The organism is Arthrobacter sp. TMP15, assembly GCF_039529835.1.
Taxonomy (GTDB): domain Bacteria; phylum Actinomycetota; class Actinomycetes; order Actinomycetales; family Micrococcaceae; genus Specibacter.
Genome location: NZ_CP154262.1, coordinates 1149916 through 1380601, shown reverse-complemented (window position 1 = coordinate 1380601; position 230686 = coordinate 1149916). Strand labels below are relative to the sequence as shown.

202 protein-coding genes, 3 tRNA genes, 3 rRNA genes, 1 pseudogene and 1 riboswitch (1 of these 210 cut by a window edge) are annotated in these 230686 nt (G+C 57.6%); of the genes and pseudogenes, 63 read left to right on the top strand and 146 right to left on the bottom strand.

The features are described 5' to 3' along the window. Positions 1-10: 10 nt before the first annotated feature. From cmk to AAFM46_RS06010, 6 genes are read right to left on the bottom strand one after another with little or no spacing between them, the layout of a single operon-like run. On the bottom strand, positions 11-751 hold the full coding sequence (gene cmk, locus AAFM46_RS06035) for a (d)CMP kinase (protein ID WP_343320046.1): 741 nt from the start codon (positions 749-751) through the stop codon (positions 11-13). Beyond that, positions 748-1851, bottom strand: a complete 1104-nt coding sequence (locus AAFM46_RS06030; protein ID WP_343320045.1) for a prephenate dehydrogenase — start codon at positions 1849-1851, stop codon at positions 748-750. Before AAFM46_RS06030 ends, cmk begins: the two co-directional genes overlap by 4 nt. 7 nt (positions 1852-1858) lie before the next feature. After that, entirely contained in the window at positions 1859-3007 is a 1149-nt protein-coding gene (locus AAFM46_RS06025; RefSeq protein ID WP_283531609.1) for a pseudouridine synthase, read from the bottom strand. A gap of 36 nt (positions 3008-3043) precedes the next feature. Further along, positions 3044-3676 (bottom strand): SMC-Scp complex subunit ScpB, encoded by a 633-nt coding sequence (gene scpB, locus AAFM46_RS06020; RefSeq protein ID WP_283531610.1) that lies wholly within the window; start codon positions 3674-3676, stop codon positions 3044-3046. Beyond that, on the bottom strand, positions 3660-4583 hold the full coding sequence (locus AAFM46_RS06015; RefSeq protein WP_283531611.1) for a ScpA family protein: 924 nt from the start codon (positions 4581-4583) through the stop codon (positions 3660-3662). Before AAFM46_RS06015 ends, scpB begins: the two co-directional genes overlap by 17 nt. Positions 4584-4632: 49 nt before the next feature. Beyond that, positions 4633-5514: an AAA family ATPase gene (locus AAFM46_RS06010; protein WP_283531612.1), complete on the bottom strand. Its 882-nt coding sequence runs from the start codon at positions 5512-5514 to the stop codon at positions 4633-4635. Positions 5515-5793: 279 nt separating this feature from the next. Between AAFM46_RS06010 and AAFM46_RS06005 the strand changes: the two genes are divergently transcribed. After that, positions 5794-6588, top strand: a complete 795-nt coding sequence (locus AAFM46_RS06005; RefSeq protein ID WP_283531613.1) for an ABC transporter ATP-binding protein — start codon at positions 5794-5796, stop codon at positions 6586-6588. Positions 6589-6592: 4 nt separating this feature from the next. Continuing rightward, positions 6593-8269 (top strand): DUF6297 family protein, encoded by a 1677-nt coding sequence (locus tag AAFM46_RS06000; protein ID WP_343320044.1) that lies wholly within the window; start codon positions 6593-6595, stop codon positions 8267-8269. Positions 8270-8433: 164 nt separating this feature from the next. On the opposite strand, the gene AAFM46_RS05995 is transcribed toward AAFM46_RS06000, so the two are convergent. Continuing rightward, a complete protein-coding gene (locus tag AAFM46_RS05995) occupies positions 8434-9828 on the bottom strand; it encodes a cation:dicarboxylase symporter family transporter (protein ID WP_283531616.1) in 1395 nt (464 codons plus the stop codon). 126 nt (positions 9829-9954) lie between these two features. Between AAFM46_RS05995 and AAFM46_RS05990 the strand changes: the two genes are divergently transcribed. The 3 genes from AAFM46_RS05990 (at position 9955) to AAFM46_RS05980 (ending at position 13535) form a co-directional block, all read left to right on the top strand. Then, positions 9955-11775: an ATP-binding protein gene (locus AAFM46_RS05990; protein ID WP_343320043.1), complete on the top strand. Its 1821-nt coding sequence runs from the start codon at positions 9955-9957 to the stop codon at positions 11773-11775. Then, positions 11772-12473 (top strand): response regulator, encoded by a 702-nt coding sequence (locus AAFM46_RS05985; protein ID WP_343320042.1) that lies wholly within the window; start codon positions 11772-11774, stop codon positions 12471-12473. The genes AAFM46_RS05990 and AAFM46_RS05985 overlap by 4 nt, the downstream gene beginning before the upstream one ends. 492 nt (positions 12474-12965) lie before the next feature. Then, positions 12966-13535: a DUF559 domain-containing protein gene (locus tag AAFM46_RS05980; RefSeq protein WP_343320041.1), complete on the top strand. Its 570-nt coding sequence runs from the start codon at positions 12966-12968 to the stop codon at positions 13533-13535. Positions 13536-13586: 51 nt separating this feature from the next. Here AAFM46_RS05980 and AAFM46_RS05975 read toward each other — a convergent pair whose 3' ends face one another. After that, positions 13587-15497 (bottom strand): AMP-binding protein, encoded by a 1911-nt coding sequence (locus AAFM46_RS05975; protein ID WP_343320040.1) that lies wholly within the window; start codon positions 15495-15497, stop codon positions 13587-13589. Between the two features lie 206 nt (positions 15498-15703). Here AAFM46_RS05975 and AAFM46_RS05970 point away from each other — a divergent pair, with 206 nt between their 5' ends. From AAFM46_RS05970 to AAFM46_RS05950, 5 genes are all read left to right on the top strand, one after another. Further along, complete coding sequence (locus tag AAFM46_RS05970) at positions 15704-16339, top strand: GntR family transcriptional regulator (protein ID WP_283531621.1); 636 nt, start codon at positions 15704-15706, stop codon at positions 16337-16339. Positions 16340-16378: 39 nt separating this feature from the next. Next, a complete protein-coding gene (locus tag AAFM46_RS05965; protein ID WP_343320039.1) occupies positions 16379-17899 on the top strand; it encodes an MmgE/PrpD family protein in 1521 nt (506 codons plus the stop codon). 1 nt (position 17900) lies between these two features. Continuing rightward, positions 17901-18830 (top strand): methylisocitrate lyase, encoded by a 930-nt coding sequence (gene prpB / locus AAFM46_RS05960; protein ID WP_343320037.1) that lies wholly within the window; start codon positions 17901-17903, stop codon positions 18828-18830. Positions 18831-18865: 35 nt separating this feature from the next. After that, positions 18866-20005 carry a bifunctional 2-methylcitrate synthase/citrate synthase gene (locus AAFM46_RS05955; protein ID WP_343320036.1) on the top strand — a complete coding sequence of 380 codons (1140 nt, stop codon included), beginning with the start codon at positions 18866-18868 and terminating at the stop codon, positions 20003-20005. Between the two features lie 146 nt (positions 20006-20151). Continuing rightward, entirely contained in the window at positions 20152-20481 is a 330-nt protein-coding gene (locus AAFM46_RS05950) for a cupin domain-containing protein (protein WP_283531625.1), read from the top strand. 24 nt (positions 20482-20505) lie between these two features. Here the strand turns inward: AAFM46_RS05950 and AAFM46_RS05945 are convergent, their stop codons facing one another. From AAFM46_RS05945 to AAFM46_RS05860, 18 genes are all read right to left on the bottom strand, one after another. Further along, positions 20506-21018: an NUDIX domain-containing protein gene (locus AAFM46_RS05945; RefSeq protein ID WP_283531626.1), complete on the bottom strand. Its 513-nt coding sequence runs from the start codon at positions 21016-21018 to the stop codon at positions 20506-20508. A gap of 137 nt (positions 21019-21155) precedes the next feature. Next, on the bottom strand, positions 21156-22124 hold the full coding sequence (gene xerD, locus AAFM46_RS05940) for a site-specific tyrosine recombinase XerD (protein ID WP_343320035.1): 969 nt from the start codon (positions 22122-22124) through the stop codon (positions 21156-21158). A gap of 95 nt (positions 22125-22219) precedes the next feature. After that, on the bottom strand, positions 22220-22903 hold the full coding sequence (locus AAFM46_RS05935) for an NUDIX hydrolase (RefSeq protein WP_343320034.1): 684 nt from the start codon (positions 22901-22903) through the stop codon (positions 22220-22222). Positions 22904-22908: 5 nt separating this feature from the next. Next, positions 22909-24615 carry a CTP synthase gene (locus tag AAFM46_RS05930; protein WP_283531643.1) on the bottom strand — a complete coding sequence of 569 codons (1707 nt, stop codon included), beginning with the start codon at positions 24613-24615 and terminating at the stop codon, positions 22909-22911. A 69-nt stretch (positions 24616-24684) separates the two neighbouring features. Then, positions 24685-26412 (bottom strand): DNA repair protein RecN, encoded by a 1728-nt coding sequence (gene recN, locus AAFM46_RS05925; protein ID WP_343320033.1) that lies wholly within the window; start codon positions 26410-26412, stop codon positions 24685-24687. Beyond that, a complete protein-coding gene (locus AAFM46_RS05920) occupies positions 26409-27485 on the bottom strand; it encodes an NAD kinase (RefSeq protein ID WP_283531645.1) in 1077 nt (358 codons plus the stop codon). The genes recN and AAFM46_RS05920 overlap by 4 nt, the downstream gene beginning before the upstream one ends. 119 nt (positions 27486-27604) lie before the next feature. Further along, entirely contained in the window at positions 27605-28420 is an 816-nt protein-coding gene (locus AAFM46_RS05915; RefSeq protein ID WP_283531646.1) for a TlyA family RNA methyltransferase, read from the bottom strand. Then, on the bottom strand, positions 28417-28632 hold the full coding sequence (locus AAFM46_RS05910; protein WP_343320032.1) for a hypothetical protein: 216 nt from the start codon (positions 28630-28632) through the stop codon (positions 28417-28419). Before AAFM46_RS05910 ends, AAFM46_RS05915 begins: the two co-directional genes overlap by 4 nt. A 2-nt stretch (positions 28633-28634) precedes the next feature. Then, positions 28635-29657, bottom strand: coding sequence for an HAD-IIA family hydrolase (locus tag AAFM46_RS05905; RefSeq protein WP_343320031.1), 1023 nt, complete (start codon positions 29655-29657; stop codon positions 28635-28637). Further along, on the bottom strand, positions 29647-32082 hold the full coding sequence (locus AAFM46_RS05900; RefSeq protein ID WP_343320029.1) for a hypothetical protein: 2436 nt from the start codon (positions 32080-32082) through the stop codon (positions 29647-29649). Before AAFM46_RS05900 ends, AAFM46_RS05905 begins: the two co-directional genes overlap by 11 nt. 105 nt (positions 32083-32187) lie before the next feature. Beyond that, positions 32188-32679 carry a hypothetical protein gene (locus AAFM46_RS05895; RefSeq protein ID WP_343320028.1) on the bottom strand — a complete coding sequence of 164 codons (492 nt, stop codon included), beginning with the start codon at positions 32677-32679 and terminating at the stop codon, positions 32188-32190. Between the two features lie 304 nt (positions 32680-32983). Beyond that, positions 32984-33100, bottom strand: a 5S ribosomal RNA gene (gene rrf / locus AAFM46_RS05890). 244 nt (positions 33101-33344) lie between these two features. Then, positions 33345-36519: ribosomal RNA gene (locus AAFM46_RS05885) — 23S ribosomal RNA — on the bottom strand. A 579-nt stretch (positions 36520-37098) separates the two neighbouring features. Next, positions 37099-38634 (bottom strand): 16S ribosomal RNA (locus AAFM46_RS05880). The 16S, 23S and 5S rRNA genes sit together here, the layout of an rRNA operon. A 527-nt stretch (positions 38635-39161) precedes the next feature. Further along, on the bottom strand, positions 39162-40472 hold the full coding sequence (gene tyrS / locus AAFM46_RS05875) for a tyrosine--tRNA ligase (RefSeq protein WP_343320027.1): 1311 nt from the start codon (positions 40470-40472) through the stop codon (positions 39162-39164). Positions 40473-40570: 98 nt separating this feature from the next. Beyond that, positions 40571-42811: an AAA family ATPase gene (locus tag AAFM46_RS05870; protein WP_343320026.1), complete on the bottom strand. Its 2241-nt coding sequence runs from the start codon at positions 42809-42811 to the stop codon at positions 40571-40573. Between the two features lie 250 nt (positions 42812-43061). Beyond that, positions 43062-43595: an adenine phosphoribosyltransferase gene (locus tag AAFM46_RS05865; RefSeq protein WP_343320378.1), complete on the bottom strand. Its 534-nt coding sequence runs from the start codon at positions 43593-43595 to the stop codon at positions 43062-43064. Positions 43596-43783: 188 nt separating this feature from the next. Further along, positions 43784-44449, bottom strand: coding sequence for a DNA-3-methyladenine glycosylase (locus AAFM46_RS05860; RefSeq protein WP_283532373.1), 666 nt, complete (start codon positions 44447-44449; stop codon positions 43784-43786). Between the two features lie 286 nt (positions 44450-44735). On the opposite strand from AAFM46_RS05860, the gene AAFM46_RS05855 reads away from it, so the two are divergent. Beyond that, complete coding sequence (locus AAFM46_RS05855) at positions 44736-44999, top strand: AlkA N-terminal domain-containing protein (protein WP_343320025.1); 264 nt, start codon at positions 44736-44738, stop codon at positions 44997-44999. A 200-nt stretch (positions 45000-45199) separates the two neighbouring features. Next, a complete protein-coding gene (locus AAFM46_RS05850) occupies positions 45200-45610 on the top strand; it encodes a hypothetical protein (RefSeq protein ID WP_343320024.1) in 411 nt (136 codons plus the stop codon). 241 nt (positions 45611-45851) lie between these two features. Here AAFM46_RS05850 and AAFM46_RS05845 read toward each other — a convergent pair whose 3' ends face one another. Next, positions 45852-48074 (bottom strand): DUF222 domain-containing protein, encoded by a 2223-nt coding sequence (locus AAFM46_RS05845; RefSeq protein ID WP_343320022.1) that lies wholly within the window; start codon positions 48072-48074, stop codon positions 45852-45854. Between the two features lie 485 nt (positions 48075-48559). Beyond that, the gene (gene rfbA, locus AAFM46_RS05840; RefSeq protein ID WP_283531056.1) at positions 48560-49429 is read right to left on the bottom strand and encodes a glucose-1-phosphate thymidylyltransferase RfbA; all 870 of its coding nucleotides are present in this window, start codon (positions 49427-49429) and stop codon (positions 48560-48562) included. Positions 49430-49482: 53 nt separating this feature from the next. On the opposite strand from rfbA, the gene rfbB reads away from it, so the two are divergent. Both rfbB and AAFM46_RS05830 read left to right on the top strand, forming a co-directional pair. Then, positions 49483-50481 (top strand): dTDP-glucose 4,6-dehydratase, encoded by a 999-nt coding sequence (rfbB, locus tag AAFM46_RS05835; RefSeq protein ID WP_283531057.1) that lies wholly within the window; start codon positions 49483-49485, stop codon positions 50479-50481. A gap of 2 nt (positions 50482-50483) precedes the next feature. Beyond that, entirely contained in the window at positions 50484-51893 is a 1410-nt protein-coding gene (locus AAFM46_RS05830; protein ID WP_343320021.1) for a bifunctional dTDP-4-dehydrorhamnose 3,5-epimerase family protein/NAD(P)-dependent oxidoreductase, read from the top strand. Positions 51894-52052: 159 nt separating this feature from the next. On the opposite strand, the gene AAFM46_RS05825 is transcribed toward AAFM46_RS05830, so the two are convergent. The 9 genes from AAFM46_RS05825 to argC form a co-directional block, all read right to left on the bottom strand. Further along, entirely contained in the window at positions 52053-52787 is a 735-nt protein-coding gene (locus tag AAFM46_RS05825) for a maleylpyruvate isomerase family mycothiol-dependent enzyme (RefSeq protein ID WP_343320020.1), read from the bottom strand. Between the two features lie 193 nt (positions 52788-52980). Continuing rightward, complete coding sequence (argH, locus tag AAFM46_RS05820; protein ID WP_343320018.1) at positions 52981-54405, bottom strand: argininosuccinate lyase; 1425 nt, start codon at positions 54403-54405, stop codon at positions 52981-52983. Positions 54406-54408: 3 nt separating this feature from the next. After that, positions 54409-55614, bottom strand: coding sequence for an argininosuccinate synthase (locus AAFM46_RS05815; protein ID WP_283531061.1), 1206 nt, complete (start codon positions 55612-55614; stop codon positions 54409-54411). A gap of 176 nt (positions 55615-55790) precedes the next feature. Continuing rightward, positions 55791-56297: an arginine repressor gene (locus AAFM46_RS05810; protein WP_343320377.1), complete on the bottom strand. Its 507-nt coding sequence runs from the start codon at positions 56295-56297 to the stop codon at positions 55791-55793. A 44-nt stretch (positions 56298-56341) separates the two neighbouring features. Further along, positions 56342-57319 carry an ornithine carbamoyltransferase gene (argF, locus tag AAFM46_RS05805; protein WP_283531063.1) on the bottom strand — a complete coding sequence of 326 codons (978 nt, stop codon included), beginning with the start codon at positions 57317-57319 and terminating at the stop codon, positions 56342-56344. Next, on the bottom strand, positions 57319-58629 hold the full coding sequence (locus AAFM46_RS05800) for an acetylornithine transaminase (RefSeq protein ID WP_343320017.1): 1311 nt from the start codon (positions 58627-58629) through the stop codon (positions 57319-57321). The genes argF and AAFM46_RS05800 overlap by 1 nt, the downstream gene beginning before the upstream one ends. Continuing rightward, positions 58629-59525: an acetylglutamate kinase gene (argB, locus tag AAFM46_RS05795; RefSeq protein ID WP_343320375.1), complete on the bottom strand. Its 897-nt coding sequence runs from the start codon at positions 59523-59525 to the stop codon at positions 58629-58631. Before argB ends, AAFM46_RS05800 begins: the two co-directional genes overlap by 1 nt. Positions 59526-59619: 94 nt before the next feature. Continuing rightward, positions 59620-60789, bottom strand: a complete 1170-nt coding sequence (gene argJ / locus AAFM46_RS05790; protein ID WP_343320015.1) for a bifunctional glutamate N-acetyltransferase/amino-acid acetyltransferase ArgJ — start codon at positions 60787-60789, stop codon at positions 59620-59622. Further along, on the bottom strand, positions 60786-61832 hold the full coding sequence (argC, locus tag AAFM46_RS05785) for an N-acetyl-gamma-glutamyl-phosphate reductase (RefSeq protein ID WP_283531066.1): 1047 nt from the start codon (positions 61830-61832) through the stop codon (positions 60786-60788). Before argC ends, argJ begins: the two co-directional genes overlap by 4 nt. 139 nt (positions 61833-61971) lie before the next feature. On the opposite strand from argC, the gene AAFM46_RS05780 reads away from it, so the two are divergent. From AAFM46_RS05780 to AAFM46_RS05770, 3 genes are all read left to right on the top strand, one after another. Beyond that, entirely contained in the window at positions 61972-62946 is a 975-nt protein-coding gene (locus AAFM46_RS05780) for a quinone oxidoreductase (RefSeq protein ID WP_343320014.1), read from the top strand. A 362-nt stretch (positions 62947-63308) separates the two neighbouring features. Continuing rightward, positions 63309-67196, top strand: coding sequence for a Pls/PosA family non-ribosomal peptide synthetase (locus AAFM46_RS05775; RefSeq protein ID WP_343320374.1), 3888 nt, complete (start codon positions 63309-63311; stop codon positions 67194-67196). Between the two features lie 32 nt (positions 67197-67228). After that, positions 67229-68689 carry a M1 family metallopeptidase gene (locus AAFM46_RS05770; RefSeq protein WP_343320013.1) on the top strand — a complete coding sequence of 487 codons (1461 nt, stop codon included), beginning with the start codon at positions 67229-67231 and terminating at the stop codon, positions 68687-68689. Between the two features lie 9 nt (positions 68690-68698). Here AAFM46_RS05770 and AAFM46_RS05765 read toward each other — a convergent pair whose 3' ends face one another. After that, entirely contained in the window at positions 68699-69460 is a 762-nt protein-coding gene (locus AAFM46_RS05765) for a 4'-phosphopantetheinyl transferase superfamily protein (RefSeq protein ID WP_343320012.1), read from the bottom strand. A 55-nt stretch (positions 69461-69515) separates the two neighbouring features. Here AAFM46_RS05765 and ppk2 point away from each other — a divergent pair, with 55 nt between their 5' ends. Beyond that, positions 69516-70400, top strand: a complete 885-nt coding sequence (gene ppk2 / locus AAFM46_RS05760) for a polyphosphate kinase 2 (RefSeq protein ID WP_283531070.1) — start codon at positions 69516-69518, stop codon at positions 70398-70400. Positions 70401-70649: 249 nt separating this feature from the next. On the opposite strand, the gene AAFM46_RS05755 is transcribed toward ppk2, so the two are convergent. The 4 genes from AAFM46_RS05755 to pheS form a co-directional block, all read right to left on the bottom strand. Next, entirely contained in the window at positions 70650-71597 is a 948-nt protein-coding gene (locus AAFM46_RS05755; RefSeq protein ID WP_283531071.1) for an alpha/beta fold hydrolase, read from the bottom strand. A gap of 40 nt (positions 71598-71637) precedes the next feature. Beyond that, complete coding sequence (locus tag AAFM46_RS05750; RefSeq protein WP_343320010.1) at positions 71638-72027, bottom strand: hypothetical protein; 390 nt, start codon at positions 72025-72027, stop codon at positions 71638-71640. 495 nt (positions 72028-72522) lie between these two features. Then, on the bottom strand, positions 72523-75066 hold the full coding sequence (pheT, locus tag AAFM46_RS05745; RefSeq protein ID WP_343320009.1) for a phenylalanine--tRNA ligase subunit beta: 2544 nt from the start codon (positions 75064-75066) through the stop codon (positions 72523-72525). A 3-nt stretch (positions 75067-75069) separates the two neighbouring features. Beyond that, entirely contained in the window at positions 75070-76134 is a 1065-nt protein-coding gene (gene pheS / locus AAFM46_RS05740; RefSeq protein WP_283531200.1) for a phenylalanine--tRNA ligase subunit alpha, read from the bottom strand. Positions 76135-76345: 211 nt separating this feature from the next. Here pheS and AAFM46_RS05735 point away from each other — a divergent pair, with 211 nt between their 5' ends. The 4 genes from AAFM46_RS05735 to AAFM46_RS05720 are packed head-to-tail and all read left to right on the top strand — an operon-like array spanning position 76346 to position 78717. Next, complete coding sequence (locus AAFM46_RS05735) at positions 76346-76966, top strand: hypothetical protein (RefSeq protein WP_343320008.1); 621 nt, start codon at positions 76346-76348, stop codon at positions 76964-76966. Between the two features lie 13 nt (positions 76967-76979). Beyond that, a complete protein-coding gene (locus tag AAFM46_RS05730) occupies positions 76980-77555 on the top strand; it encodes a hypothetical protein (protein WP_343320007.1) in 576 nt (191 codons plus the stop codon). Continuing rightward, on the top strand, positions 77552-78052 hold the full coding sequence (locus AAFM46_RS05725; protein WP_343320006.1) for a hypothetical protein: 501 nt from the start codon (positions 77552-77554) through the stop codon (positions 78050-78052). The genes AAFM46_RS05730 and AAFM46_RS05725 overlap by 4 nt, the downstream gene beginning before the upstream one ends. Further along, positions 78049-78717 carry an SIMPL domain-containing protein gene (locus AAFM46_RS05720; protein WP_343320004.1) on the top strand — a complete coding sequence of 223 codons (669 nt, stop codon included), beginning with the start codon at positions 78049-78051 and terminating at the stop codon, positions 78715-78717. The genes AAFM46_RS05725 and AAFM46_RS05720 overlap by 4 nt, the downstream gene beginning before the upstream one ends. A 165-nt stretch (positions 78718-78882) precedes the next feature. Here the strand turns inward: AAFM46_RS05720 and AAFM46_RS05715 are convergent, their stop codons facing one another. Beyond that, positions 78883-80382 (bottom strand): long-chain fatty acid--CoA ligase, encoded by a 1500-nt coding sequence (locus tag AAFM46_RS05715; protein WP_283531078.1) that lies wholly within the window; start codon positions 80380-80382, stop codon positions 78883-78885. A 205-nt stretch (positions 80383-80587) separates the two neighbouring features. Between AAFM46_RS05715 and AAFM46_RS05710 the strand changes: the two genes are divergently transcribed. Then, a complete protein-coding gene (locus AAFM46_RS05710; RefSeq protein ID WP_343320003.1) occupies positions 80588-81769 on the top strand; it encodes an Rv2578c family radical SAM protein in 1182 nt (393 codons plus the stop codon). Between the two features lie 67 nt (positions 81770-81836). Here AAFM46_RS05710 and AAFM46_RS05705 read toward each other — a convergent pair whose 3' ends face one another. Both AAFM46_RS05705 and AAFM46_RS05700 read right to left on the bottom strand, forming a co-directional pair. Beyond that, a complete protein-coding gene (locus AAFM46_RS05705; protein ID WP_283531080.1) occupies positions 81837-82028 on the bottom strand; it encodes a DUF5302 domain-containing protein in 192 nt (63 codons plus the stop codon). 184 nt (positions 82029-82212) lie between these two features. Then, positions 82213-82653 (bottom strand): (deoxy)nucleoside triphosphate pyrophosphohydrolase, encoded by a 441-nt coding sequence (locus AAFM46_RS05700; protein ID WP_283531081.1) that lies wholly within the window; start codon positions 82651-82653, stop codon positions 82213-82215. Between the two features lie 138 nt (positions 82654-82791). Between AAFM46_RS05700 and AAFM46_RS05695 the strand changes: the two genes are divergently transcribed. Then, on the top strand, positions 82792-84024 hold the full coding sequence (locus tag AAFM46_RS05695; protein ID WP_283531082.1) for an MFS transporter: 1233 nt from the start codon (positions 82792-82794) through the stop codon (positions 84022-84024). An 85-nt stretch (positions 84025-84109) separates the two neighbouring features. On the opposite strand, the gene AAFM46_RS05690 is transcribed toward AAFM46_RS05695, so the two are convergent. The 5 genes from AAFM46_RS05690 to infC form a co-directional block, all read right to left on the bottom strand. Further along, positions 84110-85048 carry a cation diffusion facilitator family transporter gene (locus AAFM46_RS05690; protein ID WP_283531083.1) on the bottom strand — a complete coding sequence of 313 codons (939 nt, stop codon included), beginning with the start codon at positions 85046-85048 and terminating at the stop codon, positions 84110-84112. Positions 85049-85276: 228 nt separating this feature from the next. Then, the gene (locus AAFM46_RS05685; protein WP_283531084.1) at positions 85277-86188 is read right to left on the bottom strand and encodes an RNA methyltransferase; all 912 of its coding nucleotides are present in this window, start codon (positions 86186-86188) and stop codon (positions 85277-85279) included. Between the two features lie 66 nt (positions 86189-86254). Beyond that, entirely contained in the window at positions 86255-86638 is a 384-nt protein-coding gene (gene rplT, locus AAFM46_RS05680; protein ID WP_283531085.1) for a 50S ribosomal protein L20, read from the bottom strand. 109 nt (positions 86639-86747) lie between these two features. Continuing rightward, a complete protein-coding gene (gene rpmI / locus AAFM46_RS05675) occupies positions 86748-86942 on the bottom strand; it encodes a 50S ribosomal protein L35 (RefSeq protein ID WP_038467906.1) in 195 nt (64 codons plus the stop codon). 104 nt (positions 86943-87046) lie between these two features. Beyond that, on the bottom strand, positions 87047-88240 hold the full coding sequence (gene infC, locus AAFM46_RS05670; RefSeq protein ID WP_343320001.1) for a translation initiation factor IF-3: 1194 nt from the start codon (positions 88238-88240) through the stop codon (positions 87047-87049). Positions 88241-88519: 279 nt separating this feature from the next. Here infC and AAFM46_RS05665 point away from each other — a divergent pair, with 279 nt between their 5' ends. Then, positions 88520-88927, top strand: a complete 408-nt coding sequence (locus AAFM46_RS05665; RefSeq protein WP_283531087.1) for a DUF1844 domain-containing protein — start codon at positions 88520-88522, stop codon at positions 88925-88927. A gap of 111 nt (positions 88928-89038) precedes the next feature. Here AAFM46_RS05665 and AAFM46_RS05660 read toward each other — a convergent pair whose 3' ends face one another. The 7 genes from AAFM46_RS05660 to AAFM46_RS05630 form a co-directional block, all read right to left on the bottom strand. Further along, on the bottom strand, positions 89039-90553 hold the full coding sequence (locus AAFM46_RS05660; protein WP_343320000.1) for an MFS transporter: 1515 nt from the start codon (positions 90551-90553) through the stop codon (positions 89039-89041). Between the two features lie 61 nt (positions 90554-90614). Then, positions 90615-91505, bottom strand: coding sequence for an SseB family protein (locus tag AAFM46_RS05655; RefSeq protein WP_343319998.1), 891 nt, complete (start codon positions 91503-91505; stop codon positions 90615-90617). Positions 91506-91508: 3 nt separating this feature from the next. Beyond that, the gene (gene priA / locus AAFM46_RS05650; RefSeq protein ID WP_343319997.1) at positions 91509-92243 is read right to left on the bottom strand and encodes a bifunctional 1-(5-phosphoribosyl)-5-((5-phosphoribosylamino)methylideneamino)imidazole-4-carboxamide isomerase/phosphoribosylanthranilate isomerase PriA; all 735 of its coding nucleotides are present in this window, start codon (positions 92241-92243) and stop codon (positions 91509-91511) included. A gap of 227 nt (positions 92244-92470) precedes the next feature. After that, complete coding sequence (gene hisH, locus AAFM46_RS05645; protein ID WP_343319996.1) at positions 92471-93151, bottom strand: imidazole glycerol phosphate synthase subunit HisH; 681 nt, start codon at positions 93149-93151, stop codon at positions 92471-92473. Beyond that, entirely contained in the window at positions 93148-93768 is a 621-nt protein-coding gene (gene hisB, locus AAFM46_RS05640; RefSeq protein ID WP_283531092.1) for an imidazoleglycerol-phosphate dehydratase HisB, read from the bottom strand. The genes hisH and hisB overlap by 4 nt, the downstream gene beginning before the upstream one ends. Before the next feature lie 158 nt (positions 93769-93926). Next, positions 93927-95024: a histidinol-phosphate transaminase gene (locus tag AAFM46_RS05635; RefSeq protein WP_343319994.1), complete on the bottom strand. Its 1098-nt coding sequence runs from the start codon at positions 95022-95024 to the stop codon at positions 93927-93929. Positions 95025-95367: 343 nt separating this feature from the next. Next, on the bottom strand, positions 95368-95904 hold the full coding sequence (locus AAFM46_RS05630; RefSeq protein ID WP_343319993.1) for a LysM peptidoglycan-binding domain-containing protein: 537 nt from the start codon (positions 95902-95904) through the stop codon (positions 95368-95370). 330 nt (positions 95905-96234) lie between these two features. Here AAFM46_RS05630 and lexA point away from each other — a divergent pair, with 330 nt between their 5' ends. Beyond that, complete coding sequence (gene lexA / locus AAFM46_RS05625) at positions 96235-96924, top strand: transcriptional repressor LexA (RefSeq protein ID WP_283531201.1); 690 nt, start codon at positions 96235-96237, stop codon at positions 96922-96924. A 443-nt stretch (positions 96925-97367) separates the two neighbouring features. Here the strand turns inward: lexA and AAFM46_RS05620 are convergent, their stop codons facing one another. Further along, entirely contained in the window at positions 97368-99395 is a 2028-nt protein-coding gene (locus AAFM46_RS05620) for an ATP-dependent DNA helicase (protein WP_343319991.1), read from the bottom strand. Then, entirely contained in the window at positions 99388-101046 is a 1659-nt protein-coding gene (gene hflX, locus AAFM46_RS05615) for a GTPase HflX (RefSeq protein ID WP_283531096.1), read from the bottom strand. Before hflX ends, AAFM46_RS05620 begins: the two co-directional genes overlap by 8 nt. Positions 101047-101201: 155 nt before the next feature. Here hflX and AAFM46_RS05610 point away from each other — a divergent pair, with 155 nt between their 5' ends. Continuing rightward, positions 101202-101840 (top strand): methyltransferase, encoded by a 639-nt coding sequence (locus AAFM46_RS05610; protein ID WP_283531097.1) that lies wholly within the window; start codon positions 101202-101204, stop codon positions 101838-101840. 44 nt (positions 101841-101884) lie between these two features. On the opposite strand, the gene dapF is transcribed toward AAFM46_RS05610, so the two are convergent. The 20 genes from dapF to glp all read right to left on the bottom strand — a co-directional run bounded on the left by dapF (position 101885) and on the right by glp (position 122186). Continuing rightward, positions 101885-102817 carry a diaminopimelate epimerase gene (gene dapF / locus AAFM46_RS05605; RefSeq protein ID WP_343319989.1) on the bottom strand — a complete coding sequence of 311 codons (933 nt, stop codon included), beginning with the start codon at positions 102815-102817 and terminating at the stop codon, positions 101885-101887. Positions 102818-102874: 57 nt separating this feature from the next. Further along, positions 102875-103807 (bottom strand): tRNA (adenosine(37)-N6)-dimethylallyltransferase MiaA, encoded by a 933-nt coding sequence (gene miaA, locus AAFM46_RS05600; protein WP_343319987.1) that lies wholly within the window; start codon positions 103805-103807, stop codon positions 102875-102877. Between the two features lie 11 nt (positions 103808-103818). Continuing rightward, the gene (gene miaB / locus AAFM46_RS05595; protein ID WP_343320372.1) at positions 103819-105351 is read right to left on the bottom strand and encodes a tRNA (N6-isopentenyl adenosine(37)-C2)-methylthiotransferase MiaB; all 1533 of its coding nucleotides are present in this window, start codon (positions 105349-105351) and stop codon (positions 103819-103821) included. Between the two features lie 206 nt (positions 105352-105557). Continuing rightward, complete coding sequence (locus AAFM46_RS05590; RefSeq protein WP_283531100.1) at positions 105558-106883, bottom strand: hypothetical protein; 1326 nt, start codon at positions 106881-106883, stop codon at positions 105558-105560. A gap of 60 nt (positions 106884-106943) precedes the next feature. After that, entirely contained in the window at positions 106944-107471 is a 528-nt protein-coding gene (locus AAFM46_RS05585; RefSeq protein ID WP_343319986.1) for a regulatory protein RecX, read from the bottom strand. A gap of 8 nt (positions 107472-107479) precedes the next feature. Then, on the bottom strand, positions 107480-108532 hold the full coding sequence (gene recA / locus AAFM46_RS05580; protein ID WP_283531102.1) for a recombinase RecA: 1053 nt from the start codon (positions 108530-108532) through the stop codon (positions 107480-107482). Between the two features lie 363 nt (positions 108533-108895). Further along, the gene (locus AAFM46_RS05575; RefSeq protein ID WP_283531103.1) at positions 108896-109117 is read right to left on the bottom strand and encodes a DUF3046 domain-containing protein; all 222 of its coding nucleotides are present in this window, start codon (positions 109115-109117) and stop codon (positions 108896-108898) included. A gap of 493 nt (positions 109118-109610) precedes the next feature. Further along, positions 109611-110051 (bottom strand): helix-turn-helix transcriptional regulator, encoded by a 441-nt coding sequence (locus tag AAFM46_RS05570; protein WP_343319984.1) that lies wholly within the window; start codon positions 110049-110051, stop codon positions 109611-109613. A gap of 144 nt (positions 110052-110195) precedes the next feature. Continuing rightward, positions 110196-110690 (bottom strand): CinA family protein, encoded by a 495-nt coding sequence (locus AAFM46_RS05565; RefSeq protein ID WP_283531105.1) that lies wholly within the window; start codon positions 110688-110690, stop codon positions 110196-110198. A gap of 3 nt (positions 110691-110693) precedes the next feature. Continuing rightward, positions 110694-111350, bottom strand: coding sequence for a CDP-diacylglycerol--glycerol-3-phosphate 3-phosphatidyltransferase (pgsA, locus tag AAFM46_RS05560; protein WP_343319982.1), 657 nt, complete (start codon positions 111348-111350; stop codon positions 110694-110696). Between the two features lie 76 nt (positions 111351-111426). Beyond that, positions 111427-114372, bottom strand: a complete 2946-nt coding sequence (locus AAFM46_RS05555) for a DNA translocase FtsK (protein ID WP_343319980.1) — start codon at positions 114370-114372, stop codon at positions 111427-111429. Positions 114373-114461: 89 nt separating this feature from the next. After that, entirely contained in the window at positions 114462-116153 is a 1692-nt protein-coding gene (locus AAFM46_RS05550) for a ribonuclease J (RefSeq protein ID WP_343319978.1), read from the bottom strand. A gap of 2 nt (positions 116154-116155) precedes the next feature. Further along, entirely contained in the window at positions 116156-117061 is a 906-nt protein-coding gene (gene dapA / locus AAFM46_RS05545; RefSeq protein ID WP_343319976.1) for a 4-hydroxy-tetrahydrodipicolinate synthase, read from the bottom strand. A gap of 99 nt (positions 117062-117160) precedes the next feature. Beyond that, positions 117161-117949, bottom strand: a complete 789-nt coding sequence (locus tag AAFM46_RS05540; protein ID WP_343319975.1) for an alpha/beta hydrolase — start codon at positions 117947-117949, stop codon at positions 117161-117163. A 149-nt stretch (positions 117950-118098) separates the two neighbouring features. Further along, positions 118099-118575: a hypothetical protein gene (locus tag AAFM46_RS05535; protein WP_283531111.1), complete on the bottom strand. Its 477-nt coding sequence runs from the start codon at positions 118573-118575 to the stop codon at positions 118099-118101. Between the two features lie 4 nt (positions 118576-118579). Further along, on the bottom strand, positions 118580-119338 hold the full coding sequence (gene dapB, locus AAFM46_RS05530) for a 4-hydroxy-tetrahydrodipicolinate reductase (protein WP_283531112.1): 759 nt from the start codon (positions 119336-119338) through the stop codon (positions 118580-118582). Beyond that, entirely contained in the window at positions 119335-119802 is a 468-nt protein-coding gene (locus AAFM46_RS05525) for a molybdenum cofactor biosynthesis protein MoaE (RefSeq protein ID WP_283531113.1), read from the bottom strand. The genes dapB and AAFM46_RS05525 overlap by 4 nt, the downstream gene beginning before the upstream one ends. Continuing rightward, a complete protein-coding gene (locus AAFM46_RS05520; RefSeq protein ID WP_283531114.1) occupies positions 119792-120292 on the bottom strand; it encodes a MogA/MoaB family molybdenum cofactor biosynthesis protein in 501 nt (166 codons plus the stop codon). Before AAFM46_RS05520 ends, AAFM46_RS05525 begins: the two co-directional genes overlap by 11 nt. Beyond that, a complete protein-coding gene (gene moaC, locus AAFM46_RS05515) occupies positions 120289-120855 on the bottom strand; it encodes a cyclic pyranopterin monophosphate synthase MoaC (protein WP_343319974.1) in 567 nt (188 codons plus the stop codon). The genes AAFM46_RS05520 and moaC overlap by 4 nt, the downstream gene beginning before the upstream one ends. Then, the gene (gene glp, locus AAFM46_RS05510; protein WP_343319973.1) at positions 120843-122186 is read right to left on the bottom strand and encodes a gephyrin-like molybdotransferase Glp; all 1344 of its coding nucleotides are present in this window, start codon (positions 122184-122186) and stop codon (positions 120843-120845) included. Before glp ends, moaC begins: the two co-directional genes overlap by 13 nt. Positions 122187-122327: 141 nt before the next feature. Between glp and AAFM46_RS05505 the strand changes: the two genes are divergently transcribed. The 3 genes from AAFM46_RS05505 (at position 122328) to AAFM46_RS05495 (ending at position 124328) form a co-directional block, all read left to right on the top strand. Continuing rightward, positions 122328-122831: a hypothetical protein gene (locus AAFM46_RS05505; protein ID WP_343319972.1), complete on the top strand. Its 504-nt coding sequence runs from the start codon at positions 122328-122330 to the stop codon at positions 122829-122831. A gap of 133 nt (positions 122832-122964) precedes the next feature. Beyond that, positions 122965-124044, top strand: coding sequence for a GTP 3',8-cyclase MoaA (moaA, locus tag AAFM46_RS05500; RefSeq protein ID WP_343320371.1), 1080 nt, complete (start codon positions 122965-122967; stop codon positions 124042-124044). 2 nt (positions 124045-124046) lie between these two features. Further along, the gene (locus AAFM46_RS05495; RefSeq protein ID WP_283531118.1) at positions 124047-124328 is read left to right on the top strand and encodes a MoaD/ThiS family protein; all 282 of its coding nucleotides are present in this window, start codon (positions 124047-124049) and stop codon (positions 124326-124328) included. 73 nt (positions 124329-124401) lie between these two features. Here the strand turns inward: AAFM46_RS05495 and AAFM46_RS05490 are convergent, their stop codons facing one another. The 8 genes from AAFM46_RS05490 to truB all read right to left on the bottom strand — a co-directional run bounded on the left by AAFM46_RS05490 (position 124402) and on the right by truB (position 132947). Continuing rightward, the gene (locus AAFM46_RS05490) at positions 124402-125769 is read right to left on the bottom strand and encodes a pitrilysin family protein (protein ID WP_343319971.1); all 1368 of its coding nucleotides are present in this window, start codon (positions 125767-125769) and stop codon (positions 124402-124404) included. Between the two features lie 3 nt (positions 125770-125772). Continuing rightward, a complete protein-coding gene (locus AAFM46_RS05485) occupies positions 125773-128013 on the bottom strand; it encodes a polyribonucleotide nucleotidyltransferase (RefSeq protein ID WP_343319969.1) in 2241 nt (746 codons plus the stop codon). A 360-nt stretch (positions 128014-128373) separates the two neighbouring features. After that, entirely contained in the window at positions 128374-128643 is a 270-nt protein-coding gene (gene rpsO, locus AAFM46_RS05480; protein WP_283531121.1) for a 30S ribosomal protein S15, read from the bottom strand. 188 nt (positions 128644-128831) lie between these two features. Continuing rightward, on the bottom strand, positions 128832-129773 hold the full coding sequence (locus tag AAFM46_RS05475; RefSeq protein WP_283531122.1) for a bifunctional riboflavin kinase/FAD synthetase: 942 nt from the start codon (positions 129771-129773) through the stop codon (positions 128832-128834). A gap of 84 nt (positions 129774-129857) precedes the next feature. Continuing rightward, positions 129858-131105, bottom strand: a complete 1248-nt coding sequence (locus AAFM46_RS05470; protein WP_343319968.1) for a GNAT family protein — start codon at positions 131103-131105, stop codon at positions 129858-129860. Next, entirely contained in the window at positions 131102-131527 is a 426-nt protein-coding gene (locus tag AAFM46_RS05465) for a hypothetical protein (RefSeq protein WP_283531124.1), read from the bottom strand. The genes AAFM46_RS05470 and AAFM46_RS05465 overlap by 4 nt, the downstream gene beginning before the upstream one ends. Continuing rightward, positions 131524-131937 (bottom strand): hypothetical protein, encoded by a 414-nt coding sequence (locus AAFM46_RS05460; RefSeq protein ID WP_343319966.1) that lies wholly within the window; start codon positions 131935-131937, stop codon positions 131524-131526. Before AAFM46_RS05460 ends, AAFM46_RS05465 begins: the two co-directional genes overlap by 4 nt. Beyond that, positions 131934-132947 carry a tRNA pseudouridine(55) synthase TruB gene (truB, locus tag AAFM46_RS05455; RefSeq protein WP_283531126.1) on the bottom strand — a complete coding sequence of 338 codons (1014 nt, stop codon included), beginning with the start codon at positions 132945-132947 and terminating at the stop codon, positions 131934-131936. The genes AAFM46_RS05460 and truB overlap by 4 nt, the downstream gene beginning before the upstream one ends. 120 nt (positions 132948-133067) lie before the next feature. On the opposite strand from truB, the gene AAFM46_RS05450 reads away from it, so the two are divergent. The 3 genes from AAFM46_RS05450 (at position 133068) to AAFM46_RS05440 (ending at position 136126) form a co-directional block, all read left to right on the top strand. After that, a complete protein-coding gene (locus tag AAFM46_RS05450; RefSeq protein ID WP_343319965.1) occupies positions 133068-133844 on the top strand; it encodes a hypothetical protein in 777 nt (258 codons plus the stop codon). 135 nt (positions 133845-133979) lie between these two features. Beyond that, entirely contained in the window at positions 133980-135467 is a 1488-nt protein-coding gene (locus AAFM46_RS05445) for a hypothetical protein (RefSeq protein ID WP_283531128.1), read from the top strand. After that, a complete protein-coding gene (locus tag AAFM46_RS05440) occupies positions 135464-136126 on the top strand; it encodes a hypothetical protein (RefSeq protein WP_343319963.1) in 663 nt (220 codons plus the stop codon). Before AAFM46_RS05445 ends, AAFM46_RS05440 begins: the two co-directional genes overlap by 4 nt. 110 nt (positions 136127-136236) lie before the next feature. Here the strand turns inward: AAFM46_RS05440 and rbfA are convergent, their stop codons facing one another. From rbfA to rimP, 5 genes are all read right to left on the bottom strand, one after another. Beyond that, the gene (rbfA, locus tag AAFM46_RS05435) at positions 136237-136674 is read right to left on the bottom strand and encodes a 30S ribosome-binding factor RbfA (protein ID WP_343319962.1); all 438 of its coding nucleotides are present in this window, start codon (positions 136672-136674) and stop codon (positions 136237-136239) included. 105 nt (positions 136675-136779) lie between these two features. Next, complete coding sequence (gene infB / locus AAFM46_RS05430) at positions 136780-139824, bottom strand: translation initiation factor IF-2 (protein ID WP_283531130.1); 3045 nt, start codon at positions 139822-139824, stop codon at positions 136780-136782. Positions 139825-139999: 175 nt separating this feature from the next. After that, positions 140000-140281 (bottom strand): YlxR family protein, encoded by a 282-nt coding sequence (locus tag AAFM46_RS05425; protein ID WP_343320369.1) that lies wholly within the window; start codon positions 140279-140281, stop codon positions 140000-140002. A gap of 156 nt (positions 140282-140437) precedes the next feature. Next, positions 140438-141409, bottom strand: coding sequence for a transcription termination factor NusA (gene nusA, locus AAFM46_RS05420; protein WP_283531131.1), 972 nt, complete (start codon positions 141407-141409; stop codon positions 140438-140440). 2 nt (positions 141410-141411) lie between these two features. Then, the gene (rimP, locus tag AAFM46_RS05415; RefSeq protein ID WP_343320368.1) at positions 141412-142017 is read right to left on the bottom strand and encodes a ribosome maturation factor RimP; all 606 of its coding nucleotides are present in this window, start codon (positions 142015-142017) and stop codon (positions 141412-141414) included. A gap of 242 nt (positions 142018-142259) precedes the next feature. Between rimP and AAFM46_RS05410 the strand changes: the two genes are divergently transcribed. Further along, the gene (locus AAFM46_RS05410) at positions 142260-144107 is read left to right on the top strand and encodes a DUF4439 domain-containing protein (RefSeq protein WP_343319961.1); all 1848 of its coding nucleotides are present in this window, start codon (positions 142260-142262) and stop codon (positions 144105-144107) included. Between the two features lie 103 nt (positions 144108-144210). Beyond that, positions 144211-145203, top strand: coding sequence for an aminoglycoside phosphotransferase family protein (locus AAFM46_RS05405; RefSeq protein ID WP_283531133.1), 993 nt, complete (start codon positions 144211-144213; stop codon positions 145201-145203). Here the strand turns inward: AAFM46_RS05405 and AAFM46_RS05400 are convergent. Beyond that, entirely contained in the window at positions 145200-146000 is an 801-nt protein-coding gene (locus tag AAFM46_RS05400) for a TSUP family transporter (RefSeq protein WP_283531134.1), read from the bottom strand. The two genes, AAFM46_RS05405 and AAFM46_RS05400, sit on opposite strands and share 4 nt — an antisense overlap. Before the next feature lie 29 nt (positions 146001-146029). Continuing rightward, entirely contained in the window at positions 146030-147823 is a 1794-nt protein-coding gene (locus AAFM46_RS05395) for a proline--tRNA ligase (RefSeq protein WP_283531205.1), read from the bottom strand. 216 nt (positions 147824-148039) lie between these two features. Between AAFM46_RS05395 and AAFM46_RS05390 the strand changes: the two genes are divergently transcribed. From AAFM46_RS05390 to AAFM46_RS05380, 3 genes are all read left to right on the top strand, one after another. Then, positions 148040-148882, top strand: coding sequence for an ABC transporter ATP-binding protein (locus tag AAFM46_RS05390; protein ID WP_343319960.1), 843 nt, complete (start codon positions 148040-148042; stop codon positions 148880-148882). Beyond that, complete coding sequence (locus tag AAFM46_RS05385) at positions 148879-149634, top strand: ABC transporter permease (RefSeq protein WP_283531136.1); 756 nt, start codon at positions 148879-148881, stop codon at positions 149632-149634. The genes AAFM46_RS05390 and AAFM46_RS05385 overlap by 4 nt, the downstream gene beginning before the upstream one ends. A gap of 152 nt (positions 149635-149786) precedes the next feature. After that, positions 149787-150059 (top strand): hypothetical protein, encoded by a 273-nt coding sequence (locus AAFM46_RS05380; protein WP_343319959.1) that lies wholly within the window; start codon positions 149787-149789, stop codon positions 150057-150059. 40 nt (positions 150060-150099) lie between these two features. On the opposite strand, the gene AAFM46_RS05375 is transcribed toward AAFM46_RS05380, so the two are convergent. The 16 genes and pseudogenes from AAFM46_RS05375 to AAFM46_RS05300 form a co-directional block, all read right to left on the bottom strand. Beyond that, the gene (locus AAFM46_RS05375; RefSeq protein WP_343319958.1) at positions 150100-150612 is read right to left on the bottom strand and encodes a PadR family transcriptional regulator; all 513 of its coding nucleotides are present in this window, start codon (positions 150610-150612) and stop codon (positions 150100-150102) included. A gap of 20 nt (positions 150613-150632) precedes the next feature. Continuing rightward, complete coding sequence (locus AAFM46_RS05370) at positions 150633-152660, bottom strand: NADPH-dependent 2,4-dienoyl-CoA reductase (protein ID WP_283531139.1); 2028 nt, start codon at positions 152658-152660, stop codon at positions 150633-150635. 70 nt (positions 152661-152730) lie between these two features. Continuing rightward, positions 152731-153624, bottom strand: a complete 894-nt coding sequence (locus AAFM46_RS05365; RefSeq protein ID WP_283531140.1) for a DUF4081 domain-containing GNAT family N-acetyltransferase — start codon at positions 153622-153624, stop codon at positions 152731-152733. After that, positions 153581-154747 carry a flavodoxin-dependent (E)-4-hydroxy-3-methylbut-2-enyl-diphosphate synthase gene (gene ispG / locus AAFM46_RS05360; RefSeq protein WP_283531141.1) on the bottom strand — a complete coding sequence of 389 codons (1167 nt, stop codon included), beginning with the start codon at positions 154745-154747 and terminating at the stop codon, positions 153581-153583. The genes AAFM46_RS05365 and ispG overlap by 44 nt, the downstream gene beginning before the upstream one ends. A gap of 132 nt (positions 154748-154879) precedes the next feature. Continuing rightward, positions 154880-155170 (bottom strand): YciI family protein, encoded by a 291-nt coding sequence (locus tag AAFM46_RS05355; RefSeq protein ID WP_343319957.1) that lies wholly within the window; start codon positions 155168-155170, stop codon positions 154880-154882. 4 nt (positions 155171-155174) lie between these two features. Further along, positions 155175-155693: a hypothetical protein gene (locus tag AAFM46_RS05350; protein WP_343319956.1), complete on the bottom strand. Its 519-nt coding sequence runs from the start codon at positions 155691-155693 to the stop codon at positions 155175-155177. Between the two features lie 119 nt (positions 155694-155812). After that, on the bottom strand, positions 155813-156421 hold the full coding sequence (locus tag AAFM46_RS05345) for a MarR family transcriptional regulator (protein ID WP_283531144.1): 609 nt from the start codon (positions 156419-156421) through the stop codon (positions 155813-155815). A gap of 113 nt (positions 156422-156534) precedes the next feature. Continuing rightward, complete coding sequence (locus AAFM46_RS05340) at positions 156535-157866, bottom strand: site-2 protease family protein (protein ID WP_343320367.1); 1332 nt, start codon at positions 157864-157866, stop codon at positions 156535-156537. Between the two features lie 22 nt (positions 157867-157888). Then, the gene (dxr, locus tag AAFM46_RS05335) at positions 157889-159103 is read right to left on the bottom strand and encodes a 1-deoxy-D-xylulose-5-phosphate reductoisomerase (protein ID WP_283531145.1); all 1215 of its coding nucleotides are present in this window, start codon (positions 159101-159103) and stop codon (positions 157889-157891) included. Positions 159104-159319: 216 nt separating this feature from the next. Next, on the bottom strand, positions 159320-160129 hold the full coding sequence (locus tag AAFM46_RS05330; RefSeq protein WP_343319955.1) for a CoA ester lyase: 810 nt from the start codon (positions 160127-160129) through the stop codon (positions 159320-159322). Positions 160130-160177: 48 nt separating this feature from the next. Continuing rightward, a complete protein-coding gene (locus AAFM46_RS05325) occupies positions 160178-160702 on the bottom strand; it encodes a MaoC family dehydratase (RefSeq protein ID WP_283531147.1) in 525 nt (174 codons plus the stop codon). Further along, positions 160699-161352, bottom strand: a complete 654-nt coding sequence (locus tag AAFM46_RS05320) for a CoA transferase subunit B (protein WP_343320366.1) — start codon at positions 161350-161352, stop codon at positions 160699-160701. Before AAFM46_RS05320 ends, AAFM46_RS05325 begins: the two co-directional genes overlap by 4 nt. Positions 161353-161415: 63 nt before the next feature. Then, positions 161416-162180 (bottom strand): annotated as a pseudogene (locus AAFM46_RS05315) (CoA transferase subunit A); the annotation flags it as partial. 71 nt (positions 162181-162251) lie between these two features. After that, positions 162252-163415 carry an acyl-CoA dehydrogenase family protein gene (locus AAFM46_RS05310; RefSeq protein ID WP_283531148.1) on the bottom strand — a complete coding sequence of 388 codons (1164 nt, stop codon included), beginning with the start codon at positions 163413-163415 and terminating at the stop codon, positions 162252-162254. Position 163416: 1 nt separating this feature from the next. Continuing rightward, entirely contained in the window at positions 163417-165639 is a 2223-nt protein-coding gene (locus AAFM46_RS05305) for a biotin carboxylase N-terminal domain-containing protein (RefSeq protein WP_343319954.1), read from the bottom strand. 6 nt (positions 165640-165645) lie between these two features. Next, positions 165646-167253 (bottom strand): carboxyl transferase domain-containing protein, encoded by a 1608-nt coding sequence (locus AAFM46_RS05300; RefSeq protein ID WP_343319953.1) that lies wholly within the window; start codon positions 167251-167253, stop codon positions 165646-165648. Positions 167254-167366: 113 nt separating this feature from the next. On the opposite strand from AAFM46_RS05300, the gene AAFM46_RS05295 reads away from it, so the two are divergent. Next, positions 167367-167963: a TetR/AcrR family transcriptional regulator gene (locus AAFM46_RS05295; protein ID WP_343319951.1), complete on the top strand. Its 597-nt coding sequence runs from the start codon at positions 167367-167369 to the stop codon at positions 167961-167963. 97 nt (positions 167964-168060) lie between these two features. Here the strand turns inward: AAFM46_RS05295 and AAFM46_RS05290 are convergent, their stop codons facing one another. Genes AAFM46_RS05290 through pdhA form a run of 3 tightly spaced genes read right to left on the bottom strand, consistent with a single transcriptional unit; the run spans position 168061 to position 171610 of the window. Beyond that, a complete protein-coding gene (locus AAFM46_RS05290) occupies positions 168061-169443 on the bottom strand; it encodes a dihydrolipoamide acetyltransferase family protein (RefSeq protein ID WP_343319950.1) in 1383 nt (460 codons plus the stop codon). Between the two features lie 2 nt (positions 169444-169445). Next, positions 169446-170456 (bottom strand): alpha-ketoacid dehydrogenase subunit beta, encoded by a 1011-nt coding sequence (locus AAFM46_RS05285; protein WP_283531153.1) that lies wholly within the window; start codon positions 170454-170456, stop codon positions 169446-169448. Beyond that, the gene (pdhA, locus tag AAFM46_RS05280; RefSeq protein ID WP_283531154.1) at positions 170453-171610 is read right to left on the bottom strand and encodes a pyruvate dehydrogenase (acetyl-transferring) E1 component subunit alpha; all 1158 of its coding nucleotides are present in this window, start codon (positions 171608-171610) and stop codon (positions 170453-170455) included. The genes AAFM46_RS05285 and pdhA overlap by 4 nt, the downstream gene beginning before the upstream one ends. Positions 171611-171753: 143 nt before the next feature. Here pdhA and AAFM46_RS05275 point away from each other — a divergent pair, with 143 nt between their 5' ends. Then, on the top strand, positions 171754-172224 hold the full coding sequence (locus AAFM46_RS05275) for an Lrp/AsnC family transcriptional regulator (protein ID WP_283531155.1): 471 nt from the start codon (positions 171754-171756) through the stop codon (positions 172222-172224). 167 nt (positions 172225-172391) lie between these two features. Here the strand turns inward: AAFM46_RS05275 and AAFM46_RS05270 are convergent, their stop codons facing one another. Further along, the gene (locus AAFM46_RS05270) at positions 172392-174017 is read right to left on the bottom strand and encodes a cation acetate symporter (RefSeq protein WP_283531208.1); all 1626 of its coding nucleotides are present in this window, start codon (positions 174015-174017) and stop codon (positions 172392-172394) included. A gap of 30 nt (positions 174018-174047) precedes the next feature. After that, positions 174048-174416 carry a DUF485 domain-containing protein gene (locus AAFM46_RS05265; protein WP_283531156.1) on the bottom strand — a complete coding sequence of 123 codons (369 nt, stop codon included), beginning with the start codon at positions 174414-174416 and terminating at the stop codon, positions 174048-174050. A 158-nt stretch (positions 174417-174574) separates the two neighbouring features. Here AAFM46_RS05265 and AAFM46_RS05260 point away from each other — a divergent pair, with 158 nt between their 5' ends. From AAFM46_RS05260 to AAFM46_RS05245, 4 genes are all read left to right on the top strand, one after another. Continuing rightward, positions 174575-175810, top strand: coding sequence for a histidine kinase (locus AAFM46_RS05260; RefSeq protein WP_283531157.1), 1236 nt, complete (start codon positions 174575-174577; stop codon positions 175808-175810). Between the two features lie 230 nt (positions 175811-176040). Then, positions 176041-176766 (top strand): LytTR family DNA-binding domain-containing protein, encoded by a 726-nt coding sequence (locus tag AAFM46_RS05255; RefSeq protein ID WP_283531158.1) that lies wholly within the window; start codon positions 176041-176043, stop codon positions 176764-176766. 16 nt (positions 176767-176782) lie between these two features. Next, positions 176783-177175 (top strand): hypothetical protein, encoded by a 393-nt coding sequence (locus AAFM46_RS05250; protein WP_343319947.1) that lies wholly within the window; start codon positions 176783-176785, stop codon positions 177173-177175. After that, complete coding sequence (locus tag AAFM46_RS05245) at positions 177172-178689, top strand: cation acetate symporter (RefSeq protein ID WP_283531160.1); 1518 nt, start codon at positions 177172-177174, stop codon at positions 178687-178689. Before AAFM46_RS05250 ends, AAFM46_RS05245 begins: the two co-directional genes overlap by 4 nt. A 1-nt stretch (position 178690) precedes the next feature. Here the strand turns inward: AAFM46_RS05245 and AAFM46_RS05240 are convergent, their stop codons facing one another. The 6 genes from AAFM46_RS05240 to rpsB form a co-directional block, all read right to left on the bottom strand. Continuing rightward, the gene (locus AAFM46_RS05240) at positions 178691-179284 is read right to left on the bottom strand and encodes a DivIVA domain-containing protein (RefSeq protein WP_283531209.1); all 594 of its coding nucleotides are present in this window, start codon (positions 179282-179284) and stop codon (positions 178691-178693) included. 65 nt (positions 179285-179349) lie between these two features. After that, a complete protein-coding gene (locus AAFM46_RS05235) occupies positions 179350-180240 on the bottom strand; it encodes a phosphatidate cytidylyltransferase (RefSeq protein WP_343320364.1) in 891 nt (296 codons plus the stop codon). A gap of 404 nt (positions 180241-180644) precedes the next feature. After that, positions 180645-181202: a ribosome recycling factor gene (gene frr / locus AAFM46_RS05230; protein ID WP_283531161.1), complete on the bottom strand. Its 558-nt coding sequence runs from the start codon at positions 181200-181202 to the stop codon at positions 180645-180647. Between the two features lie 130 nt (positions 181203-181332). Beyond that, on the bottom strand, positions 181333-182088 hold the full coding sequence (pyrH, locus tag AAFM46_RS05225) for a UMP kinase (RefSeq protein WP_283531162.1): 756 nt from the start codon (positions 182086-182088) through the stop codon (positions 181333-181335). A 208-nt stretch (positions 182089-182296) separates the two neighbouring features. Next, positions 182297-183124 carry a translation elongation factor Ts gene (gene tsf, locus AAFM46_RS05220; protein WP_283531163.1) on the bottom strand — a complete coding sequence of 276 codons (828 nt, stop codon included), beginning with the start codon at positions 183122-183124 and terminating at the stop codon, positions 182297-182299. Between the two features lie 164 nt (positions 183125-183288). Next, entirely contained in the window at positions 183289-184203 is a 915-nt protein-coding gene (gene rpsB, locus AAFM46_RS05215; RefSeq protein ID WP_343319945.1) for a 30S ribosomal protein S2, read from the bottom strand. Positions 184204-184583: 380 nt separating this feature from the next. On the opposite strand from rpsB, the gene AAFM46_RS05210 reads away from it, so the two are divergent. Continuing rightward, positions 184584-185237: a M23 family metallopeptidase gene (locus AAFM46_RS05210; protein ID WP_343319944.1), complete on the top strand. Its 654-nt coding sequence runs from the start codon at positions 184584-184586 to the stop codon at positions 185235-185237. 58 nt (positions 185238-185295) lie between these two features. Here the strand turns inward: AAFM46_RS05210 and AAFM46_RS05205 are convergent, their stop codons facing one another. The 5 genes from AAFM46_RS05205 to AAFM46_RS05185 all read right to left on the bottom strand — a co-directional run bounded on the left by AAFM46_RS05205 (position 185296) and on the right by AAFM46_RS05185 (position 189628). Then, on the bottom strand, positions 185296-186492 hold the full coding sequence (locus tag AAFM46_RS05205) for an acyl-CoA dehydrogenase family protein (RefSeq protein WP_343320362.1): 1197 nt from the start codon (positions 186490-186492) through the stop codon (positions 185296-185298). A 247-nt stretch (positions 186493-186739) separates the two neighbouring features. After that, positions 186740-186813: transfer RNA gene (locus AAFM46_RS05200), tRNA-Ile, on the bottom strand. Positions 186814-186893: 80 nt separating this feature from the next. Continuing rightward, the gene (locus tag AAFM46_RS05195) at positions 186894-188099 is read right to left on the bottom strand and encodes a glycosyltransferase (RefSeq protein ID WP_343319943.1); all 1206 of its coding nucleotides are present in this window, start codon (positions 188097-188099) and stop codon (positions 186894-186896) included. Between the two features lie 42 nt (positions 188100-188141). Next, on the bottom strand, positions 188142-189044 hold the full coding sequence (locus AAFM46_RS05190) for a DMT family transporter (RefSeq protein ID WP_343319941.1): 903 nt from the start codon (positions 189042-189044) through the stop codon (positions 188142-188144). After that, positions 189041-189628: a CDP-alcohol phosphatidyltransferase family protein gene (locus tag AAFM46_RS05185; protein ID WP_283531169.1), complete on the bottom strand. Its 588-nt coding sequence runs from the start codon at positions 189626-189628 to the stop codon at positions 189041-189043. The genes AAFM46_RS05190 and AAFM46_RS05185 overlap by 4 nt, the downstream gene beginning before the upstream one ends. On the opposite strand from AAFM46_RS05185, the gene AAFM46_RS05180 reads away from it, so the two are divergent. Next, a complete protein-coding gene (locus tag AAFM46_RS05180; protein ID WP_343319939.1) occupies positions 189627-189815 on the top strand; it encodes a hypothetical protein in 189 nt (62 codons plus the stop codon). The genes AAFM46_RS05185 and AAFM46_RS05180 overlap by 2 nt on opposite strands. A gap of 2 nt (positions 189816-189817) precedes the next feature. Here AAFM46_RS05180 and AAFM46_RS05175 read toward each other — a convergent pair whose 3' ends face one another. After that, positions 189818-190657, bottom strand: a complete 840-nt coding sequence (locus AAFM46_RS05175; RefSeq protein ID WP_283531171.1) for a phage holin family protein — start codon at positions 190655-190657, stop codon at positions 189818-189820. Positions 190658-190978: 321 nt separating this feature from the next. On the opposite strand from AAFM46_RS05175, the gene AAFM46_RS05170 reads away from it, so the two are divergent. Next, positions 190979-192199, top strand: coding sequence for a multidrug effflux MFS transporter (locus AAFM46_RS05170; RefSeq protein ID WP_343319937.1), 1221 nt, complete (start codon positions 190979-190981; stop codon positions 192197-192199). A gap of 95 nt (positions 192200-192294) precedes the next feature. Here the strand turns inward: AAFM46_RS05170 and AAFM46_RS05165 are convergent. From AAFM46_RS05165 to dusB, 5 genes are all read right to left on the bottom strand, one after another. Continuing rightward, a tRNA-Asn gene (locus AAFM46_RS05165) sits at positions 192295-192367 on the bottom strand. A 116-nt stretch (positions 192368-192483) separates the two neighbouring features. Next, positions 192484-192559, bottom strand: a tRNA-Asn gene (locus AAFM46_RS05160). Between the two features lie 62 nt (positions 192560-192621). Beyond that, the gene (dnaG, locus tag AAFM46_RS05155; protein ID WP_343319936.1) at positions 192622-194649 is read right to left on the bottom strand and encodes a DNA primase; all 2028 of its coding nucleotides are present in this window, start codon (positions 194647-194649) and stop codon (positions 192622-192624) included. Positions 194650-194851: 202 nt separating this feature from the next. After that, positions 194852-196126, bottom strand: a complete 1275-nt coding sequence (locus tag AAFM46_RS05150) for a deoxyguanosinetriphosphate triphosphohydrolase (protein WP_343319935.1) — start codon at positions 196124-196126, stop codon at positions 194852-194854. A gap of 252 nt (positions 196127-196378) precedes the next feature. Then, on the bottom strand, positions 196379-197560 hold the full coding sequence (gene dusB, locus AAFM46_RS05145; protein WP_283531175.1) for a tRNA dihydrouridine synthase DusB: 1182 nt from the start codon (positions 197558-197560) through the stop codon (positions 196379-196381). A gap of 266 nt (positions 197561-197826) precedes the next feature. Here dusB and AAFM46_RS05140 point away from each other — a divergent pair, with 266 nt between their 5' ends. The 3 genes from AAFM46_RS05140 to AAFM46_RS05130 all read left to right on the top strand — a co-directional run bounded on the left by AAFM46_RS05140 (position 197827) and on the right by AAFM46_RS05130 (position 201597). Further along, positions 197827-198612 carry an ATP-binding cassette domain-containing protein gene (locus AAFM46_RS05140; RefSeq protein ID WP_343319934.1) on the top strand — a complete coding sequence of 262 codons (786 nt, stop codon included), beginning with the start codon at positions 197827-197829 and terminating at the stop codon, positions 198610-198612. Then, positions 198612-200960, top strand: coding sequence for a YhgE/Pip domain-containing protein (locus AAFM46_RS05135; RefSeq protein WP_343319933.1), 2349 nt, complete (start codon positions 198612-198614; stop codon positions 200958-200960). Before AAFM46_RS05140 ends, AAFM46_RS05135 begins: the two co-directional genes overlap by 1 nt. 64 nt (positions 200961-201024) lie before the next feature. Beyond that, entirely contained in the window at positions 201025-201597 is a 573-nt protein-coding gene (locus AAFM46_RS05130) for a TetR/AcrR family transcriptional regulator (protein WP_283531178.1), read from the top strand. Between the two features lie 138 nt (positions 201598-201735). On the opposite strand, the gene mgtE is transcribed toward AAFM46_RS05130, so the two are convergent. Then, positions 201736-203094 carry a magnesium transporter gene (gene mgtE, locus AAFM46_RS05125; protein ID WP_343319931.1) on the bottom strand — a complete coding sequence of 453 codons (1359 nt, stop codon included), beginning with the start codon at positions 203092-203094 and terminating at the stop codon, positions 201736-201738. Positions 203095-203585: 491 nt separating this feature from the next. On the opposite strand from mgtE, the gene AAFM46_RS05120 reads away from it, so the two are divergent. The 3 genes from AAFM46_RS05120 to AAFM46_RS05110 are packed head-to-tail and all read left to right on the top strand — an operon-like array spanning position 203586 to position 206821. After that, complete coding sequence (locus AAFM46_RS05120) at positions 203586-204887, top strand: type III polyketide synthase (protein ID WP_283531180.1); 1302 nt, start codon at positions 203586-203588, stop codon at positions 204885-204887. Further along, positions 204880-205674: a class I SAM-dependent methyltransferase gene (locus AAFM46_RS05115; protein WP_283531181.1), complete on the top strand. Its 795-nt coding sequence runs from the start codon at positions 204880-204882 to the stop codon at positions 205672-205674. Before AAFM46_RS05120 ends, AAFM46_RS05115 begins: the two co-directional genes overlap by 8 nt. Continuing rightward, the gene (locus AAFM46_RS05110; protein ID WP_283531182.1) at positions 205667-206821 is read left to right on the top strand and encodes an NAD(P)/FAD-dependent oxidoreductase; all 1155 of its coding nucleotides are present in this window, start codon (positions 205667-205669) and stop codon (positions 206819-206821) included. Before AAFM46_RS05115 ends, AAFM46_RS05110 begins: the two co-directional genes overlap by 8 nt. Here AAFM46_RS05110 and AAFM46_RS05105 read toward each other — a convergent pair. From AAFM46_RS05105 to AAFM46_RS05090, 4 genes are all read right to left on the bottom strand, one after another. After that, complete coding sequence (locus AAFM46_RS05105; RefSeq protein ID WP_343319929.1) at positions 206759-208072, bottom strand: YibE/F family protein; 1314 nt, start codon at positions 208070-208072, stop codon at positions 206759-206761. The genes AAFM46_RS05110 and AAFM46_RS05105 overlap by 63 nt on opposite strands. 74 nt (positions 208073-208146) lie before the next feature. Next, on the bottom strand, positions 208147-209136 hold the full coding sequence (locus AAFM46_RS05100) for a GNAT family N-acetyltransferase (protein WP_343319927.1): 990 nt from the start codon (positions 209134-209136) through the stop codon (positions 208147-208149). A 2-nt stretch (positions 209137-209138) separates the two neighbouring features. Then, positions 209139-210524, bottom strand: coding sequence for a glycine--tRNA ligase (locus AAFM46_RS05095; protein ID WP_283531185.1), 1386 nt, complete (start codon positions 210522-210524; stop codon positions 209139-209141). A gap of 128 nt (positions 210525-210652) precedes the next feature. Continuing rightward, on the bottom strand, positions 210653-211786 hold the full coding sequence (locus AAFM46_RS05090; protein WP_343319925.1) for a beta-propeller fold lactonase family protein: 1134 nt from the start codon (positions 211784-211786) through the stop codon (positions 210653-210655). 77 nt (positions 211787-211863) lie between these two features. On the opposite strand from AAFM46_RS05090, the gene AAFM46_RS05085 reads away from it, so the two are divergent. The 3 genes from AAFM46_RS05085 (at position 211864) to AAFM46_RS05075 (ending at position 212988) form a co-directional block, all read left to right on the top strand. Beyond that, positions 211864-212160, top strand: a complete 297-nt coding sequence (locus AAFM46_RS05085) for a PadR family transcriptional regulator (protein WP_343319923.1) — start codon at positions 211864-211866, stop codon at positions 212158-212160. Positions 212161-212397: 237 nt separating this feature from the next. Then, the gene (locus AAFM46_RS05080; protein ID WP_343319921.1) at positions 212398-212757 is read left to right on the top strand and encodes a hypothetical protein; all 360 of its coding nucleotides are present in this window, start codon (positions 212398-212400) and stop codon (positions 212755-212757) included. A 3-nt stretch (positions 212758-212760) separates the two neighbouring features. Continuing rightward, positions 212761-212988 carry an RNA-binding S4 domain-containing protein gene (locus AAFM46_RS05075; RefSeq protein WP_343319919.1) on the top strand — a complete coding sequence of 76 codons (228 nt, stop codon included), beginning with the start codon at positions 212761-212763 and terminating at the stop codon, positions 212986-212988. Positions 212989-213025: 37 nt separating this feature from the next. On the opposite strand, the gene AAFM46_RS05070 is transcribed toward AAFM46_RS05075, so the two are convergent. Next, complete coding sequence (locus tag AAFM46_RS05070; protein ID WP_283530160.1) at positions 213026-213679, bottom strand: phospholipase; 654 nt, start codon at positions 213677-213679, stop codon at positions 213026-213028. A gap of 149 nt (positions 213680-213828) precedes the next feature. Here AAFM46_RS05070 and AAFM46_RS05065 point away from each other — a divergent pair, with 149 nt between their 5' ends. Together AAFM46_RS05065 and AAFM46_RS05060 are read left to right on the top strand one after the other, a co-directional pair. Continuing rightward, positions 213829-214620 carry an SGNH/GDSL hydrolase family protein gene (locus AAFM46_RS05065; protein WP_343320360.1) on the top strand — a complete coding sequence of 264 codons (792 nt, stop codon included), beginning with the start codon at positions 213829-213831 and terminating at the stop codon, positions 214618-214620. 50 nt (positions 214621-214670) lie between these two features. Further along, complete coding sequence (locus AAFM46_RS05060) at positions 214671-215099, top strand: hypothetical protein (RefSeq protein WP_343319917.1); 429 nt, start codon at positions 214671-214673, stop codon at positions 215097-215099. Between the two features lie 21 nt (positions 215100-215120). Here AAFM46_RS05060 and AAFM46_RS05055 read toward each other — a convergent pair whose 3' ends face one another. From AAFM46_RS05055 to AAFM46_RS05045, 3 genes are all read right to left on the bottom strand, one after another. Continuing rightward, positions 215121-216323, bottom strand: a complete 1203-nt coding sequence (locus AAFM46_RS05055) for a homoserine O-acetyltransferase (RefSeq protein WP_343319916.1) — start codon at positions 216321-216323, stop codon at positions 215121-215123. A 9-nt stretch (positions 216324-216332) separates the two neighbouring features. Continuing rightward, entirely contained in the window at positions 216333-217655 is a 1323-nt protein-coding gene (locus tag AAFM46_RS05050) for a bifunctional o-acetylhomoserine/o-acetylserine sulfhydrylase (RefSeq protein WP_283530166.1), read from the bottom strand. Between the two features lie 76 nt (positions 217656-217731). Then, positions 217732-217849: riboswitch (SAM riboswitch) on the bottom strand. A 285-nt stretch (positions 217850-218134) separates the two neighbouring features. After that, positions 218135-220600, bottom strand: a complete 2466-nt coding sequence (locus AAFM46_RS05045; RefSeq protein ID WP_283530852.1) for a Tex family protein — start codon at positions 220598-220600, stop codon at positions 218135-218137. Positions 220601-220737: 137 nt separating this feature from the next. On the opposite strand from AAFM46_RS05045, the gene AAFM46_RS05040 reads away from it, so the two are divergent. After that, entirely contained in the window at positions 220738-221376 is a 639-nt protein-coding gene (locus AAFM46_RS05040) for a VOC family protein (protein WP_283530168.1), read from the top strand. Between the two features lie 146 nt (positions 221377-221522). Here the strand turns inward: AAFM46_RS05040 and AAFM46_RS05035 are convergent, their stop codons facing one another. Further along, positions 221523-222410 carry a type II CAAX endopeptidase family protein gene (locus tag AAFM46_RS05035; protein WP_343319915.1) on the bottom strand — a complete coding sequence of 296 codons (888 nt, stop codon included), beginning with the start codon at positions 222408-222410 and terminating at the stop codon, positions 221523-221525. Positions 222411-222529: 119 nt separating this feature from the next. On the opposite strand from AAFM46_RS05035, the gene AAFM46_RS05030 reads away from it, so the two are divergent. The 4 genes from AAFM46_RS05030 to efeB all read left to right on the top strand — a co-directional run bounded on the left by AAFM46_RS05030 (position 222530) and on the right by efeB (position 227629). Beyond that, positions 222530-223231, top strand: a complete 702-nt coding sequence (locus AAFM46_RS05030; protein ID WP_283530172.1) for a histidine phosphatase family protein — start codon at positions 222530-222532, stop codon at positions 223229-223231. Between the two features lie 148 nt (positions 223232-223379). Next, positions 223380-224996 (top strand): iron uptake transporter permease EfeU, encoded by a 1617-nt coding sequence (gene efeU, locus AAFM46_RS05025; RefSeq protein WP_343319914.1) that lies wholly within the window; start codon positions 223380-223382, stop codon positions 224994-224996. Positions 224997-225103: 107 nt separating this feature from the next. Continuing rightward, positions 225104-226339: an iron uptake system protein EfeO gene (efeO, locus tag AAFM46_RS05020; protein ID WP_343319913.1), complete on the top strand. Its 1236-nt coding sequence runs from the start codon at positions 225104-225106 to the stop codon at positions 226337-226339. Further along, positions 226340-227629: an iron uptake transporter deferrochelatase/peroxidase subunit gene (gene efeB / locus AAFM46_RS05015; RefSeq protein ID WP_343319912.1), complete on the top strand. Its 1290-nt coding sequence runs from the start codon at positions 226340-226342 to the stop codon at positions 227627-227629. A 141-nt stretch (positions 227630-227770) separates the two neighbouring features. Here efeB and AAFM46_RS05010 read toward each other — a convergent pair whose 3' ends face one another. The 4 genes in view from AAFM46_RS05010 to AAFM46_RS04995 are tightly spaced (at most 34 nt apart) and all read right to left on the bottom strand, a layout consistent with a single transcriptional unit that may run on beyond the window. Continuing rightward, complete coding sequence (locus tag AAFM46_RS05010) at positions 227771-228562, bottom strand: DeoR/GlpR family DNA-binding transcription regulator (RefSeq protein WP_283530180.1); 792 nt, start codon at positions 228560-228562, stop codon at positions 227771-227773. A 34-nt stretch (positions 228563-228596) separates the two neighbouring features. Continuing rightward, the gene (locus AAFM46_RS05005) at positions 228597-229448 is read right to left on the bottom strand and encodes a class II fructose-bisphosphate aldolase (RefSeq protein ID WP_343319911.1); all 852 of its coding nucleotides are present in this window, start codon (positions 229446-229448) and stop codon (positions 228597-228599) included. A 12-nt stretch (positions 229449-229460) separates the two neighbouring features. Beyond that, positions 229461-230429 carry a hexose kinase gene (locus tag AAFM46_RS05000; protein ID WP_343319910.1) on the bottom strand — a complete coding sequence of 323 codons (969 nt, stop codon included), beginning with the start codon at positions 230427-230429 and terminating at the stop codon, positions 229461-229463. Further along, a protein-coding gene (locus AAFM46_RS04995; protein ID WP_343319909.1) for an ROK family protein crosses the window boundary here: on the bottom strand, positions 230426-230686 show its final stretch. 834 nt of this gene lie beyond the right edge of the window; the window shows 261 of its 1095 coding nt (coding positions 835-1095); the start codon falls outside the window, past its right edge; its stop codon occupies positions 230426-230428. Before AAFM46_RS04995 ends, AAFM46_RS05000 begins: the two co-directional genes overlap by 4 nt.

Below are 230686 nucleotides of genomic sequence, written 5' to 3'. Positions count from 1 at the left end.
TCTTTTGTGTTCATGCAGGCGGATCTGCATTGATTGCTTGGCGGATCACGGCAATGACGGCCTCCACAGTTTGCACAAAATCCAGTTCCGAAGAGTCAACTGTATAAACTCCGTCGGCAGCACGCTGGAAGTCTACGACGCTCGAGTCCTTGGCATCGCGGGCAAGCACCTGCTCGGCAAGCTGTTCGGCAGTCTGCGTCCCACCCAGTTGCAGGCCTCGTCGACGCAGACGGGCTTCCTCGCTGGCTGTCAGGATCAGGCGTGCCTCGGCTCCGGGGGCAACAACAGTGGTGATGTCCCGTCCTTCAACCACAATGCGGTGGTTGTACTCGGCAATGATGGCCTGCTGGCGACGCACCAGCTCGGCGCGTGCACCTAGATTAGTTGCCACTGTGCTGACGGAGGCGGAAATTTCCGGCTCACGGATGGCCGTTGTGACATTCACGCCGTTGACCCTGACAAATTCAGACTCTGGTTCCATGCTCTGTTCAAGCTTGATGGTCCGCGCCGCGGCCTCAACCATGGCCGCGTTATTCAGGTCAAAACCGGCGTTGAGGCAGTGCCAGGTCAAACCGCGGTACATGGCCCCGGTGTCCAAAAATGCCAGACCAAGCCGCTTGGCAACGGCCTTGCTCACACTTGACTTCCCTGATCCGGAGGGTCCGTCCACGGCAACCACGAAGGATTTGCCTTGGCGCAACTGAGCATCCACCGGCTCTGCACCCTGTGCAGCCTCTTCAAACTTGTTCATTGCATTACCTTCCAACCGCGTACAGTCAATTCATCAACCAGCAGTACCCGCCGTGAGGGCAGCACTGAAAGTTCAACCATGCCAACCTGATGCCCTGCCGAGTGGTCAAGGCGCAGGTCCTCGACGTTGACGCCAATCTCACCGATCTCGGTCAGCAACTTTGCGATCTGCCCGGGCTTGTCGTCAACAAGCACTGTCAACCACGAGTACTGCAAAGCAGGACCACCGTGTTTACCGGGAATCCGGCTTTGCCCGGCGTTCCCTTCAGCCATGAGCTGTGCCAGGTCCAACCGTGCCCCGGGAGCCGTGGGCGCACTGAGCGTTTTGATCAAACGGTCCAGGTCCGTCCGGACCCCTTCCATGATTTCAAGCAGCTTCGGAGCGTTGGCGCCTAGAATCTGCACCCACAAGGAGGGATCGCTGGCAGCAATCCGGGTCACGTCGCGCAAGCCGTTGCCAGAAAGTGACAAAGCGTGCGACGGCGTTTCCTGGAGTCTGCTTGCTACCAGGGAGGACATGATCTGAGGCAAATGCGAAACAAGTGCCACAGCCCCATCGTGCTCATCCGGAGTAAACGCGAACACGACAGCGTCAAGTTCCAGCGCCAATGAATGCGCCACCTTCACGGCATGCGCGCTGCTCGACTCTGCGGGGCATAGCACCCAAGGCATCGAATTGAACAGTTCCGCGCGCGCAGCAACGGGGCCTGAGCGTTCCCGTCCTGCCATAGGGTGGGTGCCCACATAACGCTCCAAAGACTTGCTCTCCAGTGTTTCAAGACACTGAAGTTGCGCCAGGACCGAACCCTTGACACTTGCTATATCCACCACGACGGCGCGGGGGTAGGTGGTGAGCGCGGCAGCCACCACCGAAGCCGTAACATCCGGCGGTGCAGCGACCACTACTAGCTCAGGGTTCAGTTCAGCTGCGGCGTCAAAGGCGCAGCCGGCACCAATGTCCACAGCCACTGCCTGGGCCGAGGGGGAGGGATCGTAAAGAACAACCTCGATACCACGGGCCCGCAGCCCCAGACCAATGCTGGCTCCCAGCAGCCCGCTGCCAAGAATCAGCACTGGACCTCTCAAGTGCGACGGATTCATTCGCTGCTTACATCCCTACGTCTGCCAGCAGGTAACCAACCTCGTGACGGCCCAGGACGCGAACACTGCCCTGGCGCTGATCGCCCAGAGCGATGGGTCCAAACTTTACGCGGACAAGACGCTCAACCGGGTAGCCCACAGCATCAAACATGCGGCGCACAATACGGTTCTTTCCTGAGTGCAAAACAACTTCTGCCAGCACGTGCCCCGGAGTCGAGTCCACCAAGCGGAAGGAGTCAACCCGCTGCCAGCCGTCCTCAAGCTCAACGCCATCCTTGAGCTGGGCACCAATTCCATGTGCCATCGGACCGCGAACCTGCACCAAATAGGTTTTAGGAATTTCGTATTTGGGGTGGCTCAAGCGGTTGGAAAGCTCGCCGTCGTTCGTTAAGATCAGCAAGCCCTCAGTGCTAGTGTCCAAACGACCCACGTGGAAAAGACGCTCCCGAGTCTGGCGCTTCTTCAAGAAGTCCGTAATGCACGGACGCCCTTCAGGATCATCCATGGTGGAAACAACACCCTTGGGCTTGTTGAACACCATGTAGACCATTTGTTCGTTGGTCTGAATGGTCATGCCATCAACTGCTATGTCAGTTGTTTCCGGATCCACGCGCAAACCAAGCTGTGTAACGGTGACGCCGTCAACCTGAACGCGTCCTTCAAGGATCATGTCCTCGCACAAACGGCGGGATGCTACGCCAGCCATGGCCATCACCTTTTGCAGGCGAATGCCTTCGGCATTGTGCATGTCAATGTCGTCAGTGGTGCGTGTTGGGCGGCGGTTCTGCTCAGTGGGCCGGTTCTTGGACGGGCTGACGGTGCGGCCGTACTGCTCATTCTTAAACGGACGGGCACCGCTCTGGGTGGGCTTGCGTGCGGCCGGCTTCGGTCCACGAGACTTGGCGGAGCTGTCCTTGGGCCCACCGGTTTTGTAACCGGCTGCCCTAGCCGCGCCCGGCTTGATGTAGCCATCGTTGGACTCCGACCGGTTGCTCCCGGTCTTGGGTGCGCCAAATTTGCTGCCACCAGATCTGGGTGCACCAAACTTGCTACCGCCGGCTTTAAAACCACCGGACTTGGGTGCGCCAGAACGGGGTTTGCCGCCACGCGGCTGGTTCTGCCCGGAAGAACTTCCGGAGCGAGGTGTCGGTGTCATTGGTGTGTCCTTAAAATACTAAATGTTGTGGTCGTGCTAAAAATGTGAATCATCAAAATCTTGGAGGTTTTCCAGACCGGGCAGGTGAGGTGCAATTTGCGGCAACTCATCAACGCTGCCCATCCCCAGCCGTTCTAAAAAGTACGCTGTGGTGCGGTACAGGAATGCGCCAGACACCGGATCGGTGCCCACTTCCTCAATCAGTCCGCGCTGCGCAAGCGTCCTCACCACCGAATCCACGTTGACTCCGCGAATAGCGGAAACACGAGCTCGTGAGACCGGCTGACGGTAGGCAATCACCGCCAAGGTTTCCAAGGCCGCTTGCGTGAGCCGGGCCGTCTGGCCGTCCACAACAAACTTCGACACGATCTCGGCGTAAGCAGCCCGTGAATAAACACGCCATCCCCCGGCTAGTTGCCGGAGTTCAAAGCCGCGGACCGGTAAGGTGCCACCCTTTCTAGTATAACCGTCGTATTCCCTTGCCAGTTCGTGTAATAGATCACGTACCGTTGCTGTGGGTAAACCCACTACGGCTGCTAACGCTTCTTCGGAGACAGGCTCATCAACAACCATCAAAACAGCCTCAAGGGCAGCTTTGACACCGTCTGGAGATTCCAGCAGTTCCGGCATAGTCAAGCCAGGGAACTGCTGGTCATTTTCCTCCGTCATCCACATCCCTGCTCTCCTGATCGAAGTCGCTTGCCGTACTGTCCACGATGGCTGTTCCCGCACACCATTGCACCAATAGTTCGCCTAGAGGGCGGGGCTGATCGAAGGCCACCATTTGGTCCCTGAACAGTTCTAGCAGGGCCAGGAATCGGGCAACAACAACCATGGATGATTCTGCGTCAGCACTGAGGGTGGCAAAGGACAGCGGCGTTCCGGTCCAGACCGGGACGCTGGCAATCATGCCCTTGGGCCGTCCTGCTGTGAGCTTGGCCGTGATGATGGCGGCTTGTTCCCTAACACTGACGGCCTGGACATGCAGATGTGAAAGTTCCACGTCCGTGCGTGGTGCAGCTCTGGCTTCCAACGCTTTGGCGGCAAGTTCGGCGAATTGCTCAGGAGTGTGGCGCCACACCAATTCGGGCAGGAGGGCGGCAAATTGCGGTTCAAGGCCCACTTGGCGGGGAAAGCGTTGTGCTTCTCGTTGGAGCTCCGCACCCATGAGGATGGCAACTTCCTTGAAGGCCTTGTACTGCAAAAGACGGGCGAACAACAGGTCGCGGGCCTCCAAAAGGGCCAAGTCTTCGTCATTCTCCACCTCGCCGGCAGGCAACAGCCGGGCAGCCTTGAGGTCCAAAAGTGTTGCGGCTAAGACCAGGAACTCGCTGGCCTCATCCAGAGCCCATTCCTGCCCCAATTCCGCCAGCGACTTCAAGTAACTGATGAACTCATCGGTGACAGTGGCAATAGCAACATCTGTGATATCCATTTCGTGCTTGGAAATGAGCCCCAAGAGCAGGTCAAAAGGCCCGGTGAAGTTCTCTAATCGAACTTCAAAACCCTTGCTGCCAGTCTGCACTGCAGCCGACTGCTCCTTGGCCAGCTGTGTGCTGGCACGCTGTTCATTCATCGGTGCTGCCTCTACCGCGATCCCCGCGGTTTGTGTTGGTGACATCAAATTAGGGCGAGCCGCCTCGTGCTATCAGTTCTTTGGCAAGCCGCCTATAGGACTCGGCACCTTGGTGGTTCGCTGCAAAAGTAGTTATTGGTTCGGCGGCAACGGATGCATCCGCGAACTTAATGGTCCGTTTAATCACGGTTTCAAAGACTTTATCGCCAAACGCCTCTACAAGACGTGCCAGCACTTCCCGCCCATGCAATGTGCGGGAGTCATACATAGTAGCCAACACGCCGTCCACCTGTAGACCGGGGTTGAGACGGTCCTGGACTTTGTCAATGGTCTCCACCAGAAGAGCCACAGCACGCAGGGCAAAAAATTCGCAGATGAGCGGGATGATCACGCCGTGGGCAGCCGTCAGCGCATTGACGGTGAGCAACCCCAAGGAGGGCTGGCAATCAATGAGGACAACGTCATAGTCATCTTCAACCTTGCGCAACGCGCTGGCTAGGACCTGCTCGCGCGCAACCTCATTGACAAGTTGAACTTCAGCCGCTGAGAGGTCAATATTGGCGGGAAGAATGTCAATGTTCTCGATCTCCGTATGGAGAATAGCGTCACGAATATCAACTTTTCGGTCCATCAGCACGTTATATACGGTGATGTCGAGTTCGTGAGGGTTTGTTCCCAAACCGGCGGACAACGCGCCCTGGGGATCGAAGTCCACCAATAGTACTTTGCGCCCGGCTTCGGCCAAGGCAGCACCTAAATTAATGGTCGAAGTAGTTTTGCCGACCCCGCCCTTTTGATTGACCATGGCAATAACGCGTGCCGGGCCATGGGAAGACAGTACTGGCGGCTCTGGGAATTCCGTTAGGGGCCGACCCGTAGGGCCCATTACATCTTCGCCGGCAAGTGCCGTTGCACCCTGCTCGTTGCTCACCTGTCAGTCCACACTTTCGCCGCTAATTAATCCACCACTGCCAGTGACTACGTTACCGGTTTCTGCGGGCATGTTTAGGACATTTACCCTTGATAGCTTTTGAGCCTTGACCCTCAGGTTGAGGATGAATGTTTCGCTCAGGGCCCCAAGAAGCCCATCAGAGAGCCAAAATCTTTCCATCCCGAACCCTATATTCTCCCTTGACATGCCAAGGAAGTCAGTGCCGTTCACCGTGATCAACTGCTGTTTGGTGCGCTCGCGCGCCTATACTTCCAAGTGATGACCAAAGCTACCAGCCCTTCCCACCGTAATCCCCCACAGCCCAAAGATTCTACGGATCCCAAGAGTCCTACAGACCCCAAGGGTCCCAACGGCAAGGGTCGCAAAGATATTGTCCGCGCCGAGAAGTTGCAGGCCGGTTACAGCGGTAAGGCTGTCTGTGGGGTTGTCAGCTTCAGTGTGCATTCGGCCCAAGCTCTTGCCTTGGTTGGTCCCAACGGGGCCGGTAAATCAACTGTTGTGAAAACAGTGGTTGGTCAGCTTCCGGCTGTCTCTGGAACAACCATGATCAACGGTGCCGCAGTGGATGACAGGACCCTGGACTTCCGCCGCGAAGTTGCCGTGGTTTTTGACGACGATGCTTTCTTCCCCGCGTTGACAGTTGAGGAGCACCTGGCGATCGTTGCGGCCGGGCATGGGGTCGAAGACGTCGAAGAGGTCATTGCCACCGAGCTTGAATTCTTTGGATTAGCCGCCCAAGCGAAGTCAAGACCCTACAATTTATCCTCCGGACAGCGCCGGAGAATGCTCCTCGCGTCCGCGTTTGTGCGCCCACGCTCCTTGCTGGTCCTTGATGAACCCGAACAACGTCTGGACACGTCAATGCGGCACAGGCTGGCCACCCGCCTGCGAGCAGAAGTAGACGCCGGACTGGCTCTGCTCGTTGTCACCCACGACCCCGCCTTTCTATCCACCGTGGCCACTAAGGCTTTGTTCATTGCAGATACGATTCACACGATGACCCCAGCCCAAGCCGCGGTGGCCATTGCCTCCGAGAACCCCCACACGGACTAACGCCATGGCCTTGCAAACACGCGAGCGTTTTAGCGCCAAAGATATTCGCCAATACACCTTCCGTGCTGGCCTGAGCCGCACTGAAGGCGGGCTCATGGAACTCATTTCGGAGGTCTACACTTCCATTCTCGGCGGCTTAACCCTGCTAACAATGGCTGGGGCAATTATTGTGGCCCTGCGTCATAGCTTGGGCGTGGGGGATGAATCGGCGCTGCTGGCCTCAGCAGTGGCCCCAGGCTTCCACTCGGTAACGCTGCTCCAAGCCAGCGCCACAGTCTTACTGACATTGGCGGCAGGACTGTTGGCCCTTGAAATGACGATGGGCCCGATCGCCATGGCACTGCCCCAAACTGCGTGGTGGCTGGGGCTGCCGGTGCGCCGGCGAGGCTTCATCCAGCCAGGCTTTTTGAAATCGATGATCTTGCCAAGCGTGGCCGCTCTGATCATAGTTTTGCCGTTGGCTCTCGGCATGTCCAAGAACCCCACTCCTGGCTCGATTGCCTTGGCCTCGCTCTGTGGGGCTGGGCTGGCCTGGCTGCTCTATGGTCTGGCCTCTTGGTGCCAGATCACCAATTCGGGGGCATGGCTAAAAAACATCATGGGCGCTATCACTGTCATTGCCCCCCTGACACTTGTTGCCACGGCGCTTTACAACAATGTTGCCGGAACGGGAGCCATTACCGGGGCCCAAACGGCATGGATGAAGTACCTTCCCACCAGTTGGCCCTTATTGGTGGCCGACGGTGCACGCTGGCCATTGTTGGTGGTGCTGGTCCTGGCATTGGGGCTGCTAACAATTGTCTACCTCAATCTTGAACGCATCACCACAGGCCAGCTCAAGGCCAGCGCCGCGGCCGGGGCTTACGCGGCCAGCTCTTTGTTGTCCATGGATGCAACGGAGTTATCCAGATCGTTGAGCGCCGGACCGTCTACAGGTAAAAGCAAAGTGCGGCTGAAACTGATTTTCAAGGGTGGCACGCTCACTTCACGAAGTGTGAAAACACTGATCAGCACCCACGCCACCATGGCTCTTCGATCCCCCACGGTTCTTCTACGGGTCCTGGTACTGGCTGCAATTCCTGCTTCCCTGGCATCGGTAGAGTTCCTGGGCAATGCAGTATTGATTGCTGTGGCACTTTATTTGTGCGCGCATTTTTCCGCTATGGCGCTAGGGTCAACGGCACGCTTCTCGGCAGGGAACCCGGCCGTGGACATGCTGATGCCGCTGCCTGCCAAGACCGTGCGCCTGGTGCACTATGTTCTTCCAGCAGCCGTAATGACTCTGTGGGCGCCAGTCGCTTTCTCACTGTTGCTGGCATTGGGCGTGGGTTCACCGGCACTGTTGGCGTTGGCAGTGTTTGCCGGCCCTGGTCTGGGTGCAGCCACCTTACGTGCAGGGTTCAGGCCGGCGCCCGATTGGAATATGCCTCCTGTGGCGGCTCCCATGGGGCCCATTCCCACCGGAGCCATTAAATCATTTTTGATTGGACCGGACTTAACCTTGATTGTGCTCCTGCCGGTGCTGATCTGTCTGATCTCTGGCGGGGTGCCACTTGTAGCATTCCCCGCTCAGTTGACACTGACCTGGCTGGCGTTCTTGTGGGGCACTCACATCCGCAAACCAAAATCGGCAAAAGACGGCGGCCTCTTCGGCATGCCAGCTGTCCCCGTCCCCAAGTAGCCCCACCGGCTCTGCCCGTATTCCGGAGCCGCCACCGCAACCACGTCAATGGATAAAGCAGGTGGCCACCCCACAACGGTGGCCACCTGCTTTATTTTCGAGTTCTAGACGTACTCGATCTAGACGTACTCGATCTAGACGTATGCGATCTAGACGTATGCGATCTAGACGTATGCCGGGACCGGCTTCTTCGCATCTGTTGGCCGGGCAGGAACGTCGTTGCCGGAGTCGTTCCCGTCAATGCCGGCCGAGGGCTGGGAGTCATGTTCGTCGTCGTCCATTGACAGCTCATCAAAGGGGTCACGGCCGGCGAGTACCGCCCGGGCCTTATCCATGTCCAACTCATGCGTCCATTTGCCAATGAGCAAGGTGGCTACGGCGTTACCGGTGAAGTTGGTGAGGGCACGGCATTCGGACATGAACTTATCAATGCCCACAATCACGCCCATGCCGTCGAGCAGGATCGGCTTGTGTGCGGCCAAACCGGCGGCAAGAGTGGCCAGCCCGGCACCAGTGACACCGGCAGCACCCTTTGAAGCGATGACCATGAACACCAGCAAACCGATCTGTTCGCCAAGATTCATGGGCATGTCCATGGCGGTGGAGATGAACAGGGCGCTCATTGTCAGGTAAATGGCTGTGCCGTCGAGGTTGAAGGAGTAACCGGTGGGGACGGTGATGCCCACAACCGGCTTGGAAACTCCTGCGTGCTCCATCTTTGCCATCAGGCGCGGCAGGGCAGATTCGGAGGAGGATGTGGCAAAAATCAAGAGGTATTCGCGAGCCAGGTAGCGCATCAAAGCAAAGATGTTCAGGCCCGTGACAAGACGCAGAATAGAGCCCAGGATAACCACAATGAAAAGCGCGCAGGTTAGGTAGAACGCACCCATCAGGATGGCCATGGAGCCGATAGCAGCCCATCCTGTGGCGCCCACAACGGCGGCAATGGCGCCAAAAGCGCCTACCGGGGCCAGCCACATAATCATCATCATCAGTTTAAAGACAACTTTTTGTAGTTGCTTCACGGCGTTGAGAACGGGCTCCCCTGATTTGCCCATGGACTGCAGTGCGAACCCAACCATCAAAGCAAGCACCAGAGTAGGCAGCACCGGGATATCGCCAGGAATCATTTCCATGAGGAACTTCACTGTGGAGTTTTCTTGAGCTCCCGCAGCGGCACTGTACGGTTGCAGCTTTAGACCGGCGCCAGGGTGGATGATGTTGCCCACCAGCAGACCGATTGCCAAAGCAACTGTGGACATGATCATGAAGTACAGCAGCGCCAGGCCACCTACTTTGCCTACTGTGGTTGCCTTGGCGATGGAGCCAACGCCTATCACCAAGGTGCAGAAAATAATGGGGGCAATAACCATCTTGATCAAGGCGATAAACATTGTGCCGAGCGGTTTGAGCGCTTTCCCAAGTTCAGGGGCCATCAATCCGATCGCCGTGCCCACTACCACCGCTGCAATGACTGCGATGTACAGCCAATGGGTCTTATCCATCCTGCGTCGTTTCGTTTTGACCGTAGCGGCGGTCCCTCTTCTTTGAGAGCTCATGGTGACTCCTTGTGGTTCTGGTGATTAGCATTGGTGGGTGTCGCGTGCGATCCCTCTCACATAAGATTGCCCGTCAGAGTGACTTATCTCACTGTTGTGTTCATATTGGTCGTACGAAAGGTGCCCATGTTGGTCCGGTTCTGGCGAGGATGGAGCATTGCCCGCAGATTGTTCGCAGCCAATCTGCTGTTTGTCGTGCTCCTGACGGGCTGCTTAGCCGCCCTTTGGGTGTCCGACGCCGGCTCCCGAACCTATGAGCAGACCAGCCAACGCATGCTTTCGGTCGCCACGACTATTGCCGATTCACCGCTGGTTATTGCGGCAGCTTCGGAGCCCGATCCGACATCCGTACTCCAGCCGTATGCCAAAGCAGTCATGCGCGATGCAGGGGTTGACTTCATCACCATCATGGACCCGGATGGTATCCGGTGGACCCACCCCGACCCGGGCCAGATCAACAAACCATATGTAGGTTCCATGACTCAAGCGCAGTCAGGAGCTACTTATTCCGAGACCACAACAGGCACCCTTGGCCCGTCAGTGCGGGTTATTGTTCCCATCAAGGACGCCTCCGGAGACGTGACGGGCATGGTGGCCGCCGGGGTGACTGTTAGCAATGTGCAGGTACTCGTAGCCGCTAGGCTCCCGGCAGTGTTGGGGCTTGCCGCAGCCCTGCTACTGGCCGGGTCATTGGCGGCTTGGGCCCTGGGCAGGTACCTCAAACGTGTGACTCTGGGCTGGGGCCCGGAGGAACTAGGACAGTTGTTTGCCTACTACGAATCGGTGCTGCATTCCGTCCGTGAGGGCCTGATCCTTGTGGATACGCGCGGATCCATGGTTTTGTACAACGATCACGCCGCGCTGCTGTTGGGCATCGATCCGCCCGGTCCCACGTTGGCGTCTGCTTCCACGCGCACCCCAAGACGGGCGACGTCGGAGAGCCCCCTTAGCCGTGCGCGTGTTTCTCCCCCGCCACGCCCCGACCTCGCTTCGCTGGGTCTGCCCGCTTCACTGCGGGAATTACTACAAAGCGGGCGCATCGCCACGGACGAGGTTCACCTCGCCGCGGACCGCTTGCTGGTTGTGAGCCAACGTCCTGCACAGACACCGGGAAATCCGGCTCCGGCCGGCACGGTTGCCACCTTGCGCGACCACACGGAGCTGACAGCCTTGGCAGGCAGTCTCAGCAGCACCCAAACGTTGGTTGAGGCGTTGCGCTCTCAAACACACGAGCACGCCAACCGTTTACATGCCATCATTTCCTTGATCGAACTTGACCGCACGCGGGAAGCCCTTGACTTCGCTACGGCAGAACATTCCGAGAGTGTGCTGCTCGGTGGCGAGTTTGTCAGCAGCGTGACTGAACCGTTCCTAGCCGCCCTTCTGCTGGGCAAACGTGCCCAAGCCGATGAACGTGGGGTCATCCTAGAACTCACAGCATCCGGCACACTTCCAACAAATACTTTAGATACTCGCGAACTTGTAACTTTGTTGGGCAATTTAGTGGACAACGCCATTGAAGCCGCTGCGTCAGCGTCCCTGCACATAGAATCCCCCGGCAAGGAATCCACCGGCATAGAATCCCCTACCAACGAATCGCCACAGCCCACCGTCTGGGTGGACCTCCTCGTTGCCGACGGAGCCTTGACACTCACCGTGGCGGACAACGGTCAGGGCTTGCCCACCACTGATCTGGATGTGCTGGGCCGGATTGGCACCACCGGCAAAACCTCCGTGGCACCTGGTGGCCGCGGCTATGGCATTGCCTTGATCCGCCGAGCCACCGCAGCGCTAGGCGGCACCATCACTGGCGAGAACGACGGCGGCGCTGTCATGACCGCCGTCGTGCCCCTAGCGGGACTGCCGCTGGGACCACACCCGCAAGGTTCACGCCCCGCCGGCACCCTCCCCCTAGGTCCAACTCCAGAAGTTAGGAATCCATCATGAGCGCTCCCGAGCCCATCCGGGTGCTCGTCGTGGATGACGAACCCATTGCATTGGCGGCCCACGCAGAATATGTCCGTCGACTAGAAGGCTTTGAGGTGGTGGCTGAGGCCCACGGAATGGGGGCTGCCCTGGCTGTGCTGAACGATCCCAATATCGCATCCATTCAGCTCATTCTTTTGGACATGAATCTGACAGACGGACATGGACTGGATTTGTTGCGGCGTATCCATGGGCTGGGTCTGATGCCAAATGTAGTGGCAATCACGGCCGTGAGGGACGTTCAAGTGGTGCGTTCGGCCATTGCACTTGGCATCACAGCGTATTTGATCAAACCGTTCACTTTTGCGGCGTTTCGAGAAAAGCTGGACAACTACCGCAATTATCACGACGTGCTCACGGATAGGACCCACACCTCGCAGGACGCCATTGACAGAGCCCTGTCACAGTTGCGTCCAACGGGGAAGCTCCTGCTCCCCAAAGGGATGCTGCCCGAGACACTCAGCGCTGTGGCTGACTGGTTGCGAACGCAGCAAGCTCCCTCCTCAGCCACCGAGGCTGCTGCTTCACTTGTCATGTCCAGAGTCACCGCACGTCGATATCTTGACCACCTGGTGGAGACAGGCTCCGCAACCAAAGCACCTCGACACGGCTCACCTGGTCGACCGGAACTGGAGTACAGCTGGTCCCGCCCCCGTTGACATTGGAGATAACCACACCCCGTGACCGGTGTCTGACCTCCGCCCAGATCGATTCCAACGGGCCTGTGGATAACTTCTGAAATATAGTCACAATTGAGTCAAAATTAACTCATGACTTGTGCCCAGCTTTTACCCGAATGGATACAAGGCAGATCTTTCACCGTCAACGAATCCGATGAGTGCGGAATCAATCGACGGCGGACTGCCGGACCGGATCTTCATACTCCCAGCCGTGGCATCAGGGTTCCCTGGGGAGTTGATCAAGACATCGACAGTCGTATTCGGCCTATCCTCTCGGTGACGCCAGGTGGAATCGCAAGCCACTGCACTGCAGCCCTTTTGTGGGGAATTCCTTTGCCTCCGTGGCTTGCAGGTAACTTTGATGTCCATATTTCTCGTGATGCCACAACGAGCCCGCCCTGGAGAATTGGCGTTGCAGGGCACCACACCTGTTTCAAGCCAGGTCAGGTGGTGCATCTCCGAGGAATGGCAGTGACTTCCCCACTGCGCACGTGGCTTGACCTGGCCGCCATGCTCGAACTCGATGATTTGGTGGCAGCTGGTGACTTTCTGGTCTGTGAGCACGATCGCATTTTCGGGCCTAAACGGGTTGCCCTGGTAGCCCTCACCGCCCTCCAAGAGGCCGTCAAGCATGAATCCCGCAGGCGCGGCATAGTGAGGGCTCGCGAGGCCGCAGACCTCATCAAGGTGGGCGTCGACTCTCCACCGGAAACCAGAATCCGTCTTGCCCTCGAGCGAGCTGGGATACCAACGCTGACCCTGAACTTCGTTGTTTTAGACGAAGAGGGAAATGACTCATCATGGCCGGATCTCTGCATCCCTGCGTGGAAGGTTTCCATTGAGTACGACGGCGAGCATCACCTCACAGAGCGACAGCGCAAGATTGATGCGGCCCGGGATCGGTTGCTGAAGAGTTTGGGGTGGCGGCAGGTGAGAATCACCAAAGCCATGTTGGATCAAGAAGGCGACAAGGCCGTCGTCGCACTTGTTAAGGCGGCACTACGTGCCCAAGGGTGGACGGGTCGCCGCGACACCCGCTGAGCGTCATTATCTCCAATGTCAACGCAAGGGGAGGCGTCATTATCTCCAATGTCAACGAGGAGGGCGATCGCCGGAAAGGACAGGGATCAACGCCTCAATCACGGCAGGATCCTCAATAGTTGAGGGCACTGTGTAATCGTCACCATCAGCAATTTGACGCATGGTTTTACGCAGAATCTTCCCGGAGCGGGTCTTGGGCAGGGCCTCAACCACTGTGGTGAATTTGAAATCCGCCACAGGCCCGATTTCTCTACGCACCAACGCCACGAGTTCTTTCTGCAGATCATCCGCTGTGATGACCACCCCAGACTTCAAAACCACGAAACCCATAGCCTTTTGCCCTTTAAGCGCGTCGGCAACACCAATGACAGCACATTCTGCCACTGCCGGGTGGGTACCGATGACCTGCTCGATGGCGCCGGTGGAAAGCCGATGCCCAGCAACGTTAATAACATCGTCGGTGCGGCCCATGACAAACACATAACCATCGTCATCCTGGTATCCGGAATCGCCGGTGAGATAAAAACCCTCAAACGTATTCAAATAGGAATCTAAAAAACGCTGGTCGTTGTTCCAGAGGGTGGTCAATGTGCCCGGGGGCAACGGCAGACCCAACACAATGTTTCCTTCTTCTCCGGAAGCCACCTCCACACCCATGCCATCAACAATGCGTAGGTCAAAGCCGGGCATTGGAAGGGTGGGTGAGCCTGCTTTCAAGGGAAGCGGCTCCAATCCACGCGGATTACCCACGATCGCCCAGCCTGTCTCTGTCTGCCACCAATGATCCACCACCGGCACTCCGAGAACTTTGCCCGCCCAATGATAAGTGTCAGTATCCAGCCGCTCACCGGCGGTAAACAGCGTTTGGAGGCTGCCGATGTTGTAATTCTCCAACAAGGCAGCGTCCGGGTCCATCTTGCGGATGGCACGCAAAGCGGTGGGCGCCGTGAACAACGCCTTCACTTTGTGCTGCTCAATGACACGCCAAAAAGCGCCGGCGTCCGGGGTTCCCACGGGCTTGCCTTCATACATCAGCGTGGTGGCCCCGGCCAACAGCGGCCCATACACAATGTAGGAATGCCCCACTACCCAGCCAACGTCCGACGCCGTCCACCAAACATCACCAGGGCCGATGTTGTAATGGTTGGCTATGGTCCATAAAAGTGCGACGGCGTGCCCGCCATTGTCGCGGACCACCCCTTTGGGCGCACCCGTAGTTCCTGAAGTGTAGAGAATGTAGAGAGGGTCCGTCGCCTTGACCGGAACCGGTTCCGCGGGTTCAGCGGCTGCGAGCGCAGTATCCCAGTCCACGATCTTTAGATTCAGGCTTTTGGGGTCAGTGGCGAAGCCATCACGGTGTTTGAGGATTACGGGGAGTTCGGTGACACCTGCCTTAGCCAACGCTTCATGAACGGTGGGCAGATATTCAACGTGACGGTTCGGTTCTAGCCCGCCGGAGGTGGTGACAATAACTTTCGGAGCAGCGTCCCGGATACGCACAGCCAGTTCGCTGGCGGCAAAGCCGCCAAAAACCACCGAGTGAATGGCCCCTAATCGGGCGGTGGCAAGCATGGCAATGGCTGCTTCGGCAATCATGGGCAGATAAATCAGTACCCTGTCCCCCTTGCCTACCCCCTGAGCTCTGAGCACCCCGGCAAAAAGTGCTACTTGTTCCGTCAGCTCTGCGTAGCTATAGCTGTGCTGGCGACCAGTCATCGCTGAATCGTGGATGAGAGCGCTCTGTGCACCGCGCCCGGCGGCAACATGCCTATCCAGAGCGTTGTAGCAGGTGTTCAGTTCAGCGTCAGCGAACCACCGGCCATCGGGAGAATCTGCCTTATTGTGGCCCTGCTGTGGCGGCACCACCCAATCCACGGCTTGTGCCGCTTCGAGCCAGAACTTCTCTGGCTCGGTCATGCTGCGCTGGTATTCATCTCGGTAGCTAACGGCCTGCAATGCCATGGTGGGTCTCCATCCACGTTGATGTGATGTGAGCCATGCTACATGCGTAGGTTGACCCATATCAAGCCCTAATGTATACACAAAACCTTTTTTAGGCGTTATTTTAGCTAACTTTACGTGGATATTGCCCAAACGCCCAGTTCATTGTATACAATAAGGGGGTATTGTTGCTGTATTGCACGTCAGGAAGAGCTAAAGGAGGGGTCATGAGAGCTAGTGAACGGGCCTATGTCACGTTGCGCACCGACATCATCAACTGGCACCTGACTCCTGGCACAGTGTTGGGAGAGGTTGAACTCTCCGAACGCTTGGGCGTCTCCCGTACTCCCATCCGTGAAGCATTGGCAAAACTCACCGCTGAGGGGTTGACTGAGCCACAAAGTGGGCGTGGGATGGTTGTTAGTGAGATTTCACTTGACCATCTGGGTGAACTTTTCGAGCTCCGCTCCGCTCTTGAGTGCCGTGCAGCTGAACTGGCTGCTCAGCGCTGTGACCCTGACATTTTCAGGACCCTGCATCAACAACTTGCCAACGCCGGTGAGCTCATCACCTCCGATGACCCCACCCGCACTGATTACTACCAGCTGGCGGGTGACTTAGATGCTGCAGTGGACGCTGCGGTTGGCAATCACTACCTGAATCTAGCGCTAAAGAACCTACGAGTGCACTTGGTACGTGTACGGCGTTTAGGTAAAGACAACCCAGCACGACTGCGCGATGCGGCTCGTGAGCACGCCGCGATCGCCTTGGCAATTGCCAATGGCAACCCCACTGTTGCCAGCGCTGCCACCACTATGCATCTGGATAACAGTCTGCGTCACCTACTGAGCACAAACCCCTAGAGCTTCCACATTTCTGACACACCCTGCGAAAGGAACACCATGACAATTGATCACACTGTCCGCGTTTACAAGAGCGATGAGAACCTGGCCCGCGAGGACCAGCTTGCACACAAGATCGCCAAGGTCGCCGCCGATCCCGTCCCCGTGACCGCCGAGGTCACAGACATGATCATTAACCGCGTCATAGACAACGCCTCCGTGGCGATTGCCTCCTTGAACCGTGGCCCGATCGTTGCCGCCCGTGCTCAGGCACTTGCACACGCTCCTTCCACCGGCGGCTCCGGCGCCAACGTTTTCGGCATTGCAGAGCTGGTTTCTCCCGAGTGGGCGGCCTGGGCCAACGGCGTGGCCGTCCGCGAGCTGGATTATCATGACACCTTCCTCGCAGCCGAGTACTCACACCCAGGCGATAATATCCCGCCGATCCTCGCCGTCGCCCAGCACACCGGAGCCTCCGGTGCTGACTTGCTTCGTGGGCTTGCCACCGGTTATGAGATCCAGGTCGATTTGGTCAAATCAATCTGCCTGCATAAACACAAGATTGACCATGTTGCCCACCTCGGCCCCTCCGCCGCGGCAGGTATTGGCACACTGCTGAACCTTGAAGTTGAAACTATTTTCCAAGCTGTGGGTCAGGGCTTGCACACCACCACAGCTACCCGACAGTCGCGCAAGGGCGAGATCTCCACGTGGAAGGCGCACGCCCCCGCATTTGCCGGCAAGATGGCCGTTGAGGCTGCTGACCGTGCCATGCGTGGACAGACCTCCCCCGTACCGATCTACGAAGGCGAAGACGGTGTCATCGCTTGGATGTTGGATGGCCCCGACGCCCAGTACACGGTGCCGTTGCCGGCCGAGGGCGAAGCCAAGCGCGCCATCATGGACACTTACACCAAGGAACACTCTGCCGAGTACCAGGCTCAGGCTTGGATTGACCTTGCCCGCAAACTCCATGGAACGCACCCTGAGGCCACCGATCCGGCAAACGTGGCCTCCGTGCTGATCAAGACCAGCCACCACACCCACTTTGTGATTGGTTCAGGCGCCAACGATCCGCAGAAGTACGACCCCACGGCATCACGGGAAACTCTCGATCACTCCATCCCGTACATCTTCACCGTGGCCCTCCAAGATGGTGCTTGGCACCACGTAGACTCCTACTCCCCCGAGCGTGCCGGCCGCCCCGACACCGTAGAGCTGTGGCACAAGGTAACCACGGAGGAGGACGCCGAGTGGACGCGCCGGTACCACTCCCTCGATATCGCCGAGAAGGCCTTTGGCGGAACAGTGGAAATCACCCTCAATGACGGAAACGTCATTACGGATTCCATCGCAGTGGCCGACGCCCACCCACTGGGCGCCCGGCCCTTCGCCCGTGAGCAGTACATCAACAAATTCCGCACCCTGGCCGCTGGTCTGGTGGAGGAAGCTGAGATCAGCCGCTTCATCACGGCAGCAGAGAATTTGCCCAACCTAACGAACGGGGAACTGGGACAGTTGAACATCCTGGCAGCTCCTGGCGTCGTGGATCTGGCAGCCGCACCCAAGGGGCTCTTCTAAGATGCTGTACTCCAAGAAAACCGCTGAAGAGAAGCGCCAGGACCTGCGTGCCATGCTGGTCCCGGGCTCGGCCCGTCAGTTCCCTGGTGCCTTCAACCCGCTCTCGGCCCGCCTCATTGAGGAGAAAAAGTTCGACGGCGTCTACATCTCAGGCGCCGTCCTGGCCAACGAACTGGGCTTGCCGGACATTGGCATGACCACGCTGACCGAGGTGGCAACCCGCGGCGGACAGATTGCCCGAATGACTGACCTGCCCTGCCTGATTGACGCTGACACGGGCTTTGGCGAGCCCATGAATGTGGCCCGCACCATCGCAGAGTTGGAAAACGCCGGGTTGGCTGGTTGCCATATTGAGGACCAGTTCAACCCCAAGCGTTGCGGTCACCTTGATGGTAAAAATATGGTTGACCTCGAGACAGCTGTCAAACGCATTGCCGCCGCAGCTGATGCCCGTCGCGATCCAAATTTTTTGATCATGGCCCGCACGGACATTCGTGCCGTGGAAGGTCTGGATGCTGCAATCGATCGGGCTAAGGCACTCGTCGATGCAGGCGCTGACGCCATCTTCCCCGAAGCCATGAAGAGCGTGGCCGAATTCGAAGCTGTCGTCAAGGCAGTTGATGTACCTGTCCTTGCCAATATGACGGAGTTTGGCAAAAGTGAACTGTTCACAAAGGATGCTCTGGCTGCCGCCGGGGTGGCTATGATCATCTACCCCGTCACTTTGTTACGCAGTGCGATGGGGGCAGCCGAGCGGGTTTTGGACGCTATCAGCGCGGATGGGACCCAGGAAGCGGCGGTGGACCAGATGCTCACACGCGCGCGCCTTTATGATCTGGTTGACTATGAGGCGTATAACCAATTTGATGCGGGTATTTTCAACTTCCAGGTCCCCAGCCTGGATATTGCCACCAACAACGCAACCCTCTAGGTCAACAATGTCGTTTAGAAGAAGGAGTGCACACTGTGAGTGAAGAAGAAGTACGCAAAGGTCTAGCTGGGGTGGTTGCGGACTACACCGCTGTCTCCAAGGTCAACCCCGACTCCAATTCGCTGCTCTATCGCGGCTATCCGGTACAGGAACTGGCCGCTAGCAAGTCCTTTGAAGAGGTAGCCCTGCTACTGTGGACCGGCGAATTACCCTCTGCACAGGAACTGAACGTTTTTGAGACGTTCGAACGGAGTAATCGTGCCTTAGATGAAAACCTCAAAGCCGCGATCGATCTGTTGCCGCTGCACTGCCACCCGATGGATGTGGGCCGGACTGCTGTCTCTGTTCTGGGTGCTCGTCATCCTCGCGCCGAGGACTCATCCCCGGAAGCGGAGTTGGAGAAGGCTCAAGCACTCTTTGCGCAGTTCCCTTCGGTGGTGGCCTATGACCAGCGCCGCCGTCGTGGTTTAGGGGTAGTGGAACCGCGCAGCGACTTGGACTACTCGGCAAACTTCTTGTGGATGACCTTTGGAGAGGAAGCGGCCCCGGAGGTTGTGGATGCTTTCCGTGTCTCCATGGTGCTGTACGCGGAGCATTCCTTCAATGCTTCAACGTTCACGGCCCGAGTCATCACTTCCACGCTCTCTGATCTGCATTCGGCCGTGACAGGCGCCATTGGCGCTCTTAAGGGTGCCCTTCACGGCGGCGCCAATGAGGCTGTCATGCACACCTTTAACGAGATCGGGATCAATGCCGATGAGTCTCGCGAAGAGGCCGCCGCACGTGCCAAGGCGTGGATGGAAGATGCCCTGGCGCAGAAGAAGAAGGTCATGGGCTTTGGCCACCGTGTCTATAAAAACGGTGACTCACGCGTTCCCACCATGAAGGGTGCGTTGGAGCGGATGGTGGCTCACTACAACCGCCCGGAAATGATGGGTTTGTATGACGGCCTAGAGCAGGCAATGGAAGAGGCAAAGGCCATCAAGCCCAACCTCGATTACCCTGCCGGTCCCACGTATCACCTGATGGGCTTTGACACCGAGATGTTCACGCCTATTTTCATCGCAGCCCGCATCACGGGGTGGACGGCACACATCATGGAGCAGCGCGCTGCCAATGCGTTGATTCGTCCGTTGAGCGCTTACAACGGTGTGGCTGAGCGACACGTAAGTTAGCTGCACCTTGTACGTTGAGGTTGGAGATCGTGACGCCTATGAGGGACGAATAGGCGTCACGATCTCCAACCTCAACCGTGTTTAACGCCATTCAAAGGTACTGTGAAGAGAACACCCAGACCACCACGCAGTTTTCAAGGAGCATCATGGAAAAGTCATCGCTGACAGCACTAGCCCGCGAACTCATGGCTTCCGCCAAAACTAAGAGCAGCGGCCGCAGTGCCAGAACGGTGTATGGCGGCCATGAGCGGGTTCTCCGCCAGACACTTGTGGCCCTCAGCGCAGGAGCATCACTGGATGAGCACGACAACCCCGGTGAAGCCACCGTTCAGGTGCTTGTCGGCAGGATTCGACTCAACGCCGGCGACGTTCAGTGGGAAGGCTCCCCAGGAGATCACCTGGTGGTCCCGCAGGCACGCCACAGTGTTGATGCCGTTGAGGACTCAGCTTTTCTGCTGACAGTGGCTAAACCCTAACTTTTTCTCGGATACCTGCCCCGGTTAGCTGCCTCGCAAAGATTCGTCGGCATCGGCTGGGGAGAGCATGTGAGTACTCTCGGAGACGGTCTCATTGTCGTCATTAAGCACCACTCGCCAGTGACCTCCCTCCCCTGCCAAAAAGGCTGGCAACCAATGGCTGGCGTCAGCCCACATCTGAGCATGTGGCAGGTTGTGCACGCTGTACCAGTGCGGCTTGATTTCATCACTCTCGATAGCACTGCCAGTATATTTTCTGCATAAGAAAATAGTAGTGAACATGTCCCATACCGGCTTGGCCGGAAAAATAAACTCAACTGTGCCGGCGGGAATCAGGTCCATGGCTGCAATACCGATGCTGGTTTCCTCGTCCACTTCGCGGCAGATGGCTTGGACAACACTTTCCCCGGCTTCCACATGACCGCCAATACCAACCACCTTGCCAACACCCATGCCGGTCTTTTTCACGCCGAGCAGCACCTGCTGCTCGGCGTTGTGGTTGCGGAGCAAAAAACACAGGGTTACGGGTGCACTCATCCATTGAGCATACGTCCTTGTGCGCTCAATATTCCGTACAGCGTTCAGCTGATCACCGGAGAATCAGCTAGTTTGATGGCTGGATCATCGTGAAGAGGTCGGCTGAGGATGGGTGGCCGAGAATCGAATGCAAAAAGCTAGCCCAAAGCCCGCGGGTGTGCGGCGGCATACACTTCACGCAGGGTTTCCGCGGTGACAAGTGTATAAACCTGAGTGGTGGTCACTGAAGCGTGTCCCAGCAATTCCTGCACCACCCGTACATCTGCACCACCTTCAAGCAGGTGCGTAGCAAATGAATGCCGAAGTGTGTGGGGTGAGACATCCACAGTGACGTTCGCCTTCTCGGCAGCAACTTTTAATATTGTCCAAACACTCTGCCGGCTTATCCGCCCACCCCGTGCATTGAGGAACAACGCCGGCGTACCGCGGCCTTTGGCCACCAGAACGGGCCGGCCACGCACCAAATACGCTTCCAGTGCCCGCAGAGCATAGGAACCAATCGGCACAATACGTTCCTTGGAGCCCTTACCAAAGAGCCGGACAAGTGAGGGCCCGTCTTCCACAGAATCAGGCAACACCAGGTCATCGATATCGAGGCCAACGGCTTCGCTGATACGGGCACCGGTAGAATACAAAAATTCAAGCATCGCTCCATCGCGGAGCCCGGAGGGGGTATCCGTGACGGCCACCTCAAGAATACGCGTGACGTCATGAACGCTGATGGCCTTGGGCAGCCGCCTACCCGGCTGTGGCGGATGAACGTCCGCCGCCGGATCTGCGTCACTGAGACCTTCTAGTGCCCAGAATTTGTGCAAACCACGGACCGCCACGATGGTTCTGGCCGCAGACCTTAATCCGAGGGTGGACCCGCCGTCGGCACCGTCGGAGAGTCCTTGTGCAAATTCGCTGACGTGATGTCTCGTAACACGGGCGGGCTCACTGACGTGTGCAGACACCAAAAAATCTTCGTACCGTCTAAGGTCTCGCCTATAAGCCGCCAAAGTGTTGGGGGCCAGACCACGTTCAACACCCACATGGAGTAGATAATCTGCGATGGCGCGAGACAGCTTCGTGGGAGGAAGCGAGCTTGAGGGCAGCGGGCTCACTCTTGACGAAGGTGACGGCGAGGTAGCACCCCTAATGATCCCGGAATCTGGTGCACCGGCACTGGATGCCGTTGAGCTGGCAGCGCCGGAAGCCGTCACCGCTGGGACGGGTGCTCGGGCCAGGGCGCATTGCCGGGGCGCAGCGTGGAGAACCCTGTTCGAACCGCCTGTGCGGCAGCTAAGATACCGACGACGGCGGATGGGTTATGTATGCGGCCCTCCAGGACGCCGGCGGCCGCTTCTTCCAGGTCAACCCAGGCAAACTTAATTTCAGCTTCCTCTTCGGTCCGCACGTGCCGCAGGTCTTCTGGTACCTCCGTAATTTGGCGGGCCAGATAAATTCTTATGGCCTCGCTGGAGGAGCCGGGCGAATTGAAGAAGTCGGTGAGCACATGCCATTGTCCTGCCACCAGATCGGCTTCTTCAGCGAGTTCACGGGCCGCACCAACAACAAAGTCTTCACCTTCAATGTCCAATAATCCGGCAGGAATCTCCCACAGGTTCATATGGACAGGGTGCCTGTATTGACGCAGCAACAACACTTGGTTCTGCTCGTTGAGGACAACAACGGCTACTGCTCCCGGGTGATCAATATAGTCCCGGGTTAAAGGTGCAGAGTCAGCAGACAGTGAAAACGTGTCTGAGACGACGTTCCAGATACGCCCTTGGTACACCGTGGACCGCGCATGCAGTGGCCTACAGCTTTCTTCATCAGCCACAACAGCTGACAGTTCTGCCGCAACAGGATGCTCCCGGTTCTCCGGTGTACCCAGGCGCATCGTCTCTATACCTCCAACAACCGTGTGGCGCTCTGGCGTTCCAGCGCTGCAGCAACCAACCCGGCGAAGAGCGGATGCGGCCGGGTGGGTCGCGAGCTCAATTCCGGGTGTGCCTGCGTGGACACATAATACGGGTGAACGTCGCGGGGAAGCTCAACGTATTCAACCAATTTGCCATCCGGTGAGGTGCCGGAGAAGACGAGTCCTGCCGCAGCAATCTGATCGCGGTACAGATTATTAACTTCGTAGCGGTGGCGGTGACGTTCAGAGACATCCGTTCTGCCATATGTTTGCGCAACGACGGATCCCTCAGCCAGTACCGCGGGGTATAGGCCAAGGCGCATGGTTCCGCCAAGATCCCCCTTGCCAGCAACAATGTCTTGCTGCTCTTCCATGGTGGCAATAACGGGGTAAGTGGGGTTCTCATCAAACTCTGAGGAGGAAGCCCCATCAAGCCCAACAACGTTGCGTGCGTATTCAATAACCATTGATTGCAGACCTAGGCAGAGTCCCAGTGTGGGGATCTTGTTTTCGCGAGCAAACCGCAACGCACCCAGCTTGCCTTCTAGCCCGCGGATGCCGAATCCACCAGGGACACAGATGGCGTCAACATCGCCAAGAGCCTTGATGGCTCCGGCTTCCGTGGCGCAGTCATCTGAAGGGACCCAACGGATTTTAACCTTGGTGGCATTGGCGAAGCCGCCTGCACGCAACGCCTCGGTCACTGACAAGTAGGCGTCAGGTAGATCAATGTATTTGCCCACAAGCGCAATCTCAATGTGATGCGCCGGATTGTGCACCACGTCCAGCAGCTTGTCCCACTTGGTCCAGTCAACGTCTTTGAAAGGCAGATCAAGTGCGCGCACAATGTAGGAGTCAAGTCCCTGAGAGTGCAGGATCTTGGGGATGTCATAGATGCTTGAGGCATCCGGGCAGCCAATGACGGCTTCAACGTCGACGTCGCAGGCGCGGCCGATCTTGGTGTGCATGGCCTCAGGCAAGACCCGGTCCGAGCGCAAGATGATGGCATCCGGCTGAATACCCAATGAGCGCAGCGCAGCAACAGAGTGCTGGGTGGGCTTGGTTTTCAGTTCCTGGGAGGGACCAATGTAGGGGACAAGGGAAACATGGGCGAAGAACACATTGTTCCGGCCAACGTCCTGGCGCACTTGCCGTGCCGACTCTAGGAACGGCTGGGACTCGATGTCTCCTACTGTGCCGCCAATTTCCGTGATGATCACGTCGGGTGCGTTGGGGCCCTCGGCGGGCAGACGCATGCGACGTTTGATCTCATCGGTGATGTGCGGGATGACCTGCACGGTGTCCCCCAGGTACTCGCCTCGGCGTTCCTTGGCGATGACAGTTGAGTACACCTGTCCTGTTGTGACGTTAGCGGAGCCTTCCAAATTTTCATCGAGGAAGCGCTCGTAGTGGCCAATATCCAAATCCGTTTCGGCGCCGTCATCGGTAACGAAGACTTCACCGTGTTGGAAGGGATTCATTGTCCCTGGATCCACATTGAGATAGGGATCGAGCTTTTGCATTGTCACAGAGAGTCCGCGCGCACGCAGTAGGTGACCGAGGCTAGAAGCCGTCAGCCCCTTACCAAGCGAGGACGCGACCCCACCGGTGACGAAGATATGTTTGGTCGTCTTGGACTGACCACTGAACCGGGAATTTGATCGTTGCACCACGGAGTTCGAGCCTATCATCTAATGAGCCAATAAAAGTTTGAGAACGGCAACATTGTTTTTTGCTTTTCTGCCGTCCATCTCCACGAGTTACTTAACGGGTCGGGCAGCTTGCAGCAATAATTCCTTGGCGTGTGCCTGCGCTGTTGCTGAATCCTCCTGCCCTGCGAGCATGCGCGCCAGTTCCACGACCCGTTCTTCATCATTCAAAAGTCGCACGTTGCTGGTAGTGATTCCGGTTGAGTTTTTGCTCACAGAGCTCTTGGTCACCAAGATATGCTGGTCAGCAAAAGCAGCCACTTGGGGCAGGTGCGTGACAACCAACACTTGCACGTGTTCAGCGAGCATGGCCAGTCTGCGGCCAATTTCCACTGCGGCTTTACCACCCACCCCGGAGTCCACTTCGTCAAAGACAAACGTGGGCACAGGGTCCACGGCGGCAAGGACCACTTCCAGCGCCAACATGACCCGTGAGAGTTCACCACCGGAGGCTCCCTTGCCCAATGGACGCGGGAGCGCACCGGCATGGGGTGCAAGGAGGAAGGCAATCTCATCCTGGCCGTGAATGCTGCGCTCGGCTGCACTGATTTCAATGACAAGGCTGGCATCTGGCATAGCTAGTGCCTTCAACTCGGCGCTAACAGCCTTGGCAAGCTTCTCTGCGGCTTTCCTGCGCAGTGAGGTAAGTTCCATGGCCAGCACGCCGAGTTCGTGAACTGCCGCAGTTTCCTGGGCTTCCAGCGTCTCTATCCGCCCTGAATCATCGCTGAGTTCGGTCAACCGGATCCTTGCGGTGTCAGCCCACTTGATAACTTCATCGATACTAGGGGCATATTTGCGCACCAATACGGCCAATTCTCCGCGCCTGTCTTCAACCTCGGCAAGTCGACCAGGCCCCTCGGAGTCTAGAGATGTGGCGTAGCTGACCAGATCACGGGCGATGTCAGCGAGAAGGTAGCCAACTTCGGCGAGTCGTTTGGTTGTCTGCCCCAGTTCCTCATCAGTCTCGGCGACGGTTTCCACAAGTCGCCGGGCACTGTCCACAAGTGTGGCGGCATCGATTCCATCGCCATAGTCGGCAGCACTCAGCGCCTCGTGAGCTCCCAAGGCGGCTTTTCGGAGCACTTCAACATTGCCCAGCCTGACCGCCTCGGCTTTGAGGAGTTCATCTTCGGCGCCAAGTGGTTCGACAGCGTCGATCTCGGCTAAGGCTGTGGTTAGCGCATCCGCTTCTCGCAACCGTTCTCGGCTGGCCGTGTGCAATTCATGCAGTTGGGACTGCGTAATTCTCCACCGTTCAAAGACACTGCGGTAGCTATGCATTTTGGCGGCAAAGCCTTTGTGGGCCTCGGCCGCAAATTTATCTAGTGCCGCCCGCTGTGCGGAAGGGTTTTTAAGCCGAATCTGGTCTGATTGACCATGCACAGCCACGAGTGTCTCACCCAACTCGTTAAGTACACCAATGGGTGCGCTACGTCCGCCTACGTGGGCTCGGCTACGGCCATCGGCATTGACGGAGCGGGCCAGAATCAGTTGAGCGCTGCCGTTGTGTTCGTCAATGTCGGCACCAGCTTCCAACGCGCGCACAAGCGCTGGGTGGCCTGAAGGCAGGGTTAGTGTGGCCTCGGCAGAGGCCGACTTGGCTCCATTACGTACAGCTCCAGCATCAGCCCTGTTACCCAATAAGAGTCCGACGGCGGTCACCACCATGGTCTTTCCCGCACCAGTTTCACCACTGACAACACTTAAGCCGGGCCCCAGTGGCAGCGTTGATTCTGAGATGACGCCCAGGTCACGGATGCGAATTTCCTCGATCATCTCTCATCCTCCCCATAAACAGAGGTTGTACCGGAATATGAACTTTGCTGCGGCGGAACGGTAAGGTCAGGGACGGGCCGGATCACACCGCTGCGCGTACCCTCAAGCGCCGATTTGGGCCTTGGTGACTTGATGATCGGCAGCTGTGTAGTTGGGGGCAGCGGATTTTCGGCCGAGGGGCCACGCCAGCCTTGAACTGGCAGCTCAAACTTGCGCACAAGTCGTTCGGAGAACGTTGATTGCTGGGTCCGTGCCAGTTTCACAGGTTTAGGGGAACGCGTCACTTCAATCCGCGCGCCAGGCAAAAGGTCAACTGTTCTCCGTCCATCGCACCAAATAACTCCGTAGGCGCCGTTGCGGCTCAACACCTCAACGGCAAGCGTGGAGGTTGGAGCAACGACCAACGGTTTAGCAAAGAGCGCGTGGGCGCTGATGGGAACCATCAAAAGCGCTTCCACACCGGGCCATACAACGGGGCCGCCGGCAGAAAATGCATACGCTGTTGAACCTGTTGGTGTTGCCATGACAACACCGTCACAACCGAAGGATGTCAGCGGGCGCCCGTCCACCTCGGTAACCACCTCGATCATCCGTTCACGATTGCCTTTTTCAAGTGCAACCTCATTCAGCGCCCAAGTGTGTGCGACCATCTTTCCAGCCACCCTGACTATCACGTCAAGACACATACGCTCTTCCACCGAGTATCTGCGCTGGACAACGGCTGCGACGGTTTGAATGAGTTCCTCACGTTCGCTTTCTGCAAGGAAACCGACGTGACCTAAGTTCACCCCAAGCAGGGGAACATCGTACTCCCGGACGATCTCGGCTGCACGCAATATGGTGCCATCCCCGCCCAAAACCATCACCAGCTCTATCTCTGCCAGAGTGACATCTTTGTCAAGAATCTCCATATTTACTCCGGATACGCCCAGGTAACCTGTCATGTCGGAGAGTTCATCGGCATACATAACCGGGACAATGTTGTTTGCATGAAGCTCAACGCACGCCTCGAGGGCGGCAAGCATCGACTCTTCACGGCCAGTGTGGGCCAGAATCAAGACGCGCCGTGTCATGTGTTGTTTCCTCATCGCTTTCCGCGGGACCGCATAGTTGCGGAACCACTAATGTCAGGACTGCGTACACAAGCCCACAATGCTCAAACTCAAACAAGTTGGGCCCTAATGGCTGGTCTTCACATGGATCCGGGCCATAGTGTAGCTAGCAACGTCCTCACAGAACGTTCCTGTTCTTCGATCTTATGCGCAGCCCCGGACACAACACGCGTGGCGAGTAGAAAATACTCAACATTTCCATCTTGACCGTGCAATGCGCTCACTCCAATACCCTGCAGAACAAGTCCGTTGGCAACCGCCGCTGAGGCAACCAGGGCGACTGCGCGCCGTCGTTCATTCTCGCTGCTGACCACACCAGTACGGGCAAGACGATCCTTGCCCACCTCAAACTGTGGCTTTACCATCAGGAGCAGGTCACCGCCAATTTTGGTGGCAAGGACAAGTGGTGCCATGACAAGCGTCAGTGAGATGAAAGAGAGGTCGCAAACGGTGAGATCGGCGGGTCCACCAATATCATCGGCTGACATGTAGCGGATATTCATGCCCTCGTAGACTTCAACGCGAGGATCATTACGTAGCGAGTCGACCAGCTGGCCGTGCCCAACATCCACGGCCGCCACCGCAGAAGCTCCCCGTCGCAACAGCACGTCGGTGAATCCCCCCGTGGAAGCTCCCGCATCAAAGCAGCGCTTTCCGATTACGCGCACCTGCGGAAAATGTGCCAAAGCCCCGGCAAGTTTGTGGCCTGCCCGGGACACATAGTCTTCTTCGTTGCCTGGGAGAATGACCACCAGCGACTCCGTGTCAACGGCGTAGGCCGCCTTGATCACTGGAGCTCCGGCAACGGTGACGCGGCCGGCCTTGATGAGAGTAGCTGCCACAGTTCGCGATCGCGCCAAACCACGATTTACTAACTCCTGGTCGAGTCGAGTCATGCTTCTTTACCGCTCATAGCGACAGCTGGATCGGCATCAAGCTCACGCTCTAGGCCTTCTAGCATCTGTGTGTAGCGTTCCTTATGCTGGCTGACCGGGCTCTGAAGCGTCTCCTTGGCAAGCTCGATTAGAGCGTCCACAGCAGGATCTCCCGTGGGTTGAGAGAGAGACTTTTTTTCTAAAGACTCCTCTGGAGATTCTTCTATTCTCATGATTACTCTGCCGGTCCAGCGCCGGTTTTAGCCCAGGTAATAGTGGGGTCCGTTGGCTCTGCGGCGCTCGGAACTGCTGCCCACCAGGCAGCGCATGCGGCCCGCCATGAATCGGTGTCATCAGCACGGCCGGCAATGTGCAGGGCTGCATCCCCCGATTCGGACGTCATTACAGTCGCGGCAGCAACGCCACAAGTGACTCTCGCGCCGTCGAACTTCACTTCGGGGTACGCCGTATACAGCTGCGCCAGAGTATCTACGATGAACCGTGGCCTTTCCGCAGTGCGTGCCCGCAGCGCAGTTTCGCATGTGTCCACACCCGTCAGCACCAGAGCAGTAGCCATCCCAGCGTTGTTGCCGCCCAAAATGTCAGTATCCAGCCTGTCCCCCACGACCAGCGGGGCCTTGGACTTCAAACGGTTGGCGGCCGTGCGAAACAGCGGCGCCTCAGGTTTTCCAGCCACCAACGGATCATGTTCGACGGCGGCTCGGACCGCAGCAACCAAGGTTCCGTTACCCGGGGCGATTCCGCGATCCCGAGGGATCGTCATGTCGGTATTCGTAGCAATCCAGAGCGCGCCAGCGTTGATAGCATAGCTAGCCTCGGCAAGATCGGCCCAGCCAAGTGAGGGGTCAAACCCTTGGATCACAACGTCGGGGGAATCCGTGGCACTGGTTACAACCTCCATACCCAACGCCGCAACTTCTTGCGACAAAGCGACGCTGCCTGTGACAAGCACTTTGGCGCCTTTAGGGAACTTCTGCGCCAGTAAAGCAGCACCGGCTTGAGCAGAACTAACTACCTGATCCTCATTTGCTGGTGCCCCAAGCTCACGCAAATGTGCCGCGACCTGCGCTGGTGTACGGGACGCATTGTTCGTCACATACACCAGCGAAACACCGATATCAGCGAGTCCGATCAGGGCTTCGATTGCTCCATCGATGGCCCTTGGACCGGCGTATACAACGCCATCCAAATCCGCCAGTACGGCATCAAAACCACTAAGCAACGCGTTAGCTGTCACTGTGGCCGGGCTCCTGGACGTCCTCGCCTTCAGCGGCATCTTCTACAACAGTTTCTTCGTGGACCTGCTCGAGGCTCTCAGCGTCATGACTGTCTGTGTCAGCACTGTCGGCATCATGACTGTCTGTGTCAGCACTGTCGGCATCTGACTCGGCGTCATCGGAATCAAAGTAGGATGACTGCGCATCATCCACATTGAGCTCGTCGTGCTGCGCAACTTCAGCATCGCCTGAGGGCAGTTCCGCAGCGGCCTGGATGTCGGCGTCGTTCATCACAGGCGCAACAGGTGCAGCCATGACATCTGACACGCGAACGCGCGGGGACTCCAAGGGGATCTCTTCATCGTCACCGAGGTCGATGATGATCTGATCGGTTCCCTCATCGATGCCCAGAGCTTCCTCGGCAACAAGAGCCTGACGCTCCCATGTTTTAGCCTCATCCTTGCGACCGGCCGCACGCAAAATCATGCCGTAAGCACGGAACAGACGCGGGCTGAAGGAGAACGCACGGTTGATATCCAGCTGCGGGATCTCGAGGGCAGATAATGCCGCCTCCATCTCACCAAGATCCCCGCGAGCCCCGGATTCAACGATGGCCAACTCAACCTTGCCGGCCAGATCCAGACCTTCAGCGTCTTCTGACTTGATCAGATCAAGTGCACGGTCCGGGCGGCCCAAACCGCGTTCACAATCTGCCATGAGAGGCAAGTGAGCGTTGGAACCACTGATGCGGCGGAAGGTGCGAAGTTCACGTAACGCCTCACCGTATTTGCCGGCGGCGTAGGCAGTCATGGCAACAGCTTCACGGACACAGGCCAAGCGACCGCCACGACGGCTAGCGGCCAAAGCGTGCTCAAAGGCGACCTCAGGGACGAAGTCGATTAAGCGTCCGGCCATGACAAGGTGTTTGGAAACCCACTCGTTGTTTTTGGCGTCCAAAATACGAAGCTGCGCGCGGGTTACCTTATCAAGCTCCTCCCCTGTGACATCGGGATCGATCTCTGGTGAACGTTCACGGTCAGGGCGGTTGGAGCTGCGAAGATCGCCAGCGTTCCGTTCCGGGGGTGTGCGGGGACCTGTGGTGCGGGGACCTGTGGTGCGGGGTCCACGATCGTCACGGGCACTGCCATGGCTGGGGCGGTCGTTGCTGCGTGCGGGGCGATCATCGCGGCCACCGAAAGCGGGGCGTGCGGGGCGGTCTTCACGGTTGCCGTAGCTGGGGCGTGAATCGCGGTCCGGTGCCGGGCGTCCACCCTGGCCACCACGGTTATCGCGATCACCGTAGGGGCGGTCGTTGCTGCGTGCGGGGCGATCTTCGCGGCCACCGAAAGCGGGGCGTGCGGGGCGGTCTTCACGGTTGCCGTAGCTGGGGCGTGAATCGCGGTCCTGTGCCGGGCGTCCACCCTGGCCACCACGGTTATCGCGATCACCGTAGGGGCGGTCGTTGCTGCGTGCGGGGCGATCTTCGCGGCCACCGAAAGCGGGGCGTGCGGGGCGGTCTTCACGGTTGCCGTAGCTGGGGCGTGAATCGCGGTCCGGTGCCGGGCGTCCACCCTGGCCACCACGGTTATCGCGATCACCGTAGGGGCGGTCGTTGCTGCGTGCGGGGCGATCTTCGCGGCCACCGAAAGCGGGACGTGCGGGGCGGTCTTCGCGGTTGCCGTAGCTGGGGCGTGAATCGCGGTCCGGTGCCGGGCGTCCACCCTGGCCACCACGGTTATCGCGATCACCATAGGGACGGTCGTTGCTGCGTGCGGGGCGATCTTCGCGGCCACCGAAAGCGGGACGTGCGGGGCGGTCTTCGCGGTTGCCGTAGCTGGGGCGTGAATCGCGGTCCGGTGCCGGGCGTCCACCCTGGCCACCACGGTTATCGCGATCACCATAAGGCTTGCGGTCTTCGCGGCGGCCGTTAACCATTGGCCGGTCAGCACTGCGTGCGGGGCGGTCTTCGCGGTTGCCGTAGCTGGGGCGTGAATCGCGGTCCTGTGCCGGGCGTCCACCTTGGCCGCCACGGTTATCGCGATCACCGAAAGGCTTGCGGTCTTCGCGGCGGCCGTTAACCATTGGCCGGTCAGCACTGCGTGCGGGGCGGTCTTCGCGGTTGCCGTAGCTGGGGCGTGAATCGCGGTCCTGTGCCGGGCGTCCACCCTGGCCGCCACGGTTATCGCGATCACCATAGGAGGGACGGTCGTTGCTACGCGCCGGACGATCATCGCGGCCACCACGATCATCACGGCCACCAAAAGATGGACGCTCATTGTTTCTTACCGGGCGTCCACCTGCGGGACGCGCACCCTGCCCGCTACGCTCACTATATGGACGCGCGGGCTGACGATCGTTCGTTGCCGGACGCTCTGTGTAGGACTTTCCGTTAGCGTCTTGTCCGCGAGAGTTATTGTCGCGCTGTCCTTCGTACTGCTCAGCCATGCCGACTCCTAAAACTATGAGCGCACTAACTGGCACAGTAACAGCCGCTCTTCACTTGTGATCTTCTATTGAAAAAACCATGAACCCAATTGTCCAGACTACAGTCTAGTCCAGCTTGGAGGATCCACCCATGAATCTGACGTATCTGGACAAGATGAGGGGCCAATCACAGTGGATCTCAAATTGTTCGTGTCCGAGGTCACCGGGAGCCCACCCATCGTGTGTCAATACGACTGTTGTTGACTCATCGTCAAGAACGCTGAAGTTCACGCTAACGATCGTCGGGTTCAAGGGATTACTCCCCCGGTGCCAATTAATAGCCAACGACGTCGGTTCCGCCCACGTTCTTATCTCACCCCACACGGACTGAGACCCTGTAAATGAATCCTCCAGTAGGAGGCCTGTCTCGAAACCTATGTGAGATTCGGCGCCAAAAATACTGTGACCTTCCACGGGCCACCAAAGATGGATGCCATCAGTAAACCCGTCAAAAGCTTCCCTTACTGGCACAGGCACGGTTACAGCGCTCACTCGTGCGGCAGGTATCGAATCATTTCCGGGAACGGCGTTTGGGGCATGAGAAAACAAGTTGGACATCAGTCCAGTTTACTCGGCTCTCTTCCGCAGAGTCACAGGCTAGAGAAAACACGGTCCCGTAGGAATCGTGGTGGACAGGAATCCTCAAGGATGTCCCACTCAGGCCCAAATACATACCCGCTGCGTTGAGGCTGAGGCTCCTGACACTCTTTGTGCGTTGGTGGTGCAGCTAAGGTCCTGGGCCCAGGTCGTAGTTCCCGGCTCGTTGCGCCGTGCGCATCTTGGGGTGGTGGGCTTGGGTGGTGTGTTAAATTGAGGGAGGCCCCGCACCGTGTGGTGTGGGGCCTCGACCTTTTTATGTGTTGTCCGGCGGTGTCCTACTCTCCCACATCCTCACGAATGCAGTACCATCGGCGCTGTGGGTCTTAGCTTCCGGGTTCGGAATGGGACCGGGCGTTTCCCCCACGCTATGACCACCGTAACTCATTCCCCACGGGCCAGCACGACTGTGTTGGTGTGGGTGGTTTGTTGGGTGTTCTTGTGATGAACAACTTCTATTTCTATTTTATTATACATGTAATTACCATTTCTATAAACCTTTGTTTAGGGGTTTATAGGTTTTGGTGGTGTCATGTTTTTTTTGTTTCCTGTCCGAACAAACGGGTGGGTTTGTTGGTTGGGAACCACATAGTGAACGCGAGCATACTTGTTTTTATAAAGTGTGTGTGGTGTAAGTTATCGGCCTATTAGTACCGGTCAGCTTCACGAGTCTTTAGTCCTCGCTTCCACGTCCGGCCTATCAACCCAGTAGTCTAGCTGGGGGCCTCTCACACTTTTACGTGTAGGGAAATCTCATCTTGAAGCGGGCTTCCCGCTTAGATGCTTTCAGCGGTTATCCCATCCGAACGTAGCTAATCAGCGATGCACTTGGCAGTACAACTGACACACCAGAGGTTCGTCCGTCCCGGTCCTCTCGTACTAAGGACAGCCCTTCTCAAATTTCCTGCGCGCGCAGCGGATAGGGACCGAACTGTCTCACGACGTTCTAAACCCAGCTCGCGTACCGCTTTAATGGGCGAACAGCCCAACCCTTGGGACCTACTCCAGCCCCAGGATGCGACGAGCCGACATCGAGGTGCCAAACCATGCCGTCGATATGGACTCTTGGGCAAGATCAGCCTGTTATCCCCGAGGTACCTTTTATCCGTTGAGCGACGGCCATTCCACAATGTGCCGCCGGATCACTAGTCCCGACTTTCGTCCCTGCTCGAGGTGTCCCTCTCACAGTCAAGCTCCCTTGTGCACTTACACTCGAAACCTGATTGCCAACCAGGCTGAGGGAACCTTTGGGCGCCTCCGTTACTCTTTAGGAGGCAACCGCCCCAGTTAAACTACCCATCAGGCACTGTCCCTGACCCGGATTACGGGCCGAAGTTAGATGTCCAAAGTGACCAGAGTGGTATTTCAACGATGACTCCATAACAACTAGCGTTGCTACTTCACAGTCTCCCACCTATCCTACACAAGCCACTCCGAACACCAATACCAAACTATAGTAAAGGTCTCGGGGTCTTTCCGTCCTGCTGCGCGTAACGAGCATCTTTACTCGTACTGCAATTTCGCCGAGTTTATGGTTGAGACAGCGGGGAAGTCGTTACTCCATTCGTGCAGGTCGGAACTTACCCGACAAGGAATTTCGCTACCTTAGGATGGTTATAGTTACCACCGCCGTTTACTGGGGCTTAAATTCTCAGCTTCGCACACAAGTGTGCTAACCGGTCCTCTTAACCTTCCAGCACCGGGCAGGAGTCAGTCCGTATACATCGTCTTGCGACTTCGCACGGACCTGTGTTTTTAGTAAACAGTCGCTTCCCCCTGGTCTCTGCGGCCCACACACGCTCACGGACAGCTAGTGTCCTTCACGTGGCAGGCCCCCCTTCTCCCGAAGTTACGGGGGCATTTTGCCGAGTTCCTTAACCATAATTCTCTCGATCGCCTTAGTATTCTCTACCTGATCACCTGTGTCGGTTTGGGGTACGGGCAGTTAGAACCTCACGTCGATGCTTTTCTAGGCAGCATAGGATCACCGAATTCCCCCCTACGGGGGTCCCATCAGATCTCAGAATCGTCATTGAAGACAACACAACGGATTTGCCTATCGTGTTTCCTACGTCCTTAGACCGGGACTACCATCGCCCGGCTCGGCTACCTTCCTGCGTCACACCTGTTAATACGTTTACCTCCCCGGTTCAGTTCCCACGCTCCCCACACATCCTGGTCCCGAAGGACACTCAATGATGGTTTGGGTGGTTAGTATCACCGGTTCAATATTGGCGGTTCTTCACCGGTACGGGAATATCAACCCGTTGTCCATCGACTACGCCTGTCGGCCTCGCCTTAGGTCCCGACTTACCCAGGGCAGATTAGCTTGACCCTGGAACCCTTGATCATTCGGCGGACGGGTTTCTCACCCGTCTTTCGCTACTCATGCCTGCATTCTCACTCGTGTAGGCTCCACCGCTAGTTCACACTGCGACTTCAATGCCCACACGACGCTCCCCTACCACTCCAAACCCCTGAAAAACACTCACGAGGAACATTTTTAGGGTCATGTTTGAAATCCACAACTTCGGCGGTGTACTTGAGCCCCGCTACATTGTCGGCGCGGGATCACTTGACCAGTGAGCTATTACGCACTCTTTTAAGGATGGCTGCTTCTAAGCCAACCTCCTGGTTGTCTAAGCAATCCCACATCCTTTCCCACTTAGCACACGCTTAGGGGCCTTAGTTGGTGGTCTGGGCTGTTTCCCTCTCGACTATGAAGCTTATCCCCCACAGTCTCACTGCTGCGCTCTGACTTACCGGCATTCGGAGTTTGGCTGACGTCAGTAACCTTGTAGGGCCCATTAGCCATCCAGTAGCTCTACCTCCAGTAAGAAACACGCAACGCTGCACCTAAATGCATTTCGGGGAGAACCAGCTATCACGAAGTTTGATTGGCCTTTCACCCCTACCCACAGCTCATCCCCTCCATTTTCAACTGAAGTGGGTTCGGTCCTCCACGCGCTCTTACACGCGCTTCAACCTGGCCATGGGTAGATCACTTCGCTTCGGGTCTAGATCACGCCACTAAACTCGCCCTATTCAGACTCGCTTTCGCTACGGCTTCCCCACACGGGTTAACCTCGCGACGTAACACTAACTCGCAGGCTCATTCTTCAAAAGGCACGCCATCACAAGAACAACTACCCACAAGGGGCACGCTTGCTCTGACGGATTGTAAGCACACGGTTTCAGGTACTATTTCACTCCCCTCCCGGGGTACTTTTCACCTTTCCCTCACGGTACTTGTCCGCTATCGGTCATTAGGTAGTATTTAGGCTTATCAGGTGGTCCTGACAGATTCACACGGGATTTCTCGGGCCCCGTGCTACTTGGGATACTCACCCAAGGGAGTGCACTGCATTTCAGTTACGGGACTCTCACCCTCTACGGTCGGCCATTCAAAACCGTTCACCTATACATGCACCATTCCCCTTCCTGAACCGGCAGATCCAGATCGGTAAGTCCCACAACCCCGCACCATGCAACGCCCGCCGGCTATCACACATGACACGGTTTAGCCTGTTCCGCTTTCGCTCGCCACTACTAACGGAATCACTTTTGTTTTCTCTTCCTGTGGGTACTGAGATGTTTCACTTCCCCACGTTCCCTCCACACATCCTATATATTCAGATGCAGGTCACTACCTCGTCTTGCAACGGGTAGCGGGGTTCCCCCATTCGGACACCCTCGGATCAAAGTTTGGTTATCAACTCCCCGAGGCTTATCGCAGATTCCTACGTCCTTCTTCGGCTCCTAATGCCAAGGCATCCACCGTGCGCCCTTAAAAACTTGACCACACACTCTGGTCACTCTTACTTATCGAGAGAACCATGAAAACCAACACCACCACCCCAAAAGGGTCGTGACATCAGATCCAGGTTCAATTATCTCAAAGAAATTGCTTCTTTATAAAGATGCTCGCGTTCACTATGTAGTTCTCAAACAACAACCCCACCACACACCCCACCAACCACAGCAACACACAAAAGTGTGTCACCGAACAGGCCAGAGAAGTCATGTGCGGGAAACCAGGCACAACACAACCACCAACACCACACCCCCCAACAGGTAAACACCCAACAAACAGGCACTCACCCACAGGAAACACGATAATCAGCGGTCCTTGTTATTCCAGGACCCAACAGTGTGCCAAACACAACAACAACTACCAACAACCCCTAACAGCTCTTTCCTCACACCCACCAAAGGATGCGGTACTCAAACCAAGGCCGCGATACTCATCATCAGCTATCTTATTGATATTCCACCCTTGAGCAACTCACCCAGAAACAGACGTCCTGGCAATGAGTCTTTACTCCTCCTACCACCAACACAACCCATGCGGGCCATACCGTGATACTCGGTGCTCCTTAGAAAGGAGGTGATCCAGCCGCACCTTCCGGTACGGCTACCTTGTTACGACTTAGTCCCAATCGCCAGTCCCACCTTCGACAGCTCCCTCCCCACAAGGGGGTTAGGCCACCGGCTTCGGGTGTTACCAACTTTCGTGACTTGACGGGCGGTGTGTACAAGGCCCGGGAACGTATTCACCGCAGCGTTGCTGATCTGCGATTACTAGCGACTCCGACTTCATGGGGTCGAGTTGCAGACCCCAATCCGAACTGAGACCGGCTTTTTGGGATTAGCTCCACCTCACAGTATCGCAACCCATTGTACCGGCCATTGTAGCATGCGTGAAGCCCAAGACATAAGGGGCATGATGATTTGACGTCGTCCTCACCTTCCTCCGAGTTGACCCCGGCAGTCTCCTATGAGTCCCCACCACTACGTGCTGGCAACATAGAACGAGGGTTGCGCTCGTTGCGGGACTTAACCCAACATCTCACGACACGAGCTGACGACAACCATGCACCACCTGTAAACCGACCGCAAGCGGGGCACTTGTTTCCAAGTGTTTCCAGTTCATGTCAAGCCTTGGTAAGGTTCTTCGCGTTGCATCGAATTAATCCGCATGCTCCGCCGCTTGTGCGGGCCCCCGTCAATTCCTTTGAGTTTTAGCCTTGCGGCCGTACTCCCCAGGCGGGGCACTTAATGCGTTAGCTACGGCGCGGAAAACGTGGAATGTCCCCCACACCTAGTGCCCAACGTTTACGGCATGGACTACCAGGGTATCTAATCCTGTTCGCTCCCCATGCTTTCGCTCCTCAGCGTCAGTTAATGCCCAGAGACCTGCCTTCGCCATCGGTGTTCCTCCTGATATCTGCGCATTTCACCGCTACACCAGGAATTCCAGTCTCCCCTACATCACTCTAGTCTGCCCGTACCCACCGCAGATCCGGGGTTGAGCCCCGGACTTTCACGGCAGACGCGACAAACCGCCTACGAGCTCTTTACGCCCAATAATTCCGGATAACGCTTGCGCCCTACGTATTACCGCGGCTGCTGGCACGTAGTTAGCCGGCGCTTCTTCTGCAAGTACCCTCAACCAGCTAAACACTGGCCTTGTTCCCTACTGAAAGAGGTTTACAACCCGAAGGCCGTCATCCCTCACGCGGCGTCGCTGCATCAGGCTTTCGCCCATTGTGCAATATTCCCCACTGCTGCCTCCCGTAGGAGTCTGGGCCGTGTCTCAGTCCCAGTGTGGCCGGTCACCCTCTCAGGCCGGCTACCCGTCGTCGCCTTGGTGAGCCATTACCTCACCAACAAGCTGATAGGCCGCGAGTCCATCCAAAACCAATAAATCTTTCAACCAAACCCCATGCGAGGTAAAGTCAATATCCAGTATTAGACCCCGTTTCCAAGGCTTATCCCAGAGTTAAGGGCAGGTTACTCACGTGTTACTCACCCGTTCGCCACTAATCCCCCCACAAGTGAGGTTCATCGTTCGACTTGCATGTGTTAAGCACGCCGCCAGCGTTCATCCTGAGCCAGGATCAAACTCTCCGTTAATAACTAAACAGACACACACAAACACACCGGAAAAAGGTCATGAATGCATGCACTAAATTCGAAACCAGCTAAACAACCATTCATCACCACAGGGGCGGCAACAAACAGTCAAATAACCAATTCAATATAAATAAATTGGTATCAATAAAACTTGGCACACTATTGAGTTCTCAAACAACAATTACATTCGAGTAGTTACTAATCAATACTAAATAATTAGTTTTCGTCGTTGCGATATTCATACTTTATTTCATTGGAATTCACTTTGTCCAATCCACAGCATGTGTGGCTCGTCACTTGGTGTTTTCCATAAACCCATTCTTACCTGAATATTTTCGAATCGAAGAGACGTTGATATTCGGTAGTTTGTAAGGTTTGTGGTTTCTTGCGAGGTGGTGATCTCTGCTCCGCAAGCGGAGTGGGTCAGCGTTGCGCAAGCAACAGATAGAACAATACACCGATGCCCGTCCCCGATGCAAATCGGGGACGGGCATCATCAAAACCGCAATACAAGGCCTGTTCTAAAACTAGTTGGCCAGCTCCACCATGGACAGGGTGCGTTTTCCTCGACGGACCAGCAGGTACTTCCCATGCAATGCATCGGCAGCACCCAAAATAGTGTCCGGATCACTGATCTTGACGTTGTTTACGTAGGCTCCGCCTTCGCTCACCGTCCGGCGAGCGGCAGAGTTGCTGTTGGATAGCCCCGAAGCAACTAGGAGTTCAATAATGTTCAATCCGTCGTACGGGGCGCTTGTACGTGGCAATTCACTGGTCGCCGAGGCCAGGGTCCCCTCATCAAGTTTGGCTAGATCTCCTTGGCCAAAAAGCGCGGCAGAGGCTGCGATGACCTTCAAGGTGGTATCCACTCCATGAACAAGAGCAGTCACTTGGAATGCTAGAGTGCGCTGGCCTTCACGAGCCTGCGGCTTTGATGTCACTGACTCCGAAATCTCAACGATCTGTTTACGCGATAGAAACGTGAAGACCTTCAGGCGATCAACCACATCGTCATCGGCAGTGTTTAGCCAGAACTGATACATGTCAAAGGGGCTGCACATGCCGGCGTCGAGCCAGATGGCGTTGCCTTCGCTCTTGCCAAATTTGGTGCCGTCTGAGTTGGTGATCAGCGGTGTACCCAGCGCATGAACGGTGGCTCCCTCAACTTTGCGAATCAAGTCCGTGCCGCTGGTCAGGTTCCCCCACTGGTCGGAGCCACCTTGCTGCAGAACACATCCGTATTGGCGGAAAAGCTCAAGGTAATCCATACCCTGGAGGATTTGGTAACTGAATTCAGCGTAGCTAATGCCGTCGTCGGAATTCAGCCGCGAAGCAACAATGTCTTTTTTGATCATCGTGCCCACACGGAAGTACTTACCGACGTCGCGCAGGAAGTCCAGCACTGACATGGGCTCGGTCCAGTCGAGATTGTTGACCATCCGCGCAGCGTTCTCACCTTCGAAGGACAAGAAGCGCTGCACCTGTCCTTGGAGGAACCCTACCCACTCGGTAACGGTTTCCTTGGTGTTCATGGTGCGTTCCGCTGTTGGACGCGGGTCCCCCACCAAACCAGTTGATCCGCCCACCAGCCCCAACGGTTTGTGACCAGCTAGCTGCATACGCCGCATGGTGAGGAGCTGCACTAGATTGCCTAGGTGCAGGCTAGGCGCGGTGGGGTCAAAACCGCAATAGTACGTGATCGGCGCACCGGCGAGTAGCCCCTCAAGGGCTGCCTCGTCAGTGGAGACCTGAACGAGGCCTCTCCACTTGAGCTCCTGCCACACATTGGCGAAACTGGGATCATTCTCGGGGACGCGAAGGTTAGTTTGCAAAGACACGGTTCAAAATTACCAGCACGACGGCGTTTCCACGACATTCCTGCCCGCCGCAGTGTTGCGCTGAAGCCGCCAATGCAGTGTGCAGCCTGACCTGCGAATTACTTTTGGATACCGGCGGGGAGAGGTTCCGATGTGATCAACCGCAGGCGACGGGTTGGACGGGTCATTGAAACGTAGAGATCCCCGACCCGACCGCTTGCACCTGCAAGTAGAGCGGCCGGCTCAACGATGATGACGCCGTCGAACTCCAGTCCCTTTGCCTCGTGAGGATCGATCACCACGATATTTTGCTCCAGCGAGCCAGCCCCATGACCAATACGATTCCCATAGACGCTCCGCAAGGCCGCGGCAGTGGCGCGCACCATGGAGGCGGGGGTAATTACTGCCAATAACCCACCACCCACGGCGGCCGTTTCCGCCGGCACCACGGCAACTACCTGGTTGATAACTTCCGAAGCGTCTACGAAGTCAACGATGGGCTCCCACTCACCGTCGCGCACCGCCTTCGGTGCAGAGACCACTTGGCCGGCAGCATTAGCCATGCGCACTGCTGCCTCCGCGATTTGCGTGGGCGTGCGGTAATTGACAGTCAACTCCTCAATGTTCCATCGGTCCCCCAACAAGGGAGTCAACGCCCGATCCCATGACATGGCTCCAGCCGCGGAACTTGTTTGAGCAATATCACCAACAATTGTGAATGACTTCACGGGACAGCGGCGCACCAACAGACGCCACTGCATGGGCGAAAGTTCCTGGGCCTCATCAACCACCACATGGCCGTACGCCCAAGACCTGTCAGTCAGGGCACGCTCGGCACTGGTCTGCGATTCGGCTTCAACAAGGTTGTAATCAGCCAGCTGCTCAGCCGTAAGGATGCCGTCCACGCCGGAGTCTTCCAACTGTTGGTTCATGTTGGAGATAGCCTTTTCGGCGTTAGCTAGGTCGCGCTTCCTCTGTGACTGCGCACTTGCTTGAGCGCGCCCGCCGCTGGCATCCATGTCACCGAGAAGTTCGGCTGCCTCATCGAGCAGGGGTATATCAGACTCGCTCCAGGGCGAGCCCGGACTGCGCAGCAGTAAATCCCGTTCTGCTTGGCTAAATTCCGGTGTGACTGCAGCAAGGATCTCGGGTTTGCTGAACATGTCATTGATAAGCTGCTGAGCGCTCATGGGCATCCAACACAGGTTGAGTATCACGCGAACGTCGCGTGCAGAGCGGACATCCTCGCCCAGATATGACCTATCTGCGTTGTTGCCAGCACCCGCAGATTCAATGTGTTCACGCAGTTGCTCGGTAAGTTCGCGCAGCAGAGTTTTCACGAAAGTTACGCGCGCTTCGTTGTGCGGCAGACCTGTGGCCCGAGCCTTGTCTCTGGCACGGCGTACTTGACGAACGGTAAGAATCAAACGTGTGCCTTCGACGTCGAGCCTGACATCTTCACAAGGGGTTCGCTGACGGTTCGCGACGGCGTTTGCCACAATCTGGGCCATACCGATGCGGCCCTTCAGTTCTGCCATTTCAGGGGATTCGGCTGCAGTTGCTTGGACGCCGGGGAAAAGATTGCCGACGCTTGCCATGACTACACCTGTCTCACCCAGCGAAGGCAAAACCCGCTCAATGTATTTCATAAACGCATTTGAAGGTCCTACCAGCAGTACACCGGCAGCCTGAAGTCGCTCGCGGTGGGTATAGAGCAGATATGCTGCCCGGTGGAGCGCCACGGCAGTTTTTCCTGTGCCGGGCCCGCCTTGGACCACTAATGCGCCACTCAAAGGTGAGCGAATGATCCTGTCCTGCTCCGCCTGAATGGTACCGACGATGTCATTCATGCGGCCCGTGCGCTTGGAATTTAGTGCAGCCAGCAGCGCACCTTCGCCCTGTAAGTGTTCACCGTCAACAAGCATTGTGTGGTCAAGAACGTCATCCTCTATGGCTTTGACATTGCGCCCGTTTAACAACAAATGACGACGGCGACGCACCCCCAACCGCTCAAAGGCGGTGGCCTGATAGAAAGTACCGGCTTCGGGGGCGCGCCAGTCAACCATCAGCTGACGCAAATCCTTGGTGGAAAGGCCTATGCGGCCAATATATCTGGCTTGCCCATCATCTAGGTCCAGCCGGCCAAACACGAGTTTGTCATCAACTGCATTCAGCTGTGCCAGACGGTTCTCGTATAACGTTGCAAAAGCGTCTCGTTCGGAACGGTTCTGATGTGTGCCCATGGATTTAGTCCGGCGCACATCACCGAGTTGCTCGACCTTTTCAGCGCGAAGTTCATCTAAGCGTGAATAAAGACCGTCAACATAGCTGCGTTCTTGGGCCAACTCGTCGTCATACATGCAAGGCTCCTGATACGTAAGGCATACCCCCAAAAGGCAGACCGTCTATTCTATCCCTCTATGTGCGTGGGTGCTTTCACTTGTGATTGCCGAGACATGAAGGCCGCTAAGCACGTGCCATCGGGAGGCCCCACATCCTGCACACTTCTTTGCTTCTCAGCTGATCACCGCCTACGTCGCTTCAATCCGAAAGTGCCTGTGTCACGGGTTGGGCAGGTGAGAGGCACTGTGGCTTCCCAAGCAGGAACAGCTACACGTGAAGCAGGGAAACCACGTCATGGCTGTTAAGAGTCTCGCGTCCCGAGAGTGTGTCAATTTCCAGCACCACCCCGATGCCTGCCACGACGGCGCCTGTAAGTTCAAGCAGTGCAGCAGCGGCACTGAGCGTTCCACCCGTGGCCAGGACGTCATCGAGTATTAATACACGCGTGCCAGCAGGGACATCTTCCTGATGCAGTTCCAGGGTTGCATGACCATACTCAAGCTCATAGCTCTGGGCATAAACTTCGCGCGGCAGTTTTCCGGCCTTGCGGATAGTGATTACACCGGTTCCAGTGGCGTAGGCGGCGGCAGCCGCTAGGAGAAAACCACGAGCCTCCACTCCGGCCACGGCATCAAACTCTCCACTGAAGGCCGCAGTGATGGAATCCACCACCAGTTTCAGAGCCGGCCCGTCGGCAAAAACAGGGGTGAGATCTTTAAACACGATCCCGGGCGAGGGGTAGTCCTGAACGGTGGCGCATAAATTCTCAATGACGGTGGACACTTGGGGACATTGCTCCACGGGTGTAGTGACTGAAAATTGTGTTCCGGGGGCGTCTAATCTCTCGTTCACTCTTCAACCGTACAGCCTGAACAGTGCTGGCACTCCCCTCCACTTGAAAGGTGCTCCGTACCTCTCGACACCGGCACGGCGCCCAAAAAATATTGGTGCGTAATGCCATTTGCTAGCCCACATCTAACGATCAGTACTTACCTAAGTCCTGGACCTGCTTTTACGCCCCGACGTGGTGCACGAATCACTCCGGGTTTGAATCTCGAGACTGTTGGATCCCCACCGATCCAAAATCGCCAAGGGTACTCGGCTGTGCCACCAGACCCACTGATACCGACTCGCGGTCCCGTCATAACCCCACTCACTGGTGTTTCCGGAAGTGTCACTGTCACTTCACCGGCAAGGGCGGGGATTCCATTGTGTTCCCCAGAAATTCCCATCGCCTTAGTAAGTCTCGCCGGCCCCTGCGCAAGTTCAGAGTCACGCTTGGAAGTTGGACGGCGCAAGCGCGCTAACTCTAGACCTTCTACGACTTCTCCGGCTCTCATCAGACAACCTGACGAGGTCCCTTCCGGCCTGCACACGAGGTTGGCACAGAAGTGCAGACCATAGGTGAAGTACACATAGAGGTGACCGGGCGGACCGAACATTACAGCGTTACGGTTAGTCTTGCCTCGATAGCTGTGCGCGCCGGGATCCGGAGCATCAGAATCGGCTGGTCCTAGGTATGCTTCCACCTCGGTCAGGCGGACGGCCACCGGACCTTCCGGACTTTCATGGCGCACCAGTGCACCCAGCAGGTATGGTGCCACCTCGATGGCAGGCCTCTGAAGAAGTTCAAGGATGTTAACTTGTTCGCCCATATTCTCAATTTAGCAGGGGTTACCAAGCACGCTCTGCACGAGCTGAACCACACGGGTACCATGCCCAGGTCTGCGGCTACGCAGTGATCGGAGCCACTTTTTAATACGGATGTCCCAATACCCCGAGGAGGATTCCTGTCGGGTTGGCAATTTCGCTAGAACTATCACTTGCTGACTAAAACATGCCCGGCTCACACAGGACATGGGCTGTTCGAGAGCCTGAGCCGGATAATGTGTTGCTGTTTACTGCTGTACTGCTTGACCAGTTGGGATGGGAAGATCAACTATGAGCATTAAACTCGATTTCACTCCCCCGTTTGATCCGGGAATCTTTGACTTCCTCGCTGCCCGTGCAGTGACCGGGGTCGAGGAGGCTGATTCGCTATGTTATGCCCGGACGGTGTTGCTCGATGGCGGGCATGGATGGCTCCGCGTTAGCTGGGACGGGCAAGCGTTATGGTTGGAGCAAGATTTGGAGGACCCAGCCGACGCTGCCCAACTATTGGGCAAAGTCCGCCATCTCTTTAATCTGGATCACATCCCGCACTAGCCGACGATAAGTTGAGAACATTGCCATTGCTAGCTGAGCGTGTGAATTTGATTCCTGGAATCAGGCTGCCAGGCTGCGTGAATAAAGCAGAAATACTGATCAGGGCCATGGTTGGCCAGCAAATAACGGTAGCTGCTGCCAGAACGGCACTTAACCAACTGGTGGCGACAAGCACGCCCAGTCGCCTTCCTCACGGGACCATGAGTCATTTTTTTCCAAGTTCACAGGAGATTGCCGTCAATGGCCGTCAGATTCTTCGGGGCCCCCAACGCCGGATTGACTCCATTGTGGCTGTCGCTGGAATGCTGTCCGAGGGGTCCTTGAGGCTCGAGCCAGATGACACCCAGGAAACGCTCGTCCAGAAGCTACTCCCTATCCCAGGCATAGGCCCCTGGACTGTCGGGTACTTAGCCATGCGAATACTCGGCAGCAGCGACATCTTCCTGCCCAGCGACGCAGCGGTGCGAAACGGCTATGGCCTCCTTCGAGGAGATTCGCTCGCCCAAGCTCGCACTATCAAGGCCACAGAGCTGGGTCGCATGGCCGAACCGTTCCAACCATGGCGCTCCTACCTGACACTGCACCTGTGGCGGGTGTCGGGGGAAAAATAGTTTCAGTTCCTAAAAACTATTCAACAAACCAGACGAGTCATAGCACCTACCGGAAACGTTAGCAGTCGACGCCGAGGCTACGCTTTCCGGAGCGCTCATTTTCTGGAGTGGCCGTTCTGGGTTGGAGGTTCGGCGGGACCCGCTCTGACGACATTCCTTACGGCAGTAACTGCTGTAACGGGAGTAGCCGGAGCAACTGGAGTAGCTGGAGTAGCCGGAGCAACTGGAGTAGCTGGAGCAGCTATGGATTGTGGCGTTTTTTGGGGTGTTTGGTGGTGTTTTCTTTTGGTGGGTTGAGGGTGTGGTTGATGTGTTTTTTGAGCCAGGTGGGGTATTGGGTGCGTTGGGGTTCTTGATGTTGGGGTTTTTGGTAGTTCCCTGATGGGGTGATCCAGCCGATGCGTCCGTCGGGGGTGGGTTGAGGGGTCCAGCCACGAAGACGAATGTTTTGCCGGTGTGGTTCTTGATAGCGGCGGTAGTTACCGTGGCGGTCTTTATCGTCCTTGAAGTGCTTGAGGCGGTGGTGACGTGCGCAGGCAGGGCGAAGATTAGTCATGGCCGTGGTCCCCCCGTGTTCCCACGCGTTCAGGTGATCCAGCTCAGTGTCCATTACTGGATAAGGACAATTAGGGATGTAACAACCCCCAGTCAGGGCTTGCAGCACAGCTTTTTCAGCGTTGCTAAGTGTGTACCGGTCAGGGTTCAACGCTAACGCTTCCCCACTGATCGGATCGGTGAGCACGCGCAGGAACGTGTGTGAGGCTGCCATGAGTTTCCTTGCGATTTCTTCTGGTACCGGACCGGTGCCGATACCCACAAGCTCCGCGGGCTCATCAGTTATCCCTAACAAGCCCAGGAAAGGAACCTTCAGGAGAATCAATGCCTTTGGTAGCGGCGGATCCGTAATGACTTTCCCCTGAGCCAGTGCGTGAAGCTGGTCTAAGTATTCTTGTTGCTGATCTTCCACGATCCCGTCAATGACCCCATTGACGAAACCTGAACCATCCCCCACTAACTCCCCCACCACCAGAACATCCACCCCAACATCTACTCCAGCAGCTACACCACTATCGCCAGCGACGTCCTGGGCAAGGGTAGGGTGCGCATCATCCACCGCACTGCCCTCACCACCTAATCCCTTCCCAGCCCCCTTCTCAGCCGCGGGGCGCTCTTGAACAGGGAGGTACCCCTGAATCGGGTTACCTGGATTATGCAGGGAGTCAGCCTCACGTCCAGGGCAGGATTCACGCACGTCACCACCTATGGCACCACCGCCTGTGGCATCACGGTCTTTGGGGTCAGGGTCTGTGTGTGTCCAGATAGGCTCCGGATCAACCAACCTCACCCCAAAGCCCGAGCTAGATCCCCCGAAACTACTCTCAGGAGCGTTGCTGCGATCGTCGTTGTGCTCTGGAGCGCTGGTGCTGGTCTTGCTGGTGCTGGCGTTGTTACTGCCGGTCTTGGTGTAGTTGTTGGTGGGTAGTTCTTGGCCCATCAGTAGTAGTGCAGCAACGTCAACACGAAGTTGATCCAGAGTTCTGTATTCCCCACGATCTCCCCCAACCCCATTCCCAGCACCGGAACCATGACCGGAGCTGGGGTCGGGGCCGGGGTTAGGGTGTGGTGTGGGGTGGGTGTTGGTGTGGTTTTTGATGGCTCGTGCTGTGCGGGTGCAGTGCGTCATGATTCCTGCTGCGGCCAGGGTGGGTAGATGCAAGCTTAGCCAGGACATCCCGTCGCGGCCTTCTTCGCAGAACATTTTACGCCGTGTGAAGGCTTCCTTGGTGGCGGTGGTGAGGGTATCTGGGAATGTTGACTCACGGGCCCGGCGGGCTTTGGAGGCAAACACTGATGCGGTAGCCCCGGGTGCTAGCACCAGCAATCGGGTCTGGAAAGCGGCGACTTCAGGGGCACTGATGCCACTGCTCTCTTTGACAGTGGTGATCTCATCAGCGATCGTGCATGCGTGCCGCCAAGATAAAACCCCTGCTTGTAAAGCCTTGAAAGTGACTGGGTGTTTTAGAACCTCCACGCAGTGATGCGTGAGTGCGGCAGCTGTTCGTTCAGGGATCCCTAAGACCAAAGCTGCTTCCAACACGGCACTACTTTGCGCTAGTGATGATTGGTTCCGGTCTAGATCAACTAAAACTCGTTCTACTTCTACCGCACCCATTAATCGTCCCAACAGGGCCGCTTTACACGCCGCGGTAGCGTCTTCTAAACGCTTCACTACCGCCAAAGCGGCGATAGCACCATCATGAACACCACGCACCACACCTAACTGAGAGGGCGGCTCCGGCTGTGGCGGGGGAAAGCCAATCAGTGGCGGTAATCCTGCCAACGATGGATTGTCAGTGCCGAAGGGTTCAATAGAAGGAAGAGCGGCTATCGCACCAAGGAGTGCGGCCACATCCTGTGTGGCTTCCTCGCCCCGTTCCCCGGGGGCCATCACCGGAATACTCATACCACAAGTCTACGCCCGTCGTGACCGAAACGCTATAGTTCCTAGAAGAAACATTCTATACAACATCATTTGGCCACCCTTCATAGCTGTCACGAGCCTGAAAAATCGGAGGCCGGCTGGATGCGGACTAGATCCGAATTTTTGCTGCTTGGGAATCCGATGTGTCAGGTTGTTCCTAACACTCAGCGGGGTCCGCAACCACGCCCGTAACCATTGAATCCCGCCCGAAATCAGATACTCAGGTATTTAGGGAGATTTCAAGCTCAACCAGCAAGATAAAATGTCTCACACTAAAGCCTGGCCGTTGCCCATTCCCCTTCCCCTTAGTGAAGGGGGGAAATTACACTCCCCTGATGAGACTACGGGCGCACCAAAAGGGCGCTCATGCAGCAAAGGATTTCAGATCTAAAGTGAGGTTCTTTCTGCCAGAGTTTCCCGCGTAACTGACCGTTCAAGATTGGTCAGTGGCCACAATTACTCCAGGTTTAAATCTTTTGGTCAATTAGATTTAGCAAATACTGTCCGTAGCCACTCTTTGACAGAAGCTCGCCCCGCGCACGGAGTTCGTCGTCATTGAGGAATCCCTGCCTCCAAGCAATCTCTTCCGGTGCTCCGATTTTCAGTCCTTGTCGATTCTCAATCGTACGAACAAAATTGGAAGCATCATTTAGATCTGAGAAGGTTCCCGTGTCAAGCCATGCAGTCCCTCGTGGCAGGATTTCGACCTTGAGTTTGCGTTGCTTTAGATAAATACGGTTCACATCAGTGATCTCAAGTTCACCTCGTGCAGAGGGCTTCAGATTCCGGGCAATTTCCACGACGTTATTGTCGTAAAAATAGAGCCCAGGGACAGCGTAGTTACTCTTAGGAGAGTCCGGCTTCTCCTCGAGTGAAATGGCATTCCCGGCAGCATCAAATTCAACCACGCCATAGGACTTGGGATTAACAACCTGGTAACCGAAAATAGTAGCGCCATCCACATTGGCGTGGCGGCTGAGCTGGGTGCCCATGCCCTGACCATAAAAGATGTTATCCCCGAGGACCAACGCGACGGGTCCGTCACCTATGTGTTCGCGTCCCAGAACAAAGGCCTGTGCGAGGCCATCGGGCGATGGTTGCTGCACGTAGGTCAGGGATATGCCGAATTGTGAACCATCACCCAAAAGGCGCTGAAACTGGTCCGCGTCGTGTGGTGTTGTAATAATAAGAATGTCGCGAATACCCGCCAGAATTAGCGTCGACAGTGGGTAATAGATCATCGGTTTGTCGAAAACAGGGACGAGTTGCTTGCTGATCCCTAAAGTGATCGGGTGCAGTCGTGAGCCGGTACCGCCGGCAAGGATTATTCCGCGCATAGTGCCTATGATCCCGTGTCTTGGCTGAGTGTCCAAACCGGTAGAGTGAGCGAATGCAGAAATTACTTATTTCAGGCGGCGCCGGGTTCATTGGCTCTAACTTTGTTCACTACGTCCTTGAGAACACGGACATGCACGTAACGGTGCTTGATAAGCTGACCTACGCAGGAAATTTGGCCTCTTTAGCAGGACTGCCTACGGAGCGCTTCACTTTTGTTAAGGGTGATATCTGTGACGCAGAAATTGTTGACGGACTGGTGTCAGCAACCGACGCAGTTGTTCACTATGCAGCCGAATCACATAATGACAACTCATTACATGATCCCCGGCCGTTCTTGGAAACAAACATTATCGGCACGTATACGTTAATTGAGGCTGCCCGTAAGCACAACAAACGTTTCCACCATATCTCCACGGATGAAGTCTACGGTGACCTTGCTCTGGATGAACCACAGCGGTTCACTGAAGGCACCCCGTATGCACCTTCCAGTCCCTATTCCTCGACGAAGGCCGGATCGGACATGCTGGTGCGTGCTTGGGTAAGGTCCTTCGGACTGCAGGCCACCATTAGCAACTGCTCCAATAACTATGGCCCATACCAGCATGTGGAGAAATTTATCCCACGTCAAATCACTAATGTGATCGACGGAATCCGTCCAAAACTCTATGGCAACGGCGAAAACGTCCGCGACTGGATCCACGCGAACGACCACTCATCGGCTGTGCTGACCATCTTGAAACATGGCCGCATTGGCGAGACGTACCTAATCGGTGCTGACGGAGAGAAGAACAATAAGAACGTCATTGAACTGATTCTTACCCACATGAACCTGCCCGCGGACGCCTATGACCATGTCACTGACCGTCCCGGCCATGACCTGCGCTACGCCATCGATTCTGCGAAGTTACGCAACGAACTCGGCTGGCGCCCATCGTTCGAAAATTTCGACGCTGGTCTAGAAAACACTATCCAGTGGTATCGGGACAATGAGTCATGGTGGCGTCCACAGAAGGCGACCACTGAAACAAAATATCTGGAACAGGGTCAATAGGAATGTCAATTGAGTTCTCCAAATCATTGACCACAACTACAACTCCAATTCCTGGAGTGGTCCTCTATCAGCTGCCCGTCCACGGCGACAACAGAGGATGGTTTAAGGAAAATTGGCAGCGCGAGAAAATGATGGCTCTGGGCCTACCCGATTTTTTGCCAGTGCAGAATAATATTTCCTTCAATGCCAAGGCTGGAACCACTCGCGGTATTCATGCTGAACCGTGGGACAAATTCATTTCCGTGGCTTCGGGCAGAATTTTTGGCGCGTGGGTGGATCTACGTGAAGGCGATTCGTTCGGCGCCGTATTCACCACAGTCATGGATCCCTCCCATGCCATCTTTATACCCCGTGGTGTTGGCAACGCGTTTCAAACTTTGGAGGATTCCACCGCATACACCTACTTGGTAAATGATCACTGGTCAGCAGATGCACAGGACCAATATACTTTCCTAAATCTTGCGGATGAGAAAGCCGCTATTGACTGGCCCATCCCTCTGGATCAGGCTGAATTGTCTCTGAAAGACGAGTCGCATCCACGCTTATCCAAGGTCAAGCCCATGATGCCCAAGAAGATATTAGTTCTGGGCGCAGATGGACAGCTCGGGAAGGCTTTGCGGGAGGCCTACCATGACAACACCAGCGTGGAATTTGCTACCCGTTCGGACTTCGATCTTGGCGCACAGGCGTCGTACACACGTCGGAAGTGGAAGAATTACTCCACCGTTATCAACGCTGCCGCTTTTACGGCCGTGGATGCTGCTGAGACTGCTGAAGGTCGCAAAACGGCTTGGGCCATCAATGTGACAGCAGTCGCCCGCTTGGCGGCAGTGTGCGCTCACCATGGCATCACCTTGGTTCACGTCTCCAGCGACTACGTTTTTGATGGAAGTCAGGAATGGCATGCCGAGGATGAAGAGCTCACACCCCTCGGAGTCTACGGACAAACTAAGGCAGCGGGAGAGGCAGTAGTCGCTGTCATTCCCCGGCACTACATTGTGCGCACTAGTTGGGTCATAGGCGAGGGCAAGAACTTTGTGCGCACCATGGCTTCACTGGCCCGCCAAGGAATCGCTCCAACCGTGGTCAACGATCAAATTGGTCGATTGAGTTTTGCCCAAGACATCGCTGCCGGGATTCTGCATCTACTCCAAACCGGGGCAGACTTTGGCGTCTACAACTTGACCAACACCGGAGAGCCACAGTCGTGGGCCGACATTGCCGCTGACATTTACGAACTTTCCGGCGCCAGCCGTGACCACGTGACGGGTGTCAGCACACAGGTCTACTTCGAAGGGAAACCGGCGGCACCTCGTCCAATGAACAGCGTTCTAGACTTATCGCGCATCAAGGCCACGGGGTTCATTCCCGCACACTCCCAGCAACGACTTACGGAATATTTGGCAAAATAGAAAGCAAACAGCAAGGCAATCCAGCGAGAATCCTCTGTGACTTTCCCGGTACCAAGTATTTGCGGGGCCGACCACAACTAAATCCGTACCCACCCCCACAACGCAAGAACCGCCGTCGTCCCCCAAAAAAGGGGACAACGACGGCGCCGGCCATGGGAGCTATTTAGCGTTGAAAGCCGAAGGCCAAGGCAACAGTGTTGGCAATTGGACCGAATCCGCGGCAGCTTCGGCACGCAGGCTGCCCATAGAGGGTGTGCGGCCCGCCAGCCATGCCGCAATATCGGTGATCATTCCTTGAATCGACACAGTATTCTCGCCGGCTCCGACTGTCATGGGAGGCAGCCCCAGCGGCAGTAACTTCAGCTGAATATCCGCCGGCACCCGAGAGGTCAGGAACTCGATCACATAGAGGGCGAACTCTTTAGACCAGGTTTCCGGGCCGCGCCCCAACTGCAGGTCTGCCAAGTGGATGACCATCTCGCGCCAGTATGCCAGCGCACCATCGCGAACCACACCATTGCGGTAACTGATAGGTAGATTCCATTGCTCGTCGTCAAGGCCGTCCAGAGCCGTCAACACACGAGTAAATCCAGCAGAAATATACTCCTTGTGCTCCTGCGCCGTGTGGCCGGCATTCATCTCAATCGCTTGCGTTCGGCCGCCCTGACCGCCGTCATAGAACTCAATGAGCTCCCCGCGCACAGCATATTCAACCTGGCGGGCAACTGCATGGGAAACATGCGCAATATGTGCCAAAACATGCCCGCGTGTCCAGCCCTCCAGCTCTGTGGGGGCCAAGACATCGGCGTCGCTGAGGCCCCCCAACTTTGCGCTCACATTCTCTGTTGCGGCCTTGAGCCGCTCCATCAGCTGCGCGTTAGAAATATCAGTCATGAACCCCAGCCTAGACGGCCGAGGGGCCCGGCGCGAGCCTGCCAGTGGTGGGAGGCCGCTAGGCGCTAGACGGCCGAGGGGCCCGGCGCGAGCCTGCCAGTGGTGGGAGGCCGCTAGGCGCTGGAGCAGGAAATGCCCGCATCCACTATGGATACGGGCATTTCGCTTTGTTACTGGGGAAGTGCGACGCCGGTCAGGCCAGGAAGGCGCGAACCTCCCCGAGCGCCCGCTCAAGGGCCTCGAGCTGTGCCAACACCGCCGACGGTGCCGTGCCACCCTGAGCGTTGCGACTCTCAAGCGAGCCATCCGTGCTTAAAACAGTCCGGACTTCGGGAGTCAGATGAGCCGAAATTCCGGCGTACTCCTCGTCCGTGAGATCCCACAGTTCTACTCCGCGAGCCTCGGCAATTTTTACGGCAGCACCGGATAGTTCGTGGGCGTCGCGGAAGGGTACCCCCTGGCGGACAAGCCATTCGGCAATATCGGTTGCCAACGCAAATCCTTGCGGGGCGAGGGCTTCCATACGTTCGGTGTTGAAAACCAGTGTGGCCATCATCCCGGAAACGGCTGGCAGCAGCAGCTCAAGGGTGTCAGCGGCGTCGAACACCGGCTCCTTGTCCTCCTGCAGATCCCTGTTGTAAGCCAACGGTAGGCCTTTAAGCGTTGCCAGCAGGCCTGTCAAATCACCAATAAGGCGGCCCGCTTTTCCACGAGCAAGCTCAGCCACATCGGGGTTTTTCTTCTGTGGCATGATCGAGGACCCAGTGGAGTAAGAGTCATGCAGCTTCACAAAGGAGAACTCTTTGGTGGCCCACAGGATGACTTCCTCGGAGATCCTGGAGAGATCAACGCCGATCATGGCACCAACCCAGGCGAACTCTGCGAAAACATCACGCGAGGCCGTGCCGTCGATCGAATTCCACACAGCTGAATTAAACCCGAGCTCCGCCGCAACAGCATTGGGATCCAAGCCCAAGGACGAGCCAGCTAAAGCTCCCGAGCCATAGGGCGAAACAGCCGCACGTTTGTCCCAGTCCACCAAACGCTGAACATCACGCAACAGTGCCCACGCGTGGGCCAGAAGGTGATGGCTGAGGAGGACAGGCTGGGCATGCTGCAAGTGGGTACGTCCCGGCATGGCAACACCATGATGCGCCTTAGACTGCGCCACCAAAGCGTCAACAACCGAGAGAACCCCTGCGGCAATGATCTTTGCGTGATCGCGCAAATACATCCGCCCCAACGTGGCGACCTGGTCATTGCGCGAACGGCCAGCACGAAGCTTTCCGCCCAACGCCGTGCCAGCTCGCTCAATGAGCCCACGCTCAAGAGAACCATGCACATCTTCATCCGACTCGGATGGGGCGTAAGCCCCGGACTTTACATCGGCTTCCAACTGGTCCAAAGCCTTTAACATGCCTTCGAGCTCGGCTGAATCAAGGAGGCCCGCCGTGTTCAAAACGCGGGCATGCGCCTTAGAACCGGCAATGTCATAGAGTGCCAGCCGCCAGTCAAAGTGAGTTGATTTGCTCAGTGCCGCGAGAGCATCTGCGGGGCCGCCCTGAAAACGGCCACCCCACAGTGCACCTTCGTTGGTTCCGTGAACCACATCTGCCATGGTTTACAGACCCAGAGCGCGCTGGTCACGAGTCGAGGCAACCTTCGAGGACATCCCCCAGAGCTCGATGAAGCCCTTCGCCTGCGACTGATCGAAGGTATCTCCGGTGTCGTAAGTGGCAAGGTCAAAGTCGTAGAGGGAGGTTTCTGAACGACGACCGTTGACGATTGCCTGGCCGCCGTGCATGGTCATGCGGATATCACCGTTGACGTGCTGCTGAGTGTCTTGGATGAAGGCGTCCAAGGAGCGCTTCAGCGGGGAGAACCACTGGCCATCATAGACAAGCTCTGCCCAGCGCTGGCTAACAGTGGCCTTGAAGCGAGCCTGCTCGCGCTCAATCGTGATGTCTTCAAGGTGCTTGTGGGCAGTCATCAGGGCCATGGCGCCGGGTGCTTCATAGATCTCACGGCTCTTGATGCCAACAAGTCGATCCTCAACAACGTCGATACGGCCCACTCCTTGAGCGCCCGCACGGCGATTCAATTCCTGGATCGCTTGCAGGGGTGAGACTTTCACCCCGTCAATGGCGACAGGGATGCCGCGGCTGAAGGAAATAATAACTTCATCAGGTGCCGGAGGGAATTCCGGGGTGGCCGTGTAGTCGTAAATGTCCTTTGTAGGTGCATTCCAGATGTCTTCGAGGTAGCCGGTTTCAACAGCGCGACCCCAGACGTTCTGGTCAATCGAGTACGGGTTTTTCTTCGTTGTCTCGATGGGCAGGTTGTGGGACTCGGCGTAAATAATCGCTTTATCGCGGGTCAGGGCCAAGTCGCGAACTGGTGCAATGCACTTCAGGTCCGGGCCGAGGGTCTGGATGCCAACTTCAAAACGAACCTGGTCGTTACCTTTTCCTGTGCATCCGTGGGCAACAGTGGTAGCCCCAAATTCCCTGGCAGCTTTGACCAAGTGCTTGACGATCACGGGCCGCGAGATGGCCGAAACCAGCGGGTAGTGGCCCTGGTACAGCGCATTGGCCTGCAGCGTGGGCATGGCGTACTCGTTAGCGAACTCGTCACGTGCATCCGCAACGTAAGCCTCCACCGCCCCACAGCCAAGGGCGCGCTGGCGGATGTCTTCAAGTGATTCCCCACCCTGCCCTACATCAACAGCCACTGCGATAACTTCGGCACCGGTAGCTTCACCGATCCAGCCAATGGCAACCGAGGTGTCCAGGCCACCGGAGTAAGCCAATACAATGCGTTCAGTCACGTTCGCTCTCCCTAATTCATTAAAAAGTTCTTGAGAATTTGTTGCTACTCGTTGAGGTTTTAACAAAAACGACTCCGAGCGTCCTTCGCGTTACTAACAAGCATAATGCATGGTTATGCATTCTTACTAAAATATATTCAATATAGTTTAGGAGGTCAGGTGCAATGCTTCCCCGGCTAGGCTCCAGCGCTTGATTCGGCCGCAAATTGCAGGAACCGCTCGGCAACATCCGCACCTCCTAATGGGTTCCGAGTGATAACCATGACAGTGTCATCTCCGGCAAGCGTGCCCAGAATGGATGGCATCACCGAGTGGTCAATAGCCAAGGCCAGAAAGTTTGCAGCACCCGGAGGCGTTCGCAAAACTGCAATGTTTGCCGAGGCCTCGGCCGTCACCAGCAACTCACCGCACAGGCGGACCAAACGCGTGTCAAGAAGCTCTTGGGAGGAAACGGAATGCACGCTGCGGTCCCCTCCTTCACGCGGTAACGCATAGATTAACCCACCGTCCTTGCCCCGCACCCGCACCGCTCGCAGTTCCACCAGATCTCGCGATAACGTCGCCTGACCAACCACTAACCCGTCGTCGGCCAATAACGTGGCCAGCTCAGCCTGAGATCTAACAGCACGGCTGGTGAGCAGCGCGGAGACGCGTGCCTGCCGGGCAGTTTTAGTTGCCGGCATTGCGCCCCCGACACCGCTGGCAGTACCGAGTTTGGTCACTGTCATCACCCAACCGCCGGGGTGTTGCGAGCCAGCGCAGCATCAGAGGCAGTTTTTTCAACAAGCCACACCATGAGGGCCTTCTGGGCGTGCAAACGGTTTTCTGCCTCATCCCACACCACCGACTGCGGGCCATCAATCACGGAAGCGGAAATCTCATAGCCGCGGTAGGCCGGGAGGCAGTGCAGCACTATTGCATCTGGCGCAGCCTGGGCCAGAGCCGCGTCGTCCAGCGCGTATTCCGTGAAGAGCTCCAGGCGCTGCGCCTTCTCTTCCTCCTGCCCCATGGAAACCCATGTGTCTGTCACTAGGACGTCAGCTCCGGCCACGGCTTCACAAACGTCAGTGGTTATCAGCACCGATCCGCCCGTTTGTGCAGCTCGTTCTTTGGCTGCAAGTACGACGGCGTCTGGCGGGAGATGCCCTGCCGGTCCGGTAATGCGGACGTGCATGCCGGCTGTGACTCCGGCCAACAGATAGGAATTAGCCATATTGTTGGCGGAATCCCCCATGTAGGTCATTGTTAGCCCGGACAGCTCACCCTTGTGCTCCTTGATGGTGAGCAGGTCTGCAAGCAGCTGGCAGGGGTGGTAATCGTCTGAAAGCGCGTTAATGACAGGAACTTTGGAATGGGTGGCCATTTCTTCCAGGCCTGCTTGAGCGTAGGTGCGCCACACGATGGTGGAGACCATCCGCTCGAGGACCCTGGCGGTGTCGGCAACGGATTCCTTGTGGCCGATCTGGGCCTCACCCGGATTGATGATCAGCGGGTTTCCACCCAAGGCCGCAATCCCGGTAGCAAAGGAAACACGTGTACGCGTTGAAGTCTTATCAAAGATCACTGCCACAGTTTGAGCACCGGAGCCTTGACCTGCGAAGGTCTGCATCGAGTAGGGCTTTGCCTTTAGTGCTGCGGCAAGCTCCAGCACCTCGGCTTGTTCAGCAGGACTAAGATCTGTGTCTACGAGAAAGTGGCGTGTCATCAAGAGCTCTTTTCCAACTTGTGGGCAGCCACAGCGGTGGCGATCAATGCGGGCAATGCAGAAATAAAGGAACCAGCCTGCTCGGGCGTCAGGTTCAGCGGTGGGGCCAGGCGGACAGTGTTGGGGCCGGGGGCGTTGACGATGAAGCCTGCCTCAAGTCCCGCCTGGACCACCCCTGCCGCCACCGGTTCCGCCAGATCAAAACCAATCAACAGGCCATAGGCACGTACCTCGGTTACTTCCTTGATATTTGTCAGACCTTGGCGAAACACTTCACTGACCGCCCGTACGTTGGCGAGGATGTTCTGGGATTCCAGCACGTGCAAAGTGGCAAGGGCTGCCGCCGTGGCAACGGGATTCCCGCCAAAGGTGGTGCCGTGTTGACCGGCACTGAGAAGTTCTGATGGGCCCGGACCAAAAGTGACAATGGCTCCGATCGGAAAACCGCCACCTAAGCCCTTGGCTAAGGTCATGGCGTCCGGGGTGATCCCCGCGTTCAAACCAACAAACCAGCACCCTGTTCGGCCAACGCCTGTCTGAACCTCATCCAGGATCAGCAGGACGCCGTGTTCGCGGGTCAGCTCTCTGGCAGCCTGCAGGTACTCAACCGAAAGTGGGCGCACCCCAGCCTCACCCTGAATGGGTTCAATGACGAGCGCTGCAACTGTGTTGTCCACGGCTTCCCGGAGAGCGGCAATGTCATTGAAGGGAATGTGCCGTACACCCGCGGGCATGGGCTCAAACGGTTCGCGGTAGGCCGCCTTGGCTGTCATGGCCAAAGCACCCATGGTGCGTCCGTGGAAGCCGCCTTCGAGGGCGAGGATAGTGGGCCGTTGCATCCCACCATGGGCGCGGGCCAGCTTGAAAGCCGCTTCATTAGCTTCCGTGCCTGAGTTGGCGAAGAAGACCTTGGAGCCCTCTGGCGCGTGGCTCAAGTCAAGTAGTCTCTCCGCCAAAGCGATCTGTGTGGGACTGCTAAAGAAGTTCGAAACATGCCCCAACGTTGAGAGCTGGCTGGCCACCACTGAGGAGACGAAGGGGTGCGCGTGGCCTAGGGCGTTGACCGCAATACCGCCAAGCAGGTCAAGATACTCTTTCCCGTCTGCGTCCCACACAACAGCGCCGGCACCCCGAACCAGCACACGTTGCGGACTGCCAAAGACTCCCATGAGGGAATCCTGGTAACGGGCCAGCCATTGGGCGCTGGTGCCGGTACCAGAGACGGCTGCGGCGTTTGCGCTACCCAGCCCAGTCACAGCGCCCAGCCCAGTCACAGCGCCCTCTTTTTCTGGGGTGTTTTCTTCAGTCATCAGTGGCCGTCCTTGTCCGGGAAAATTTGCGTTCCGTTGCCCTCAAAAGTCATCAATTCCAACAACATTGAATGGGCGCTGCGCCCGTCGACAACAGCGGCACGGGCCACACCGCCGTCGACCGCGGCCAAAGCCGCCCCCATCTTGGGGATCATGCCAGATTCCAGTGACGGCAACATTGCACGCAATGCCTCCGACCCAATCTCGCTAAGCAGTGAGGACTTATCGGGCCAATTCGAATAGAGGCCCTCGACGTCGGTCAGGATCACCAACCGCGAGGCCTGCAGAGCCACCGCCAACGCTGCGGCTGCGGTATCAGCATTGACATTCAACACCGTTGAGGCATTCCCAACTTCGGGAGCCACGGTGGAGATCACCGGGATCCGGCCGGCCTCCAAGAGGTCAAGAATGGCCCCGGGATTCACACCCACCACCTCGCCAACAAGCCCCAGATCTACGGCAAGGCCATCAACAATGGTCCCCGTGCGTTCGGCCTGCAGTAGGGCGCCATCCTCACCAGAAAGTCCGACGGCATAGGGTCCGTGCTCGTTGATCAGGCCCACCAGCTCGCGGCCAACCTGACCGGTAAGGACCATCCTGACAACATCCATTGCCTCGGGTGTGGTGACGCGCAGGCCTCCCTTGAATTCGCTTTGGATGTCCAAGCGCTTGAGCATGGCATTGATTTGCGGCCCACCGCCATGCACAACTACCGCCTTGATGCCGACGTGGTGCATAAAGACAATATCCTGCGCAAACGCACGGCGCAGTTCATCATTGACCATGGCGTTGCCACCGTACTTGACCACCACCACGGTGCCGGCAAATTGCTGAATCCAAGGCAGCGCCTCAATCAGCGTGCCAGCCTTATCCTGCGCGGTTTCCACCGAAGTCATCATGAAAGTCCTTCTTCTGTGTTCGTATACATCAAGGCGGGCCCCGTCCTGGAGTTGGACAGCCACCAAAGCCAACCACAATCAACCGGCGGCGTTACGAGGAGTAGGCGCTGTTTTCTTCGACGTAGGCGTGCGTTAAGTCGTTGGTCCAGATGGTGGCTTCGGCGATGCCGGCGTTGAGATCGATTTCAACGCTGACTTCGCGCGGAGCCAGATCAACCAGGTCCCGGGAGTCCCCGATGCAACCGTTGCGGGCGATCTGAACACCATTGATGCTGACGTTGATCTTATCGGGATCAAAAACGGCGTCAGTGGTGCCAACGGCGGCAAGCACGCGACCCCAGTTGGGGTCGTTGCCAAAGATCGCGGCCTTAAACAGGTTGGATCGGGCCACGGAACGGGAAACGGTTTCGGCGTCGCGCTCGCTGTCCGCGTGCCTGGTGGTGATGGCTATGTCGTGGTTGGCACCTTCGGCATCGGCAATCAGTGCTCTGGCCAGGGCTGCGCAAACATGGGTTAGTCCGGCCGTGAATTCCTCCATGTCAGGGAAAGCAGTTGAGGAGCCCGAGGCCATGAGGAGCACTGTGTCATTGGTGGACATGCAGCCGTCGGAGTCGGCACGGTTAAAGGTGAGGCGAACGGCGTCGCGCAGGGCAACGTCCAGGCCTTCGGTTTCAACTCCTGCATCCGTGGTGATGACCACCAACATGGTGGCCAGACCGGGTGCCAACATACCTGCACCCTTAGCCATGCCACCGATGGTGTACGTGACGCCGTCGGCATTGGCCGGTGAAGTCCAGAGCGCCTCTTTGGAGACGCTATCGGTGGTCATGATGGCGGTGGCGGCCGCAGCTCCGCCGTCGTCCGTCAAGGCGGTGGCAGCAGCTTCCACGCCGGCCAGGATCTTATCCATCGGCAGCTGTTCACCAATGAGGCCAGTGGAGCATACGGCAATATCCGTTGCTGAAAGGCCCAAAAGTTCGGCAACTTTTTCGGCAGTGGCGTGGGTGTTTTGGAAACCTTCGGGACCGGTGCAGGCATTGGCCCCGCCAGAATTCAGCACGACGGCGTCAACCCTTCCGTCGCCGAGCACCTGCCGCGACCAATGGATGGGTGCCGCCGCCACGCGGTTGGAAGTAAAGACTGCGGCGGCGCTGCGATGTGGCCCCTCGTTAACAACGAGGGCCATGTCAGGGCTACCTGAGGTTTTCAATCCAGCTGTTACGCCGGAGGCCCGAAAGCCCAGTGCTGAGGTCACGCTCATGGTGCTACTCCTTGGAAGGTCAGACCTGTTGTTTCAGGCAGGCCGAGGGCAATATTCATTGACTGCACTGCCCCGCCGGCAGTGCCCTTGGTGAGATTATCAATGGCACAGCAAACAATCACTCGGTTAACGTGGGCGTCATAGGCAATTTGGATAGCTGCATAGTTGGACCCTTGCACAGACTTTGTTGCAGGCCACTGGCCCTCCTCAAGCACATGCACAAAAGGTTCCTCGTCATAGGCATCCACCCAGATTTCACGTAAAGCCGCTGCGGGATCAGCCAATGCCGCGAACTCAGCCGAGACCTTGGCCGTGGCAGTTGTGAGGATACCGCGGCTCATAGGGGCCAAAGTAGGTGTGAATGAAACAGTTACTTCCTTGCCGGAAGCGTTGGAGAGCCCCTGTTCAATCTCCGGGGTGTGGCGGTGCCCGCCTCCCACGCCGTAGGGGCTCATTGAGCCAATAACTTCGGAACCTATCAGGTTGATTTTGGCGGCTTTGCCAGCCCCGGAGGTCCCGGACGCTGCGACGATGACTACGTCATCGGGCAGCAGTGCGTTAGCTGCGAAACCCGGCAGGAGGGCCAGCAGGGAGCTTGTTGGGTAGCAGCCGGGAACGGCGATTCGTTTGGCGCCACGAATTTTTTCGCGGTGGCCGGGCAGTTCGGGCAGGCCATAGGGCCAGGTGCCTGCGTGCTCAGAACCGTAGAATTTTTCCCAAGCCGCTGCATCTTCCAGACGGTGATCGGCACCGGCGTCGATTACGAGCGTGTCAGCTGGCAACAGCGCGGCAATGGCAGCAGAGGCCCCATGCGGCAAGGCCAGAAAGACGACGTCGTGCCCGGAAAGGTTATCAACTGTGGTCTCGACCAGGACCCGGTCTGCCAGCGCGTGCAGATTCGGCACGAGGGAGCCTAATCGAGCTCCGGCGTTGCTGTGGGCCGTGATGGCACCGATGCTTACGTTGGGATGGCTGGCCAGCAGACGCAGCACTTCTCCCCCGGCATATCCGCTGGCTCCGGAGACAGCTACTGAAATTGTCATAAGTCGACTATACAGCAGAACTATTCATCCTCACCGATATTTATCCATATTGCTCGGTTTAATGTTGCTTTGGGGTCCTATGATTAACATCAGGAGTCCGCTCCGACCGCAGCCGACCACCACCGATTTGGAGTCCATCATGACCGAGTACGCCAACGCCATCCTCGCCCAGGCCCCGGGCGGCCCGGAGGTTTTGAAGCTCACCCAGGTTCCTATGCCGGTCCCTGGGCCCGGTGAATTGCTTGTCAAAATCGCCGCCGTGGGTGTGAACTTCATTGAGAGCTACCAGCGTGAGGGTATTTATCCTGTGGATTTCCCGTTCATTCCCGGTGCGGAGGCGGCCGGAAAAGTTGTTGCTGTGGGCTCCGGAGTGAGCTCCTATGCCGTAGGAGATCGCGTGGCCACGGCCGAGGGCGTGGCCTGCTATGCCGAGTACGCTATTTTCCCTGCCGATAAGGCACTGCCCGTCCCTTCCAGTGTGCCGCTGGACGTGGCGGCAGCTCTCCCGCTTCAGGGCATGACGGCGCACTACCTGATGAATTCCACCTACCATGTTGAGCCCGGGCAGACAATCCTGCTACACGCCGGCGCTGGTGGTGTGGGCCTGCTGCTGACCCAGATGCTCAAGGAACGCGGGGCCCGAGTCTTCACAACAGTGTCAACGGAAGAAAAGGAAGAGCTCTCCCGAGTTGCCGGTGCCGATGAGGTGTTGCGTTACGAGGACTTTGCCGAGCAGGCCCGTGAGCTCACGGATGGCGAAGGTGTGGATGTGGTGTTCGACGGCGTTGGTAAGGACACTTTCGATGGTTCGCTTGCGTCGCTGCGCACCCGAGGGACCCTTGTACTCTTTGGGGGCGCCTCCGGGCAAGTGCCTCCCTTTGATTTGCAGAGGCTCAATGCTGGCGGCTCGCTAACAGTAGTCAGACCCAAGCTCGGAGACTATCTTCGTAACGGCAAGGAACGCTTGTGGCGCTCAACCGAAGTGTTCGACGCAGCAGCCTCCGGCCGGCTAATCGCTCGGCTTGGTGCCCGCTTCCCGCTCTCCGAGGCCGGCGCGGCGCACACTGCGCTGCAAGGCAGAAACACCACTGGCAAAGTTATTTTGGAGCCCTAGACGGCGGCTCCAATACGGGAAATGGAAGGATAGGCCACCTGGTAGGCAGGTGATTTCGGCGGACAGGTTGCCGGAGGGTGAATTTTTCGCTGGAGACCCCAGGCCAAGCCGCACTAGGGTGTGCGGTAGTCAGGGGCGCAGCCGGCCATCCGGGGTTCCCCACCTGGGTTGTGCGTGAGCGGGGCAAGCCTGAACTTGGCTGTGTATGAACTTACTTGTTGCCTGCTATTCAACTGCTGTTCACCTTGACCGTGCAAGGTGGGCAGGTGAACCCCGCCCCTTTGAGTGACCCCTTGCCCCAGGCTGCCGTGTCAGCCGAACCGGCAGCAGCAAAACCGGCAGCAGCCAAATTCGCCGCACAAATGCCTGGCAGCGAGCTTGCGCCAGATCCCCGAACCCTGTGGGAGGTACTGCAAGCCACGGCCGAGCTGCACCCTGACGCCACAGCACTGGACGATGGCGTGAAAGCGCTTAGCTACGAAGACCTCTTGAAAGCAGTGCACGGCAAGGCTCAGGAATTGACTCAAGCCGGTCTAGGCGCTGGCGACAGAATAGGTGTGCGGATACCCTCAGGCACGTCCGGGCTTTACCTTGCCATTCTGGCAATCCTCTCCATTGGGGCCGCCTACGTGCCAGTGGACGCTGACGATCCCGCCGAACGTGCTTCGCTGGTCTTTACTGAAGCCGGCGTGGCTGCCGTCCTTGGAGATGAACTAACAGGAGAGGCGATAACGCTAACACTTGACAGGGCATGCCCAGGTCCCTTCCCTGAGCCCAGGGCACCGCTTCCCAGCGACGATGCCTGGATTATTTTCACCTCCGGCTCAACCGGTACCCCGAAAGGTGTGGCTGTCAGCAACCGTTCCGCTGCTGCCTTTGTTGATGCTGAGGCCCGCATTTTTTTGCAGTCAGATCCGCTCGGCCCGGAGGATAGAGTTCTGGCCGGATTGTCTGTAGCTTTCGATGCTTCCTGCGAGGAAATGTGGCTGGCCTGGCGCTACGGAGCCGCTTTGGTTCCAGCACCCCGCTCATTAGTCCGATCCGGCATGGATTTGGGCCCGTGGCTGATCTCGCACGGTATAACGGTGGTCTCAACCGTGCCAACGCTGGCGGCGCTGTGGCCCGCCGAGGCACTGGAATCGGTGCGCCTGCTGATCTTTGGTGGAGAGGCCTGCCCGCCAGAACTCGCCACTCGATTGGCAGTTCCCGGTAGGGAAGTCTGGAACACCTATGGCCCCACAGAGGCAACCGTAGTGGCATGTGCTGCGCCGTTGGGCGGGCCAGGCCCTGTGCGTATCGGGCTGCCGCTAAACGGTTGGGACCTGGCAGTTGTTGATGGGGCTGGAAGGCCCGTAACTGAGGGCGAAGTGGGCGAGTTAATCATTGCCGGTGTGGGCTTGGCACGCTATCTTGACCCGACCAAGGATGCCGAGAAATACGCTCCCCTGCCTGAATTCGGTTGGGAGCGTGCCTACCGCAGTGGCGATCTTGTGCGTCTTGAGAGCGTAGGCCTTGTGTTCATGGGCCGGGCGGATGATCAGATAAAACTGGGCGGGCGGCGCATTGAACTCGGCGAAATCGACGCGGCTTTGCAGGGCCTGCCGGACATCTCTGGTGCCGCTGCTGCAGTGCAGGAAACGGCTGGTGGCAACCAGCTCCTTGTCGGCTACCTGGTACCGGCTCCGGGCACCAGCCCGGATCCCGGCGCGCTGCGGGAACTACTGGCCGAGTCGCTTCCAGCACCCATGATTCCGCTTCTGACTTTCACGGATTCACTGCCCACCAAAACAAGCGGCAAAGTGGATCGCACCGCTCTGCCCTGGCCGTTGGATCAGGACATGGACGAGGGCGTCTCGCTCGCGGGCACACTGGGCCCGGATGCCGAGTGGGTGCTGGAACAATGGCATAGCGTTTTGGGTGGTACCCCCGCTTCGCTCGACACAGATTTCTTCGCCAGCGGCGGCGGCAGTCTGGCCGCAGCTCAGCTGGTTTCTGCGCTACGACAGCGCTACCCGCGAATAACGGTTGCAGAGGTCTATTCCCACCCCAGGATCGGAGCCCTGCTGGAATTGGCCGTGGGCTCCAATCCTGCCGGCGATCCTCTGAAAATAGTCGATCGCACAGTGGGGCGCACGCGGCGAAAATCCCAGGTGTTCCAAACGCTCATGGGTGTGCCACTGCACCTCCTTGTGGGAATGCGCTGGCTCACATACCTTATGGCCTTGAACAATGTGGCAGCGTGGCAGGGCATCCTGCCCGGCGCCCCCACCATTTCCTGGTGGTGGGTAGGGGCCTCCTGGCTTGTTTTTGTCTCACCGTGGGGTCGCATGGCGATCTCGGTAGTGTGCGCGCGTCTGCTCCTCCACGGCGTTCAGCCGGGCAGTTATCCCCGCTCCGGTAAAGTGCACCTGCGGTTGTGGCTAGCAGAACAAATTGCGGACATGGCCAGCGCTGTCAGCCTGGCCAGTGCCCCCTGGGTACCGTATTACGCCCGAGCTTTGGGCGTAAAGATGGGCCGCAATGTGGATCTCCACTCAGTGCCGCCTGTGACTGGATTGCTTCGCTTGGCCGAAGGTTGCTCGATCGAACCCGAGGTGGATCTCTCCGGCTGGTGGATCGACGGAGACTGGGTGCACATAGGCGAGATATCCATTGGTAGCGGCGCTGTCGTAGGAGCCCGCAGCACTCTGATGCCGGGAGCACGCGTTGGCGCCGGTGCTCATGTGGCACCAGGTTCCGCGGTGCGCGGCAAGGTCAAACCCGGGGTGACGGTTTCCGGCTCCCCGGCAGAAAGGACTGGGAAGGCTAAACACTCCTGGCCGGATCTGCGTACGCCCACCAACGGGTGGCATGAACTACCCTTTGCAAGCGCAGCCGCATTGCTATCCCTGCTGCCTTTCATGGCGGCGGCTGTGGCCGTTGGCGCAGTGTTGCTGAGCATCAATGGACAGAGTTCATTATCTGCCTCAATTCCTACCCTGTTGTGGTCTGTTCCCGTGGCAGCACTGGCATGGTTCCTCACCTTGGTTGGGCTGATCCTGCTCACGGTTCGGTTGCTGGGCATAGGCCTCCGCGAGGGGCACTACCCGGTGCGTAGCCGGATTGGATGGCAGGTTTGGGCCACCGAACGCGTGCTGGATATGGCTCGGGATCTCTTGTTCCCGATCTATTCCAGCCTGTTCACACCCATCTGGTTGCGTCTTTTGGGGGCCAAGGTCGGCAAGAACGTGGAGGCTTCAACGGTGTTGCTGCTGCCCAAAATGACAACTATCGGTTCCGGCGCTTTCTTGGCCGATGACACCATGATCGCCTCCTATGAGCTGGGTGGCGGATACATCCACATCGCACCCGCAAAAGTGGGTAAGCGTTCATTCCTTGGCAACTCCGGCATGGCAGCGGCAGGGCGCACAATGCCACGGAATTCTTTGGTGGCGGTCCTCTCGGCAGCCCCTGCCAAGGCAAAGGCTGGTACGTCGTGGCTAGGCAGCCCGCCTGTGCGCTTGCGCCGCACCAATCTCAACACCGATGAGTCACTCACTTTCGCCCCACCCTTGCGGCTCAAGCTGGCTCGAGCCCTCTGGGAAAGCTGCCGGCTGGTACCAACGGTTCTTTCTGTGGCCGTGGCCGCAGCAGTGCTGGTTACCTTTGACGGCGTCGCACTTGCCGGCAATTACTGGTTGGCTGCACTCTTCAGCGGCATCGTCATGATGGCCGCCGGTGCGTTTGGCGCTGGCAGCTCAGTGGCCGCCAAGTGGGTCCTGGTGGGCCGCATCAAACCCGGGGAGCATCCGCTGTGGAGCTCGTTCATTTGGCGTAACGAAGTGGTCGATACATTTATTGAAATGGTCAGTGCCCCTTGGTTTGCCCGCGCGGCTGTGGGCACCCCGGCCATGGTCTGGTGGTTGCGTGCTCTCGGAGCGAAAATCGGGCACGGAGCCTGGTGTGAAAGCTATTGGCTCCCCGAAGCCGACCTTGTCACGCTGGGTGAAAGTTCCACTGTCAACCGAGGGTGCGTAATCCAAACGCACCTCTTCCATGACAGGGTCATGGCCATTGATTCGGTTACGCTTGAAGAGGGTGCCACCATGGGTCCGCATGGTGTGATCCTGCCCGCGGCACGGATTGCTCGCAGCGGCACTGTGGGCCCGGCCTCCCTTGTCATGCGCGGAGAAACAGTACCTGCCAGCAGCTATTGGATGGGAAACCCAATCAGCCCCTGGAAGGGTCCCGAGTTTGCCGACCGCGCTTAGAATCCCAGACTGATTTGGATACCATCCCAAGCATGAATTTTCTTCACCGCACCCGGCACTCCGCCTTGGCGGCCAGCACCTCGGGGCCCAACGTCTCAGCCTCAGCCCCTGAGTCGGCTGAGGTCACTGAGTCCGCTGAAGTCACTGATTTACAGGCCACGGTGGTTCCAGCACGTCCGGATCCTTATATTCCGCTGCACGGGAACACCAGCTACTCGATGGTGCATTACGAGCTTGATTTGGAAGCCCGGCTTGCCGGCAACCAGCTCACGGGCCGTGCCATTATGACTGCACGAGCACTCGTGGCTTTGACACACGTTGAACTTGATCTCACAGGCTTGGGCATGGACAAAGCAACTGTGGACGGAGCCCGGGTCGTTAAACATTCCCACCGCAACGGGAAACTGCAGTTACTCCTGCCTGTTCCTGTGCAGGCGGGGGCGGAATTCACTATGGACATCCGCTATAGCGGGATCCCATCACCTGATAACGATCAATGGGGCGATGTTGGTTGGGAAGAACTGGACGACGGCGTGTTGGTCGCCGGCCAGCCTACAGGGGCGCCCACGTGGTTCCCTTGCAACGATAGAGCCGATAACAAGGCTTCGTACCGCTTTACCATCACCACCGACGCCGACTACACGGCTGTGTGTAATGGGACGCTTGTGTCCCACACAAGGAAATCCAGTCGGGAAACATGGGTGTACGAACAGCTGGCACCCATGGCCCCCTACTTGGCCACGCTGCAGATCGGCCGCTACAAACTATTGAGGCTGCCTGAGAGTAAAAACGGAACAAAGCTACCCATTACAGTGGCTGTGCCCAAAAAATTGCAAGCTCAGGCTGCGGTTGCTTTGGCCAGGCAGCGAGAGATGGTGGATGTTTTCGCAGCGAACTTTGGGCCGTACCCGTTTGAGACGTATACGGTGGTGGTGACCGAGGACGAACTGGAGATTCCCTTGGAGGCGCAGTCCCTATCCATTATCGGCAGCAACCACCTGGACACCGGCTGGGAGTCCCAGCGGCTGATTGCCCACGAACTCTCACATCAGTGGTTTGGCAACTCATTAACCCTGACATCGTGGTGTGACATCTGGCTGCACGAAGGTTTTGCCTGCTACGCCGAATGGCTGTGGTCCGAGGACAGCGGGTCAATGAGTGTTGCCGAACGTGCAACCGCTGCGCATGAAAAACTACAATCAGAGCGCAACAACCTGGCAATCGGCGATCCTGGTCCGAGGGACATGTTCGATGACGTCGTTTACAAGCGCGGAGCCTTGGCCCTGGAAGCCCTCCGCACTACCGTCGGCGACACCCATTTCTTCGCTCTACTGCAGCGTTGGGTGGCGGAAAACCGCCACGGATCGGTCACGACGGCGGGATTCATAGCGCTAGCTGACCGAGTATGTGCCACTGTGCAGGGATTCTCGGCCGCTGACGTTTTAGCACCGTGGCTATACCAACAGCCACTGCCACCATTGTCACACCACTAAACGCCCCAGCTAAATTTTACCGCTGACGCGCAAAGCGACAGCTCCGGCAAAGTCCTTGGGTAGGCCGCACTCCCCCGGAGCAAGATCCCACACATCGGTTTTAGCATCTGTGCCTGTTACTGCCTCTTCTAATTCTGGGTAGGCCATGATGTCACGCGGATCGGTGCGCAGACCCAAACCCGTGACTTTAGCCAACGCTTCTTTCCGGGCCCACGTTCTGGCCCGCCACTGATCCTGCGTCGCTGGCTCCAGCTGAGCGAGAGAGAACTTTTCGGCGGCGCTCAGCGCCACGTCGTCGTACCCGGCAAAGACCACCGCGGGGATGTGCTGAACATCGATGCCGAGGCCGATCCCGGCTCTAGGAATCATGGCTCTAGGAATCAAGGCTATAGGAATCATGGCTGTAGGGATCATGGCTGCCAGTGCCCAACCGTGACTGCGGGAGAAACTAATTGACACGGGCGCAGGTACGCCCCCGAGCTGGTAGCCGGGGCGGCCATGGGAAGAGAGCGGACTCGCAGAACAATCGGGGCAGTTATAGTCTGCCACGAGTGCACGCGGGTCAACCTGAAGCAATTGCGCAGCCATTAGGCGTTGCACCACGCGTCCGGCAATGAAGTCATGACGCGTTGCAGCATTGACAATGGAAGCGGCGCGGAAATGTTCAGCAGGGTCCAAGAGTGTGGCCAAATTTTTATCCACCTGTGCCAAGTCAAAGGCCTCCACGGCAACGTGCTCGCGCGCAAGTACGTCAAACCCTATTCCGTTCATCCCCGCTCCACCTTCCGTTCATACAGAGTTTTTTCTTTGCCACTACGCTCAGGCCATGACTGAACCACACCCGGAATTCACCGGTTTTAGTGTTATTGACAGCGACGACGACGATCCCATCCTGTTGGCGCCGGACGGCTCCCAAGTTGACACGTGGCGCCACGGCTACCCGTATGACGCCCGTCTGGAGAGGGAGGTTTACGACGTTGAAAAGCGGTTGCTGCAAATTGAACTTTTAAAGCTTCAGCAATGGATCAAGGCTACCGGGCGGCGCGTAATAATCTTATTTGAGGGCCGTGATGCCGCAGGTAAGGGCGGTACCATCAAACGCTTCACCGAGCATTTGAATCCTCGCGGCACACGCGTGGTTGCACTGGAAAAGCCCAGTAAGCGTGAGTCTACTCAATGGCATTTCCAGCGTTATGTGGCACACCTGCCAAGCTCTGGTGAAATGGTGTTATTCGATAGGTCTTGGTATAACCGCACGGGCGTTGAACGGGTCATGGGTTTTTGCACCAAGGAGCAGTATGAGGAATTCATCCGCCAGGCCCCAGCGTTTGAGCGCATGCTTGTCAATGACGGAATGACTGTGGTGAAGTTCTGGTTTTCCGTCACCCAAGCCGAGCAACGCACCCGTTTCATCATTCGCCAGGTGGACCCCGTACGGCAGTGGAAGCTCTCCCCCATGGATGTGGCCTCGCTGGATAAGTGGGATGCTTACACCTCTGCCAAGGAACGCATGTTTAAAAAAACTGACACACGACATGCACCGTGGACCGTGGTGAAGTCCAATGACAAGAAGCGGGCCCGGTTGGAAGCGATGCGGCATGTGCTCAACCTGTTTGACTACACAGGTAAGGACCATGCGCTGGTAGGGATACCTGATCCACTGATCGTTGGCCCCGCCTCCGCAGTGGTGGGCGAGGGTGAAGAGTTTTAGTTTATTGCACGGGTTGGGCCCGGACGCTGCGCCCACGTTGGGTCCATAGTTGAGCCAACCCCGTCAGAGCAGAATCAGCCGGTACTGCCTGCCTTGAACCGTGTTATGGGTACATTATTGCGCGTCTGGGCAGACTTGCTACCCACTACCCAAACTGGTGGCAGCAAGGAGAGTACAGAGCCACACCGAAAGGTTCAGGCATGATTTCAGGATCGCCTCCATGGGTGCGGCACTCTTACCGTCACAATTTCAAAGCCCGGCCTTGATCTCCTCCACGGCTGCCGTGAGTGCAGCAATAGAGGCAGTGCCCCCGTGCCCTTCGTCCTCAATGATGCGCAATGTGCTCCCCTCCCACTGCTGATGCAATCTCCACGGCGTAATGAGGGGCCCGCTGACATCTAGGCGGCCATGAATGAGGTGACCGGCAATACCGGCAAGTTCATGTACCCGCCGGAGAATTTCCGTTTCACCGCCAAGGAAGCCGTCGTGAGAGAAATAGTGTGTCACAAGCGTGGTAAATGTTAGGCGCTGGCGCTCATCAGCGATCATGGGACCGGGCTGCCGCGGGGCACCAAAGGATATGTGCCAGGCTTCCCACCGGTCCCAAGCCGCAGAAGCCAAGAGCGCATCGCTTCGATCCGGGCCAGCCAATCTCCGGGCGTACGCTTCAACTATTCGTTCCCCCGGCATTTGCCCTGACGCCGCAGCAAACTCATGCCAGGCTTCCGGAAAGATGCGTCCCACACCTTCGGTGATCCAGTTGACTTCTTCGCGGCTTGTTGTTGTCACTGCCATCAGCGCAATTCCCATAACTCGTTCCGGGTGCGCCAATGCGTAGGCCAGCACGAGAGTACTGCCCCAAGAAATACCCGTGACGATCCATTTCTGGATCTCTAAATGTTCACGAACCACCTCAATGTCGGCAAGTAATTGTTGGGTGTTGTTTTTAGAGAGGTTCTCTAAATCATCTTGGACCGCCGGTGTGCTTTTACCGCAGCCACGCTGGTCAATACCAACAGTCCAAAATTCCTCTGGATCGTGTCTTTTACGGTAGCCGCCCGCGCCAAGCGAACTCCCAGGGCCACCGTGAAGATACAAGACGGGAACACCCTCCGGATTGCCTGTTGCTTCCCAATAAATCTCTGCGTTGGGAACGGCAACCCAACCGCTTTGAAAATCTGTGCGCTGATACGTCATCAACCAATTTTAGATCCTCCAACCCTATGATGGGACTCGTCTACCCCGTTGCGCGCTCCCCCATGCCGTAACGCGGTAGCCCCAGCCACCCCAATCCGTCGGCTTCAGCTCGGTAGCCTCCACGTCCGCAATGTCCAGCAAGCACTATGCCTGCAATCCCCAAAACCGATGCACCTCCGTTCCCCCTCGCTTCTTCTGGCACGTAGATAAAAACACCCAAAAGCAGGATCCTGAGCGGGAGCAGCTGCAGAACTTTCGAAGTGACGGTCTTGGACCAGGCGCCCGCCTCCACCAAGGACACCATTAGGACGATCGCCCACCAGCCACGTACCGCGGCACCCATCCCACACCGGAAGACAACCACAAGAGCGGCGACGGCCGGAACTCCCGTCAGGGCAAGCGAGAGTGCCCGCAGTGTGCCCGTTTTCATGGATTCATCTGCTGGTCCATTGCCTGACCAGTGTGAGGCCAGCTCGGCCGGCAATGCGCCCGGGCCGAGCTGGCCACGAAACCACCACGGCCAGCACCGGCAGCAGCACCGTTAGTGCGGCCAAAAGCCGTTGGACCACGTCAGAAGTATTGTCTTTTCCGTGTCATTCGTTTTTAAATCCCCCAATTAGTCGCACAATTTCCTGCTGAGACATCCCCAACTTGCGCGCTTCTGCCATTATTTGTCCTGCCAATTCCGTGACGCCAATGAGCCTTGGACCCCCGTCTTGGTGAACAAACGCACCGGTGCGGATTTAGACCGCTATTTGATCAGCCAGTGACAGTTTTGATCAGCCAGTGAAAGTGCCGAAAAGGCGGCCCCCTTGGCAAGGGAAGCCGCCTCTTCTGTTGTTCCTGGCGCACGTATTTCTAGCACTTATGTTTCCATCCCAGTTACCACGGGTGGATCAGTTGTTAGCACTGCGTGGCGCAGTCATCAGCGCTGGGTGGCGCCGAACCTCTCAACAGCCAGTTCCACCGCTGCGGCGCGGGCGCCTGAGGCTTCATCGGCTGTCAATGTGCGGTCAGCAGCACGGAAACGCAGCCCAAATGCCAGCGACTTGCGTCCCTCGGGAATGCCCGTGCCCTGATAATCATCAAACAAGGCAACATCTTCAAGGAGCACACCGGCGCCCTCGCGCAGGGTTTCCAACACACGCTGTGCCGGAATTTCTACCGGAACCACAAGGGCAACATCCTGAGTAGCAACCGGGAAGGTTGAGATCGGCTTAGCAACAATGACATCTGGTGCCGCAGCAAAGACCTTCTCGGCATTGATTTCCATGGCCACCGAGCGGGCAGGCATGTGCAGGTCCGCAAGCAGCTTAGGGTGAAGCTCGCCAGCGTAGCCAACAACCTCTCCGCCGCGTAGCGCAAGCTGTGCAGTGCGGCCCGGATGGAATGCCTGGTGCTCTCCTTGTGAGATCACCAGTTCAACACCCACTACATCGGCCACCAGCACGGCAGCGTCAATGGCATCCGCCCAGTCCCAGGCGCGTGGGGTATGGGCGACAGCCGCGGGTGAATCTTTACCTGTGAAGAGCGCGCCCATGGTCAATGGCTGGTACGGAATGCCCTCATCCAAGGCATCCAGAACCTCATCTGTTGGCTTGACACCCAGAGGTGGGATCGAAGGTGAACCCATCACACCCGAGGGCAAAAATACAAGACCTGATTCAAATAACGCAAGATCATGGAATCCGCGCGAGTGATTACGCTTTGCAATCTCAATCAGCCCAGGCAGTACCGAGGTCCGCAAGTACCCAAATTCCTCACTCAACGGGTTGGCAAGCTTCACCGCTGCGCGTGCTTCCCCTGCCTTCGCCACACCAAAGGTCTCATTGGAGGCCTTTGATACGAACGGGTAAGCCAGAACTTCTGTCAGGCCTGAGTGGGCTAATGCTTGCACAGTGCCGCGGCGCTGCTGCTGGGTGCGGGAGTAACCCCGACCCGGAGGTGCAGTGGGCAGTGTGGAAGGGATCTGCTCGTAGCCCACCAGGCGGACTACTTCCTCCGTCAGGTCTTCCTTGGTGACAAGGTCGTATCGCCAGCTCGGGGCTGTGACGGAATATCCGCCGTCGACCTTTTCCACTGCGGCACCTAGATCCGTCAGCGAACCGATGATCTGCTCCTGTGAGAAGTCGATCCCGATCCGTGACGAAGTGAAGCCCAGAGGCAGGAACACGGGACCTGCGACGGCGGGCGTACCAACATCTGTGACAGTGGTTTCCTCGGTACCGCCGGCGAGTTCAACCAGCAGGTTCACGGCACGCTGAGCGCCCACCTGGGCCACAGCAGGATCCACGCCACGTTCAAACCGCTTAGACGCCTCGGAGGGCAACTTGTGACGGCGACGCGAACGGGAAATGGAAACTTCTTCAAAGCGCGCTGCTTCAATAAGGACGTTTATTGTCCCGGCAGTGACCTCGGTGGAAGCGCCCCCCATAACACCGGCAACGCCAAGGGCTCCATTGTCATCGGTGATCAGCAGGTCTTCTGGATTGAGCTTGCGGACCTTGCCGTCAAGGGTTTTTAGCGTTTCTCCGGCCACTGCCCGGCGGACCACAATCTCTCCGGCCAACTTGTCGGCGTCGTAGAAGTGCAGCGGCTGTCCCAGTTCCAACATGACGTAGTTGGAGATGTCCACAAGCAGCGAAATCGAGCGAATGCCCGCTAAACGCAAGCGCGAGGACATCCAGGTGGGAGTCGGCGCGCCAGCATTGACCCCACTGACTGTCCGGGCTACAAAACGATCGCAGCCCTCCTTCCCGTAAATGGGGGCATCGTCAGCTAGCCGCACCCCATATCCGGGTCCGGTAGTTTCCGTGAGCGAAACCAGCGATGCCGGATCGGTGAAGACACTGTCGGTGGCGTGCGCGTATTCGCGGGCTGCGCCACGGATGCTGAACACGTAGCCGCGGTCCGGGGTGACGTTGATTTCCGCAGCTTCATCATCCAGGCCCAGCAACGCTAGCGCGTCGGAGCCCACTTCCGGGTCAAGGCCCAGGGTTGAAAGCACCAGGATGCCATCATGATCCTCGCCAATGCCAAGCTCACGGACGGAGGCGATCATGCCGGCGGAGACATGACCATAGGTCTTACGCGGGGTGATGCGGAAGTCTCCTGGCAGCACGGATCCGGGCAGGGTGACAACAACCTTGTCCCCCACCTCAAAGTTGTGCGCACCGCACACAATGCCCTGTATGCCGGAAGGGTCAATGCCCTCTATGTCCAGGGTCTGCTGCGTGCCTTCGGGCACCACACGAACGGAGCACCAGTTGATGGTTTTGCCGTTGGACTGCGCTTCTGGCTCCTTGGACAACACCTGGCCCACCACAATGGGGCCGCTGAGCTCATCCATGGGACGGTGAACAGCTTCTTCTTCAAAACCAACCTTAACAAGATCGGTCATAACGTCTTCGGCAGTTGCTCCTGCCGGTACCTGCGCATACTCGCGCAGCCAAGTCAGTGGAATACGCACGGACTAAATCTCCATCCCAAAGTGTTCGCTGAAACGTACATCGCCTTCGATCATGTCGTGCATGTCGGCCACTTCGTTGCGGAACATCAAAGCCCGCTCGATGCCCATGCCAAAAGCAAATCCTGAGTAGATATCCGGGTCAATGCCGGCAGCGCGCAGAACATTAGGGTTGACCATGCCGCAGCCACCCCACTCGATCCAACGCGCACCGCCCTTTGCTCCCGGGTGCCAAATATCCAGCTCGGCGGAGGGCTCAGTGAAGGGGAAGAAGTTCGGTCGAATCCGAACACGGGCTTCTTCGCCAAACATCTGCCGGGTGAAGTGCTCCAACGTGCCAACAAGATCCGCCATGGACAAGTCCTTATCGATCGCCAGACCTTCGAACTGGTGGAAGACAGGAGTGTGCGTGGCGTCCAGCTCATCGGTGCGGAACACCTTGCCCGGACACAGCACATACACAGGCAGCTCACGTTCCAACAGCGCACGGACCTGCACCGGAGAGGTGTGAGTTCGCATCACCAAATGAGCTTCGGGAGGTTCCACGAAGAAAGTGTCCTGCATTTCCCGTGCTGGGTGGTCTGGGGCGAAGTTCAGTGCGTCAAAGTTAAACCACTCCGATTCCAGCTCGGGACCCTCGGCGATTTCCCAACCCATGCCCACGAAGATATCGCTGACACGATCTTGCAAGGTGGACAACGGATGGCGGGCGCCGGCCCGGCGGCGCCGCGGTGCTGCGGTGACATCCACTGTTTCCTCGAGGAGGATACGGGCCGCATCCTCTGCTTCCAGCACTACTGTGCGGGCTGCGAGCGCTTTGGCAACACGGCCGCGTGAGGCGCCCATGATTTTGCCTGCGGCGGCCTTGAACTCTTTGGCGAGTCCACCGATCTCACGGTTGGCCAGGCTCAGCGGGGATTTTTCGCCGGTGTGTGCCAGCCGCGCGGTCTTAAGCCCATCGAGCGTAGCCGCAGCAGCGATGGCTGCGAGCGCGTTCGCAACGGCGGTGCCAATGGCGCCTTCGTCAAGCGGATCCGGGATTACTGCGGTTTCGGTGGTTGATTCGGGCATCTCTGCCGTCTGGTGGGGCATCTCTGACATCTACAGTTTTTACCTAAGCTCGTGTGCGAGTAAGCGGCGGGGTAGCTCCTCCCGCCGCAACCAGTCTAGTTGACTGTGCCTGCGTGTTTTCAATCCTGGGCCGCTCCCTGAGGCAAACTGCGGCCTACTCTTTATCAGCGTCACGTCTCAGGCGTGCCTTTGCCTTGCTACGCTGTGGTTCATGACCACCTCTGCCGCCTCCCACCGTGGAGGTACGACGCCGGTCACTCACCGTGCGCGCTCCACGCACCTTGCCTCATTGTCCCGGTTGGCCGGGCGGAGGCTGGGTTCTGCACGCGTCGGTTCTCTGGCGCTGGGATCTGTAGTGCATGGATCTCTAGTGCAGGGTTCTCTAGTGCAGGGATCTCTAGTGCAGGGATCTCTAGTGCAGGGTTCTCTAGTGGTCGGTTCGCTGGCAGGGTGCTCGCTGATTCAACGCGGTGTCAGCCACTACGTTCCTGAACCGGCGGTTGTCCTTGACGGCTTTGACTGCCAGGTGGCGGTACCCCGTATGCCAGAAGCACAACAGAAGGATCCGGCGTCGCTCGCTAGAGTGAGTGTTCCCGAGGGCTTCGCGACCTCGCGCGTGGTGCTGGGCAGTCTTGACCTGTATCTGTCAACGGGACCACCGTCAACAGATCCGCCTCTCACGGATCCGTCTTCAAAGGTTGCTCCAGAGTCCGTTTACACCGTGGTGGAGGAGCACCTGGACGGGGACTTCCCTGCCTTGTTAGCCGCCTTGGCTGGACTGGCTCTCACTTCAAGCACCAGCCTCTCTTTCCTTCGAGGCCCATCACAGTGAAAGACTTCACACAGTGAGGGTCATCAAGAGCGGGGCAACTGGCTCCGTCACAGCGGCATTGGCTGCCACAGCGCTGCTGCTGGCCGGATGCAGTTCATCGTCCCCCTACCTGCTGGAACACTACTTGCCGGAACCAGCAGCCATCCAGAGCACAGTGGATTGTTCCCTGCCTACAGGGACGGGCACTGATTCCACGGATCCCTCAACGAAACTGATGGGGCGAGTTCCTGAGCAATTTCTCCCAGTAGATGTGGTGCGCTGCACCTTTGAGCGCCAGTTTCCTTCTGCTGATTCAACAACGTCACCGGCTCCGGCAAAGAGCACAGTGCTCCAAGAGCATCTCACTGGCGACTATAGCGCCTTGTTGGCAGCCCTTGCCGAACCCAGTGACAAGGGCGGTGTTGCCAACTGTCTGGACTATGGGGAGCGCTTGCCGGAGCTCTGGCTGGTGAACGGAACAGCCGATGCAGTCCATATTCAGTGGCCGCTGGATAACTGCGGGAAGTCCAAACCGGCAACCGCGAACGCACTCGCGGCACTGGCCATTGCCGACAGCCATACCCTGGAGCCACAGGAGATTAGTTCGTGAAAACCTCCCTCCACATCCGTTGCATTGCCAACACCCTTAACTTTTCTACCGGTGCGGGACTGCTCCTGGCCGTGTTAACCCGGACAAGGGTTGAAAAGGGTCCGCAGGGATTGATCTTTGGGACGAATTACCGGCCCAAGCTTCCGTTGGCGGGAGCGTTTACTGTAGGCAACGTGATTTTCTATCGAGCTGACCGGAGGTTCATTGACTCCCGTCCGGATCTGTTGGAGCACGAAGCCGGCCACGCAACACAGTATGCCTGGTGCCTGGGCCTGCCATTCTTGCCTTTGTACGCGGCGTGTGCGGTGTACTCCTTGTGGCGTACGGGTGATCCCGGAAGCCGAAACTTCTTTGAACAAAATGCCGGTTTGGCCTTGGGCGGTTACCGTGAGCTACCCACGATCGCTCGGTTGCCGGCGCTGCGGAACTATTTTTGCCGCTTCACCTCTTTGAAAACAACTCACCCCAGAGCACCATGGAAAGGGACGCCGTCATGACTGCACTCAACACTTCTGCACTGACATCTTCTGCACTGACCAACACCGTTACCGTCACGGGTCAAGGCACTGTGCAGACGACCCCCGACTATTTCAATATCAACATTGGCATCGAGGCTGCCGCGCCAACTGTGCGCGAGGCGTACGCAAACGCCAGCGAAGCCCTGAATGCAGTCAATGCCGCACTGCTTGCTCGTGAGGTGTCACGGGATGCGCTTGGCTCGTCGTCACTGGACGTGCGGGCAGATACCAGGTGGCAGGAAGGCACAGGGTCGGTGGTGACTGGTTATACGGTCTCCAGCACGCTGACGGTGGCCCTGCGCTACGACCAAGGCGGCGAAGACATCATTGCCGCCGTTGTAGACACGGGAAATAACAACGTTCGTTTGAATGGGATGAGCGCCATAGTCTCGGACCTCACCGCTGCATATGACGGCGCCCGAACTCAAGCCTGGGCCGATGCTACGCGGGCAGCCGAACTATATGCGCAATTGGCCGGACGTTCGTTGGGTGCCGTGAGCAATATTTGTGAGGGCACCGTTCCTGAGGTGCCACAGCGGTCAACGATGGTGCGCACTGCTTTATCTTCAGATAGTTCAATGACCATAGAACCTGGGCAAAGCAGCGTCTCTATGGCCGTCCAGGTCACCTGGTTGCTGATCTAGTTTCGATCCATTGGTGCCAACCCACATTCAAGAGGAGTATGCAATAGGAGTTATTGGGATGGCGCCTGCGCGGCCCGGGTGATTTATTCACCGGGCCGCGCAGGCGCCATCTATGCCCTGTACTCTGTGCTCTGAGTGGACTACTCACAGCCCAAACTACTGCGCCTAGGAAGCGTCGATCTCGCGCTTGAGAATCTTTCCGGTAGGTCCCTTGGGGAGGGCATCCATGATCATGATCTTGCGTGGATATTTGTAGGCGGCAACGCGGGCCTTGACGAACTCCTTGATGTCGGCGGCGAGCGCTTCCAGATCCTCGGAACCCGCAGCACCTTCCTTCAACGCAACCGCAGCGCAGATCTCTTCGCCGTGGGCGGCGTCGGGCCTGCCCAACACGGCAGCCTCAGCAACGGCAGGGTGCTCATACAGGACTTCCTCAATCTCGCGCGGGTAAATGTTGTAACCGCCACGCAGGATCATGTCCTTCTTCCTGTCCACGATGAAGTACACACCATCTTCATCCTTACGACCCAAGTCTCCTGTGCGGAACCAACCATCGGGGATCGCAGCAGCAGTTGCTTCTGGATTGTTCCAGTACCCCTTCATCACAAAGGGCCCAGCCACAGCGATCTCGCCCACAGCACCAGGTTCAACGTCGGCACCAGCTTCATCAACAATCCGCAGCTGTGCGCCAGTCACCATAGTGCCAATAGAGCCGGCCTTGCGGATTCCGTCGGTCTGGTTGAAGGTGATCACAGGCGAGGTTTCTGAGAGTCCGTAGCCCTCCAACAGCGTGGCCTGGAACGTTGATTCAAATTCACGCAGAATTTCTACCGGCAGCGCTGAGCCGCCTGAGGCCGCCAAGCGCAAACTGCTCAGGTCGTAGTTTTCCCGCCCGGGGGCACGCAGCAAAGCCACATACATGCTCGGAACGCCTTCAAAGATGGTGACCTTATCGCGCTGAATGATCTCCAAGGCTTTGACCGGATCAAATCTGGGCAGCAGCGTCACTGTTGCTCCGGCCATCACGGATGAGTTCAGTGCGCAGGTCTGGCCAAAGATGTGGAAGAAGGGTAGTCCACCGAATATCACGTCTCCGTCGCTGCTGCCGAAGAGCTTAACCGAGACTTCAGCGTTGCTGCGCAAGTTCTCATGGGTAAGTTCGGCGCCCTTAGGCTTGCCCGTGGTTCCTGAAGTGTAAAGAATGACTGCAGTGTCATTCTTTTCAGCCTCAGCAACCCCGGCTAACGGCTCAAGCGGCGCCAACAACGTCATGAACGCAGCGTCGATGGAAATGATCGAGGTACCTGTATCTGCAGCTCCAGCTTCAACTTCCCCAATGACGCCTTCCCAAGCGAAAGCCAGCTTGGCTCCTGAATCCTTGAGGTGGTAGGCAACTTCGCGAGACTTTAGCAACGGGTTTAACGGCACGACGATGGCACCATAACGCAGGATTCCATAGTAGATGGGCGGCATTTGAGGCAGGTTCGGTGAAATTAAGGCCACCCTGTCTCCTGGCTCAACACCGCGCTGCGCCAACAGTGCCGCCACCTTGGAGCTAAGCACCTCCAGCGCACCAAAGGAGAGCTCAATGTCATCCAGCTTGATGGCAATCCCGCCGGGATTTCGTGCCGCCGATGCGGGGACGATAGTGGCCAAGTTCGTCATGATTGCTCCTTTGTGCTGAGGGTTCTCCGGCGGCGGGGAAACGATCACTTCTGATCAGGGACCACACCGGCAGTGGGGACTTCAATGTCCCTATGCCTCCACCATAATGCCAATAAGCGTGATTCAGCGCACGGTGCTACTGGCGAGTAGCAAACATTTATATTCCGGTTCTTGATGTGGAATAGAATATATGTTCTAATAAATTATGCGGTGGACAAACCAGGAACTCAATCAGCCACTCTTCCCCGAGCAAACCAGCAGTGCCGTGGACGTTGCTGCAATGGGCTTACCCGGGGCACAGCCGCTGCTGCCGTTGGCCGGACTTCTCAAAAGCGTGCAGACACCAGAGTTTGCCGGAATTACTTTTCATGAAGTGCTTTCAAAGTCGGCCCTGAACAAGGTGCCGCCCAGTTCGGCCATGCCTTTTACTTGGACAGTAAACCCATACCGCGGCTGCTCCCATGCGTGCGTCTACTGCTTCGCCCGCAAAAGCCACACATATTTAGATTTTGACCCTGGAGTTGATTTTGATTCCCAGGTTGTTGTCAAAGCTAACGTGGCAGAAGTGTTGCGCAAAGAACTATTCAAGGCCTCATGGAAGCACGAGCATGTGGCGTTGGGAACCAACACGGATCCCTACCAACGCGCTGAAGGCCGCTATAAGCTCATGCCTGGAATCATCAGCGCCCTCGCTGACTCAGGGACACCATTCTCCATCTTGACGAAAGGCACCTTACTGGCCAGAGATATCCCCTTGCTCCGTCAGGCCGGAGAACAGGTCAGCATTGGCATGGGTATCTCGCTGGCGCTTGTGGACCAGGAGTTGGCTCATACGCTGGAGCCTGGCACTCCCACACCCAAGGCTCGGCTGGGCCTGATCACCAGATTGCGAGACGCCGGGCTTCCCTGCGGTGTCATGGCGATGCCTATTCTGCCGTGGTTGACCGATTCTGAGCAGGCTCTGGATTCGCTGCTGGCGGCGTTAGCTGCTGCCGGAGCCACGGGAGTAAGCGCTGGCGCCCTCTATTTGCGGGCAGGGACCAGAGAGTGGTTCATGCAATGGTTGGCTCGGGAACATCCCGCATTGGTGGGACGTTATCAGCATCTCTACGGATCAGGCGCGTATGCCTCTAAGGAATACCGCCAGTGGCTTGCCCTTCGTGTGAAAAAAGCCAAGCTCAGGCATGGCTTCATATCTCAGGGATTTGTTCATGACCCACGGCAGGAAGAGGCACAATATCCCCCAGGCAGCCTGCCTGAAATGAGCTCCCAGGCCACCGCACCTGCCAGCACAACTTTAAGGGAGCAGTCCAGTACCGGTAGCAAAAAAGCGGGACCCTCCGTGGAGAGTCCCGCCTCAATCAGTCTTGCCCCCACATTGTTCTAAACACACATCTAGGCTCGCTGCTGCAGAAACTCAGTTGTGGTCAGCCCCTGTGGGGTGCAACCGCGGGTTATCCGCTCTTGCGGCGGAACTCACGTTTGTGACTGGCTGCACCGTGTGATGCGTTGATTTTTGCATCGCTAGCGGCGCCAACACTGCCATGCTGCTTGTTCTTCTTGTTTTCCAGCGCCTGTCGAAACTTTTCTTTGGTTTCCTCACTGGCACCGTTGGGGGCTTGTTCGTCGTGGTTTTCACTCGTCATGGCACAACCTCCTTGGGGTCTTCTGCACTTAGTCTGGCACAGGGCACGCAATATTCAACACCTGTGCAGCCATTTATTCTCCACGTGCACCCCCTGGCAAGCACTTGCCAACAACTCGCTGCGGCTCCCTGCGGCCATACGCTGGCCGTTCAACGACGCCTGCCAAACAGCCGGAAGAAAACTATCAGTGCGTCGTTTGCGCTCGGGAGGTGAAACTCACCAACGCGTGCACAATAGGGCGATCTGCCGGAATCCAGTCCAAGTCAAAGATCTGTTGTCCCGCCAGCTCAACCCATTGCAACATGTCGTGATCCTCCAACGGTTCTGGTGTGCCGTCGATCACGGTGGCCAGCCACACGCGCATGGAGGCATGAGCATTCAACGGCCAGCCCTCGGCGGTTGGGCAGCACAGTTCAGCACCCAAAACAGACTTGACCCCCAGCTCCTCCAACAACTCCCTGTGTAGGGCTTCCTGCGGGGCTTCACCGGGCTCAATTTTCCCTCCTGGAAACTCCCACAACCCGGCCAACTCAGGTGGGGCACTGCGTCTTGCAGCTAAAAGCATCGAAGGTTTTTCCAAAGAATCCACGAGGGCCGCGCCCACTATCTGTTTCTGCGTAGTCACAGCTTTAGTCTATGGCGAACTAGACTGGAGCTGGCATCTAGATGTCTTGCACCGCATGGCCCCGACAAATCGGCGCCGGCACCGCCCGCCCAGCACAGAGCGGATGCGGAGGAAATCCACCCTGCGAAAGTATTATTCATGACCCTGGTTAAAAACCTGCGCGACACCACGCCCGCATCACCAAAGGTTGTGGCCTGGGCAATCTTGTCTCTGGCCATCGGCGGGTTTGGGATCGGCACCACCGAATTTGCCATGATGGGTCTTCTGCCCAACGTCGCTGAAGGTGTGGGCGTCAGCGTCCCAACGGCCGGACACGTGATCTCTGCCTACGCGCTGGGTGTTGTCATTGGTGCGCCACTGTTGATCGCCGTCAGCGCCAAAATGCCACGCAAGGCATTGGCGCTAAGTTTGATGGCCCTTTTTACTGTAGGCAACCTGCTCTCGGTTTTCGCCAATGACTACACAACGCTTTTGATCACTCGTTTCATTGCCGGGCTGCCCCACGGTGCATTCTTTGGTGTTGCTGCAGTGCTGGCTGCATCGATGGTTGCGCCAACAAAGCGCGGCAGGGCAATTTCCATGGTCATGATGGGCTTGTCCGTAGCCAATGTCCTTGGTGTACCACTGGCGACCTTTGTAGGTCAGCAGTTCGGGTGGCGCTGGCTGTTCGTTTTGGTCGCCCTCATTGGTGTGATCACCATGGTGTGCATGTCCATCTTCGTTCCCGCACAGAAAGCACACCCGGACGCTAGCCTGCGCAACGAGCTGAGCGCCCTTCGCCGCGGGCAGATGTGGCTGACGCTCCTGATCGGGGTAGTCGGTTTTGGCGGCTTCTTTGCCGTCTACACTTACGTTGCCAACACCATGACCGATGTTGCCGGCTTCGCCTCCGACTTCCTGCCGATCATTGTTGGTCTGTACGGGGTGGGCATGGTGGTTGGAAACTATGTGGGCGGGCGGATTGCCGACTGGTCCGTCATGGGCAGCATCTACCTTGTCATGGGCTTTATTGCAGCGATGCTTGTCATTTATGCGCTCTCAGTTCACATTCAATGGATGGCCCTGCTCATGATCTTTGTCATTGGCGCCTCAGGCGCCATGCTCATTCCCTCGCTGCAAACAAGACTGCTGGATGTTTCCCCGGGGGCGCCAACGTTGGCGTCCTCGTTAAACCACTCTGCACTAAACCTGGCTAATGCGCTTGGCGCCTTTCTCGGTGGGCTGGTCATCACCTGGGGATGGGGCTACACGGCTCCAGCCTTGGTGGGTGCGGTTCTAGCCGTATTGGGACTTGGCATTGCCTTGTTCAGTGGGTTCCTGGACAAACGTGGCCAGAAAAAAGCCCAGCTGAGCCCATCCCCCACCAGCTGACGCTCGCTCACTTAACGTCGGTTTCTGCTCAACGCTCGCTCACTTAACGTCGGTTTCTGCTCAACGCTCGCTCACTTAACGTCGGTTAGGGCAGAGCTTCAGGCTCATGAGTGGCAGTGTAAATATCTGGCTCTAGGTAGATGACCTTGGCAATCGGAACAGCTGCCCGAACACGTTTCTCGGCAGCGTTAATGGCTTCGGCAATCTGCAATCCAGTTTCGCAGGCATCAACAGCGATCTTGGCTGCCACCAGCAGTTCCTCAGGACCAAGGTGCAGGGTTTTTAGGTGGATAATCCTGCTCACTCCCTCGCCAACGAGGGCGGCTTCAACAGCCTGTATGTCACCAGCGTTTGCAGACTCTCCCAAGAGCAACGACTTCGTCTCCAAGGCCAGAATGACAGCCACACACACCAGAAGCACACCAATTAATGCTGTACCTGCTGCATCCCACAAACCGTTGCCGGTGGCTATAGTCATGGATACGCCAAAGAGTGCGAAGACCAAACCCACAAGTGCCGCCGAATCCTCCAGCAGCACCACAGGAAGTTCCGGGGCCTTTGCCGTTTTAATGAATTGCGCCCAGCTGCGCTTGCCTCGCGTTACGTTGGATTCTTTGACAGCGACATAGAATGAGCGGCCCTCCAACGCGATCGCCCCCAGCAACACCACAACGGGTACCCACGCCCACTGCGGTTCCATACCGTGGGGATGCTGCCATTTCTGGAATGCCTCATAGAGGGCGAACAGTCCACCAACACTGAACAACACAATGGAGACAATGAAAGCGTAGATGTAGCGTTCGCGGCCGTAGCCAAAGGGATGTTCAGCACTCGCTTGGCGTTTGGACTTTTTGCCGCCAATCAGCAATAACAGCTGGTTTCCCGAGTCGGCTACGGAGTGAATGCCCTCCGCCAGCATCGATGAAGAAAGCGTCAAAAAATACGCTAGGAACTTCATCACGGCAATGGACAGATTCGCAATTAGCGCGGCAACTATCGCCTTGCTTCCACCTTCGTGAGACACAGGTACTTCCCCTCAACTCTTAGCAGAGTCGAAACCGACCTGCCTGGACGCGCTGTCCACAAAAAAGAGTTTACAGTCGCCCCGGCACTCAAGCACCCATTCGTAACGGTGGCTGCACCAGTACTTCAGCGCTGGTGGGCCTCACTGCCTGGCGCAGCTCCCGCCGTCGTACGCGGTAAAAGAGTTGAGCTCTCACCAGGTCCACAAAAAGGCGATCAGAAAAAGAATCTAGGCACCGCGGCGCTGGGCCCTCGCACTGGCGTAGAGGCACACGGTAGCGGCTGTGCCGAGGTTCAAGGACTCTGCCGCACCGTATACGGGCACTGCCACTCGGTGGTCAGCCAACGCCTTCTCCTCCCCCGCCAATCCTTGGGCTTCATTGCCAAAGAGCCACACTGTGGGATCTTCCAGATCGTAAGTGGAGTCGGGGATTTGCTGGTCAAAGGACCGAGCGGCACTTTCGTCCTGCAGCAAGTCCAAATTCAATTGGCCATAGCCATCAGCGGCCAGGACGCCCACACCGGCCGCCTTCGCAGCGGCCACGACCTCGGTGAGGTCTGCACCCAGCACAACCGGCAGATGAAACAACGAGCCGGCAGTTGCACGGACTGCCTTCGGATTGTAAATATCTACACTTGACTGGGAGAAAATGACGGCGTCAGCGCCGGCAGCATCGGCTGCCCGCAGGACAGTTCCGGCATTGCCTGGATCCTGCACACGGCACAACATGGCGATCAGCTTGGGTTTGGAGGCCATCACCTGCGCCAAAGGGACATCCACGAAGTTGCACACGGCCACCATACCTTGCGGAGTGAGAGTGTCTGTCATGGCCGCCAGCACAAGCTCGCTGGCGATCCGCACCTGCAAACGTGCGATGGGAGCGGAGGCCGCCTCAAGCAGTTCGGGGTATTTCCGCAAGCTCTCCACAGTTGCGTAAAGTGCCTCAACCACTGCGGTGCCTCCTGCTGCAAGACATTCGCGGTGGGCACGCAGAGCCTCCCGCACGGCTTGCGGGCCCTCAGCTAAAAACTGTCGTCGCTTTAAACGGCTCGAGCGCCCAACCAGCTTGGCAACATCCCTCACTCGATCTGCTCGAGGATTGGTCATTGCTTCTGCTGGTGGGCGCCCGGGTGCATTCATGCTTAGGACTTTAGCAGTCACACGGCAAGAACTTGGAACCGCTAAGTTCCTAGGACAAAACTGGAATTACTTCGCTGCAGGTGCTGACGTGTCAGCAGGCAGTGCAGCCTTTGCGATGTTCACCAAAGCGGCGAAAGCACCGGCGTCGTTCACAGCCAGATCGGCCAGCATGCGACGGTCAACCTCGATCTGCGCAGCCTTCAGGCCCTGGATCAAACGGTTGTAGGTCAGGCCGTTGGCGCGTGATGCAGCGTTGATACGCTGGATCCAGAGGCGACGGAAGTCACCCTTGCGCTTGCGGCGGTCGCCATAGCTGTACACAAACGAGTGCAGCAGCTGCTCTTTGGCCTTACGGTAAAGGCGTGAACGCTGTCCGCGGTAACCCTTTGCGCGCTCAAGAACAACCCGACGCTTTTTGTGGGCGTTTACGGCCCTCTTCACACGTGCCACGTGCGTACTCCTTCAATTTTAAAGATCCCAAGCCAATCATGCCGGGGAAGGCTTTGTTTGGATTGGTGTCAGTCCCGGAACTGGGAAGGACACCGATTGACTTGCGAAATTAGATGCCGAGCATCTTTTTGATGTTGCGCACATCAGCCTTGGCGACCAACAGGTCACCCTTCAGGCGACGCTTCAAGCTGGAAGGCTTGTGCTCCAGGTAGTGGCGGCGGTTGGCCTGCTGGCGACGCAGCTTACCGGAACCGGTCAGCTTGAATCGCTTCTTCGCACCACTATGTGTCTTCATTTTAGGCATGAGGACCTGTCTCCTTACGTATCCACCGGCGCTGCCTGTGGTTCTCTTGCAGCGACCGGTTGGGTCACTGTGTGGGTGTATTCACTGCTGAAAAGGTGAAGACCTTATTCAGCCGAGTTGGGGGTTTCGGCCGCCGGTGCACTCTTTTCAGAGGCGGGCTTGGCAGCCGGTTTTGCTGCTGCTTTGGCTGCAGGCTTGCTTGCAGGCTTTGCAGCTGCAGGCTTTGCCATGGGCTTCGGCATGGGGATGGGCTTTGCGGTAACAGGCTTTGGCGCGGGAACAGGCTTGGGAGCTACGGCCGGCTTGGCTGCTGCAGCTTTCGCCACGGGAGCCTTAGCGGTGGGCGCCTTTGCCGCAGTAGCAGCCTTGGGAGGCGCAGCTTTCGCTGCCGGCGCCTTCGTGGGAGCCTTGGCAGGTGCGACGGCGGGAGCGGCCTTTTCTGCCGGAGCACTTGCCGCAGGTGCCGCAACAGTTGCGGAAGCATCCGTAGTAGGAGCTTCGGTAGCAGTTGTCTTTGTAGCTGTCGATGCAACAGTCGTGGCTTCCTGCGTTAGAGGAGCCGACTCTTTTTGTGCATCGCTGCTGGCCAGTGCCGGGACGTCCTCATTCAGGTGCAAACCTTCGGGAAGTAGTTCCGCCAAAGACTGGGTCATGGACGTTTTATTGTCCCTGTCCACATCGACACGAGCGGTGCCATTGGCAACTGCCTCGTTGTGAGCCTTTGCATCCGCACGCTGCTGGTTGCGCCGCGCCTCAGCCTTGGCCTCAGCCTTGTTCTTCAACGGGCCGATAACCATGACCATGTTGCGGCCGTCAATACGGGGGCTTGATTCGATAACGCCAACCTCGGCCACCTCTGCAGCGAACTTCTGCAGGAGACGAATGCCCATTTCAGGGCGCTGCTGCTCACGGCCACGGAACTGAATCATGGCCTTGACCTTGTCACCGGCGCCGAGGAAGCGAAGAGCATGACCGCGCTTGGTCTCGTAATCGTGTTTGTCGATTTTGAGGCGGAAACGAATTTCCTTCAAAACGGTGTTGGTCTGGTTCTTGCGGGCTTCACGAGCCTTGACGGCGGCTTCGTACTTGTACTTGCCGAAGTCCATCAGTTTGCACACCGGCGGCTTTGCCGTCGGCGCTACCTCAACCAGATCCAAGTCGGACTCGGCTGCTAAACGGAGGGCGTCCTCAATGCGGACAACTCCCACTTGTTCGCCTGCCGGCCCAACCAACCGCACCTCGGGGACGCGGATTCGATCATTGATGCGTGGCTCGCTAATGTGTAGCTCCTGTTGCATAAGAAAGGGTGAGTACCACCAGCAACGAAGAAGGCCTCCAATTTGCTGATGCAATGGAGGCCTCGAATGATCGGCGCGGAACCCCCGTCAAAGGGATTACCTGCCTTTCACAAAGGAAAGGCGCCAACCTGAACCAGACAACGCCAATATTGGGTCGAAAGGTGGGAGAGGACTCCACTTGCAAACTCTCTGCTGCAGAGGTTATGGCCCAAATGACTTTCATCTTTTGAACACACGATAAATAACAGCATCGAGTCGGTCTATGACAAGCTTAGCAGCATGAGTACCCCAGATAATAATTCGGACACCCGCAACACGTTTCAGAGCGCTCCCGAAGAGGCCCTGACGGACACAGAGGCAGCTTCGGTGGTGCGTGATATCGCTGAAGTTCCGGCCATTGAAGTCATTACGACGGCGGCCGTTCACCTCATGAGCGCCGCTGCAGTTAAGTGCGGACTGGCTGCAGGTCCTGGCGCAGAAGAGCTAAAGGATTTGGATGAAGCCCGCAAGCTCATCACAGCTCTGGCCGGCTTCGTGACCGCCGCATCGCCTGAAATTGGCAGCCAGCACGCCGGACCATTGCGCGATGGTTTACGCTCACTCCAGCTCGCATTCCGCGAGGCCTCGGAATTCCCAGACGCCCCCGGCAAGGGCCCGGGCGAGAAGTTCACAGGCGCAGTCAACTAATTCCGCTTAGTAGTCCCCCACTTGCCGCCGTTGCGGTTGCACATTCCGCCGTTGTAGCGGTGGCGTGCAAACGAAACGGCGGCATATGTTTTCTTGGGGTCTGTTTGTCACTCACACGGGTTCGCTTTCACGCTCTAGACTTTCATGGTTCTTATGGCCTTCAAGAGCGTCCTGAGGAATATTGTGGTCTTGTGCATTGGCCATACTTCCAGGGCCAGCAAGGGTAGTTACCGCGCCAATGCTGCTGATCTCTACCAGACCGGGCAATTCACCGGGTGCACGCATATCCGCAAGAACGTCAGGGCTCGGGTGGCCTTGCAATGTTGCTGCGCTCAACACTGCTGGTGTTGCCCCGCTTACGCTCTTTGTGCGGCGCCGCCAAAGTGCCATGGCAACCAGGCCTATTATGGCTAGTACCCCGCAGATCAGCCCAACGATCACAAAGCCTGCCCACGGTGCGATCTTATCGATCACGGCGCCGGCAAAAGGTGCACCCATGGCGCTGCCAAGGGTCATGGATGAGCCATACCACCCCATAGCCTCGCCACGGCGTTTTTCGGACACCAGATCGGCAATGTGCTCAGCACTTGATGTCAGGACAGGTGCGCAGAGCAATCCTGGCAGGATGCAGAGCAGACCCAGTGTCCACGCGGTAGTGGCAAATCCCATCGGAATAATCAAAATAGCCATCGCCATCAACAGCCACAACGGATTGATGGATCGCTTCAAAGCCCCGTAAATAATGGCACCAATGATGGATGAACCACACCAGAAGAAGAAGACAATCCCAAGGTCACCCACCCGATCGTTGTACCGCATAGTGGCTACCATTCCCACGTTTGTCCCGGCCAGGACCAGCCCTGCTCCCAGTGACGTCCCGAGGATGGCGAGTACCGCAATATTAAGCCAGCCCAGACTGTGTCTGGACCTGAGCCACAACCGTTTCAGGAAATGCTTTCCATCCAGCTCCGGCGCGCTTGGTTCTGCCCGGTCTTGAACTGGCTGGCCGTGAGCACCGTCCAGGGCCACGTAGGCTCCACTTTGACCGGTGCGGGTGGGCGGATTGAACCACATCAGGAAAACCCCTGCAAGGGAGGCACTCACGCCAATGATGACAAGCCCAACAACAGTGTGAGTAGTGGTTGCCAGCATGACACCAGCTGCTGGACCGATCATGAAAGTGATTTCCCCACCCATCGAGTCCAACGCATACGCGGTTCTGCGCTGTTCAGCAGGAACCATAACACCCAGGGCTTGGCGCACCACCGAGAAGATGGGCACAGCGAAAAGCCCGCCTATCACTGCGGCAATGATGAGCAGTTGGAAATTCAAGAAGGGTGCAACGCTCCACACAGTAATTTCAGCAATGACTGAAGGCATGAGGGCTCGACGCAAACCGTAAATGTCCACAAGCCGCCCTCGCCAAGGAGCCCCGAACGCCATACCTATGGTGATGGCCGCTGCCACCAAACCGGCGGAGGCATAACTAAGTTTCATGGTTTCAACCACATGCAGGGTCAACAAGACTCCGGCTGCGGCATGTGGAATGCGTGCGATCATGGCAACTATCAGCAGCCTGCGCACTTGCCCGATGGCGAGAACTTTTCGGTAAGCAATAAAATTCACGGCGAAGCAACTCTTTCTTGTGCACCATCACAAAAAAGCAGCTGCGCTTCGTAGCGATGTATTAGTTTTGCGGGTTGGAGCTGAGTAACCGAATTTGTACCGAATCAACGGCTAAGGCAAAGTCTTCATTTGCTGCCCAAAATCCTTGCAGGTTGGCCAACACATCGTCTACTTCTGAGCGATCAAGTCCCGGTCGCAGTGTTAAGGTCACACTCAGCTCCGGGCCGGTACCTCCACCTAAAACCAACTGTCCAACCGGTTTAGTCAAAGTGTCCCACTGGGATCCTATGCCCTCACCGGCGGTTGCTGAAATGCTTACCACGAAGGGATGTCCCAGCGCATCAACGGAGGCTTGAAGCACCTTATCAACAACAGGGTCGGCGTAACTGGGCAGCCAGTCTTTTTGTTGGGCTAGCGCCCACACCGCCGGCCGCCTGATAACAAAGGGCCGCTGTGAACCAGGATCCAGCACCAACAATTGAGCCTCTTCAGCAACAGCAGACAAGGCAGCACGGGCTGCGTAGACGGCAACGGGCCGCGCATCGCAATGCCAGCGCGTCAAAGCCGCCGCGTGTGAGAACACTGGAAGTGCTAAGCGGCCATCCGGACCCTGCACAGTTACCAGCGCCATGTCAGACTCTTTGTCTGAGACCAGGCCGTTCGCGCCAACCGTTTGCTCCGCCAGCTTGGCCACTATTGGAATAAACACACGCATTGTGGACAGCGAAGCCACAACTTCGGCTTCGCTGCCATGGCCTGTTGCCAGTGCTTCAAGGGCGGCGGCATAGCTGGGGTCTATAGCGCCGTCGTCGTTGTCAAAATTGTGGTACTTCTGTTCCCCTGCCAACTCACGGCCCTGCCAAGGCTGGCCGGCCGAATCCCGGCTACCACCGGCACCAGCCAAAGCCGCGGCAATATGCCCCGGGAGAACCTTCTTCGGCATCGCGGTCATGACCTACCGGCGGCCTGCAACATCAAGTGCCTGCGGCAGCGTGAACGCTCCGGAATACAGCGCCTTGCCAATGATGGCTCCTTCAACACCGGCGCCAACTAGTTCGCGCAACACACGCAGGTCCTCCAAGCTGGAAATTCCACCCGATGCTACAACGGGCTTTGACGTACGGGCGCACATTTCACGCAACAGTTCCACATTAGGTCCGCGTAACGTGCCATCTTTAGTAACGTCGGTAACAACATAGCGGGCACAGCCGGCATCCTCCAGGCGTGCTAGAACTTCCCAGATATCGCCGCCTTCTTTCGTCCAGCCACGACCTGCCAAAGTGGTACCACGCACATCTAGTCCCACAGCAATCTTGTCCCCAAAGCGTTCAATAACCTTGGCAGTCCATTCGGGGTTCTCCAGTGCAGCAGTACCCAAGTTGACCCGGCCAACACCCAATTCAAGTGCACCTTCCAAAGAAGCATCATCCCGGATGCCACCAGACAGCTCCACCTTAACAGTCAGAGCACCCACCATTTCCCGCAACAATTGAACGTTGGAGCCGCGTCCGAATGCGGCGTCGAGGTCAACAAGGTGAACCCATTCTGCGCCGTCGTTCTGCCAGTTCAGCGCCGCTTCCAGGGGCGAACCGTAACCGGTTTCCGAGCCAGCCTCGCCCTGCACCAGGCGCACCGCCTGACCGTCCGCCACGTCTACTGCGGGCAACAATTCCAAAATGGGAGTAGTCATGGATTCCTCAACGTCATTTGATCTGTATATGTGAAGTGACAGCGACAAAGCTGCCTGCGGAGAACTTACCCCGCAAACTTAGAGCGTGAACATATAAGCTGCCACCAGCGACATGACAGCGAGCAAAGCGAAACTGATTGGTATCCACCGAGGCGTTTTCTGCTGATAGAACGTGTAAGCGCCGCCTATCAGCAAGCCAGCCAAGCCCATCAGCAGCAGCGACCACATTATTTGGCCACCTTGGTCAGCGAGAGCACCCAATTGCGCAGGAGGCGCGCACCGGCGTCACCCGATTTTTCCGGATGGAACTGAGTTGCACACAAAGGGCCATTTTCAATGGCAGCAATAAATGGTGCGCCATGCTCGGACCAGGTCACCAGCGGTGGACGCATCTTTGGTTGCAAAACCTCGAAGTCCCACTGCTGAACACCATAGGAATGCACAAAGTAGAAGCGTTCGCTTTCAACACCGTCAAACAACATTGAGCCTTCAGCGGCCTTGACCGTATTCCAGCCCATGTGCGGAACTACTTCGGCGGGAAGTAACTCAACCGTTCCTGGCCACTCCCCCATCCCTTCCGCATGAAGTCCGTGTTCAACACCGGCGTCAAAAAGGACCTGCATACCTACGCAAACACCCAGAACAGCACGGCCTCCAGCAACTCGACGGCCAATCATTCTCAACGCATCAACGTTTTTCAGCTCGGTCATGACTGACCCAAAAGCGCCTACGCCTGGCACCAGAAGTCCGTCTGCGTTAAGCACATCATCAGGCTTGGCACTGAGCGTCACAGTAGCGCCTGCACGTTCTAGAGCCCTTACTGCTGAGCGCACATTGCCGGAACCGTAGTCCAGAACCGTTACTGTTGGCTGGTGCGCAGCTGCTATGCCTGTTGTTCCAGAGCTCACAAAAGACCCTTCGTGGATGGAATCCCTGTCACCCGGGGATCAGGTTCAACAGCTGCACGCAACGCGCGGGCGAAGGCCTTGAACTGCGCTTCGACGATGTGGTGGGGATCCCTCCCTGCGATGAGAGTCATGTGCAGGCATATTTGCGCGTGCAAGGTAATGGCTTCAAAGACGTGACGGGTCAGGGAACCTGTGAAGTGACCACCAATCAAGTGATATTCCTGCCCGGCCGGTTCCCCTCCGTGGACCAGGTAGGGGCGCCCCGAAAGGTCAACAACGGCGTTGGCAAGCGCTTCATCCAACGGCACAGTTGCCTCGCCAAAGCGGCGAATCCCTGCCTTGTTGCCCAGTGCTTCTTTCAAGACTTCACCCAAGGAGATGGCAACATCTTCGACCGTGTGGTGCGCATCGATGTGAGTATCGCCCGTAGCCTTGATGTTCATGTCGATCAGCGAGTGCTTCGAAAGCGCCGTCAGCATGTGGTCATAAAACGGGACGGACGTGTCGATGGTTGACACCCCTGTACCGTCCAGGTTGATCTCAACCATGACGCTGGACTCACTCGTGGCTCGCTCCAAACGGGCCGTACGTCCCTGGCTGGGCGTGGTCTCAGTCATTGCAGCAGTCCTTTGATTTGTGCGCTCGTTCCCCCGCTGTTTGCAGGCAGCATGGGGCTCGAACGATCCTCAGTGATTCATACCAGTTTAGAAGACAAGACGTGGGAAAGCCCAACCAGTGCCGTTCCACACTTACGGCGGCGTGAAATTGCCCCGTATTAGTCGGCAAGAATGCCGCGGAGCCCGTCAAGGAACGCAGTTGTCTCGGCTTCCGTGCCCGCTGTAACGCGGAGGTGTCCGGGGATCCCAACGTCACGTATCAAAACACCCTGAGCCAGGAGGGCTTCCCAAACCTCATGAGGTTTTTCAAGTCCGCCAAAGAAGACAAAGTTTGAATCCGACGGTGCTGGGGAGAGTCCCAACAGTGTTAGTCCTTCAACGATCCGATCCCGCTGGATCTTGATCCGCTCCACGTTGGCCAGCAATGACGTTGCATTCCGTAGGGCGGCAACCGCTGTAGCCTGCGTGATGGCCGAGAGGTGGTAGGGCAGCCGGACTAAACGCAGTGCGTCAGTGACTTCCGCAGCTGCGGCCATGTAACCCAACCGGGCACCGGCTAATGCGAATGCCTTGCTCATAGTGCGCGAAACCAGTAGGCGTGGACGACCAGGCAAGAGGCTGAGGGCGCTGGGCGTCCCGTCATGTGCAAACTCTGCATAGGCCTCATCGACGACGACCATGGTTTGCGTTGCCTCGCCCGCGTCATAAACGGCTTTGACAACATCTAAGCCCAAGGCGGTACCCGTTGGGTTATTGGGTGAGCACAAGAAAACTATGTTGGGGCCATGGTGGCGCACCTGTGCGGCAGCTGATTCCGCGCTCAAAGCATAGTCAGTGGCTCGGTTCCCAGCCAAATAGGCTGTGCCGGTTCCGCTGGCCAAAAGTGGGTACATCGAGTACGTCGGAGGAAATCCCATAACACTGCGGCCAGGACCACCAAAAGCCTGCAGCACCTGCTGCAGCACTTCGTTGGATCCATTGGCCGCCCACAAGTTCTCTTCGACCAGCCCATGGCCTAGGTATGCTGCCAGTTCTTGACGCAAAGTAGTGAATTCTCTGTCAGGGTAGCGATTAAGGCCTTCCAGCTCGCTTGCCACCGCACTAAGAATGGCTTCTCTGGCGTCCGCAGGAACACCGAAAGTATTCTCATTGACATTCAAAAGTATTGGTACATCAAGCTGGGGTGCACCATAGGGATGCTGTCCACGCAGATCGTCACGGAGCGGCAGTTGGCTTAGGCGTTCAAACTGATCCATGGACCAAGCTTATTTGCTGAGAGCTGGAAAGTTCGAAACGGTGACGCCATGCGGACGCTATATCAGCCTCATGCTGGCATCTGTCCTCATCCAGGCTCAGCTATCCTCATCCAGGCTCTCGCATTCAGATTGCCTCCCGCAAGCGCCCTCCTGCAAACGGGAGGCTAGTCAAGCAACGTACGAATGCAACCCGCAGCCTTATTCGAACAATGAACGAATGAAATCAGCGACGTCACTCGAACGGTTGCCGAGGCGGCCGCACCTGCTAAGCAGCCAGGCCTCCAAGACTCCAAGACTCGAGCCTTGGTCCTGCTGTGGAGCCACAAGTGCTGTGAATTGCTTCTTATCTGGAAATTGGTACGTACAGGTGCTGTCCGGCCTGCAGAACTGCGCTGCCTAACTCGTTCAGGGCTACGATCTCTCGAACTACATCACGGACGTCGCCGTTTGGATTCGATGCGCGGGCGATACTCCACAGGCTATCTCCCTGCAGAACTGTCACGGACACGGCGTAATCAGCCATGTCAACGGCTGGATACTTGGCGGAGGCCTGTGCCGGAGTCGCTATCGAGCCAAGGATGATGGCCAAGGATACAAAAACCATCACCGCAGCGACTGCTATAGCTGGGATACCAAAGAGTACAAACCTGCCACGACGAGTCAACTGCACTCGCATCTGCGCGCCTTGACTCTGCACGAGCCCGTCCTTCACGACTCCGCCCTGCAAGGCTCCGCTCTGCACGTCTCCGCTCTGCACGTCTCTTACCTGTGGAGCGCTGCTCGCTCGCCCCTTGAGCCGGCTGGGGACAAAACCGCCCACGGGGAAGAAGCTTGTGTACTTGTTACTGCTTGTTGTTGCGGTGATAACCATTGCATTCATGATTTCTGGTCCTTTCGCCGTGGATCAAGATCCCTGGCCACCAACATCCATCGGATCAAATTTCCATGCTCTAAATCTTCGATAGAACGTATGTTCTAATTAGCTACTAGTACAGTTTTAGCATCTATAGACGACACTTGCCAAGGGCTGCTAGAACAAATGTTTGAAATTGCTTGGTTTGTGGCTTAAACTTGTTAGACAAGGATTGGCCGCTACATGCAGTCCACCAGCAGGCACTGACATTGTTCAGGGCAGCCACGAAAGGACCCCGGAACCATGGCGCTTCCAGAACCTCCGCACCGCATCCCTCAGGCACCTAGTCGCGCCGGTATGAAGGGACTGACAGTCCGGCAGAAGAAGATCCTGGAGTGCATACAGCGCTCCATAGCAGACAAGGGCTACCCACCCTCCATGCGTGAGATCGGCGACTCCGTGGGGCTGGCGAGCCTGTCCAGCGTCACACACCAGTTGACCCAGCTTGAACGCCACGGCTATTTACGTCGCGACCCCAAGCGCCCACGCGCAATGGAAGTCCTCATACCGCTGGTACTGGACATTGGGGAGGTAGAAATCGAGGGGGTTAGCTCTCCGTCCAAGTTACGCAGTTCAAACGGGCTGAACTTTTCCGAACTCAGCAGTTCCTCTGACACGGCATTTGTGCCACTTGTGGGACGCATCGCAGCTGGTGGACCCATCCTGGCCGATCAATCCGTGGATGACATCATGCCTCTGCCTCGGCAGATCGTGGGCAGCGGGGAACTCTTCATGCTCAGAGTCCAGGGTGATTCCATGATCGACGCCGCCATCTGTGACGGCGATTGGGTTGTTATACGCCAGCAAAAAACAGCCAACAATGGGGACATTGTGGCTGCGCTACTGGAGGATGAGGCCACCGTGAAGACATTCCGGCAACGCGATGGCCATACCTGGTTATTACCCCAGAACACCCGCTACGAACCCATCCTGGGAGATCACGCGACCATTATGGGCAAAGTGGTTTCTGTCCTTCGCAGTCTCTAGCGCCGCACAGTCTCTAGTGCCGCACGGTCTCGAGCCAGGCGCTTCGAGACTCGGCAAAGCCAGGGCTCACCAACTAGAGAACGCACCAACAAAGAGCCCTCCAATAAACAGCGCACCAATGAACAGCGCTCCGACAGACAGTGAGCGAACGGATAGTGAGCCTCAAGGGGAAACGGTCCTCATAACCACGCGCCTGCAGGCCTTGGCGCCTGAATCTCCTAACCTGAGCCGATGGTGGCCTTGATAAAGCCACCATCAGTTCCGGTGCCGAAAGACCGGTGCCGAAAGAGTGGGGCCGAAAGAGTGTAGCCAAGGAATATGCGCCGGACACAATGCCCGGCCCCGCCTTGTGGGTTTTTGTTGGTGGCTGCCCGCCACGGCTGCCTAGCACTCACTGGAGGTTGTTCGCCAATTACTGGCGCCCGGCGGCTACCGGTTGCTTACTACTTCCCTGAGAGCCGTTGCAACGCTGAAAGTGCCACGGCCCTGTCCTTTGTCGCCCAGAACGGTGGCAGGGCTGCCCGCAAGAATCCTCCATAGCTAGCGTTGGCTAGGCGGGAGTCCAGGACTGCCACAACACCCCTGTCTTCACTTGAACGAATCAAACGCCCCACACCCTGCGCTAAGCGGACAGCCGCATGAGTGGCCGAGATGGCGATAAAGCCGTCTCCACCACTTTGGGCCACCGCTCTTGCCCTGGCAGTAACCAGTGGATCATCGGGACGGGGGAAGGGAATCCTGTCTATGACAACAAGTCTGCAGGAGGCACCCTGAACATCTACTCCCTGCCAAAGCGACATCGTCCCGAAAAGGCAGGTGTCTGATTCCTCGGCAAATTCTCTAATAAGTCCTGACATCGAGGAATCACCCTGGCAAAGGATCTTTACTTTGAGCTTCTTTCGTAACTTCTCAGCCGCATCTTCTGCCGCGCGTCGCGAGGAGAATAGTGCAAGTGTTCCGCCGCCTGCAGCAGTGATGAGGGCCTCCAGTTCATCAAGCTGTTCGCCAGACATTCCAAATCCTGGTTTTTGCAGGTGAGCTGCAACATACAACATGCCTTGTTTCTGGTAGTCAAACGGAGAGCCAACGTCTGCACCAGTCCAGCTGGGGGCGCTGGGACCCAGAAGCCCCAGACCTCCAGCGGTGGCCTGAAATGATTCACCTATCGCCAGGGTGGCGGAGGTCAGCACCACTGTTCTATCTGCGAATAGGCCCTCACGTAGCTTCATGGCAACGCTCAACGGTGCAATATTGATGACTGCTGGCTCGCCTGCGTCCGCTTTTTGGTAGCCCTTTCCGGGTACGAACGTGCCAGGTCGGGAGGTCCACACCACTTCTCGAGCCTCATTGGCCGAAAGCAGGCGTTCACACAGGTCAAAGATCAAGTTCAAACGTGACCGGGCAATGGAGCGTCCACCGTCCGCTGCCGAATTACCTTCAGGCTTTGAATCCGACAACGCCGCTCGTACGGCATCACGCACTTGCTCAATCACTTGGCTTTGCTCATCATTGAGCCCGTTGGGCAGGAGCCCTTCAGCTGCGCCTGCAAAAACCATGTCCAAAGCCGTTGCGCTGGCATGAAGGGCTTCAACCGAAACGCCGGTGTGCTTGCGGGTGCTCGAGGCCGCGGCCTGCACCATCTGCACAGAGAGTTGACCGGTCACAGCGCCGGTCACTCGATCGTGGAGTTCATGTGCCTCATCTACCACCACGAGATCGTAATCAGGCAGCACAGCTATACCCTCAAAAGCGCTGATGGCAAGCATGGCGTGGTTGGTCACTACTATGTCGGCTTCCGCGCCGCGCGCACGAGCCAGTTCAGAAAAGCACTCTGTGGCGAGCGGACACTTCTGCGCGCCCAAACATTCCATAGAGGTGACCGAGACCTGCCGCCAAGCCCTGTCAGTCACACCCGGAACAAGTTCATCCCGGTCTCCCGTTTCGGTGTCCTCTGCCCATTCACGCAACCTCACCACTTCTTTACCCAGTTGCGAGGTGGGCCCCGAGCTCGCCCCTGGAAGGTGAGCAACACTGGTGTCCTCACCCAGGCTGAACAGCGCCCCTTCACCTGTGTCTTCAGTGGGGAATCCGCCGCCTAGTTTATGTTTGCAGACATAATTACTGCGCCCCTTTACCAGAGCCACATCCACGGGCCTCGGCAACACCGGGGCCAAGGCAGCCAAGAGCCGTGGTACATCGCGGCCCACAATCTGAGACTGTAACGCCAGCGTTGCCGTGGCCACAACTGCCGGCTTGTCACTGCTGAAGGCATTGACGATGAGCGGTATTAGATAGGCGAGAGACTTACCCGTGCCAGTGCCCGCCTGCACCAACAAGTGATCACCGCTTTCAATGGCGCTAACCACCCTCCGGACCATTTCGTGCTGCCCGTCGCGGCGTTGACCACCCATGGATTCAACTGCTCTGTCCAATAGTTCCAGGGCCTGCTGTGACAATTTGCTTTCAGGCATGCTGGACAAAAGGTTCAACCTCGGCAGCCAAGTCTTCGCGAACCCTCACGTTGGCCAGCGTGCCGAGCTCACCATGTTCTAAACTGATGATTTCAGCATCACTGCGATGGAGCTTGTTCAGAACATCCCCGCGTTCATAGGGGATCAACAATGTCAGCGTCACGCTTGGGTGCGGAATCGCTTCGCTAATAGCCTCAAGTAATTCCTCAATGCCCTGGCCGGTCCGCGCGGAGATCACTACTGTCCGCGGCTCATGCTGGCGAAGTCGTTCAACAACAAACGGATCAGCAATATCAGCCTTGTTCAGGATGATAATTTCAGGGATTTGCAGTGCCCCAACCTCAGCGAAGACTGCCCGAACTGCTGAGATTTGCCCCTCAGGGTCAGGGTGAGAAGCATCCACAATATGGAGTATCAGATCTGCGTCCGCTACTTCTTCAAGTGTGGATCTAAATGCTTCAACCAATTGGGTTGGTAGCGATCGGACAAATCCAACGGTGTCAACCAACGTGTAACCCAGACCATCTGAGGTCTCGGTTTTACGCACAGTGGGGTCCAGCGTGGCGAACAACGCGTTCTCCACCAACACCCCGGCATTGGTCAGCCGGTTCAGCAGAGATGACTTACCCGCGTTGGTGTACCCGGCAATCGCAACCGACGGGACACTGTTGCGTTTACGATTGGCTCGTTTGGTCTCCCGTGCTGGACGCATTGCCGCGATCTCACGACGCAGTTTGGCCATCCTCGTACGGATTTTGCGTCGGTCCAGTTCCATCTTGGTCTCACCGGGGCCACGGGATCCAATTCCACCGCCTGCAGCACCCACCCGGCCGCCGGCCTGGCGGGACATCGACTCACCCCAACCGCGGAGTCGTGGCAGCAGGTATTCCATTTGTGCCAGCTCCACTTGCGCCCGCCCTTCGCGGGACTGCGCGTGTTGGGCAAAAATATCCAGGATCAGCGCCGTCCGGTCAATGACCTTAACCTTGACGACTTCCTCCAAGGTGCGTCGCTGAGACGGTGCCAAGTCACCGTCAATGATGACTGTGTCAGCTCCCGTTGCGTAAACAATCTCCTTGAGCTCCTGCGCCTTTCCCTGGCCCAGGAATGTTGCGGGGTCCGGCTTGGCACGGCGCTGAACAAGCCCATCGAGGACTTCTGAGCCGGCCGTTTCAGCAAGTGCAGCCAGTTCCCGCAGAGAGTTTTCGGCATCTGCCATGGTCCCTTGGGACCATAGTCCTGCCAGCACGACCCGTTCTAGCCGGAGTTGGCGGTATTCAACTTCGGAGACATCTTCTAGTTCCGTGGACAAACTTGCCCGGCGGCGCAACGCATTGCGTTCGGCTAGTTCGGACTGGTCGCCGTCAAAATTACTGTGCTGGAAATCCAGCGACGATACGGCTTGTGCCCGCTTTGATAAGGGGCGGGCAGAAGGGGAACCCTCATAGGGGTCTTGAGCCTCAGACTCTTCGTCGGCACGCACAGCACGGCCAGCGGCCGCATCCTTTGCGAGGATCCGGTCAATGACGGCCTCGATCTCGGTCACGGACAAGTCCTTATCGGGCTGATCGGAGCCCGCCGTTGACGCACTCCTGTCAGACTCGGGCAGTTTGCTGTCTTCGAAACCATTGTGTGCAGATGAGTTGGACATGTTCTCCTTATAGGGGCTTATCTACGATCTTAGTCCGGTCCGCCCACACTCACACCTTGAGGATATTTTTTGTGTGGATAACGTGCCGTGCTCACGGTGCGCTTAGGTGGGCCTAGATACACAATCTGCGTTTTTCGCACTAATCTGGCATGACTATGGGTACTCAGGGTGCAGAGCACTATTTCAGTTCACAACCGTCAACTCCGATGAAGCGCCGTCCACTGAGCGTGGTTTTGGTTGGTGAGGTACGTGCGCTTCAGACGGCAGGGGGCATCTTTAGTCCTGACGGTGTCGATAAGGGCACTACTATCCTGCTCTCAGAAGCGCCGCCGCCGTCGTCGGCTGGGAATCTCCTGGATATAGGCTGTGGTTGGGGGCCCATTGCTCTCAGTTTGGCACTGCGCTCCCCCGAAGCAACGGTGTATGCCGTGGACGTTAACGAACGCTCCATTGAGCTGACCACGGATAACGCCAAAGCGCTGGGGCTTGAGAATGTTCGTGCATCAACACCTGACGCCGTTGATCCGCATATCCGTTTCAACACCATCTGGTCTAATCCACCGATCCGAGTAGGCAAGTCGGAGCTGCATTCAATCCTGTTGATGTGGCTGCCCCGCCTTGCCCACAATGGCAACGCCTATTTGGTGGTTCAAAAGAACCTCGGTTCAGATTCTCTCCAGCGCTGGTTGATAGCAGAGCTTGCCGAACGCTTCCCCGAGGCCGGGCTCAAAGTTTCCCGCGACTCCACCAATAAGGCCTTCAGGATTCTGAAGGTCACGCGGAGTAAACCTTAGGTGCCGTGGGCTCCGGCCGGAGTCGCTGTTCACTACGGGCAGTTTTAGCCCAACTCATCTAAAAGCACACCTTCAGCAACGATCACGGCCGGACCGCTGAGTTCAACATGCTCACGTCCGTCTGGATTCGTGAAGAACCGCACTCCCACCACACCGCCGGGAACCGCCACGGCCCAATCGTCCGGGGCCTCATCACCAGCCCAGAAACGCAGTGCGGCAGCGGCCGCACAGGCCCCGGTTCCGCAGGAGAGCGTCTCCCCCACACCGCGTTCATGGACGCGCATGCTAATGTGTCCGATCCCGCCAACCACCAAGGGCTCCGCAGGCACAGCAAACTCAACGTTGCTTCCATGCGGTGGAACTGGGTTTATTGCCGGTGCTGCGGTGAGCTTTGTGCCGGCCAGTTCGCTCAGATCGGCAAGTGCCACGACCGTGTGAGGGTTGCCCATGCTGATCGACAGGGCAGGGCGCTCCACTGGCAGTCCGGCGGCGTCAACCAGCGAATCCATGCCACGTTCCGCGGCAAGCACAGGGTGGATAAAATCCCAGGGGCCCATGTCCACCCGGTATCCACCGTCGGTGCGTGTCACACTTTTGATACCTGCACGGGTGCCAATGTTTAGCGTTGCGCCACTTGCCAGCGTGACAAGTCCTTCGGTCACAAGGAAGTGGACGAATACCCTGACCCCGTTGCCACACATTTCGGAGGGTGAGCCATCTGCGTTGCTATAGTCCATGAACCATTCGGCGTCGGGCTGCTCAGTCAGCAAGGCCACACCCTCAAGAAGGTACCGCGAGCGGACAGCACGGATCAGCCCGTCCCCGCCAATGCCGCGGTTTCGATCACACAGCAGGACGATCTGCTCCGGAGTGAGGCTGCGCACGCCGTCGGGATCGGCAACCAGGACAAAGTCGTTACCGGTGCCGTGGCCTTTGGCAAAGCGCGTGCCTGTTAATTGTGTCGGGGACTCAGTCATGCATTAAGCCTAGGGCACGCAGACCAAGGCGTTGAATGCGCGACGTCGGAACGCCGATTATGTGCTCTGGTCAGCTTGCCTAGCACTCACCAGGGCGGCTGCCGCTGACGCCAAGTCCGGCTGGGACCAGTCAAACCACTGCACCCTTGGATCCGCACGGAACCAGGTGAGTTGACGGCGGGCAAACTGCCGTGTGGCAACAATGGTTTCCTGGGCTGCCTGGGCGGGTGTGGACTCACCATCAATAACACGTAGGAACTGCTGATATCCCAAGGCCTTCTGTGCTGTCCGGCCGTCCCTAAGTCCTTCAGGAATCAGAGCTTGAACTTCGTCTTGCAGACCTGAGCGGACCATGGAGTGGACGCGGGACGCCAACCGATCATGGAGTTCCGCGCGGTCACCGTTAAGACCAATTTGGATGGTGGGATTGGCATACTCGCGGGTGGGCATAAACGAGCTAAAGGGTCGCGCCGTTAGTTCGAACACCTCAAGTGCCCGGATCACTCGTTTGGCATCGTTTATCCTTTCCGCTGATATGGGATCCACACTCTTGAGCCGGGCAGCCAGGACGGCAAGCCCCGCACTTTCCAACTCGCTCTCGAGTGTTGCACGAATCGCCGGATCGGTACCTGGGAACTCAAGTACGTCAAGGCCTGCCCTGACGTACAGTCCCGAGCCGCCCACCAGGATGGGCACTTTTCCTCGCGAGCGGATATCGGCAATAGCGGTTCTGACCAACTGCTGATAGAGCGCCACCGTGGTGTCTTCACGAACAGAAAGAAAGTCCATCAGATGATGTGGGATGCCACGGCGTTCAATCTCTGCCAACTTGGCTGTGCCAATGTCCATACCGCGGTAAAACTGCATCGAGTCAGCGTTGATGGCCTCACCGTCAAAGCGCTCAGCCAGCTGCAGGGCAAGCTCTGATTTTCCAGAACCAGTGGGCCCAACAACTGCTACAACAGCCAATTCATTCGCCGAACCTGCCATGACTTTCCTATTCACGCAGTGCGCAGCGGCAGGGACGGCATACCCAAACTGACCTTGGGACGCGTCCCATCAGAGCCTGCCGCGGAGGGTACCCCGCAGGAATCCGCTTGCGCAAGATCCCAGGCGTCACCGGCTCGGGAGCGGCGCAATCCGTAGGCGGTTGCATTCGCTGGGTCAGCTACCAGGTGGAACGCAGCGGCGGATGTGATCGTGACGGTGACAAGATCACCGGGGCGCGGAGTTTCTCCACCGTCGGGGACACTGAAATGCACCAGCCGTTGATCGTGGGTTCGGCCGGAGAGTCTATTTGTCTGTGCGGCCTTGCGCCCTGATCCTGCAGTGACCATAACCTCAACTTCGCGGCCCACCTGCTTGGCGTTTTCCTCCATGGAAATTCTGTCCTGCAGGGCTGTCAGGCGCAAGAATCGTTCCTGCACTACTTCTTTGGGCAGTTGGTCGGGTAAATCCGCGGCCGGCGTCCCAGGACGTTTGGAGTACTGGTAGGTGAAGGCAGTAGCAAAACGTGCCTTTTCAACAACGTCAAGAGTGGCCTGAAAATCTTCTTCACTTTCGCCAGGAAATCCCACGATGATGTCAGTTGAGATAGCGGCATGTGGTATTTGCTCACGAACTTTGTCAAGTATTCCCAAGAATTTACTTGACCGGTAGGACCGACGCATGTCCTTGAGCACCTTATCCGAGCCCGATTGCAGTGGCATGTGTAGCTGGGGCATGACGTTGGGTGTCTCTGCCATGGCGGCAATGACATCGTCAGTAAAAGCTGCGGGGTGTGGGCTTGTGAAGCGGACGCGTTCAAGGCCCTTGATCCCGCCGCAGGCTCGCAACAATTTACCAAAAGCAAGCCGGTCACCAAACTCGACACCATAGGAGTTCACGTTCTGACCCAACAGCGTCACCTCGATGGCGCCGTCGTCCACCAAAGCCTGGATTTCGGCAAGGATTTCGCCGGGACGCCTGTCCCTTTCTTTACCTCGCAGTGAGGGCACAATGCAGAACGTACACGTGTTGTTGCAACCCACTGAGATACTGACCCATCCTGAGTACACAGCGTCGCGGCGGGTGGGAAGTGTCGATGGGAACACTTCCAATGACTCGAGAATCTCCATTTGCGCGTCGGCGTTGTGCCTGGCACGCTCCAGCAGCACAGGCAGTGCACCGACGTTGTGAGTTCCAAAGACAACGTCAACCCATGGTGCACGCTTTTGGATCGTGTCGCGGTCCTTTTGTGCCAAGCAACCACCAACGGCAATCTGCATACCGGGGTTGAGTTCCTTGATGTGGGCCAGCATGCCCAGGTTGCCATAGAGCTTGTTGTCCGCATTCTCACGCACAGCGCACGTGTTGAAGACCACCACGTCAGGAACGGCGTCACCGTTAGCATCAAGAACGCGGGCGGGGCCGGCTTCCTCAACGGCCACCATGCCCGCTGTCTCCAGCAATCCGGCCATCCTTTCGGAGTCATGGACGTTCATCTGGCAACCATAGGTCCGCACTTGGTACGTGCGGGGGTTTGTTTGCAGGATGGCTGTGTTGCTGGTTCTGGTTGGGCTTGCGGACGTATCAACGCTGTCTTGGATCAGGCTCACCACCCAAGCTTAAGACCTTCGGGGACGTATCCGCTAAACCGGGAGCGGATTGGAGCTACCGACTGCGCTTGAGCCAGCGCCTGGGCGTGTCTAACTGGGCGTGTCTAACAGGGCGTGTCTAACAGACCCGCGGCTCCAGTGAGTCAGTACCAGCCCACGGACTGCGAATGACCCCAAGCACCACAGGGTGACCCATAGCGGTTTTTGATATAGCCCAAGCCCCAGTTGACCTGGGTGCGGTAGTTCGTCAGCCAGTCGGCACCTGCTGTGCCGTATTTCCCCGGTGGCAAAGCTTGGGCGATGCCATAAGCCCCGCTATATGGATTGGTTGCATTGGTTCGCCAATTAGATTCGCGTTCCCACAATTGGGCTAAGCACTGGAACTGATCCTGCGCCCACCCATATCCACCCAGCTGGGCAGCGGCATACGCTTGCGCACCGGCAGGGTTGTTAACTGCCCCGCCAGGGATGTTCGGAAGCAGCACCTCAACCGGGATGAAGCCGCCGTTTGGATTTGGATCGGCGGGCGGTGGTGGTGCAACCGGGCCGGGGTTGGGTACCGGATTTCCTGGAAGTGGATTTGGGGCAGGATTGTGGGGTGCCGGGTTGCGGGGTGGGGGGTGCTGCTTTTGAGTCTCGGCACGGCGGGCGGCTTCCTCTGCGGCAGCCTGGCGTTTGGCAGCTTGCGCCTGATTGTAGGCTGCCAGAGCCACTTGCCCCTGCCGGAATTCTTGCTCCTTGGCCACGGAGGTGTTGTTTAGCGAGGCCAATTGCGCCACAAGCGTGCCGCTCTGGGCTTTTTTACTCTCGAGTTGTTCGGTTACTGCTTTCTGTGCAGCAACGGCGGAGTCCCTAGCGCCTAAAGCCGCGGAGGTGAGTCGTTGTTGTGCCAACTCTGCGCTTTTGCGAGTCTTCTCTAAAGAGGCGGCGGTTGCCAGGGCTGCATTGGCCCGCGCTTGTTTGATGGCTGCGCGTTCACCTACTTGATGGAGCATGTCGGCACCGTTGAGGCTGTCAGGGGACTCCAAAACTGAGATTGTGGCAAACAAGCCCAGGCCGGCCCCACCGCTTTTGTAGCTTTGCACTGCAACAGCAACAGCTTCTTTTTTGAACTTAGAGGCTTGTTCGGCTGCACGAGCAGTCTGCGCGTTCAGTAGAGACACCTCAGCCGTGGCCGCATCGAGCTTGCCTTGGGTGAGAGCAAAATCCGCCCCGGCTTGGACAGCTGCATCGCCCAACTCCCCGGACTTTTGGTCCAGAGAGTCAAGTATTAAAGATACTTTAGAAACTTCATTGGCTGTTGCTGCGGCGTCGCCTTTCGCCTGCTGTACATCAGCCCAACTGGGGAAGCCCGCAGGGGGTGCATCCTCAGCCTGGGCTGGGACTGCTGTCATAGTGCCGACGAGAAAAAAACCGACCGCAATGGGGACGGCAAACAATCGATGAAGTTTAGGCAGGCGGTTACTCATATGTGGTTAGCATAGCCGCTTCCAGGAAGCGGCCGTTGACATTGCATTCTCTGGCCACCGTTAGCTCTCCTCCAGGTGCTCGTCAATGACTTCGCCGACTAGTTGGAAAGCCAAGGAAGGGTTGTAACCCTTCCTTGCCAACATGGCCACCCAGCGGCGGGTGTACTTATCGCGTTCTTCCCGGTCGGCCAGTGCCATTGAGCCACGGACTTTACGACGGATAAGTTCTTTGCCCTGGCCCCGCTCTGTGTCATCATCAATCTGCTCCAGCGCCTCCAACGCCAGTTCAGGGTCAATGCCCTTCTCCGCCAGTTCTCGTTGCAAGGCACCCCGAGCCAACGACTTGTGCATAGATCTGCTGCGTACCCACATCTGGGCAAATTCACTGTCGTCGATCAGTTTTACAGCCACAAATCGATCAAGCACGGCCTCGGCCACATCCTCCGGGATATCCCGTTCGGCGAGTTTTTGGCTGAGCTGGAACCTGCTCTTGGCCGAATGAGTTAATTGGCGCAGAACTATGGCTCTGGCCGCGGATGCCGGGTTGGCACCCGGGTCCAGTTTGCGTTCCGGTCGTGCGTTGCTCATGGACGCGCCTAGAAGCCCTCGACTGTTTTGAGTTTCGGTTCAGCTTCGGGTTCACTTTCGGTCAGGACACCTACACCCAATTTTGCCTTGATGAGCCGTTCAAGCTCATCTGCAAGCTCGGGATTATCCTTCAAGAAACGCCTGGAGTTTTCCATGCCCTGCCCCAACTGGTCACCGTCGTAGGTGTACCAGGAACCGGATTTGCGGATAATTCCGTGCTCAACACCCATGTCAATGATTCCGCCTTCACGCGAGATGCCCACACCATAGATGATGTCGAACTCGGCGATCTTGAACGGTGGAGCCATCTTGTTTTTGACAACTTTGGCTTTGGTGCGGTTACCGACGGCATCCGCACCTTCCTTCAAAGTTTGGATCCGGCGAACGTCGATGCGGATTGACGCATAGAACTTCAGCGCTTTTCCACCTGTTGTGGTTTCTGGGCTACCAAAGAAGACACCAATTTTTTCACGCAGCTGGTTAATGAAGATCGCAGTGGTTTTGGTTTGGCTCAGACGTCCGGTGATCTTACGTAACGCCTGGCTCATCAGTCGGGCTTGGAGACCCACATGGCTATCGCCCATGTCGCCTTCGATTTCGGCACGGGGCACCAGAGCCGCAACGGAGTCAATGACAATGACATCCAGCGAGCCTGACCCGATCAGCATGTCCATGATCTCCAGCGCCTGCTCACCGGTGTCAGGCTGAGAAACCAGCAATGCATCAACATCCACGCCCAGCTTTCCGGCGTAGTCGGGATCGAGCGCGTGTTCGGCATCAATGAAGGCAGCAATGCCTCCAAGCTTCTGTGCACTAGCCACTGCGTGCAGAGCCAGCGTGGTTTTACCAGAGGACTCTGGTCCGTAGATTTCTACAACACGCCCACGTGGCAGTCCGCCAATCCCCAGCGCCACATCCAAAGCGATCGACCCGGTAGGGATCACCTCAATGGGCGCGCGGATATCGTCACCCAAGCGCATGATTGAGCCTTTGCCATATTGCTTGTCAATCTGAGCCAGTGCTGCTGCCAGCGCTTTTTCACGGTCTGCGGGAGCGGCCATGATTCACCTCGGTCTTTCTTTTGCGCCGTTTCCGGCCCTGTGCCGCTGCGCTAGTGACGCAACGCACGGTTAGTGGTTTGATGCATTGCTGATGCACGCTAATGTTCTTCACCGATTTTCCGGCTCCCGCTAACTACACGGGCCTGCAATTTCTACTTCTACCTAAAACGCTAGTTCAAGGGTCTGACATTGTCTGTGGCTACCGAACCTCAACTGCGAAATTGTGGAGAACTTTATGGTTCACACAGCACAGCACACTGTAAATTGTACTTTCGATCGAATAGATATTCGAACATTTCAGTCTATCTGCACGGCGTGTCGGAACTGCATGCTGCACGCTGCACAGTCTGACCCTTGCTCCCCTTAGTTCTTGGGGGCAATGTCCCGGCCCAACCACCGCTCTTGCGGGACATCCTGAGTTTTGCAGACCTCAAGCCATATCTCTTTAGGCTCAAAGCCAGCACGAAGGGCCTCACTTGCGGTATTCCCGCCCACACCACTGAGCACCAGGTCTCGGGCCAGTACCCGGGAATAGGAGGGGCTAAATTCGTCATCCATCAATCGCCAAAATTCACTTACTCGCACTCCACCATTCTCGCATGCCCGTCGTCTTGATAATCGCGTTGATAAAATCCATAGTCAGTTGTTTTCGAGACCTCGAATGTCCCCCCGATATCTCCTGGCACCCTTCCGCAGGCAGCTGAGATCGTGGGACACCTTGCAGCATTGGAAGAAATTATGCTCAATGGACGCGGAGGATGGAGGTGCCCAACTCATTGAGCTCAGTGCTGTTGCGGTTTTGAGCGAGAAAACAGACGCCGCTTTTATCCTCCCGACGTTCACAAAACCTGCACAGTTATAGATAAGCGGCACGCCACATCGGGTTTCTCGAGGTGCTGCATCGATGTCGCTGGGTCCGTACTGGCAGCCGTCCCTGATAGTGGCCATGATTCCTTGACCCGGACGGACAGAGGAACAGCCTCAGCACAAACCTCATAGACGAAAAAACTGGACCTCTCCCGAAGGATAAGGTCCAGTCTAGTTTTGGGGGTTGTCCTTGGTCACAGGCCAGCCGGGATCAGAAAGCGTTGGACATTAAGCCCTTGCTTAGTTCATCGGAGAGTTCCTCATTCAAGTCCCTGCCATAGCGGGCAGCGAAATCTTGGGGAACAGTGTCCGGGACAGCCACGCCTTCGGCGATGGCCAAACGATCGCTTACTTCGCGAAGCATAAGCGAGAGAGGCACTTCAAGTGCGGAACAAATTGAGGCCAACAGTTCTGAGGAGGCTTCTTTTTGTCCGCGCTCCACTTCACTTAGATAACCCAGTGAGACACGTGCATTGTGCGAAACTTCGCGGAGGGTGCGGCCTTGACGTTGACGCACATCTCGAAGAACATCACCAATCTCGTGGCGTAATACCACCATTTTGCGCTCCTTCTGCTGATGCGGTTTTTCGTCTGTCAAACCCACATCCCGCCAGCGCACTACGCCGTTTACGGATACGGGTTGTTTCACCATCGGTATCGCCTTACTCCTAGATCAGTTAACACACTTCATTGAATAGCACCTTCCGAAAGTTACCGGACGGTACTTAGAGACGCTTCGTGTTCCTATCCTAAAGGGGAAGGAACCATTTTGCGTTCACTATGACTAACTATCTAGTCACAACTTTTGTTCCCCGGCAGCTTTAATGACTTGTTCAAGCAGTGAAATGGCTTCCTGGGTGGCTTGTAAACGGATCATTTCCCTGTCACCACCAAAATGATACTCATAGGATTGTGCCTCGCCGTCGAGGGCGACACCTATATAAACATGGCCAACTTCCTTGCCCTGATGCGGTTCCGGACCGGCAACACCAGTGGTTGAGATGCCCACTCGGGAACTAGCTGCTGCACAGGCTCCCAACGCCATGGCGCAGGCAACCTCGGCGTCCACTGCCCCCCGGCTTTCCAATAATTCGCAGGAAACTCCCAGCAAACGTTCCTTGAGCACGTTCTGGTAAGCAATGACACCGCCTTGAAACATCCCTGAAGCACCCGGAACCTGAATGAGAGTTGCCGCCACCATCCCCCCAGTAAGCGACTCCGCGGTAGCAACAGTGATATCTGCCGCCACAGCTGAAGCGATCAGCGCAGCCAAACCCGTCTCAGTCAACATCCGCTACCCCTGCTCTTTGTAGTCATCGGTGCTTGCGCGCTCCGCACTGTCAGGCCCTGCACTCTCAAGCCCGGCACCAATGCGACCAGACCTACGCAGCTGCCACGCTTTCAACACGTAATCCACTCCTGTGACCACTGTGACGGCAAGGGCCGCCAGCATGAGAACCAAAGCAAGAATTGAGAGCCAAGAATGTGCCGGAGTCACAGGCAGGAGGTAAACGAAGATCGCCAAAGTTTGCATGACGGTTTTGAGCTTGCCGCCCTTTGACGCCGCCATCACCCCGTAACGGATCACCACGAAGCGCAGTAGGGTAATGCCCAGCTCGCGAACAAGCATCACAATGGTGACCCACCACCACAGCTCCCCTACAACTGAAAGCATGACAAGCGCGGAACCAATGAGAAGTTTGTCGGCAATAGGATCCGCAATCTTCCCGAAGTTTGTGACAAGTCCACGCGCCCGGGCGATATCGCCGTCGAGCTTGTCTGTGTAAATAGCAACCACAAACAACGCTGCCGCCAACCACCGCAGTTGCCCGTAGGCACCCCCGTCCGCCACGAAGGCCCAGATGAAAAATGGCACCAACACGATGCGCAAAAGCGTCAACGCGTTGGGTAGGTTCCAGTTCGAAGGGCGTGGCGCCACCGTTTCACTCACTGTGCAAGGCTATCGGCAAATAGGACGGCAGGACGATTTTTGCATCGTCTGGCCAACTTTAATGTCCTGACAAGCGCTAATGTCCTGTCAATGACCATGCGTCCTCGCCACCCTCTTCATCGTCACCTGTTACATCTGCGCCATCGTTGTAGTCAACCACTTGGGTCCGGTTGGCTAGGTCATCCGCAACAAGATCGCCTCCCCAACCATGGTTGGCATTGGCGTTATCGGCAAGTGCGGCAATCTTGGGGTCAACGCCAGGGGCGCCTGATCCTTCGGACGAAGGATCGCTGCCTGAGACTGCCGGGGTGGCTCCGTCACCGCGAATGGCGGCGAGGGTTTCGGCAAGATCATCCGGCTTGACGAGTACATCGCGTGCCTTGGATCCCTCAGAGGGACCCACTACCCCGCGGGACTCCAACAAGTCCATGAGCCGGCCGGCCTTGGCGAACCCAACACGCAGCTTTCGCTGCAGCATCGATGTTGAGCCGAACTGTGTAGTCACCACCAGTTCAGTTGCCTGCAGCAGCACGTCCATGTCATCACCGATGTCATCTTCGATGATTTTCTTGGGCGCCTCGGTAGCAACATCATCGCGATAAGTGGCTTTCAGCTGACCCTTGACATGGTCAACGACGCTCTTGATTTCAGCTTCTGTGACCCATGCACCCTGCACACGGACAGGCTTGGATTTGCCCATAGGAAGGAACAGGGCGTCACCTTGGCCTAGAAGTTTCTCTGCACCGGGCTGATCAAGGACAACTCGAGAGTCAGTGACGGATGAGGTGGCAAATGCCATCCGCGAAGGTACGTTGGCTTTGATCAAACCTGTCACAACGTCCACTGAGGGACGCTGTGTGGCAAGAACCAAGTGGATACCGGCGGCACGTGCAAGCTGGGTGATGCGCACAATGGAATCTTCCACATCGCGCGGAGAAACCATCATCAAATCCGCGAGCTCATCGACTATCACCAAGAGGTACGGGTATGGCTTAATAACGCGTTTTGAATCAACCGGCGGATGAACGCTGCCGGCTTTCACTGCCTTGTTGAACTCGTCAATGTGCTTGAAACCAAAATTCGCCAGGTCGTCGTAGCGGGTATCCATCTCACGTACTACCCACTGCAAGGCTTCGGCGGCTTTTTTAGGGTTGGTAATGATGGGGGTGATCAGGTGCGGGACGCCTTCATAGGCCGTCAATTCAACACGCTTGGGGTCAACCATCACCATCCGCACCTCATCTGGGGTGGCCCGCATCAGGATGGAAACAATCATGGAGTTCACAAACGATGACTTACCAGCACCGGTTGCACCGGCAACAAGAAGGTGCGGCATCTTGGCTAGGTTTGCCACGACAAAGCCGCCTTCAACGTCCTTGCCCACCCCCATAACCATTGGATGTTCGGTCCGCCTGGCGTTAGCCGATCGAAGCACGTCCCCTAGCACCACAATTTCCTTGTCGGCGTTAGGGATCTCGATGCCAATGGCGCTCTTTCCCGGGATGGGGCTCAGGATTCGTACATCCGATGACGCCACGGCATAGGAAATGTTCTTGCTCAACGCAGTGACACGCTCAACTTTTGTGCCCGGAGATAATTCAATTTCATACCGGGTAACTGTGGGCCCGCGGCTAAATCCTGTGACCTTGGCATCAACGTTGAATTGTTGCATTGTATCTGTCAGTGCCGCCACCACTGTGTCATTGGCTGCGGTGGCGTCCTTCCCTGGGGGCCCTGCCGGCAAAAGTTCAGAACCCGGCAGCGTGTAGGTGACGTCTCCGGAAAGTTGGAGTTGTTCCGAGCGGGCCGGGATGGGACTTGGGGCCGTTCGTGGCGGGGCCGCAATGGTGCGATCTACCACTGAGCCAACGCCGTCTGCGTTAGCTGCAGGGTTGCCTGCAGCATCCCTGGCCGCGTTTGCGGCAACAATACCGATCGCTTCGGTTACGGGCTCCGTGTTCTGCTGGCCGTCAAAAACTTCGCTGGTGGTGGGAAGTCCCTGCCTGGCCTTGATCTTATCCGCTGCCAACTCATCTCTGGTTGGCCGGCGCACCCCTGGCCGCAGTGAGGCATTGGCCGACGCCGGGGCCTGGTTTTCATCCTCGTCCGCGTCTATGAGAGGGGTATCGAATGCTTCAATACCCAGAACATCATCATTCTCCGCCTCACGGGCAGCCTTCTGTCGGGCCCGCAGTCCTCGCGGCTTCTTCGGCGGGTTGGCGCCGTCGTGGTTGTCCTGGTACAAGTAACTTTGATCGTGGCCAGTCCCGTCCACGTCATAATCCGACTCCGGTGCGCTACCCATGAGTTTCTCGTAGGCACCGCGCAAACGTGCCGGAATGTGGCGCACCGGTGTGTTGGTTAATACCAGCACACTGGCGAAGGCAACAACGGAGAAGAACACTACTGCGGTAACGGAACCCAATTTGGCCACGAGGCCTCCACTGAGTGCACCCACCATGCCGCCGGCCGCACTGACACCAGCAAAACCATCAGCAATGTTGGGGTTGCCCGCGGCAACATGCGCCAAGGCGCAGCCAGCCAGTGTCAGGATACAAAAGCCCAGCGCCACCCGATTATTCGTGGACATGTCGGTTGGCTGCCTAAAAACTAAGACAGAAAAAATAAGGAACATTGGTGGCAGCAGCACGGCGAACCAGCCAAAGCTGCCCTGCACAACACCCTGCACTGCGTCGGCAACGTTTCCGGAAAGTCCCCACCACTCAAAAGTGGCAATAATGATGGCAAGTAAAATGAACAGCAGTCCCGAACCGTCACGACGTTCGTGGGCGGGCATGGCGCTTTTGTCGGTTCCCATGCGGCGGATGGCGCCTCCAATCAAGTGGCCCGTGCCCTGCCACAAGCCCACCACCATGCGCACTGGCCACACCAAACGCACCTCCGGCTCGGGAACGGGAGGTTTGCTGCGTGTTACCGGCGTCTTTGTGGTCTTTGCGGTGCGCGGTGAAGCGCCACCCTGCTGACCGACGGACGAACGGGCGGGGGAAGAACGAGTCGCCATAGTCCAACGGTACCGTCCGCAGCGCGGGATCCTGCGGATTTGGCCAGCGAAGAACACGTGGTGGCAAGCACACACACCATCCGGAGCGGCTAAGCCTCCAGCACCACCGGGATGATCATTGGGCGTCGACGCAGCTTACGATTGACCCAGGTGCCAATCACCCGGCGTACAACCTGCTGGAGCTGGTGGGTTGTGTGATCGGTTGAAGCCATAACAGCTTCTTCAAGAGCTGCCGCAATTTTGGGTTTGATCTCATCAAAAACGGATTCATCTTCGGCAACACCGCGAGCATGAATATCTGGACCAGAGACGATCTTCCCGGTGGCCCGATTAACCACAGTGATGATGGAAATAAATCCCTCATCACCAAGTACGCGCCTGTCTTTGAGATCGGCATCGGTGATCTCGCCAACGCTGTGACCGTCAACGTAAACAAAACCACATTCCACCTGGCCCACAATCTTGGCCACGCCGTCTTTTAGATCGATAACAGAGCCGTCGTCGGTGAGCAGCACGTTTTCTGCCGGGACACCGGATGAGATAGCGATATTGGCGTTGGCGATGAGGTGCCTGGTTTCCCCATGCACTGGCATGACGTTCTTGGGCGTCAGGATGTTGTAGCAATACAATAGCTCCCCCGCAGCGGCATGACCTGACACATGAACCTTGGCAGTGCCCTTGTGGATGACGTCGGCGCCAAGCTTGAGCAGACCGTTAATAATCCGGAACACAGCGTTTTCATTGCCTGGGATCAGTGACGAGGCCAAAATGACTGTATCGCCCTTGCCCACTATGATCTTATGATCTCCGTTGGCCATGCGTGACAGTGCGGCCATGGGCTCACCCTGTGAACCTGTTGACATCAAAACAACTTTATTATCTGGAAGCTTATCTACGTTTTTCAGGTCAACAAGAACATCTGCCGGCACGTGCAAATAGCCCAGCTTCGCGGCAATGGCCATGTTCCTGACCATTGAACGCCCCACGAAGGCAACTTTGCGATCGTGCAATACTGCAGCGTTGAGCACTTGCTGCACGCGATGGACATGGGAAGAGAAGCTAGCGACAATGATGCGTTTGTCGGCTTTGCCGAACAGTCCCTCGAGCGTGGGCCCAATCTCTGCCTCACTGGTGGTGAAACCGGGCACATCGGCGTTGGTTGAGTCAACGAGGAACAAATCAACCCCCTCCTCCCCCAGCCGGGCGAAGTGGCGCAGGTCAGTAATGCGCCCATCAAGGGGCAGCTGGTCCATCTTGAAGTCGCCCGTGTGCAGCACAGTGCCACCGTCAGTACGAATGAACACAGCTAGCGCGTCAGGGATCGAGTGATTTACGGCAATGAACTCACACGCGAATGGGCCCAGCTGTTCGACTTGCTCCTCTTTGACAGTCAACGTCCACGGCTTGATGCGATGCTCAATTAGCTTGGCTTCGATGAATGCCAGTGTCAGTTGCGAGCCGATCAGGGGGATGTCTTGACGCAGACGCAAAAGGTACGGGACCGCGCCGATGTGGTCCTCGTGACCATGCGTAAGGACTACTCCAACAATGTCCTCTAAACGGTCCTTGATGTAGGAAAAGTCGGGTAAGATCACGTCCACACCGGGCTGGTCCTCTTCAGGGAACAGCACGCCGCAATCAACTATGAGCAGCTTGCCGTCCATTTCAAAGACTGTCATGTTGCGGCCAATCTCACCAATGCCGCCCAACGGAACTATGCGCAAAGTTCCCTTGTCCAGTGTGGGTGGTGTTCGCAGCCCGGGCTCGGTCATTTGACTCATGCCTAGACTTCCATTCCAGCTTCGGCAAGGTCAACCTTGATCAAGGCGATCTCCGCTTCGTCCGGCTCCACCAGGGGCAGCCGGACAATGGAGTTGGGCAGGAGTCCTTGCCATTTGAGAATTTGTTTGACGGCGACAGCCCCTTGCACGTGGCCCATGGTTGCCCTAATAACTGCATCAAGTTCAAAGTGAATACGGCGGGCCGTGGCAAAGTCTCCAGCCGTGGCGGCGTCAATCAAGGCACGGAACTTGCGCGGAGCAACATGGGCGCTGACACTGACAAGTCCGACGGCGCCGGCAGCCATCAGCGGCAGCGTCAGTCCGTCGTCGCCCGAGTAAACATCGAGATCGGTGTTCGCCAGGACCCGGCTTGTCGCGGTGAAATCTGCCTTGGCGTCCTTCAGCGCAGTGATGCGAGGGTGCGCGGCCAGCCGGATGATCGTCTCGGTGGTGATAGGCACCCCGGAACGTCCAGGGATGTCATAAATCATGACTGGAAGCTCGGTGGAATCAGCGATGGCTTCAAAGTGAGCCTGAAGGCCGGCTTGGCTGGGCTTGTTGTAATACGGGGTCACAAGCAGCAACCCATCGATGTCCAGCTTGGCAGCACGGCGTGAGAGTTCGATCGAGTGGCGGGTGTCATTAGTTCCGGTGCCGGCGATGACCCGGGCACGGCTACCCACTGCATCGATGACAGCCTGAAACATACCCAGGTTTTCTTCATCAGTGAGGGTGGAGGTTTCACCGGTAGTGCCCGTGACCACTATGCCATCACAGCCGTCGTCAACAAGTTTGCTCGCCAACTCTCCGGCCACTTGGTAGTCCACTGCTCCATCGGCAGTAAAAGGGGTAACCATGGCGGGCAACAAGGTACCGAAGGGACGGAGGGAGCGCTCAGAGACAGACATACCTAAAACGTTACCTGTAAGTTCACGATTTAGCGCAACGCAGCCCACAACTCTGGTTGTGGGCGGGTGATTTTGTCTCCTTTGTTCAGTTTGGCACCCTCAGAGTGAATCCAGGAACGGCAACCACTGTTCAAGTACGGGACCGGCAGGACCCAGCGTTGTGCCGTGGTTGCGCCTGGGAAGCTCCACGAACCGGGCATTGGCCATAAGCTCGCAGGCACGCTTTGAGTCTTTTAAACGGCCTGTGTCAGCACTGCCAGCCATCAAGAGCGTGGGTGTGGCAATGCCGGCCAACCGACTCTCCGGGATGGGCAAATCCCTCTCCGTGTGGGCAAAGTAGGCGCGCATCGCCGCTGCGTCGTTAGCAAGGAAAGCAGCCCGGGTCGCGGCGTCTAAGGCGCGTCCCAGATGTTCCTCCCAACCCTGCACAAAGGCGGGCATACCGCCTGAGCCGAGGGCGTCGTCGTACCCGGGGAAGAAAAGATCGCCAATGTTCCCCGGCTGGATGCGGTACGTGCCGCCAAGAGTAGTTAGCGAAAGCAGCCTTTCCGGGGCCTGGACTGCCAGCGAGAGCCCCATGCGTCCCCCCACTGAATAACCGCCAAAATGGGCTTGCGGGGCCTGGACAGCGTCAAGGACGGCCAGCACATCGGCCACCAAAGTGTCCATGGTGTAGTCACCCGCAGAGTCCGGCTTGCCGCTACGGCCGTGCCCTCGCAGGTCCATGGTGATGACCCGGAATTGTTTTTGAAACTCCTTGGTGTAGCCAAATCCACGCCAAATGGCCCTGCTCAGGGCGCTGCCATGGACCAGCAGGAGCGGCTCGCCCTGCCCAACCTCGTCATAGGAAAGTTCGACGCCGTCGTGCGGGTTCTGTGTGACTGCCATCTCTGCCTGCCCCTCTCCTGTGCTGGTCTTGACTGTACTGGTGGTGACTGTGCTGGTGGCGACTGTGCTGATCTTGACTGTGCTGGTGGCGACTAGAGATCGCTTCGGCAGCTGTGCGTCTCCACAGTTCGGGGTTTGCTGTATGGGGTTTAGCGCTTTGGGCGAAACAGTGCAATCGCGTCACGCATGGCTTTGCGGGCGCGTTTGCGGTCCCCCGCCGCGTCGTAAGCGCAGGAAAGCCTGAACCAGGAACGCCAGTCTTCGGGCTCAGCTTCCGCCTCGAGTTTGTATTTTTCAAACTCTTCATCTGCCGCACCGCGCACTATCCGGCCGCCCGGAGTTCGTGGCAAATTGTCCTCGGGCAGGCCACCTTCAGCCTCAAGAATTTTCGCCATCTGTTCGGTTTTTGCCCCAAACCTGACTTCGCTGATCAGCGCCCACCCCGCAACTAGCGGGATGACAAAGTAGGACACTCCCAACAGTTTGGCGATCCAGTCCGAGTCACCAATGAGCAGGACGGCTCGTTGCATCATGACGACCATGTAAAAAACCAGCAAAAGGCAGATGAGCGCTACCCAGATTTTGGTCTTAGTAATTTTCATCTTCGACACAGCAGTATTTGCCATGATCCTAACCTTCCAGATCCATGTAGCCGTCAAGACCCACGGTTAGGCCGGGCCGGCTGCTCACCGTTCGAACTCCGAGCAGAACGCCCGGCATAAACGATTCGTGGTTGAAGGAGTCATGGCGAATGGTCAGTGCCTCGCCCTGGCTGCCAAAGAGAACTTCCTGATGGGCCACCAAACCTGCGAGTCTGATGCTGTGCACGGGGATACCCTCAACACTGGCACCGCGGGCACCGTCCATTTCCGTTTGAGTGGCATCTGGGGCTTCGGGAATTCCTGCCGCTTTACGGGCTGCTGCAACAAGCCCAGCCGTGCGCAACGCCGTACCAGAGGGGGCATCAACTTTGCGGGGGTGGTGGAGTTCAATAATTTCAACGGAGTCAAAGTACCGTGCAGCTTGGGCGGCGAAGCGCGTTGCCAAAACCGATCCAAAAGCAAAGTTCGGGGCAATCAGCACGCCAGTCTGCGGGTGCCCAGAGAGCATTTTTTCAAGGGTTTTTAGCCGCGCAGCATCCCAACCGGTGGCGCCAACCACCGCATGGATGCCGTGTTGGAGAGCAAAGTGAACGTTCGCCTCGGTTGAGTCGGGAACGCTGAGGTCAACAACAACGTCGGCACCATTGTCAACGAGCAGCTCCAATGAGTCATGTCGCCCCAGCGATGCCACCAGCTCCATGTCCGGTGCCGCCTTGATTGCCGCAACGGCGGCAGTTCCCATTCGTCCCTTGGCACCGAGCACGGCAACCTTCAGCATTTCACTCATGGGTTTAAGCCTACTGGCTTTCCGGAGCCCACCCATTCAACGCTGCCATCAGTGAAGAATTGCTCCTTCCAAATGGGTACTTCTGCCTTGATCCGTTCCACCAGCTCCGAACACAACTCAAACGCCTCTGCCCGGTGGGAGGATGCGACGGCACAGACAAGGGCCGGTTCACCAATTTCCAGCGGCCCCACCCGGTGCGCAACCCAGATCCGCACAGGGTGCCCATCCGGGTCCTGTGAACTATCGCGCAGCGAGTCCACAACACCGTTGAGTACCCCCGTGGCTAGTGGGTGCGCACTGTAGGCCAAACGCGCAACTTGTTTTCCGCCGTCGTGGTTGCGCACTACCCCACTGAATGTGACGACGGCACCGGCAGTTTCGGATTCCACTGCCGCGATCGCGGCGTCAACAGAGATGGGCTCTGCACTCAAACGTGCATAAATGACTTCGATGTTAGTGGCCATGGTGACCCGCCACTTGATCGCAAAGATGCTTGATGACGGGATCCAAAACCGCCAGACCGTCCATGACTCCAGAGGGAGAACCGGGCAAATTCACTATCAGGGTGTTTCCGGCTAGACCCGCATGCCCGCGGCTCAGCGCAGCCATAGGTGTTTTTGCCAAACCGGCTGCCCGCATCGCTTCCATCAGCCCCGGGATTTCCCTGTCAATCAATGGCAGCGTCATCTCCGGAGTTTGGTCATCGGGACTTAATCCGGTCCCGCCACTGGTGATGACGACGGCGGGTTGTTTCAGCAGAACTGCGCGCAGGGCCGAACCCACGGGCGCTCCATCAGGAACAACCAAGGATTCCATGGCGTCGAATCCGTGTTCGCGAAGCCAGTTGATGATGATGGGTCCTGTTGTATCCTCATATACGCCCAGAGCTGCCCGCGTGGAGGCAATGATGACCCCGGCGCTACCCAATGAGGTTCCGGGTTCACAGGCACTCATGCTGTGCCGTCCGTGGTACGCGAGGTTTGCGAATCCAGGACTACGTCAGTTTCTGCTGGGTGGGTGGACGATTCACTGACCCAGTCCCCGCTCTTGCCCCCACTTTTTGCCAGCACCTTGATCCCTGAGATCACTGCGTGTTTATCGACTGCCTTGATCATGTCGTACACGCTCAGTGCAGCCACCGAGACAGCTGTCAGTGCTTCCATCTCAACGCCTGTCACACCGCGGGTTTTTACAGTGGCTAACACTGTGACAGCGCTTTGGCCAAGATCAAAGTCAACTGTGACCTTTGAGATTGGTAGGGGGTGGCATAACGGTATGAGCTCGGAGGTTTTTTTAGCCCCCATGATGCCGGCAACACGGGCTACAGCCAGGGCGTCGCCCTTGGGCAGCCCTCCCTCACCCAGTAACCGCATCACTTCGGCGGTGGTGGACACCATTCCCGTAGCGGTCGCTTCTCGGGTGGTAGTTGCCTTCGCAGAAACGTCCACCATGGCGGCAGTTCCGTCGCGGCGCAGATGGGTTAATGCGGGAGTCTCGGGGATAGTCACAACAGCCATACTTCCACCTTTGCACCAGCCTGCAATTCCGTGACACCCGCTGGGATGCTGATCAGCGCGTTCGCCTGCGCCAAGGCTCCCAATAGGTGAGAAGATTCCCCACCTATTTCTCGCACTGAGGGCGCCGATTCAAATTCTGGACCGGAGTAAATACCACGGCGGACCTGCTGTTTACCCACAGGCGAGATGATTGGGTGTTCCAGGGTAGCTACCACTCGTTGACGCGGTGCTGGAGCACCAAGCAACAGACCAAGAGCGGGGCGCAGGAACATTTCAAAGGATACAAAGGCGCTCACGGGGTTACCTGGAAAACCGATGAACGGGATGCCCCTATAGGTTCCCAGCGCTTGTGGTCCTCCGGGCTGCAATGCGACGGAGACAAAGTCTACGGCAGCCTCGGAGCTAGGCTCACCCAGCGCCTGCCGGATAACTTCAAAGGCACCTGCGCTGATGCCACCGACCGAGATGATCAAATCACAGCAGGGGCCGGAAGCACCGTTGAGCAGCTGGTCTTCACCGACATAGCTATCCAACAGTCTCAACAGCGCCTCCGGGTCATCCCTCACCACGTGCGAACGGACCACTTCTACGCCGGCTTGAGTCAGGCTGGCTCTGAGCAATGACTCGTTAGCGTCAAAGATCATCCCCGGTGGCAGGCCCGCGCCTGCCATGGAATCTCCGGGGGCCAGGACCTCATCACCTGTTGTTAGTAGCAGCACACGAGGTTTAGCCCGCACTGCCAGCTCAGTGCATCCAAGAGCAGCCGCAAGACCCACGTGGGCTGCGTTGAGAAGCGTTCCTCCAGCAATCACCACAGAGCCCCGTTGCACGTCGCTTCCTTGAGCACGAACAAATTTTCCAACTGTGGTTGCAGGCAGCTCAACATTCTCCCCGGGCGCACCAAAGTGTGCGGGCAGGGCAAGCTCAATGGGAACTACGGCGTTGGCACCAAGGGGCATCATGGCACCGGTCATGATGGGAGCTGCCTGGCCAGCTGCCAGTCGCTGCGGGACGGCTCCTGCAGCAATGGTTTCAGCTACACCGTAAACGGTTGATTTATCCGAATCAATGTTTTCAGGTTGTTCTGCTTCTAGATAAATTGCATACCCGTCCATCTGTGAGTTTGCAAAGGGAGGCAGGTCCAGCGGCGCCACCAGATCGTTGGCCAGCACCCGGCCCAAGGCACTCTGCAGTGGGACGGGCGTACCGCCGTCGCCCATTGTCAAGGTAACGCCGGCAGCAACACCAGCTTCAGCGACAATGCCCCCAGCCCAGCTTCGCCGCAATAGCTGTTCAACTGCCTCAAGATGTTCAAGAACTGCTCTGCGCATGGCTTCCTTCCAATGGGCACCGGGCGGCGCGCACTTCACTAAGCGTAGGCGAACCATCCCTCAGCAGGCGGCACCGCTGCTTCTTTTGTTACGGTACAAATTAGCGGATTAACGAAAGGAACGATCGTTATTCCACCGTCCATGAGCTGGCTGTTTGACAGAGCAATTCTGGTGGGCATCCCACTGATGGCAGCAGTGGTTGCCGCACTCATAATCCCCGCATATTTAGCCCTCCGCGGCGACTGGCGGTCCTGCTGCGTGGCTCCACCGATCACCACTCGTAAATGGCGCAGGCCTACCACCTACTTCCCGATCTCGCTGTTGCTCGCAGGCATCACAATCGTCACAGTGATGCCTTCCCTGGTGTTCGAGGCGTTGGGCTGGGAAGGGGCACGGCAGTTCGTTTGGAGTGTCCTGTTTTGGTTCCCTATGGCGGTGCTGATGCTCTCGATCGTGTGGTGGCCGCCATTTCTGGGACCCCGATGGTACAGGTGGTGGCGGGCAGCCGGTGGGAGTCGTGATATTTTGCCCTGGACTGCCAGTGAACTAGCGGCCGCGACAGCTCTGCCGGAGGGACGCCGCAAGAAACGTTTGCTGCGCAATATAGAGGTTTCAAAGGCATTCGTCCAAAACGCTTTAGGCTAGTTGCGCTGTCTGCCTCCAGCGGATTCCACCAGCGGATTCCTCCAGCCGATTCCTCCAGCGGCACGCCGGGAACCTGATAATGGCGTAGCGTTGAGGCATGGAGACCAAACGTGTAGGGCTGGGCATGCCGGAGATGCCCCCTGGATCGCCGGAGTCGGGTGCCCCACGCCCCGGCGGGACGGAAACATCTCTGGTGGACCAGTTCGGTCGGGTTGCAAGCGATATGCGTTTGTCACTGACCGACAAGTGCAATTTACGGTGCCATTACTGCATGCCTGAGGGCGGTTTGGAATGGTTGAAGAAGGATAAGTTGCTGACCGCGGCCGAGATAGTGCGGCTGGTGGGCTTGGGCGTCAACAATCTGGGTGTGCGCGAATTACGGCTCACAGGCGGGGAGCCGCTTGTGCGTGGCGACTTGGTTGAAATCATTGCTGGGATTCGCATCAATCACCCGGAACTGCCCATCTCACTGACAACCAATGGTGTGGGCTTGGCGAAGAAAGCACAGGCCCTGGCCGACGCCGGGCTGACGCGCCTGAACGTTTCCATGGACACTTTGCACCACGACGCATTTCTCCAGCTGACACGTAGGCCTTTCCTAGACCAGGTGCTTGCCGGGATCGAAGCCGCGGATGCCGCTGGTCTAGCACCCATTAAGATCAACGCGGTTTTATTGCGTGACATTAATGATGCTCATGCCGCCGAGTTGCTCCAGTGGAGCTTGGACCGGGGATATGAGCTGCGCTTCATTGAACAAATGCCGTTGGATGCCGACCACGGCTGGACCCGTGAGGGTATGATCACTGCCGCCGAGATGCGTGCACTATTGAGCAGTGACTTTGAGCTGACCCCGGATCCTCGGGCACGCGACGGCGCCCCCGCTGAACGCTTTGAGGTTCGTCATACCGGCTCCTCACAGCTATTGGGCACAGTGGGCATCATCGCCTCGGTGACCGAACCGTTCTGCACAGACTGCCGGCGAACCCGCATCACGGCCGAAGGAAAAGTCATGAGTTGTTTGTTCTCCCGGACCGAGGTAGACCTCCTTGACCTGCTGCGTGCAGGAACAACAACGGCCGACGACGACGCCGTGATCTCCCGCTGGCAGGACGCCATGTGGGCCAAACCTCGGGCGCACGGAATGGGCCATCCCGGTTTGGGTGATGCCGACTTCGTGCAGCCTGACCGCAGCATGAGCGCCATTGGAGGATGAGTATGCGAGTACGCTTTTTTGCCGCCGCTGCAGCCGCGACGGGTGTTGAAGAACAACGCGTGGACCTGCAAGCCTTGGCCGCGAGGCCACCGTTTACCTTAGCTGACTTATCGCAGCTGCTCGTGAACACTTTTCCGGTGTCAGCCTCAAGTCACGCTCCCCCGTTGGCGGAGGTTCTGACCCGCTGTAGCTTCCTGCTCAACGAGGTCTCTACCAGGGACCTGACAAGGGTGCTCTCACCTGGAGACGTGGTTGACGTGCTGCCACCCTTCGCCGGAGGCTAGCGCCCGCCTCTACTCCTGCGCACGGTAAGTCAGAAATGCTGCGCCACCGGCATGGTGGCGCAGCATTTCTGACTTACCGCGCGCACACCCCGAACGTCTCAGTTTCTTCAAACGGGCCAACCACAGTGATAGTGCGTGGGGAGGCGGCTAGTTCTTGAGCCAGCTCCTGAATCTGGACAGCCGTGACCTTGCGGATCCGATCTAGAGACTCATCAATGTCAAGGAACTTCCCGGTGACCAGCTCAGCCCGGCCAAGTCGTGACATGCGAGAGCCGCTGTCCTCAAGACCCAGCACGATTCCGCCGGCAAGTTGCCCCAGCGCCTTCGCCAGCTCTGACTCGCTGACTCCGTGTTCGGCCAATTTCTCCAATTCGGTTTCAAGCAAACCTATAACTTGACCAACTTTGCTTGGCGCACAACCTGCATACATGCCGAAGTACCCGGTATCCGCATAGGCAGAAGCAAAGGAATAGGTGGAATAAACCAGTCCGCGCTTTTCGCGGATCTCCTGGAATAAACGTGAGGACATGCCACCACCAAGGATGGAGTTCAGCACGCTCATGACATAGCGTCTGGGATCCGTGGCACGCAGTGACGGGCAGCCAAGAATGATGTTGGCCTGTTCAACCTGGCGTTTAATCACGTGCAAACCGGTCATTCCGCTAACATCGGCAGGCTCGCTGGAGCGTCTGTCAGCGGGAGCAACCCCGTCATCCAGTGACCAACCAGCCGTGCGCAGAGCCTGCAACACCTGCTCACACACCGCCTCATGGTCAAGTCCGCCGGCAGCGGTGATAACAAGCGTTTCCGGCCTGTAATGCTTTTGGTAGTGCGCCCATACTGACTCCCGGCCAACAGCCATAATGGCTTCGGGCGTGCCGCCAATGGGACGTCCCAACGCGTGTTCACCAAGCACGGCTGCAACAAAATTTTCGTGCGCAACGTCTGTGGGGTCATCGCTATCCATAGCGATTTCCTCCAAAATGACGTCGCGTTCCTGCTCCAGCTCGGCCGGATCAATCACGGCTGAGGTGACCATATCCGCAATCACGTCAATGGCCATGGGCAGGTCAGTGTCAAGCACACGTGCGAAGTAGCATGTGCTTTCTTTGGCCGTAGCTGCGTTGGATTCCCCTCCCACCTCGTCAAAGGCGGAAGCAATTTCCAACGCCGTGCGGCGTTTAGTTCCCTTGAACAACAAGTGTTCAAGGAAATGGGTTGAGCCGTGTTGGCCCTCGGATTCATCCCGAGAGCCAACACCAACCCAAAACCCGATTGTCGCACTGCGCTGTCCGGGCATAAACTCCGTAAGGACCCGCACTCCCCCGGGCAAAACCGAGCGGCGCACTACTGCACCACCGGCCTCGCCGGAGATGACTGTGGAACTCTCACTCGTGAGTGTCTCGGCAGCGCTTACTAGCGGCAAAAGGGTAATCGCCATGAATTACTGCGCAGCGCTTTCGGCTACTGCTTCATCGGCTGCGTTCTCATCTTCGGCAACTACCGGTGAGAGTGAGAGCTTGCCACGGTCATCGATCTTGGTGATTTCAACCTGGATCTTCTGGCCCACGGAAACTACGTCATCAACGTTATCCACGCGCTTGCCATTGGCCAGCTTACGTAGTTCGGAGATGTGCAGCAGACCATCTTTGCCCGGTGTGAGCGAAATGAACGCACCAAACGTAGTGGTCTTAACAACTGTGCCCAGGTAACGCTCGCCGATCTCAGGAATCTGAGGATTGGCGATGGCGTTAATCGCTGAACGAGCGGCGTCAGCTGACGGTCCGTTCGTTGCACCGATGTAAACCGTGCCGTCGTCTTCAATGGAGATGTCTGCGCCGGTGTCTTCCTGGATCTGGTTGATCATCTTGCCCTTCGGCCCAATGACCTCGCCGATCTTATCAACGGGGATCTTAACCGCGATGACGCGGGGCGCGAACTCGGAGAGCTCATCCGGTACGTCAATGGCACTGGTGAGGACGCTGAGGATGTGCAAACGAGCTTCGCGAGCCTGCTTTAGTGCGGCGGCCAAGACTGAGGCCGGGATACCGTCGAGCTTGGTGTCCAGCTGGATAGCCGTAACAAACTCGGAAGTACCTGCAACCTTGAAGTCCATGTCGCCGAATGCGTCTTCGGCACCAAGAATATCGGTCAGTGCCGCGTAGCGGGTCTGACCGTCAACCTGGTCGGAAACCAAGCCCATGGCAATACCTGCAACAGCAGCCTTCAACGGCACGCCCGCGTTCAACAGTGAGAGCGTTGATGCACACACCGAGCCCATGGACGTGGAACCGTTGGAGCTCAGTGCTTCTGAGACCTGGCGGATGGCGTACGGGAATTCTTCACGCGAGGGCAGAACAGGCATGATGGCCCGCTCGGCCAAGGCGCCGTGTCCGATCTCGCGGCGCTTGGGCGAGCCCACGCGGCCGGTTTCACCGGTTGAGTACGGCGGGAAGTTGTAGTTGTGCATGTAGCGCTTGCGCGTTACCGGGGACAGCGAGTCAATCTGCTGTTCCATCTTCAACATGTTCAGTGTGGTGACACCCAGGATCTGGGTCTCGCCGCGTTCGAAGATTGCTGAACCGTGAACACGGGGCAGAACCTCAACTTCAGCGGTGAGCTGGCGGATGTCCGTCAGCCCGCGGCCGTCGATGCGAACCTGCTCGGTGAGGATACGCTGGCGAATGACGTGCTTGGTCACGGCACGGAAAGCAGCTGAAAGCTCCTTCTCACGGCCGGCAAACTCGGTAGCCAATGCGGCAACGGTTTCATCCTTCAAAGCGTCAGAGGCGTTTTCGCGCTCCTGCTTGTCAGCGATGGTGAACACGGTGGCCAGCTTGCTTGCGGATGCCTTTTCAACGGCGTTGTAAACATCATCCTGGAAGTCCAGGAACACCGGGAACTCAACGGTGGGCTTGGCTGCGCGTGCGGCCAGATCTGCCTGAGCTTCACAAAGCGCCTTGATGAACGGCTTGGCAGCTTCAAGACCCTGGGAAACGATCTCTTCGGTGGGGGCCTGGTGGCCCTGTTCCTTGATGAGGTTCCAGGAGTTCTCGGTTGCTTCAGCTTCCACCATCATGATGGCGACGTCATCGCCGGCAACCTTACCGGCCACAACCATGTTGAACACGGCGTTTTCCAGCTCGGAGTGCTTCGGGAAAGCTACCCACTGTGGCCCCTGTCCATCGTCAACCAAGGCAACGCGTACGCCACCGATCGGGCCGGCAAACGGCAATCCGGAAAGCTGAGTTGACATGGAAGAAGCGTTGATAGCTACCACGTCGTACAAAACGTCGGGGTTGATTGCCAGCACTGTGACAACGACCTGAACTTCATTGCGCAGGCCCTTGACGAATGCCGGACGCAACGGGCGGTCCATCAAGCGGCAGGCCAGAATGGCCTCGGTTGAGGGACGGCCTTCGCGGCGGAAGAAGCTGCCCGGGATGCGGCCGGCGGCGTACATACGCTCTTCCACATCAACTGTCAGCGGGAAGAAGTCAAAGCCCTCACGCGGGTGCTTGCCAGCCGTTGTGGCTGAAAGCAGGACGGTGTCTTCGTCAATGTAGACCATGGCTGCGCCGGCGGCTTGCTGAGCAAGACGTCCGGTCTCAAAGCGGATAACTCGCTTGCCGTAGCGGCCATTGTCAATGACAGCCTCTGAATACTGAATCTCGGGACCCTCCATAAGAGAGTCACCTCCATTTCTTGGTAGATGTTCATAATGAACCCCCGCCAAGGAGCGGCACCGCGCATTCTTCCCAGGCGTGCCACCGGATCATGCTGTGGCTTTCTGTACAACACCCGGTCTTCGATCGAGGCCCACGGGCGTGAAGCGTGAATCGCTTCTTCCCGGAGGCCACTACCGAGGACCACGAGTGCGTGAATGCGTCGGTTGCGCCCTTGTAATGCAGGGGTACGTGCTGGCTGCACTAGGCGGCCTGCACAATTTTTTTGTGCTTTATCTGTTTCTTACACTGGGAAAGGCGGCCTTCCAACACCTAAGGACATTACATCCCGGCAGTAGGAAGGCCGCCTTAGTCACAGACTAGCGGCGCAGACCGAGGCGCTCGATGAGCGTACGGTAGCGGGCGATGTCGGTGTCCTTGAGGTACCCAAGCAGGCGACGACGGCGACCAACCAGGAGCATGAGCCCACGGCGGGTGTGGTGATCGTGCTTGTGCATCTTCAGGTGCTCGGTCAGGTCTGAGATGCGTCGTGTGAGCATCGCTACCTGAACCTCGGGCGAACCGGTGTCGCCTTCGCTGGTTGCGAAAGCCTGCATGATTTCTTGCTTTACAGCGGCGTCTAATGCCACAAGTAACTCCTTGAATGTGCCGTGAACATGATGAACTTCAACTCAGCAATTTCTTGCTGAGAATGAAGCGAAGCCAGCCACCACGGACTGCAGCCGGATTCCACTTTTGAGTTTAGTCCAAAATGAGCGTCGATGTCGAAGTGGGTGAGGAAGCACTCACCGCGCGAGGAAACCATACCCCAGGCTTCTCAACTCAGAATGTCCCGGCTTTCGGTGACGTCGTGGTGCATTTGTTCGATGAGCGCTTCGGCCCCTGTGTAAGCCACCATCCCACGAAGTCGTTGAACAAATTCCACGACTACATGCTGACCATATAAGTTGAATGCCTCCACCGGCTCCTGCGGCCGGTTGATCACATACGCCTCAACCTGCCTGCTCACCCCAACAAAAGTAGGGTTCGATCCCACCGAGATGGCTGCTGGCCAACGGTGCCCGTGCGTGTCAGTAAGCCAACCGGCGTAAACCCCGTCGGCCGGGATGATCCCGCATGCATCCGGGGACAGGTTCGCCGTGGGAAAGCCTAGTTCGCGTCCGCGTGCAGCCCCGTGCACCACTTCTCCACTCATAGTGTGCGAACGGCCCAGCACTTGGGCGGCCATGTGGACGTCACCCTTATGCAGCGCCTCGCGCACCCAGGTTGAGGACCAGCGCCTATCGTGGCCTTCATCATTGACAACCACGACGTCGAACCCCAGATCCGTGCCCAGCTCCACCATTGTGCTCAGATCACCCGAGTTGGACTTGCCAAACCTGACATCGTTACCAATGACAACAGCACGAGCTCCCAAGGTGTTAACAAAGACACTGCGAACGAATTCCTCCGGAGTTTGCTGAGCAAATTCAAGCGTGTATGGAAGTACAAGCACACCATCAAGGCCAAGGTTGCTCATGGCTGAGAGTTTATCTACCAGTCCCATAATTTGCTCCGGGGCTGACTCCGGCCGGTGAACAAGTGCCGGATGCGGATCAAAGGTCAGTGCCACTGATAAGGCACCGCGGGCCTTCGCCTCAGCACGCACCTGCGCCAAGACTTCCTGATGCCCCCGGTGCAGCCCATCAAAGTTGCCCAAGGTGACCACGCTGGGGCCAAAGTCTTGGGGAACTTCATCCAATGAGTTCCAAATCTGCACTACTTTTCCTCATCCAATTCGTTGCTCGCGCCGCTGTTGTGCGCCTGGTCGTTTCAGTGTCTGCCCACGATTACCTGTCCAAGATTACCTGCTGACAGGCCCCGGTCCGGTCCAGGGTTCCATGGGCGTGCGTTCATCCCCGGCAGCCAGCGAAAGGATCCAGCGATCAGAGGCAGTGCCCCGATCGTTGTAGTCTCCTCGGATCATGCCTTCAAATTTGAAACCAAGCTTCCACGCCAATTTCCGGCTGCCCCAGTTAGGCACCAGAGCATTCCAATGCACATAGCTGAGGTTTAGCTGGTTGAAAGCAAAATCAAGGAGCAGCCGAATGGCCGCCTCTGCGGCTCCTGTGCCGCGGGCATGGGCACCAAAGTTAATGCCAATGGCTGCTGTCCCAGGGTTTTTACACTGCAGATCTACTGTGCCAAGAAGCGTATCGGTAACGGGATGGGCCACGGCAAAAGTCAGTATGTCCCGATTGGACCAGCCCTGCTGCGTCAGCGTCTTGATGAAGTACTCTGCATGCTCCATTGAGTAATCGAGGGGCACAGTGGTCCACCGCACGGCCTCTGCATTGCGACAATTCTCAACCAGCTGAGGGGCATCGGCCATGGTCAATTCACGCAGCACCACGGTGGCGTTACGCAGCGTTGGGATAACAGGGGTGTTCACCAACAGGGCGGGGGAAGGCGCCAGAGTCCCGCCAGCGGTCTGGCCAGCAACAGTGGCTTGGCTAGCATCAGCGGCCTGGCCAGCAGCAGCGAACTGCGCAGCGGTCTGACTGAAAATACTGGCATCACTGACTTGATCGTTGGCTTTACCGTAGCCAGGTATTTGTGCAGCGAGTGAAAAACCACAGCGTTGTGCCAGGGCAATGCTGGGCTGGTTGCCGTCAGTGCACAACCAGTGCAGAATGCCCAAGCCCAAATTGCCAAAGGCGTACCCGCACAGCAGTCCTATGGCGCGTTGGGCACTGCCAGTCCCCCGTCCTGCGGGCAGCATCTTGATTCCCACGCTTGCCGAACCCCCGTCAGTGGTTGCATAGACTTCCTGCAAGCTCAACGTGCCAACTACTTGCTCGCCTTTCGGCATGCGCTCAAGGATCGCGAAGCGTAGATTCGTTCCTGCAGCCCATCCGGCGGCAATGGATCCTGTTATGAATTCGCTGGCCTGGTCCGCGTCCATATCCGCAACGGAACCGGAGAACTTCACGTTCAACGGGTCTTGATGAATCTCGGCAAAGACCTGCGCATCCTCGGTTCTTAACCGGCGCAAAGTGGTGCGGCCATCGCTCAAGACGGGGTACGCAGGAGGCCGCGTCAGTGTACTCACTTCACTTCCCTGTGACGGTAGAGCCAGATCAGCCCAATAATGGGCAGTAGCAGCGGTATGTACCCGTACCCTTTTCCAAACATGCTCCACACGGTTGAGTGCGGGAAAGCGGCCGGATCGAACACGCTCAGCGCACCAATAACAAGTACGCCCAGCAGCTCCACGCAGATGGCGATCGTGGCCGTCAGGGCCCATTTCGCACCCGGTTTCGCCAGGGCTACTGTCGCCACTATGTAGACCACAGCCGCGAAGGCGGATAAGAGGTACGCTACGGGGGCGTCGGCAAAGTGGGTGGCGATCTGGTAGCCAGCACGGGCGGTTGCCGAGATGGCAAACACTGCGTAAACCGTGATCAGCAGACGGCCTGCCCCGGTAGTTCGTCCGCTCGGAACCTCTTGCGTGGCGGTGTCTGAAGTCTTCATAATCCAATTCCTAGTTGCAGTGCGTGCGATGCCTGAACGGCTGCGGCGGGACCATACCAAATCTGCGCCATCCGAGCCGCCATGACTACCACGGTGACACCCACCGCTCCCATCACATAATTTGACCAAAAGGTTCGTTCCATCATGGCCCAGTAGAAACCAGCTACGGGAAGCATGGCGGCCGTGAACATATAGCCCCAAAATTCCCATGCCTCACCAGCCATTGTTTCACCGTTGGCCAGCCTGACAATTGAACCAATGGTGTAAGCCACAATGAAAAGTTCGACGGCGATCAGGGCCAGCAAGGTGATGTCGTTGGGTTTCTTCTTCAGCACGGCTGCAACGAAGCACACCATAGTTGAGGCTAATCCGAGAATGCCACCAATAATGAGCCAGGCATCAACAATCATGTGGCGCTCGTTTCCGGCTTGGCAGTTGTTGGTGTGGGATCAGGCGGGAAGACAAGAACCGGCTTGGCTGATTTTCCTGCATCGGCCAACAATGCCACGAGCGTGCCATCGGGGGCGAATGCCGCTGCTGGCTCGGAAACTGTGTGCAGGCCTTCAGCGCTGGCAGGGATACGGCGGCCGAAGGAGAGCTCATTGGCTTCAGCTGCGCTGAGTTCACGCACGGGCATCAAGGCGCGAGCCGCATCGGCGATATCCACAATTTGAAGGTTATCCGCCAATTCTTCAAGGGTGCGGGCGCCGTCAAGGTTGTAGGGTCCCACTGCGCTGCGGCGCAGGACTGTGAGGTGGCCGCCAACACCGAGACCGGCACCCAGATCGCGGGCTAACGCGCGGATATAAGTTCCTGAGGAACAACGCACTGTGACGTCAATGTCAATGTAAGCAATTGCGCAGTCTATCTGGGGATCCAGCTCGGCTATAGAGGCCTGGCCAGCGGCCTCACTAGTTTCATTCACCAAGGGGCCACGTTCCAGTGTTCCGCGACGAATGGCGTGTACCTCAAAAGCGTGGATAGTTACGGGTCGCGCGGCAAGTACCACGTCCTCCCCGGACCGGACCCGCGCATAGGCACGCTCACCGTTGACTTTGATGGCGCTGACACTGCTGGGGACCTGAGAAATGGGACCCCGCAACGCCGCAATGCCAGCCTCAACGGCATCATCCGTAACACCGGCGGTGTCCGTGGAGCTCGTAAGCGCCCCCTCGGCATCGTCGGTGAGCGTAGTGGCTCCAAGTCGAATAGTCCCCTCATAGGTCTTGGAAGTCCCCACGATGTACGTCAACAGGCGCGTGGCCTTGTTGATGCCCACCACAAGAACTCCTGTCGCCATGGGGTCAAGAGTGCCGGCATGCCCAACTTTTCGGGTCCCTGCCAGCCTTCGCATCCGGGCAACCACATCGTGGCTAGTCCATCCTTGCGGTTTGTCTACAATTACCAGTCCAGAAAGCACGCTTTGAAGTATATCCTCAGCCAGCGGCTCTGATGGTGAGTTGTCCCCATCGCGGCCTGCGCGCCGGAGAGTTACGCTAAGGAAAGGATTAACTACTCGCTACATTTACTACGGAGAACCATGAACAACCAACCACGTATTAGTTATCATCGCTCCATCGCTGCGCTGAGCGCCGGCGCCGTGCTGGCATTGGCCCTCACCGGCTGCTTCCCAGGCGGCGGTTCGGCCAAGCCTGCCGAGAACACTGCAGCGTCGCAGGAACAGTCACCGGCGGCGGACCGTGGCAGCGATGATGCAAGCCCCACCGCCAGAAAAAGCGCAAGCAAGGAGTCGGCTAAGGCACCCTCTGACGATGCTCCGGCAGGCAAAAATGAACTAACAGCTCCGGGCGCCACCTTGAAGTTTGGTGAGGTTGCCTACACCCACGGAAACAGTGGCAAGAAGGATTCAGAAGATTATCGGGTAGCTACCTACGAGACCAAGGTCACCAAAATCGTGGCAGGTAGTGAAGCAGATCTGGCTGATTTCAAGGACGCAGCCAAGTTTGCCGGACAGACCCCCTATTACGTTCACGCGGACGTGGTGCTGACATCACTGTCAAAGCCGGCTGCAGGCCTGAGCGATCCCCGTATCACCGCCCAGCTGAAGGACGGTTCCGACGCCCAGAAACTCATAGTGTTCGGAAAGATGGCCGACTGTGAGACGACGAGCTTTGAAACGCAGGGCGATGGCGACACTTTCAGTTATGTAGTGGGCTCGCACAAGTCAATGTGCGGCGTTTTCTTAGCTCCCACGGGTGATGAGATCACCACGGCAAGCTACGATGATTCGAACTTCAGCTACGAGAACTACAAAGACAACAAATACCGTGACAATCCCATCGTGTGGAGCAAATAGTTCACCTCCCCAGCCGGAGCATAGCTGTTCGTCCTAACTAGTTGTCGAACCAGTTGTCGGCAAAGAGGGGGTGTCAAAGGGATTCTGGCCTTGACACCCTCTGTACGGTTAGTTCCAACTCACACAGGAGGAATAGTGCCCGGAACTTTTCAGGGAGCAGACGTTGCACAACTGCGCGACTTTGCCAAAGAACTTGTTGGTGCTTCGAAGCGGCTGAACAGCATTGGGCTTTCCCTAAACGGCGCCTTGGGTGCCATCGGTTGGCACGGAGCAGACAGCGACCGCTTCCGCAAAGACTGGAGCGGCTCCCACTTGCGCAGTATCAGGAGCGTTGCGGCCGAGCTTGACTTGGTGGCCAAAATTCTGCGCTTGAACGCCGATGAACAGGACAAGGCAAGTGCGGCCACCGGCATGGACTGGGCCAATGTACCTACGGAGGTAAACGCTGACCAGGAATCCAAGAACTTTTTGAACGACAAACTTTCCGGCATGACCCCGGATGAGGTAGATGCGTATCTCCAATCCGAAGAATTTAGGACATGGGTTCGCGAGAGCCAGGTTAACGCAGATGCGGCTAAGTCCATTCTTGACACACTCGCTGACTCCGGTGGCCTTGATAAACTAGGTCCCAATAAGCTGTCTAACGGGTATGGCGCATTCCTACAGCAGTACTGGGCGGAGTCCGCCATGCGGGACGCCGGAATTGACCCCAACCATTGGGACCCGGCTCAGGGTGTCAGCCACAATCGCGAGGATATCTACAAGGTCTACGCCTTCTATGCCGAGCTTTATAAGAATGATCCGCGCATGGAATGGATTGGCATGGCTAATCAAGTGGGGCCTACATTCATTGCAGGATTTGAGGACTTGGCCGTACTTCATACAATGGCGACAGCTGGCCAAGACGCCACCGATTATTTGAGTCGTATGGATCCAGTGAGATACACCGCACTTAAATCGCTGATGAGCTTGGGCGAATCCGATCTAGCTTTCTACGAGACCACTTTCCTGTCTATGCAGAAACAGATTTTTACTGACATAGGGTCGCAGCACTTTGCCTTTCAAAATGGTTCAATAGCAGAAATTGAGCGTATGCGCGCGGCGGGTTTGGTCACCCCGAACATGGAACAGGCATGGCTGAATATTGATTCAGTACCTGCGTATTCGAATCCGCAGGACTATCACAACCTATCGGCCACTGACCAGCAGCTCCTCCACCAAGCGTCCTACAATATCGCCGACCGGGAGCAGAACTTCGTCATTGCAGACGACTACGACACCATCCGAGACCGGCCCTCTGGAACTGTATTTACCGAAGCTATGACAGTACTGGGCAAACCCAGCATCGAGGGTGCAGAATCCTATTACCAGAAGTTCCCTGTGGTTGATCCGTACCTTGATTTTGGCAGGATCCCCCCGCTGGGAGCCGATGTTCACCATGGCAACATTTCCGTGCGTGAGGACCGCTGGAACTTGATCGACCAGGACACTCTGGGAGCCTACGAGGACTGGTTACATTCGCAAGCGGACCCCTATGGTGAAATGATGAAGCCTATGCCCGAACGTGTTGAAGAATACCGCATGGTGGATAAGACCCTACGAAATCTTGTGGGTGCACCATGAAACGAACGTTGATTGCAGTTTCGCTTTCAGTTCTTCTGCTAGCGGGCTGCTCCATGATCCCCTCCCCCAATTCCAGCAAGGAGCCCACCACAGTGGTTAACGGCAATACGCGGTTCACGCCCGAGGACATCAAGGACATGAAGAAGACCCAAAAGGCCAGCCTTGACGTCAGTGAACGCCCGGTGTCCATGTCTGCGCTCGGCTTCCCTGCTGGTTCCGATGGAACACTCATAGCTACCGACCCGGACAAGAAAATTCAGCTCAGCATCAAAACCCCCAATGGCATCGTGGAAATGACCACTGACACTATCCGTGTCCGACCAGGTGTACCCCCGGAAATCCTCGATCATGTTGACATCTTCTATAACTTCCCTAACGCCAGCGATGCAAACCCTGAAATTGCTCGTGCCGCCCAAGAGCTTGGTTTCCGTTTTCTTGACGACTTCGCACCTATTGGCACGGATTTCAAGGACGGGTCCGGAAAGGAAACGTGGGTGCCCGGATTAGGCAACAGTACAGGGACTGTGTTTTCAGTCGAGGCAATCGCCAACCATACAACAGGCAGCCTGACCTGGATCTACTCAATTCAGTTGGACGATAGGTATTACACGCCGGATGCTGCGGCAAGCATTGCCGCCACCGGTGACTTTCCGCGCTAAGCCGCCAGTGCATCAGTGAATCCTCTTCAGATTCTGATTTCTCGTCTGCAGAACGCAAAGCGGGAGGTCACCTTTTCTTCAAAAGGTGACCTCCCGCCGTCGTATCTGGCTTACGCCTCTTCGGCGTCTTCCTCGGCCGACTTGTACGGGTCAGCCTCGCCGGCAAACTCGGCGTTGGCGGAAAGCTGCGCCAACGCGGCGTCGCGCTCCTTGGCCACACGCAGGAGAGCCTCCAAGTTCGAAGCATTCTCCGGGATCACATCGGCAATGAACTCAAGTGTCGGCGTCAACCGAACAGTGATGTTCTTACCAACTTCGGCGCGGAGCACGCCCTTGGCCCGCTCCAAACCGATCTTAGCGTCGGCACTTGCTGTCTCGTCACCCAAGACCGTGTAGTAGATGGTGGCGTGCTGAAGGTCGTTCGTGACACGGGCATCGGTGACTGTGATGCCTTCAACGCGCGGATCCTTCACCCTTGAGCGAAGGCCTTCGGCCACCACAACCTTGATGCGCTGTGCCAGTTTGGACGCGCGGGCTGAATCAGCCATGATGAACTCCTTAATGATGTGAGGACTACTTATGGTTCTAAAACCATCTTAGGGAAAACAAAACCGGCTGGGCGTCCGTGTGGACGCCCAGCCGGCTATGCAACGTTAGACGCGCGGCTTTTCGCGCATCTCGAACGTCTGGATGATGTCCTCGGCCTGGAGATCGTTGAAGGATCCCAAACCAATTCCACACTCGAAGTCCGTACGGACTTCGGTTGCGTCATCCTTGAAGCGCTTCAGTGAGTCAACCGTGAGGTTGTCACCAATGATCTTGCCGGCACGCAGTACACGAGCCTTCGTGTTACGGCGGATGGTGCCGGAACGAACGATGGAACCAGCAATGTTGCCATGCTTGGAGGAACGGAATACTTCGCGGATCTCCGCAGTACCCAATTCAGCTTCTTCGTATTCCGGCTTGAGCATGCCCTTGAGAGCTAGTTCAATGTCATCGATGGCACCATAGATGACGGAGTAGAAGCGCATGTCAACGCCTTCACGGTCCGCAAGTTCTGCAACACGCTCAGCAGGCTTGACGTTGAAGCCGATGATGATCGCGTTATCTACTGTTGCCAAGTTGACGTCGTTCTGCGTGATGGCACCCACACCGCGGTGGATGACGCGCAGCGCCACGCCTTCGCCAACATCGATCTTGAGCAACGAATCTTCCAGGGCCTCAACGGCACCGGAAACGTCACCCTTGAGGATGAGGTTAAGGGTGTCAACCTTGCCGTCAGCAACGGCCTGGTCGAAGTCTTCCAGGCTGATGCGCTTGCGGCGCTTAGCCAGCGCAGCGTTGCGGTCAGCGGCTTCACGCTTTTCAGCGATCTGTCGAGCCGTACGCTCGTCCCCTGTCACAAAGAACGTGTCACCTGCACGAGGAACGTTTGAAAGTCCCAATACCTGAACTGGACGCGAAGGACCAGCTTCAGAGATAACGTCACCGTTCTCATCAAACATGGCACGCACACGGCCGTGAGCAGTACCGGCAACAATGATGTCACCTACGTGCAAGGTACCTGACTGCACAAGCACAGTTGCCACGGAACCGCGGCCCTTGTCCAAGTTCGCTTCAATAGCGATGCCTCGGGCGTCCTTGTTCGGGTTGGCACGCATGTCCAGAGCAGCATCAGCTGTCAACAGCACAGCTTCAAGCAGTTCCTCGATGTTCACGCCGTTACGGGCTGAGACATCTACGAACATGGTGTCTCCACCGTACTCTTCAGGAACCAAACCATATTCGGTCAGCTGGCCACGGATCTTCTCCGGGTTCGCTGCATCTTTATCGATCTTGTTCACTGCAACAACGATCGGCACGTTAGCGGCCTGGGCGTGGTTGAGCGCTTCAATGGTCTGCGGCATGACACCATCATCAGCGGCAACAACCAAAACGGCGATGTCGGTGACCTTGGCACCACGGGCACGCATGGCGGTGAACGCCTCGTGACCGGGAGTGTCAATGAAGGTGATTTTGCGATCGGTACCTTCATGCTCGTGGACAATCTGGTATGCACCAATGTGCTGGGTAATACCACCGTGCTCATCAGCTACAACATCTGACTTGCGGATCGCATCCAACAGGCGAGTCTTACCATGATCAACGTGACCCATGACAGTAACAACTGGGGGACGCATTTCAAGGTCTTCGTCGCCTTCAGCTTCAAGCTCTGCTTCAAAGTCGATGTCGAAGCTGCTCAGCAGTTCGCGCTCTTCATCCTCTGGGGACACAACCTGGACCTTGTAGCCCAGCTCAGTACCCAACAATGCGAAGGTGTCTTCATCCAGTGACTGTGTTGCAGTAGCCATTTCACCGAGGTGGAACAGTACAGTCACCAGTGCTGCGGGGTTTGCCTCGATCTTGTCGGCGAAATCGGAAATGGAAGCGCCGCGGCGCAACCGGATAATCGACTTGCCGTCACCGCGAGGAACGCTCACGCCACCCAGTGAAGGAGCGCTCATCTGCTCCAGCTCTTGGCGCTTGGCCCGCTTGGACTTGCGCTGCTTGCCACGGCCTGCGCCGCCCTTACCGAAAGCACCCTGGGTTCCACCGCGACCGCGGCCACCCTTGCCAAAGCCACCGCCGGCGGGAGCTCCACCTGGTGCGCCACCCGGAGTTGCACCGGGGGCTCCTGGACGCCCGCGACCCGGAGCACCGGGACGGTCATTGCCGCGACCGGGCGCAGCAGGGCGCTCGGTACGGTTAGGCATCATACCGGGCGTGGGACGCGCAGCACCTCCGGGACGGGGAGCGCCAGGACGGGGACCGCCAGCACCAGGACCACCGGCACCGGGTGCGCCGGCCGGGCGAGGTGCGCCCGGACGGGCAGCGCCTGAGCTGGGACGCGGTCCGCCTGGACGGGGTCCACCTGTTCCAGCTTCAGCACTGCGGGGTGCTCCCGCACGGGGCATACCCTGCGAAGGAGCGAAAGGATTGTTTCCGGGGCGAGGCGCCCCTCCACCGGCTGGGCGCGGAGCCCGGCTGTCACTGCGGTTTTCGCTGCGGCCTTCGCCACGGCTGTCACTGCGGTTCTCGGTGCGGTTTTCGCTACGACTGTCGGGGCGGTTCTCGCCACGGTCCGGACGACTGCCTGAACGAGGCATGCCCTGCGACGTAGCAAAAGGGTTGTTCCCGGGGCGTGGCGCACCGGGGGTCCCAGCCTTGGCAGCGGGTGTTGCCGCAGCAGGGGCAGGAGCAGCTGGCGTTGCCGGAGCCGGTGAAGGCGCCGCTGGCGCTGGTGCGGACGGTGTTGCCGGGGCTGGTACGGAGGTTGTTTCGGCAGCTGCCGTGGTGCTCTTCGCACCAGGTTTAGCTCCTGCAGGCTTGGCTCCTGCAGGCTTGGGGCCGGGAACAGCAGCGCCGGGGACAGCCGGCGAGGCTGCCTTTGGGGTTGCGGCAGCTGGGGTTGCAGCAGCCTTGGGCGTGCTCGCCTTGGGTGCTGATACCGCGTCTGCGGCAGGCGTAGCTGCGGCGGGTGCGGGATCGGCAGCCTTTGCTGCTTGAGGGAACGCGTCGCGAAGCTTCTTCACGACGGGCGCCTCAATGGTTGAGGATGCTGAACGAACGAATTCGCCCAACTCTTGCAGTTTGCTAACTGCTTCTTTTGAGGTGATACCGAGCTCTTTTGCAAGCTCGTGGACGCGGGCCTTGGCCACATTTCTCCTGTCTCGGCCCGCACCGGACAGGTACGAACCGCTTAATTCTTACTGCGCCATTCCATGTCGGAATGGGCGGCGTGAGAGCACATGAAATTGCTCATTTTTGGGCACTCATCGCTGGGTACTCATCGGGTTTCCATCGGTTTTCTGACCCGCTTTCACAAAGGGACAATTAGGTTCGTATTACTTGACTTGCCAAAAGTGGCAAATCGTTTTGTGCAAACGCTGCAACGTCGCTGACATTGGCAACTCCCGGAAGGGCTCTGCCAAAGGCGCGTCGTTTGATCGCCAGCTTCCAGCATTCCTCGCAGGGGTGCAGCCATGCTCCCCTGCCAGGCATACGTCGTCGTAGGTCAACCAACGCTTCTGTTTCACCAGAATCATTCATTGACCGGACAATGCGTACAAGCTGATGCCGTACCCCAGCTTTCCTGCATCCAATACATGTCCGCACATTTTTGTAAGCAACAACAGTCTCATCGCGCGCTTTTACCGCTTGCGCTTCAACTGCTTTCTTTGCCAATTCTACTGTGCCTTCACGTATATTTTCGATGTCAGGGCAGTTTCGGGCCCGGCTTCTCCTATTCTACCGCGTTGCTACACCTGTGACCTAAACAGCCGCGGTATCGGAAACGATGTCAATGCGCCATCCAGTGAGCTTGGCAGCCAACCGGGCATTCTGACCTTCCTTGCCAATGGCCAAGGAGAGCTGATAATCAGGAACTACAACGCGGGCGGAGCGAATAGCCTCGTCCACGATGGTGACCGATATCACCTTGGAAGGCGAGAGTGAGTTGGCGATAAAGATGGCCGGATCTTCATTGAAATCAACAATGTCAATTTTCTCGTCGTGAAGTTCGGTCATTACCGCGCGAACGCGTGAACCCATTTCACCAATGCAGGAGCCCTTGGCGTTGACGCCGGCCTTGTTGGCCTGAACGGCAATTTTGGTGCGGTGGCCGGCTTCGCGTGCCAAGGCCACGATCTCAACCGTGCCGTCAGCAATTTCAGGAACTTCCATTTCAAAGAGCTTGCGCACAAGTCCTGGATGAGAGCGCGAAAGGGTAATCGAGGGGCCCTTCAAGCCGCGGTGAACGTCTACAACAAAGGTGCGAATACGGCTGCCATGACGGTACTCCTCGCCAGGGACCTGCTCGTTGGGAGGTAGAACACCCTCTACGGCACCTAAGTTAACCTGGATCATATTGGGGTTGTTGCCCTGCTGGATCTGGCCTGAGACAAGCTCGCCCTCTTTGCCGCGGAACTCGCCCAGGACGTTGTCGTCCTCAACATCGCGAAGACGCTGCAAAATTACCTGACGTGCTGTGCTTGCCGCAATACGACCAAACCCTTTGGGCGTGTCATCGAACTCGCCAATGGGGAGGTCGTCATCGTCGAGCTCTGCGGCCCAAATAGTGACACGTCCGCTCTTGCGATCAAGTTCTGCACGCGCCACCTCATGGCAGCCCGGGGACTTGTGGTACGCCATGAGTAGTGCCTGCTCAATGGTGGGGATCAACAAGTCCAGGGGAATTTCCCGCTGACGCTCCAACTCCCTCAGTGCGCTCATATCTATATCCATGGTCAGCTTCCCTCTCCATCAACCGCGTTGCCGCTGGTCGGCTCAAATTCCAAATCAAGCTCAGCCTCATCCAGGCGAGCAAATTCAAGTTCTACAACTCCACGGCGGATAGCCGTGAACAAGATTTTTTCCGGCTCGCCTTGTTTAGGCTTCATTCCTTTTTTCACGGGCAGTTCAGGTTTGAACAGCACCCCGCTGTCATCCACGGACAGAATTCTGCCCATGAAGTTTTCTCGATCGCTTGGATTAACCTTGGCCATACGCCCTACGGCCCTGCGCCAGTGCCGGGGTTCAGTCATGGGCCGGGTTGCCCCGGGCGAGGAAATCTCCAGGTCGTACGCTCTGCCGTCATCATGGGGGTCTGTATCCATCACTTCGGAAAGCTGACGCGAAATGGCAGAAATAGCATCGAGGCCTACCCCACCGGACTCGTCCTCGGGTAAGTCAACAACAACTGAGACAGTACGGTGGCTTCCTGCGAAGTGAACCTTCACTTCTTCTAAGAACAGGCTGGCGGCTGCCACCGTGGGGGCAAGGAGTATATGAAGCCTTTGTGCCTCAGCGCCGGAATCCAAAGCTGAGGGAACGTTCCCTGAGCGTGCGGCCATTTTCGGCCTGTCTGGCTTGGTCATTCGACGCACGCCTCCCTATTGATGATGTTGTAGTTATACAGACTACCGAGTTTCCAGCCCCGCTGCTGAACCGATCGAGTGTGAGTATGAACGCATGTTGGTTTGGATTTGGATCAGGCAGTGCGCAGAAACGGCTCACGTGCACGGCATTATGGGTAGACATGAGATGATCAACAGTTGTGACCAATCCAGATTCCCACGTGGGACCAGAAGCGCCTATGATTTCCGCGCCGCCGCCGACGGCTGGCACGCAAGCGGGCAGCAGCAAGCGCAAGACCCCTCGCCGAGCGAGCGCTCCAGCGGGTGCTCCAGCATCAAGCGCCGCAGAGCACGCGCTTCTGATAGTGAATGCAGATGGCCAGGTCACCTCAACCACTCCCCCTGTTGAGGTTGGAGATAATGACACCTCAACCGCACCGGAAGTAAACGTTGAGGTTGGAGATAATGACACCTCAACCGCACCGGAATTTGCCTCCGAGGCCCTGTCTGCCACGGCAGAAATTGCCAAACCGGCTCTGCCGACTGATCCGAACGAAGCAGGCAACTGGCCCGCACCAGATTCTGATACTCATACTGCGGCTGATACTGATACTGATACTGATACCACGGATGTTATCGCTGACGCCGAACACACGCCCGAGCACACAACCGCCGCGGAGCCTGATGCAGACTCCACCAAGGATGCCCATCCTGAGGCGATTGATGCGCCTGAAGCGATTAACGCGCCCGAGGAGGTTGAAGCAACAGAGGAGGTTGAGGCAACAGAAGCCACAGTCAGTGCGGCAACAGCCGACACACTCCCTTTGTCCCGGCGTGAAAGACGGCTGGCCGAGCAAAAGCTCGAATCCGGGCTCACACCCAGTAAACGCTCCGCTTACTTAGAAGAGTCGCCAGACTCAGTTGCTGGCAAGGAGCCAACTCTGGGGATCGGCTCCGAACCAGAAGAAGGTCTGGCCAAAAAGATCAAGCCAGTCAAGAAACGCAATAGCTTCGTTGCTTTCCTGCGCGGGCTGTTCTTCCTCCTGGTCATTTCTGCGTTGGTGCTTGGTATTGGAACTGTGCTTTCAAGTAGCGAGGATGCCGCTGTTGGCCCATCACAAACTGAAGAAAACCGGCAAATGGCATGGGATAAAACCTCTGCGCTGCTAGCCCAGACGACAGTCCTAAGTCAGACAACCCCTGACTCGAAGGTCCAGGAAACGCTCAACCAGGCTGCCAAGGAGCTCAAAACTCAAGCTGCAGCGCTGGGCGACGGCCGGCCCTCGGATAATGCTGTTCCCGCATCTCCAGTGACCACCGCGGCCACGTTGTCTATCGCCGAGCTCGCACTCTCATTCAGCACTAATGGGGATCAATTGTTGAGCAATTCGTTGACCGCCGATCAAGCCATGGGAAGGGTCTTTGCCGCAGTGGGAACAAGCCAACTTCTTCAAGGTCAAAGACTCAGCGCTATCGATGGGAGCCACCCTCCTGCGTCGGCCTTCCTACCAGCACGGATCGATTTCCCTGGCCCGCAGGGTCCAGAATGCAAAACAACTTTAGAGCCGCGCGCGGGAGTAACCCTCGATTCGGCACTTGGCGCTGCCGCACTCGGCGAGCAAAAGGCCATCTATGCGTATCAAGTGGCCACCACACGCTTTGCTGAACCACAGTTCAGTCAATCCATGGATCTGTTGTCACGGCATCAGGCAAAGCTGGAGGTGCTTAATGCAGAACTTCACGTGAGGTGTTTGCCTGTAGTAACCCCTGTTGCGGGATTTAATCTTGCCCCGACATTCACAACGACACCCAAGAAGGCGCTGGCTCAGCTGGAAACAGAGCTGAGCGGTGCTTACGCGGACCTTACCGCCCTGAGCACCGCCCTCAGTGCGGATTCAGTGGCCGCTGCAGATCCATCGTCAACAACCACCGCCACGAAGCCACCGTCGAATACGACGACTCTGCGTGAGATTGCTGTGACGTGGCTGCTGGACTCTGCGCAGACACACGTGTTCTGGGGTGGATCTACCGGAGCCCTGGCTGGAATCCAGCAGGAACAAACGACGCCAACTTCAGCTGTCCCATAGCATCTTTAATCGCCCAACCGAATTCAGCGCTGACCTTCAGTTCATGACTTCCGCAAAAAAGACACTGCGGGCACTTATGGCCGCCAGCGGTAAGGTCTAAGGTGTGTCCTTTAGAGTCGAAATCCCGGAACCTCTGCGGTTACGTCATCGCCAAACTGCTGAGAGCCGGAACTGGTTGGCTCAATTGCCGGACTTCATCAGCCAAGCTCTTCAGCAGTGGCAGTTAACAGTAGATCTGCCTGCTAGCGGATCACCGTCATACGGGTACACCGGGGTTGTGATTCCGGTGCTGGCTGAGGACGGATCTGCTGCGGCATTGAAGCTAGCGTTCCCTCACGACGAAGCCCATCTGGAGCCTGTCGCTCTTTCCCTCTGGGACGGCCATGGGGCTGTCCGATTGTTAGCCCACGATAAAACACTCTCAGCGCTACTCTTGGAACGGCTCGATGACAGCCGTTCGCTGGCAAGGCTCCCCGTCGACGATGCTGTCCCTGTGTGGGGCGCCCTCGTTAAAAGCTTGAGCGTGGGGCCCGATAACCGGAGTCAGTGGCAGCAAATCCCCCAGTTAGCAGCCACTGCCGAAAGGTACTGCGACGAATTACCCCAGCGCTGGTCAGAAACGGCCGAACCGTTCCCACGCTGGCTACTCGAGGCAGCTTTGGAAGTCTGCCAAACGTGGGGCGCCGTTGGCAGGCGCAGCAGTTCTGATGTGTTGGTCCACACCGATCTGCACTACGAGAACGTCTTAGGCAGGCCGGGTACGCAGGAATATTGGGCAATAGACCCGCAAGTCACTCTGGGGCACGCCGAATTCGCTCTAGCGCCTTGTTTATGGAACCGACTCCAAGATCTACCTGAGCGCAACGCAGAGGCAGGTCTCCGCCGTCGGGCTTCCCAACTTTCACAAGCTGCCGGATTCGATGAACTCCTCGCCATGCAGTGGACAGTGGTGCGTGAAGTGGAAAATGCGTTGCACTATTTTGAGGAGACGGCCAACAGCGCAGATGCCCAAAGGTCATTATGGGTGGCAAGCACCATGGCCGGGAAAACACTCCCCTGGTTGCCAAGAGCACACGCGCTCAAGCCAATTTCCTAACTCTGGCGGATGTTCTCATTCCAAACATCGAACCCCAATTTCATGATCAACGCCGTGACAACCACTAGGAACACGATCCTGATAAATTTGCTGCCCTGCTTAACTGCGGTGCGGGCGCCAACATATCCTCCGGCCATATTGGCTCCGCCCAAAATGAGTCCAACGCCCCATAGCAAAGATCCATGGGGCAAGAAGAACATTAAAGCCCCTGCGTTTGTTGCGAGGTTGACGATCTTTGCCTTGGCACTGGCTTCAAGGAACGCATACCCCATGAGGCTGACCATGGCGATAATAAGAAACGAACCAGTCCCAGGGCCAATGAGACCATCATAAAAACCGATCAACGCACCAATGCAGCCAGCCACAATGTGATGCTTTTGCCCTGAATAGCGCAGGGCAGTGAGCTCGCCAAGCCCCGGTTTGAAGGCTGTAAAAAGCAACACTGCCACCAATGCCACCACAATGATCGGTTTAAAAACTGAGCCAGGCAGGCTGGCGGCCACCACCGCCCCACCCAGGCTGCCAACAAGCGCCACACCAGCCATCGGCAAAGCTGTACGCAGATCCGGTTTCACACGTCGATAGTAGGTGACCGAACTGGTGGCAGTTCCGAAAATCGAGCCCATTTTATTGGTCGCCAAGGCCTGTATGGGTGTAATTCCGGGGATCATTAGCATCACCGGAAGTTGCAATAGACCACCACCACCCACCACCGCATCAATCCAGCCGGCTGCGAAGCCGGCCACGATTATCAACAAAATGGTGGCCATGGTGATGTTCTCAAAGCCTGAGATCATTCGTGCTCCTCGTTATGCCAGTTGCGTGCCTACTGGTTGTCGAGAATGTACTGCACGGCTTCGCCAACGAGGACGTTCTCAGCCACGCCGGTGCCACGATTCTTGATCTCCACAAGGCCTTCAACCAGGCCACGGCCAACGGCAACTATGGTGGGGACACCAATAAGTTCAGCATCGCCAAACTTCACGCCCGGTGAAACCTTGGCCCGGTCATCATAAATGACCTCTAGTCCGGCGGCTTCCAGTTCAATGGTGAGCTGTTCCGCTGCATCAAAGATCTCAGACCCACGGCCTACGGCCACCACATGAACATGTGCCGGCGCCACATTGGCAGGCCAGATTAATCCCTTGTCATCATGGTTGGATTCGGCCAGTGCTGCCACTGCGCGGGTGATCCCGATACCGTATGAACCCATGGTGACGACAGCAAGCTTGCCGTTATGATCCAAAACCTTAAGGTCTAGTGCCTGAGCGTACTTACGTCCCAAGGCGAAAATATGTCCCATTTCAATGCCACGGGCGGCTTCAAGGGGCCCTGAGCCATCAGGAGCGGGATCGCCTGCGCGTACTTGGGCAGCTTCAATGGTGCCATCCCAGCTGAAATCGCGGCCGGCCACTAAGCCGAACACGTGTTTGCCTTCTTCGTTGGCGCCGGTGATCCAGCTGGTGCCGGAGACAACGCGAGGATCTACCAAGTAAAGAATCTTGGTGGTGCCCTCGGTGCCCAAGACTGCTGAGTCCAGAGAAAGCCCCGGGCCAATATAGCCCTTGATAAGTCCGGGGTGCTTCTTCAGGTCAGCCTCACCGGCCGGTTCAACGCCAACTTCACCACCGGTTGACAGATGGACGCCAATGGTGGCTTCGATCCGTTTGAGGTCAACGTCGCGGTCACCGGGCAGGCCCACCACAACGATTTGACGCTCACCGGTAGGCAAGGAGACGGCAAGAACAACGTTCTTTAACGTATCTCTAGCACTCCATGCACCTTCGGCACGCGGGGCGAGCTCGTTCGCAGCTGCCACCAATAATTCAATGGTGGGAGTTTCCGGGGTGTCTCTGACGTTGGCGGCTGGTGCCGTGGTGAAATCGATCGTCTCCGGCACCACAGTGGTGACTGCTTCAACATTGGCAGCGTACCCTCCGGCGGAACGCACAAAGGTGTCCTCGCCAATGGCCATCGGGTGCAGGAACTCTTCGCTCTTGGACCCGCCCATGGCACCAGCTGTGGCCGCGACAGGAATGACTTCAAGGCCGAGGCGCTCAAAGATACGCAGGTACGCACCGCGGTGAGCCATGTAGCTGACTTCCAGTCCGGCGTCGTCAATATCAAAGGAGTAGGAATCCTTCATGATGAATTCCCGACCACGCAATAGCCCTGCACGGGGTCGCGCCTCATCGCGGTACTTGTTTTGAATCTGGTAGATCGACAGCGGCAAGTCCTTGTATGAGGAATACAAGTCTTTCACTAGCAGTGTGAACATTTCCTCATGGGTAGGAGCCAGCAGGTAGTCGGCACCTTTTCGATCCTGCAGGCGGAAGATGCCATCGCCGTACTCCAACCACCGGTTGGTGATTTCGTAGGGTTCCTTGGGTAGCAGTGCAGGGAAGTGCACCTCCTGGGCACCGATCGCATCCATCTCCTCACGCACAATGCCTTCTACCTTGCGCAGTACGCGCAGACCCAGCGGCAACCACGTGTAAATACCCGGGGCAGCACGGCGAATGTAGCCGGCTCGCAGCAGTAGTTTGTGGCTGTCGACTTCGGCGTCAACAGGGTTCTCACGCAAGGTGCGTAAAAAGAGGGTGGAAAGGCGAAGTGCCACGCGGGGTCATCCATTTCTTGAAGTTGGGCGTGCCGCCATGAAGAGAGACGGACATGTACTAATCTACCGGGTCGGAGGCGCTCTGTGGCACACCCAACCGCTGAGAGTGCGATGCTGCTTGGGTGACACTGGACAGTGCCGTGTCCCGGGTCTAGTTTGAAGTGATATCTGCATAAATTAACAGCTTCGGAGGGCCGGATGTCCCATAGAGCAGCCATGCCCGCCCGAGGAGCTGCGTTTGTCCCCGTTCCAGCTGATCCTTCAGGGGCACATGGCCCGGTGAGTATCAGCATTGAGGGCTTGCGCGTTCACCGGGGAAAATCCACAGTGTTGGCCAACATTACCGCCAGTATTCCCGAGGGGCACATCACAGGGCTATTGGGTCCCTCCGGCAGTGGCAAAACTACTTTGATGCGCACCATTGTGGGTTTGCAGAAAATCAGCGCAGGCACAGTGACAGTTCTTGGCCGCCTGGCAGGGGACCCCCAAAACAGGCACGACGTCGGATACCTCACCCAGTCCGCCAGCGTCTACAGGGACCTGAGTGTCATTGACAATGTTCGATATTTTGCTGCTTTGCAGGGCGCCTCTCGGGAGCAGACTCACGCCGCCTTAGCCGCCGTGGGGATGTCTGCACTTGGCAGGCGTAGGGCTGGTCAACTCTCCGGCGGGCAGTTAAGCAGAGTGTCCTTGGCGTGTGCCCTGGTAGGGAGGCCGCGGTTACTTGTTTTAGATGAACCGACGGTGGGTCTAGATCCGATACTTCGGGCGGATTTGTGGGCGCGGTTTGCCGCTATGGCTGCCGCCGGCACCACCTTGATCATTTCAAGCCACGTCATGGAGGAGGCTGGACACTGTGATTCCTTGCTGCTGCTGCGTGAGGGGCTATTACTTGCACAGCTGACACCGGCCCAATTACGGGTAAAGGGGCGAAGCGAAGAACTGGAGCTGGCCTTTTTGCACATCATTGAAGATTCGGTGGGCTCACACCCAGAGATGCGCGGCGCCCACCCCGACGGCGCCCACCACAACGGCGCCCACCACAGTGCACAAGCATGAATATCTCGATGATGTGGGCCACCTGCACCCGCGTGCTTCGCCAGCTCAGGGGTGATCCGCGCAGTCTGGGCATGATTCTGCTAGTGCCGGCAGTGCTGTTGGCACTGGTTTACTGGCTGTACCAAAACGAAAAACTTGCCCCCGGCATGCCCCGGACATTCGACCGGGTGGGGCTGATGATGTTGGGTGTCTTCCCGTTTGTGGTGATGTTCCTAGTCACTTCAATCACCATGTTGCGGGAGCGAACATCAGGGACGTTGGAACGCCTCCTGACAACACCCATCCACAAGGGCGACCTGCTTTTTGGCTATGCCCTTGCGTTCTCGATCATGGCGACTCTGCAGGCATTCGTAGCCACAGCCACCGCCTACTGGCTCTTTGGGATGAAGATTGCAGGCAATGCTGGCTGGGTGGTACTGATTTCGGTGTTGACGGCAGTTCTCGGGGTGGCGCTGGGCCTCCTGTGTTCGGCGTTCGCCACGACCGAATTCCAAGCCGTCCAGTTTATGCCTGTGGTGGTCATCCCGCAGATCCTCCTGTGCGGGCTCTTTGTTGCCCGGGATCAGATGAACAGTGTTTTGGAGATAATCTCAAACATCATGCCGCTCAGTTACGCCGTTGACGGGCTGGCGGAAGTTGCCTTGCACGGCGATCCAAGCTCAACTTTGGCTTTTGATTTGTGGCTGCTTGGCGCATTTGTTCTGCTATTCCTGCTGTTGGCAGCTCTGACACTGCGGCGCAGAACCGCCTGACTGCGTGGCTTCTGGGTCATTGGGAAACTGGCGTTGATGGGTACCTCTGCCCATCGCGCATAAAGCACATCTGAGTCTAATGTTGAGGTTCATCAACTTTTGAAATCTAACAACTGGTGATGTTCCATGAGAAGGAAAATGCGGGAGAAGCAATGAGCACTGGCCTTTATGGCAGCGACCCAGAGGAGCTGCGTCAATTCGCTCGGGAGCTTGAACAGGCAACGAATATTCTGCTGGCAGTAAAAAGCGAGTTGAGCACACGCATCAGCTCCAAGTTGCGGTGGGAAGGGCCCGACGCCTTCTTTTTCAGGCATGCATGGCAATCTTCTTATGCTCCGGTGATTGGACGAGCGGCGCAGATGCTCGAGGACACAGCGCATACCCTCTTGCTGCAGGCATCAGAGCAGGAATCTGCCAGTAGCTAGGCTCGGTTTGCGACTGTGCCGGAACAAGTGCCCAGCGCCGTCAGCTTCTGTCCAGGGTACTGAGCGTCTGTTCACACCACGCTAGCCACGACCGCTCATACGCAATCCCAGCTCGCAGAACAGCCAGCTGCAATTCATCCGCCACGGAAAGGACACCGTCCGCGTCAAAGTCACGCCGTTCAATGCTCTCGAATCCTTCTAGGCTCTGCCCGTGTAACTTTTCATGCCGCCGCAGCTCACCTGTGATATCCACATTTCCCAACACTGCTGCCGCCCGCAAACGCACTAAAAGCTCGTCCCTGATGGGGCGGGGTTTACCCGGGCCGGCGCACCACGTTTGCAGAGCACTACGACCAGGCTCCAGCACCTCAAAATGCCTTTGTTGCCCCCGCACGGTAGCTAACCCGCGGGCCTCAAGCAGCCCACTGTGCTCCATTTTGCCCAACTCTTTATAAATTTGTTGGTGCGTAGCCTGCCAAAAATGTCCCAGCGATTTATCGAACCTCCGCGCCAATTCAGCCCCGGTGCACGGCCTTTCAAGCAGTGAAGTCAAAATGGCATGAGTGAGCGACATTAGATTCGTGCTGCCAAACGAGTGCCTTGATCAATGGCCCGCTTTGCATCGAGCTCGGCCGCCACATCCGCGCCCCCGATCAGATGTACGACGGCGCCGCCAGCTTCCAGCTCTGGAGCCAGTTCACGCTGGGGTTCTTGGCCGGTGCACAAGATGACGGTGTCAACGGCGAGGACGGTGTCGGTGCCGTTGACACGCAAGTGAAGTCCGGCGTCGTCGATCTTTTGGTACTCCACACCAGGGACCATTTGCACTCCCTTAGACCGCAACGCTGTGCGATGTATCCAACCGGTTGTCTTTCCCAGACCGGCGCCAACCTTGGTTTCTTTGCGCTGGAACAGCCCAACACGGCGGTCCGCGCGGGGTGGAGCTGCAGTGGTGATGCCGCCAGGACCGGAATAAGCGGTGTCGATCCCCCACTCCTTGTAGAACTTTTCTGGGACCAAAGTTGCGCTGGTACCGTGTGCCGTGATGTATTCGGCAACGTCAAAACCAATCCCTCCGGCGCCTAGGATCGCCACGTTGGTACCAACTTCCTTCTTATCGCGCAGCACGTCGAGGTAGTTCAGTACACTGGCGTGGCCCACGCCCTCGAGCTCCGGCTTGCGGGGTAGGACGCCGGTGGCTAGCACTACCTCATCAAAGTTCTCCGCCAGCAGCTGTGCCGCCGTGGCCCTGGTTCCGAGCCGCAACTCGATTCCTCGCAGTTGGATTTGGCGCGAGAAGTAGCGAATGGTCTCGTTGAATTCCTCTTTGCCTGGAATCTGTTTGGCAATGTTGAATTGACCGCCTACCTCATCGGCTGACTCAATGATTGTTACCAAGTGTCCACGTTCGGCCGCTGTTACAGCGAAGGCCAGTCCGGCCGGTCCGGCCCCGACCACCGCGATTCTCTTAGGCTGCGCTACTTTTTCAATGACTATTTCAGTTTCGTGGCAGGCACGGGGATTCACCAGGCAGGAGGAGGTTTTGCCCATGAAAGTGTGATCCAGGCACGCTTGGTTGCACGCGATGCAACTATTAATCTCATCGCTTCGACCCTCACTGGCCTTACGCATGAAGAACGCATCGGCAAGGAACGGCCGGGCCATGGAGACCATGTCTGCGGCGCCATCGGCCAGTAGTTTTTCCGCCACATCAGGGGTGTTGATGCGGTTGGTGGTGATCAGCGGGATGCCCACCGAGCCCATCACTTTTTTGGTGACCCAGGCGTATCCCGCTCTCGGGACTGAGGTGACGATGGTGGGGATGCGTGCCTCGTGCCAACCGATTCCTGTGTTGATGATGGTGGCGCCAGCTTTCTCCACCGCCTGTGCCAGAGTAATGACCTCATCAAGGGTTGAGCCGTCCTCGACAAGGTCAAGCATTGAGAGCCTGAAAATAATAATGAAGTTCTCGCCCACGCGTTCACGGGTGCGGCGGATGATTTCCACCGGGAACCGCATCCGGTTTTCATAGGAACCGCCCCATTCATCTGTTCTGTGGTTGGTTCTTCGAACCAAAAATTCATTGATGAGGTAGCCTTCGGAGCCCATGATCTCAACACCGTCATATCCGGCCGATTGTGCCAGCTCTGCGGCGTGGGCAAAGTCCTCAATAGTTTCCTCCACTTCACCGGCACTGAGCGGGTGTGGGGTGAGGGGACTGATCGGGGCTGCCACAGCGCTGGGTCCAACCAGATTACGGTGGGAGGCATACCGGCCAAAGTGCAGCAACTGCAACGCGATCTTACTGCCTTCGGCATGCACTGCGGCTGTAACCACCTTGTGTTGCTCAGCTTCTTCGCGGGTGCTGAGTTTGGCGCCACCCTTCATGGGCCGGCCGGCCTCGTTCGGCGATATGCCTCCTGTGACCATCAAAGCCACTCCCCCACGGGCACGCTCGCCATAGAACGCAGCCATACGGTCAAAGCCGCCTGGGAGCTCTTCCAAACCCACATGCATTGAACCCATCAGCACCCGGTTGGGCAGCGTGGTGAATCCAAGATCCAGCGGGGCGAACAGGTGAGGGAACTGACCAGCATTCATTCATGCACTCCTTTGCGCAACAAGTTGCATAATCGTAGCGCACAATGAGGTGCGGGACACACCCTCGGGGCTAAAACAACACGGTGGCGAACGTTCCCACCTGCGCAAACCCCACCTGTTCATACACGGCCCGGGCACGAGTGTTGTAGTCATTGACGTAAAGACTGGTGATAGGGGCATGCACTTGGGCCAACAACACCGCAGCTGCCATGTAGCTGGCGCTACGTCCCTGTCCGCGATACCGGGGGTTCATCCAGACGCCCTGCACCTGGGTGGCGAATTTCGTTACAGCGCCTAGATCCGCCTTGAAAATGATTTCCCCGCCGGTTTCATCATGAAGAAAGGAATAGCCGTGACTGATCAGCCACGCCACCCTACGGCGGTAGCTGCCATCTCCACCCAGGAAAGGCGAATAGCCCACTTCCTCCTCAAACATGGCTGCAGCAGCGATGAGCAGCTGATTAAACTGCCTACTGTTGCCCACCACCAGTGCGTGGTTCGGTGCAATCAGCGGAGGACCTGACAATGTCAGTAGGGGCTGGTTAGCCCGAATTTCTTGGGCCCGGATGCCCGCCTCATGCAGTACCTCCATTAGCGCAAGCGTGGGCTCAGCCGGGCCAAAAATGGAGGCATGTGGTTGCCAGTGCTCAACAATCCACCGCGCAAAAACAACAGCGTGTTCCGCCGTTGCCTGAACTGGGACCACGTTTGAGCCCACCCAACAAGCGGCAGCCAAGCTCACGCCGTCGTCCATAAAATAACCCAGCATGACGGCTCCGGCATGGGGTGGAACGGCGCTGTTGTTTTGATTGATAAGCGAGTCAACAAACACGTTGGCAACGCGGTCGCGCGCAACCAGCACCCGGAGCGCATCCGTGTCCGCATGGACCAGGACACGCACCGGTTCGTGGCGTTTTAGCTTAGGAGACGCTAACCACGGGGCCACCCGCGAGAGTCGTGTCATCCGCATCGGACTCCATCTCTTCGGCAAGCCTCATGGCTTCTTCAATGAGTGTCTCAACAATTTGGTCTTCAGGGACAGTCTTGATGACTTCTCCCTTCACAAATATCTGTCCCTTGCCGTTACCAGAGGCAACACCAAGGTCAGCTTCGCGAGCCTCGCCAGGTCCATTGACCACACAACCCATCACGGCAACGCGCAAAGGTACTTCCATGCCTTCAAGGCCGGCAGTAACTTCTTCGGCCAATTTGTAGACATCAACCTGGGCGCGTCCACAGGAGGGGCAAGAGACTATTTCCAGTTTGCGAGGACGAAGATTCAGCGATTGCAGAATCTGGTTGCCAACCTTGATTTCCTCCACTGGCGGGGCGGAAAGTGACACGCGAATGGTATCGCCAATGCCCTTGGCGAGCAGCGCGCCAAACGCCGTAGCTGATTTGATGGTGCCCTGGAACGCAGGCCCGGCCTCAGTAACACCAAGGTGCAGGGGCCAGTCACCCTGCTCGGCAAGCAACTCATAGGCGGCAACCATGATGACAGGATCGTTGTGTTTCACGGAGATTTTGAAATCATGAAAGCCATGCTCTTCGAACAAGGACGCTTCCCACACGGCCGACTCAACCAGGGCCTCAGGGGTTGCCTTGCCGTACTTCTTCATAATTCCCGGTTCCAGCGAACCGGCATTCACACCAATGCGGATGGACGTGCCATGATCCTTGGCAGCCTTAGCAATTTCTTTAATCTGGTCATCAAATTTGCGAATATTGCCAGGGTTCACGCGGACAGCGGCACAGCCAGCTTCGATCGCTGCAAAGACATACTTCGGCTGGAAGTGGATGTCAGCAATAACAGGGATCTGAGACTTCCGGGCAATAATAGGCAACGCATCGGCATCATCCTGCGACGGACAGGCTACACGCACAATGTCGCAACCGGACGCTGTTAGTTCAGCGATCTGCTGAAGGGTGGCGTTTATATCAGTGGTTTTTGTGGTTGTCATCGACTGCACGCTGATGGGCGAATCCGACCCCACACCAACCGAGCCGACCTTGATTTGCCGGGTTTTGCGGCGCGGCGCAAGCACTGGCGGTGGCAGCGGCGGCATGCCGAGACTGACGGAGGTCAAAATATGCTCCTTGGAGTTCATTTATCTAACACTGCGGCAGCTGTACCGGTTTGTGGTACCACTAAAGAGTCCCGCAATATCTATCTTTGATTGTAAGCTCGATCCCACCTGTGTGAGGACCAATGAGGGCTATCACACGTATTGACTGAGTTGACCGATCACAGGATTCCAGCCGGAAATCTTCAAACCGGTCACGCCGCCACCAATCGTCATTGGATCCTGAGAAACAATCTGTTGCACAGCAGCTTCATTTTCTGCGCGGAAAATCAGCAGCGCCCCGGCCCCGTCAGCGTAAGGACCGGAAGCCAACACCACTTCAGCCTCTGCCTGGGCGGCAAGCCATTCCCTGTGCTTGGGGCGGTGCTCCACACGGGCTGCTTCAGCTTCCGGACCATAAATGTACTCAACAGCGAAAATAAACATAGTTTCAGCCTATATGCAGCAGGGTTTTCACGAGGACCGCAACACTGGCCGCCCACAACATCGAGGCTAGCGTGCCAATAATAAAGCGCTCACTGGCTCCTGGCGTATTTTTCAATTCCGGATACCTACCCAAACCCTTGATAGCCACCACATAGGCAATCGCCACCGGCTGACCGGAGAGGATGGCCACGGTGACAGCCGCACGTTCAAGAAACCCAATAAGCAGGCCTCCGCGCAAAACCTCACCTGTAGCTGGGGGCCCGGACCCGCTGCCTTCTTCGGGAGTAGTTCCAGTTCTGCCCGGAGTTTCCTCGACCGTGCTCATCTGCACTTCAGATGTCATTTCCGTGCCAGCAGCAGGAGGTAATTCACTGATTGGCGTTGGCGCCGGGCTCTCCATGGACTCTGCGGCATCGATTGCCAGCACTGGCTTGGACTTCGCCAACACTAAAATGCCGGCTGTGACTGGCCACCCACAAGCCACAGCCACGATCAAGGCCACAGCAATCCAGATCGCTTCCATGGTGCCTCCTTAAGCCAGCCCACTGCGGAGCAGCTGCTGGCATCGTCGCGAGAAATAGTTCAGGACTTTCACACTAGCGCCCTGCACTGACATTCCAGAGGGGCCGGGGCCTGAAAAGTTCAGCCGTGTGAGACAGGTTCTACGTGGTTTAGGAGCAGCCTGGCTGCCTTACGTCCGTTGAGCTCTTCGTGGTGACCTGATCGGAGAATCGCCTTACTGACGGCTTGAGGGCTGATCCCCAAGTGAGCTGCAACCTGTTTTTGCGTCGAGTTGGGAGAGGCCTTAAGCGCATCCAAAACCCGCCATTCAGCTTGGGACCGCCGCCGGATCAGATCACCAAACAAGACCAGGACAGCTTCTGCTGCATCCGCCCATTCCGAGCCGGCTACAGTTCTGACACTGAGTGGGACACGTTCGCCCGTTTTTTTGGCAGCATCAACAGCTTCGCGGGCGGCAACAAAGGCATTGCCCGCTCCTTCGCGCGAGCTGGGAGGCAAGGGTAGACCCACATCTCCGACCCCTATCCCGATGTACCAATCATGAACACGTAAAACCCTCGCCACCACTTCAACCACCGCGTCAGGGTCCGCAATAACTCCTTGCACTTCATCACCAACAGAGCGCTCGAAGCCGCGAAGAGCGTCAATGTCGGCAAGCGCGGCCAAAAGCCGCGGAACTTTATCGCCATGAACGCGGCTACCACGCTGATCGATCGTCAAAACAAACATGACTAAACCATAATTGATTGTTTCCTAGTAATCAACCGTTTATGTTTGTCTGGGGAAGAATTTGCGGACTGTGCGCCTGTAAAAAAACCAACAAGACCCCGAAGCAACTCTCCCTATCCGAAGAGATTGACAGGCTTCACAATGTCAGCATAAATCAACAGCGCACCCATGCCTATCAGGACTATGGCTGCCACATAGGTGACCGGCAATAGCTTGGCGATGTCGAAGGGACCTGGGTCCCGTCGCTTGAATACCTTGGCAACAGTGCGCCGCGCACCTTCATATAGCGCACCTAGGACGTGACCGCCGTCGAGCGGGAGCAACGGAATGAGGTTGAAGACAAACAATGCCAGGTTCACTCCGGCCAGCAAACCGATGAGTGTTGCGGCCCGGGCACTGAGCGGCACCTCCTCCATGGCTGCAACTTCACCGGCTACACGCCCAACACCAACCACAGAGATGGGACCGTTGGGATCTCGCGGTTCGGAACTAAATGCTGCTTTGGCCACACCAACAAGTTTCTGTGGCAGTTGGAAGACCACACCGCCAATTTGAGTGACGTTGTGGGCCACCGCCGGCAGCACGGCCGAGGCCGGCTGCGGCACCATGGCTGAGGTGGGGCCAACTCCAAGGAAACCCGCTTGCACGGTAACCGCTTTGCCAGCGTCATCCACTTGCGCCAATCCATTGGCGTCAATGACGGGACGCGCAGTCAAAACCGGGGTAATGGTGGTGGAGATGCTCTTCCCGCCACGTTCGTACACGAGGGCTACGTTCTTGCCTGCAGAGGCTCGAACTCGCTCTGTAAAAGCAGTCCAATCCGTGACGGCCTGACCATCAAAGGACGTGATGGAATCCCCTGGAAGCAGTCCGGCCGCGGCGGCTGGAGTTTTGGTGCAGTTATTTAGGTCGGTGGGCACAGGTTGGCCATAGGCCACCTGACACGCATTGACTTCAGAAAGCGTTGTGGTGGCTTGCGCAGAGCCAAACCCCATCAACAGCACTGCCATGAGCACAACGCCGATCAGTAGATTCATGAAGGGCCCGCCCAGCATGATGATGATCTTTTTCCAGACGGGCAGTTTATAGAACACCCTGTTGGAATCCTCCGGGCCAACTTCTTCGTGGGCAGCACTGCGCGCTTCGCTGGCCAAGGTTTGAAACATGCCGGTGCTGGAGGGGCGCACACTGCCATCGGAACGGTTCGGTGGGTACATCCCCACCATCGCCACATAGCCACCGGCGGGAATGGCCTTGATACCGTATTCAGTTTCACCCTTTTTGCGGGAGAACATTGTGGGTCCAAAACCAATCATGTACCGCGTTACGCGAACGTTGAACAGTTTGGCGGGCAGCAGGTGGCCCACTTCATGCAAGGCGATGGACACGGCAATACCAATGGCTACGAAGGCCACTCCACCGATGAAAAGCAGTACAGTCACAATTTACTTTCTTTGCTCAATTGTTCTAAACCTTGGCATCCAATAACTCGTTGGCTCGCGCCCGTGCCCAGACTTCAGCTTCCAATACGGTTTCGAGCGTCAGCTGCGAACCGGGTGTGTGTTCGCTGAGAACCTGCGCAATCGTGTCCACAATATCCAGAAAGCTTATCCGCCCGGCGTGAAAAGCATGGACTGCTTCTTCGTTGGCAGCGTTATATACGGCAGGGCAGGTACTCCCCCGACGCGCAGCGTCCTTGGCAAGTTCGACGGCGGGAAACGCCACGTTATCCAGTGGCTCAAATGTCCAGGTGGCAGCCTTTGTCCAGTCACAGGGCGGAACTGCCCCGGGTACTCGATCCGGCCATCCCAATCCCATGGCGATGGGCAGCCGCATATCCGGCGGGGAAGCCTGGGCCAGCGTGGAACCGTCCGTGAACTGCACCATTGAATGGACCACCGATTGCGGATGGACTACAGCTTGAATTCGATCTAGCGGCACATCGAAAAGCAGATGGGCTTCAATGACTTCCAGCCCCTTGTTGACCAATGTCGCTGAATTTGTGGTGACCATGGGGCCCATATCCCATGTGGGGTGGTTGAGTGCCTGTTCCGGTGTGACATGCGCCAACTCTTCCCGGCTGCGGCCGCGGAAAGGTCCGCCGGACGCTGTCACTATCAGCTTGTCTACTTCATCCGCAGAGCCTGAACGCAGGGCTTGGGCCAGGGCTGAATGTTCTGAGTCCACAGGGACCAATTGACCCGGCGAAGCGGCGTCTTTAACCAAAGCTCCGCCAACAATCAATGACTCTTTGTTGGCCAGCGCCAAAATGGCGGTTGTCCCCAACGCCGCCAACGTGGGCGCCAACCCAATGGATCCGGTGATGCCATTAAGCACCACATCAGCGGCAGAGGCTGTCCCCGCTCCCCACGCGGCAATACGTGTCGAAGCATCCGCTCCGGCCAAGATCTCTGGTGCAAAGCCTTTCAGGCCAGCCGCAGCGGCATGTGAGTCAATCAGCGAACGCAAGCGACCGGCGTCGTCCGACGCCGTACCCACCGCCAAAACCCGCAGTTCAACAGCCTGCCGGGCCAGCAAATCAAGGTTGTTTCCGCCAGCGCTTAGCGCTGTGACGGTAAAGCGCGGGCTCCCATCGGCCAGCTTGGCATGTTCCACAACATCCATCGCCTGTGTGCCGACAGAACCAGTTGAGCCGAGGATGATTATTTTACGATTCGCCATAACACCAGTATTCCGCACTAGTGGCCAGGCCAGGTACTCACCATGGCTCAAGCCGCGGAAAAAGCTCTCCGTTTCAACGCAACATCCCGTGGGGACTCCGGCATGCTCAATCCCGTTCCTGAACAGAACCTTAGGTGAGCGAGCGTCAGGGAAAACATGACGTGGAGTGAGCGAGCGTCAAGGAAAACACAACGTGGAGTGAGCGAGCGTCAGGGGTTAGGTGGCGGAGCGGCGCAGGGTTTGCCTGGCGTGGAGCAAAATTGGGCCATCCACCATCTGCCCCTTGTAGGCGAATACGCCGGTCCCTGCGGCATCGGCCGCCGCCAATAATTCGCCAGCCGCGCTCACCTCCGCAGCAGTGGGACGGTAAGCGTCGCGGATCACGGCAACCTGGGAGGGATGAATGCTGGCCTTGGCGCCGAAGCCGCTGGCCACAGCATCTTCCGCCTCTTCAGCCAGCCCAGCAAGGTCCGCGAAATCGGCGTAGATGGAATCAATAGCAACTTTGCCCGCCGCCCCAGCGGCCAGCAGTAGCTGCGAGCGCGCGTGGGTTGCCACGGCACGGTATCCACCCGCCTGTGGGCCGCGGACAAAGCGGCTGGAGGTACCGCCAAGGGAGGCCACCAGATCCTCAGCACCCCACATGAGCGCAACAACGTTGGGTAGTTCGGCCAGTTTGGCAGCCGCCAGGACCCCTGCCGCACTTTCACACAGCGCCACCACACTAAAATCGCTCAGCGCTGCGATGGCATCGACGTGAGAAGCTTTGGCCACCATGATGGTGGTGAATTTACTCGCACGCACGGCGGCTAGATCCAATGCGGACTCAGCCGTGTCCAGGGCGTTGATCCGGATCATTGTTTTTGCCGGATCCAGGGTGGAATTGAGCATATTTTCGCGGGCCTGGGCTTTGGCCGCTGGCGCCACGGCATCCTCTAGATCCACAATCACAGCATCCGAGCGCTCGGCGGCCTTGGCGAACCGCTCAGGCCTGTCAGCAGGTGCGAACAAGAGTGCCGGTCCCATGGTGAATTCGCTGTAGCGAGAAATAGCGTGCTCCTTATAGTTGGCGTTCTAGTTGGTTGGCTTAAGCCAGAAAAGTGCAGTCCTGCTGGCTTTTCCAACCACGACGCCGGACTGGTTGCGTCCGGTGTGTTCCATAGTCACAATCCCCTGACCGGGCCGGGAGGCGGAAAGCCGCTTGTCCGTGACTACCGTTTCGGTGTACAGGGTATCGCCATGGAACAGCGGATGCGGGAAGGAAATATCGCTCATTCCCAGTTGCGCCACAATGGTCCCCTGCGTCAGCTGGGCCACGGATTGGCCCACCATGGTGGCCAGAGTGAACATGGAGTTCATGAGGCGCTGGCCAAACGGCTGCCCCTCACTGAATGCGGCATCAAGATGCAGCGCCTGAGTGTTCATGGTCATGGTGGTGAACAAAACGTTGTCCGTCTCGGTCAGTGTTCGCCCAGGACGGTGCTGATACAGCACACCAACCTGGAGTTCTTCAAAGAACAACCCTCTTTGCCTCACCACGGCAGGCGTGGTCAGGGGATCAACGTCAGTGGGCTCTGGCGTGGCCCGCAGCTCACTCATACGTTGTCCAGATCATGCATCGCCACGTTCAGCGGCGCTCCGGTTGCACCAACTATCTGCTCCACGCTGACTCCGGGGGCCAATTCCTTCAGCACCAGTCCGTCGGGGGTGACCTCAATAACGGCTAGGTCAGTGATGATCAGATCAACACAGCCTTTTCCAGTCAGTGGCAAAGTACACGCGGGGACAATCTTTGGTGCCCCGTACTTGTCCACATGTTCCATCATGACAATGAGTTTCTTGGCACCGAATACCAGGTCCATGGCCCCACCCATACCCTTGACCATTTTGCCAGGAATCATCCAGTTCGCCAGATCACCGTTAGCGGCAACCTGCATGGCCCCCAAGACGGCAACATCAATGTGCCCGCCACGCACCATGCCAAACGAGGTAGCCGAATCAAAGAACGCGGCCCCTTTATTGGCGGTGACGGTTTCCTTACCGGCATTGATCAGATCTGAATCCACATCAGCTTCCAGCGGGTAGGGTCCAATGCCAAGGAGCCCGTTTTCTGAATGCAACACCACCTCCACACCCTCAGGGATGTAGTTGGGGATCAACGTGGGCATACCAATACCGAGGTTGACGTATTGGCCGTTGTGCAACTCGCGTGCCACCCGTGCGGCCAGCTCATTGCGGGTCAGCGGCACGGCTTTGCTTACTGCCGTGTTACCTACCGCCGGGGCTGGTTCGGAGGTCTGAGCAACCGCATCTGCCGGAACAGATACCGTGCGCTTTTCAATACGCTTCTCACTCCCCGGGGTACCAGCTGGAACATGAACCACCCGCTGAACAAAAATCCCGGGAACATGGACGTGCTCGGGATCCAGCTCTCCGGGTTCCACAAGCTCTTCCACCTCTGCAATAGTGATGCGTCCGGCCATGGCGCACAGTGGATTGAAGTTCATGGCGGTGGCGTGGAAGATCAGGTTCCCGTGCTTATCCCCCTTCCAGGCATGGACCAGGGCGAAGTCGGGAGTCAGAGACTCCTCCAACACAAACTCTGCCTCACCAAAAGTACGCACGTCCTTGGGTGGGGAGGCTACGCCAACCCCGCCAGCGCCGTCGTACATCCGAGGCAGGCCACCCTCACTGACCTGTGTGCCCACCCCTGCGGCGGTGTAGAAAGCCGGTATACCAGCACCACCTGCACGCAGCTTCTCGGCCAGCGTGCCCTGCGGTGTGAGCTCAACTTCAAGCTCACCGGCAAGGAACTGACGGGCAAATTCCTTGTTCTCCCCCACGTAGGAGGAAATGGTGCGCCGGATCCGTCCATCTCGAAGCAGGATGCCAAGGCCCCAATCATCAACTCCGCAGTTGTTAGAGATAGTTTCCAGCTGGGAAACCTCAGCGTCATGGACAGCTTGAATCAATGCCACGGGTATCCCGCACAGGCCGAAGCCGCCTACGGCCAGGGATGCACCGTCAGTAATGTCATGGATTGCCGCAGCCGGGGAGGCAACTACTTTGTTGATCATGGCGGTACCTTTCAGTCGGTTTAGAGGCCCAGTCGGTTTAGAGGCCCAGTCGGTTTAGAGGCCCAGTCGGTTTAGAGGCCCAGATCGCGGGCGATGAGCATCAGCTGGACCTCGGTGGTGCCCTCGCCGATCTCCAAAATCTTTGAATCCCGGTAATGCCTAGCTACGGAGAACTCATTGATGAAGCCGTAGCCGCCAAAGACCTGCGTGGCGTCCCGTGCGTTGTCCATGGCCGCCTCGCTTGCGACCATCTTAGCGATGGCCGCTTCAGTCTTGAAAGGCTTGCCTGCCAGCATGCGCGCGGCGGCATCGTAATAGGCCAGTCGGGCTAGGTGCGCACGGGTCTGCATGCGCGCGATTTTGAAGGAAATGCCCTGATAGTGGCCAATGTTGTGACCAAATGCGCTGCGTTCCTTCGCGTAGCGGACCGACTCATCCACGCAACCTTGCGCCGCACCTGTGGCAAGGGCCGCAATGGCAATCCGGCCCTCATCCAGGATGGACAGGAAGTTGGCATAGCCACGGCCACGTTCGCCCAACAGGTTTTCTTCGGGAACATGAACATTGGCGAAACTCAGCGGGTGGGTGTCCGAGGCGTTCCAGCCAACTTTGTTGTAGGCCTTCTCAACCGTGAATCCGGGCGTTCCGTTGGGCACAATGATGGTGGAGATTTCCTTTTTCACCGACCCATCCTTGCGTTCGGAGGTCCCGGTTACGGCAGTGGCGGTGACAAACTTGGTGATGTCCGTGCCTGAGTTCGTGATGAACTGCTTGCTGCCATCGATCACCCATTCCCCGTTCTCAAGGCGCGCCTTGGTGGCGGTCCCACCGGCGTCGGATCCGGCGTCGGGCTCGGTCAGACCAAAGCCTGCCAACGCTGCTCCGGAGGTCAGGGAGGGCAGCCACTGCTCCTTTTGGGCTTGTGTGCCGAAGCGGTGCACAGGCATGGCCCCCAGGGACACTCCCGCCTCCAAGGTGATGGCCACCGACTGATCCACCCGGCCCAGCTGTTCCAGCGCTAGGGAGAGGGCAAAGTAGTCCCCGTCCATGCCGCCAAACTCCTCCGGGAAAGGCAGCCCAAACAGGCCAAGTTCGCCCATCTGAGAGACGATCTCGTAGGGAAAACTGTGCTCCTGGTCGTGCTTTGCCGCGACCGGTGCCACCACGTTGTCGGCAAAGTCCCGCACCATGTCGCTGAGGGCCTGGTACTCGTCATTGAGCTCAAAATTTGGCATATTATTCCCCTTCAGGGTTTGGAGTTGCTGGTGGGTTTTCAATTGTTTGATCGGGGACCACATGGGCCAGCACTTGCTCTGCTTTAACCAGCGCCCCAACAGCGACGCTGATGTGCACTGTGCCGGCGATCGCAGCTACCAGCTGGTGTTCCATCTTCATGGCCTCCACCGCGAGTAGTACCGTCCCTGGCACAACCTGATCTCCCGTGGCCGCATTGAGCATGGTGACGGTGCCCGGCATGGGGCTGCGTACCTGCGGATCGGCGCTGGCATGTTCACGCTCAAGGCCCGCAAGCATTCGCGCGGTTGCCTCCTCACGGTCCAGACGTTGCAGCTGCGCACTCCAGCCGGCATTGCCCAGAAAAACTCTCTTGCCAGCCACCGCGATCTGGTATTCGCGTTCCTGATCCGACCACCGCATAGTCACGGCGTGTCCTGTTCGCCCCTGGGCGTTAGCCTGCATAATCAGTTGTGCGGGTTCGGAATCGGATATTTCCGGCCCCATGACCTGCACGACGCCGGGACCTTTCCCGCCGTCGCCATCTTTGCTTCCGCTGACTCTGCTTCCACCGTCTCTGCTTCCGCTGACTCTCACCACTGCCGTGCGTTCGCCAGCGGCCCACGACATCCGCCATGGCGCGGAATCACCTAACCGCCAGCCATCTGTTCCGTGCCAGGAAGTTTCTCCCATGGCTTTGCCCCGCCCCAGCGCACCTGACTGCTCAACTGCCCGCACAACCAAGGCTGCCGCTGCGTAATCTCCGGCGTCAACAGTTCTAAAGGACAGCTCCGGGAGTTTGCGTTCAATCAAGGTGGTGTCGAGGCGCCCGGCTTGAACATCGGGATCATTGATGAGCAGGCGCAGATATTCAATATTGGTGGGTACTCCCAGCACCATGTAATCGCGCAGGGCCTCATCCAGCCGTTCCAGAGCTTGCACTCTGTCCCTTCCCCACGCGATGACCTTTGCAAGCATGGGATCGTAGTTTGCGGAAATTTCCAGGTCCTGCATGAGTGAGCTGTCAACGCGCAGTCCAGAGCGCTGGGCCACGGATTCATCCAACGCCACCACAGTCCCGGCCGCTGGCAGGAATCCTTGCGCCGGATTTTCGGCATAGACGCGGGCCTCAACTGCATGGCCTTCCAAGCTGACATCCTGCTGAGTGAAGCTGAGCTTCTCCCCTGCTGCTATCCGAACCTGCCAACGCACCAGATCAAGGGCCTCCCCCTTGGCACGGGCCACCATTTCAGTCACGGGGTGTTCAACCTGGAGGCGGGTGTTCATCTCCATGAAGAAGAACTCATCTGGTTTGTCGTTGGATACCAGGAATTCCACGGTTCCTGCACCCGTATAGTTCACACTGGCGGCCGCAGCACACGCCGCTGCCCCAATGCGCTGACGAACCTCTTCGCCGCAGTCCATCCCCTCAAGCAACGGTGACGGGGCTTCTTCAATGACTTTCTGGTGGCGGCGCTGGAGTGAGCACTCCCTTTCGCCTAGATGAATGACATTGCCAAAGTTGTCACCCAAAATTTGTACTTCAATGTGCCTCGGGTTGGCGACCAGCCGTTCAAGAAAAAGCGTGTCATCACCAAATGCGGCAGCAGCCACGCGGCGGGCCGTGGCCAGAGTTGCTGGCAGGTCCTCAGCACAGAAAACGCTGTGCATGCCTTTGCCGCCACCTCCGGCGGAGGGCTTGATCAGGAGCGGATATCCGATGTCCACAGCGGCCGCTATCAGATCGGCGTCAGATAATCCCGGCTGGGAAATCCCGGGCACCACAGGCACCCCTGCAGCTACCACGTGATTCTTGGAACGGATCTTATCTCCCATAACATTCAGGGCCTGAATGTTGGGACCAATGAAGGTGATCTCAGCGTCTTGCAGAGCCTGCGCGAAGGCAAGATTTTCGGACAGGAACCCATAGCCCGGGTGGACTGCCTGGGCCCCTGATTCACGGCACGCCGCCACTACCGCCGCTATATTCAGGTAGCTTTCAGCGGCGGCGGCGGGCCCTATACAAACAGCCTGGTCGGCTTCACGCACGTGCCGGGCTCCGGCGTCGGCCACTGAATATACAGCCACCGATCGGATGCCCAGATCCTTTAGAGTGCGGATGACGCGGCAGGCAATCTCCCCACGGTTGGCCACCAGGACCGTATCAAAAAGCGGTGGAACAGGAGGCTTTGGTTCGTGCGGACTGGACTGGGTAAGTGTTGTCATGGTGGCTCACATCCTAAAGAGACCGAAAGCGGTCTCGGGCAGCGCGGTCCGGGCACACACGTCCAGGGCAAGCCCCAAAACTGTGCGGGTGTCCGCGGGGTCAATAATGCCGTCGTCCCAGAGACGCGCGGTGGAATAGTACGGGCTACCCTGGTCTTCATACTGGGCCAGAATGGGAGCCTTGAACTCAGCTTCCTGGGCCGGGGTCCACTGTTCCCCATTCCTTTCGTGGGCATCCCGTTTCACCGTGGCCAAAACCGAGGACGCCTGGTTACCTCCCATGACAGATATGCGGGCGGCCGGCCACATCCATAAGAATCGCGGGCTGTAGGCCCTACCGCACATGGAATAGTTCCCGGCGCCAAAAGAGCCACCCACAATAACAGTCAGTTTTGGTACACGCGCGGTGGCGACGGCGGTGACCATCTTGGCTCCGTGCTTGGCAATACCACCGTGCTCATAGTCTTTGCCGACCATGAACCCGTTAAGGTTCTGCAGGAAAATCAAGGGGATGCCGCGCTGGTCGCACAGCTCAATAAAGTGGGCGCCCTTCATGGCCGATTCGCTAAAGAGCACTCCGTTGTTGGCTACGATGCCCACCGGGTGTCCATGCAGGGCGGCAAAACCCGTGACAAGAGTGGTGCCGTAGTTCTTTTTGAATTCGTGGAACTTGCTGCCGTCCACCAGCCGGGCTATCACCTCACGAATGTCGTAAGGGGTGTTCAAGTCGGTGGGTACGGCCCCGTAGAGTTCCGCGGGATCCACCAGGGGTTCGCGGCTTTCCTCTACAGCCCATGCCGGGGCCGGGTTCGGTGGCAGGGTGGCAACAATATCCCGGATAATAGCAAGAGCATGTTCATCATTTTCCGCCAGATGGTCCACCACACCGGAGATACTGGCATGGACGTCTCCACCTCCGAGTTCCTCTGCCGTCACAATTTCACCGATGGCGGCTTTTACCAAGGGCGGGCCGCCCAAGAAGATGGTGCCCTGGTTGCGGACAATGACAGTTTCATCACTCATGGCCGGCATATAGGCGCCGCCAGCGGTGCAGGAGCCCATCACAGCGGCGATCTGCGGAATCTTCTTCGCAGACATCTGGGCCTGATTGAAAAAGATCCGGCCAAAGTGCTCTTTATCGGGGAACACTTCATCTTGTTTGGGCAGGAAGGCACCACCGGAATCCACGAGGTAAATGCACGGCAGTTGGTTCTCAAGGGCAATTTCTTGGGCGCGAAGGTGCTTCTTCACGCTCATGGGATAGTAGGTGCCGCCCTTGACCGTGGCGTCGTTGCACACAATCATCACGTGGCGACCCCGCACCATCCCGATGCCGGCGATCACACCGGCTCCGGGGGACGCGCCGTCGTACATTTCATGGGCTGCCAACGGAGCAACTTCAAGGAACGGGCTGCCCGCATCCAGAAGATGGTCAACTCTGTCCCGAGGCAGCAGCTTACCGCGTGAAATGTGACGCTCGCGGGATTTTTCCGGCCCACCCAGCGATGTTCTCCGCAGGTTCTGCCGCAGTTCCTCCACCAAAGTGCGCTGCTGTGCACCGTTGCGCTCGAACGCTTCCCCGGCGGGTTCCACCTGGCTCTGCAAAGTCTCCATCGACCCCTCATTTGCTCAATCAAAGCTACACTAAGTTAATAACCACTAACTGAGTTTCAGGTTAGTCTGTGATTTCTTGGTTGTCCAGCACAGTTCCTACGTCAGGGGTAGATATGAATCAACAACCCGTAACGCCCCGCACCCAGGCAAAAGCCAATCGCCGTTCCGCCCTGCTGACCTCCGCAGCGACGCTGTTCGCCCAGCGCGGCTTCAATGGCGTCTCCATTGAAGATCTGGGGGCCGCTGTCGGGGTAAGTGGCCCTGCCGTGTATAGACATTTCAACGGCAAACAAGCACTTTTGGGGGCTCTGCTGGTGGATGTCAGTGAGGAGCTGCTGGCCGGGGGGCGCTCCGTGCTTGAATCAACGCCCAACCCCGACGCCTCCCTGCACGCCCTGATAGCCTTCCACGTCGATTTTGCCCTCACAAAGCCTGACGTTATCCGGGTCCAGGACAGGGACTTTGAGAGCTTGGGCAAGGCTGAGCGAGCTTCCGTCCGATCATTACAGCGCGCCTATGTGGAGCTGTGGGTTGAGGTACTGGGCCGGCTTTTCCCGCAGCGCGGAGCCGCTATTTGCCGGCTGCAGGCACACGCCGTTTTTGGCCTGATCAACTCAACTCCACACAGCGTTCACATCCACGGAGCCCAGAACCCCCCGGCTAGACCGGTGCTTGAGGCGATGGCGTGGGCCTCACTGACCGGCGTCTAGACGTTGTACTGAGCTGACCGCCTCCATTGCTCACTAATATTCACGCAAACACGCCGCTGAGCTGCGCGGCTGACCGCGCAGCTCAGCTTGGGCGTTGTTAGGCAATCACCAAGGCCATGGCCGGGTCAGCCAGCACGGAGCCCACATCCGAAAGGAAACGTGAACCTTGTGCGCCGTCCACAAGCCTGTGATCGAATGACAAACTCAATGTCATTACCTGGCGCAGTGCCACCTCACCCTGGTATTCCCAGGGCATGGTGCGCACCGCACCCAGCGCCAGGATGCCTGCCTCGCCGGGGTTCAGGATCGGAGTGCCGGCGTCAATACCAAACACACCAATGTTTGTGATGGAAAAGGTGCCGCCAGCTAAGTCAGCAGGAGGTGTTTTGCCTGCCCGCGCCGTATCCGCCAGATTGCCCAGGGCTGTTGCCAGTCCGCGCAGCCCCAGCTCTTGGGCGTCCTTGATATTAGGCACCACCAGACCTCGCGGAGTGGCCGCGGCAATGCCGAGGTTCAGGTAATTGAAGTTCACAATTTCCTGATTTTCTTCATCCCAGTGAGAGTTCAGGGCGGGATGCCGTGCCACGGCCAAACTGACGGCTTTGGCAGCGAGTGTCAGCGGTGTCACCTTGACCCCGGCAAAGTCTTTCCTGGCCCGCAGCTTGGCAAGGAAGTCCATTCCGGCAGTGACATCAATGGTCAAGAACTCGCTCACATGCGGTGCCGTGAAAGCACTTTCCACCATGGCCGATGCCATGAACTTACGCACACCCTTGATGGGTACGCGTTCCTCCCGTTCCAGATTCCCAGATTTCCTGGGCACACTCTGACTTATTTCCGGGGTTGAGGCGCCAGCTTCCTGGCTTCCGGCGAAAGTCACCACGTCATCGCGGGTGATAAGTCCTCGCTCGCCCGAACCTGTTACTGCTTCCAAATCAACACCCAGATCCCGCGCCAATTTGCGTACTGGCGGAGTTGACCGCGGCCGATCCGCCTGCATTTGCAACGTCTCAGCAGGTTCGCCAACAACAGGTGCCGGCGGAGCGGGCGCGGCAGGGGGTGCTACCGGGGCTGGAGGTGCAACAGCAGCTGGCGCACTTTCTGCGGCCCTGTTGCGTGCCCGGCGCACAGGAGTTGAAGATGTTTCCGGGTCCGCCCCATATCCGACGAGGGTTGGCACACGTTTTGGCGCGCTCTCCTCAGCAGCAGTGTCAGCAGAGGCCGTGTCGCTGCCCTCGGCATTCGGGATGTCAAAGGCGATAATGACTTCGCCCACTTCAACCACCGTGCCTGGCTCGTGCGCAATGGCTGTGACCACGCCGGCATAAGGTGACGGTAGCTCTACTACTGCTTTGGCTGTCTCGACATCTGCTATGACCTGATTAAGCGTCACAGAATCGCCCACGGCGACATGCCACGTGACAATCTCGGACTCCGTGAGCCCCTCACCCAAGTCGGGGAGCTTGAATTCAGCGATCATTCTCAGTATTCCAATCCAGTGTGAGAGTTGGGCCGGCCCAGTGCGCGGTCGACGCCGTCCAGAATCCTGTCAAGATCCGGCAGGTGGTGCTTCTCGAGCTTTGAAGGCGGGTAGGGGATGTCGAAACCAGTGACACGCACGGGTGCGCTCTCAAGGTAATTAAAGCAGCGTTCGGTGATGCTGGCGGCCAGTTCTGCACCGATCCCTAGGGTTCGCGCGGCCTCGTGGGTGATCACAAGACGGCCAGTTCGCTGCACCGATTCCTGAACTGTTGCATAGTCCACCGGTGAGAGTGAACGCAGGTCGATGACTTCGATGGAGATGCCTTCGCCAGCCGCCGCACGGGCAGCGTCAACAGCCGTCTTTACCAACGGGCCATAGCTAACGAGTGTGACATCCGTGCCAGCCTCCACTATGCGTGCCGAACCCATAGCCGGCGCCGCCGTAAGGTCTCCCTCTAAGTCAACCTCGCCCTTGACGTGATACCGACGCTTGGGCTCAAAGTACAGGACAGGGTCATCGCTTGCGATTGCCTGGCGGAGCATGGTGTAAGCATCTTGAGGATTTGAAGGGCTGATCACGCGCAGACCGGAGGTATGCACAAAATAAGCTTCGGGTGATTCGGAGTGGTGCTCAGGAGAGCCGATTCCACCACCGAATGGAACCCGAATCGTCATAGGCATTCGGACCATGCCCTGGGTTCTGGCATGCAGTTTGGCGACCTGGGAGACAATCTGATCAAAGCCCGGGTAGATGAAACCATCAAACTGAATCTCACACACCGGTCGGAACCCACGGTAGGCCAGGCCCACTGCGGTTCCAATGATGGCTGATTCAGCCAAGGGTGTGTCGATGACCCTGTGCGAGCCAAAGTCCTTCATCAACCCGTCAGTTACACGGAAAACACCACCCAAAGTTCCAATGTCTTCACCCAGCAATACTACTTTGGGGTCATCTTCAAGCGCACGCCGCAGCCCGGCGTTGATAGCCTGTGTCAAGGTCAAATTACTCATGAGACACTCCTTTGTGCGTTGGCATTTACGCCCTGTGTAGCGGAGGCTGTCGCTGGCTCGAAGGATGCTAAATACGCCCTGTACTGCTCGCGTTGGAGCTCGAGTTCAGAGTGCTCATGCACATAAACATTCTCAAACAGGCTCATGGCCTCGGGATCCGGCAGATTAATGCAGGCAAGCCGGAGTGCGGCAGCCTGTTCGTCAGCTTTTGCGCTGATCGCAGCTTCGGCTTCGTCGTCGAGCTTGCCGGCGTTGATCAGGAACGTGCGCATACGCGCCAGCGGGTCCTTGGCACCCCATTCCTCCAGCTCCGTGACGCCCCGGTAACGGGTGGGATCATCGGCGGTGGTGTGCGGGCCCATCCGGTAGGTGACGGCCTCGATGAAGCTGGGACCGCCTCCGGTGCGGGCACGGTGAGCGGCCCATCGAGTAGCTGCCAACACTGCCAGCACGTCGTTGCCGTCTACCTGAAGGCTGGGGATGCCATACCCTGGAGCGCGCCCGGCCAGCGGGACATGTGACTGCAGTCCAACCGGTTCGGAGATTGCCCAGTGGTTGTTCTGGCAGAAGAAAATTACGGGTGCTTGAAAACTGGCCGCAAAAACCATGGCCTCGTGCACATCACCTTGGCTTGTGGCGCCGTCGCCCAAATAAGCGATGGCCAACGATTCCTTGCCTTCAAGGGCTAGCCCCATAGCGTAACCTGTGGCGTGCAAAGTCTGTGCGCCGATGATGATCTGAGGTGTGGCCATGTTGTACTCATGCGGATCCCACCCAGTGTTGCTTGTGCCTCGCCAAACGCCAACAGCCTTTGACATCTCAGCCCCACGGCAATAAACAACGCCGTTCTCGCGGTATGTGGGGAAAATGAAGTCTTCTTTTTCAAGCGCCCGCGCCGATCCCACCTGGGAGGCTTCCTGGCCAACCAAGGGTGGCCACAGGGCGAGCTGGCCCTGGCGCTGCAACGCGGTGGATTCAAAATCGATTCGACGAATGACAACCATGTCTTCGTAGAGATTCCGAAGGCTTTGATCATCTAAGTCGCTGACGAATCCGTCAAGCAGCTCATCGGCAACACGGTCTCCGTCGGCTGTGATGAGTTGGTGCATTTTCATTGCGGCTGGGCCTTTGGGCTCGTGGCGCGAATGGGTCATATTGCTCGCCTCCCTTGCATTGTAATGGGGGTGGTTCTTATCACTGTGACGATACTCACGCCATGCATCCGGCGCAATGACCCAGGATAATGTTGAGCAAAATGCACTACTTCACTGCTCTGAACCGTGCTAGTCTGCGCAGTATGTCAACTTTGGATGGAACAGATGCACGGATTCTCCTAGCCCTGATCAAAGACCCTCGCCAGACAGTGGTAGCCATGGCCGAGTCATTGGGAATATCTCGCAATACAGTCCAAGCCCGGATGGTTGCACTTGAGAAGCGTGATGCGTTCCTGCCATTTGACCACCGGATCAGCCCCGGCCCGCTGGGCTACCCTCTGACAGCCTTTATTTCGGTGCATGTCCAGCAGCGAAAAATCTCTGCCTTGGCAACAGCACTGGCACAGATCCCTGAAGTCGTTGAGGCCCATGGACTCAGTGGTAGGGCAGATCTGTTGGTCAAAGTGGTCTCCACCGGAGCCGAGGACTTGTTCCGCATTAACGGCAAGATCCTCTCCTGCGACGGCGTGGAGCGTACAGAAACATCGCTGGCCATGAACGAGCTGGTTCCCTTCCGCATGTCACCTCTACTAAAACGGATGCTGAAACGCTAATTCACGAACCTTCGCGTCAGCGCAGCTGCGGTGCGGAGGTGTCATTATCTCCAATCTCACGGAGGTGAAGGCGGGGCGGAGAGGTGGGGCGGGGCACGCGAAAGGCTCCGTCCGCCGTCGTAATAAACGGTGAACGGAGCCATCGCGAGAGAGCAGTAGCGCGGGTTTTAGTGGTCCACTGCCTTCTCGGCACCGATACCTGTCAGCGAGCGCACTTCCATCTCAGCCTGAATCCTGGGATCCTCGGTGTTCTTATCCAAAACTGTGCCCAACCAGCCCAGGAAGAATGCCAGGGGGATGGAGACAATGCCCGGGTTCGCCAGCGGGAACCAGGAGAAGTCAGCGCCTGGAATCATGGCCTTCTCGCTACCGGAAACAACCGGTGAGAACGCGATGAGGATGATGGCCGCAGCCAAGCCGCCGTACATGCTCCACAGCGCACCCTGAGTAGTGAACTTCTTCCAGAACAATGAGTAGATAATTGTGGGCAGGTTCGCAGAAGCTGCGATGGCGAAAGCAAGTGCCACCAAAAACGCGATGTTCTGACCGTTGGCCAGGATACCGCCACCGATGGCGACCACACCGATCACCACTACAGTGCGACGGGCTACCTTGACTTCCATCTCCGGCTTGGGCTCGCCCTTGACGATGACGTTGGAGTAGATATCGTGCGCAAAGGATGCCGCCGCCGTGATGGTTAGACCGGCTACAACCGCCAAGATGGTGGCGAAGGCAACGGCGGAGATGAAGCCAAGCAGGATCGGTCCACCCACTACGAAGGCAAGCAGCGGAGCAGCGGCATTGACGCCGCCGGGAGCAGCCAGGATGGCTTCCTTGCCAATCAAGGCACCCGCGCCGTAGCCAAGGACCAGGGTGAAGATGTAGAAACCACCAATCAACCAGATGGCCCAAACAACAGATTTGCGGGCTTCCTTAGCTGTGGGCACGGTGTAGAAGCGCATCAGAACGTGTGGCAGGGCCGCCGTTCCAAGGACAAGTGCCAATGCCAGAGAAACAAAGTCAAGCGGGGCCTTGCCATACGCGGCGCCCGGGTTCAGCAGTGCCTCACCGGCACCGCCTTCAGCGATGGAGGTTTGTACTGCTGCCTCCATGAGTGTTGAGAGGTTGAAGCCGTGCATGGCCAGCACAATGATGGTCATGATCGCCGCACCAATAATGAGCAGGAACGCTTTGATGATCTGCACCCAGGTGGTGCCCTTCATGCCACCGATCAGTACGTAGACAATCATCAGCACACCCACAACGGCGATGACGATGTTCTGGCCCACCTTATTGGAGTTGTCCAAGCCCAAGAGCAGCGAAACCAATCCACCAGCACCTGCCATTTGGGCCAGCAGGTAGAAGAAGCAGACAACCAGCGTGGTGGTTGCTGCGGCAATGCGCACGGGGCGCTGCTTGAGCCGGAAAGAGAGCACGTCAGCCATGGTGAACTTGCCGGTGTTGCGCAACAGCTCTGCAACGAGCAGGAGCGCCACCAACCAGGCCACCAGGAATCCGATGGAGTAGAGGAAACCGTCGTAACCGTTCACGGCAATGGCGCCTGTAATACCCAGGAACGAAGCCGCTGACAGGTAGTCTCCGGCAATAGCCGTGCCATTCTGGCCACCGGAGAAGGAGCGCCCAGCCGCGTAGTAATCGGCTGCAGTTTTGTTATTTCGGCTGGCCCGGAACACCACAATCATGGTGATCGCAACGAATCCCACGAAGATCAGGATGTTAATCCATGAATTCTCCTTGGTTTGCTCGGCGAGCGATTTTGCCAGTGGGGCCATAGTGGGAAAAATCAGAGATAAACTCACGGGCTAAACCTCTTCCTTGGTAGTCGCTGCTGCCTCGATCTGAGCCTCAAGACGGGTGCGAATCACTGCCGCCTGAGGATCGAGCTTCCGGTTTGCATAGGTGACATACCAGGTGGTGATGCCGAAAGTGGTGACGAATTGGAGACTGCCCAGGACCAGTCCAACGTTGATGTTCTCCCACACCTTGATGGACATGAAGTCGTGCGCGTACGCGGCTAGTAGAACGTAGGCAAAGTACCAAACCAAAAAGCCAATGGCTACGGGGAAAACAAAGTTCCGGTGTGTCTTACGGAGCTTCTGGAATTCCTGTGAGCTTTGTTCGCCAACAAAGTCCACCGGACCTTCGGTGCTTGCATGGGCTGAATTACCCATCATTCCTCCTCAAGTAGTGTGATCCCTTTCACTATGGAGTGCGGTAGCTCACAATATCGAGGGGTTGGGGTAGTGCCGCGGTGAACGGCATTGACACTGCGCCGAACGGCAACTTCTTCACCATGGTGCCCAGTGAATCTCCCGCTAGTCTTTAGATCATGTCCTTTCCCGCACTGAGCGATTCCACACTTTTGCTCATCACAGCAATCGCAGCCGTCATTGCCGCCATCGCGATTGTTGCCGCCGTGGGTTTCCGGCTTTCGCGCTCCTACCGTGAGCTGGGTACCGATGCCGAGCGCGCAACGTTTGCCACTCTGCATTCGGCGGCAGCAGCTGGAGAGCAGTTGCGCAATGGTTTGGAGCCGGCAGGGGCCCTGAAGGCCAGCAAACAGTTGCGTGCATTGCTGAACTGCGCAGCGTTCGCCATGACCGATGATTCGCGTCTCCTAGCCTGGGATGGGGCAGGCGCCGCCGCTAAGCAGCCCGATTCCGCCGTCGTCATGGATTTGGCGGCCAAGGCCCTGAGTAACGGACGCACCCAGGTGGCCACGCTGGATGCACCGCTGCGGGAGGCGCTGGGGTTGCCACTGCAGGGCGGTGAGTTGAAAGCTGCCGTCATTTGTCCGTTAAAAGTTGATTCGCGAGCTGTTGGCGTGGTGATCATTTTATCCAAGACTCCTTCTGCAGGACTGGTCCGGGCTACCAATGAGGTTGCTGCGTGGGTTTCGGCTCAGCTGGAATTGGCCGAGCTCAGTTCCTCCCGGACTCTTCTGGCAGAGGCTGAGGTGCGTGCACTACGCGCACAAATCAGTCCGCATTTTATTTACAACTCACTCAACGCCATCGCCTCCTTCATCAACACGGATCCGCAACGGGCAAGGGATTTGGTGGTGGAGTTCGCCGACTTCACCAGATACTCCTTCCGCAGGCACGGCGACTTCACCACACTGGCCGAGGAACTGCGCTGCATTGATAGGTACCTGCTACTTGAAAACGCCCGTTTTGGTGAACGCCTGCAGGTCAGCCTGCAGATTGCCCCCGAAGTCCTCAGCACAGTGATACCGTTCCTGAGCCTGCAGCCGCTGGTGGAGAACGCCGTCCGCCATGGTCTGGAGGCGAAAGTGGGCAAGGGGCTGGTGCAGATTTGTGCCAGGGACCTTGGCGCGTACACGGAAGTGACAATCGAGGACGACGGCGTGGGGATGGACCCCGAGCAGCTGCGGCTAGTTTTGGCTGGCCAGCACGACGGCACGCATGTGGGCCTGCGCAATGTTGACGCGCGCCTTCGCCAGGTTTACGGCGACGAGCACGGGCTCACCATTGACACCGGCATGGGGCACGGCATGCTGATCACCATGACAGTGCCCAAGAATCAACCCGGACATGACGCCTAGCGCCTCCCCACCTCCCCAAACTCACTTCGTTCGTTCCGGGCCCCATGACGCCTAGCGCCTCCCCACCTCCCCAAACTCACTTCGTTCGTTCCGGGCCCCTCGGCGGTTAGCGCCTCCCCACCTCCCCAAACTCACTTCGTTCGTTTGGGGCCCCTCGGCGGTTAGCGCCTCCCCACCTCCCCAAACTCACTTCGTTCGTTTGGGGCCCCTCGGCGGTTAGGCTTAGCCCCATGATTAATGTCCTTGTGGCCGACGACGAGCTTCCCGCCGTTGAAGAGCTCGCCTTCCTCCTGGGCCGGGACCCGCGGATAGGCGCCATCCACCGGGCCATGAACGGCGCGGAGGCTCTCAAGCTGCTTGCTGTCCACACGATTGACGCAGTATTTCTTGACATCCACATGCCTGGGCTGTCGGGGCTGGAGCTAGCGGCTGTCATTGGCAGTTCCAGTAATCCGCCAGTGGTGGTCTTTGTGACAGCTGATGACGACAGGGCACTTGAGGCCTTTGAACTCGCCGCCGTCGATTACCTGTTGAAGCCGCTGCGCCCGGAACGACTCACCCGCACCGTTGACAGAGTGGTAGAACTTGTAGCCCACCCGGCAGCAGCGGACGAGGTGGAGATGATCACAGTTGATCAAGGCGGCGTCAGTAGACTCATCCGGCTCGATGACGTGAAGTTCGTCCAGGCTCAAGGCGACTACGCCAGGCTGCACACAGCCGAGGCCAGCTACTTGATTCGCATCCCATTGGCTGATTTGGAACAACGTTGGGCAGAGTTGGACTTCATCCGCATTCATAGGTCTTACCTTGTGTGCCTGCAATTTGTGACAGCATGGAAACTTGGTGCAGCGAAGCCAACAGTTTCGGTAGGCAACGCTGTCCTCCCTGTCAGCCGCAGACACGTCCCCATGTTGCGTCAGCATTTACAAGCAACAAGGGTGCGCCCCAACTCATGAGTAAGGGACACTGCCAATGACCATGGGACCACGCCGTCCGCCAGCCCCGGGACGCGTCAGGGTGGCCTCACCCCGTACTGCGGCCCGTCGCTTCTTGGATGGCACAAGCGTGTCGCAGGAGGTAGCCGAACAAACGGCTGTGGGCGAAGTGATGGTGCGTTCACTGATCCGCTCACAGTTGCGGCTCGCCCTGGTTGTGACGGCCGGGTTCACTTGCGCCCTACTGCTTTTCTGGGTGTTTGTCCGATGGGTCCCATTTTTTGCCGATTGGGTCATCTTGGGCATTCCGGCCCCGTGGATACTGCTCGGTGTTGGCGTGTACCCCATCATTGGTGCCTGCGCCTGGCTTTATGTGCGGGCAGCAACCAAAAATGAGGACCAATACCGTGACCTGGTGGACGGAGCATGAACCCAGCAATTGGTTACACTGCTCTGATTCTTGTCTCCGTCGCTACCACCGTCATTGGGTTTTATGGGCTGCGAGTCTCCCGAACCACAAGTGACTTCTATGTTGCCTCACGCACTGTGCAGCCATGGTGGAACGCCTCGGCAATCGGCGGTGAATATCTTTCCGCAGCGAGCTTCCTTGGCATCGCCGGACTCATCGTCATCTCTGGACTAGACGCTCTCTGGTTCCCCATCGGCTACACGGGCGGGTACTTGATGCTGCTGTTCTTCGTAGCCGCTCCCCTACGTCGCTCCGGTGCCTACACGATCCCTGACTTTGCCGAAGCCAGGCTCGAATCAACCACTGCCCGTTATGTCACAAGCGTGCTCGTGGTTGTTGTGGGCTGGTTTTACATTGTGCCGCAATTACACGGTGCAGCCTTGACCATCCGTACCACCACGGGGCTGCCGTCATGGGTGGGCGCAGGATCAGTTGTTGTGGTTGTGTGCCTGACGGTTGTTACCGGTGGCATGCGCTCAATTACATTCGTTCAAGCGTTCCAATACTGGCTTAAGCTCACGGCCTTGGCCGTGCCCGCCATCTTTATTCTGCTTCTGGTGACAGGGGCCACCGGCTCGGCGCCGGCGCTACCGCCTACCACCGAACTGTTTCCCATCACCGACCCGCTCGCTGGCGACGGCACTTACCGCACCCTCTCGCTTCTGGTTGCACTGCTGTTCGGCACTCTGGGGATGCCCCATGTGTTAGTACGTTTTTATACAAATCCCGATGGTGCTGCGGCCCGCCGAACCACGCTGATAGTCCTGGGTTTGCTGGCCATTTTTTATCTATTCCCCACCATTTACGGAGTTCTGGGCAGGGCGTTTCTACCTGAGCTGGCCGCCCACGGTTATCCGGATGCCACGGTGCTGCTGCTGCCTGGAAAACTATTTGGGGGCCTGGCTGGGGATCTACTCTCAGCCCTTGTCGTGGCGGGAGCCTTTGCGGCATTTTTGGCCACAACCTCAGGACTCGTGGTTTCCTTGGCGGGAGTCATCAGCCAAGACGTACTAGGTGGTGGTGTGCGGGGGTTCCGGATAGCGGCCATAGTTGCCGCCGTCGTACCCTTTGGCGTTGCCATGGTTACCGACTCGTTGGCGTTGGCCGGCAGCGTGGGGCTGGTTTTTGCCTTCACCGCTTCGACCATTTGCCCCCTACTTTTGCTGGGAATATGGTGGCGCGGGCTCACGGACGTTGGCGCTGTGGCAGGGATGCTGACAGGGGCAGTGTTATGCGGAACGGCGATCATTGTGGGCTCTCAGCTGGCCCCGGACTCGCCATGGCGAGATGTGTTGACGCAGCCGGCCGCCTGGAGCGTCCCAGCCGCTTTCCTGGTGACCATCCTGGTTTCCAAAGCGACGCCCAAGCGCCGCAGTGCAACACTTTCACGGTTCATGTCCAAACTACATGTCCCGGAACGTCCTCTTGCGCTAGAGGATCCACGTACGCCACCAAGTCAGCCCAAAGCCGGTTAACTTATTTCGACGTCAGCGGATCGATCGCAGCCATCAGCTCAACCACGCGGTCCAAGAACGCGTCTACTTGGCTTTCTTCGTAGCCTGCCCTGCCCTTTTCTGGGGCAAATACGGCTCGGCGGACCACATCCACGCTCAGCTCACCGTTGTCTTCTATATAAACCAGCAGCTCACGGCACAGCACATCGACGTCGTTGACGTTGTAGCTCTGCACGCTTTTCCTTAAGGGGCGTCGGAACCGTTCCCCATCGGGGCGGTGCAGGCGTGCCCGCAAAACAGAGGCAGTTTTACCGATTTTCATCATCCAGGCTTTTTCACCCTCGGCCACGATCAATAATTCTTTTTCACGAAGTACAAACTCATCTTCGATCCTGTCCATCGCGGCATCCACAGCATGGGCGCTGTATCCGCCCTTGGCCGAGTCGAAGGCGGCCGTGCGCACATCATGGCTCGTTATGGCCAAGTCTTCGGTGTCTGTGTTCAGGAAATAGGCCCGGGCACGCTCGAGGAACACGTCAACCTGCTTGACGTTGTAGCCTATTTCCTTGGGACCCACCAATTTAAATTTTGATTTGGTCCGGGGCGTCTCATCCATTGTCACAGTCATTTCTTGAACTTTTCTCTATGAGTGGCAACTTGCCGGGCACCGGTTCCAGCGCGTTAGAACCGGCCTAAAACAGTAAAGATGGCGTACGCCACGGGAGCAGCAAACAGGATTGAATCCAGCCTATCCATGACGCCGCCGTGACCTGGCAATAAGTTACTCATGTCCTTCACGCCCAGCTCACGCTTGACCATGGACTCGGCAAAATCTCCACCAGTACCTGCAAAAACCATACCAATGGCTAGCGCAAAGCCTACCCACCAATGCTGATCGAGCAGGAAAACCGTTGCTGGTATGGCAACCAGTGTTGCCCCGGCCAGCGAACCGGCGAAGCCCTCCCAGGATTTTTTGGGACTGATCTTTGGCGCCATGGGGTGTTTGCCAAAGAACACACCAACCAAGTAACCGAAGGTGTCATTGGCAACCACCAGCAACAACATGATGACCACCTTCACCACACCAGGGTTGATGTCGTTCAGGTCCAAGGTCAGCCCCAGGGTGGCTCCACTCTCCCCGCGCAGCATCAAGAACACGAAGCTGAGCAAAAAGGGGATCCACATGAGGGAGAAAACTCCGGCGAGGATACTTTTCGCTGCCCCGGGTTCAGCGTCCAGGGAACGCCACAGAACCGTAGCCCCGGCGCTGGCTACCAAGGCAAAGAGTAGCCCTTCGGCACCCGCGAAATAGGCACACGCCGGCATGGCCAACGCCCCGATCATGACAGGAGTGGTGGGTGCCTTGATCCCTTTGTCCGCCAGTGCACGGTTTACTTCCCACACACCAACACAGGAAAAGATTGTCGCAACCGCAACGAAAGCCGCCGGGTAAAAAAGCAGTGATCCAATAACAAGGATCAGCAGTGCCAAACCTACACTGATGGCGGCCGGAAGGTCTCGACCCGCCTTGGGGGTCCTGATTGCTTTCAAGGCTGTGGCCGCCTCAGGCATTGACGCCAGAGTCCCCTGTGAGGTGGGAATGACAGGCAGCCCGGTGATCCGCATTGCTGGCACCGGGAGAGGTGCTGCCTCATCCTGCCCAACTTCAGCTTCATCCGTCTCTGGGCCGCTGAGGGTGTCCGGACGCACTTCTCCTGGGTTTTCGCCGCCGTCGTTCTTCTCCGGCAAAGGCTGCTTCTGAACCGCGGGTGACTGAGCAGCTTCTTGCCCCACCTCAGGCTGGGGCTCAGCACTTTTGGGGATGATGATGGGAATCATGCCCGTCAGCTCAGCATGACGTCTGGCCTTCCGCGACGCGAACTGGTAGTCCAGTGGTGCCGGAATGAGCCCAGTATTAGGGTTTAACACCTCCGGTACCTTGCCGGTTCCGATCGGCGTATTCTTGGGGTCGGCCATTAGACCTCGAGAAGCTCGACTTCCTTGCGCTTGAGCAGCTCATCGATGTTCTCCGTGTGGGACTTGGTCAACGTATCCAGTTCCTTCTCGGCGCGTGCTCCATCATCCTCACCCGCATCTCCGTCCTTGACCAGCTTGTCCAGCTGCTCCTTGGCCTTGCGGCGGATGTTGCGCACGGAAATCTTGGCATCTTCACCCTTGGTGCGCACGATCTTAACGTATTCTTTGCGACGTTCCGCCGTGAGCTCAGGCATAACGATACGAATGACGTTGCCGTCATTGGAGGGGTTGGCACCCACCTCAGAGGAGCTCAGTGCACGCTCAATATCGTGCATTGAAGTCTTGTCAAAAGGAGTTATGAGCAAGGTACGGGCTTCCGGAACAGCAAAGGCTGCCAGCTGCTGCAGAGGCGTAGGGGAACCGTAGTAATCCACCATGACCTTGTGAAACATGGCTGGGTTGGCACGGCCTGTACGAACCGCCGAGAACTCCTCTTTGGCAACTTCGATGGCCTTATCCATCTTTTCCTCGGCCTCGAGCAAAGTTTCTTCGATCACGCGTCTCTCCCTCATAAATGACTACACAACTAATCCACCATACAAATCGTGGCAATTCTGGGTCTATCCTATCGTGACACGAGTGGCGGCTGGGGGCCGCCACACGCTCACTTGCCCAACTGATGAACCCTTACGGGGTGACCAGCGTGCCCAACTCTTCTCCGAGGATGGCGCGGGCCACGTTGCCTTCGCCTTCCATCCCAAAGACCAGCATCGTGACATTGTTGTCTTTACACAGGCTAAACGCGGTCTGGTCCATGACACGAATGTCCCGGGCCATCGCTTCGTCATAGCTCAAGTGATCAAGTTTTACGGCTGTGGGATCCTTCTTTGGATCGGCGGTGTAAACACCATCCACACCATTCTTGGCCATCAGGACAACGTCGGCATGTACTTCCAGCGCGCGCTGGGCCGCCACTGTGTCTGTGGAGAAGTAAGGCAGACCGGCGCCCGCACCAAAGATGACAACACGGCTTTTTTCCATGTGTCGGATGGCGCGGCGCGGAATGTAGGCCTCCGCCACTTGGCCCATGGTGATGGCACTCTGCACTCGTGTGTCCACACCGGCCTGCTCCAGGAAGTCCTGCAGGGCCAGACAGTTCATAACCGTGCCAAGCATGCCCATGTAGTCTGCCCGCGAACGGTCCATGCCGGCTTGAGAGAGCTGTGCTCCACGGAAGAAGTTACCTCCGCCCACCACAATGGCAACCTCCACCTGGTCTACGGTGCTGGCGATTTGTTTGGCGATGTCCCGGATGGTGTCCATGTCGACACCCAGCTTGCCTGCGCCGAAAACCTCACCTGAGAGTTTAAGCAAAACCCGACGACGTTTGACTGCTCCGGTTGCAGTGGCACTGGGCGCAGTCTGCGAAATATTAGTGGTCATGGTGCCTTCCGTAGGTGCCCGCTTTTGCTGGTAGCGCTTGCACAGTCTCGCATCAGCGCTCTGCCTGGGCTTGTGCTGTTTCTGACCTGGCGCGAGGCAGTTCAAGAGCTGCCTTAAGAATCTTATCTGACGTTGGATATAAAGAAGGGGTAACCGCACATTGCGATTACCCCTTCTTCATCACATCCAGCTAGAACACGTGCGTGGATTATGCTCCGACGCGGAAACGTGCGAAAGCAACAGGCTTAACACCGGCTTCTTCCAGAACAGCGCCTACGCTCTTCTTTGCATCCTTTGCGAAGGACTGGTCAACCAAAACAATCTCCTTGAAGAAGCCCGTCAGACGGCCTTCTACGATCTTTGTCATGGCTGCTTCAGGCTTGCCTTCAGCCTGTGCAGTTTCGGCGGCAATGCGGCGTTCGCTGTCAATGACATCGGCAGCTACTTCATCGCGTACCAGGAACGTCGGGGACATCGCAGCAATGTGCACAGCTACGTCGTGTGCCACTTCCTGGTTGTCGCCGTCAATGGCGAACAAAACGCCAACCTGGGCCGGCAGGTCCTTGGAGGTCTTGTGCAAGTAGGAATCAACCGTTGCACCCTCAACGCGGGCCAGGCGGCGGATGGCTACCTTTTCGCCCAAAAGTGCGCCAGCTTCGATAACGACCTCCGACATCGGCTTGCCGTCGACGTCAACAGCCAACAGGCTTTCAACATCAGCAGCGCCAGAGGAGATGGCCGAGGCCAGTACCTTGTTGGAGAATTCGATGAAGGGAGCAGCCTTGGCCACGAAGTCAGTCTCGCAATTGACTTCAACCATGACGCCAACGCCGTTTTCAACGGCTGCGGCAACAAGGCCTTCAGCAGTTGAGCGACCCTCGCGCTTGGTGGCGCCCTTGAGGCCCTTGATGCGGATGAGCTCCATGGCCTTATCGGCGTCGCCGTTTGCTTCGTCCAGAGCCTTCTTGACGTCCATCATGCCAGCGCCTGTGCGCTCGCGCAGAGCCTTAATATCAGCGGCGGTGTAGTTCGCCATATGAACCCCTCAGTGTAGATGTTTGAGTATAGAAATCAGTAGTTAGGCCAGTTCTGGCAGGACCGCTTTGCCTAGGGGCGGTGCGATCCTGCCAGCGTCTGGTTTCTTACTTGGTTGTGTTGGTCAGGGATGACTCCCTCACCAGTCACTGCCAGGAAAAGTTTTTACTTCTCGGTTGCAGCTTCTTGCGCCTTGGCAGGCTCTTCAACAGCAGCTTCTTGCGCCTTGGCAGGCTCTTGCGCAGCAGCTTCTTCAGCATTGGCCGGAGCTTCAACTGCAGCTTCTTCAACCTTGGCCGGAGCTTCAGTTGCCTTGTCGCCTTCGAGGAGTTCGCGCTCCCACTCAGCCAGCGGCTCAGCCGGTGCTTCTTCGTTGCCGGTTGCCTTGGCGTTGCGAGCCATCAAGCCTTCAGCGATGGCATCAGCAATCACACGGGTCAACAGTGCAACTGAACGGATGGCGTCGTCGTTACCCGGGATCGGGAAGTCAACTTCGTCAGGGTTGCAGTTGGAGTCCAAGATGGCAACAACGGGGATGTTCAGCTTGTGCGCCTCGTCGATGGCGAGGTGTTCCTTCGGAGTGTCTACAACCCAGAGCACGGACGGTGCCTTGGTCAGGTTGCGGATACCGCCGAGGTTAGTTTGCAGCTTGGTCAGTTCACGCTTGAGGAGCAGGAGCTCCTTCTTGGTGTGGCTGGAACCAGCTACGTCGTCGAAGTCGATCTCTTCGAGTTCCTTCATACGCGAGATGCGCTTGGAAACCGTCTGGAAGTTGGTGAGCATGCCACCCAACCAGCGCTGGTTTACGTAAGGCTGGCCAACACGAGTAGCCTGCTCAGCAATTGCTTCCTGAGCCTGCTTCTTGGTGCCGACGAACAGTACGGTGCCGCCGTGTGCAACGGTGGCCTTCACGAACTCGTAAGCGCGGTCAATGAAAGACAGTGACTGCTGCAGGTCGATGATGTAGATGCCGTTGCGCTCCGTGAGGATGAATCGCTTCATCTTCGGGTTCCAACGACGGGTCTGGTGTCCAAAATGGACGCCGCTGTCAAGCAGCTGGCGCATTGTTACGACGGGCATGCCGGCGCTCCTTCAATTTATGTTTAACGGTTATTTAGCATGTTAGAACCGGTCCGAAGGCCGTTTCCTTTGCTCCTGGCACCCATTGTGCATTCCATAAACCGCCGTGAGGCGGACCGTATGGTCACAATCCATCAGTAGGATCCAAGATCACTCTTGGACACCTCATCAGGGAGGGGTGCGCGTAGTCAGTGCACAACAGCGCACTGCTCTATCAATGTTACTACAGCGCAGCAATGCTGGCTGACCAAAGCGCACCACTGAAAAGTTATTGTCAATTCGCCCGCATCAACTCCTCCACAGGGGCGTCCGGTTGACTGACTTTGCACAAATTCTCAGGCGAGGCCCACGGGTGCCACGGGTTAGCGCACGATTTAGGGATGAAGACCTTATTTGGCTCCCGGTTTGGCTCCCGGTTTGGCTCTCGCCATCACTTCGCGGACTCACCCGGGCCGGTAACTCGACACACCTCTCTGCTGGGTGCCCTTCTGGTTGTAGTATTTTTTCTGCCCACTTCTTCCGGGCCCTTCGTGCTTTCGCACGCATTGGCTACTTTCCATGATGCACGCTCGACGGCGGCCTCTCCCCTACCAGCCTCGCTGTCCTGGGCTTGGCCATTGGCAGGAAAACCGCAGGTACTACATCCCTTCGCTCCGCCAGCCAAGCCGTGGCTTAGCGGGCACCGGGGAGTGGACTTTGCTGCTCCTCAGGGCACAGTTGTTTATGCGCCTACTTCGGGTGTGGTGACATTTTCTCAAATAGTTGTGAATCGTCCTGTGCTGACCATTGCCGTTGAGAACGGGCTGCGGTTGAGCTTTGAGCCTGTGACGTCAACGTTGCGCGTGGGTGAGAGAGTGGCGCAAGGGCAAACCATTGGCATCGTGGAGGGTCCAAGCCACTGTGACGGAGCGGCAGCCGGCACCGGCATCAACTCCTGTCTGCATTGGGGCGTGCGACGAGGGCAAGAGTACCTGGATCCCCTGCAGTTCATCTTGGATCTGCGGCCCTCCATCCTGCTTCCTTTAAACGACTGACCCGACGTGCGCTCGCTAGCGCACGTCGGGTCAGTGGAACTATACGATCGCCGTGGAACTATACGATCGCCGAGATCCCTGTGATAGCACGTCCTGTCACGAGCGTGTTGATTTCGTAGGTTCCTTCGTAGGAGTAGATGGCTTCGGCATCTGCGAAGATCTTTGCCATCTCAAAGTCTGTCACTATGCCGTTCCCACCCAGGAGGCCCCGTCCCATAGCTACTGTCTCGCGCATACGGGCAGTGGTGAAGGCCTTAGCCAGCGCGGATTGTTCATCCTTTGCCTGACCCAAGTCTTCTAGCTGGGACAGACGAACCATCATGCCGGTAGATGCCACAGTGTTGCCCAGCATTTTCACTAGCTGGTCCTGCACCATCTGGAAGGAGGCGATGGGCCGGCCAAATTGTTGGCGCTCAACAGCGTAACGGCGAGCTACGTCGAAAGCAGCCATCTGCTGCCCCACGGCCTGCCATGCAACGGCAAGACGAGTGACCTTCAGGACTTTGTTGGTGTCGCGGAAGCTGTTTCCACCGGCAAGCTTGAACTCATGCGGGACAACCACGTTTTCAAGGGTGATGTCAGCATTTTGCACTGTGCGCAATGCCGTCTTGTTTTCGATCTTAGTGGCCCCATACCCGGGCAGTTTCGTGTCAACGAGGAATGCTTTAACTTGGTTATCTGCCACGTCACGGGCGTAGATGACGACCCAGTCGGAGAACGTTGCGTTGCCAATCCAGCGTTTGGCGCCATTGAGGATCCAGTTCTCCCCTTCGCGCACAGCGGTTGTGCGCGTGCCACCTGCAACGTCCGAACCGCCGAGGGGTTCGGTTAGACCAAAGGCACCAATCTTTTTCATAGCGTAGATATCTGGCAGCCACGCGGCTTTTTGCTCTTCGGAGGCCAGCGCCTCAATGGAACCGGTAAACAGTCCGTCATGCACGCCCATGAACGTTGCGATGGAAGCATCTGCACGAGTAAATTCTGCGTGGCTCAGTCCCGCATAAAGGCTTGAGTAGCCCTGCCTGTGGACTGGGCTCATGATATCCAGCTTTGCCAATTTCGGGATGAGTTCCATCGGGAACTCACCGCGGTTCCAACAATCAGTGGCAATTGGTTTGACTTCTTTGGCGAGGAAGTCGCGAAGTTCCTGAAGGCGCTCCTGTTCCTCGGCGGAGAGCAACTGCTCAAATCCGTAGAAGTCGCCATCGGCGTAGGGGAGGTTGTTGAGGTCTACTGCAGCCTTAGACACGGGCATTCCTTTGCTTGAACTCATCTTTGAATGGAGAATTGTTCGGCCCAAACCGAACATGTTACTGATGGGTAACTTACCGTATGTGCGCTGTTCAAGCAACAGTGTAATTCCTCTGAGTGCTCAACGTTTCACATTTTTTTGCCCTTCACGGTCCATATTCCGGACGTAACAATTTCAGCTGGAACTAATCCGGGCAAAAAAAGAGCCGCAGGTCAGATACTTTGAGGTATCTGACCTGCGGCTTTACATGTAGGGCCACTCGGACTTGAACCGAGGACCTTAGGATTATGAGTCCTGCGCTCTAACCAGCTGAGCTATGGCCCCATGCAAGGTGCCCATCTTGTTCCACACATCAAAAATGCGGTCCAGGAAAAAGCACTCCCACAATACTAGTGCGTCACAGGCTAAAGTGCATGATCCTCGTAGCTGCCGCCACGATAAATATCTTCGAAAGTGTCAAGTGTCTTTGTTAACCCATGACGGGAAACCATCGCATGGCTAGCAGCACCCATGGCTTCGCGGTCTTCGCCAGACAGGCTCATGATGGTGGTAATTTTTTCTGCCAAGTCATCGCTGTCGTTGGGAGTGAACAGGAATCCGTTAACGCCGTTCTCCACCAAGTGCGGAAGAGCCATTGCATTGGCCAGCACCACAGGAGTGGAAGCGCTCATGGCCTCCAAGGTCACAAGTGACTGCAATTCTGCGGTGCCAGGCATGACGAACAGATCCGCTTTGAGGTACACCTCACGGAGTTCTTCATCGGTGATCAACCCCGTGAACGTCACCAAAGAAGACAATCCCAACTTTTCGGCTTGGGCCCGGAGCGCATTCTTTACTTCTCCGCCGCCAACCACAACCAGGTGTAGGTTGAGGTCTCTGGAGGTCTTGGCAATGGCGTCGATGAGAACGTCAATGTGTTTCTCTTCGGCAAGACGACCCACGAACACAACCGTGGGATAGGGATTCCGCGGAACGTCCTCACCAACAGCAAGTTCATAATTACCGGACTCAATACCATTGGAGAGCGGCAAAACTTTACGCAGGAAGGCATGCTCGTGCATTGCCTTGGCGGCCAAGGGAGTCGGGGTAGTCACAACGTCGGCGCGGCTCATCACCTTGCCCATATCCCGCCACGACACCCGGCCAATAATATTCTTAAACCATTGCGGGAATGGCAAGAACGGGTTCAGGTTTTCCGGCATGAAGTGATTGGTTGCCACAATCCTGATGCCCCGACGTGCAGCCTCATAGACCACGTGTTCACCGATCATGTAGTGACTTTGCACATGCACAACATCAGGTTTAATCTCATCAAAGAGCGTCGCAATGTCCTTTTTAATCTCCCACGGTAGGCAGATCCTGAAATACTCGTGGGTTGGCACCGAACGCGACCGTAAGCGGTGCACAGTGGCTTCTGGACGCTGCTCAGTGAACATGCGCCCGCCATCTGCGCGGCATGCCATCACGTGCACCTGGTGGCCTCTGCCTGTCATCCCCGTAGCCAGACGGAAACAGAACTGCGCCGCCCCGTTGATGTGCGGGGGATAAGTGTCGGCTGCGATCAAGATGGTAAGCGGCTTTTGGGCGCTTTCATTCCGGGTGGATGTCACGGATAAAACTCCTGCTGGCTGATTGAAGAGCACGGGGCCCGCTCATTGTTTGCGTTGATCCTTTTTTGCAGCTTTCCGGCGTTTAACCACATCGGGATGGTGCCTGGACAGCGCAATGACCCCAACAATAGCAAGTAAAGCTGCTCCCGCCATGGCAATCGCCACCACTGGTGGAACATCGTCACGAAGCTCACCTAAAATAACTATCCCAATGGCCACTCCAACCATTGGATCAATCACTGTCAGCCCGGCAATCACTAAATCGGGCGGGCCACTGGCATAAGCGCTTTGCACAAACCAGCTACCCAGTCCCCCCGCTGCCGCGATGGCAATGACCGAATACCACTGGACATTCAACAAAAACAGGCCGTTGGGGTCAAAGATCTGCTTGGAAATGATCCGTGTTAATACTGCGACAAAACCAAATAAGACGCCGGAACCCAGGATATAGAAAAAGGCCTTCAGGCGATGCTTGAACATGAGCAGGGCGCCACCAAAAATGATGACGACAGCGGCTAGCAACAACACCACGGTCAGCTCTTGATTGGAGGTGACGTGGGTGTTTTCGCGGACAACGTTCACGGCCATCAGCACAAACAACGCACTGCCGGCAACGCAGGCTGTGATGGAGACAACTGTGGCACGGTTGAGTCTGATGCCTTGGTCGCGGGAGTTAACAATGGTGGTGATCACCAGTGCTATGGCACCGATCGGCTGCACCACAGTCAAGGTGCCCAGGGTCAGCGCCACAACGTTCAACACCGTACCAGCAGCCAGTAGAGTGAGCCCCAACACCCAGCGCGGGTTTCGCAGCAGCCGCAGGAATCCTGCCCCACCCAGTGCCAGTCCGCCGGTGTTATTCTGCACGGCACTGCCCTGGCGTTGGGCACCGAAGGCAAGGAAGAAGGCGCCCGCCACGGCGCATGCCACGGCGATCCACATCATGTGCGGTCCTGCGCTGTAGTGCTTGGGTGATGGAGTTGACGGTGCTTAGCTATCACCTTCACGAAGTACTGGCTGAAGGCAATCACATGCATCACCATTCCAGCACCCAAGAATATCCACGCGAGTGTGTTTGTAAAATCTGATTCAAGCGCCTTAGCCAGCAGCAGCATGGGCGTGCCGATCATGAGCGCTGCAGTCCGTGTCTTCCCCAGCAACGTGACCTTCAGGTCAGCGTCCCCACGGAAAAAATATAGCGTAACGCTCAGCAGGACCACGTCGGGTATCACCAGCAGCAGGAGCAGCCACAAGGGCAGGATGCCGGCGATTACCAAGGTGATGCTGACAGCTACCAACGCCACTCTGTCCGCTAATGGGTCCATCATTCGCCCGAGTTGAGATGTTTGGTTGAGTTTGCGGGCAACAAAACCGTCAATCCAATCGGTACAACCCATCAAGGCTAGAAGAAAAACACCCCATCCGTATTCGTGGCGGGCCAGCACAAGCCACACAAACACCGGGGTCCCCAAGAATCTCACCACCGTGATCACGTTGGGGATGGTGAGAATGGCGTTGGAGCTATCCATGGGTGCGCCTGAACTCCTGGACATCGGTGTCACCTCCCCAGGTGGTTTTCGCGCGGGTGGCACAATGGTCAGCACTCAGTTTGCCAGTGCTGGATTTGCCAGTGTTGGGATTGCCGGTGCTGGGTTTGCTAGTGCTCAATTTGTTAGTGCCACGGCTCATGTAGAACATGCCAACGGTGCCGAGTGAAATTATTTCTTCGTCAACTTTCGCAGCAACACCAAACAAGCGGTGGCTGAGACGGCGAAAACACTCAGCGGCTTCCAGCGCTCTTTCACTGTGCCAACCGCCTCGCCCACGGCTCCGGATGCAGCCATGTTCACCGACTCTTTCGCCTTGTGTTTAGCGGTATCTACCAGGTACGTAGTCTGCTTCTTAACATCTGCCTCAGCCAGGAGCTCTTCACGCAGGTCCAACAGGTGCTCACGGCGTGCGGTGGTGCGTTTGAGAAGCTCAGTTGTGTTGGCTTTGGGGCCATGCTCGGCTTCCTTTGCAGCACGCTCTGCAGCGTCCTTGGCTTTGGCTTCCTCGGCTTCCACTTTGCGAACCTTCTTTTCCTCCTTGGTCAGAGGTTCAGGGTCAAGGGTGGTTGGATCAAAGTCGCGGCCCTCTTTCAAGATGCCCAGATCATGGCGTACCCCTCGCCAAGCATGCTCGGGAATCAGTGGCAGCAACCCCTTAAACTTCTTGTAGCCAATTAGCCCGCTAATAGCCATGATCAGCAGCAACGCAGCACTGACCAGCAATGCTGACAGCCACAGCGGCATGATGGTCGCCAGCCCTGCAATTGCAGCAACTACCAAAGCAATGACCAATAGGACCGCGAAGACCAAGACTAAGCCTGCCGATATGGCCACCCCGCTCACACGGGATTTTTTGTGTTCCAGTTCCAGCTTGACCAACGAAATCTCATCGTTAAGCTGGCGAGGGACCAGCCGGGAAGCAGTTTTAACTGCTTCGACCAGAGCCGATCCACTAGTCTTCGGTTTGTCATCCACAAAGCCATGCATGTCTTTTTGCCAGTCCGTCACTGAGACCGCCTCCATAGTGAGGGTTCACGGTGTCTATTTGAATACCCGCACGAACCCGAAATGTTTGTAGCACCACCTCTCAGTGGCACCGCTGTAATGTCAAAATTACCATCCATCCGCCCCGCTGTGGGCGCTGCCTTGCCGGGGCATTGTTGCGGAATAGTAAAGCATTCACTGGTGTTGATGGTTTCGGGGCAGCGAAACTGGCTTCCGGCGTCGTCAATCCCGAGGCATAAATACGCATAGCATTAACCATGTGTTAGTCCTTTCTTCGCACTGGTCTGCACCCACACGTTCTAAACTTTCTTGAGGACTCTCGTTTTGACCACCACCGCGCATCCAGGCGATGCCCTGTCCCGCCGCCAAAAATTGATCTATATTTTGGTTTTGGGGCTCCTTACGGCTTTGGGGCCCTTCACGATCGATTTGTATCTGCCTGCCTTCCCGATCATTGGCCAAGAGTTTGGTGTCAGTGCTGCCGCCGTGCAGCTGACCCTGACGGCCACCACGATCGGCTTCGCTGTTGGGCAGCTGGTGGTGGGGCCTTTTAGCGACAAATTTGGTCGACGTATGCCCCTGATTCTGGCCACTGTGGTGCATGTGGGCGCCTCCGTAGGGGCCGCCATGTCCACCGACATCACCATGTTGGGACTATTCCGTGTGTTGCAGGGAATAGGTGCAGCCGGTGGCGCAGTGGTAGCCATGGCAATGATTCGTGACCTCTTTGGCGGCTACCAACTGGTCCGGATGCTCTCCCGCATGGCCCTTGTCAATGGCATGGCCCCGATTCTCGCCCCGGTGATTGGCTCACAGCTACTGGGCATCATGGACTGGCCCGGCATCTTCTGGTTCTTGGCCGCCTATGCCGCCCTGGTGGTTATTGCCGCGTTCTTCTTCATCATCGAAACTCTCCCGCCTGAAAAGCGAAAGTTCGACGGCGTAAGTGTCGCCGGCCGCTATAAGACGGTGCTCAGCGACAGAATATTTGTTGGCACACTCTTAGTGGGTGGGCTGAACTTCGCTGCATTGTTCACTTACCTCTCAGCATCCACGTTCCTTTTTCAAGTCACCTACCAGTTTTCCCCTCAGCAGTACGGGTTTCTGTTTGCCGTAAATTCTCTGGGCGTCGTCTCCGGCGTGCAGTTGGCGGCTCGCATCATGCGCCGCACTGGACCTCAGTGGGTGATCGCATGGGCCACTGTGGCCCAGGTGCTAGCAGCAGCGGCCATGGTCCTTTTTGATCAACTGCACTTTGGTTTGTGGGGTGTGATTGTGCCGTTGTGGTTCTTCATCTGTGCCACCGGCTTCATGTTCCCCTCCGTCCAAGTCCTAGCCTTGGTGCGTAACGGTAGGCAGGCCGGCACCGCTGCCTCACTGCTGGGTGCTGTTAACTTTGGTTTTGCCGGGCTGATTACACCTGTTGTTGGGCTGGTCGGAGTAAAAACCGCAACCCCTATGGCGTTGATCATGGGAATCGCTATTTTGCTGGCCATGGCTTCGCTGTGGTTCATCGTCCGCCCACGCACAGTCCCCGCGATCTAGCACCTCTACTGCACCCCAGTCCCAACAGGTTCTGGAATTTGAGGCAAGAAAGAACCCCCACACTCTCAGGAGTGCGGGGGTTCTTTATGCTAAAGCTCCCCCACCTGGACTTGAACCAGGAACCTTTCGATTAACAGTCGAACGCTCTGCCAATTGAGCTATAGGGGAATGAAGCAGCTTGAATCGTAGCAGCAAATTACAGCTGAATTCACCAACTATTTTTCCAGCACATCCAACACAATAATTGTCTCCGGCTCACAATGTGACCGGAGACAATATCGCCTTGGCTCCCCCACCTGGACTTGAACCAGGAACCTTTCGATTAACAGTCGAACGCTCTGCCAATTGAGCTATAGGGGATCGTGCAGGAACAACAATAACAAAGGCTTGGCCGGTTGTGAAATCGGAGCTCCCCTCTCCGCCTACCCGTCTCCGCGAAGCTGCCTGCGTGCTGTTTCCAACTCCATGAGTTCGCGTTGCAAAAGCTGGTAGTTCTCCGGATCCACGGCCGGATCCATGCGTTGCAAAGCTCCCAGCCGTTCCTCTTTCAAACGCGTGATCTGCAGTTCAAATAATCTGCGTAAAATATCGCGGCAGTACCTCATCAAAGTGTCCTCACGCGTGGCAGGCAGGGGACTCAGGGCGAGCTCGGCCACCAAGGACTCTAGTTCCACTGGAACGTTCGCACGCACAGCCTCAAGCCACTGAGAGGAAGCCACCGCAGACTCCCCCGCCAGCGCAATGCCCAGCTGGATGGCACGGTATGCGGGAATAACGAACTCAGTGGCTGAAAAATGCTGCCAGTTGCCGGCAGATAGGAGTCCCGGGTGTTGCAAAACAACTTCCAGCGCTTCCCGCTCCATCCGGCTTTGCGGGTCACGAGGATCCGGGCGCGTAAATGTTGGCCGAGCCTCTTGCGACCCCGCCGCTTCGCTCTCAGAGTTTGTCGCGGCAGAGCCGAAGGAACCTTGGCCAGACTGACCCTGCTGGTGTCCATCCTGCTGCCCAACGACCCTATGGCTCTGTTCGTAGGCCTGACGCTGCCCTTGGCCCTGTGACGACTGACCCTGGTGCTGTGATTGGCCATGGCGGTGCCCCTTGGCGTCGGGCTGGCTGTGCAGCTTGCGTTCGGCACTCTTGACAGCACGCAATACCTCGTTGGGGTCAGCCAGCCCGAGCCATCCAGCCAGTTCCTGGCTGTAGCCCATTCGGGTGGAACCGTCACGAATGGCGGCCACCACTGGGGCGGACTCCCGCAGGCCACTTACGCGGCCTTCAACAGTGCTCAGATCAAATTTCGCCAACGTGGACCGGATGGCAAATTCAAACAACGGTCTGCGGGATCGAATCAGGGCATGGACAGCCTCATCGCCCTTATGTTGACGTAGTTCGCAAGGGTCAGCACCTGAGGCTTCAACAGCCACAAACGTCTGAGCTACGAAACGCTGGTCCTCATCAAACGCTTTGAGCGCAGCCTTTTGCCCGGCCGCGTCGCCGTCGAAAGTGAACACCACTTCGCCACCGGTGCCGTCGTCGGAAAGCAGCCGTCTGGCGATCTTGATATGGTCAGTGCCAAACGCGGTTCCGCACGTGGCCACAGCTGTCTGAACCCCCGCCAGGTGACAGGCCATGACATCCGTGTAACCCTCAACAACCACAAGCTGCCGCTTGGCGGCGATACTTCGCTTGGCTAAGTCAATGCCGTAAAGCACTTGGGATTTTTTGTAGAGGGTAGTTTCTGGAGTGTTGAGATATTTTGGACCCTGGTCATCGTCAAAGAGCTTGCGGGCACCAAAGCCCACGGTGTCCCCTGCGATGTCCCGGATGGGCCACATGAGCCGGCCCCGGAACCTGTCATAGATCCCTCGGTTACCTTCAGAGAACATGCCCGTTAGTTTCAGCTCTTCCTGCGTGAAGCCTTTACCCGTGAGGTACTTAAGCAGCGTTTCCCACCCTTGCGGGGCGAAACCCACACCGAACCGTTCGGCAGCTTCACGATCAAAACCACGTTCAGAGAGGAATGTTCGTCCTGTTGCCCCTGCCGGTGTCAGTAGCTGCTCACGAAAAAACTCTCCTGCAATCTTGTGCGCATCAAGCAAGCGCTGGCGCCGGCCAATGTCCTCGCGGCGTGGACCTGTACCGCCATCCTCGTAACGTAATTCATAACTGATGCGACCGGCCAACTTCTCAACGGCTTCAGAAAATGAAATATGGTCCATCTTCTGAATGAAGGAAATAACATCGCCGCTCTCTTGGCAGCCAAAACAATGGAAATACCCCATCTGGGGGCGTACGTGGAAGGACGGGCTACGCTCATCATGAAACGGGCACAACCCCTTGTAGGAGCCAATCCCAGCGGATTTTAATGTGACATAGGCGTCAACAATTTCCTTGAGATCGGTGCGCGTGCGCACCTCGTCAATGTCTTCTCGTTTAATTAGCCCGGCCACCCGGCCAGTTTACGTGACATATTTTGTTGCGCCCCCACATCAGCATGCGCTTGTGGAGAACACCACAGCAAGTGGCAAATCGTGGGGAATCACTGGCACAGCAGGATAGCTGCCCACACGAGGCGGGCAGGCTGCCGGTACTTTCCAGCAGCGCCCCTTCACCACAATCCAGGCGGAGCCGTACAAGCCTGAGGTGAGAATATTAAAGCAACGTGCGCTCGGTTCCCACGAGTCGTTCGTGCAGCGCCAGTGCCGATACATCGGTGAGGGAAGCAATCTGATCGATGACAACGCGAAGGCGGGAATCGTCGTCGTCCGCGTCCCTCCAATCGGCGGCGAACATGGTTTCCAAATGTGCGTCCCCGGTAGCGCTAAGCACCGCAACCAACTCGCTGAGCACGTCCTGCTGACGCTGGTAGATGGGCTGACGATGGTCTGTTGTCATGACGAATGTGGTTGCCAAGCCCTTCATGACAGCAATTTCCAACAGGGTCTCATGAGGAAGAATAACATCAGCGGCGTACCTCGCCAGCCGGCCGGTTCCATAGATTCCCTGGGTTGCCCCCACAGCGCTCTGGCAAAAACGCCCGATCAGCTGACTGGTCATATCCTTCAGCGCGGCCATGGACCGCCGGCTCCCGTCAGCGTGGCGGACCCACACATCAGTGGCCTCCAAACGCTGCAGGGCAGCATCGATCTCAGCCGTGCTGACCGCAGGCAAATACCACTGCTGGGTGTAGCCCAAAACCCTATTGCGCTGGTCCGCATTTGCCAGCCACTTCAGCTGCACATGCCCGGCAACAATGGCATCCTCCACATCATGAACCGAATAGGAAATATCGTCTGCCAAGTCCATTACTTGCGCTTCAATGCAGGTTTTCCCCGCAGGAGCTCCCTCACGCAGCCACTCAAACACTGGAAGATCGTCGGTGTAAGCACCAAATTTGCTGGTCCGCAGGCCATCAATCAAGGGTGCGTTCTGGGCAAGCCACGGGTATTTCGAGGATGCATCCAAGGAAGCGCGGGTCAGGTTCAGACCGGCCGAGCCGCCGTCAGCCGTGAGAACTTTTGATTCCAGCCGAGTCAGAAGGCGAAGGGTCTGGGCGTTGCCTTCGAAGCCACCGATGGTGTGCGAGAGGTCATTCAGGACAGACTCGCCGTTGTGCCCAAAGGGCGGGTGGCCAAGATCGTGAGCCAGGCAGGCAGTATCAACCACGTCAGGGTCGCAACCCAGTGTTCTTCCCAATTCCCGGCCAATCTGGGCCACCTCAAGGCTGTGGGTGAGCCGGGTGCGCACAAAATCATCGGTGTCTGGGGCAACAACCTGGGTCTTGGCACCCAAGCGACGCAACGCCGAGGAATGCAGCACCCTGGCCCTGTCCCGTTCAAACACTGTGCGGAAACTGGATTTCACTGCCTCTTGAACCCAACGCTGTTGGTCATGGGGCAAGTACACTGGCTGCATTTCGGTGGACATGTCCCTAAGTTTAGGGCCAACACTGGGCACTCCGGGGACGTTGCCCACTAGCTGCGCCGATCACTGCCCATACCGGCACTGAGGTCAGAAGTAGTTAGTCTGCCAGGACAATGGTGTTCAGGTACGTGGGGGATCTTACTGATTCCGTGAGATCAATGGCATGTCCCAGGTAGTGGAGTGAGCGAGCGTCAGGGTAAACATAACGTGGAGTGAGCGAGCGTCACGGTAAACACAACGTGGAGTGAGCGAGCGTCAGCCGCCGGAGACGTCCAGCTCAGCTCCTGCAATTTCTACTTTTTGTGAACCGCTCAGGGTCCTGTGTTCCAGCCAACCAGCTGGAAGTGCCGTGCGTTTGGGTGTACCGGCACGGCCGCGGGGGCCCTCGGCATCCACGCCAGGGTACTCCTCGGTCATATCCAACTGATCCAACAGTCCGCGCAGAACTTCTAAGGTTGGCACGGTAGAGAGCTTGGCCCGAAGGTCGCCACCCACCACATACCCCTTGAAGTACCAGGCCATATGTTTACGGATATCACGCAGAGCCTTATTTTCATCGTCAAAGGTATCCACTAACAGCTCAGCATGGCGGTAAACGGCTGCCGAAACCTCAGCCATCCCCGGCTTGTGGCGGGCATCGCTGCCCTCAAAAGCAGCCATCAAATCACCAAAAAGCCACGGGCGTCCCTGACAGCCACGGCCAACAACCACGCCATCAACACCTGTTTGACGAACCATGGCAATAGCGTCCTCGGCACTCCAAATATCTCCGTTGCCAAGCACCGGCACATCCGGGAGCGCTTCACGCAGACGCGCAATGGCATCCCAATCCGCCTTACCGGAATAAAACTGGCTGGCCGTGCGCCCATGCAGTGCAACCGCGGCCACACCGGCGTCACGGGCAATGCGGCCCGCCTCCAGGTAAGTGAGGTGGTCCTGGTCAATACCTTTACGCATTTTGATAGTCAACGGCAGCCCACCCTTGGCGGCTTCACGGACAGCTGTCTGAACTATGGAGGTGAACAGGTCAAGCTTCCACGGCAGTGCTGCACCGCCGCCACGCCGGGTCACCTTGGCCACCGGGCAGCCAAAATTCAAGTCGATATGATCCGCGTGGTCTTCCTCCACCAGCATGCGTACGGCCTGGCCCACAGTTTCCGGGTCCACGCCGTAAAGCTGAACCGAGCGGATTGCCTCATCCTCGTCGTGGCTGATCAAACGCATCGATTCCGGCGTGCGCTCCACCAACGCACGGGAGGTCACCATTTCTGAAACGAAAACGCCGCCACCATGTTCACGGCAGAGTCTGCGGAACGCCGTGTTCGTAATGCCAGCCATGGGGGCAAGCACCACAGGTGTTTCCACTGTGATGTTGCCAAGTTTCAAAGGCGGCAGATCGATTTTTGTTTCGCTGGTGGGGATATCAGTAACAGTCACCGGATAATTCTCTCAAATCCCACCAAATTAAACCTAACCCTCCTCATTTTTCCTAGCTCCTTCCGTACCCCAGTGAACAAAGTCACGCACAAAATCTGGTCAGGACCGTAAAAAAGCAGCGCAAAAGACTGCTAAACTGACTGGTCAGTACAAAGAATCGAAGTGGTAGTTTGTGGCCCCTTGAAAGTGCCGCTGACGCTGGGAACCAACTAAGTGTTGTTCCACCAGCTTCGAAACCCATCATCTTCCCCAGAAAAGGAACCACTGTGCAGATCCACGCCAACCACCTAGCGCTGTCAGCAGGCCGCGGCCCTGTTTACGGGCCGCTGACCTTTAGCTTGGACAGCGGCCTGAACGTCCTCCGCGGCGATGCCGGCACCGGACGCACCTCCTTACTCCTCACCCTTGCTGGCCGCATGAAGCACGACGCCGGAACCCTCACCGTGGGCGGAGAGGAACTCCCCCGCAACCTCCGTGCCGTTCAAAAGATCAGCGCAGTAGCCGGTTTCACTGGCATTGACGGCCTCGAAGAATCCGTCACAGTTGGCGCCGCATTGCGCGAACGCCGCGCGTGGTTATCTCCGTGGTGGTCACTGGTACGCAAGCTCACCGATGCCGATGTGGCCCGGATCGCCGCCCCGGTTTTTGGCCCCGAAGCCATCCCGGCCGCCACTACAGTCATCTGGGATCTAACTGACACACAAAAAATGCTGCTGAGGATCTCCCTAGCCATGATGGCCAAACCAGAGTTTTTATTTGTCGATGATGTGGAGCAGATCCGCGGCACCGAATCTCGGGCGATCATCTGGGACAGGCTGGCCTGGCTCGCTGCCGGAAAAACCACCGTGGTTGTCTCCGCTTCCAGCCTCGATGTTGGGCTGTGGGAGGCCTTGGACATCCAGCCGCACATCGTGGATCTCAACGATCAGGAACCTCCGGCAGAGATCGAGCCCGTAGCGCACGCCTTTACAGACACAGACACAAATACAGATACAGATACACCTAGCGAAACAGCCACAGAACAGCATGAATTGATCGAGGAGATTATCTAATGTTTGCCTTCTTATCCTCCGGCACTGAATTGAGCCGCTTCAAGCGAGGCAAGATGCCTAAAATTGCCGTGGCCGTGATGCTCTTCATCCCGCTCATTTACGGCGCTCTTTACCTTTGGGCGTTCCAGGCCCCTGACAAACACATGAATGATCTGCCCGTGGCCCTGGTGAATCAGGATGTGGGCGCCACTAACGGCGATGAGGCTGTCCATGCCGGCGATGACCTGGCTACCAAGCTGATGGCCGGAATGGACATGAAATGGGAGCAGACCGATGCAGCGGCCGCGGCCGACGGGGTGGACGATGGCACCTATTACTTCGCCCTGACGATCCCCGCGAACTTCTCCGAAACGGCCGTCTCGGTGGGTACTGACACACCCGCCCAAACCAGGCTGGATGTTCAGTTCAACGACTCCAACAATTTCCTCTCCAGCGTGTTGGGCAAACAAGCCATGACCCAGGTCCGTGACGCAGTCTCAGAACAGCTCGGCCAAAAGACGTCCTCCGCTCTCCTTGTTGGTTTGCACGACGCCGGTGCCGGATTGCGTGCCGCAGCGGAAGGTTCCGCCCAGGTCACCGAGGGCATCGACAGTGCCAAGGACGGTGCCGGCAAACTTGTGGTTGGCATGAATGATTTGGCGGCCGGGTCGGTAACTCTCAAAGATGGTGCCTTCGCGCTGGCAGACGGTGCCACAAACCTCTCAACCGGTATTGATACTTTGGCCGGAGGTGCCGGTTCCCTCAATAACGGCGCCACTGCTTTATCCACCGGGGCAGGCTCCCTCGCATCGGGGATCGGCAAGCTTGATACCGGTGCCACCGCTCTGCATACCGGCAGCAGCACCCTTGCTGCCGGCACCTCAGAGCTAGCAACCTCGCTGGCTAACTCGATCCCGCAGGCACAGAAACTTGATGCGGGTGCGGTAACTCTTTCCTCAAGCGCAGGTACCCTCTCCGAAAGTGCGGCGAGCATTTCCTCTTCAGCAGCAACGTTGGCCACCAGCGCCGGGGACCTCGCTCATGGCGCCACTGCCGCCGAAGCCCAACTGGCCAAACTGATTGAAACAGCTCAAAATCTGCCTGCCGGAACCCCGGCGAGCGCACTGGTTGAGAGTTTGCAGCAACTGCAGCTCAAAGGTGTCTCACCGCTGGCAGCGGGCACAAACCAGCTTGCTGCTGGCGCGAACCACCTTTCCACTAAGGGGCTCATTCCTCTTGCCAGCGGTGCCGCCAAGCTGGCGGTGGGGGCTGGGGGTGTTTCCACCGGGGTCACCTCGTTGACGGGTGGGGTCACGGCAGCCGCTGACGGCGCCAGCAAACTCTCAACCGGCGCCGCCGCCCTGGAAAGCGGAACAGCCACCCTGTCGCAAGGCACACACACTGCCGTTGCAGGCTCAACGGAACTAGCAGCGGGCGCCTCAGAACTATCCGGCGGGGCAGCCCAACTATCTGCCGGCGCCAACACCGCCAAAGATGGCGCCGCGGCTTTAGCCACCGGCGCCGGAACCCTCAGCGGCGGCAGCTCTGAGCTGGCGGACGGAACCGGAAAGCTCCTTGCAGGTGGTACACAATTATCAACTGGAGCTGAAAAATTATCCACGGGAAGCCACGAGCTAAGCACTAAACTTGACGAGGGTTCCAAAGCCGTCCCGAACGACTCGAAGCACCTGCTGTCCCAAAAATCAGAAGTTCTAGCAACACCCGTGGCCGTCAATGCACAATGGTCAAACCAGTCAAAGAGCTTTGGTGAAGGCTTTGCCCCCTTCTTCATCGCCTTGGCGACTTTTGTGGGTGCCTTGATTTCTTGGCTCCTCCTGCGTGCGCTGCCCACGCGTGCTCTTGCAGCCGGAGCCAGTGGTCTGCGCTCGGCCATGACCGGCCTGCTGCCTGCCCTTGCCATTGGTTTGGGCCAGGTGCTGATCATGGTGGCTGTGCTGTTGTGGGGACTTGATATGCAGCCCGTTTACCCTGTGGCCATGGCGGCGTTCATCTACCTGACAACGGTGGCGTTCCTGGCGTTGCAGCAAATGTTCATCATTGTCTTTGGCACTGCGGCAGGGCGGGTCCTTAGCCTTGTGCTGTTGATGTTGCAGCTCAGTTCATCTGGTGGAACCTACCCTGTGGAAACCACACCAGTGTTCTTCCAAGCCTTGCACCCTTACATGCCAGCCACCTATGTGGTGAGTGGACTTAGAGAGTTGATGACTGGTGGAATAGACTCCCGTTTGTGGGTGTCAGTAGCATTCCTCGCTATTTTGACGATTGCCTCCATCGCCATCAGCGCGTTCAGTGCGGGGCGCCAGCGTGTCTTCACCATTGAGCGTTTGCATCCCGAACTGGAAATGTAAGCTGCCCTGCAGCACTGATTCGTTACCCTCATATATGTCTTATCCCTAGAAACAAAGGAATCCCGTGCCCCGCATCTCAGCCACCAAACAAGCCATTTTGGCTGCCGCGTTGGAGCTCGGTGCGCTGCACGGGATATCCGGCACCACCATGGACCAGGTGGCTGAGCGGGCCGGGGTGGCCAAGGGCAGTGTCTATTACAACTTCTCATCCAAAGACAAACTTTTTGAGGAGTTGCTGACAACCGGTGTCAGTTCGCTTTCCCAGACACTGCGTCAGGCCCGTCAATCGAGCACCGGCTTTGGCGCCATTGACGCCATGGTCACGGACATGCTGATGTTGATCGCAGAGAATCGGCCCCTGGCAAAAATGATGGCGGCAGAAATTTTTCGCACCGACAGGGCATGGCAGGATGCCGTCTCGGTGCTGCGTCGAGAGGCAGTAACAGAGATTGGTGCTGCCTTGCTCCCCTTAGTCCCACCGGGAACTTCCGAGGGCAGCAGGTTGCTGATGGCTGGCGGTATTTTTGGGGCCACGCTGGTGAGCGGGCTGGAATGGCTACTTTTTAGCTCGGACACTCCCGCCGACGAAGTATCTGCCGCCATCTTGTTCCTGTTCTCAGGCCAGCTGGCGGAATAATCCCGGCTCACCCACATCGTTGACATAGCGCTCAGAATCTAGAAAACGGCATCTAAAAAACGGCGGCGGTTCCCTCGGCCTTCCCTATGGAAGGTGGGGGAAACCGCCGTCGTACTTTTTTAGAGCGGAAGTTCTCCTCTACAGCCCGAGGATGCTGGTGGCGATCAGGAAGTAAATGATCAACCCGGCCGCATCGACAAACGTGGAAATGAACGGGTTGGAAAACACTGCCGGATCGGCCCTGACAGCCTTGCCTAGCAGCGGCATCAACCCGCCGATGCTAGCGGCCATGGTGCACACACCCAACAACGTCAGCCCAATGACCAAGCCCATCGGCACAGTGAACACCAATGAGGCGATCGCAAAGCCCAAGGAGCCGAGCAGCAGTCCCAGGAACGCCCCCACACGCACCTCGCGGGCAAAGACTTTCAGGAAATCCCGGGGACGGACATCGCCCAACGCCAGTGCACGCGTAATGGTTGTGGCCGCCTGGTTGCCGGTGTTACCGCCGGTCCCTATCAGCAAAGGGATAAACAGTGAGAGCACAACCTGTTGTTCAAGAGTCGCTTCAAAGGCGCCTATGACCTGCACCGTCAGCGTGGCACCCACCGCCAGCACCAGAAGCCACACCACCCTGGCGCGGACAATATTAGAGACCGGGGTGGCCAAATATGGGCGGCGCAACGGTTCGGTGCCACCGGAGCGGGCCGCATCTTCGGTTTCTGCATCCTCAAGGATCTGCAGGGCGTCATCCACTGTCAGAATGCCCACTAGACGGTCCTCGGCGTCAACAATGGGCAGCACCAGGACCTTGGCATCGGCGCAGTAACGTGCGGCTTCTTCGGCGCTTTGCGTGGCGGGGAAGCTCAAGGGCTTCTTCATGATTTCCGCTACAAGCGCCGAGTCATCGGCCCGTAAAACGTCACGCAGGGAGAGCACACCAACCAGGTGCCGGCCGGTGTCGGTGACAGGAATGGTGTAGACACTTTCAGCGTCATCGAGATGCGAGCGTACCCGGGCAAAGGTTTCGCGGATGTTCAGTTGCGGGTGCGTTGTCACAAATTCAGGTGACATGTAGCGCCCAACGGCTCCCTGCGCGTAGCCAAGCACTGTGCTTGTCAGTGCACGTTGCCTCTCATCCAGCCCTAAAATTAGCCGGTTGGCAACCGATGCCGGGAGTTCATCGATCAACGCCACACGGTCATCCGGGCTCAGCTTGGCGAAAACTTCAGCAACGTCCGCTTCCTGGAGCCCGGCTACTAAATCTGCCTGAAGCGCGGCGTCAAGGCGCTCAAAAATCTCGATCGCACGGCCCTTGGGTAGGGTACGGTAGGCCACTGCCCGCTCCACGGTGTTTAGCCGTTCCAACTGATCCAGTGTCTCGTTGACGTTCAACGGCAACAACGCCTGCGAGACGGCGGCCAGGTCATGGGCGCCCAAGGCACGGCTGAGCAGATCGGCGCTGTCGTCAAACGTCTGGACGGGGTATTTAATCATTGTCCGGTTCCCTCCGGTGAGTGCATCCGTTCTCTAGCCTCAGCGGAAACCGCGGCGCGCTGAAAGGACGTCTGCAAAGAATTGTGTGGTGGTGTGGTGCGCTGAGGCTGCTACCGCAAGAACCCATGGCCTAGAGGGACTACCCACTGAACTAGTAGTTCAGTTAACTCGTGCACCTTCTCAGCAATGACCTAGAACACGAAAAATTACCGTGGGTCATCACGATGTTTAAGGATTATGAGGGGCTTTTTCCCACTGGCGAAAGCGAGGCTCGGGCGGTGTGGTAGATCGACTTTGTCCGTCATCCATGAGTCCGGCTCACCTCCAACTATCTAATGCCCCGTTGGGCGTAGCGCGCGCCCTTGAAAGAGTTTCAGGAGAAATCCGGGCGTCCTTGCAATTCTAGGCCACAGGGATGGTGAACCACGAATCACTGGGTGCACCGCCGAACCGGCATTGTGTTCTGTGCTCTCAAACCATAAGAATGGACTATGACGGTCACCTTGAGGTCCCTTGAAATTGCTGTTCCGCCCACCATCCTGATCCAGGAGCAGGCCCGGGACGTCTTCGCCAACCAACCGGGGTTGACAAGGCTAGGTCAACGTTTGGTGCGAACATGTTTTGATTCGGCAGCCATTGACACCCGCCATACGGCGGTGGCTGAGATGAGCTTGGATTCCCACGGCCCTGATCCAATGTTTTACGACGGCGAGACTGGCCTGTTGCTCAACCCGGGCACCAAGGCTCGCAATGACCTCTTCGCGGAACAAGCTACGGCCCTGTTCATTGAGGCAGCACAGAAAACTGTTGCAGCCTGCCCTGAAATTTCCGCAGCAGAGATCACCCACGTCGTGACGGTCTCTTGCACGGGCTTCTTCAACCCCGGCCCGGACTACAAGATTGTGCGGGCCCTGGGGCTCAGCCCTGCAACGCAGCGTTATCACCTAGGCTTCATGGGTTGCTATGCAGCCTTCCCGGCATTGCGAGCCGCTAAGGCGTTTTGCGAGGCCGACCCCAACGCCGTGGTCCTGGTGGTTTCGGTGGAACTCTGTTCACTGCATGTGCGCACCTCCAATGACCCCGACACCATCATGGGCTCTTCACTATTTGCCGATGGCGCCGCCGGCGCACTTGTCACGGCTCGCGAGCTGGCGTCTTCTGAGCCTGTTATTGAACTTGATTTCTTTGAGACAGTGCTGACACCTGTGGGAGAAGACTCGATGGCGTGGAACATTGGTGACCACGGTTTTGAAATGGTGTTGGATACTTATGTACCCAAAATCATTGACGAGCATATTGTGGGTGCGCTGGAACCCTTACTCGCCCGTGCACCGGAGTTGGCCGATCTGCCTTACAGCAGCATCAGGCACTGGGCCATCCACCCAGGCGGGCGAAGCATCCTGGATAAGGTAGCAGCAAAACTGGAACTTACGCACGAACAACTGCTCCCTGCCCGGGAGACGCTGAGAAATTATGGGAACATGAGCAGTGCAACAGTCATGTTCGTCCTTAAATACATCCTGGAGCAGCCGGCCGAGCAAATGCGCGAAACCATTTGCGGCATGGCCTTTGGCCCGGGCCTGACAGTGGAGACGGGACTCTTTACCAAAGTTGATCCCCGCCTGGCAGTGCTACCTGAGTCGGTGCAGCCTGAGATGGTTCAGAACACTGCCGAACAGACGGTGTCCGCGCAATCGGCATCAGCTCAGGAGGAAGCAACCGGATTGGATGCGGAGTTTACCCCAGGCTCAACACCCGCTGCCCCTGCAGCGGTTCCGGCAAATCATGACTAGCATCCCTCCTGAGCCTGGGCAGTCTTACAGTCGGCAGATTCCTGGCCGACAGCACCGTTTTTTAGCCGCCAGGGACGAGCATGCACTTGAGGAAATGGACAAGCCTGATTGCGATCCTGGTGCACTGACCCGCACCTACGCTCAGTTTCCGCTGATTAATAGTGTTGTTTCTCGCTGGCACGGGGTTTACAAACAACACATCAGAGCGCTGCTTTCACCATGGCACCCCACAACTCTTTTGGACATTGGCTGCGGGGGCGGAGACATTGCCGGCGCCCTTGTCCGTTGGGCGGCACGCGACGGGCTGCAGCTGCACATCACGGCCATCGATCCCGACGCGCGGGCCATTGACTTCGCCCGGGCCAACGTTGCCAACCAGCCAGCAGATACGGAGCCGGTAGGTAACCAGAGCGTGAGTTTCCGGCGCGTTCACAGCAGCGAGTTGGTTGCTGATGGTGCGGTGTTTGATTTCGTTATTTCCAACCACATGATCCACCACCTCACCCGAGCCGAGTTGCAGGGCTTGCTGACTGATTCTGCCGTTTTGGCGAGGCAGGCGGTGATCCATAGCGACATTGTCCGCAGTCCACTGGCCTACGCAGCCTTCTCACTAGCCACGCTGCCGTTCTTCCCCGGGTCTTTCATCCGGCGTGACGGGCTGACCTCCATTAGGCGCAGTTACACCGGTTCCGAAATGCGCGCCGTCCTGCCGCCGGGATGGCGGGTCAAGACGGCTTTTCCGTACCGTATTTTAATGCTTTACTCTCCCGTTGCTGCGCATGTTTGATGTTGTGATTGTGGGGGCTGGCCCCATCGGGTTGTACCTGGGCGTGCTGCTGTTGCAGGAGGGGCATAGTGTGCGGATTCTGGAGCAGCGCAACGAACCCAGCCTGCATTCACGGGCCATAGGCATCCACCCGCCAGCACTTGCCGCCTTGGACCAGGCCCAGGTGGCGTCGGCAATGCTGGCCGAGGGCGTGCGCATCCCGGCAGGAATTGCCCGAAGCGGCGGGCACCAGGTGGCGCGGCTTTCTTTCGGAGAGGCGTCCCAGCGATGGCCGTTCGTACTCACGTTGAAACAGGCCCGCACCGAAGCTTTGTTGGAGGCACGGGTCAGGGAACTGGACCCGGCCGCCCTGGAGCGGGGATTTTGTGTGGATTCCCTGTACGACGCCGGAACTTTCCTCACGCTTACAGGTCACCAGGGCGAGGCGGAAGAGCTGAGATCACACCGGGCCAAACTTGTTATTGGCGCTGACGGCGCCTACTCGACTGTCAGGAGGCTACTGGGCATTTCCACTAGCGGCCGTGATTACCCGGACACGTATTTGATGGGAGATTTTCCCGACACTGGGACTGATGGCAGTGCCGCTGTGCTGCATTTAGAGCCTGCCGGAATCGTCGAGTCCTTTCCGCTTCCGGAGGGGCTGCGCCGCTGGGTTCTCCACACCGATTCCTTATTGAAAGATGCAACGGCGGCTGACTTGGCAGCCCTTGTCCAAAAGCGCACCGGGGTTAAGTTGGATCCGCAGGCAAACAGCATGCTCAGCGCTTTTGGTGTCCGCTTCCGGCTGGCTACTTCCATGGTGGCGGGCCGGGCCGCCCTGGTTGGTGACGCCGCCCATGAAATCAGCCCCATAGGTGGTCAGGGTATGAATCTGGGATGGCTGGATGCTGCCGCACTGGCGCCCATCATTACGGCTGCACTGCGTGGGCAAAATACTGGATTGTTACTGCAAAAATATGAGCGGACCCGGCTGGCCGCGGCCCGCAGTGCCGGACGGCAAGCGTGGCTTAACATGGCGCTGGGTCGGCCATTGCCGCCGTCGGCCCTGCATCTTCGACACGCCGGCCTTCAGCCGCTCCTGCGGCTACCGATGTTCCACAAGCTGGTGGTTCGCCGCTTCACCATGCACGGTTTCAGCCTGAACTGACGGCGCAACCGCAATAGCCGCGGGACGCCCCGTTGCCTTCACAACGGCAACCGCAACCGCCGTCGTGACCGGTATGGCCAGCACTAATCCGATGGAACCAACTAAAATCCGCACGATCTCCTCCGCTAACTCCACACCTGTCAGGGCGCCGAGCAACGGCTGATCGTAGAGCGAGACCATCAGCAGCACCGGCAACGCACTGCCGGCGTAGGCGAAGGCGATCGTGTAGACGGTTGAGGCAATGTGATCGCGGCCAATGCGCATGGCGGAGGTGAACAAATCCCTGGTGCTGGTGTGCGGGGCCAGTTCATACATCTCCCAGACGGCCGAAGACTGCGTGATGGTCACGTCATTGAGCACTCCCAGACCCGAAATGACCAGCCCACACAAGATCATTCCCGACAGGGACATGCCTTCAGTCATATTCAACAACTGGTACGCATTGTGTCCGGAAGTTCCCGTCAAGGCGGCAGCGTCCACTGCCCAGGCTGCCAGCCCGGCAGTCACACCCAAACCAAACAGGGTGCCCAATAACGCGGTGGACGTCCGGGCGGAAAAACCATGAGCAAAATACAGGACACCAAACATGATGGCGGAGGATCCCACCAGGGCTACCCAAAGAGGCGACTGTCCCTGGGCTAAAGCTGGCAAAACAAACCACGCCAGCACACCAAACGCGCCAACAAGCCCCACCATGGCCCGCAACCCGCGCCACCTGGCCACCGCAACAACCACAACCGCGTACAGCAGCGCCAACAGTCCCATGGGCACTGTGCGCACAAAGTCCATAAACACATAGGTTGGCCCCACATGATCGGCTCCGGTAATAGCTGCCAACCCGGAGAGGTTCAAATAGCTGATGGTGTCCCCAGCATCGACCCCACCTGCTTGGACAATGTCGGAGCCGACCAACACGGGAACCTCGCCAAGACCCTTCACAACGGTGTAGGCAATGAAGCAGCTACTGCCCGGATTCCCGCTTGAGCTCACCGCACAGTCTTCAGTCGCCGTGCGCTGCACCGTCCCGGAGTCAATACTGGCCCCCGGCGCGGCAGAATAAGGGCTGTTCACCGAAGGCGGCGCAGTGTCAGCGCCAGGGAACATCAGGACCATGGCAACGGCAGTCAAAAGCGCAAGGGGGCCTAAAATCCAGCTCAGTAACACCACGGCCCGGCGCCGCGCCGCCTTGCGGCGGCGCAGCTCCGGACGTGTCAGTCCCGTTTCATCAACTGGCCCGTGTGAATGGCCCATGGGCGCTCAGCAATCCTTCAATAGGTGCGGTGGAGGTGTCATTATCTCCAATGTCAACGGAGGTTGGGTGGCTGCTACTCCCCCAGGACCAGCGTTTCGCTTCCGCGCACCTTGGCAGCATTCACAGCAATCATCGGGTTGATCACGGCCGAGAGTGCCTCCATGGAATCGTCAAGCTCCACCAGTACGGGGTATTGGTGGGTGATCAAGGCCAGCAGGTCATAGACGGCCTGGACAGCCTCCTCGTGTTCCAGCGTTGGCTCAACACCAAGAAAAACCTCGGAGGCAGCAGCAGCCACCTCTTCAGAAGTAGCGATGCTGCCTTGCGAGTAGCTAAGCGCAAATGCCTGGATCTTACCCTTCTTGCTGGGCGCCACGTCGGTGCCAAAGGCGCTGGCCGGCTCCGCCCGCAGCACCAGAGCGCCATGGGCACCTGTGAGGTCATCCAAGAACATCCGCTGCACAACACCTGGACTAAGCGGTCCGGTGGGATCCCAACGGTTCACGGACTCGTAGTAACGGCCCACAATGTCGGTTAGTTCCACCGAACCCGTCGCCAGATCCTGCACGCGGGCAGTGGCTTCTTCCTCGGTACCCTCACCAAACATAGGCAGCTTCAACGCCCCTGGGCCAACCTCCACCACACGGTTTCGCTGCAGAACAGCCAACCCCATCGCCTCGGCAAACCCCGCGCCGGTTGTGCCGGGGGCAACTTTGGTGCGCAACGCCGCTGTACCGACCAATCCGCCAGCACGCGCGCCGTCAACTTCACGGCGCAACATGGTTAGCAAAGTTCCACCCACGCCAGCACGGCGGTGGTCCTTGGCAACTTCCACGAACGCCCACAAGCGGGCCGGGTGAAGCTTGGTTGAATAAACAACGCCCGCCGCAACAGGGATACCCTGGTCCTCGGCAACTATGGTGCGTCGCCATGGGTTTTTATCCTGCTCCGGTGCCAGCGCGGCACGGAACGCCCCGGCTGGGGCGGATTCGGCGTCACCCCACAGCTGCCGAAGCGTTAGATCGTCGCCATCCTGCCAGGGCCGGTATGTCAGTTCAGCCACGCCTAGGCACCCAAAAGTCGTGTTGCCAGGTACGCCTGCACCTGATCCAGGGGTACGCGCTCCTGGCTCATGGTGTCGCGTTCGCGGATGGTTACGGCGTTGTCCTCGAGAGTTTCAAAATCCACTGTAATACAGAACGGCGTTCCAATTTCATCCTGACGGCGATAGCGGCGGCCAATTGCCCCGGCATCATCGAACTCGATGTTCCAATGCTTGCGCAAAGTATTGGCGAGTTCCTTGGCCTTCGGGGACAAGTCCTCGTTGCGGCTCAGCGGCAGGACCGCAGCCTTGACGGGAGCCAGTCGCGGATCCAGCTTCAGGACCGTGCGCTTGTCCACGCCACCCTTGGCGTTGGGTGCCTCATCTTCGGTAAAAGCATCCATCAAAAAAGCCATCATGGAACGGGTCAGACCGAAAGAGGGCTCAATGACGTACGGTGTGAAGCGCTCACCGGTGGCCTGGTTGAAGTAACTCAAATCAGTTCCGGAACCCTTGGTATGTGAATTCAGATCGTAGTCTGTACGGTTGGCAACACCCATGAGCTCGCCCCACTCCGAGCCCTTGAAGCCAAACTTGTATTCAAAGTCGATCGTTGCTGCGGAGTAGTGGGCGCGTTCACCGTCGGGGACGTCAAAGCGGCGCATGTTGTCAGGGTCAATACCCAGGTCGACGAACCAGCTCCAGCACAGTTCAACCCACTCGTTGAACCACTGCTCAGCGTCCTCGCCGGGCACAAAGAATTCAATTTCCATCTGCTCAAACTCACGTGTGCGGAAAATGAAGTTTCCGGGCGTGATCTCATTGCGGAAAGCCTTCCCGATCTGGCCAATACCAAACGGGGGCTTCTTGCGAGAGGTGGTCAGGACGTTGTTGAAGTTCACAAAGATGCCCTGAGCAGTCTCGGGGCGCATGTATGTCATGCCGGCGGCGTTGTCGACCGGGCCCAAGAAGGTCTTCATGAGCCCTGAGAACAGTTGCGGTTCGGTCCACTGTCCCTTGGTGCCACAATCGGGGCACACGATGTCATCCATGCCGTTTTCCGGTTCGCGGTTCTTCTTCGCCGTGAACGCCTCAATGAGGTGGTCTTGGCGGTGGCGTTTGTGGCACTGGGTACACTCAACCAGCGGGTCGGTGAACGTGGCAACGTGGCCCGAAGCTTCCCAAACAGCCTTGGGCAAGATGATGGAAGAATCCAAACCCACCATGTCCTCGCGACCGCGGACAAATGCCTGCCACCATTCGCGCTTGATGTTTTCTTTCAGCTCAACACCCAGGGGGCCATAATCCCAGGCGGAGCGTGAGCCGCCGTAAATCTCACCGGCTTGAAAAACAAAGCCGCGACGTTTCGCGAGGGAAATGACCTGATCTAGCTTGGATTGGGGCGCCACTATCTACTCCTAAAAATTACGAGGCCGCTGGGTGCGGTCCGTCCGGGAACAACCCTACAGTCGGGTGCTTGCTTGGGCAGAATTCGTGCTGTTCGGCAGTGGCTGATCTGCCCCACAAAAAACTCTCTCTAGGCGATCAAAATACAGCTCGGGCTGCCAAAATCCAGTGTCTGTACAGGCTCTGTGCCAGGTAGTCCGTTCTTGTCCAGATCAAAGACTGCCACCGTGTTGGAGAGCTGGTTCGCTACATACAATTTACTCGCCCGGCCGTCCTTGGCTGGGCTTAGTCCGAAATGGCGTGGCCAGTTGCCAGCACTTGATACTTCACTCAGCACGCCAAGTGCTCTGGGGACCTCACCACCAGCACCCGCACTTTCCAGTGTGCTGACATCCAAAACAAGCACAGTGTTGGGCCCCCGCACCGCTGCATAGAGCTTGCTGCCGTCGTCGGAAAGCTGAATGTGTGAGGGATAAAACTCAGCGGCGCTTTCTAAATCTTGTGGATTTTTCGCCAGCGCTGTTTTGAAGAGCCAGCGCCAGAAGTATTCGTCCGCGTCACCATCCCCACTCGGTGTTTTCCGTAACACGTGCAGGTAGCCGTCCAGCTCGCCCGAGACAAGCATAAAGTCCCCCTTCAACGCCACATGCCGCGGACCGGTTCCTGGCGGGAATTGGGCGGATCGCAGAAGGGCAAAGTCGCCAGGGGCTAGGGCGTATTCATCGACCCTGTCCGCGCCAAGATCAGAAACCAGAGCCGTTCCCCAAGGGGTCGGCGTCACTTGGTGGGCATGAGATTGGCTTTGCCGCCCCGCAACTGGCCCACTTCCAGGGTGCTCCAGGAGAAGTGGGGCGCTGCTGCTGTGGGCACTGTTATTTTGGATAACGCCGGCCAACGGGAGTACGGAGGCGGTTCCGGAGGAGTAGTTGGCGCTCCAGATAAAATCACCAATCAACGCCGCATGGCAGGAATCCGCTCCCCCTGTTGGAGCCGTGCCCACAACCTTGAGGGTCAGCGGATCAAGCACCACAACGCTGCCAACGGCTTTCTCTTGAACTGCCACCAAGTAGTCCCCCGCGAAGATGACGAATGAAGGATTCACCAGAGCTGGATTTTCGCTTCGCTTCTCTCCCACCGAACCGTCGCTCATCAGCTTAAAGCAGCCCAGACCCGGACCAGCACCATCCTCGGTGTAACCGCTAACAAAAATAGCTAACTCGGTAGGAGTAGGAACAGACATGGTGGGCTCAGCGTCGGAAAGCATGAAAGGTCTCCTCAAGGATTATTGCGGCCCAGTAATTTGGCCCTAAAACAACGCTAGCCTTCTCAGCTCCTAAAAGCATGGGGTGTCCATTGATCGATTGCGGGGTAGACATCGCCGAACGGCTCCACATCCACGGTCTGCTCACCAGCGAGGGCACTCTCTATCCGCTGTTGGCCCGGTTACGACGCAACGGGCAGGTACAAAGCAGTTGGCGCGAGTCCAACCAGGGAGCAGCTCGGCGATACTACACACTGACCCCGGAGGGTAAAGACGCTTTGCATGCTTTTACTGGTGTCTGGAATGTTTTCAATAAATCCGTCAATCAGATAATCAACCCGGCACGGGAGGACTCAGATGAAGCACTTAATGGATGAGCCAACAATCCAGAACTACCTCAGCGCCTTAGAGAGCAGGCTGGTAAATCTGCCGCCCGAGCAGGCAAAAGAGATCCTCTTGGGCATTCGAGAACACATTATTCACGCGCTCTCCCGAAACGGCAGTTCAGTGTCAGAGGTTCTGTCCCAGCTGGGGAACCCTGATGATGTGTTGTCAGAAATGGCAGGTCCGGAAGCTCCGGACATCACCACAGAGCCGCATAGGTCCTCAAGACTGTGGATTTTACAACGGCCGGACTTCTCAGTTTTGGCGGTTTCATCTTCGGTATCGGATGGTTCGCAGGAGTGGCAGGACTCTGGATGGGCACACGCTGGAAGCTCTGGGAAAAAGTTATTGGCACGGCTCTGCTGCCGGGCGGCGTCTTTGGCGGATGGGTTCTTCCACGTCTGATCCTCTGGCCCATGGCACCCTCCACAAACGGCGGTTCCGAGCCTGTCATCCCGGGACTTCCTCCGGGGGCAACCGCTATTCTCTTGTGCGTTCCAGTGCTCGTCTGCGTATACCTCGTGGTCACCGGATTCCGGCGTCCCTCCGCACACCTGTCAGCAACGTCGGCATCCATACGGCACAATTAACCTATGAGTTCACACGAGATCATTGAGATTCCCATCCGCGACAACATGATCCGCCTGGGCCAGCTGCTCAAACTAGCTAGTCTGGTGGGGGACGGCGTTGAAGCAACAGAGTTCATCAAGAACGGCCAAGTGAAAGTTAACGGTGACGTCGAAGAACGCCGCGGCCGCCAGCTCCACCCCGGCGACACAGTGAGCATCAACAATGAAACGGTCCGCATCACCAGCGAATAGGCCCGCGCAGGCAGGCTACTGCCACGTTCGGCTATGACTATAACGTGGCAGTGCTTGCATCGAGAACCTTGTACTGCAAAAATTCGCCAACGTGGGCAATTTCTTGGGCGTTGATGCCGTGCAGAATACCCGTGTATAGGACTTTTGTCAGCTTTACGTGTTGGTGCATCCATGTGTTGGTTGCTTCGATGGCGAACTCCGGAATCACCGGATCGGCCTGGTCCCGGCCCCAGAAGATCTCCGGTTTCAGGGCAGCCACTGCGGAGTCGTTAAAGTACGGGTCGGCCTCGGCATCCACTACAAAACCTGACAGACCCACCACCGCGGCATAGTTGGCGGGCTGGTGGCGCAGTAGCGAGGTGGCCATACACATGCCCTGTGAAAATCCGAGCAGGCTTACAGAGGTGTGGTTGTTCCGGATTCCCTCAAGCCAGTTTTCAACCCCGGCCGCTGCCTCTGTTACGGCCGCCACCGAATAGCTCAAATCATTGCGCAGCGGGAACCAGGCGTAACCTACTCCCGCTTGTAACGGTGCGCGTACGGACGCCACAGTAAAGTCTGCTGGCAGTTGAGCTGCCAGTGAGAAAAGGTCTGCCTCATCTGCGCCATAGCCGTGAAAAATCACCAGCAGCGGCGTTCCGGGGCGTTCATTCTCAGGACGTGACCAAAGGACTGTAAGGGATTCGCTCATAGCCACATCTTTCCATGCAACGGGCACGGTCCAAAAAACCAAGTATAAATTAGGCCGGAATTTTGGACTGGCGAAAGTGCTCGTTTACGGTGCAGGATTGATAGGTGAATGATTCAGCGCAGCAACATCCCTGGTCCCGCTACGTCGCCATGGGCGACTCCTTCACTGAAGGGATCGGCGATCCCGAACCGACCAGCCCCGGCGGCTACCGAGGTTGGGCTGATCGAGTGGCGGAAGAACTCAGCAGTGGCTGCCAGGACTTCGGGTACGCAAATCTTGCCATCCGAGGCCGCCTCTTGGGCCAGATTCTTGGGGAACAATTGCAACCGGCCCTTGCGCTTAAACCCGATCTGATCAGCATCTCGGCCGGTGGCAACGATCTGATCCGACCGGGCTCCGATCCCGACGCCTTGGCGCAACAACTTGATGTTGCAGTGGAGGAGATGACCGCAACCGGGGCTACAGTTCTGCTGCTTAACGGGCCCGATATTCGGGATACACCTGTTCTGAGCATGGTCCGCGGCCGAATTGCCATCTACAACGAGAACCTTCGCACAATCGCCTCGCGCCATAATGCCATCGTGGCGGACATGTGGTCACTGCGTCAGCTAAGTGACTCACAAATGTGGGCAGGTGACAGGTTACATTTCTCCCCGCTGGGCCACCACACCATAGCCCTGATGGTCTTGGCCGCACTGAACGTCCAGCACTCGCTGGAGCCTCTTGAGCCAACACCGTTGCCGCAGCAAAAATGGCAGGTCGCACGAGCGGAGGACTTCGTGTGGGCCAAAGAATTTCTGTTCCCTTGGGTGTTACGACGCCTGCGGCATCAGTCTTCCGGTGATGGAATCAGCGCGAAACGCCCCACCCCGGGACCAGTTTTAAAGAACAACCATAGGACCTTGTCAGGACAGCCAACTTTTCCTTCACTACCCGACTAAGATGGGCACAGGTGCAGTATTTTTCGCACCCCACAAGGAAGAGGTGTGTTGTGCCAGTCATGCTCGGGTCACTAGCAGTTGGCAGTGTCGCTGCATCTTCTTCATCGTCTTTTAGTATTCAGCCCTTTTTTGTACTCGTCATCGTTGCGGGGGTGTTGATCAGCACCTTTGCCAAAGCAGCAGCTCGCAAGAAGCGCGCCAATCAGGGAAATCCCAATCAGCCCCATCCAACACAGCGTGTTGGAGTTGCCCACCAGGCAAACAACGTCCCCTACGTGGGAACCCTGCTCAATGGTGTGCCGATGCGCAATTATGACAACACCCATGGGCACCAGACAACTGGTTTCGCCAACGAGCGCATGCAGGCAGAGGTTGAGCTCAAACGCCAGCTTGATGCCCTGGACGCCGCTCGTCGCAGTGGGCAGGTTACGGCAGAACAGTACGGCGTACATCGCGAAGCGATCTTCAGGAACTTCTAAGGTTGCTCCCTGGCTGGCGTCCTAGTCTTTGAAAAATGACTTGCGCAAGATTTTCCCCACGGCGCTCACTTCGGTGAGGAACCCGTCATGACCGATCCCTGAATCGATCATCTGAACGCTAACCTCCCCTGGCAGCGCCTCCGCCAGGGATTCGGATTGGGCCGGGAAGTACAGCCGATCGCTGCTGACAGCAGCCACCAGAAATTCCACTCCATCGGCGACTGCCAGCGCCTGCGCAAGTGTGCCACGACCCCGGGTTACATCGTGGCTCATGAGCGCCTCAGTAATAGAGATGTAACTATTGGCATCGAACCTGCCCGCCAACTTATGCGCTTGGTGGTCCAGATAGCTTTCGATCTGGTACCTGCCCACAGCGAGCGCTCCGAGCCGCTCGTGGCTGATGGTGCCGCCGTCGTCCTGGGCCTTTCTGCCAAAGCGCGAATCCATCTCAGTTTCACTGCGGTAGGTAATGTGCGCGATCCGGCGGGCAAGCCCCAGTCCCATGGTGGGAGCCGCGCCGTCGTAATAGTCCCCGCCGGCGAAGTTCGGGTCCTGGCGGACAGCCAGAATTTGAGTCTGGGCAAATGCGATTTGCTCAGCAGTGCTGGCAGCGCACGAGGCAACCACGGCACAGCGCTGCACCCGCTCGGGGTAAGTGAGCGCCCACTCCAAAGCTCGGGCGCCCCCCATGGAACCGCCAATGACAGCATGCCAGGAAGTGACACCGAGTTTATCCGCCAAACTGGCTTCCGCACGGACGGAGTCCCGAATGGTGATGAATGGGAAGCGGGAACCATAGGGCTTCCCGTCCCCGGCAATGCTGGAGGGTCCCGTGGTTCCGTAGCAGCCCCCCACCATATTCGCGCAGAGAACAAAGTATTTGTCCGTATCAATGACGGCACCGGGTCCAACCAGGCCTTCCCACCAGCCGTCCTCCTCGGAGTCACCCCGGCTTACGTGGGTGCTTCCCGTGAGTGCGTGCTGGATGAGTACCGCGTTATCACCCGCTTCGTTGAGTGTTCCCCAGCTTTCAAAGGCCACTGTTACCGACGGTAATGCCCCCCCTGCTTCAAGTGCCAGAGCGCCTATGTGAACCGAACGCAGTACACCTCCGCCCTGGCCAACGGCAGCTGAGAAGGAACTCCCGGCGCGCCCCGCTGAACTGGTTTCCGCATCTGTTGGAGCTGCGTTCGCCAGCCCTGCCCCTCTCATCACGTGACTCACATGGCTCACTCAGCTCACGGAAGACTTAGCAGCGCGAAACCCTGCCTCAAGGTCGGCAATGATGTCAGCAACATTTTCCAGCCCCACAGACAGTCGCACCAGGCCCGGGCGCACTCCGGCGGCAAGTTGCTGCTCGGGTGAAAGCTGCGCGTGGGTGGTGGACGCCGGGTGGATAACCAGGGAGCGGACATCGCCAAGGTTGGCAACGTGGGAGTGAAGTTCCAAGCCGTCAACGAAGCGCTGGCCGGCTTCCGCTCCACCCACGATGTCAAAGGAGATGATGGCACCGATGCCGTTGGGGGCGTACTTGCGTCCGCGCTCAAACCACGGGCTCGATGGGATGCCGGCATAGGCAACAGCCTCAACATTTGCATTACTTTCAAGCCACTGCGCAACACTCACGGCGTTGCTGACATGGCGCTCAACGCGCAGGCTCAGTGTCTCAATGCCTTGGGCGATGAGGAAAGCATTGAACGGGGAGATAGCGGAACCGAGATCGCGAAGCAGTTGCACTCGCGCCTTGAGGATGAAAGCCAGGTTTGCCCCAAGTGCACACCCCACGCCGAGGTCCCGGGCGTAGACCAGCCCGTTATAGCTCTCATCCGGGGTGTTGAATCCCGGGAACCTCTCAGGATTGGCGGCAAAGTCAAAGGTGCCGCCATCAACAATGACGCCGCCAATCGCAGTACCATGACCGCCCAAGTACTTGGTAGCTGAGTGGATGACAATATCGGCACCCCATTCCAGCGGTCGGAGCAGGTATGGAGTAGCCAAGGTGTTGTCCACAATCAGCGGCACGCCTGCTTCGTGGGCAATGGTGCTGATGTTTTCCAAATCAAGCACGTCTTGGCGGGGGTTGGAGACAGTTTCACCAAAGAATGCTTTGGTGTTCGGACGCACAGCGGAACGCCATTCATCCAGGTTGTCTGGATCGGAGACGAAGGTTACCTCGATCCCGAGTCGCTTCAGCGTGTGGGCCAGTAGGTTGAAAGTGCCGCCGTAGACGCTGGGGCTGGAAACAATGTGATCCCCGGCGTCGGCCACGTTGAGGATGGCAAGGGTGGTTGCCGCCTGGCCAGAAGACAGCAGCAGCGCCGCAACTCCGCCCTCAAGACTGGCAATCCGCTGCTCCACGGCATCGGTGGTGGGGTTGCCAATACGAGTGTAAATTGGCTCCAGCTCAGTCAGAGCAAACCGTGCGGCGGCACTTTCCGCTGACGGGAAGACAAACGAGGTGGTCTGGTAGATGGGCAATGCCCGTGCACCAGTTGTGACATCCGGCTGCTGACCTACGTGGATCTGACGAGTTTCAAATGACCAACCGTTACTCATGGATGGGTTCCTTCATACTAGGGGCCGTCCGTGAAACCCTCCGGCGCATACGGCTCGGAAGGGCCTTGGAATCTATGGCCCGCGCTTGCACCGTAAACCGGTCGGTTCGGTGCCAGGTCTTCACCCGGGGCACCCCACCGCGGATGGAGGGTTGCCGGTCAGCAAGCCGGGGCTATCAGCTGACACTCATGACCTACATCCAGTGTGAAAGAATCCCCGCATCATCGCAAGATTATGACCGGTTTGTGACTTTTTGCGAAGATTTGCTTGATTTTTGGGCGATAAGAGGAAGTTCACTGAACTAGTGAGAGATTTTTCGGGCAACAACCGCCCGAATCGTTTAAGCAGCTCCTGTGGGTGTTTGCCCAAAACACCCGCACGAGCTGCTTAACGGATTGGGGATTGCTCGTTTCCTAGTGTTCCTGCTAGTGTTCCTGCTCCTGCCCCTGTTCCTTCTCCTGCTCCTGCTCCTGCCCCTGCTACTTTCCCAAACCTGCGCGCCGGAGCGCTTCGGCCATAGCCGTGTTTGCGCTGCTCGGAGCTGCCCCCGGAGCCAAGTTGGGCTTGGGCTTATGTCCTCGAGGCTGAGCAGTAGCGCCAGCCTCGGATGTGCCGGCTGGATTTCTGGCTCCTGGGTTTCTGGCCCCTGGGTTTCTGACCCCAGGGTTTCTGGCTCCTGATCTGGCTCCAGGCCTGCCATCAGGTCTGGTGTCAGACTTGGCGGCTGTGTCATCCAGGCGCAGCGTCAAGGAAATACGCTTACGCTCGGGCTCCACTTCAAGGACCTTCACGCGAACCACTTGGCCGGATTTAACCACTGTGTGCGGGTCAGACACAAAGGAATTACTCATGGCTGAGACATGTACAAGTCCGTCTTGGTGCACACCAATGTCAACGAAGGCACCAAATGCGGCAACATTGGACACTGTTCCCTCAAGGATCATGCCGGGGAGCAAATCGGTGATTTTTTCAATGCCATCTGTAAACGTTGCCGTTTCGAAGCGGGGCCGGGGGTCACGGCCGGGCTTTTGCAGCTCCGCAACAATGTCCTGCACAGTGGGCAGCCCAAAGCTGCCGTCAACGAAGTCGGCCGGGTTCACCGTTGCGGCACCAACAACCCCGCCTGTCACATCCTTTGCCGAAGCCCCCACCGCACCAAGAATTTTCCGTGCCACACCATACGCTTCAGGGTGCACGCTAGAGGCGTCAAGTGGCTCCGCTCCCCCGGTAATACGCAAGAATCCGGCACACTGCTCAAAGGCCTTCGGTCCGAGCCTGGCCACTTTGAGCAGGTCCCGCCGCTTGGCGAAAGGGCCATGTTCGTTCCTGTAAGCCACAATGTTCTCACTCAGAAGCGGCCCCACCCCCGCCACTCTGGCCAAGAGTGCAGGTGAAGCCATATTCAAGTCCACACCCACAGCGTTCACACAGTCCTCAACAACTGCGCCCAAGGAGCGTTCAAGTTTGGCAGGGGTGAGATCGTGCTGATACTGACCCACCCCGATGGACTTCGGATCGATCTTAACCAACTCTGCCAAGGGATCCTGCAGGCGACGGGCAATGGAAACAGCTCCGCGTAGGGTGACATCCATACCCGGCAGCTCAGCACTAGCCAGCGCGGACGCCGAGTAAACCGAGGCACCCGCTTCTGAGACCACAAGTTTAGTCACCTGACGCTCCGGAGCCAGACGCTTGAGTTCGGCCACAAGCTCGCCAGCCAGTTTGTCGGTTTCCCTGCTCGCCGTGCCATTGCCGATGGCCACCAGCTCTATCCTGTGCCGCTGCGCCAGCGAAACCAGAGTCGCTAGCGCCTCGTTCCAACGTTTAGCAGGGGCATGGGGGTAGATGGTTTCAGTAGCCACCACTTTCCCGGTGCCATCAACAACAGCAACTTTGGTACCTGTTCGCAGGCCCGGATCCAGGCCCAATGTGGCCCGGTTTCCAGCCGGTGCGGCCAAAAGAACGTCACGGAGGTTCGCGGCAAAGACTCGAACGGACTCTTCCTCTGCGCTTTGAAACAGTCGTACTCGCAGATCCACTGACAGCCGGGTCAGGATCCGGGTGCGCCAGGCAAGGCGGGCACTTGTCATCAGCCAGGTGTCGGCCGGTCTGCCGTCATCATTGATACCCAGGGAGCGAGCCACAGCCTGTTCGTATCGAGACCGGGCTTGGGCATGAGCTTCAGCATCCTTTGTGTCCGTCTCCGCCAGATCCAGCGACAGCACGCCTTCCTTCTCACCGCGCAACAGGGCCAGCACCCTGTGCCCCGGAAGTGTGTGTGGGGGCTGGGCAAAGTCGAAATAGTCCTTGAACTTTTCCCCATCCACAGATTTCCCGCTCTTCGCGGTGGAACGCAGCCGACCCGTTTTCCAGAGCCTTTCGCGCAGCTCCCCCACAAGCGCCGCATCCTGTCCGGCTCGTTCAATCAAGATGGCGCGAGCTCCAGCCAGTGCGTCATCAGCAGTGGCCACCCCTCGCCCAGTATCAACGAAGGAATCCGCCTCCGCAGAAGGGAATCTTGACGGGTCCTTGAGCAGTACATCCAGCAATGGCTCCAACCCGGCTTCACGGGCCGTGTCAGCCTTGGTCTTTCGGGTGGACTTGTACGGCAGGTACAGATCCTCAAGATCAGATTTGGTGGTGGCCGCCTCAATTGAGCGCCTCAGTGACGGCGTCAGCTTGCCCAGCCCGTGGATTGTTTCCAGTACCGCAGCGCGACGAGCTTCCAGCTCTCGCAAGTACCTCAGGCGCTCTTCCAAATCCCGGAGCTGGGCATCATCGAGTGTCCCCGTGGCTTCTTTTCTGTACCGGGCAATGAAGGGGACGCTGGCGCCGTCGTCCATCAGTGCAATCGCGGCGCGAACTTGAGCGGCACGCACACCCAACTCCGCGGCAATAACGGTGGCAATGCGGTCCTCACGGGCAGCGGGAGTGGGCAGGGACAGCGGAGCAATACTTGTTTCAGTCACCTCTCAATTCTGCCTCACGAGCGGCGCCCCGGAGTCCAAATGAGATCAGATGTCCTACCTCGATAAGGCAACGGTAAGTCGAGAGCTTCATCACAAAGTGCCAAGATGAAGCTATGCGAATGGACCATGTTTCTTACGCCAGTGAATCCGATGGATTGGTTGCCACCACGGAGCGAATCGCAACCGCCCTGGGGGTCGATGCTGTCAAGGGGGGAATCCACCCACGCTTCGGCACCCGCAATATGATTATCCCCCTCACCGACCACCATTATCTGGAAATTGTTGAGTGCTTAAACCACCCGGCATCGGATAAGGCGCCGTTCGGTCAAGCTGTCAAAGCGCGCTCGGCAGCGGGCGGCGGCTGGATGGGTTGGTGCGTAGCTGTTGACGACCTCATCCCGTTCGAAGAACGTCTAGGCCGCAGCGCCGTCCCGGGCAACCGCAAGTTCCCTGACGGTCAGGAACTGATTTGGCAACAGATCGGCATCAAGGGCCTGATCGCCGATCCGCAGGTCCCGTACATGCTCAAATGGGAGGGCGATCCCACCTTGCACCCATCACAGGCGCGTCCCTCCAGCGTCAGGCTTTCCTCGCTGACAATCGCTGGCAGCGCTGAACGTGTCACCGAATGGCTAGGCGAGCCCGTGGAAGCGCCTCTGGATGACGTCGCCGTGGAGTGGATAGCCCCGCGTGGCACCCCCGGAATCATGTCCGTCACCTTTGAAACGGCAAACGGTCCCGTTACTATCTAGCACTTTCGTGCGGCGGCACCTTCCCCATGCTGGGCGGGTGCCGCTTTTATGCCCTCACGTTGGATTGCTGCGCACCGTTGTCCACGAATATTGCGCCACCGGCACGGTGGCGCAGTATTGGCACGCCACCGTGCGCTCTTGTCATGTTAGCCGCCGAAGCCCAACGCCGGGCCCAGCGTGAACGCGGCTATATCCACGAGTGCGTGAGCCGCCACAAGCGGAGCAAGCCTGCCATATTTTTTATACACCCAGCCAAAGAGCAGCCCCATGGCGAAGTTGCCTACGAACGGCCCAAAACCTTGGTAGAGGTGGTAACTTCCGCGCAGCAAGGCGCTGAGTAGGATGGCCGCCCAGGGTCCCAGCCCAATTTTTTCCAGGCGGCCCAGCAAATAACCATTGAGGATAACTTCCTCCAGTACGCCGGCACGAATGGCTGAAAGCACCAGCACCGGAACTGTCCACCAGTACTGGTTCAGGGCGCTGGGAATGATCTCGGTGGTGATCCCCATGGCCCGTCCGGCAGCATAAAGCCCCAGCGAAGGAACGCCAATAACAACAAGCAGTCCCAGCGCACCCAAGCCATCGCGAAAAGGGTGCCGGATATCCAGGCCTATCCGCGCGAACGCAGATTTCCCGGGTTCAGCGAGCAGATAAAGCACCAGCATGACAGGGACCAACGCAAAGAAGATGTCCAGAATCTGGTACGTAAAATCAAAAAATTCGCGGTTGTTGCGCACAACATTCAGGGTTGAAGTGCCCTGCGATATGGGCGCCCGGCTCATCTTATCCAGAAGTGATACCACCGAGTACACGGCCGACTGTCCCAGTGAGAGTCCCAGAACCAGCAGCACTTCACTAATCAGACGGCGGCGCGACTTCACTCCCCACCCCTGATGCTCGACGCCGGATCCGTCGGCTTTCGCCTGCGGCCCCGTCCCAGCCGCCGCAGCTGGCAACCCGGCACTTGGGGAAGGCTGGGCTGGGGCAGGGCTACCGGCGTCGTTCGCGGCAGAAGTAGGCACCGATTCAGTCATAGGGTAATCATGCCCGCACTGAAGCGAAATGGCATAGGCGAACTCGCGGCGAGACTTTCGCCGCAAGTCCGCGGAGGCGGAACAGCGGTTGGCGACAAGCAGGGGTTAGGCTCAGTGGCATGAGCTCCCCACGCCAGATCATCATGATCCGCCACGGACAGTCAGCGGCCAATGTTGACCAGAGCATTTACAACAGAATTCCCGACTATCGGATCCCGCTGACCGAGCTGGGTGTGGCCCAAGCCAAAGAAGCCGGCCGGAAAGTCAGGCAGCAGCTGGCCGGGGAAAAAGTCCGTGTCTATGTTTCGCCCTACTTACGCGCCTACCAAACCCTTGAGGCCATGGATTTGGGCGATCTCGTGGAGTCGATCATGGAAGAGCCTCGGTTGCGGGAGCAGGATTGGGCGAACTTCCAGAACCCGACGGAGATCGCGGACCAAAAGGAGCTCCGCAACTCCTACGGACACTTTTTCTACCGGTTTCGCGAGGGCGAATCGGGGTCCGATGTTTATGACCGGGTTACCTCCTTCATGGAAACCCTGTTTAGGCACTGGAATAGAAATGAATCCGCCCCCAACGTTCTGCTTGTTACGCATGGGCTGACAATGCGACTGTTCTGCATGCGCTGGTTCCACTGGACGGTGGAGTATTTTGAGTCGCTGAACAACCCAGGCAATGCGGAAACTCGCACCTTGGTTCGTGATGGCCAGCAGTATCTTCTTGATGCCAATTTTGAGCAATGGACACAGGCTGAGCCAACAACAACCGTGGTGGATCTCCCGGAGCATAGTTGGGGATCGGCTACAGAACCGCAACTGTAGGCTCTCCGGGCGTCAGTCGTGTGGGCTCCGGCTTCATTACGCCACACTTAGCTGGCCTAATTATGTTTTTTACTCTGCAAAGGGTAGCCTTGCCTGAGTACAGGGGCAGACCCCCGTTGAAACGTCAACAAAAATGCGGAGTATCTGGGTGCTTGCTACATTGGTTATCGGCCTGCGAGAAGGTCTCGAAGCTGCGCTGATCGTGGGTATGATTGCCGCGTTCCTGCGCCGCAACGGCATTGCGTTGAAAGCCATGTGGCTGGGTGTTGGCGCGGCAGTTCTACTCAGCGCACTCATCGGCGTCACGCTTGAGATCGTCTCGGCGGCACTCCCCCAGCAGCAGCAAGAAGCCATGGAAACCGTTATCGGCGCCGTAGCGGTGCTCATCGTGACGTTCATGATTCTATGGATGAGCAAAAATTCGCGCTCCATGAAATCCTCTTTGGAGGCCCATGCCGGGTCCGCACTTAAAGGCGGATCCGTGTTTGCGCTGGCTAGCATGGCATTCCTGGCGGTGCTGCGCGAAGGCATTGAAACAGCCGTATTTATGGTTGCCGCCTTCCAGTCCTCTCTGAATCCGCTGGCGGCTGGAACCGGAGCAGTGCTGGGCCTGGTCATCGCCACCGGCGCTGGCTTGTTGCTCTTCCGTGGCGCCGTCAAACTGAACCTGGCCAAGTTTTTCAAGGCCACAGGCGTGTTCCTGGTGTTTGTTGCTGCAGGTCTGGTGATGAAGTCCCTGCGCACAGCCCACGAGGCTGGCTGGCTCAACGTTGGCCAGGGCAGCACCATCAATCTGAACTGGCTGGCCCCCAACGGCAGCGCGCGTGGAGCCCTCCTCACGGGCGTTTTCGGGATACCCAACGACCCTCGATTCGTTGAAATCCTCGGCTGGGCCCTGTATTTGATCCCCATGCTTGCCTTCATCTTGTGGCCGCGCACCTGGCGCCCCTCCGCCGCCATGCTGCCACGTGTACAGTTCATAACCGCCGGAGCACTTGGCGTATCAGCCCTGGCTTTAATTTTGGCTGCACCCTTGGCCGTACCGCCAGCTCCCTTAGCGGAAAGCTCGACGCCGACCATCACCACCTCCGGCGCCGTGGGCGTATCGCTGCGGGTCACCACCGCTGAACACGGATTGGGTGCGCAGGCAGCCGGTGCACAGGCAGCCGGAGCCAATATGCGCGCCGCAACCGCGGGTGAATTCGCAAAAACACTCGTTGCAACCGGCCCCGATGGCACAGTAAACAGCTACGCATTAGAATCCCATGGCACCGAATCACATGCGGGCCGCACAGCATCCATCTACTCCGCCGCAGCGAACCAGAGTGCCCGCCCGGAACCGCCCACCATCACAGTCGCAGCACTGACCGAGCTCAACGGCGGCCGGATGCCCGTAGGCATCAGCGCCTCCAGCAATCCTGGTCCGTTTGAGGCCGCGTGGAAACACCAAGGCAATGTCAAGGTATGGCTTGTCAACGGCTCAATCATTGATGCCGTCAGCACACAAGGATCCTCATTGACACTTAGCGGTGGAGGGTTAGCCTCACCACGGACCATCGCGGTGGCCGATCACGATGGCTGGCAGGTGCCTGAAGAACACGTCACGGCAGCCGTCACCAAACTAAGCAGCTTTGAGGCCTCCACCGCCGAAAACGTGCTGTGGTCCCGCTACCTGCCCGTGGTGTTTATCATTTCTGCACTGGTGCTGTTCGCCGCCGGGCGCCGGAATCAACGCCAACTTCTAGTGAGCGCACCCTCGCCCTAGACACTGGCTCCCACCGCACACCAGCTACACCATCTACCCCTTCCGCACTCCTTGCTCCTCTTGCTCCTTTTGCCAAATCTGCAAAATTGCCCCACCTAAGGACTCTCATGACTTTTATTCCAAGCACCTACCTGCGCTCCACAGCTCCGGCATTGTTAGCCGGGGCTGCCGTCCTGGCGCTCACGCTGGCGGGTTGCGGCAGTGCCGAGCCAGCAGAAAAGACATCGGGAACCTCCGGTGGCGCGTCCGCGCCGGTCAGTAATGGCGCGGCGCAGATAGCGGTCAGCGTGGAAAGGATCGAGGGCGGGGATCAGTGCGTGCCCAACTATTCATCTGCTCCGGCGGGTCCTGTGACCTTCACCATCACCAATAAGGACGCCTCCGGTGTCAGCGAGGTTGAGCTGCTCAGCGACAAGCGCATCCTGGGTGAACGTGAAAATGTTATTCCCGGCCTGAAGTCCGTCAGTTTCACTCTCACCCTGGCAGGGGGTGAATACCAGCTGTACTGCCCAGGAGCAGCCACAGAGACTAAGCCGTTTAGCGTCACAGGTGCCGCCGCATCCTCATCCGCCAGCGGTGTCAGCGAGCTGCTCAAGGAAGGTACCGATGGTTATGCCAAGTACGTTTCAGGCCAGGTTGATTCTCTGGTTCTTGCTGCAGCTGCCTTGCAGGCGGCCGTGGACTCCGGTGATGTCAGTGCCAGTCAGAAGGCTTATGCCCAGGCGCGCCCATTCTTTGAGCGCATTGAACCGGTGGCTGAAAGCTTCCCCGATCTGGACCCAGCACTTGACCTTCGCGTGGCCGACGTCGAACCCGGCACCGAATGGACAGGTTTCCACCCGCTGGAAAAAGATCTGTTCGAGACTCAGGCGATCAGCGATTCTTCCAAGGCACTGGCGGCTGGTCTGGTAAAAAATGTTGCCACACTCAAGACTTTGACGGCTGCGCTGGAAGCCGATGGCTCCTACAAACCCGAGGAATTGGCGAACGGTGCCAGCGGTCTGCTGGAAGAAATTCAGTCCTCGAAGATCACCGGTGAAGAGGAAGCTTATTCCAAGTTGGACTTGGTGGATTTTGCTGCCAACATCGAGGGTTCTCAGCAGGCTTTCGAATACCTGAAACCGGCGTTGAAGGAGATCGATGCCGAGCTGACAGGCACCATTACTGCCCAGTTTGAGATAGTCGATGCCGCGTTGGAGGCGTACAAGGATCCCTCCTCGTTGGGTGGCTGGAAGGCGTACACGGAGGAATTAAAAAAGTCCGACGCCGCTCAACTCACCGCTTTGATCCAGTCATTGCAGGCACCGTTGGCAAAGATTTCCGAAAAGGTGGCCACCGTTTAAATGACTGATTCGATTCCTCCTGCCGAGCGCGTATCCCGCCGCACGTTCTTCAGCGGGTCGGTGGCGTTGGCCGGTGCCGGCGGTCTGGCACTGGGAGTCGGTGGCGGGGCTGCTCTGACCGGTGCCACGGCGTCCGGATCAACATCGGAAACCGATCACATGGTGACGGGGTCCTCGCTCACGTATCCGTTTTATGGCGAACACCAGAGTGGGATTGCCACTCCTCCACAGGACCACTTGGTGTACACAGCCTTCGATATCACGGCCACGACCGCGATCGAGCTTCAACTGGTACTTGCCAAATGGTCCGCCGCTATGGCCGAAATGACAGCGGGTGCCCCGGTTGGAAAAGTGGAGCCCGCGCGTGAGCACGCCATCCCTGGGGACACCGGTGAAGCTAGTGATATGGGCCCGCATGGTCTAACGCTGACACTTGGTTTTGGGCCGTCCCTGTTTGATCAAAGGTTTGGGTTGGAAAAGTTCAAACCCATCGATTTTGCGCAACTGCCAGCCATGGCAGGTGAGTCTCTTGAGCCGTCCATGACAGGAGGGGACCTCTGCATCCAAGCCTGCTCAAACGATCCACAGGTGGCCTACCATGCGGTTCGGAATTTGGCCCGTATGGCCCGGACAGCGGTAAAGACAAAGTGGACTGTACTGGGATTTGGTCGGGCGTCCGCCGGAGCTAACCAAACCACGCCCCGGAATTTAATGGGGTTCAAGGACGGTACCCGCAATATCACCGACGCCGAGGATCTTGGCGCACATGTTTGGGTGGGCTCGGAGGCGGGCCAGTCATGGATGGCAGGCGGAAGCTACCTGGTGGCACGCAAAATTCACATGCTCATTGAAACCTGGGACGAGGACCCAATTGGGGATCAGCAAAGCATCTTTGGGCGCAGCAAAAAGGAAGGCGCCCCGTTGTCTGGAACCAAGGAACACGATATCCCTGACTTCCATGCGCCCTCTCCTGGCAGCCAGGGGGAGAAACCCGCCATTGCAACGGATTCTCACATTGCTCTGGTGGCCCCCGAAAACAACAACGGCACCAAGGTGCTGCGTCGAGGCTACAACTTCACGGATGGTCTGGACTCCGTGGGACGCTTGGATGCGGGTTTGATGTTCCTGAGTTTTCAGAAGAGCCCGGAGCATTTTGTGCAGCTGCAACAAAAGTTGGGTCGCTCAGACAGACTCAACGAGTACATCAGGCATGTTGGCTCCGCAGTGTTTGCCGTACCTGCCGGGCTCCCCGCGCCAGGAAGCTACTACGGCAAGGAATTCTTCGATTAAAACCGCCAGCTCTTCCTGTTGAGGTTGGAGATGATGACACCGCGGAGGACGATGGCGCGTCATCATCTCCAACCTCAACAGGGCGGGGGCGTCATCATCTCCAACCTCAACAGGGCGGGGGCGTCATTGGAGGGGGCAGAGCTAGAGGGCAGGCGCCACAATCACGTTGGTTCCCGCTTCACGGAACGCCTCGAGCTGCTCCGGGGTGACGCGTGAGTCAGTGATGAGATTCCGGCACGCCAACTCCCCCATGGTCGCAAACGCCCGTTTGCCGATCTTGGAGGCGTCAGCCAAAATATAGGCCTCAGATGCGCGTCCGGCCATCTTCGAGTTCACTGACGCCTCTCCCTCATCGTTGGTTGTGGGACCGGCTCCCGGCTCAATGCCGTTCACCCCAATGAACGCGAAGTCCAGCGCCACACGCTGCAGAATCGAGTCGGCGTACGGGCCAACAAGCTCGTATGAGCGAGGGTTCACAATCCCCCCGGTCACCATAATTTTGAAGTTGGGCCTGATGGCCAGCTGAGCTGCAATATTGATGGCGTTAGTGACAACTGTCAGCGTTGGTCTGTTGGACGCGAGAATCAAGTCCTCCCGCGTGGACAATACCTGCGCCAGCGCTGTACTGGTAGTGCCCCCACACAAGCCAATAACGGCTCCAGAGGGAATTAAGGCGCTGGCGGCGTGTGCAATCTGCTGCTTTTCCTCAGCATGATCGTCACGGTTGTATCGTCCCGGAAGGTCATAGGAAACAGAGCCGCTGGTGGCACCGCCACGGGTGCGCGTCAACAGCCGCTCATTGGCCAAGGAGTCCAAATCACGGCGGGCAGTGGCCGGGGAAACACCCAGCTGGGCCACAATCCCATCAACTTCAACCTGGCCGTGAGCGGCCAACAGGTCCAAGATCGCTGTGAGTCGTTCAGTTCTGTTCATGCGCAACTCCTGGACGGCCAACCAGCCGTCTCATCTAGTTTTTAGTAGGGGAAGCACCGGCAAACAACGCCAGCAACCGTGAAACTTCAGGCACCAGGGCCGCACGTCCGGCGCCCAGATACTTGCGCGAATCCACAACCGAAGGATTGGCTGTCAGGTACTCACGCACTGCCCGAGTAAAGAAACCGTTCAGGTGAGTAGAAACGTTAATCTTGGTCATACCTGCTGCAATCGCTGCCACAATGCTCTCATCTGAGACGCCAGATGAGCCATGCAACACTAGCGGCACCTCAAGTACGGCCTTCAACTCCGCGATTCGGCCCAGATTCAAGGCCGCGCTGCGCTCTGTCATGGCATGCGAGGAACCCACAGCAACGGCGAGCGCGTCAACACCTGTCGCAGCAACAAACGCGGCTGCTTCTGCCGGGTCGGTCAGCACACCCGGGGCGTGCGCCCCGTCCTTGCCGCCAACCTTGCCCAGCTCCGCTTCCACATAGACACCCCGCTGGTGGGCATACTCGGTGACACGGGCTGTCACCTCCACATTGTGCGCATACTCAAGGTGGGCGCCGTCGTACATGACGGAACCGAAGCCCAAGTCAACCGCTTCATAGACCAACGCCTCGTCTTCGGCATGGTCAAGGTGCACGGCTACCGGCACAGACGCCTTGCGGGCCGCAGCCAAAGTTGCCAGGGCCACCGGTTCCAGACCACCATGAAACTTTGCGCAATTTTGAGAAATCTGCAAGATAACGGGGAGCCCGGCGGCCTCGGCACCACCGATCAGTCCTTCGAGGGTCTCAAGGTGGATCACGTTGAAGGCGCCCTGCCCCGTACCGGCATTCGCAGCCAGTTCCATGATGGTGCGGGTATTTGTCAAAGCCATGAGGTGCGGTCCTTAGTTCTCTGTAATGATCAGTTTTTTGGCCAATTCAGTGTATTGAGGGGAAATTTCTCCGGCCCCTGGCATGAGCACGGCGGCCGCGCTCCATGCTGTAGCCTGGCGCAGGATTTCGCGCAGGTCATCCACGCCGGTGGCCAGTGCGACGGCGGCCGCACTCACCGCCGCGTCTCCGGCACCCGTGGGGTTGCCACACAGCGGTGCCGGGAGTTTGGCTTGGATGTAGCTACCTGGGTTCTCCGCGCTGAAAGCGAGCATGCCTTCCTCACCCACGCTCACGAGGACCCGTTTGGCACCCATGTCCATCAGTTTTCGCGCGGCCCTGACCAGGTCCTTCTCCCCCACGGCCTCCATGAGCTCGTGGTTGTTGGGCTTGAGCAGGTCGGCCCCGGCCTGGGCTGCAGCCAGAATACCGCTGCCCGAGGTGTCAATGATGGCCGGTATACCGGCACCGTGGGCCAACGCCACGAGCGCGGGATAGAAATCAGCCGGGGCCTGCTCCGGGAGGGAACCGGAGCCCACCAGCACACCGGGGCGGCTCACGCCGTCGGCGGTCTGTAGCCCGTTGAGATTATCTACGACGGCGGCGGCGAGCCCCTGCCATTCGGCGGGCGTGAGAGCGGGTCCAGTTTCGTTGAAAATACTCGTGGTGTTTTCATCTGCCGTATCCACCAGGGCAATGGTCCGCCGGGTCGCTGCCGCCACGGGCACCAGCTGATGCAGAATGCCGGCAGTGACCAGGTCCTGCCGGAATTGTTCACCGGAGGCTCCACCCACTGTGGCGATGGCCAGTGTGGGGTGACCCAGCTGGTGTGCCACACGAGAAACATTCAGGCCCTTGCCCCCGGCCCGGTACAAAGGCGTAGGCACTCGATGCGAGGACCCCAAGTGGATACCGGCAACGGTATAAGTGACATCGACGGCCGGGTTGGGCGTGACCGTCAGAACCACGTTATTGGCGCTCATGCCTGCTCCCCCATTCCAGTGCCAGTACCAGTTCCAAGTCCGGCTCCAGCTCCGGCTCCAACGTTGGGCCCTGGCGTACTAACCTTCTCTGCTGCACTGACGAGGCTGCGCGCCTTTAACGCCGAACCGATGAGCCCAGCGTTCTCACCCAGGGCGGCGTGGACATAGTCAGGGCGGCGATGGAAGGTCAGCAACTCATCCACCCGTGCAGCCAGCGGAACAAAGAGTGCGGCTCCCGCCATCGACAAGCCACCACC

Coding starts and splice junctions, on each gene's coding strand:
- AAFM46_RS05665 (WP_283531087.1), top strand. CDS start 88,520: ATGAGTACCCCAGATAATAATTCGGACACCCGCAACACGTTTCAGAGC.
- AAFM46_RS05485 (WP_343319969.1), bottom strand. CDS start 128,013: ATGGAGGGTCCCGAGATTCAGTATTCAGAGGCTGTCATTGACAATGGC.
- infC (WP_343320001.1), bottom strand. CDS start 88,240: ATGCAACAGGAGCTACACATTAGCGAGCCACGCATCAATGATCGAATC.
- nusA (WP_283531131.1), bottom strand. CDS start 141,409: ATGGATATAGATATGAGCGCACTGAGGGAGTTGGAGCGTCAGCGGGAA.
- prpB (WP_343320037.1), top strand. CDS start 17,901: ATGCTGTACTCCAAGAAAACCGCTGAAGAGAAGCGCCAGGACCTGCGT.
- rpsB (WP_343319945.1), bottom strand. CDS start 184,203: ATGCCCGTCGTAACAATGCGCCAGCTGCTTGACAGCGGCGTCCATTTT.
- AAFM46_RS06025 (WP_283531609.1), bottom strand. CDS start 3,007: ATGACACCGACACCTCGCTCCGGAAGTTCTTCCGGGCAGAACCAGCCG.
- AAFM46_RS05770 (WP_343320013.1), top strand. CDS start 67,229: ATGAATTTTCTTCACCGCACCCGGCACTCCGCCTTGGCGGCCAGCACC.
- AAFM46_RS05325 (WP_283531147.1), bottom strand. CDS start 160,702: ATGAGTGAGCTGCGGGCCACGCCAGAGCCCACTGACGTTGATCCCCTG.
- AAFM46_RS05685 (WP_283531084.1), bottom strand. CDS start 86,188: ATGAATGCACCCGGGCGCCCACCAGCAGAAGCAATGACCAATCCTCGA.
- rimP (WP_343320368.1), bottom strand. CDS start 142,017: ATGGCCGCACGCTCAGGGAACGTTCCCTCAGCTTTGGATTCCGGCGCT.
- AAFM46_RS05110 (WP_283531182.1), top strand. CDS start 205,667: ATGTTTGATGTTGTGATTGTGGGGGCTGGCCCCATCGGGTTGTACCTG.
- hisB (WP_283531092.1), bottom strand. CDS start 93,768: ATGACTGAGACCACGCCCAGCCAGGGACGTACGGCCCGTTTGGAGCGA.
- AAFM46_RS05270 (WP_283531208.1), bottom strand. CDS start 174,017: ATGGCCCCACTGGCAAAATCGCTCGCCGAGCAAACCAAGGAGAATTCA.
- AAFM46_RS05030 (WP_283530172.1), top strand. CDS start 222,530: ATGAGCTCCCCACGCCAGATCATCATGATCCGCCACGGACAGTCAGCG.
- AAFM46_RS05850 (WP_343320024.1), top strand. CDS start 45,200: ATGAGTCATTTTTTTCCAAGTTCACAGGAGATTGCCGTCAATGGCCGT.
- AAFM46_RS05290 (WP_343319950.1), bottom strand. CDS start 169,443: ATGATCGCTGAATTCAAGCTCCCCGACTTGGGTGAGGGGCTCACGGAG.
- AAFM46_RS05945 (WP_283531626.1), bottom strand. CDS start 21,018: ATGAGTGCACCCGTAACCCTGTGTTTTTTGCTCCGCAACCACAACGCC.
- AAFM46_RS05345 (WP_283531144.1), bottom strand. CDS start 156,421: ATGTTTGTTTTGACGATCGATCAGCGTGGTAGCCGCGTTCATGGCGAT.
- AAFM46_RS05350 (WP_343319956.1), bottom strand. CDS start 155,693: ATGGAAGCGATCTGGATTGCTGTGGCCTTGATCGTGGCTGTGGCTTGT.
- AAFM46_RS05330 (WP_343319955.1), bottom strand. CDS start 160,129: ATGGGACCGGCACTCTTGTTCGCACCTGCTGACAGGCCTGAGCGGTTC.
- AAFM46_RS05370 (WP_283531139.1), bottom strand. CDS start 152,660: ATGAATGCTGGTCAGTTCCCTCACCTGTTCGCCCCGCTGGATCTTGGA.
- lexA (WP_283531201.1), top strand. CDS start 96,235: ATGAAGGGACTGACAGTCCGGCAGAAGAAGATCCTGGAGTGCATACAG.
- AAFM46_RS05465 (WP_283531124.1), bottom strand. CDS start 131,527: ATGAAGACTTCAGACACCGCCACGCAAGAGGTTCCGAGCGGACGAACT.
- AAFM46_RS05845 (WP_343320022.1), bottom strand. CDS start 48,074: ATGAGTATTCCGGTGATGGCCCCCGGGGAACGGGGCGAGGAAGCCACA.
- AAFM46_RS05300 (WP_343319953.1), bottom strand. CDS start 167,253: ATGGAGACTTTGCAGAGCCAGGTGGAACCCGCCGGGGAAGCGTTCGAG.
- AAFM46_RS05895 (WP_343320028.1), bottom strand. CDS start 32,679: ATGTCCAACTTGTTTTCTCATGCCCCAAACGCCGTTCCCGGAAATGAT.
- AAFM46_RS05040 (WP_283530168.1), top strand. CDS start 220,738: ATGCGAATGGACCATGTTTCTTACGCCAGTGAATCCGATGGATTGGTT.
- AAFM46_RS05520 (WP_283531114.1), bottom strand. CDS start 120,292: ATGAGTGCCTGTGAACCCGGAACCTCATTGGGTAGCGCCGGGGTCATC.
- AAFM46_RS05655 (WP_343319998.1), bottom strand. CDS start 91,505: ATGACCGCGATGCCGAAGAAGGTTCTCCCGGGGCATATTGCCGCGGCT.
- AAFM46_RS05390 (WP_343319960.1), top strand. CDS start 148,040: ATGCCCGCCCGAGGAGCTGCGTTTGTCCCCGTTCCAGCTGATCCTTCA.
- AAFM46_RS05830 (WP_343320021.1), top strand. CDS start 50,484: ATGTCAATTGAGTTCTCCAAATCATTGACCACAACTACAACTCCAATT.
- AAFM46_RS05265 (WP_283531156.1), bottom strand. CDS start 174,416: ATGGGTAATTCAGCCCATGCAAGCACCGAAGGTCCGGTGGACTTTGTT.
- AAFM46_RS05495 (WP_283531118.1), top strand. CDS start 124,047: ATGCGAGTACGCTTTTTTGCCGCCGCTGCAGCCGCGACGGGTGTTGAA.
- AAFM46_RS05630 (WP_343319993.1), bottom strand. CDS start 95,904: ATGAATGCAATGGTTATCACCGCAACAACAAGCAGTAACAAGTACACA.
- efeB (WP_343319912.1), top strand. CDS start 226,340: ATGACTGATTCGATTCCTCCTGCCGAGCGCGTATCCCGCCGCACGTTC.
- pdhA (WP_283531154.1), bottom strand. CDS start 171,610: ATGACCCATTCGCGCCACGAGCCCAAAGGCCCAGCCGCAATGAAAATG.
- AAFM46_RS05750 (WP_343320010.1), bottom strand. CDS start 72,027: ATGAAAACGGGCACACTGCGGGCACTCTCGCTTGCCCTGACGGGAGTT.
- AAFM46_RS05855 (WP_343320025.1), top strand. CDS start 44,736: ATGAGCATTAAACTCGATTTCACTCCCCCGTTTGATCCGGGAATCTTT.
- priA (WP_343319997.1), bottom strand. CDS start 92,243: ATGACTACTCCCATTTTGGAATTGTTGCCCGCAGTAGACGTGGCGGAC.
- miaA (WP_343319987.1), bottom strand. CDS start 103,807: ATGGCAGGTTCGGCGAATGAATTGGCTGTTGTAGCAGTTGTTGGGCCC.
- rbfA (WP_343319962.1), bottom strand. CDS start 136,674: ATGGCTGATTCAGCCCGCGCGTCCAAACTGGCACAGCGCATCAAGGTT.
- AAFM46_RS05310 (WP_283531148.1), bottom strand. CDS start 163,415: ATGCCAAATTTTGAGCTCAATGACGAGTACCAGGCCCTCAGCGACATG.
- AAFM46_RS05385 (WP_283531136.1), top strand. CDS start 148,879: ATGAATATCTCGATGATGTGGGCCACCTGCACCCGCGTGCTTCGCCAG.
- AAFM46_RS05050 (WP_283530166.1), bottom strand. CDS start 217,655: ATGAGTAACGGTTGGTCATTTGAAACTCGTCAGATCCACGTAGGTCAG.
- AAFM46_RS05585 (WP_343319986.1), bottom strand. CDS start 107,471: ATGAGCAACGCACGACCGGAACGCAAACTGGACCCGGGTGCCAACCCG.
- AAFM46_RS05410 (WP_343319961.1), top strand. CDS start 142,260: ATGATTTCCGCGCCGCCGCCGACGGCTGGCACGCAAGCGGGCAGCAGC.
- AAFM46_RS05460 (WP_343319966.1), bottom strand. CDS start 131,937: ATGATTGTTGATGCCTGGCTCATTATTGGTGGCATTCTCGGATTAGCC.
- AAFM46_RS05860 (WP_283532373.1), bottom strand. CDS start 44,449: ATGGGCGAACAAGTTAACATCCTTGAACTTCTTCAGAGGCCTGCCATC.
- AAFM46_RS05365 (WP_283531140.1), bottom strand. CDS start 153,624: ATGACACGACTCTCGCGGGTGGCCCCGTGGTTAGCGTCTCCTAAGCTA.
- AAFM46_RS05450 (WP_343319965.1), top strand. CDS start 133,068: ATGAACAACCAACCACGTATTAGTTATCATCGCTCCATCGCTGCGCTG.
- AAFM46_RS05245 (WP_283531160.1), top strand. CDS start 177,172: ATGAACCCAGCAATTGGTTACACTGCTCTGATTCTTGTCTCCGTCGCT.
- rpmI (WP_038467906.1), bottom strand. CDS start 86,942: ATGCCTAAAATGAAGACACATAGTGGTGCGAAGAAGCGATTCAAGCTG.
- AAFM46_RS05305 (WP_343319954.1), bottom strand. CDS start 165,639: ATGACAACACTTACCCAGTCCAGTCCGCACGAACCAAAGCCTCCTGTT.
- AAFM46_RS05990 (WP_343320043.1), top strand. CDS start 9,955: ATGTTGGTCCGGTTCTGGCGAGGATGGAGCATTGCCCGCAGATTGTTC.
- AAFM46_RS06015 (WP_283531611.1), bottom strand. CDS start 4,583: ATGAATGAACAGCGTGCCAGCACACAGCTGGCCAAGGAGCAGTCGGCT.
- AAFM46_RS05800 (WP_343320017.1), bottom strand. CDS start 58,629: ATGACTGAAGAAAACACCCCAGAAAAAGAGGGCGCTGTGACTGGGCTG.
- argF (WP_283531063.1), bottom strand. CDS start 57,319: ATGACACGCCACTTTCTCGTAGACACAGATCTTAGTCCTGCTGAACAA.
- ppk2 (WP_283531070.1), top strand. CDS start 69,516: ATGACTGAACCACACCCGGAATTCACCGGTTTTAGTGTTATTGACAGC.
- AAFM46_RS05180 (WP_343319939.1), top strand. CDS start 189,627: ATGGGTGCGCCTGAACTCCTGGACATCGGTGTCACCTCCCCAGGTGGT.
- AAFM46_RS05205 (WP_343320362.1), bottom strand. CDS start 186,492: ATGCCCGTGTCTAAGGCTGCAGTAGACCTCAACAACCTCCCCTACGCC.
- argB (WP_343320375.1), bottom strand. CDS start 59,525: ATGACTTCGGTGGAAACCGCGCAGGATAAGGCTGGCACGCTGATTGAG.
- dapA (WP_343319976.1), bottom strand. CDS start 117,061: ATGTCTGTCTCTGAGCGCTCCCTCCGTCCCTTCGGTACCTTGTTGCCC.
- AAFM46_RS05275 (WP_283531155.1), top strand. CDS start 171,754: ATGTCAACTTTGGATGGAACAGATGCACGGATTCTCCTAGCCCTGATC.
- rfbA (WP_283531056.1), bottom strand. CDS start 49,429: ATGCGCGGAATAATCCTTGCCGGCGGTACCGGCTCACGACTGCACCCG.
- AAFM46_RS05710 (WP_343320003.1), top strand. CDS start 80,588: ATGCGGTGGACAAACCAGGAACTCAATCAGCCACTCTTCCCCGAGCAA.
- AAFM46_RS05505 (WP_343319972.1), top strand. CDS start 122,328: ATGAGCTGGCTGTTTGACAGAGCAATTCTGGTGGGCATCCCACTGATG.
- dapF (WP_343319989.1), bottom strand. CDS start 102,817: ATGACTGAGTCCCCGACACAATTAACAGGCACGCGCTTTGCCAAAGGC.
- dxr (WP_283531145.1), bottom strand. CDS start 159,103: ATGGCGAATCGTAAAATAATCATCCTCGGCTCAACTGGTTCTGTCGGC.
- AAFM46_RS05355 (WP_343319957.1), bottom strand. CDS start 155,170: ATGTTTATTTTCGCTGTTGAGTACATTTATGGTCCGGAAGCTGAAGCA.
- mgtE (WP_343319931.1), bottom strand. CDS start 203,094: ATGATTAAATACCCCGTCCAGACGTTTGACGACAGCGCCGATCTGCTC.
- AAFM46_RS05870 (WP_343320026.1), bottom strand. CDS start 42,811: ATGTATGACGACGAGTTGGCCCAAGAACGCAGCTATGTTGACGGTCTT.
- AAFM46_RS05695 (WP_283531082.1), top strand. CDS start 82,792: ATGACCCTGGTTAAAAACCTGCGCGACACCACGCCCGCATCACCAAAG.
- AAFM46_RS05610 (WP_283531097.1), top strand. CDS start 101,202: ATGGGTACTCAGGGTGCAGAGCACTATTTCAGTTCACAACCGTCAACT.
- AAFM46_RS05780 (WP_343320014.1), top strand. CDS start 61,972: ATGACCGAGTACGCCAACGCCATCCTCGCCCAGGCCCCGGGCGGCCCG.
- AAFM46_RS05135 (WP_343319933.1), top strand. CDS start 198,612: ATGTTTGCCTTCTTATCCTCCGGCACTGAATTGAGCCGCTTCAAGCGA.
- AAFM46_RS05295 (WP_343319951.1), top strand. CDS start 167,367: ATGAATCAACAACCCGTAACGCCCCGCACCCAGGCAAAAGCCAATCGC.
- AAFM46_RS05930 (WP_283531643.1), bottom strand. CDS start 24,615: ATGATAGGCTCGAACTCCGTGGTGCAACGATCAAATTCCCGGTTCAGT.
- AAFM46_RS05115 (WP_283531181.1), top strand. CDS start 204,880: ATGACTAGCATCCCTCCTGAGCCTGGGCAGTCTTACAGTCGGCAGATT.
- AAFM46_RS05765 (WP_343320012.1), bottom strand. CDS start 69,460: ATGAACGGAATAGGGTTTGACGTACTTGCGCGCGAGCACGTTGCCGTG.
- AAFM46_RS05810 (WP_343320377.1), bottom strand. CDS start 56,297: ATGCCGGCAACTAAAACTGCCCGGCAGGCACGCGTCTCCGCGCTGCTC.
- AAFM46_RS05240 (WP_283531209.1), bottom strand. CDS start 179,284: ATGGATGAGACGCCCCGGACCAAATCAAAATTTAAATTGGTGGGTCCC.
- moaC (WP_343319974.1), bottom strand. CDS start 120,855: ATGGCTGTTGTGACTATCCCCGAGACTCCCGCATTAACCCATCTGCGC.
- AAFM46_RS05900 (WP_343320029.1), bottom strand. CDS start 32,082: ATGGCTGAGCAGTACGAAGGACAGCGCGACAATAACTCTCGCGGACAA.
- AAFM46_RS05540 (WP_343319975.1), bottom strand. CDS start 117,949: ATGGCAGTCACACAGAACCCGCACGACGGCGTCGAACTTTCCTATGAC.
- recN (WP_343320033.1), bottom strand. CDS start 26,412: ATGATCGAGGAAATTCGCATCCGTGACCTGGGCGTCATCTCAGAATCA.
- AAFM46_RS05150 (WP_343319935.1), bottom strand. CDS start 196,126: ATGTCCACCGAAATGCAGCCAGTGTACTTGCCCCATGACCAACAGCGT.
- AAFM46_RS05190 (WP_343319941.1), bottom strand. CDS start 189,044: ATGATGTGGATCGCCGTGGCATGCGCCGTGGCGGGCGCCTTCTTCCTT.
- AAFM46_RS05090 (WP_343319925.1), bottom strand. CDS start 211,786: ATGCTTTCCGACGCTGAGCCCACCATGTCTGTTCCTACTCCTACCGAG.
- AAFM46_RS05620 (WP_343319991.1), bottom strand. CDS start 99,395: ATGCCTGAAAGCAAATTGTCACAGCAGGCCCTGGAACTATTGGACAGA.
- moaA (WP_343320371.1), top strand. CDS start 122,965: ATGCCCCCTGGATCGCCGGAGTCGGGTGCCCCACGCCCCGGCGGGACG.
- AAFM46_RS05490 (WP_343319971.1), bottom strand. CDS start 125,769: ATGGCGATTACCCTTTTGCCGCTAGTAAGCGCTGCCGAGACACTCACG.
- AAFM46_RS05995 (WP_283531616.1), bottom strand. CDS start 9,828: ATGAGCTCTCAAAGAAGAGGGACCGCCGCTACGGTCAAAACGAAACGA.
- AAFM46_RS05250 (WP_343319947.1), top strand. CDS start 176,783: ATGACCATGGGACCACGCCGTCCGCCAGCCCCGGGACGCGTCAGGGTG.
- AAFM46_RS05260 (WP_283531157.1), top strand. CDS start 174,575: ATGTCCTTTCCCGCACTGAGCGATTCCACACTTTTGCTCATCACAGCA.
- AAFM46_RS05285 (WP_283531153.1), bottom strand. CDS start 170,456: ATGAGTAATTTGACCTTGACACAGGCTATCAACGCCGGGCTGCGGCGT.
- AAFM46_RS05570 (WP_343319984.1), bottom strand. CDS start 110,051: ATGGTGAAACAACCCGTATCCGTAAACGGCGTAGTGCGCTGGCGGGAT.
- AAFM46_RS05525 (WP_283531113.1), bottom strand. CDS start 119,802: ATGGCCACTAACATCGAAGTCATTTATGCACGTTTGAGTGCAGAGCCC.
- cmk (WP_343320046.1), bottom strand. CDS start 751: ATGAACAAGTTTGAAGAGGCTGCACAGGGTGCAGAGCCGGTGGATGCT.
- AAFM46_RS05085 (WP_343319923.1), top strand. CDS start 211,864: ATGGGGTGTCCATTGATCGATTGCGGGGTAGACATCGCCGAACGGCTC.
- AAFM46_RS05970 (WP_283531621.1), top strand. CDS start 15,704: ATGAGAGCTAGTGAACGGGCCTATGTCACGTTGCGCACCGACATCATC.
- AAFM46_RS05070 (WP_283530160.1), bottom strand. CDS start 213,679: ATGAGCGAATCCCTTACAGTCCTTTGGTCACGTCCTGAGAATGAACGC.
- AAFM46_RS05380 (WP_343319959.1), top strand. CDS start 149,787: ATGAGCACTGGCCTTTATGGCAGCGACCCAGAGGAGCTGCGTCAATTC.
- AAFM46_RS05065 (WP_343320360.1), top strand. CDS start 213,829: ATGGGCGACTCCTTCACTGAAGGGATCGGCGATCCCGAACCGACCAGC.
- argC (WP_283531066.1), bottom strand. CDS start 61,832: ATGACAATTTCAGTAGCTGTCTCCGGAGCCAGCGGATATGCCGGGGGA.
- AAFM46_RS05010 (WP_283530180.1), bottom strand. CDS start 228,562: ATGAACAGAACTGAACGACTCACAGCGATCTTGGACCTGTTGGCCGCT.
- AAFM46_RS05715 (WP_283531078.1), bottom strand. CDS start 80,382: ATGACGAACTTGGCCACTATCGTCCCCGCATCGGCGGCACGAAATCCC.
- AAFM46_RS05910 (WP_343320032.1), bottom strand. CDS start 28,632: ATGAGAATAGAAGAATCTCCAGAGGAGTCTTTAGAAAAAAAGTCTCTC.
- AAFM46_RS05005 (WP_343319911.1), bottom strand. CDS start 229,448: ATGGCTTTGACAAATACCCGCACCATCATGGAACTGGCTGCGAATGCC.
- AAFM46_RS05255 (WP_283531158.1), top strand. CDS start 176,041: ATGATTAATGTCCTTGTGGCCGACGACGAGCTTCCCGCCGTTGAAGAG.
- argJ (WP_343320015.1), bottom strand. CDS start 60,789: ATGAGCGTGACCTCAGCACTGGGCTTTCGGGCCTCCGGCGTAACAGCT.
- AAFM46_RS06030 (WP_343320045.1), bottom strand. CDS start 1,851: ATGAATCCGTCGCACTTGAGAGGTCCAGTGCTGATTCTTGGCAGCGGG.
- AAFM46_RS05075 (WP_343319919.1), top strand. CDS start 212,761: ATGAGTTCACACGAGATCATTGAGATTCCCATCCGCGACAACATGATC.
- AAFM46_RS05985 (WP_343320042.1), top strand. CDS start 11,772: ATGAGCGCTCCCGAGCCCATCCGGGTGCTCGTCGTGGATGACGAACCC.
- AAFM46_RS05555 (WP_343319980.1), bottom strand. CDS start 114,372: ATGGCGACTCGTTCTTCCCCCGCCCGTTCGTCCGTCGGTCAGCAGGGT.
- AAFM46_RS05120 (WP_283531180.1), top strand. CDS start 203,586: ATGACGGTCACCTTGAGGTCCCTTGAAATTGCTGTTCCGCCCACCATC.
- AAFM46_RS05035 (WP_343319915.1), bottom strand. CDS start 222,410: ATGACTGAATCGGTGCCTACTTCTGCCGCGAACGACGCCGGTAGCCCT.
- AAFM46_RS05105 (WP_343319929.1), bottom strand. CDS start 208,072: ATGGGCCATTCACACGGGCCAGTTGATGAAACGGGACTGACACGTCCG.
- AAFM46_RS05755 (WP_283531071.1), bottom strand. CDS start 71,597: ATGACGTATCAGCGCACAGATTTTCAAAGCGGTTGGGTTGCCGTTCCC.
- AAFM46_RS05775 (WP_343320374.1), top strand. CDS start 63,309: ATGCCTGGCAGCGAGCTTGCGCCAGATCCCCGAACCCTGTGGGAGGTA.
- AAFM46_RS05440 (WP_343319963.1), top strand. CDS start 135,464: ATGAAACGAACGTTGATTGCAGTTTCGCTTTCAGTTCTTCTGCTAGCG.
- hflX (WP_283531096.1), bottom strand. CDS start 101,046: ATGTCCAACTCATCTGCACACAATGGTTTCGAAGACAGCAAACTGCCC.
- scpB (WP_283531610.1), bottom strand. CDS start 3,676: ATGACGGAGGAAAATGACCAGCAGTTCCCTGGCTTGACTATGCCGGAA.
- AAFM46_RS05000 (WP_343319910.1), bottom strand. CDS start 230,429: ATGAGCGCCAATAACGTGGTTCTGACGGTCACGCCCAACCCGGCCGTC.
- recA (WP_283531102.1), bottom strand. CDS start 108,532: ATGGCCGCTCCCGCAGACCGTGAAAAAGCGCTGGCAGCAGCACTGGCT.
- AAFM46_RS05400 (WP_283531134.1), bottom strand. CDS start 146,000: ATGATCTCAGGCTTTGAGAACATCACCATGGCCACCATTTTGTTGATA.
- AAFM46_RS06000 (WP_343320044.1), top strand. CDS start 6,593: ATGGCCTTGCAAACACGCGAGCGTTTTAGCGCCAAAGATATTCGCCAA.
- pyrH (WP_283531162.1), bottom strand. CDS start 182,088: ATGACCACTAATATTTCGCAGACTGCGCCCAGTGCCACTGCAACCGGA.
- AAFM46_RS05535 (WP_283531111.1), bottom strand. CDS start 118,575: ATGGCAAATACTGCTGTGTCGAAGATGAAAATTACTAAGACCAAAATC.
- AAFM46_RS05210 (WP_343319944.1), top strand. CDS start 184,584: ATGAAGACCTTATTTGGCTCCCGGTTTGGCTCCCGGTTTGGCTCTCGC.
- AAFM46_RS05185 (WP_283531169.1), bottom strand. CDS start 189,628: ATGGATAGCTCCAACGCCATTCTCACCATCCCCAACGTGATCACGGTG.
- AAFM46_RS05720 (WP_343320004.1), top strand. CDS start 78,049: ATGACTGCACTCAACACTTCTGCACTGACATCTTCTGCACTGACCAAC.
- argH (WP_343320018.1), bottom strand. CDS start 54,405: ATGGCAGATGTGGTTCACGGAACCAACGAAGGTGCACTGTGGGGTGGC.
- AAFM46_RS05235 (WP_343320364.1), bottom strand. CDS start 180,240: ATGCCTGAGGCGGCCACAGCCTTGAAAGCAATCAGGACCCCCAAGGCG.
- dapB (WP_283531112.1), bottom strand. CDS start 119,338: ATGAGTGAAATGCTGAAGGTTGCCGTGCTCGGTGCCAAGGGACGAATG.
- AAFM46_RS06005 (WP_283531613.1), top strand. CDS start 5,794: ATGACCAAAGCTACCAGCCCTTCCCACCGTAATCCCCCACAGCCCAAA.
- AAFM46_RS05550 (WP_343319978.1), bottom strand. CDS start 116,153: ATGAGTCAAATGACCGAGCCCGGGCTGCGAACACCACCCACACTGGAC.
- AAFM46_RS05935 (WP_343320034.1), bottom strand. CDS start 22,903: ATGCGCCTGGGTACACCGGAGAACCGGGAGCATCCTGTTGCGGCAGAA.
- pheS (WP_283531200.1), bottom strand. CDS start 76,134: ATGCCCGAATCAACCACCGAAACCGCAGTAATCCCGGATCCGCTTGAC.
- AAFM46_RS05915 (WP_283531646.1), bottom strand. CDS start 28,420: ATGACTCGACTCGACCAGGAGTTAGTAAATCGTGGTTTGGCGCGATCG.
- efeO (WP_343319913.1), top strand. CDS start 225,104: ATGACTTTTATTCCAAGCACCTACCTGCGCTCCACAGCTCCGGCATTG.
- AAFM46_RS05590 (WP_283531100.1), bottom strand. CDS start 106,883: ATGAGTAACCGCCTGCCTAAACTTCATCGATTGTTTGCCGTCCCCATT.
- rfbB (WP_283531057.1), top strand. CDS start 49,483: ATGCAGAAATTACTTATTTCAGGCGGCGCCGGGTTCATTGGCTCTAAC.
- AAFM46_RS05565 (WP_283531105.1), bottom strand. CDS start 110,690: ATGTTGACTGAGACGGGTTTGGCTGCGCTGATCGCTTCAGCTGTGGCG.
- AAFM46_RS05735 (WP_343320008.1), top strand. CDS start 76,346: ATGACCACCTCTGCCGCCTCCCACCGTGGAGGTACGACGCCGGTCACT.
- AAFM46_RS05920 (WP_283531645.1), bottom strand. CDS start 27,485: ATGACACGGCGCGTCTTGATTCTGGCCCACACTGGCCGTGAAGAGTCG.
- AAFM46_RS05825 (WP_343320020.1), bottom strand. CDS start 52,787: ATGACTGATATTTCTAACGCGCAGCTGATGGAGCGGCTCAAGGCCGCA.
- glp (WP_343319973.1), bottom strand. CDS start 122,186: ATGCGCAGAGCAGTTCTTGAACATCTTGAGGCAGTTGAACAGCTATTG.
- AAFM46_RS05950 (WP_283531625.1), top strand. CDS start 20,152: ATGGAAAAGTCATCGCTGACAGCACTAGCCCGCGAACTCATGGCTTCC.
- AAFM46_RS05705 (WP_283531080.1), bottom strand. CDS start 82,028: ATGACGAGTGAAAACCACGACGAACAAGCCCCCAACGGTGCCAGTGAG.
- AAFM46_RS05635 (WP_343319994.1), bottom strand. CDS start 95,024: ATGGATCAGTTTGAACGCCTAAGCCAACTGCCGCTCCGTGACGATCTG.
- AAFM46_RS05965 (WP_343320039.1), top strand. CDS start 16,379: ATGACAATTGATCACACTGTCCGCGTTTACAAGAGCGATGAGAACCTG.
- tsf (WP_283531163.1), bottom strand. CDS start 183,124: ATGGCGAACTACACCGCCGCTGATATTAAGGCTCTGCGCGAGCGCACA.
- AAFM46_RS05975 (WP_343320040.1), bottom strand. CDS start 15,497: ATGGCATTGCAGGCCGTTAGCTACCGAGATGAATACCAGCGCAGCATG.